The following is a 224,071-nucleotide window of genomic DNA, read 5'->3' on the forward strand; positions in this document are numbered from 1 at the left end:
GCTCCGACTAGAACTCTACCCATGAATACAATTGTCAAGGTTACTAACAAGGATAATAATAAAAGTACCATTGTTCGTATCAATGATCGTGGTCCTTTTGTGGCTAACCGAATCATCGACCTTTCTAATGTAGCTGCCCATGACATTGATATGGTGGGCAAAGGAGTTGCGCCTGTCAAATTGGAAGTGCTGGGTTTTGGGGGAGTGATCTCCAAACAATACCAAAAGACTTTAGAAAAAGCCCCCCAATCTAACGCACTCAAGCAGGAATTTAAAGTCGGCGAAAGTCAAAAAAGTGTTAGCGGGGGAAGTTTTTCTTTGCAAGTGGGTGCATTTAGAAACCAAGAGGGTGCACAAAGGGCTGCAGAAAGTCTGAAAGCCACGCTCAAAAAGCCTTATTACACTCAAGTCGTGCCCGGTAGCAAGGATAACGAATCTATTTATCGCGTTTTTATCAAAGGCTTTCAAAGTGAGGCAGAGGCGAGCGACTTTGCTAAGAGCATGGATAAGCCTAGTATGTTGGTGCGTGAATAAGTGCGTTTGAATGCTTTGTGGAAGTTTTTTATAGGTTTGGGTGTGGCTATGGGAGGCCTTATTGCCCTTTATCTAAAACCTAGACCCTCTGTTACTCTTGATTCTAAGGATTTTGTTAAAATTGAGGTGTGGGGTTTTAAGGCGTTTCAAACCAGTCCTAGCGGAACAGATTTGAGCATTCGTGGGTCTAGGGCGTTGCAGTATGGCGATCACGAGGTGCTCTATGATTTTGTTCTAAGCAAATACGACACAGAGACTAAAATCCAAGAGCACGCTAGAGGAGAAGTGATGGTACATAAACAAAAGCTCTACACTTTCCCCAAAGGGGTACTTTACACCACCAGTAGTGGGCAAAGTTTTTGGAGTCAGCAGGGAGTTTATGATCACAAAAAGCAAACCTTTCAAGGTCAAGGTGCTTTTAGAATGAATGGTCCTGAGGGTAACATTCAAGGTGAAGACATTGCTTATAACCATGTGCAGGGTATTTTGCAAGCCCGTCATGTGCATGCCATCATTGATATGGAGAATGCTAAAAATGCAAAATTCTCCCATTCCAAATTTAAGAGTTTGAAATTTTGAGATGGGTTATACTTGGTTTAGTAGCAGGGTTGCTCTGGGGTGCACCCCTTAAGGAAACCTTAGAGGTAACTGCAGATAAATTCATTGCCAATGAAAAACGGCGCATGACAACTATTGAAGGCAATGTACACATCAAAAAAATGCAAGACACGCTCACTGCTAAAAAAGTGATCATCTACACCAACGCCAAACGCAAACCTATCAAATATGAAGCTATTGGCGCGGTGAAGTTCCATATTGTAACCCAAGATGGCCGTCAAATAGATGGGCATTCCGATCGTCTTGTCTACGATGCAATCAAGCAAGAATACCGCTTATTACAAAACGCCGTGGTGAATGAAGTGGGTAAAATCAATTCGATCAAGGGTGAGGAGATCATTTTGAGTAAAGAACACGGGTATGCTGATGTGCTTGGAGGCAAGAACAGACCGGCTAAGTTTGTTTTTGACATGGACGACATCCAGCAAGAGCAGCAGAAGGAAAAACAAAAAGCGCAAAAAAAGCCTTCACAACAAAAAAAACATGAAACCCATTAAAGTTATAGAAAGTAGTTTTTTAAAATCGGCCTATAATTTGGCGCAGTGCCCCCCAGCGTGCGCGCCAGAGGTGGCGTTTGTGGGGCGTAGCAATGTGGGCAAAAGCACTTTAATGAACACCATCCTAGAGCGCAAAATCGCTAAAAGCTCTGCTACCCCCGGAAAAACCCAAGCGGCAAATTTTTTTCGCACGCAATGGCAAATTTCTTCTACTGAGACGCTAGACTTTATATGTATTGATTTACCCGGTTTTGGATATGCAAAAGTTTCTAAGGAACTCAAGCAACAATGGGCTACATTTTTAAGCGATCTGTTGATCCAACGCAGTTCCATCAAGCTCATCTTGCACCTCATTGATGCTAGACACCCTCATTTATCCCTAGATACAGAAGTGCGTGGTTTTTTAGAAAGTTTCTTACGCCCCGATCAAACTCTTAGGTGTGTCTATACAAAATTTGACAAACTCTCTAAGAATGCCCAACATGCTCTTTACCAACAGCAAAACGCCCCTTTAGTTAGCGCGCAAGGCGCATTAAATTCTAGATTTGGATCTTCTTTTGAAGTACAAAAAACCATCTTAGAGGCCTTGTTTGACACGCGAATCTAGGCTCAAAATCCGCTTTTCGTTTTTATTTTTCTTGGCATGGTTGGGGTTTTATCTCTATAGTAATCTAAGAGACATTTATACATGGCTTCCCCCTATGCTAGGATTTCTCTTCGCGCTTTATCGACATGCGCTTGTCCAAGAAAAGTCTTCCACATACCTTTTAATTTGGGTCTTTACTTGTCTGCTCTGTGTGGAGCTTATTCATACGCAACCTTTGGGGATTCTTATCCTGCTCTTTGTCCTCTATGAAAAACTTGTGGTGCAATATCTTTTACGGGTTTTTCAAGATAATATTTTTGGAGATTTTGTCCATGCCTTTTTGGTTTATCTAATCTATTTTGTGATTTTGAGCTTTTTATACGGCTACTATAGTGATATGTGGGATAATGCACTTCAATATAGCGTCTTAGAATTTTTGCTTTGGAGAATCTATGCAAGGACTTAAGATGCGCTTTGTGCTGGGTCTTTTAGGCTTGGTATGGGCGGTGCTTATCTTGAAAATTTTTATCCTTACCATCAAAACCAATGACTATTTTGAGCAACTCGCCCTACGCAACATGACTAAAAAAGAAATTTTAGTGCCCACGCGCGGGATCATTATGGATCGCAACCATGAATTGCTCGCTATCAACCAATTAGGTTTTAGTATCGCGCTCTCCCCGGGATTAAAAGATCGCGTAGTTGAAGACAAACTTGAAGCCTTAATGCGCTATTTCCCCGACTTAGATAAAGATGACGCACTAGACAATTACCAAAAACAGAATTCTCGTTACAACCATAATGCGATTCCCATCTTAGATTTTGTACCCTATGCGGCGATGCAAACTCTCTATGCCAAACTCTTGCAAATCCCAGAGATTAGTATCAACGCAGCTAATAAACGCCACTATCCTAACAATGCCTTAGCTTCCCATGTCATTGGCTACTTGGGAGCAGCCGATGTGAAAGACATTAATGCCAATCCCACCAGCCAGTACACCCACACCATTGGTAAAACGGGGTTAGAAAAGGAATATAACGATCTCTTGCAAGGAGAACTAGGTTATAAGCTCGTGAGTGTGAACGCGCTCAATCAAGAACTTGAAGTGCTTGAGAATAAAGAACCCAAGACCAATAACGACCTTATATTGAGTTTAGACAAACGCCTCCAGCTCAAAGCTGATACCCTGTTTGCAGATAAAAGAGGAGCGATCATCGTGATGGATGTGCACAGCGGAGAAATTTTAGCTGCAGGCAGTTATCCAGAATATAATCTCAATCATTTTATAGGTGGAATTAGCGTTTCAGAATGGAAGAATCTTCAAGATGATCCAGGGAATCCTTTATTAAACCGCCTAATCAATGGGCTTTACCCTCCCGGTTCTGTAGTAAAAATGGGTACTGGACTAAGTTTTTTAGAAAACTTGCCTATGAATGAAAATACTTCTATTGCTACCCCGGGCTACATTGAAGTGGGCAAACGCAAGTTTAGAGATTGGAAAGCTGGTGGGCATGGGGAAAGTAATTTATATAAAGCTATCAAAGAATCTGTAGATGTATATTTTTACAAATACGCCCTTGATTTGCCCATTGAAAAACTTGCCAAAACCTTTGGACAAATGGGTTTTGGTCAAAAAAGTGGGGTAGATTTGCCTAATGAATTTGTGGGTATCTTGCCCGATCCTAGTTGGAAGATGAAACGCTTTGGAAGTGTCTGGAATGTGGGCGACACGCTTATTACAGCCATCGGACAGGGGTCTTTTTTAACCACGCCCCTACAAGTCGCCAACTACACCGCTTTAATTGCTTCAGGCAAACTTCCTACCCCTCATTTTTATCGCAATGGGAGTTTTAAATCTAAAGATGTGCTAGATTCTTTTCAAAAATCTAAGTTGCCCGTATTGCGCAAAGGCATGTATGAAGCGTGTAGCCAGCAGGGGGGCACGGCTTATAAAAGCACGCGAGGGGTGAAGGTGAGTTTGGCGTGCAAGACAGGCACAGCGCAGGTAGTCGCCATCGATCAAAACACCATGACGCGTATCAAAGAAAGCGAAATGGAATACGCGCAACGATCGCATGCATGGATCACTGCCTTTTTACCCTATAAAAATCCCCAATACGCTATCACGATCCTAGTCGAACATGGCGAAGGTGGGAGCAAAAACGGCCCCCTGCTTAAAGAAATGGCTAATGCGTTAGTGGATTTGGGGTATATCAAACCTTAAGTTTGCCATTAAGATTTTTGAGTAAAAATACGATGTGTTTGACCACTAAGCGTTAAGGATTTTAAGATGACCTGCCACCAACTGCTCAAGCAAGTGAGTGTCTTAGATAATCGGGGGGGGGGGGGGGACTCTACCTTTATAATTGGTTTAATGACATTGGCGTTGCCATTGAGCCAAGATACATTGCAGGGCTAATCAAGCATCAAATTGCCTTTACTGAAGACTTCCCCGCCCAACACCTCGAGTTTTTAACCCAAAATGCCTTTTTAGTCGATGACAAGTTTTTAGAGGGGTTTTACCAAAAAGAATTTGACAAGCAGATTCAAAAAGAACAAAATGAATTGCATTTAATCTTGCTCCCAGCCGGGGATGCGTGCAATTTCCGCTGTGTCTATTGCTATGAAAACCACGAGGACACCGCTAGATTTAAACAGCTCCATAGCGATAAAATCTTTGATCTTATTGAGCGTAACCGCGATAAGAGTATTCGAATCGAATACTTTGGGGGCGAACCGCTTTTAAACCTCAAATGGATTTTAGGCTTCCAAGAGAGAATCTCCCACATCCCACACACCGCCTCCATGACCACTAATGGCTATCTTTTGAGTCAAGAGAACATGCAAGCGTTGGTGCAACGCAATGTCAAGGCTTTTCAGATCACCATAGACGGGCTTAAAGAGCAGCATGACAAAATGCGCCCCAAGTGTGGCGGGAGCGGGAGTTATGATCAGATCATGGGCAATATCAAGGCCATTAGCACCCTTAAAGAGCACTTTCGCATTATGCTTAGGTGCAATTTTAACCAGCACAGCTCTAACCCCGAGCAAAGAGCGCAATTCTTTAAAAATCTTGATTTTATCAAGGGGGATTACCGCTTTGCCTTGCTTTTTAGACCCATTGGGCTGTATTCTGAGGGCAATAACACCACTACACAAGAGCGCATTGAGGCGTGCCACAGCGGCGCACCAGATATGCAAGCCCTTTGGGAACAAGAGGCGCAAGAACAAGGCTTTTTACTCGGGGATTTAGGCATGTTCACCCAAATTGCCGGATCGGTGTGCTACGCCTCTAAATCCTCAAACTTAACAATCAATCCCAAATTAGAGGTGCTTAAATGCACCATCGCGCTCAACCAAGAGCATAATAAATTTGGCAATTTGCAAGAAGGATTAAAACTAGAGGCGCATAAGCTAGAGGCGTGGGAGGAGCACATCCAGTTTGACCCGGCTTGTAAGGATTGTTTCTTTTTCTTCCAGTGCATGGGGCGATCTTGCGTGCTCAAAAATTATCTAAGCAAATCCAAAAAATGCCCCATTGTCCCCAAAAACGCCCCCTTTTTGGTGGCAAAAATCCGCAAACAAAAGGAAATCTTAAGAAAGGCAGTGCGCGATGGAAAAAATATTTGAGTTTAAGGCGAGTGATTTAGAAATCAAGTTTGGTTTAAAAATGGAGATTGAAGTTTTGCCCACCGATAAAAAGGACGCTTTCGTGGTGTTTAAAAGCGACGCTAGCGATTCGGATTTGCTAATCGAGCACAGCGATCACAGGCTCTACATCACCACCCCAGAGGATGAGGAATTAGTCGAAGAGATTAAGGGAATCCGCAGTATTGGGGATGCTTTTGCGCTTTTAATGAAAAAGGGCCTGCAAGGGGATTGCAAGATTAGCGGGTGGGCTAAAATTTATCTACCTGCTAATCACATTGCCCTTTACTTGTCTGCCAACAACGCTAAGGTGGCGGTGAATGCACCTATGGAACGATTGGAGTTAAAGCTCAATAATGGCAGTGTCAGCGTAAAAAGTGCGATCAAAAACTTTAAAGCAGATACGAACTCAGTAGATTTGTTATTGTGCGCACCTTCAGAGATTTGCCAAATCAAGGCAAATGATGCCACGATTGAGCTACAAGAGAGCGTACGCACACTAGATATTAAAATTAATAATGGGAATATCCAATTGGAAAAATCCACACAAGATATAGAAACTTGTCGCATTAAGGCGAACAACACCCAAGTTAGTGCCAAAGCTTATATTCAAGAACTAGATTTAGACATGAATAATGGGGGTGTAAAACTCATTGCCCATGAACATGTCAAATTGTGGGATATACAATCCAATGGAGCGAATATCACCCTTAAAAAGAATGGGATTGGCGTTGCTCTTGAAGATTCTAGAGGATCTATTGGATCGGGCAGAGTGCGCTTTAAAACAAGTGGCTCTGTGAATGTGCTTGACTAAATTGATCTTAAGACAATGAAAACGATGCAAGCTAATGAGAGTTTTGCGGATTTATGGGTTGTGGTGGAACTCATTTGCAATGCGGACATCGGTTGCAAATGAGTATCTATGAATTATTTATCTAATCTTAAAGAAAGGAGAAAACATGCAAATTGATGAGAGTACAGATAGTCTTTGGCTAGAGTATGGGGCTGCTCCAAATACGATTTGTCGTTGCAGTGGCATAGCTTGTAATTAGTGGAATCTCAACAGAAAGGAAAAGCATGCAAATTGATTTTAGTTTAAAAAGTTTTGGGCTAGAGTATAGTGGTGACTTAGGTTGTGGTTCTAATATCCCATGCTGGAGCAAATAAAGCTTATTTGTCTAGTTTTCTGAACAACAACCTTTAGGCGTATCTTAAAATTTCCCTCAAATCCAGCGAGTGCGTGGCGATGTCTGCGTGCTCTTTGGTGATCTCTTTGGCATTAAAGGCGATGCTCACATCGGCTAATTTAAACATGCTAATATCATTAGCCCCATCGCCTATGGCTAGGGTGTGTTTGGGTTTTAGCAAGCTTTGCAAACTGGCCAACATTTCCGCTTTAGAGTCAGAGCGCATCATAGGGCCACTCACCTCCCCACTTAAACGGCCGTCGCTCACATGTAAGGTATTACTAAAATCCGCATCTAGCCCTAGCTTGTCTTTAAAATACCCAGTTGCCCACTTAAACCCCCCGCTAAGGCACACAACCTTATAGCCCAAAGCGTGCAAACCCTGCACCACTTCTTTAGCCCCCTGATGCAAGGGCAAACTCTCACACGCCTTTTTAGCTACATCAATATCCATGCCTTTAAGTAGAGCTACACGGCTAATCAAACTTGTATAAAAATCCGCCTTACCCTCCATCGCCTGCGTGGTTACAGATTTTATTTGTTCCCCCACTCCATAAACCTCACCTAAAACCTCCAAAGTCTCCGCATCCACAAGCGTAGAATCAAAATCAAACACCGCTAATTTCATGCCATTCCTTAAAATCTTTATTCTAACCAATTTTGTTATAATACGCGCATGGATGTACGCGAATGCTTTTTAACTCTCTTTTATTCTGGTAGATTTCCCAAGGGGCCGGGCACGACTGGGAGTGTGGTCGCCTTGTTTCTAGGCTTGCCCATTTTGTATCTCTCGGCCAACACCTTGTTTTTATGCGCTATTTTGATCGGATTGGTGGCCATTAGGCAGATTGATATTTACGAGAAACAAACCCAAACCCATGACGCTAAACACATTGTGATTGATGAATTGGTGGGGATGTGGATGGCAATGGCGATCGCAGGTCTTAGCTGGCTGGGCGTGATCGCTAGTTTTGTGTTTTTCCGCCTCTTTGATATTTATAAACCCTCTTTAATTGGCAAGATTGATCGCGATGTCAAGGGGGGGCTAGGTGTGGTGGGTGATGACGCGCTAGCGGGCTTATGTGGAGGCTTTTGCGCATTGCTTTTAGTTCGCTTAGTGGCATACATCAACCTTTAAAGATTAGACATAATTAGCAAAAGCAGCTACATTGCGTCTGATTCGCAAAGTTGTGTAGCCGATTGAAAAACGCACCCCCACCTCAAAGCCTTGATGTAAACCAGTATTGGCACGAAAAAAATTTTATAATCCCGAATAGTTAGAATATTCAAACCCGCCATCTGCTTATGTGTCATTACCCTCTGCACTCAAGGGAGCTAAACAAAAAAACTGAAACGAAACACAGATTATCGCGTGGGTTTGGACTATGTTCAAGAGTTTCTACAAAATTGCGATGCCCTGGAAAAAGCAGAGTATTCGGACAAAAAATTGCTAAAGATTGTTGGCACTCTCGGCAGATGTGCTCAGCCAAGGGACTAAAGAATTTATCTAAAACGCCGCTACGATCAACGAGTGGATTAATTACGCCAATGCGAAAGAATTAAGATGGATTATGCCAAAAATATAGGGATTTAGTGGCCACTTATTATACAGGCCAAGGCTTAATGTTAAAAGATATGATAAGAGCAAAGATAATTATAAAACACCCCAAAGCTAAAATGCCTTATAAAGAGCAAAAATGTTAGTGTTGCTTAAAAGGCATGTGTTGTCGATTGCCTTAGTATCTGCAATTCTTTGTGGTTGTCAAGAAAAAAAGAATGATGCAAGTGTAAATGAATATTACAAAAAAGCAGAAGATGCTTATATCTATGGAAATTATCAGAAGCCTTAAAAGACTATAAAAAGGTTGGAGAAATTGGGATTGCCCTAGCATATAGTAATCTAGACTTAATGCATAAAAATGGGGAGGGGGCCCTAAGGATGATATTAAAACGATTTAATATCTTAAAAAAGCGAAAGAAATGGGATGTGCAGCAACCTATAGAGATTTAGGACTTATGTACTATGGGGGTCGTGGTGTTGAAAAAACTATAGTGAAGCTTTAAGATATTTTAACAAAGCGGACAAACTAGGGGATACAAACTCTTCCTATAACTTAGGAGTAGTGTATGAAAATGGAGAAGGCGTAGGGCAGAACAAAGAAACTGCACGGCATTATTTCAAAAAAGCTTGTGATTTGGGATTGCAAAAAGGTTGTAACAATCTTGTACGCCTAGCTTCATAAATCTTTCTCTTACAATCATAACTTTGATATTCAGAAAAAGAATTTGATCCTTTTGGAGGCATTTTGGTAAGCATGGAGGGGATTTTTCAACATGGCAGGAGTAAAACATGTTTGGTTGAACATACTTAGGCTTTCAAAGCTATTAGTTGTAGTGAGATTTGATGCCGTATTTTTCAATTCCCCCGAGCTTTTTAATAACCTGTATTGATTTTTTTGTGGCTATGGAAGTGTGTCGCTTAGTTTTTATCTGCTGGGTTTAAGATTTTAAAGGCTTTTGAGCTTGAGGATACGCTTTAAACGCGTAGTTATACCGACATTGTTTGTCACATAAAGCCACAATGGTTTGTCATGGAAAATGTCGAACCCATCAGAAAAACCCCTATTTTGGACGCTTACATCCATCAATTCAAACAAGCTGAGTATGGCTTAACTTCTACAATCTCAATTAGATGTGGTTTATTGACAAGTGCCACAATCTCGCGCGCACTTTTTTATTGGTTACTTGAATGAAGGATATAATGTCGTGTTGCATATATTGAAACAAAGACTCGCCAAACGCCCCATGTTTGTTAGAGATTGTTTTGGAGACACGCTAGGCATACAACATTCTACAGACACCCTAAAAGTTATCAAAGACGCGCTTTAGCATTATGAACTTAGCCCTACAATACAGGGTGTGAGCAGATTTATCCCTAAAAGATTATCAACTCAAAGCTTACGATCCCAGCGGTGTAATTTACATGCTTTGAGTCTCTTAAGCACACTAGCAAGAAGTTACTTACAAACATTCCCTGAAACTTTGTTTTTTAGGTCAATAAAACTTAAGGATGCCTCAATGAGTATGAGCGCAAACCACCCCATATTCGTCCAATGCCTTAAAATCCAATCCCTCCCAAATTCTTCACCTGTAGCAAAGACACTAGCTGCAATAATGATACTCACTACACTAACAAAAATATCTCCCATCATCTATCAGATTACCTCCATCCATTGCCCTAATTTTTTAGCGTCGCGATGAATGCGATGCAAGCAAGAGCAAGACGGGCATCCAAGGGAATAGAACATAAAACCTAGAGCATGGGGGGATCGACAATCTCAGGGATTGACACAATATCGCAAAGTCGGTTGTGTCTTTGATTTCTTTTCCACCCAAGCAAAATAAAAAGGAATGAGTACCGCCATTAAGAGAGTGTAGGCTAGTACCACCCAAACTTGGTAATATAAAATAGTCCTACAACATTCTCTTTTTGCCACGCCATGTCCGCCATGTTAATGGTGTTGCTATCTTTGAGGCCATGATCTAGGGCGCTTAAAAGAGCACACACCGCGGTGATAGGGCGTTGAGCGCAAACAACACCGAATAATGCAAGCTAGTAGCAAGAATAAAAGACCTGTTAACTAGGAATAATAATCTTCAACCTCATGTCCACGATAAAAGTCCCGCTCAAGACAAGATATTGGTTAGATTTTAAAATAATAGCGATGCAAGAAAAGGCGTTTAAGAGTACTTGGGCAAAGTTGTGTACAGACGGAGTTTTGGGAATGGAGGCATTGGTGAGATAAAAACCCAAGATCAGTAAAACCAACCCGGCATATAAAAACACACAAATTGGATGGTGCTGTTTGAAGATGTCATAGAAACTCCCCCACGGCTAGCAAGGTCGCGCTAACCACCAAAGTGGCCAACACTCTAATCCTTAATAAGTTTAAAATTTCTATTAAAAACGCCACACATAGTTAGCATAGATGGCTACCGCGCGGCGCAAACCATTGTAAGCAGGGATGATAGGGATGAGCATCCCCACCTCTACGCCATGGTGATAGAGAAAATTAGCCCGAACCCCCACATTGATAGGCAATTGGAAGTTAGACACAGACCCATGTGGGAACACCCAGCTACTCCCAAGTAACATGAGCCCGCCATAAACCCCCACGACATATTTTTTAGTGCCATAGAAGTCATAGAGCGCGTCTGCCCCCACGCCATAGCTAAAATTACTCAGACCACTCCCCCCACTCACGCTAAAATTTCCATAATAGCGCGCTCCAAAAGTCTTTCTTTTGTTAAAGAATTGTTGATAACCCCCGCGGATATCTATCCCTCCGATGTTGCCACTTCCATTCCATTGAGTGGTAAAATACGCATACTGCACACCCCCACTAATATAAAATCCATTTCTTTCTGCTTGCAAAGATGAGCTAGCTAAGCTTAACGCACCTATCAAGCCCACTACGGATAAACCTCTTTTTAAAGACATGAAAATAATCCTTCTAAAGTAATTATAGGATTTGATTCTAGATTAAACGGCCTAAAAGAGGCTTTAATTTCATAGGAAACTATTGTGGGATAGTAAGAGGCTCAGATGTATCGAGTTGACTCTCTCTTGCTAGAATGCTAAAACCGGTGTGGGTTATATAAACGCTGGATTTTTGCAGAAAATGGAGGTTGGTATGAGCGCTTATGAAAGCTTTGAAGAGGCGATGAACGAGGCGAACAAGTTTCTATTTTGGCCTACGATGCCCATCAGAATGGTAACCACGAGGTAGCCTCAGAGCACCTAAAAGCGGGTGAGTTGTATTTTCAGATCGCTAGGGAGGCTCAACGCCATGAGAAGTACGAAATGGTCCTAGAATGTTACCAAGAAGCGTGCAACGCGGGAGTGCCTGCTGCTTTCTATAGCATAGGCATCATGTATAAAGATGGCGATGGTGTGCCTCAAGATATTTCTATGGTATAGCACCAGACCACAAAAAGGCAGAAATATATCTTCGACACGAAAAAAATAAGGAAAATTCATACCAAATAGCCAAACGCGCTCGTGAAAATGGCGATTATGCTAAAGCACTAGAGTATTTGCACGAGGCGATTCAACAAGAAGATGCCCAAAGTGCAGAAGCTTACTACACATTGGGGCAGATGTATTATAGTGGACAGGGCGTACTAAAAGATGAGATTAAGTTTAGGCAGTGCCTAGAAAAATCAGCCTCTATGGGATATGCAAAGATTTTTGTTGAGTTGGGTTTTAAAGAGGTGGTTTATTTTAAAATTATTTAAGAGAGAATATGCCACAATCCACAATCCACAATCCACAATCCACAATCCACAATCCACAATCCACAATCCACAATCCACAATCCACAATCCACAATCCACAATCCACAATCTTAAGGATTGGCATTAGTGAGTGGATGAAGTAAAACATATCAAAGGAGTTTTCATGGCAAAAATTACAAACCTAGAAGAGTATGCTAAACCCGGAAGCGTTTTGTATTGCAAGATTGGTTTTTTGTCTTTGGCGGAACATTCGGGTATCTACATAGGGGATAATCTCATTGTCGAGATCACCAATAGAGATGGCAAGGCGTGGATCAGAAAAGCCCACCCCCGCCACTTTTTAACGCGTCTAGAGGATGAAAGAAATGGTAATCTCAAAGAGGGCGGGAAAATTTATATCACCTGCGACAAAGATGGGAACGCACTTGGTTCAGAACAAGTCGCCCAAAGAGCTGAAACAGCTCATCGAAGCGCAAAGAGTAAGGCAAAGGGCAAAGAATACGCGTGGTTTCCCGTAGATGATTCCGAGTTGAATTGCCACAAATTCAGCGCAGGATGCTTACTGGGCAATTTCAAAAATGATTGTGGGAGCTTTTATAAACTTGAGGAAGCCATCGGCAAGACTTACGGCACGTTTAAATGGACTTATGTAGAGATCGGCTAACCCTGAACTTTAACCCCGCAGCCTAAAACTATTCCCCACCACCAAAAGCGAGCTTAGGCTCATACTCAAGGCGGCTAGGGGGGGGTTGATAAGCCCACATACTGCGCAGGGGATGAGCAGAGCGTTGTAAAGCGCGCTGATGAGGAGATTTTGGCGCACGCGTCTATGGGCTTGCTTGGCGATTTTAAAGGTGTTGCGCACACTTTTAAAGGAAGTGTTGAGCAAAATCACATCGCTATGCAACAAACTTAGATCATGCCCCTCATACATGCACAAAGACACCTGACTTTGAGCCAAAGCGGGCGCGTCATTCATCCCATCACCCACCATGCCCACTACTTCCCCACGCGCTAATGCCCTTTGAATGTGTTCTAATTTCTGCTCCGGGTTTAGGGGGGCGTGGCAGGCAACCCTTAAGTTTTGGGCGATGTGTTGCACATGTGGGCTAGAATCCCCGCTTAAAATTTCTATTTCTAGCCCCATTTCTTGCAGGGCGCGCACACTCTGCAGGCTATCGGGTTTTAGCGGCGCGTGTAGGCTAAAAAGAGCTTTTAACTCCCCATCCACACTATAGACAAAATGGCTTTCTAAAGATTGTCCCACAACATCTACTCCCTGCGCGCGCAAATACTCTACACTTCCCCCAAGCAAAACATGCCCATCAACTACTCCCCTCAAGCCCCCCACCTCTTGGCTCAGAGATTCTAGGGGTGTGCTTTGGACATTGTAGCGTTCTTGCAACCACGCACTCACCCCTCTAGAAATAGGGTGGGGGTTGTGTAATACCAAGCTTAAGAGCCAAGAGGGGTTAAAATCCCCGTATGTTTGATACTCTTGCACTTGGAGTGCTGGCGTGGTGAGCGTGCCAGTCTTATCCAAAAAGAGCCTTTGTACTTTGGCCAAAGTTTCTAGACTAGCGGCTTGTTTGCACAAAATCCCCTGCTTTAACGCCCGATTGCTTGCTAGCACAAGGGCAATAGGCGTGGCCAAAGCAAAAGCGCAGGGGCAGGCGATGATGAGCACGCTCACACTAATGACTAGTGCGCGCTCCCACACCCCGCCTATAAACCCCCAGCCTAGCAAGCTAGCTAGAGTGATGAGCAACACCCCTTGAGTAAAGCGGTGGGCAAGTTTGTCTGCTTGGAGTTGGATTTGGGGCTTTTGGGTAAAACTCTTTTGGATTAAGCGCACCATTTGGCTTAAAAAGGACTGCTTAAAGGGGGTGTTCACGCGGTAAATAAAACTCGCCCCCACATTGCTATAGCCTGAGAGCACGCTCTGCCCGGCGTGCAAGTCTAAGGGGGTGATCTCTCCATTGACAATTTGGCTATTTACCTGCGCGTGCGCGCTCTCTAGCTCCCCATCTAAGGCCACACACTCCCCACTTAACACTTCAATGCGATCCCCTATTTGCACCTCAGAGGGAGAGATTAAAACGCGCTCCCCCCCGCGTAAAAGCAAGACCTGAGAGGGCAGCGCGCCCTGCAGACCATCTAGCATGGCGTTGGCGCGCAAAGTAGCCTTGAGTTCTAAGAATTTTGAGATGAAAACTAAGGTGATGATCATGCTCACTGATTCAAAATAGGGCTCTTGGGCATGGAAAGTGGCGTAAATGGAGTAAATATAGGTGGTGAGCGCGCCCAAACTCACACTCAAATCCATGCCAAAAAAGCCATTTTTGAGCCCATAAAACGCGCCCTTTAAAAACGCTGCCCCCGTGATAAAGAGGGTCAAACTGCTTAAAATCCACGAGGCGATATTGAGCTTGAAGCTCATGCTCGTATCCATTCCCGAAAAATAGCCCGCATAATTGGCAATAGCAATCCACATCACATTCATGGTAGAGAAAATACCCACCACGAGGGCGACATAGTGGCGATAATGCGCTCTCTTGCCCCCGCTCTCAATTTTGGGATCAAAGACGCGCGCATGATACCCGATCGCCTCAATGGTGTTTAACACCTTTGAGAGGGGGATTTTCTGAGGCTCAAAGTCAATATAAGCTCTGTGTGTGGTGTAGTTGACTTGCACCTTATTAATCCCCTCTTGTTTTAAAAGCACATGTTCGATCAACCACACACAGGCCGCACAATGGATATTTTCTAAAATGAGTGCTACCTCTAGGCCCTCTTTAGTGGACGTGGTAAAGTCTGCTAAGAATTGAGGGGTGTCGTAGTGGGTAGAGATGGGGTTTTGGGCTTGTATGGGCTGGAGGGTTTTATTTCCTAATTTGTCATAGAAATTTTCTAACTCTAGGGAATGCAGTAAAAAATACACGCTCTCACAGCCTGCACAGCAAAAATAGAGGTCTTGCTTGGGGGCTTTTTTGAGGGCGTGGGGGGGGTAGAGTAATTGGCAATGCGCGCAGGGGATTTTATCCAAGTTGTGCCTTAATGCTGTAGGTTTGAGCGTGGGCGTAAATGCGCGCCACCTCAGGGGTTACATCGCGCTGATCTTTGGAATTGTGCGTGATTAAGGGGGCTTGTACTTCTAGCAGACTCTTAGAGCTCTTGCGCGCACAGCAGAGCACTAAAGTCGCCTTTTTGTGTGCAAAAGGGTGCACAAAGCGCACACATACAGGGTTAAGTTTGGCATTTTGCAGGGCAAAAAGTAGACTATCTGCTAAGTTGGCATGGTAGCAGAGAATAAAATAGCCTTGGGGTTTTAAAAGGCGGTAGACTTTAGCACACAACGCGCTTAAAGGTAAAAAGCTTTGGTTAGTGGCGCGCGCGATCTGGGGGTTAGGACTTTGGGGGCTGTTGAGGTGATAGTAGGGGGGGTTAGAAATAATGCAGTGATAAGTATCTAAGTTGGCATGTAGAAAATCTGCGCAGATCACGCGCACATGGGGGGCGTGCGCGCTGTTTTTTTGGGCAAAAAAGGCCAATTCAGGATTGACTTCGATCAAATCTAGGGGGTTAGCAAACTCTCTAGCACACAGCAATCCCACCACCCCACAGCCTGCGCCCACATCTAAGAGTTTGGCGCGTTTTTTGATAAAAGGGCGGGCAAAATGGGCTAAAAAGAGGCTGTCGCTATTGTAGGCATACCCCCCTAAAGGTTGGTAGAGCCGCAAGAGTGCCATGTGAGCAGGTCGTGATCTAAAATCTGGGCGTGGTGGGGGGTGAAATGCGCTTGGGCGTGGTGGGGGATGGGTTGGTGGGGTTCTAGGGAGGTGTTGGTATGGGTTAAGAGCATATTAATATGATCTTGCAAGCTAGAGAGCAGATGCCAACCCCCCTCAATGATATTAAAGCCGGTATGCAGGGGCAAATCCTGCACGCGGGTATAGAGTCGGACTTCACGCCCAGCCACGCCAAAGAGGGGCAAAGTGCGATCGATTATAGGGTTACGGCTTAAAATGGCGACATCACAAAGTCTATCTTGATAGAGTGGGTCAGCAAAGCGGTGATCCAGCAAGGGGCGATCGGTGCGCGCGCTCTGTCCAGAGATAATAAGGGTACTAGCAACCCCGCGTTGGTTATGGGTAAAATTAAGGCTTTTAGTCCCGGAAATCTTGCCTTGATAGTTGCCATCTAGTCTTGTGGCGATTTTAAAGAGATTAAACACCCCTTTGTTAGATAGACATCTAAAGGGGTAGAGTAAGTGATAACATGCGGGCAAATCCAGCACAATCACTTCAATACCGGCATCTTGTAGGCGTTTTAAGCCCCCTTGAGCTGGAGGATGTTGCTCTAGTGCGCCAATGACCACGCGTTTAGGCTTAAGCGCACACAACAGAGCTGCACAGGGAGGGGTTTTGCCAAAATGATTACAAGGCTCTAGGGTTACTAGAAGGGTGCACTCTTTAAAGAGATCGTTATGATTTTGGGCTAAAAAGTTGTAATTAGCTTGCTTGTCTAGGGGGTCGATGTCTTTAGGGAAGGGGGTGGGACTAAGCGCATCAAACGCCTCTCTTAGGGCGCGCACTTCGGCATGGGGGGTATGGGCTTTGGTGTGGGTCTGCAGGCTTAAGAGGCGATAATTTTGATCTAGCACCATGCACGCCACGCTAGGGTTGGGCAAAGCCAAAGTTTGCACCTCCCAAGCTTGATTAAGGCAAGATTGCATTAAGAGTTCAAACATGGCGCGCCTAAGAGAAGAAGGGCAGAGCTAAGAAGCTTTTGATCACCACAGCGTTAATAATGTCTACAAAAAACGCTCCTACTAAAGGCACAACTAGAAAAGCGACATGGCTATGCCCGTAGTGGGTGGTGATGGTTTGCATGTTCACCATTGCTGTAGGGGTTGCGCCCAAACCAAAACCACAATGCCCCGCGCTCAAAACCGCCGCATCGTAGTTTTTACCACAGACTCTAAAGGTTACAAAAATGCTATAAAGAATCATCACCACTACCTGCGCGCTCAAAATGATGATGATGGGCAGAGCCAAATGGGCGAGTTTGATGAGATCAATGCTCATTAAAGCATAGGCCAAAAAGAGATTAAGGCTTACATTCCCAATCACGCTCACTTCCCGATCAAAGACTTTATGGATTTTAAAATAAGAAAGTAGATTGCGCAAGATCACCCCCACAAACAAGCACCATACAAAGGTGGGTAGAGTAACTCCGCCCACCTTGACCTGTGCCATTTTAGAGATGAGCGTACCTACCAAGAGGGCGATACTCACTAGAGCTAGACTTTCTACAAAACTGCTGGCCGTGATCAAGCGTTCTTTTCTGGGGGTTTCAAATACACTGGGGGGTTCTTGCTCCATGCGTTCCTTATCTTTTTGGCTGGGTTCTAATTTGTATTTTTTAATGAGATAGCGCGCCACAGGCCCGCCAATGATTCCTCCGCTCACCAGCCCAAAGGTTGCGCAAGTAATAGACACCTCTAGGCTTTCAGCAAAGTCATAAGGGGGTTTGATAAAGACATCTGACCACGCTGCGCTAGTACCATGCCCTCCAATTAAAGAAATTGAGCCCCCCAAGAGCCCCATCAAGGGATTAGCCCCAATCAGGCTTGCAATGCCCACCCCTACGGCGTTTTGCACCACCACAAACACCCCTACCACTGCCACAAAAATGCCCAACATTTTGCCCCCTCTCTTCAAGGAAGCGAAATCCGCGCTCAGACCTATGGTGATAAAGAAAGTCAACATGAGAGGGGTTTTCAACCCCGAATCAAGCACTAATTTAAAGTCGTAAAATTTGTGTGCAATGAGAATCGTCAGTGCCACTAGCACTCCCCCCACTACTGGCTCAGGGATGTCATAATCGCGCAAAAGCTTAATTTTGGAGATGATCCAACGGCCTAACAATAGCACTCCCACCATGCATACTAAAGTCCCATAAATATCAAGAGTGATCGTCTGCATCGCTAACCCCGTTTAATTTAATTTAAGCGTTAAAATATTTAGCTTATAATAGCATAAACGCGTTATGATAAAAGGGAAGAGATGTCTGTTGTCTTGCAAATTGGAGCCGGGGGAGTTGGTGGCGTGGTAGCCCATAAGCTGTGCCAAAACCGCCAAGTTTTTAGCCAAGTGGTGTTGGCTAGCCGCACGCTTTCTAAATGCCAGCAAATCGCCAAAGAGGTCAAGGCGAGAGGTTTGGGCGAGGTGGTTTGTGAGCAGGTGGATGCTAACAGCGTGCAGGAAGTCATCGCTCTTATTGAAAAATACCGCCCCAAAGTGGTGATCAATGTCGCTCTGCCCTATCAAGATTTAGTCATCATGCAGGCGTGTCTACAAACTAAGACTAATTACCTAGACACTGCCAATTACGAACATCCCGATGTCGCTAAATTCGAATACAAAGAACAATGGGCCTTTGATAAGGCCTACAAAGAAGCCCAGATTTTTGGTTTGCTAGGAAGCGGTTTTGATCCCGGGGTTACCAATGTCTTTTGTGCCTACGCCCAAAAACACCATTTTGATGAGATTTACAATATTGACATTTTAGATTGCAATGCAGGCAACCACCCCTACCCCTTTGCGACCAATTTTAATCCTGAGATCAATCTAAGAGAAGTGAGCGCACCGGGGCGTTACTATGAAAATGGTGCATGGGTGGAAACCAAGCCTTTAGAAATCAAGCAAACATGGGCGTATCCTGGCATTGGCGAGCGCGACTCTTATTTGCTCTACCATGAGGAGCTAGAATCCCTAGTGAGGCACATTAAAGGCTTAAAGCGAATCCGCTTTTTTATGACCTTTTCAGAGAATTACCTCAATCACATGCGCTGTTTGGCCAATGTGGGTATGCTCAATATCGATCCGGTGGAAGTGCCTACCGCACAGGGAGGTAGCGCACAAATCGTGCCCATTCAGGTATTAAAGCAACTCTTGCCCGATCCTGCTAGTCTTGCAGGCAAGACGACAGGTAAAACTAATATTGGGTGCTACATTCATGGCAGTCAGAACAAACAGGAAAAAAAGCTCTATATTTACAATGTGTGCGATCATCAAAAATGCTATGATGAAGTGGGCGCACAAGCCATTAGCTACACCACCGGTGTACCCGCTGTGGTAGGGGCGATGATGATTTGTACGGGCATTTGGGGGGGAGAAAACTCTAAGGGAGTGTTTAACTTAGAGCAACTCGATCCCGATCCTTTCTTAGAAGAACTTGCCAAACAAGGTTTAAGTTACGAAGTGATCGTGCGTTAAATCTTTGCCCTAAGCTTCCGTGCGAAGCTCACACTAACATAGGGGATTTTTGGAGTGGCCTTTTTACACCTGTGCTTTGTAAAGCGATGGTCTTACTGGTGGGCTATCATGGCCTTAAGCATCGCTTCAGCTTATTATTTTGGTTTACTGGGCACTTATTGGGCGGTTACAGGGGAATTTACCCGTTGGAGCGGACACATTTTGCATGCCTTAGGTGTGGACACCCATAACTTAGGTTATTTCAAGATCATTGGATTGCATGGCACGCCCCTAGATCGCATTGATGGCATGATGCTTTTGGGAATGTTTGGGGGAGCTTTTTGCGCGGCCGCTTGGGCGGGTCAGATCAGATTTAGCGGATTTTACAGCTATAAACAGGCGAGCAGAGCTCTTTTGGGTGGGGTGTTAGCAGGCTTTGGAGCTAGGCTTGGCATGGGTTGCAATTTGGCCAGCTTTTTAACCGGAATTCCGCAATTTAGCCTACACGCGTGGTTTTTTACTTTGGCGACCTTGCTAGGCATTTATGGGGGCGTGAAGTTTATCGAGTGCTCAGTCTGCCAGCTTGAGCATGCAGGGCGCGCTTTGTCCAAAGGACTATCTAGGTTTTTAGGTGTACTGGTTTTTATTTTAGTGGGGGCTTGGATGATTTATGAGGGCACTAACACAAGGGTTAAACTGGCCTGCGCTTTGGGTTTTGGCTGGGTCTTTGGGATCATCATTTCAAGAGCACAAATTTGCTTCACCAGTGCGTTTAGAGATTTGTTTCTTGAGGGCAAAAGTGGAATAGCATGCGCGTTGGTGGTAGGCATGATGGTTTCTAGCATCGGAGTGTTTAGCTATATCCATTTGGGCGTGTCGCCTAAAATTATGTGGACTTCTCCGGGGATTTTTGTAGGCGGATTGCTCTTTGGCGTGGGGATTGTGATAGCTGGGGGATGTGAATGTGGTTGGATATATAAGGCAATGCAGGGACAAATGTATTTTATGTTGGTGGGTGTGGGCAATATTTTAGGCGCAGGCTTACTTGCCCTGCTTTGGGATCATTTTGCCCCATGGATTACGGATTATCCAAAAGTGAATTTGCTAACTTGGCTGGGCACGCTTAAGGGTTTGAGTCTGCATTTTGTACTGCTCTTGGGATTGTTATGGATCATTGTTGAGATTAGCAGAGCTAAAAAATCTTCTCTCAAATAAAAAGTTTTACAGAATTTTTAGAACTGATAGAAGCAGACAAGACCACTTGGCTGTTAGAATGATTGATTGAATGAAGGAATGTTACATGAATGTCAAATTAGGGCTATTTTATATGCCTTTAAGTGCCTTTAACTTGGGAGTCATGGGAGCACTCATTAAAATAATGAGCAATTATTATTCACCCCCTAGAAAATATCTTTTATCGTTCTTTTTTCATGCTCTTGTTTCTAACACTACTTTACTACGCTAAACCCTTTAGTTTTAAAGCGCATAAAAAAGGAGGAACTTTTTTATTATATTGGCGTATGGTAATTGGGTCAATTAGCATGATCTTGATGTGTTATAACATCTATACCATGTCTTTGAGCACTGCCACCGCCTTTAATCAAAGTGCGCCCCTCTATTCGATTACGATCGCCTTTTTTATTTTTAAAGAACCCATAAGCCCGCGCTTACTATTGGCAGGTTTATTAGGAGTGATGGGCGTGATACTGGTTACTAATCCATATACTGGCACTCTTTCATGGTGGCAGATTGTCTGTGGCATACTCAATGGTTTATTGGTAGCCATAGCTTACACCAGTTTAAACCGCCTGAAAGAATATTATGATGAAGGCTTTGTGGTTTTTGTTTTTAGTTTGTGCCTAAGTGTTTTGGGTTTTATAGGATTATTTATACATCTGCCTCCCTTTGCCTCAGGTTACTATCCCTTACGCTTTAGTGGGAGCTGGTGGCAGTGGGATATGTGGGTTTTCATGGGAATTGGACTTACAGGTATGTTGGGGCAGTTTTTCCTCACCAAAGCTTATATGAGTGCTCCAGCAGGGATCATCTCTCCGATAAATTACACCCGTTTAATTTGGAGTAGCGTCTTTGGAATGATGTTAGGAGATCCGTGGCTAGACATTTGGCAAGGAGTTGGCATAGGACTCATTGTCTTCTCAGGAGTGCTTATTACGACTCAAATGGGTAAAAAGACGCGCAAACTATAGCAAAGTTACAATTTTTGGGAAAAAAGCATGGAAACTTTGGGTTGATGGGTATTATAATGAGGGTTTTTAAAATAAGGATTATCATGAGGCATGGATTATTGTTGGTATTATTGGCAGTGGGTGCAGTGGGATGTTACACACAGACACCGCAAAACAAAGAGAACAAAACGAACGCACCAAAATACAATGTAGACCCGGCTAAACAAAAAACCCTATTGCATGGAAAACGCTAGATGTAGATAAAGTGGTCGGAGTAGCGGGATTCAAACCCACGACCTCACCCACCCCAAGGGTGCGCGCTAATCAGGCTGCGCCATACTCCGCTTCAAAAAGTCTTAATCTTACTCCCATAAGCATTAATTTTAACTTAAAATACATGTTATGATGACATTATGTTATAATGGCATATCATAACGAGGAAATAACATGGGATTTGTACCACGATTCTTGATCATGGCGTTGTTGACTCTCTCTATGAGTGTAGCTAAGGAAATCAAAGAGGTTCATGTTGCTGGGGCAGCTAATCTTACTAAAGCCTTAGAAGCGATCAAGCAGGCTTTTTTAAAAGAACACCCAAATGTTAAGGTGTATTTGAGTTTTGGATCTTCGGGCAAGCTTTATAATCAAATCCATCAAGGTGCGCCCTTTGATCTCTTTGTGAGCGCGGATAAAAAACGCCCCTTACGCTTGAGTGAGGATAAGATCGCCCCCTACACGCCCAAAATCTACGCAAAGGGCGTGCTAGTGTTGTGGAGCAAAACGCGCTTAGTGCCCTCCTTAGAGGTCTTAAAGGGTTCTTTCAAACACCTCGCTATGGCTAACCCCACTTTAGCTCCCTATGGCAGAGCTAGTATGGAAGTGCTTGAAAAACTCCAACTTGCCCAAATTCTCAAGCCCAAGATTTTACTAGGCAACTCCATCGCCCAAGCTAATCAGTATGTCGCTAGCGGGGGGGCTGAATTGGGTTTTAGCGCGCTCTCTTTGATGGATCGCCACGATTCTAAGCACTATTACATCGTGCCCAAAGAGTATTACCAACCCATTGAGCAAGCCCTCGTGCTCACCAATGCGGGGGGAAAAAATCCCCTTGCTAGAGAGTTTGAACGCTTTATATTCGGGCAGAGAGGGCGCACGATTTTGAAAAATTACGGCTACATTGTGGATTAGTGGATCACGCCTTTTTCACCACTCTTAAGCTCACCTTTGCCCTAGCCACCTGCACAACCCTCATCTTACTCCCCCTTGGATTAGCTTTGGGGGTTTATTTGGCACACAGGCAGGGCTTGCTCAAAACTCTCTTAGAAACTCTCACTTGGATGCCTCTAGTGCTTCCTCCCACGGTGTTAGGGTTTTATCTCTTGTTGCTTTTGTCCCCTACCAGTCCATTAGGACTTTTTGTAGAAAAATACTTGCATGTGCGCCTAGTTTTTAGCTTTGAGGGACTTATCTTGGGCAGTGTGATCTTTTCTCTACCCTTCATGGTCAACCCCATCCAGCACGCTCTAGCTAATTTGCCTTCTTCACTCAAAGAGGCAAGCTATACTTTGGGTAAGGGCAAACTTTTTACCTTTTTTAGGGTGCTCTTGCCTAATATTAAGCCTAGTCTATGGCTTGCCATCACGACTACTTTTACACACACCATCGGAGAGTTTGGAGTAGTGATGATGCTAGGAGGGGATATTGAGGGGAAAACACGCGTGGCTAGTGTAGCAATCTTTATTGCCTCAGAAGCCAATGATGATACACTAGCTAACCAATACGCCCTAGTGCTTTCTAGCGTGAGTTTTGCCCTGCTCTTTGGGATACTTTGGTGGCAAAAGCGAGCAAATAATTTTTACAAAAAATAACGCACGCTAGCAAACCCCCTTAAGCCCTTTGAAGCAATTAACTTTACTTGCTCAATCTCCACAATTCCACCTAAACCAAAAACATGATCTTTTTCTAGGAGGGTGAGTTGATCTAAATATTCCAAACCCAAGGGAGGAGGTTTGTTGGGGGTAGAAAAAATGGGGCTCAAGGTGCAAAAAGATGCGCCTAGCTCTAGGGCTTGCTGCACCTCTAGCGTGCTATGCGCGCTATAAAAGCTAGAGAGAGTGGGGGGGATGCTAGATAATTCTTGAAGCGCATCGCCTTTAGCATGCACGCCAAAAAAGCCATATTCAAGGGCTTGATTAAGACTTACAGAGAAGGAGGAGAGGTTAAGATAGCTAGAAATTTCAAAAGTTTTACATAGTTCTACAAAGCAGGTGAGTTGATCGGGATGGGCGTGCGGGGCGCGTAAACAGGCGCGCACAGGGTGGTGGGTGCTAAAGCTTTTGAAAAGGGTGGTTTTAAAATCCGCAGGACTAAGCGCGCATAAAAAAGGTGGAGTGATGCAATAAGATTCGATCAAATGCGATCGCGCGTGCTGTCTTTGAGCAGGGCGGCGATGGATTTAGAGAGTAGGGCAAAAAAGCTAAAGAGCCCAAAAACAAAGAGAGCAAAAAAGATTGCGACCATCAGACCAAAATCACTAAAGATAAAGAGGCTCAAGGCACCACAAGCAAGCGCGATCCCCACAAAAAGACCGGCAAAAAAATCTAAAAAGGCAATGAGGGTGGCTTTTTTCATTAGTGATCTTCATCCACAATGACCGCACCGGCCAAGTAGACATAGGTTAAGATCATAAACACGAAGGCTTGTAAAATTCCCATAAAAAAGAGCACCATAAAGGGAGCAATGGGAATGACCCACGGGACTAATAAGAGCATGATGAGCAAGAACATATCATCGCCCTTAATGTTACCAAAGAGACGGAAGGAGAGAGAGATGATCCTAGAGAGGTGGGAGACGATCTCTACGGGCAACATGATAGGGATGAGCCATTTAACTGGTCCTAGAAAATGGCTAAAATATTTGATGAGTCCTTGGGTGCGAATCCCCTCAAAGTGGTAGTAAAAAAAGACGATGAGGGCGAGCACAAGGGTAAAGCTCCAATTAGCTGTGGGGGCTTCAAAGCCGGGGATGATGCCTATCATGTTGCAATAGAACACAAAGAGCGCGATGGTGCCCGCCAGGGGGAAATATTTACGCGCTAAATCCTCTCCAATCACATCTTTAGCCACATGTAAAATGCCTTCAATGGTGGCCTCATAGACATTTTGCAGACCAAAGGGCACCATTTGTAATTTACTAGCGGCAATCTTGCCAATGATGAGGGTAGCTAATGCGCACACAATGGTGTAAAATCCGATGATGAAGCTGTGATCAGGGCTCAATAGCCCTGCAAAAGTGAAAACCCTATGATCCATTCCTTCTCCTATTTTCTAAATTTAGTGCGCCCTTTGCGCACAGCGATATGGCACGCCTGCATTAAAATACCCTTGAACGCCTTTTCTTCCAGCACGCTTAAACCCGCGATGGTCGCGCCCCCGGGGGTGCAGATAGAATCGATGATCTCTTGGGGATTTTGCTCCTCTAAGAGTTGGGCAAAACCCTTAAAACTCTGCTCTACAAGTTCTGAAGCTTGATTTACGCTCAAACCCTCCCGCACGCCCGCGCTCACTAGAGCCTGAGCTACCATGCTTAAAAAAGCTAGAGAACTCCCATTGGTGGCTAGAGAGGCATCAATGAGGGATTCGGAGGATACTTCTACAATATTGCCCAAAAATCTTAAAAGCTCTCGAATATCGCGTCTTTGAAGTAAAGGATAATGGGGAGTGTACATGGTTGTTGCAGAAAGACCATAGCGTGCAGCAATGTTAGGCATGCAACGCACATAAGCTTGACTATCAATATGCTTTGCTAGGTCTTCCACACTCACGCCTGCTAACACACTGAGCACAGCCGATGCCTTACCTTCGTATCGATAACTTCCCAGTGCATGGGGTTTAATGGTTAAAAGTACGATGGTATCCTGATCTATGTCTATAATATCATCTGTGCTAGAGTAACGCACCTCAAATGGTAGAGCTTGCAAAAAACTATAGTGGAACTGCATTGCATTCCTGCCCGTAACCTCAACATCATAATAGCTTGTCAGTTTAGAAGCGTTTTTAGCAAAACCTTTTAAAATAGCACGCGCCATGTTACCATAACCCACGATGAGCAAACGCGTTTTCAAGATAACTCCTCTTGGTCTTGATAAAAGTTGGCAAGTCTTTCTGAAATATGGTAGTTGGGATATTTTGCACTATCCAAAACTACCTGTGCCATAAGTTGGTGATCAAAGTTGAAAACTAGAGGGGCTAGAAAATTGATGGTGGATTCTTTGAGGGGATTTTGAATAACCATGATATTGGCAATCAAAATATTTTGAGCTTGATCGAGACTGAGCAAAACTTGCAGGGCGATAGGAATATCAAACTCGTAATTACGCAGGGCAAAAGGATTTACAAGGGTAAAGGTGGGGGCGATGTCATCGGCGTTGCGCAGGCGCATAAAGACTTCATCAATTTTTTCTAACTCCATTTTAGAGACTTGCTCAAATCCTAAAATGGGGGATTTGACACTAAATAACATTCCAGCCCTTGCACATAATGTAGAAACTTCAATTTTACTACAATCCACTCTAAAAATCAATTCTAGGGCTGAGTGGGTGGGTTTTTTGGTATAATGTGCCTTTTGGAGAAGTTAAGGAAATTTAATATGCGGGTTTTGTGGCTCTCTTTGGCGTGTGCGCTGTTGTGGTTAGGCTGTGCCAAGAAAAATAAGGATGCGATTTATAACCGCCCAGCAATCTTTTGGTATCAAGGAATTTTGCGCGAAATTTTGTTTATGAACCTAGAGACTGCAGATAATTACTATTCTTCTTTGCAGAGCGAACACATCAATTCGCCCCTTGTGCCAGTGGCCATGCTCGCTTTAGGGCAGGCACACATGAAGAAAAAAGAATTTGTGCTAGCAGAGTATTATTTTGATGAGTATATTAAGCGTTTTGGCAATGAGAGCAATATTGACTATCTCAAATATCTTAAGCTCCAAGCGCGTTATTATTCCTTTAAAAATCACAGCAAGGATCAAGAATTCATGTCTAATACCATTGGCATGCTCAATGACTTTGTAGACAAATACCCCAATAGCCGTTTTATCAACCAAGTAGAATACATGCAGGTGAAGTTTATTTTAGGACAGAACGAACTCAACCGCGCGATCGCCAATGTGTATAAAAAACGCCATCAAAAAGAGGGCGTGAAGCGTTATTTAGATCGCGTGGACGAGGTCTTAGAAAAAGAAACCCACCCCAAAAAATCTTACATGCCATGGTATGTGGCAATCTTTAACTGGTAAGGGAAAAGATGATAGAAAAATTTCCAAGTGTAGTGCCTGTGATCGTGGAGGAAGAGACTTTTATGTACCCCTTCATGATTGCGCCCATTTTCATCAATAGCGAAGCCAATATCAAGGCAGCCAACAAAGCCACTCAAGACAAGAATGATTTGATTTTTGTAAGTTGTGCTAAAAATGGAGAACAGGAAGCGGACAAATTTTATGATGTGGGCGTGATTGGGAGCATTGTACGCAAAGTGGTTTTGCCCGATAATCGCATGAAAATCCTTTTTCAAGGGATTTGTAAGGGACGCATTGTCAATATCCAATCCCATGACCCTTTAGAGGCGATGGTAGAGGTGATCACCTATAAGGATTATGACCATGACAAAATCCACGCGATTTTAGAGATTCTCAAAGAAAAAGTTGGTAATCTGGCTAATATTAGCCAGTTTTTCCCCCCCGATTTACTGCGCGCCATTGATGACAATAGCGATCCTAACCGCATTGTAGATTTGATCGCCTCGGCTCTGCGCCTCAAAAAAGATCAGTCCTATAAGCTCTTTGCGGATGATAATACCGAAGAGCGCCTACTCTATTTGATCGATTTGGTCATGGAAGAGACTAAGACTCAAAAGCTCCAAAAAGAGATTAAAAGCAAAGTCCATAGCAAAATGGAACAGGTGAATAAAGAGTATTTTCTTAAAGAGCAACTCAAACAGATTCAAAAAGAGCTAGGTATTGACAAACAACGCGATGAGGAAATTCAAGAATACACCCAAAAACTCAAAGAGATTGAGCCTTTTATCACCAAAGAAATTCACAAAGAGATCAAAAAACAGATCGATCGCTTGAGTCGTATCCATCAAGATAGCTCAGATGTGGGGATTTTGCAAAATTATATCGAGTGGGTGCTTGAAATCCCTTTTGGGCAATATAGTCAAAAACATCTCTCTGTCAAAGAGGTAGAAAAACAGCTAGATGTGGATCATTACAGCTTGGAAAAGCCCAAAGAGCGCATTGTAGAATACTTCGCGACTATGGAGCTTTTGCGCCTGCGCCAAAGCGAAAACAAGGAGAGCAAGGGCACAATTTTATGTTTCTATGGTCCTCCCGGGGTGGGCAAGACCAGTTTAGCTAACTCCATTGCTAAGGCGATCAAACGTCCTCTTGTGCGCATCGCCTTGGGCGGACTAGAGGATGTCAATGAGCTTAGAGGACATCGGCGCACTTATTTGGGTTCTATGCCCGGGCGCATTGTGCAGGGCTTGATCGAAGCTAAGAAAATGGATTGCGTGATGGTGCTCGATGAGATCGATAAAGTGGATAAGAGCATGCGCGGGGATCCGGCTAGCGCGCTTTTAGAAATCTTAGACCCTGAACAAAACACCAGTTTTAGGGATTATTACACTAATTTTAATATCGATCTCTCTAAGATTATCTTCATCGCTACTGCTAATGACACCGCTACTATCCCTCCACCTCTACGCGATCGCATGGAGTTTATCAGCGTGTCTAGCTACACCCCTCAAGAAAAAGAGCAAATCGCGCTCAACTACCTCATCCCTCAAGAGCTCAAAAAACATGCCCTTAAAGGCACTGAAGTCTCTTTCACCCCCGAAGCGGTGCAACTCATCATTGAAAAATACACTAGAGAGGCAGGGGTGCGCGGGCTTAGACGCGCTGTTGCGACCATCATGCGCAAATGCGCTAAAAAAATCTTGCACGATCAAGAAGAAAAGACCCCCAAAGAAGAAAAATCGTCTAAAACCCAAGAACAACCTAGCGCACGCAAGCGGGGTCGCCCTGGCCGTAAAATTCATATCACCCCCCAAAATATTCCCGAATTTCTGGATAAAATTGTCTTTGAAATCGATCCTATCGACAAGGAAGACGCGCTAGGAATTGTCAATGGTCTAGCATGGACAAGTGTAGGCGGGGATGTGCTCAAAATCGAGGCGATCAAACTCAAGGGCAAGGGGAATTTAAAGCTCACGGGGTCTTTGGGCGAAGTGATGAAAGAATCCGCCCACATCGCGCACTCTGTAGTGAAATTGCTCATTGATGAAGACATGCTCACCCCTAAAAAGAAAAAATCTAAAGAGGGCAAGATTTATAATCTCTATGATATTCATTTGCATGTGCCAGAAGGCGCAACCCCCAAAGATGGTCCTAGTGCAGGGATCACTATGGCCACTAGCATCGCCTCTATTTTGTGTGATAAAAAAGTGCACGCTGATGTGGCGATGACCGGAGAGCTCACTTTGAGCGGGCGGGTTTTGCCCATTGGTGGATTAAAAGAAAAACTCATTGCTAGTTATAAAGCGGGCATTAAAACCGCTTTGATCCCTGAGAAGAACTACCAAAGAGATTTAAAGGACATCCCTACAGAGGTGCAGGAAAATATGGAAATTAAAGCCGTGCGCCATATTGAGGATGTGCTAGAAATTGCCTTGGTGCCCTAATGCGTGTAGGCATCATTGGGCTAGGTTTGATGGGGGGCTCAATGGGGCTAGCCTTGCAGGAGGTGCGCGCCCAGCTAGGCATTAAAAGCTTGTTAGGTTTTGATAGTAACCCCATACATGCCCAAATGGCCTTGAGTTTAGGACTAGTGGAGGAATGCCTAGATTTTGAGCACATGCAAACATGCGATCTACTCATCCTAGCTACTCCCCTACAGGGTATTATAGATATTCTCAAGCAGTTACAACCCCCCAAAACAACCACAATTATTGAGATCGGCGGGGCTAAGGGGGAGGTTATACGCGCCATTCCGCCCAAAATTCGCCCTCAAGTGGTCGCCACGCACCCGATGTGTGGCACAGAGTTTCATGGCCCTAAAGCGGCGTTAAAAGGCCTCTATAAACATAAAATCGTGGTATTGGTAGACACAGAACAGAGCGCGTCTATGCACACAGAGCGCGCTAGAGAACTCTTTAGCGCCATTGGTATGCAAATGGTCAAAATGCGCGCGGATGAACATGATTGCCATGTCGCCTTTGTAAGCCATCTCCCCCATGCTATTAGCTACGCTCTAGCTAATGTAGTCTTAGCCCAAGAGAGTCCCCAAAATATCCTCTCTCTAGCTGCTGGAGGTTTTAGAGATATGAGCAGGCTTTCTAAGAGCGCACCGCAGATGTGGCGGGGGATTTTTGCGCAAAATCAGGGGCGCATCTTAGAGGCGTTAGAGCTTTTTATTACAGAAATGCAACAAGTGAAAGGCTGGCTAGAAGCCCAAGAGTGGGAAAAACTACAAACATGGATGCAACAAGCCAACCGCTTGCAAGAATTTATGTAGGGGGGTAATATGGAAGCCCAGTTAATGAAACTTGCCATTGAAACCTACAAAATCACTTTGATGATCTCCTTGCCCGTGCTCTTGGTGGGCTTGGTGGTAGGGCTCTTGGTGAGCATTTTCCAAGCCACCACGCAAATTAATGAAATGACCCTCTCTTTTGTGCCTAAAATCTTAGCTGTGATCGCCGTGATTGTGATCACCATGCCTTGGATGCTCAACATGCTCTTAGATTACACTAGCATGCTTTTTAAGCTCATCCCTAAGCTGGTTTCTTGAGCCTTGTTTTAGATTTTTCCAAATATTCCAGCGTGAAGATTGGGGCTAAAATGCGTCTCCAACTCCTCAAAGAATGCAAGGATTATGGGGGCGTGCAAATGGTGGGCTTGGGTAATAATCTTTTAGTCTCCCCCCAAGCGTGCAATTTGGCGATGTTGGATCGTTGTTTTGACTACATAGACGATCGGGGGAGTTTTATTGAAGTGGGGGCAAAAACCAACGCACAAAAGCTTTTTGGCTATTTTAGAACGCATAATTTAGGGGGGCTAGAGTTTTTAAGCGCACTGCCCGGGAGTGTGGGCGGATTGCTTAAGATGAATGCGGGCATGAAAGCTTATCAGATGAGCGATGTGATCTTGCAAGCTAATATTAATGGGGCATGGCTAGATTTAGAGGCACTGGGTCTAGGGTACCGTTCTAGCGCATTTCAAGGCGTGGTCTTTGGGGTGCGTTTGCAAAAGATACAAGGTTTTAGAAAAAGCGTTCTGCAAGAATGCCAAAACATGCGTTTTCACCCTAAAAAACCCAGCTTTGGGAGTTGTTTTAAAAACCCCTCCGGGGATTTTGCCGGCAGGTTATTAGAGGCGGTGGGGATGAAGGGGTTTAATTTAGGGCGGGTGGGCTTTTCTAGCGCACATGCTAATTTCTTGGTCAATCTAGGGGGGGCGCATTTTGAGGAAGCCCTGGATTTGATCGAGCTAGCCAAAGAGCGGGTTTTTAACGCTTTTGGAATCATCTTGCAAGAAGAGGTGTGTGTTTTAACTTAATCTATTCAGTGGGAGGTTTGTATGCGTAAGGCTAAGTTTTTGCTCCGTTGCGATGGTATGGGGGTGCGGACTTTAGAGGAATTAGGGGCGCATTTTGATGTGCTCGATGTGTTGCAACACTACCAAGATCGCACCTTAGAGCGCTGGCTTGATTCGAGGGGTTATGAAAGAGTTAATGTTAGTTAGAGAAATCAACGCCATAGAGCCCCTAGAGATTGCTTATACCTTGTGTGGGATTTTTGGGGTAGAGGCGGATAAAGAAAGTCTGCAGGCGATCTTGCGCCAACAAGAGCACACCACCCAAAGACATGAGGCATTAAAGCTCTATCAAGACCAACAACAAGCCCTCAAAGAGATCATTTTAAAATGCGCACCCCCCGCTCTCCCCTCGTTCAAGGACTATATTAAAGCTTATGCCGATCTCAAGGAGCAATTTTTTAGTGCCACCCACCTAGAGAGTGCCCAAGCCATTTTGCGCCAACTGCGCCAAGATTACGCGGAATTGCTGGAGATGGATAAGAGGGGGATTGTGGATGTGTTGTATGCGAAAATCGTATTCTACAAAAATTTCCACAATAAAAAATCTGGATCATTTGCGTTTTTATTATGGTGGTGTGTCTTTGTATCCCTGTGGGATTGCTGGGATGTTTTTAGACAAGTCTTTATTAGCTTATAATGAAAATATTTCACTAGAACACCTTTTTGGCGACACGCTTTTTTGCAATTTTAGTCGTTTTGCTGAATACAAAACTCTCACTATCCCTAAAGAGGGCAAGGCGCATGTATTTGAAAAGGCTGTTTTCATAAAAGCTAGAGCAGATCAAGGCGAGTATTATGGGCCTACCCCTGTAACCTTTAAGCCAACTGCCAAGACTAAAAACACTTTTTTTCTATTTAATAGCGGACATTCGAATGAAGACTTTTACCTCCTCAAAGGTGCGGTGCAAATTGATTACAAGTATGACAGACCATACAATGACACTACCCTAACCTATATCCAAATCGAGCCTTAAATGCCACACCTGCAAACCCTAGGATTTTAAAGGATACTTAGAAAATCTGAGGTTAGTAGCTTTAGTAAAAATCTGCTAGAATAGGGGTAAAGGATTGCGATGCAGATTAAAGTTAAGGCTTTTGGGAACACTCAAACAAATTGTTATATCGCCAGCTTAGAGCAGGGTGATTTTGTGATTGACCCGGGTTTTGGAGCACTAGAATGGGTGCTAGAGAATGCCCAAAAGCCCTTAGCGATCCTCATCACACATGGACACTATGATCATATTTGGGATGCGCACGCGCTCAAAAATGCGCTGCCCTCTGTGCCCTTGTATGCGCCCAAAGAGGATATTTTTATGCTTACCTCAGATTGTTTTTCTCTAGGACTCACCCCCTGCTTAGAAAAAGATATTCACCCCATAGCTTGCCACAAAGACATCACTACTTTTAAGATCGCCGATATACCCATTACTTACTGGCACTTCCCCGGGCACACCCCGGGGTGTTCTATGATTGAATTAGAGGGAGTGTTTTTCAGTGGGGATTTTATTTTTCAACGCAGTATTGGGCGTTATGATTTCCCCTATTCCAACTCTGCGGATATGAAAGAGTCTTTAAGGCGTTTTGAAAGCTTAAAAAGTCCGCAAGACAAACCCATTTACCCCGGACACGGGCAACCCACCACGCTCAAGGATGAACAACCCTACATGAAGGCATGGATTGCTCATCTTTAGTCTATCTTATCTACAAGGATACCTATGTTAAGCGATATGCAAAAAGAACGCTACCAACGCCATTTGATGTTGGAGGATGTGGGTGAAGAGGGACAAGAAAAACTCTTGGGCGCAAGCGTATTAATAGTGGGGGCAGGGGGTCTGGGATCGCCTAATGCCCTTTATCTTGCTGCTGCGGGTATCGGACGCATCGGAATTTTGGATTTTGATGTGATTGAACTTAGCAATCTGCAAAGGCAGGTGATCCACACCACAGAAGAAATCAATGGTTCTAAGGTCAAATCTGCCGCTCGTAAGATGTTTGCCCTCAACCCAGAGGTGGAAGTAGAAACACACTTTACAGCTCTCAACGCTAAAAATGCATTAGAGATCATCAATCGTTACGATTTTGTTATCGATGCGACCGATAATTTTGCTAGTAAATTTTTAATCAATGACGCTTGCATTTTGGGGCACAAACCCTATAGCCATGCCGGCGTACTCAAATACCGCGGGCAGACGATGACTATTTTGCCTAAGAAAAGTGCGTGTTTTGCCTGTGTTTTTGACAATCCTCCGGACCCCAAGCTCAACCCTACCTTTAAGGCCGGTCTTTTTGGGGTATTGCCCGGCTTGTTAGGTTGCATCCAAGCAGCTGAAGCCATTAAATATTTTTTAGGCTTTCCCCTGCTCACAGACACTTTATTGGGCGTGGACACAAAAACTATGAATTTTAGACATGTAAGCGTACAGCGCAATCCTAAGTGTCGCGTATGCGGGGAACATGGGATTAAAAACTTGGAAGACTACCCTCAGTAATCATCTTAAAAAAGGCATTCTATGGATTTATCATCTGTACTTGGTGTGATCTTTGCCATTGCAGCAATCAGCTTAGGAGACATCTTAGAGGGGGGCAACCCTGCGCATGTGGTGCATCTAAGCTCGATTATCATTATCGTGCCCACCACGCTTTGTGCAGCAATGGTAAGCACCCATGCGCGCCATGTTAAGGCGGCTTATAAGGAAATCAAGATCGTTTTTCTCAACCCTAAGATTAATTTACAAGAAACTATTAAGACCATTGTAGAGTTATCCACACAAGCGCGTAAAGACGGGGTGCTATCTTTGGAATCCAAAGTCGCCCAAATTGAGGATGATTTTACGCGCAACGGGTTTTCTATGATTGTGGATGGCAAGGACATTAAATCCGTGCAAGATAGTTTGGAGGTGGCCATTGAGGAATTAGAAGAGCACTATCATGGCGCAGCGCATTATTGGATTACAGCTGGGGAGAGCGCGCCTACTTTTGGGTTGGTGGGAGCGGTGTTGGGGCTGATGTTAGCGCTTCAAAAACTAGACAATCCCCAAGAGATGGCATTAGGGATCGCGGGAGCTTTTACAGCCACGGTTACGGGAATTATGTGTTCTTACGCGCTTTTTGGACCTTTTGGAAACAAGTTAAAGAATAAATCTAAAGATATTCTCAAGGAGAAAATTTTGATTTTAGAGGGTGTGATTGGAATTGCTAATGGGGACAATCCTAGGGATTTAGAGATGAAGTTGCTTAACTACATCGCTCCGGGCGAGCCTAAAAAATCACAGTTTGAATAATGTCTAAAAAAGCTAAAAAAGTAGAGTGTCCAGCAGGGGAACGCTGGGCGGTTCCCTATGCAGATTTCCTCTCTCTCTTGCTAGCTCTCTTTATCGCCTTGTATGCAATCACCTCTGTCAACAAGGCTAAGGTTAAAGCCCTCAAGAAAGAGTTTATTAAGATTTTTGATTACGCCCCCATTCCGGATTCTTTCCAGCCTGTAATTCCTATCCCTCCAGCTCCGGGCGATCGTCAAGAGGATACTATAGAGGAGCGGAAATCCACCCAGCAACCCACCCGTTCCCAAACCACCGTTACAAAAATTGGAGAGGGAAGCGTGTTAGAGCAAACTGATCAAGGTTCTGTACTCAAACTCCCCTCCAGTTTGATTTTCACGCAACCCTATGGAGACACTATCAACGCGAGTATGCAAGAATATATTGGACGCATCGCTAGCATTATCCGTTCTCTGCCAAATCAAGTCCAAATTAATGTCAGGGGCTACACGGACAATACTCCCATCCCCGCGCACATCCCTTTTAAGGATCACTACGCGCTTGCGGCCAGCCGTGCTGCTAAAGTGATGCGTGAGCTCATTGCTGATGGGATTGATCCTCAAAAACTTTCTTTTACTTCCTATGGTTCTAACGATCCCATTGCCCCTAATGACAGCATTGAAAACCGCATGCGCAACAACCGCGTAGAAATCTTCTTTTCGACCGATCCCGGAAATATTAATAAGATAAGTTCTGTTTTAAATAGAGGTCTCAATGGGGAGTAGGATTCTAGTTTTTTTATTGAGTATGCTCTGCCTCTATGCGCAAAGATTGCCCACAGGCGACGAGCTTTTAAAAGAAGAGAAAAAACCTCCCCTTATCCCTCTTAAGGCAAGCATTCATTTGGAAGAGCCCTCCTATGTGTTTTGGACACGGCAATATGGTGTGCGGCGCGCTAAAAGAATCTTAGAAATTGAGGCGATTACAGATAAAGTGCGCGTGGAGAGTGTAACCCTCAATGAGGGGCGTTGTTCTTTGTTACCAGTTTTGCCTAGTTATACGCTTATGTTGCATGAAAAAATGCGCTATGAAGTCTTTTGCGATGAAACTTTAAGAGTTGAGATCAAAAGCGATCTAGGGACGCAGATTCTCCATCCTGATTTTGAACCCCCTTCTTAATTATTGCGCAAAATTGGGATCGTAATGCGCAACTTGCTGGGAGCGCAAGAAATCCGCAACTTTATCGATCTCTTCTTCTGTGGTGTAGGGAGCATGCAGGCGTTGCAAATAGTTATTTTGCATCAAGAGCATATCTCCCCTGCCTAAGAGATTTTGCGCCCCATCACTATCCAAGATAATGCGCGAATCGATTTTAGAACCCACTCTAAAACTCAACCTAGAGGGTAAATTCGTTTTAATAAGACCGGTAAGTACATCCACGCTAGGGCGTTGGGTGGCGATGATGAGGTGAATCCCACAAGCACGCCCCATTTGAGCAATGCGAATAATGGGAGCTTCAACTTCCTTACCTCCTACCATCATCAAGTCAGCCAACTCATCAATCACAATCACTAAAAAGGGTAATTTGTCCACACTTTTAGCGTTATAACCTTCTAAATTCTTGACTCGCAGATCGCCCATATAAGTGTAGCGACGCTCCATTTCTTGCATGGCGTTTTTAAGCGCATTGATAGCTTGGCTGGGGTCTGTGAGGATGGGTGTGATAAGATGAGGGATGTCTGTATAGGCACTAAATTCGACTCGTTTAGGATCAACTAGCATGAGGCGCAAACTTGCGGGGGTGTGTTGGTAGAGTAAGGAGAGCAACATCGTATGTAGACCTACGCTCTTCCCACTCCCAGTAGTGCCTGCAATGAGCAGGTGAGGCAGAGTCGTCAAATCCAGCACAAACCCTTTCCCATATACATCCTTACCCAATGCCAAAGCGAGTTTACAAGGGGTTTGATTAAAAGTAGAGTCTTCTAGGATTTCTCTTAAGCAAATAGGATCGCTCTTATCTCTAGCAATCTCAAATCCCATCACATCTTTACCCTGAATAGGGGCGTGGATACGCATAGATTGGGCGCACAAGGCCATCGCCAAATCATCAGAGAGCCCCATAATCTTGCTCACTTTAATATGTGTGGCGGGGCGAAATTCAAAGGTGCTCACCACTGGCCCTACGCAGATGCGCACAATTTCCCCCTCAATCTTAAACATACGCAATTTGGCCAGCAGATTTTGCTTTTGGGCTTGAATTTGATCGGGAGTGTGTTTAGGAGGTGAGGGGGGGTTAAGTAGGTTTATACTAGGTAGCGTAAAAATGTTTTGAGGGAAATTTTCAAAAGAGTCTTGAGGAGCAGTTTGGGAAACTGAAGACTCTTTGAGAGTTTCTGAGCTCTGTAAAAATCGGCGTTGTTGGAGCAAATCCATATAAGCTCCTATGGGCGCAGAAGGTGTAGGGGTTTTTGTCGCAAGCTCCACTCCATAATTTTGGGTTGATTGAGCGAGGTTGTTCTGAGTGGATTGTATGGGGGGGTGATAGGGAGTTACCTTGACTTTAAAAGAGAGGGAGGAGGGAGGAGGGGAAGTAAAACGCGGAGGTTTTGGGTGCGCTTGGATCTTTTTATGTGTCCAAGCGCGCAGATTTGAAGGAGTTTGCAAGAGATGGGTATAGAGATTTTGAGCAGTAGCTTTGAATTGTGTAGGTGCAATAATAAAAAGTGCGTAGAGAACAAAGCCAAACGAAATAAGCCACACCCCCACCACCCCCACATACCCACCAAACACCTCTAAGAGAGCTTTTCCAACCAAGCCATGTGCGCTTACTAAAGCTTGTCCTAGTAGCAGGGCCAAAAAAGTCAATAAACTAGCAAGCAAAAGCTCTAAGGCCCTTAAACTGGCTTGACGAATCAAAAATAACACAAAGACTAAATAAAAGGGGAATACATATGCAAAAATTCCAAAATACTCAACACTTCCACGCGCTACCACTCTCCCCCATGCCCCCGCAAGTCCGCTAGACCCAAAAACAATCGCAAGAAAAAATAGCCCCAAAAGGGCATAAACCAATCCAAGAATTAATTTAATGTCTCTCTCCCACACATATCCACATAGGCACAATAGGTGCAAGCATGCCTATCCTCTGTCTGATCGAAATCTATCACCTGTCTACAACTCTCTAAAATTTTTACCAGCTCCTCTTGGCTCTCTTGCAACTTAAAGGGGGATTTTTCCGGCAAAGACCCCTTTTTGAGGTCGTAAAAATCGGCGTTTTCGCAGGTATAGCCTAGAGATTGTGCTCCAAAAGCATAGATTGCTAGTTGATAACCTTCTTCTTGAGGTTTAAGTGTGCTTTTAAATTTATAATCTAGCAGATCGTAACTACCTGCGCTATTTTGTTCGATGCGATCGATGATCCCACTAAAGACAAATCCTCCAATAGAGGTTTCAAAGCGTTGTTCGCATGCCACCACCCGTGCTTGGGCGAGTCTTTTTGCTTCGTGAGCAAAGAAAGGGGCAAGTTTTTGAGCGACCACCTCTAATTCGAGGCGTTGGAGCGCATTTAGACTTACATAGCTTTCCAAACTTTGGGCAGTTTTTAAAAAATGGTCTAAAGTGATGGGGGCATGGGTGTTTTGGTAGTGCGATCCGCTGTAATAGGCGCATAAGATAGCATGTAGCAAAGAACCCATGTTGAAACTCTCTTGTGGAGCAGGGGTGAACTTAGCTAAATACTGGAGATAAAAACGCCGTTTGCATGCCATAAAATCTTTAATTTTCGTGGCACTGAATCTAAAATCTTGGGGGATGCGATCGGCGATCTTATCTTGCACATACCCCCATACGCGCGCTTGAGGGAAAATCACAAACTCTTTTTCTTTATTTCCAAGTGGGGGTGTTTTTAACCCTAAGTCTGCAAGCATCTTAGAGGGAAGCGCGTTTTGCGCGCTACTATAAGCGATGTCCACATGAGCGGTGTTTTTGAGAAGTTGGTAATAGTAATGTTTTTGGAGATTTTCTTTATCCCTTAGGGTAGGGATACCTAAAGCCGTGCGCGTGAATGTATTTAAGAAGAGATCGCTATCTTGCACGCTAGGAACAAAACGATCGTTAAAATCCAAAATTACAATGCGCTCAAACTGCAATCCACGGCACTCCAAAACATCTAAAACCTTGATCTTACCCCCCGTAGTGTGATCAAGACGCACTTCTTGCAAATTACGAATATAGAGTTCTAACAGATCGGATGGGCTATAGTTTTGCAAATTAGGAATGATGGTGCTATAGGTTTCAAAAAACTCTTGATGGAAATCTTGGAGCTTATGGGTGTCATGCTTTTCTAGGAGGGCTTGCGTGTGTTCTTGAAGGGTGGCAAGAGGGTTGGAGGTTTGGCAGGTTTGCAGAGTGGTTTTTAGACCTTCCAAATCTTTAAAAAGGGGAGCAAGCACTTCTTGGACATTTTCCCCACGCGCAAAATTGAGATTATGGCCTAAATCTAAAAGTTTAAGCGCGCTAAGAATCTCTGCGCTGGGGGTGATGATCGCTAGCTTACTGGGCTCTAGCCCCTCAGAAAGCCACTCTTGCACCCTTTGTAAAGCGAGTCCGACCTGATCTAAGCGTTGGGTAAAGCCATAGAGACGGATATGATCGGGGCTAAATGGCTTTTGAGCATGCTCTTGCACGATGGGGTTTTCTTCCTTGCGCAGAGCCTGCATGTCTAAAACATAACTTCGCTCTTCTTTAAGGTCCACCTTTAAAAAGCGCAAACAAGATTGGTTGTAGCGATCGCTGGTGAGGTGTATAAAGAGGGGGACATGTTGGGCGATTTCTAATAACATCTCTTGTTCAAATTTGCTTAAAAAGCCCTCTAGATAAAATTCAATACGCGCAAACTTGCTCAAGACTTGGGGCATGAGGGTAGGACGCACGCCCAAAATGGGATCGTAAAAACCATGTGCTTGCAAAGAGGCGCGATAGCGCGTGTGGATACGCTCTAAAATTTCTAAATGGTATTGGTAGTCCCCATAAATGTCCTTAGTGGGGATTTGGGCGATCTCAATACCAAATTTAGCCAATTCGTTAAAAAAGCGCGCCACAAAGTCGCTCCCATCCAAATAACCCAAAAAGCTTTTTTTAAAGACCACCAATCCCTCTAAAGCGCGCCCCTCTTGGCTCACCTGTTTAATGGTCTCTAGTAAGAGCACGCGCCGCACGCTCTCAGGGATTTTAAGTAGTCCCTCTACATAGCTAATCTGGTTATAAAATTCCTGCACACTCCATGCGGTGGGCAAAAACCCCTCCTCCTGCGCGGCATAAAAGGCGTTACACGCGCGGCGGCTGCTAAAAACATGTAAAATAGGGGCGTGATCTAGCATTGGGCTAAGAGTTTTTGGGCGCGTTGGGCGATATTTTGCGCGCTAAAACCAAAATGTTCAAAGAGCACGCTACCGGGGGCGGATTTTCCAAAACTCTCCATGCCCATATGCGCATGCGCAAAGCGCGTCCACTCTAGCCCCCGTCCTGCCTCTACAGCCAAAATTTTACCTTGAAACAAGCTTTGTAGGTAGTCTTGATCTTGCTCTAAGAGCAGATCAAAGCAGGGCACACTCACCACCTGTACCCCTATGCCCTGCGCCTCTAACAGACGCGCAGCCTCTAAGCAAGCAGACACTTCACTCCCACTGCTAATCAGAGTTATTTGAGGGTTAGCATGTTTATGCACGGCATACCCCCCTTTTTGCACACTCTCTAAGGGCATGTTGGCGCGCACTTCTAGATTTTGGCGCGAGAGCACAAAAGCGCAGGGTTTTTTGCGCGCTAAAGCCACCTGCCAACAACGCACATTTTCATGCGCGTCCATCGGTCTAAAGACATCAAAATTAGGCAACGCTCTTAAGTGGCTCAAATGCTCTATAGGCTGGTGGGTAGGACCATCTTCACCCACGCCGATACTATCATGGGTAAAAATATAGATGATTTGATTGCCCATAAGCGCGCTTAGGCGCAAACTAGGAGCGATATAATCGCTAAAGACAAAAAAGGTCGCGCAAAAAGGCACAAACAAGCCGTAATTAGCTAGAGCGTTACTGATCGCCCCCATGCTATGCTCACGAATGCCAAAATGCAGATTGCGTCCAAAATGACGGGGCAAACAATCCGCTTGGGCTGTTAAATGGGTGTTGTTAGAGGGGGCAAGGTCTGCGCTCCCGCCCAAAAAGCCCAAATAGGCCTCGCTCAAGGCGTTTAAGATCGCTCCATTGCTCGTGCGTGTGGCAATCATTTGCCCTACTTCAAAAGTGGGGTAAACCACTTTAGAAAAATCCTTAGCCTGTAGGTGCGCAACGCGGGCTTTTAGATCGGGCTTTTTCTCTAGATAGGCGTGCCATTCTGACTCTAAGGCTTTACCCCTCTCTTGCATGTTGAGCGCGCGCGCCACTTCATTTGGGATATGAAATTCCCCGCTTACACCCGCCTGCGCTTTAGAGCGCGCCAGCACTTCTAGGCCCAAAGGCGCGCCATGCACTTTTGCACTCCCCTCTAAGCCTAGCGCGCCCTTACCAATGGTAGTTTTAGCAATGATTAAGGTGGGTTTGGTGGTGCTTTGCGCGCGCACAAGCATGCGATCGATTTCTAAGAGGTCATGCCCATTGCATTCGAGCACTTCCCAGTTTTGCGCTCTAAAGCGCGCAGGGACATTTTCACTAAAAGCTAAATGCGTACCTCCCTCAATAGTGATCGCGTTGCTATCATAGATCACGATGAGGTTATCTAATTCTAAATGCCCGGCTAAAGACGCGCTCTCATAGCTGATTCCCTCTTGCAAATCCCCATCCCCACACACACAATAGACCTTGTGGTTGATGCTTTGCGTATCTAGCAGGTTTTGGGCGATCTTGCCTGCTAGGGCAAAACCCACTGCGTTAGCAAAGCCCTGTCCTAAGGGCCCGGTGGTGATTTCCACGCCCGGGGTGTGTTTAAATTCTAAATGTCCGGGAGTTTTAGAATCTAGCTGTCTAAAGGCTTTTAAATCCTCTAAGCTGAGATCAAAACCCCAAAGGTGCAAGAGGGCGTACACAAACGCGCTGGCATGCCCCCCGCTAAAGACCAAGCGATCCCGATTGAGCCAATGGGGATTAGTGGGGTTAAGGCGCACATGTTGGCTTAAAATTACGCCCACTTCAGCCAAACCCATCGCCACGCCGGGGTGCCCACTATTGGCTCTTTGCACCATGTCCGCGCCCAAAAAGCGCAGAGTTTGCGCGCAAGTCTGCAAAAGGGGTAAATCTAGCTTTTTTTGCCTATTGTCCATGCCAAAACCTTTAGAGAAATGCCCCCATTCTAGCAAACTTGCTCTGAATCTAGAGAGCGCGCTAAGGCGATGTCTTGAGCAATTTGAGCTTTAAGCTCTTGCAGATTGACAAAATGGCGGTTGTCGCGCAACCTCTTTAAAAACCGCACACGCAAACTAGGCGGAGGCGTGGGAATCTCTTGATCTAAAATATGGGTTTCAAAGGCCATTTGCCCATCCGTGCTCAAACGATGCCCTACAAAACTCACCGCGCGCAAGGGTTTTTGATTTAGAAGCACCTCACTCACATACACCCCGCTGTTTGGCAAGAGCTGGGTTTGTAAGCTATGTGTGTCCATGTTGAGCGTGGGATAAAGCTGGGCGCGTCCAATTTGTTGTCCGGGGATGAGCGCGCCTTGCAGGGCGTAGGGACGGCCCAAAAAAGCGCGCGCTAAGAGAGTGTCCCCGCGCTCTAAAGCGGCTTTGATATGGTAAGAGTGTAGAGGAATCCCCTTAACTTTAATCTGAGGAATCACCTCCAATTGAATATTAGAGCTTAACATGGCGCGTAATTCCTCCACCCCCATCGCGCGCCCCTGCGCACATTTGAAATCATAGCCCACGACAATTTTTTGCAAGCAGGGGAATTTGGCACAAAGCATGGTCATAAAAGCGCGCGCGCTAATATGACGGGCTTGCTCAAGAGGCAAGAAATAGAGATTTTGCGCGTAGGGAGCTAGCAGTTTAACGCGCTCTCTTAGGGGAGTGAGGACTCTAAGAGGCTCAAAGCGATCCACTAATAAAACTCCCGCTGGAGGCGTGAGCGCGCTTAGGAGGTGCTGGTGCGCCAAGTGCACGCCATCAAACTTGCCAATGGCCAGACTGACTACATTTTCATTGTTCAAAATAGATAAAAAACTCTGCATTGCCCGCCTTGCCTTTCAATTTGCAGGGGCAGATATGACGCACACGCCCCCCTAATGCCTCAATTTCTGCACACATCTCTGCTAAGCGCGCTTGGATGCGCGCCTCATCACACACCACGCCCGCCTTATTGCGCTTAACTTCTCTACCTACCTCAAACTGGGGTTTGAATAAGAGCAGTGCGCGGTGGCTGAGCGCGCATAACACTTTTAAAATCTTACTTAAGGAAATAAAGCTCACATCACAGGTGAGCAAGTCGTATCTTTCTGTAGGCACAAAGGCGCGGATGTCGCATTGCTCCACCACCTGCACGCGCGAGTCCACCCTCAAGCGCATATCTAGTTGGTTAGTGCCCACATCCACACACACCACACGCCTAGCCCCCTTTTCTAGTAAGACCTGCGCAAACCCCCCCTTGCTTGCGCCCACATCCAAGATCACCCAATCAGTGCAGTTGATAGGATGGCTTGCCAAATAGTCCCATAGCTTTTCTCCTGCACGGCTCACAAACACCTTTTGGAGTATTTGCACCTCAAAAGGGACACAGATCTCTAAACTGGGCTTGTGTAAAATGACACCCTTGCTGGCCACCTTGCCCTGCACAATAAGTTCTTTAGCCTGTGATCGGCTTTGGGCCAATCTCTCTTGGACTAAGAATTGATCAAGGCGCATTAAAAGGCAGGGGCGGGCACGCGGTAGGCGAAATTAAAGGTGATTGTGCCCAAACCCACAATGTCCATCTCTAGTTTGGCTTCTTCTTGGGCAATGTGGTTGAGTTTGTCAAACGCCACTAAAAATCCCCGCGCGTATTTGTTGGTCGTGTGGAGCACGCGATCAAATTCCTCTTTGGAGATTTCGCGCACCCAAGCGGGGGTTTCAAACCCGTGTAAACCATAGAGCTTATAAGAGATCGCATCATCATCTATATAGTTTTGATCTTCGCTAAAGATTTCCACAAAAAAAAACTCTCGTGCGTGGTAGTCAATGGGGTCCACATCGTTTAAATGCGTGGCTAACGCATTGAGCACAGGGCGTAAATTCACAATGACTTCTCCCTTGCGCGTGGCCTGTGTGCGCTTTTCGGCCAAAAAATCCGGTTTGTATGCCCCTGTGAAACTATCGCTGCACGCGGCCAAGCCCAGCAATAAGAGAGATAAAAAAATTTTAGCCATGCTATAATTCTACCTATGTTAACCCAACTTGTCCACACCCAAGATTTGAATCATAGCGAAATTTTAGCCCTTCTGGATCGGGCTAATGCCTTTTTGCACCAAAAAGCCACACCCCCACATTTGGCGCACAAGAGAATTATCGCCCTCTTTTTTGAAAACTCCACGCGCACGATCGCCAGCTTTCAAAATGCAGCCATGCGTTTGGGCGCGTCTTTTAGCGTGTTTAATGTGCAAAAGAGTTCCACGAGCAAGGGGGAAACTCTATTAGATACTTTGCACAATATTGAGGCGATGGGGGTAGATTTAATCATCACGCGTCACCAGCATTCCAGCTCGGCGCGTTATTTTGCCCAAAATTTGCGCTGCGCCTTTATTAATGCGGGGAGCGGGACACTTTCCCATCCCACCCAAGCCCTGCTAGATTTGCTCACTCTTTATAACCACTTTGAAGGCAAATTAGAGGGCAAGCAGATCGCCATTGTGGGGGATATTAAAAATTCGCGCGTGGCTAATAGCAATATGGAGTTATTGCCCCGCTTTGGTATGAAAATCCTCTTGGTCGCCCCGCCCCACTTCTTGCCCCCCACACAGCACCCTAGCACGCATTCTTTAACGCAAGCGCTAGAAACAGCCGATGTGATCATGGGATTGCGCACCCAAACAGAGAGGCATAGCTTGCAAACCTATGGATCGCTAAGAGACTATGCTAAGGATTTTTGCTTGAGGCGCGTGTGTCTACAAGATCGCCAAATTCCCATCTTGCACCCAGGTCCTGTACACCGCAATATTGACATTGAAGACGCGCTCTTAGACGATCCGCGCTCTTTGGTGTTAGAACAGGTTAAATTAGGCGTGTTTTTACGCATGGCCTTGATGGAACGCTGTTTGACCACAGATTGGGCTGAGGTTATTCGTCATTGAATATCTCTACAGGAACACTTCAAGAGGAGTTTCATGTCTTTGAGTTTACGCTGGAAAATCATTTTAATCATTCTTAGTTCCTTGTGTTTCTTAGGAATTACGGTGACTTTGTTTAGTCACCATATGGAGCGACAAAGCTTTAAAAGAACTTTAGACGCGTTTAACTCTAACGCGTTGGTCAAAAGAGAGGCAGGGTTCGTTACAATGTATTCGTAGCTGTTTCCGGCCTGATTGAATATTTTAAAGATAATCCTAGAGAGCGGGCTTTACAGATGATTAGCGCTTATTTTAAGCGAATCAATGCCGCTAAGGGACGCTTATATATCTTGGCGTTGAGTAAAGAAGGTGTTTTGATCGCTGGTAGTATCCATCCTGAATTGCTGGGCAAGAATGTTCTAAAGATTCAGGGCGCGCGGGGAGATTATTTCTATAAAGAATTCGTACAAAAGGCGTTGGGTGATTCTAAGGGCGGTTTTTACCGCTGTCATCTCAGACGCCCCGTCCCAAAGACTACTGTTAGATCATCAAACGCCTAGGATTTAACCGTGCGTATTCAGATTAAAGGGAATGATGAAATTAGCGTTGGCGCGTAGAATATTGATAGCTTCTTGGAGCATTTTGTGTGTTTAATAATAAAGTTAAAAATTGGAGATGAGTATAGTCTTGACAGGTTGTGTTCAAGACACGCGGGCAATCATTAATAAAGGGGTTTCTGCACAATCTTCGGCAAACAAAACCCTAGAAAACGCTCAAGGCATGAAGGCCCTTATGCAAGAATTCAAAAACTTAGTCCAACAAATTGTCCAAAAAACTGATGATTACAAAACTGCTTAAAAGTTTTCAAGACTTTTGAGCAGTTTTTCAAACGACTCCTGAAAGCTTACCAAGCCTGCGCTGAGTAATTCTATGTAAGTTTGGTTGAGATCAAAACCTAGATTCTCTAGTTGATCTTTGAGGGAGGAGAACTCTAGGATCGTGGGGGCGGGGCTTGGGGCTTGGTGGTAGGCGCGGAGCGCTTCTAGGGGGGCGGTGTTGATACTATGGGGCATTTTGAGGGCTTGGATGTAGTAATCTTTGGGTAAAGTGGGCTCTTTAACCCCCGTGCTTGCAAAAAGGGGGTAGAGATGAGGGAGATTGAGGTTTTGGATGTGTTGGTAGCATTCTAAAGCGTTGGCTATGCCTAGTTGGTGGGCGAGTTGGGTGCGCTGAGCTGTAGTGATGGGAGCTTGTGTTAAAAAGCGATCCAGAGCCACATCCAACCTAGAGACAAAGATACTAATCACGCCCATGTGCTTGGCATTTTTCAAGGCTAGAGCGCACTCTTTGGCCTGTGTGGGGGAAAAGACTAAAGTCGCGTTGATGGGCATGTGCGCGCTTAAGCGCGCCATCGCTTCTAATCCGCTGAGTGTAGCTGGGATTTTGATCATCACATTAGGGCGTGCGAGGGCTTGGTGTAGGCGTTTTGCCTCCTGCACGCACGCGTTCACATCTCCCTCTAAAAAGGGATCGATTTCTAGACTAATGTAGCCTGTAGACTTATTTTTTTCATAAAGAGGTAAGAGTAAGTCTGCTGCGCGTCTAATGTCCTCAATGGCTAGAGATTCATAGAGGGCTTTAGAGCTCTCGCCCTTAAATGCAGCGATCGCCTCTTTATAAGCCTGAGAATGCGTGATCGCTTGGGCAAAGAGTGCGGGGTTAGAGGTCGCCCCTACAATCTGCTCCTGTGCCAAAAGCGCGCGAAACTCTCCTTCTAAAAACCCCCGCTCAATAAAATCACACCAAAGATAAAAATCTTTCATACTTGCTCCTTAAAAAAGTTACGCACCAGCGCGCGATCATCAAAGGGCAAATATTGGCTACCTATGATCTGCACGCATTCATCTCCCTTGCCCAAAATGAGTAACACCTCATCGCTCTGTAACTCGCTTAGAGCTAATTCAATGGCCTTTTTGCGATCGGGCTCTACCACCACGCGCGTGCGCAACTCTAGGGCGATCCCGCTTAAAATGTCCTCAATAATGGCTAAAGGTTCTTCGCTTCTAGGATTATCTGAAGTGATATAGCTTTTAAGTGCGTGCTTGCTTGCTACTTGTCCCATCAAGGGGCGTTTGCTCTTGTCGCGATCCCCCCCCGCCCCAAAAACTACCTTAATTTTTTGTGCCTTAAAGCTATTGAAAATCTGTACAAATCCATCGGCTGTATGAGCAAAGTCCACCACCACTAGGGGGTTTTGGTGCACCACCTCCATACGCCCCTCCACCCCGGGAAAATCGCCCAGTAGGGGACAAAGACTCTCTAGGGGTTGCTTAGTGAGTGTGCGCACGCATAGCAGAGCCCCTAAGAGATTATACAGATTGTGCAAGCCCATCAGGGGCGCGTGCACAATTCCCATTTCTGCGTTACTATTAGCGTTGCGCCGCGCTCTAGGATCGGCATGAAACTCCACATGCGCGCTTAACTCGGGCTGTAAGCTGTAAGCGTTCACGCTCAAATGGGTTTTACGCTCGCAGGCGTAGCCATAGGCGTTTGTGGGGTTAAAGCGCACATGTGGGTCGTCCAAATTGACAATCTTCAAGCCCTCATCGCTCAAAAATTGGTTTTTGATCGCGCGGTAGGTTTCTATGTCTCCATGATAATCTAGGTGATCGCTGGTGATATTGGTGTGCACCTTAGCAGCAAACTCCAAGCCTAAAATGCGCTCTTGGGCGATCGCATGCGAGCTCACTTCCATCACAAAATACTCTGCCCCCTCTGCGCGTGCGCGCGCAATATCACTATAGAGTTCTAGCAGGCTGGGCGTGGTGAGTCCTTTGAGTTTGATCTGTGCGCCCTTAATAAAAAAACCCCGCGTGCCCAGTAGAGCACAGGAGTGCCCCAAAGCTTGCAATAAAAAGCTAATAAGCGTAGCGGTCGTGGTTTTACCATTAGTGCCGGTAATCCCAATGATAGGGAGATTTACATTGAGATAGTGTTTGAGTTCTGAGGCCTCTATATAGGGCGTATGAGGGGGGATAAAGCGCGCGTTGGAGGGCGTTTTGACTAGCAAAACTCCCTCTTGTAGCTCGCGCGTGTCCTCGCTCAAGGCTTCATAAATGCGATCTTGAAAGCGCACGCGCCCATTAAACATGCTCACCCTCCTGCGCCTTTTCCAAGCGTAGGGCTTTTTGCAATAACGCTATCACGCGCGGGTCATACCAAAGCAGTTCGCGCATGTTTTCAATATAGGCAATGGACATGTCATAAAACTGGTGATCCACTAAGTTTTCTAAAAACTCGTAAAAATCCTCTTTACGCTCAAAGATGACCTTCGTGCTGAACATCAAATTTTCAAAGACCTCTTTAAAATCCTTGCCCGCGCACATGGCTTTAAAATCGGCGTATAAAATCCCATCCAAACTCTCAGCTTTAAGCTGGTTTTCCTGCCCGAAAGCCTGCGCCATTTTGCTCAAACTCTCATCAAAGGAGTTGATGAGCTCTAAAATCTGCCCTTGAATACTGGCTTTATAGCGGCGTGGTTGAGAGTGCAAGAGATTTTGATAGAGTTCGTAAAAACTATGCGCCTCTTTGGGAAAGTCTAGGGCAATATCACTCAAGAGCAAACCAATTTTAGCATGCGCGTCTAGGGGGTCTAAAAAGAGGGCTTGGGAGCATAGAAACAGGGCTTTAAAATACTGCTTTTGTAAGAAAGCCTTATAGCCCTGCGTGGTGTAAGAGCGTTTTTTAGGATCGTTATTCAAGGGACAACCTCAAGGAAAAAGTTTTTGATATTCTTCTGCAGAGAGGTGAACCACCTGCATATCCGGGTGAATTTCCTCTTGCAAACAACGCTCGATGCCAAATTTAAGCGTGTTAGAACTAGCCGCACAGCCCTTACACGCCCCCACTAAAGACACATACACCTTAGCATCTTTGATTCCCAACAAGACCACATCGCCCCCATCTCTAAGCAACATTGGACGCACTTTTTCTAAGGTTTTTTCTACGGGTTTTTGCAATTCTTGATCGCTAAAGATCATGGTTACTCCTTAAAGACTTTGCATTATAGCCATTTTCCATGCGTTTAAGCTAGCCCATGCTAGAATAAATCACAAATGTAAGGTTGATCATGGCGTTATTGGGGCAACATTTCTTGCACGATGCCTTCTATCTAGATCAGATCTTACAATCCATCCCCTACGAGCACTTTGACAATGAGGTGCAGATGGTAGAAATAGGGGTTGGCTTGGGAGATCTCACCGCTAGGCTTTTAGATAGGCTGGGTTTTAAGACTTTGATCGCCTATGAAGTAGATAGGGCGTTGGCTCAAGGTTTAAAACATAGGCTTAGCCCCTCATCTTGGGCGCGTTTGGTCTTGGTTGTGGGGGATGTGATGGAGCAAAAAGGGGTTGGAAATGGCGCAGATGTCTTGGCAGGACTCAAATTGCCCCGTGCGGGCTTTTTATGCGATCGGCCTTATTTTTTGGTGTCTAATTTGCCCTATTACATCGCCACGCCCATCATCGCGCGCGCGCTCAAAGATAGCCTCTGTGTGGGGCTGGTTGTGATGACTCAGCTAGAAGTGGGTTTGAAGTTTTGCGCCCAAGTAGGGAGTAAGGATTATGGCGCGCTGAGTGTTTTGGCCGGGCTTACATGTGTTAGGCGGGAGTTGTGTTTTGAAGTGCCTAAAGAGGCCTTTAACCCACCCCCTAAAGTGCGCTCCAGCGTGATCGCCTTGATCAAACACCATCTAGAATCCACCCTACCCTCCCTAGATGTTACAGACCTAGAAAGCTTGCTTAAGCGCGCCTTTAAAGCCAACCGCAAGACTTTAAGCAATAATCTTAAGGGACTTTGCGCGCCAAGCTGGTTAGAAAATTTTTTAACCCAGCATAGCCTCACGCCCCAAGCGCGCCCCCACCAACTCAGCCCCACAGACTACCTAGACCTAGCTTGTGATCTCATCCAACAATCTAAAATAGGAGCTTATCATGGATAAATCCGATCAAACAGACAATATAGATAGCACAACCCCCTCTAAACACCCCCCCAAAACCCAGACCCCCCCTTCTAAAAACCCTCGTCCTAATCGTATTAAACAAGGCAGAGGACACCACCATGCTCAACACCCTGAACAAGCCGGGGTCAAAAACATCACTAAAGCCAATGAGCGGGGCAATTTAGGCTTTCATAAAGAGCTTAAAGCGGGCGTAGAAACCAATAATAAGATTCATATCAACCACCTCAACCCCCATTACAAACTCGATCTCAATGTCAAAGCCCGTCTTAAAATCACCCCTTTGGGTGGCTTGGGCGAGATTGGGGGGAATATGATGGTCATTGAAACCATGCACCAAGCCATTATCATTGATGTGGGCATGAGTTTTCCTAGTGAGGACATGCACGGGGTGGATATTCTCATCCCAGATTTTAGCTACCTACACAGCATTAAGGATAAAATTGTAGGCGTGCTCATCACCCATGCCCATGAGGATCATATCGGGGCTGTGCCCTATCTCTTTAAAGAATTGCAATTTCCCCTCTATGGCACGCCTCTAAGTTTGGGGATGATTGGTAATAAATTTGACGAACATGGGTTGAAAAAATTTAAGAGCTTTTTTAAGATCGTGCAAAAACGCCAACCCATCCAAATTGGAGAATTCATTGTAGAGTGGATTCACATCACCCACTCTATCATTGATGCGAGCGCGTTGGCCATTCAAACCAAAGTGGGCACGATCGTGCACAGCGGGGATTTTAAAATCGATCACACCCCAGTGGACAATTTGCCCAGCGATCTTTACCGCTTGGCACACTATGGCGAGCAGGGGGTGATGTTGCTTTTGAGTGATAGCACTAATTCTTACAAGCCCGGAATTACCCCCTCAGAGACTAGCGTAGGACCCGTATTTGAAAATCTCTTTAAGAGCGCTAAAGGGCGCGTGATCATGAGCACCTTTTCTTCTAATATCCACCGGGTGTATCAAGCCATCCAGCATGCCATCAATCATAACCGCAAGGTCGCTGTGATCGGCCGCTCTATGGAGAAAAACCTAGACATCGCGCGCGAATTGGGCTATATCCATCTGCCCTCTAAGAACTTTATCGAAGCCCATGAAGTCGAAAAACTCCCCGATCATGAAGTATTCATTGTAACCACAGGCTCGCAAGGGGAAACCATGAGCGCGCTTTATCGCATGGCCACTGATGAACACCGCCACATTAGCATTAAACCCAGCGATTTAGTCATCATTTCAGCTAAGGCGATACCGGGTAATGAAGCCAGTGTGTCCAGTATTTTAAACCTGCTGATGAAAAAAGATGCCCAGGTGGTGCACCACGCCTTTGACATCCATGTGAGCGGGCATGCCGCCCAAGAGGAGCAAAAGCTGATGTTGCGTTTGATTAAGCCCAAATTCTTTTTGCCCGTGCATGGGGAGTATAACCATGTTGCTAAACATAAAGAGACCGCGATAGCATGTGGAATTCCTGAGAAAAATATTTATCTCATGGAAGATGGGGATCAAATTGAAGTCAATCCTAACTTTATGCGCAAGCTCAAGAGCATTAAGAGCGGAAAACACTATGTGGATAATACCAACAATGTTAGCATTGAGCAAAGAATCGTAGATGAACGCTTGGAGATTGCCAGTGCCGGACTACTTAGCGCGGTGTTATTTATTTCTAAAGAGGGACAGAGTCTTATGCCACAGTCTAAAATTAGCAGTGTGGGGATTGTCAATCTTAAAGAAGAGCGCCACTTCTTGGAAGATTTGCAAGATTCCCTAGGTTTGCATATTAAGGCTCTGCGCCAAGATGTGTTGGGCAATAACAAGTCTTTAGATGAGAGCGTGCGGCATTTCTTGCGTAAGGCATTATTCAAGCATACCAAGAAATACCCTGCCATTGTCAGCCATGTTTTTGTGAGCTAGTCATGCGCGCGTTAATTTTAGCAGTGTTGGTGTTGGCAGGGTTAGTACATGCACAGGAGAAGAAAATGCACACAATCTACTTAGCCGGGGGGTGTTTTTGGGGATTAGAGGCGTATATGGAGCGTATTTATGGGGTGAAAGACGCGCTAGTGGGTTATGCCAATGGCAAGAGCGATCAGACTACCTATCACGAACTGCATAACACCGATCACGCCGAAACGGTCAAGGTAGAATTTGATCCTAAAGAGATCAGCCTAGATAAACTCTTGCTGTACTATTTTAAAGTTGTCGATCCCACCAGCTTAAACCAACAGGGCAATGATAGAGGTAGGCAGTATCGCACCGGGATTTACTACACAGACCCTAAGGATGAACCCATCATTGCCAAGGCCCTAGCGCGCTTGCAAACTCATTATAAACAAAAGGTGCGTATTGAGTTAGAACCTTTAAAAAACTTCGTGGTCGCGGAGGAATACCACCAAGACTATTTGAAGAAAAACCCGGGCGGGTATTGCCACATTGATCTTAAAAAGGCTGATGAGGTGATCATCGATCCTAAGGATTATCACAAGCCCGATCAAGCCCAGCTCAAAAGCAAACTTACAGATTTACAATACAAGGTAACCCAAGAGAGCTACACAGAACGCCCCTTTGAAAATGAATACGACACCCTCTTTAAGCCGGGTATCTATGTAGACATCACTACGGGCGAACCCCTTTTCTTATCCACCGATAAATTTGATAGCGGATGTGGGTGGCCTGCCTTTAGCAAGCCCATTAATAAAGAGGTAGTGGGCTATGAAAAAGACACCAGCTATCATATGGTACGCACCGAAGTGCGTAGCCGTGTGGGCAACGCGCATTTAGGGCATGTCTTTGAGGACGGACCTAAAGAGTTGGGAGGCTTGCGCTACTGCATTAATAGTGCCGCCTTAAAGTTTATCCCCCTAGAGGACATGGAAAAAGAAGGCTATGGCGCGTTAGTCCCCGTACTCAAAAAAGCTCTGCTCAAACAAGAGATCAAACATTGAGCACTTTAGATTATGGCGCGCTCGCGTGTAACGCACTTGGATTAGCCATTGACGCGCTCACGCGCGCTAAAGAATCTCTAAATCATGCCACATTAGAACCCATCATTGAAGCTCTAGCTAACGCCCCCCTAGTGGTGGTGATGGGTGTGGGGAAGAGCGCGCATGTGGGGCGCAAGATTGCTGCTACTCTGACTAGCACGGGCACTAAGGCACTCTTTCTCCACCCCACTGAAGCCCTGCATGGGGATATGGGCATTGTGGGAAGCCAAGATGTCATTTTAGCTATTAGCTATGGAGGGGAGAGTGCAGAACTCTTAGAGGCTCTGCGTTTTATCTCTTGCGCGGGCATTGTAGGCATGAGCAAAAGCGTGCAGAGTTCTTTAGGCAAGCTCTCTAGCCACCACCTAAGCCTAAACATTGAAAAGGAAGCTTGCGCTTTTAACATGGTGCCCACCACTTCCACCACGCTTTGCCTAGCACTTGGGGATGTCTTGGCGGTGTGCTTGATGGCGCGCAAGGGCTTTGCCCAAAGAGATTTTGCGCGTTACCACCCCGGGGGCTTGCTGGGTAAAAAAATGCACCTACGCGTGCGCGACATTTATCGCACCCACGCTTTGCCTTTAGTGAGCGCGCAAGCCTCTTTACATGAAGCCCTGCTAGAAGCCACCCATCAAGGTTTGGGCAATGCGCTTTTGGTCGATGAGAATCAAAAACTTGTAGGGGTTTTAAGCGATGGGGATATTCGCCGCGCGCTCTTGCAACCCCATTTTGATCGCTGCGCCCCAGCTAGAGAGTTTGCCACCTTGAATCCTAAGAGTATTCAAGACCCCAATATGTTAGTGTTAGACGCGCTCAATTTCATAGAAACCCATCAAATCTCTTTGCTCATCGTGCTAGATGCGCACAAAAAAGTGCTTGGAGTGGTGCATCTGCACGCTCTGCTAGCTTTAGGACTTAAAGACTTAAAGGAATAATGATGTTTGAACGCTTAGAACAGCTCATTAAAGACATTGAAAACGCCAAAGAGGAAGTTGAATTACTTTTGAAACTGGCTAATGTGAGTTTGAGCGATTTTATTTTGATGAAGCGCGGGAGTTTGGATATTCCACAGAGTTTAGACATGGCGTTTTACACCCAAATTAGCGAGCATGTGGAGGAACTTAAGGAATGCATTAATGCGCTCAATAAATACAAAAGAGAAATGTTAGTTTTTTAAGGATTTTTATGTGTGGGATTGTGGGTTATTTGGGCACTGAGCAGAGAGTGGGGCTATTATTAGGAGGTCTCAAAGAGCTAGAATACCGGGGTTATGATAGCGCGGGGTTAGCCTTACTGGGAGAGGGTGCGCCTTTGCAGGTGTTTAAAACCAGTGGTAAAATCAGCGCGCTAGAAAACTTGGTGCAAGGGGTACGCACGCAGGGTTTAGGCGTGGGGATTGCCCACACGCGCTGGGCAACCCATGGCAAACCCACCACGCAAAACGCCCACCCGCATACCTATAAAACCAGCGCGTTAGTGCACAATGGAATTATTGAAAATTATGCCCCTCTTAAAACGCAATTAGAACAAAAAGGGCATGTTTTTTCTAGCCAAACCGATAGCGAGGTGGTGGTGCATCTCTTTGAGGAAAATTTAGAGCAAAGCGGCGCTAAAAGCCTTGATCAAGCCCTACAAGTTTTTAAAGACACTATCGCCCAATTAGAGGGCGCGTATGCGATTCTGCTCATTAACGAGCGTTTTCCTACTTGTATTTTTTATGCCAAAAACCACTCGCCTTTGCTCATTGCCACGGGTGAGGGCGGGGTGTATTTTGCCAGCGCGCCAAATGCGCTTTGTGGGCGTGCGAGCCAAATGGTGCGCTTAGAGGAGGGAAGCGTAGGGATGGTGGATTTTCAAACGCCCTTGAATTTAGAGGTTTTAGGTGAAGTGCAGGCAGTGAGCACAGACACCCAGCAGAGCGATAAAGAGGGTTTTAACACCTACATGGAAAAGGAGATTTACGAACAGCCCAAAGTATTAAGTTTACTAGGGCGACTCTCTGCTAATCGCGTACATTTGGAATTACCCGATGATTTCTTAGAGGGGGTGAGCTGTATGAGCATTAGCGCGTGTGGGACGAGTTACCATGCCGGGCTAGTGGGGAAATACTTAATAGAGAGTTTAGCCGGGGTCAAAGTGCAAGTAGAGTTGGCTAGCGAATACCGCTACGCGCATTTTGCAACCCAAAAAGACGAGCTTTTTATAGCGATTTCTCAAAGTGGAGAGAGCGCGGACACCCTAGAGGCGCTTAGACTAGCTAAAAGTCTAGGTTTAAAAACCCTTAGCCTTTGCAACACCCAGAGCTCCACCATGGCAGACATGGCCGATGGACTACTTTTAACCCATGCAGGCTTAGAGCGTAGCGTAGCTTCTACTAAAGCTTTCACCAGTCAGGTTTTAATCTTATGGCTCTTAGGCTTGCAACTGGCCCAAGAGAGACACAGCTTAAGCGCAGAGGAGTTAAAAACACAGATTCAAGCCGTGCAAGTCAGCTTAAAGGCCATGCAAGAGGGGCTAGAATTACACGAGCAAGTGCGCAAAGTGAGCGCGCAAATTTTGGAGCGGGATTTGAAGGGGTATTTTTTTATGGGGCGTGGAGTGTTTTACCCTTTAGCCCTAGAGGGTGCGCTCAAGCTCAAAGAGATCGCCTATGTGCACGCACAAGGCTATGCTAGTGCAGAGATGAAACATGGTCCCATTGCCCTAGCCGACTCTAGCCTACTGAGCACCACTTTACTCCCCAAACACCTGCTTTTCGCCAAGAATTTAAGCAATGTAGCAGAATTGCGCGCGCGCGATTCTCTGATCTTTGCGCTCAGTCCGCTTAAGCTAGAAGAGGCGACCTTTCAAATCCAAACCTGCGCTTATCATCATTTCATGCCCGAATTTTTTCACATGCTAACCCTCTTGCAACTTTTTGCCCTAGAGATGGCACAACTTAAAGGGTTAGATGTAGACAAACCGCGCAACTTGGCCAAGAGCGTTACGGTTGAGTGAAACCACCCCCATTTACATTATTCACCTAGACAACTCGGCTAGGGACATCACTCCTTTGCTATGGCATTTAAACTATCTCTTGGACAAAACCCCACATAAAAACTTCCGCATTGAGGTTTTTAAAGCCGTGCATGGGCAAAAGGACTACCACAATAAGGGCATCACCTTTAAACACGCCCACCCCGTGCTCAACGACTTTGCCCCCAAAACCCTTAAGCGCGCCCAAGCCCTTGAGCTGATGCGTCTGGCGTTGCGCATACGCGTTAACTTCCAAAGTTTAGGGCAACTGGGCTGTTTTGCTAGCCATTTTTTGCTTTGGCAAGAGTGTGTGAAATTGCAAAAGCCTATCATTGTGTTAGAAGATGATGTTTTGCCCACTTTTGATTTTTATGAAAAATGCCATTTGAGTTTGGAAGCCATCAACACGGAGTTAGCCCAAGTCGTGCGCTTGTATGCGCTTTATTTCAAACGCCACCAAATTAAAAGCGCGTTGACCCATGATTTTGATTGGATTTTTAGCCCAGCAGGGGGGATGGGCACACAGGGTTATGTTTTAAGTCCGCAGGGTGCGCAAAAGCTCTTGGAGCACTGCCCCCCGCAATGGATTCTGCCCGTGGACACTTACATGGACGCGCACTACACCCACCATGCCAAAACGCTCACTCTAAAGTCCTATGCTCTTTTAGTGGAGAGTGTCCCCTCCCAAGTGCCCCACGCCAATATCCAAAATTTTAGAGGCAAACTCAAAGCCCTTTCATGGCTATTGCGGCTTTGTAATTACACCTTAAAAATCCGTTGGTTCTGCCAACATCTTTTCAATCTCCTTTTTAGGCGTTTTTAATGCAAAGCAAACCCTCCCTTTATGCGCTCACTCTTGCGCAGTGGCAAAACTATTGCACAAAGCACGGCTTTAAGCCCTTTGTGGCTAAACAATTTTATGCTTGGCTTTATCAGCGTTACGCTAGTCTAGATCAAATGCACAATCTCCCCCACGCTTTTAAAGAGGCATTGCGTGCAGATTTTGATGTGCGCCCCTTAGAGGTGCTAGAGTGCCAACAGAGCGCGGATAAGAGCGTGAAATACCTTTTTAAAACTTCTGATGGGCATAGCTTTGAGAGTGTGTACATGGTGATGAGAGAAGCCAGAGAGGGGGAAGCACAAGAGAAAATTACGCTGTGTTTGAGTTGTCAGATTGGGTGTAAGGTGGGTTGTGTGTTTTGTGCGACCGCTAAGGGGGGCTTTGTGCGTGATTTAAACGCGGGCGAGATTGTAGAGCAGGTCGTCGCTCTTAAGCGTGCTCACCAGCTAGAGCCCACTAAGGGGATCAATCTAGTGTTTATGGGCATGGGTGAGCCCTTGCATAATTTTGAACAAGTGGTGCGCGCGTTAGAGATTTTGAGCACCCATGAGGGACTCAATATTGCCCCTAGACGCATAACCATTTCTACAAGCGGGGTCGTGCCTGCCTTGCAGACTTTGGGCGCGCTCAATCTAGGTGTGCAGTTGGCTATTTCTCTGCACGCGGTTAATGACAGCTTGCGCTCAAAACTGATGCCTATTAATAAAGTTTACAATTTGGAGGCCTTGATTAGCGCGATCAAAGCTTTTCCACTAGACAAGCGCAAGCGGGTGATGTTTGAATACTTGATGATAAAAGACATCAACGATTCACTAAGCCACGCCAAAGAGTTATTAAGATTGCTCAATGGACTGAAGGCTAAGATCAATCTCATCCCCTACAACTCTACCTCTCATTCTAAATTTGAACGCCCAGAATTAGAGAGAGTGCAAGCTTTTGCGGATTTTCTCAATCAAAAGGGGCTACTCTGCACAATTCGCATCTCTAAGGGGCAGGACATTGCTGCAGCTTGCGGGCAACTTAGAGAAAAACACCTTAAGGAGCATGAATAAAGTATTGGCAGCGATAAAATCGCTCGCCCAAATTAGGCTGTTGGAGCAAGGCGTGGAGCTTTTCACGGCTTAAGGGTTTATTTTGCTTGAGCGTGCTTAATAAGGCGCGTTGTTGACGGCTTTTAATGTGAGGGCTGAAGCGTTTGAAAAACGCGCTTTGTAAAAGAGCCATTCTGTCTGCGTGAGTGTGGCACGCGCCTACCATGTCCTGTAAAAGGGTGGTGTAGGATTTCTGCAGGGGAGCATAGTGTTTATCAAGCGTGTTGTTATAGTGAGTTTGCAGGGCGTTACATCTAGCTTGTTGTTGGGGGTCGACACTCAAACCTGCCCCCAACTCGTTAAAAAGCGCGTCTTTAGCGCAGTTGTTGAGCACGGCATGGAAAGATTGCTTAGAGAGAGGGGGTTGTTTTGCTTCTTGATTTTTAGAATCTTGAACTTCGGCCAACAGATCGCTACGACGGATTTCAATACTATTATTAATGGGCGTGCCATGGATATTTTGAGAGGAAAGCGCGCTATCTTTAGAGGGGGGTGTGGGGGAGGAGTCAAAGACGGGGGGTTGAAGGCGAGTGTAATAGATCACTTTTTGGGCATGGTTATCCATTTGATTCTGATTATCTTCAGAGAGATCGCTAAGAGGAAAAAAGGGAAACATTCCAAAACAACCCATACCAAACACCGCTACAATCCCCGCACGCCACTCTATGCGACCCATGCCCATTCCTTTAAAAAGTCCCAATATAGCGCAGTGTGCCTTAATATTGTAGATGACTAAGCACCTCTTGTGCGCTTTTAAAAGGTAGATTGAATGCCTTGGCAATCCCCTCTTGGGTGAGATAGCCATCATACGCGCTAAGTCCCCCTAAAGTGTTAGCAACTGGTGGCGTATCAGCTTGCAAAAACTTTTTTAAACCATGTTGGAGAAAATAGAACAGATAGGGAAAACTTGCCTGACTATAGGCAATTGAGCTACTTTTTGCCACGATACCGGGCATATTGGGCACGCCATAGTGCAAAAGCCCCTCTTGCATATACAGCGGGTTGGAGTGGTTGGTTTGGCGGATTGTTTCCACACACCCGCCCAAATCGCAAGCCACATCAATCACCACCCCACCCTTTTGCATGTGCGCCAAATGGCGTTTTAAGATCACTTTGGGTGTGCTAGTAGCTGTGATCAGCACCGCACCTACAAGCCCCACCGCCCCCTCTAGGGCATTATTGATATTTTCCTCACTCACTCCTAAAATTTCTAAATGGTATAAAGAAGTGTAGGGATGATTTTGCAATTTGGCATAATCTAATTCCAACACCACGACTCTAGCCCCGGCTAAACTGAGTATCTTAGCTGCTTCTAACCCTACCACGCCCCCACCCACAACCACCACTTTAGCGCGCGCCTGCCCAGCTAATCCACCCAACATCACACCAAGCCCAAAGACTCCGGGCAAATGTTCCAAGCCTAACAAATAATGTTGTAACAGATGGGCAGCTAGTCTGCCTGCTACTACACTCATAGGGGCTAAAATGGGGTAATTGTGCTTAGGTCCGGCAATGGTTTCTGTGCAGATAGAAAGAATCTTTTTTTCTACCAACATTGAGGCTAGGGGTTTATTGTAGGCTAAATCCAAATAGCTAAATAAAGTCGCTCCCTCTTGTAAAAGTGGATATTCTTCCTCTAAGGGTTCTTTGCATTTGATCAATACCGGCTGTGCCCACGCCTTTTTTTGATTCACAATATGCGCCCCAGCTTTGGCATAATCCTCATTGCTATAGCCACTTCTCAAACCCGCATTTTCCTCAACAAATACACTAAGATACGGAGTTAACTGAGCAACATCTTGGGGCACAAGGCCTACACGCGCTTCTAAATCCATGCTTTCTTTAAGCAAAGCGATCATCGTCTCTCCTTATTAGAGTTGAATCTCTATTTAGCGCATATTCTACAATGCTTGTTAAAAGCTCCCACACAATTTTTTCATCTTCTCCTTTATGATTCCACAATTCTGGATTGTATTCTGTGATTTCTGCACCCACCAAACGCCTATCAAACACCCTTAGAAGGCCGTCTAACAACGCTTGAAGCTCTTGAGGTTGCAGGCCATTGTTTTCGCGCACCCCCGTAGAGCTGAAAATTTTGCCATCCAACACATCAACATCTAGGCTCAAATATATCAAGTCTATCCCTTCTAAAAAGACTTGAGTTTGTTGTACCACACTAGACATGTCCGCACGAATCGCCTCTATGCTAAAAAGAGGGATATGATACTTTTTAATCATCTCCCTTTCGCTCGCTTCAGTGCTACGAACTCCAAAATAAATTAGGTGTTGTGGATCAAAATCTAACGCACCATTCTCCAGACCAAGCGCGCAAAGGCTTTCCCAATAATGCTTTTCTTGATCACTTAACACATTTTGACCGCTATGAGCTCTGTTTAATACCATTCCTAAAGGCATGCCATGCAAATTCCCCGAATCACTATCATAAGCTGTATGGATGTCCGCATGCGCGTCCAAATAGAGGATACCTATCTTTTTATCAGGGTGCACAGATCGTAGGGCTTGTACGATCCCAAAAGCTCCAGAATGCTCCGCACTTAAGATAACCGGAAAACTCCCCATTTTAAAAATAGCGCGCATCTTAGGAATTAAATTATCTTTACAAAAGAAGTAGTAATCCTCGAAATTCTTAGCGTATCTAAAAAACCTCTCTAGCACACATTGCCTCTGTCGGATAAGTGCCATGTGTTCTGTAATTTGTGGATAACACTCTATCAGGCGAGTCTTGAGTTTTTCCACACCTACACTGCTCCCGTGCTTGGCCGCACCTAATTCTGCAACAAGACTGGCTAAAACCATGTTTTCCTCCTAATCTGCTTGTGGAAGTTCTTAATTTTGTATTTTGAGGATTTTGTCCTCTTCCAAAATTAAGATAAACGGAAATAAAAGTCAAGAATGTAGATAGACAGAAATACAAAATAAAAAGTGCTGAGGAGGGATATGAGTAATATTTGCCCGCTTGCACCAAACAATAGCTCTTAATAGCTGATTTTGTAGAACTTAGTAACGCTCAAATCGCGTTAATCGCTACATTCATGGTTTAAGCTAGATTTACATAGGTGTTGCTTCTGCGTGTTAGTCTTATTGTGCCATACTGCTGACATGATGATAAAGGAGTGAGATGAAAAAGCATGTTGATCTAAATAGCGACATGGGCGAATGTTTTGGACCATGGATCATTGGGGATGGCGTGGATGATGCAATTATGAAGCTCATTAGCAGTTGCAACATTGCCGCGGGTTTCCATGCTAGCGATCCCAATATCATGCGCCATAGCGTGCAAAACGCCCTAGAACAAGGAGTAGAGATCGGGGTGCACCCGGGCTTTAGAGACTTGGTGGGCTTTGGGCGCAGGCATATTGTGGCTAACCCCACAGAATTGACCAATGATTGTCTCTACCAGCTAGGCGCGTTGCGCGAGTTTGTGCATTTTCTAGGGGGTAAATTGCACCACTTCAAGCCCCACGGGAGTTTGTATATCCACGCCAGCAAGGATCGCACCTTTTCTGAAGAGCTCATCAGCACTTTGCATAAAATCGATCCCAACCTGCCCCTTTATTGCATGGAAAACACGATCACGCATGAAGTGGCAAAGGAGCTCAAACACCCCTTTGTGCGCGAATTTTATGGGGATCGCGATTATGGCGATGATGGGCAGTTGGTAATGGTGCGCCGCGCGCGTGCTTACACGCCCGAAGAGGTCGCTAATAAGGTCTTGCAAGCCTGCAAAGAGGGCACGGTCAAAACTGTAACTGGCAAGGTCATTGAGGTAGATTTTGACTCGGTGTGTATCCACAGCGATACCCCCGGGGCCCTTTCTTTGTTGCAAGCCACGCGCACGCTCTTAGAAGAGCATGGCATTAAAATTCAAAAACCCACCATTCACCACCCTTAAGGAGAACCTATGCACGAAGTTGTTAGCCCCATCCCCGGAACCTTTTATCGCAAACCCAACCCGGATGCCGCCCCCTTTGTGGAGGTGGGCTCTGAGGTTAACGAAGACACCACCCTTTGCCTGGTAGAAGTGATGAAAACTTTCAATGAGATCAAGGCCGGAGCTAAAGGCAAGATCACAGAAATTAGGGCGGAGAATGAACAATTTGTCAACCCGGGCGATGTGCTCTTTGTGGTGGAGTAGACGATGCTAAAACGCCCCTTAAAAATCCAAAAGGTTTTGGTGGCTAATCGCGGAGAGATCGCGGTGCGCATTATCCAAGCCGCCCATGAGCTCAACATGAAGGCTGTGGCGATCTACACCGATGCAGATGCGGGCAACTTGGCCTGCCAGTTGGCCGATGAGTCTTACCGAGTGGGAGAAAATCTCGCCCATAAAAGCTACCTTAATATTGATAATGTGCTCGAAGTTGCCAAACAAGCACAAGTAGATGCCATCCACCCGGGCTATGGTTTTTTAAGCGAGAACGCCCAATTTGCCAGACGCGTCGAGGAAGCGGGGATCATTTTTGTAGGACCTTCAAGCGAGCTCATCGCTACAATGGGGGATAAGGCTAAAGCCCTGCAACAGGCTAAAAAAAGCCAAGTGCCCACCATGCCTAGTAGTCCCGTGTTAGAAAACCTAGATCAAGCCCTAGAGGAGGCGCGCCAAATTGGCTATCCTTTGCTCATTAAGGCGATTGCCGGGGGTGGAGGCAAGGGGATTAGGCTAGTGAATGATGAAACCCAGCTTAAAACCCAGTTTGAGATCGCCACGGCTGAGGCGCGCGCCGCCTTTGGCAATGGGGGGGTGTATTTGGAAAAATATCTAGCAAGAGCCAAACACATCGAAGTGCAGGTGCTAGGCGATGGAAAAGATGTGATCCATCTTTACGATCGCGAGTGTTCTTTGCAGCGGCGCAGGCAAAAAATCTTAGAAGAAGCCCCCAGCCCCAGCTTAGATTCTCAGACTAGGGAGGCTTTGTGCGCGTGCGCGGTGCGCATGGCTGGCGATGTGGGTTATAAGGGTGCAGGGACTTTGGAGTTTCTCTATGACACGCAAAGCAAGGGTTTTTATTTCTTAGAGATGAATACGCGTATTCAGGTCGAACACGGCATTACAGAAATGGTAACCGGGATTGACATCGTGCGCCAAATGTTGCGCATTGCCGATGGGCAGGCTTTGCACTACCAACAAAAGGACATTTCTTTACGCGGGCATTCTGTGGAGGTTAGAATCAACGCTGAAGACCCCCAGAATAATTTTTTCCCCAGCCCCGGAGAGATCACTAAATTACAATGCCCCACCGGTTTGGGCGTGCGCTTGGATAGCATGCTCTTTAGCGGGCGCACCATCCCGCCCTTTTACGACTCGCTCATTGCTAAACTCATTGTCTACGATCGAAGCCGTCCCTTAGCCCTTAACAAACTCAAAAGAGCCCTAAACGAACTCAAGATTGAGGGCGTGAAAACCACTATCGGGCTTTTTAAGGAGCTTTTGAGAAACCCCCATATCCAACAGGGCGATTATGACATCAACTTTTTAGAAAACTACCAACAGGAGGCTAAAAATGGCGTTTAGATACAGCTTTGGGGGAGACACCTTTTTGTTTGTGGAGGTGAGCGAAGATGGGATGTCTTTAGAGGCGTTTTTTTTAGCGATGGCAATTTGTAACCGCTTAAGGGAAATGCAAGTAGAGGGTATTAGCGAGATTTGCCCGGCTAATGCGTCCTATATGATTGCTTTCAACCCGGACATTCTGCCCCACACCAAGGCCCTAGAGATTTTAAAATCTTTAGAAAAGGAAGTCGTGGGGGCGCGCACAGAAATTCAAACCCGCCTGATTGAAATGCCCGTTTTTTACAATGACCCCTATACCCATGAGTGCCAAATGCGCTTCCGCAATAACCACCAGTGCAGAGAGCCCGGCTCCACCCTAGACCCCAACATCACCGACATTGAATACGCCCGCCAAATCAATGGCTATGAGAGTGTGGAAGCCTTCATTCAAGCCCACTCTGAGAGCCCTTGGTTTGTGAGCATGATCGGTTTTGTGGCGGGCTTACCTTGGCTTTATCAACTTGTAGAGCGTTCAGTCCAAATTGAAGTGCCCAAGTATGCCATTGCGCGCATCGACACGCCCGCCCTCACCATTGGGCATGGCGGATGCTTTGGATGCATTTATGCGGTGCGTGGAGGTGGGGGCTATCAGATGATGGGCATCACACCCGCGCCCGTGTGGGACCCTGAGCAAAGATTGCCCTATTTCAAAGAAAATATGGTGTTTTTAAACCCCGGGGACATCATCAAATTCACCCCTTGCACCCAAGAGCAGTACAATATCCATCTAAAACAAGTGGAAGCGGGCACTTTTGATCTGAAAATCCGCCCCACGCGCTTTTCTCTGCAAGAGTGGCAAAGCAACCCCAAAGCCTATAACCAAAAAATCTTGGAGGTGTTAGCATGAGCTCTTTTAAAGTGATCAAGCCGGGCATTGCGACTTATGTAGAGGATTTGGGGCGTTATGGTTACTACCATTTGGGCATTCCCCCCGGGGGTGCGCTCGATCAAGCCTCTTTCATCGCGGCGAATGTCTTGGTGGGCAATGATAAAAACGCTGCCGCCCTAGAGGTGGCTCTAATGGCACCTGAATTAGAATTTGAAAAGGAAACCTACATTGCTATAACTGGGGCACACACCACCCCGCTTGTCAACGGGCAAGAAATGCCTAGCAATGCCGCGTTTAAAATCCCCGCCGGTGGCAAACTTGACTTTAGCTATTTAAAGAAGGGCGCGCGTGCTTATATCGCTATAGCCGGAGGGATAGATGTGCCCGTGGTGATGGGTTCGCGATCCACCTATCCGCTAGGGAGCATTGGGGGCTTTAAGGGGCGTAAACTTGAGGAGGGCGACATACTCCCCATTGGCACGCCCATGGGTAAACCCAGCCAAAAAGCCCTAGCCCCAGAATTTCATCTACACTTAGAAGAAGTGGAATTTTTGCGCGTGATCTTGGGACTGCAGGATTACAAACTCACAGAGCAGAGTTTGCATAATCTATTTAATGATGTTTATGTCGTCTCCACCCAAGCAGACAGACTGGGCTATCGCTTTAAAAATGGGCAGAAATTCACCTATAAAGATTTGCCCCAACCCTTTGGCGCGGGCTCAAATCCGAGCAATATTCCCGATGCTTGCTACCCAGTGGGCTCCATGCAAGCCCCCGGGGGCAATGAACCCATTGTCTTGCAAAGGGACGCGCCCAGTGGGGGCGGGTTTGCGATGTATTGCACGGTGATTAGTTGCGATCTAGATCGTCTAGGGCAGTTTGCGCCCAATCAAAAAGTGCGTTTTAAAGCCGTGGACATGGAGCAAGCCCTAGTAGCGCGCAGAGCCTATCAAGACAAGATTAAGAAAATGATCGCTAGTTTGACTTAGTGAATCTTATTAGTATAGTGTGAGTGTTTCAGATTTGAAATTCGCGCGCAGGGTGCGCGCAGTGTAGATATAAATGCTTTGAACATGTTAGAACTCGTGTAATCATCTAGATGAAACCAAAAACACGAGATGTTTCAAACCCCTTGAATTAGCAATCAAGTAGCTGGTTTTTAAATAAACTGCCTGCAAAATGACACAGATAGGAAAGCACAGGATTGTAGAAGGCGACATTGAAAAAGCCACCATTGTAGAAAAGCCCCCAGTGAATCTATCTGCAGAAAGAAGACTCGCCACAACAGGGGCAAGCCACATGAGCAAAATCCAGAATCTAGGCGCGCTATTGAGAAGATTTGAGTTTCTCTAAATATTCTCCTGTTTGAGTGTTGACCTTAATCACCTCACCCTCAAGTACATGAAAGGGTACTTGTACTACTGCGCCCGTTTCTAGAGTAGCGGGTTTTTTACTCCCACTAGAGGTGTCGCCTTTAAAATTGGGCGGAGTTTCCACGATCTTGAGGGCAACCACTTGAGCTACCTCCACAGAGATCGCTTTTTCATTATGAAAGAGGACCTGCACCTGTGAACCCTCCAACATCCATTTAGACGCTTCTCCGACTTGATCCCCACTTAGGGCAATTTGTTCATAACTTTCTACATCCATGAACTGATAAGAAGTACCATCGTGATAGAGAAATTGCATGGGTTTTTGCAATAAGTTTGGCTCTTCGCACTTGTCCCCTGCGTGGAAAGTCTTCTCAATCACCTTGCCATCTAAGAAAGATTTAATTTTAGCCCGCACAAAAGCCGCCCCCTTGCCCGGTTTGACATGTTGGTATTCTACAATGCGGTAGGGCACACCTTGAATCTCAATTTTGAGATTTTTTTTAAGCTCGCTCATTCCAATAGCCACGGAGCACCCCCTAAATTTTACCCGCGCTGCCCAAAACTTGCATGCGCTCGATAATAACGGCTTTGACCGCCTCAATACCTGGGTTAAAATACTTGCGCAAATCAAATTCAGCAGGGTTTTCTTGCGCCATTTTACGCACTTGCGCAATGAAAGCTAGGCGCAAATCCGTATCAATATTGATTTTGTTAATCCCGCCCTTAATAGATTCCTCAATGAAGCTAAAGGGCACGCCCTTACCCCCCTTTAAATCTCCGCCTGTGGCTAAGAAAGCTTGACGGACATTCTCAGGGATAGAGCTAGCCCCGTGCAAAACTAGGGGGATATTGGTGCGCCTTTTGACCTCTACAAGTCTTTTAAAGTCTAATTTAGGCTCGCCCTTGAATTTAAACGCCCCATGGCTTGTTCCAATGGCAGGAGCTAAGTAATCCACCTTGCTTACCTTGACAAACTCTTCAGCCTCATCAGGATTAACCAAAACCGCATCTTTTTCATCTACAGAGATATTATCCTCAATACCCATCAGACGACCTAACTCAGCCTCTACGCTCACATCTTTAGAGTGAGCGTAGTCTACCACTTGTTTAGTGAGCTCTAGGTTTTCTTTGAAAGGGTGGTGAGACGCGTCGATCATTACTGATGTAAAGCCCGCATCTACAGCCTTTTTACAGCTCTCAAAGGTAGTGCCATGATCTAAGTGCAAAGCCACGGGGATATGAGGATAACGCTTAGACATGGTGTGTACGAGGCTTAAAACCATGTCAATGCCCAAATATTTAATCGCCCCCTCGCTAGCTTGCACGATTAAAGGAGATTTTGCGCTGTCTGCGGCCTCAAAAATAGCGCGCAACATCTCCACATTCACAAAGTTAAATGCGCCTACACCATAACCCTCCCTGTGGGCCTTATTGAGAATTTCGCTTCCTTTAACTAGCATAGTCGCCCTTAGGACTTAGATTTAGGAAAAGGTTTGATGTCAACGACAACCTGCTTGCGCAGTTTTTCCAACTCACCCTTAACATATTCTTGAAATTGTTGCTCTTTGAGAATACCGATGATGCTCTGTTTGGCTTGCTCAAAAGTAGGAGTGATGGGTTGACTCTTATGCATAAGATAAATCACATGATAGCCAAACTCTGTTTTGACAGGAGTTTTTGTGTAAGTGCCGGGTCGGAGCTCAAAAACAGCCTTAGAAAACTCAGGAGTCATCTGACTTTTTTGGAATTTACCCAAATCCCCGCCGTTTTTGGTGTTTTTGGTGTTGGGATCGATGGAATCGCGGTTAGCGATTTTAATAAACTCTTTTTCTACCTTAGTTTTTGGCACTTTGTTCAACTCAGAGATAATGCGGCGCGCATCAGCTTCTGTTTTTACTAAGATATGGCGCGCTTGTGCTTCTTGTTGCACAAATTTATCCTTATTGGTGTCGTAGTACTGCTTTAGTTGATCCTCAGGAATTTGTTCTTTGCCGATAGCTTCAGCTCGATGTTTTACCCAAACTTCTACCAAAAGCTGTTTCTTATAGCTTGCCAAGCTATTTTTAAATTCTGGACTATCTTCCAAATTTTCCTTTTTGGCCTCGCGCTCGATCAAGAGATTGCTAATTGCTTGATCTAAAAGTACCATTTTCTGTTTTTCTTGCAGATTGTTGAAATTGAAATTAGGATTCCTTTGTTTAAGAACATCAAAATCGCTCTCTGTAATATCCACCACCTCAGACTTTCCTCCCTTTTTGCCTGAAAAGGTTACGGTGGCCAAAGTCGCCGCGCCCAATACGCTAAAACCTAACAAACTTGCTAAAATCACGCCTTTTTTAACCATTAATTTCTCCAAAGTGTTGTAGAATGAGCATTCTCTAATTCTAGCATGCAAAACTTAAAGCAAAGAGGATACATGAAAGGTTCGTTGGGCATTATCCAAGAGAGTTGGAAAGATTTTTTGAGCTGGAAGATGTTGTTTATCAACTTGGGTCCAGTCCTCATTGGGTTATTGTTTTGGGGGATTTTACTCTTTTACTTTGGCGACAATTTTGTACGCATCATAGAAGGATTTTTGCCCTCTGGTTGGGTTCGTTACGCCCACAGCGGGGGGTTTATGCCTGCCTTTCTCTTGCTTGTTTTGAAGTTTTTTGTTTACATGTTATTAGGTTTGTCCGTATTGGTTTTGAGCTTAGTCGGTAATGTTTTGGTGGCAATTTTTTATACTCCCATTGTAGTTACCTATGTGCACAAGAGAGATTATCCTCAACTTTCCTTAGAAGGTTTTGGCGATATAGGATTTTGTCTACAGCACTTTCTTAAGCAACTAGGTTATTTGTGTATGTTCTTACTGGTGTGCTCCCCACTCTACTTTATCCCTTTTATTGGGGTGTTTATCTCCTTGATTCCTCACTATTTCTTTTTTAAGAACACGCTTTCCTTTGATATCGCTACTTCTGTTTTTAATCAAGAACGCTATGCGGAAGTACTTAGGGTCTATAAAGTCAGCCACCATAAAATTTCCATTTTAGCCTACCTTTTTTCTCTGATTCCCATTTTCAACTTTTTTGCCACTCTACTACAAACTATCATCCTCACGCGCTACTTTTTAGAAGTCAAAGCACAGGAAAAACTAGCTCACTAACTTAGCCAATCCCCAACCTAGTGCCACACACACAAGTCCTAAAATGTTTGTGCCTAGCATGTAAGCAAGAGCTTCGCTGATAGCTTGTTTTTGTAAGAGCTTTAGGGTGTCTAGGCCAAAAGAGGAAAAGGTGGTAAAGCCTCCTAAAACCCCTGTGATAAAAAATACACTCACCTTGTCGCCCAAAATAGATTTCGTTGCCAAATGCCCTGCAAAACCAATCATAAAACATCCGATCAAATTCACGCTAAAAGTACCTAAAGGGAAACTCTCCCACATTAAAAACCTAGAGGGCATGATTTTGCCCACAAAATAGCGCAAAGAGCTCCCCACAGCCCCGCCCAAAGCGGCCCACAAAAACATAAAATACATATAACTCCTTTTTTTTTAGACTATCTTAATACAAGATGAGAGAGTTTTGGCTAATGCAATACAGGCCTCTAAACTAGGTTCAGGACTTTGGAAAGCGCAGATAGCAGGATTAAAAGCTTTGAAAGTGCTCGCACCAATAGCAATTGCTTTATAGCTCTGCTCCCAAGCGAAGTTGGCTAAAAAAGCATGGTAGGTGCTAGGGGCGGTGAAAATAAGAATGGAATGAGGTTTGGGCTTATATTTTTGAGGCAGTTTTAGAGGTTTGTTTTCATAGGCAATTAAAGAAGGTAAATGATCCAGACTATTTGAAGCAGTTGTTTTAGCCCGCACAAAGAGCGCGGGGAAAGGTAATTGAGCTTGGATTTCTTTAGCAAAATTGGATGCTTGAGCACTTTGTCCTATAAAAACAACATGAAAACCCAAAGAGCAGGCAGTTTGTGCGCTTTTAGCAGCCAACACAAAAACGGGCAAACTTTTTAGAAAGGCTAAAGCTGGAGTGTGTTTCAAAGAATACTCTAAGGCTAGGGGAGCGTGTTTGGAGGTGAAAACTAAGGCTTGAAGAGGTTTTAGAGCTACGGGCGCGCTCAAAGGGGAGCTGAGTGTAAAATTGACATATTGGAGGGGTAAATAGACAATCTCATTGCACACCAAAGAAACTGCTAAATCACCCTTATAGGGGGTGGGGCTCACCACCACAATGGAGGACATTAGCTCTCTAATAATTCTAAGCCTAAGGTTTTAAATTCCTCAAAATTGCCCTTGAGAAAATAAATATTTTCCACTCCAGCATTGTGCAACGCACTCGCATAGCGCGATGCTGTGTTACCATGCCGACACTGCAATAAAATTTTTTCTTTTGGGTGAGCTAGAGCAAAATCCCTAATAGCATCCAAATCGTCCATGTGGCAAGCTTCCTTCAGGTGTGCTTGGTGGTAAGACTTTGCATCTCGAATATCTATGATACGATAATCTTTGGGGTTGAAATCCTGAATATCCACAAGATGGTGTGTATAATCGCTTTTGAACATAACTATCCTTTTATAGTGTAGGCTTTAATACGCTAAATGCTAAAATGTCTCATCATAATGCAAAGGACCATAATGACACCCAATTATACTAATTTTTACCAAGAGGCGCAGCAATTTTTGGGGAACAGGATTTATAAAGACTATTTGCGCCGCTTGGTCTATGGCATCGATGCTTCATGTTATCGTTATATCCCTCAACTTGTGATCAAAGCGCAAAGTGAATTAGAAATTGTGCGCATTTATGCCTTAGCACACAAATACGAAATTCCGCTCACTTTTCGTGCAGCAGGTAGCTCTCTTTCAGGTCAAGCGTGTGGGTTTGGAGTTTTAGTTATGGCTACCCTAGGTTGGCAGGAAATTAGTGTAAATGCTAGTCAAAATATTATCCGCCTAGGTTGTGGTGTGATTGGCGCACAGGCTAATAATGCCCTTAAAAAAAGTCATCAAAAAATCGGGCCTGACCCTGCCACAATCACCACAGCGATGATGGGGGGAATTTTGGCCAACAATGCTAGTGGCATGTGTTGTGGTGTGGCGCAAAATAGTTATAAGACACTCCAATCGATTCGGGTAATCCTAAGCGATGGCACGATTTTAGACACAAGTAACAAAGAGAGCACTCAAGCCTTTAGACAAAGCCATGTCCTGCTCTTAGAGGGGCTTTTAGCCCTGCGCCAAGAAGTGCTAGAGGATCAAGAATTGCACGATTTGATCCAAAAGAAATATAAAATCAAAAACACCACAGGCTATAGCCTAAACGCCCTCATTGACTTTGACGACCCCATTCAGATTTTAAGCCATCTGTTTATCGGCTCAGAGGGTACGCTAGGCTTTATCTCTAGCTGTGAATTGCATTGTGTCCCCGATCTGCCCTTTAAAACCTGTTTTTTACTCTTTTATGAAACCCTCAACACCGCTTTAAAAGCCGTGCAAATTTTAGCCCAAAATGCGGATAAAATCAGTGCAGCCGAATTAATGGACTATGCTTGTTTAGCCAGTGTGCAGGGTGTGGAGGGGATGCCTAGCGTGTTAAGCCAAGTCAAACCCGGGTATGCTTGCATTTTAGCCCAGCTAGAGAGCGCGCATTCAAACACCCTAGAAAAAAATAGCGCTCTTGTGCTAGAAAAATTGCAGATTGTGCCCACGATCCTACCCCTTGCTCAAAGCTCCAAGTCCCAAGAATACAACACATGGTGGAAAATCCGTAAAGGACTCTTTCCCATCGTGGCGGGACGCAGGCGCACGGGGGCGAGCGTGATCATGGAGGATTTATGTTTTGATATGGAGCATTTGCAAGAGGGAATCGCTCATTTGCAAGAGTTACTAGAAAAGCATGATTTTAAAAAGCACAGCGTGATTTTTGGGCATGCTTTGAGTGGAAATTTACATTTTGTCATCACCCCTTTACTAGAAAACCCCAAAGAGAGAGCCCAATTTAGCGCGCTGATGGAGGATTTAGCCCACATGGTCGCCTCTTTGCAAGGCTCAATCAAGGCTGAACATGGCACAGGACGCATGGTTGCTCCTTTTGTGGAATTAGAGTGGGGTACAAAGGCCTACAACCTTTGCAAGCGCATTAAGGCTCTCTTTGATCCACAAGGGCTTTTAAACCCTGATGTGCTTCTCTCTAACGATCCACAAATCCACACCAAGAATTTAAAAACAAACACCCCTATTGCTCCAGAATTAGAATCTTGCATGGAATGCGGATTTTGCGAGCGTATTTGCCCAAGTCGCTACCTTTCCCTAACTCCACGCCAGCGCATTGTCTTACAAAGAGAGATCGCCTATTTGAAGGAGCGCGTTAAAAATGGGCATCTGTCCGATCAATCCATATTAGAGGAGCTCTTAGAGGGTTATGCATATCTGAGCGATGAGACCTGTGCAGCCTGTCATATGTGTTCTACTCTCTGTCCTTTAGGCATTGATAGTGCGACTATTGCGTTAAAATGGCGTAAACAGGCCAAAGCCCCGGCGTTGGCCAAGATTCTTTTAGAGCACATGGATACAACCATCGGTGCTGTGAAAATGGGATTGGGTTTAGCCCAAGTAGGCCAAGTGGTTCTAGGATCTGAGCGGTTGCAAAAAGCCAGTATGCAAATCCACCATAAAATGAGAACACCTAGTATCGCAACACATATACCCCAATCCAATGCCTATAAAATGCACAGCAAGCCTGCAATTAAAAATGTCCTCTATCTTTCTACCTGTATAAATCGTGCCTTTGCCCCCTCAAAACGCATGCCAGATAGGCGTAGTTTACAAGAAGTCTTTGAATCGCTGTGTAAAAAGGCTGGCTTTGGAGTGATCTATCCGCACGAATTGCCCAAGTTTTGCTGTGGCAAGGCCTTTATCAATTACCAAGATTTAAGTGTACAAAACATGCAAAATAATACAACCCTTTTAAAACGCCTCTCAAACAATGGAGAAATCCCTATTGTGCTTGATCACAGCGCGTGCAGTGCACATTTGATTGAAAACTTGCACGATGAGGGGTTACCCATTTATGACATGCCTATTTTCATCTATGAAATCTTGCTAAAATATTTGCATCTTAAACCTCTAAAGGAAAGCATAGCCTTGTATACCATGTGCGCTTCAAAACGCTTAGGCTATCAAGAAAAAATGTTAGCCTTAGCGCAAACATGTGTGGATGCCGAAGTGTTTGAGCACACCGACACGGGTTGTTGTGGTTTTGCCGGCAATAAGGGATTTTTGACCCCAGAGCTCAATGAGCATGCCTTGCTAGATTTGAGCAAATTTTACAAAGGCAAGGGTTTAAAGCGAGGATTTAGCAGCTCAAGTACCTGCGAAGTGGGTTTAAGCCAACAGACCAAAATTCCTTTCCAACACATTGTCTACTTGGTGGATGCCTGCGCACAATGAATGCTTTAACACACTTGGCAATTATTATGGATGGTAATGGTCGGTGGGCAAAATTACGGGGCAAGCCCCGCACATATGGCCATCAAAAAGGCATTAACACCCTACGCAATATCACTATTTGGTGCGCCCAAAACCATATTGCTTATCTAACTTTCTATGCTTTTTCAACGGAAAATTGGAGTCGCCCTAGAACAGAAGTGGATTTTTTAATGCGCATGCTCAAAAAATATCTTCTTCAAGAAAGACCTACCTACTTAGAGCATAAAATCCGTTTTAAGGCCATTGGTGATTTGAAAAAATTTAGCGCGTCATTGCAAAAGACTATCTCAAATTTGGAACAAGAAACCGCCGAGCATACCGCCCTAACACAAATTTTAGCTTTAAATTACGGAGGGCGTGATGAAATTGCACGCGCGTGTGGACATATCATTCAAAAGGGTTTACAAGGAGATATGCAAACCCTAATCGCTGAATATTTGGATACAGCCAGATTACCCGATGTGGATTTGTTGGTGCGCACAGGTGGGGAGATGCGCCTCTCTAATTTTTTGCTTTGGCAGTCTAACTATGCCGAGTTGTTTTTTAGTCCTGTACTCTGGCCTGACTTCACTCCAGAGCATTTACAAGAGATTATCGCCTTATTTAACCAACGGCAACGCAAATTTGGTAGGGTGTGAAGAAAGGGGATAACATGGCATTAAAAGTGGTGGTGTGGGATTTTGACGGGGTGATTTTTGATAGCATGCATTTGAAGGCGGAGGGATTTAAAACGCTCTTTAAACGGCATACAAAGACAGATGAAACCGCCTTAAAAACCTTTGATACCTACCACGCCCTAAATGGCGGAATTAGTCGTTTTGAAAAAATCGCTTATTTTTACTCAGAGATTTTAAAACAACCCATAGAGGAAGCTAAGATCGAAGCTTTAGTTGCTGAGTTTGGGCAAATCATCGCTCAAGACCTCTTTTCTCGAAGCCATTTAAATCTTGAAGTCTTAGATTTTATTAAGACTAACCACAGCAATTACGCATTTCACATTGCTTCAGCAGCCCTACACTATGAATTGCAAATTTTATGTGAATTTTTAGGTTTATTACCCTATTTTAAGAGCATTGAAGGCAGTCCGCCAGCTAAAGCAAAAGTTTTAGCTAACCTCAAAACTAATTATGGCTACGCTAGTACAGAAATGGTTTTAATTGGGGATAGCAAAAATGATTACGAGAGTGCTAGAGCTAATCAAATCCTCTTTTTGGGTTACAACAACACAGACTTACAAAAACTGCTCCCCAGAGCTTATATCACCAGTTTTAAGAAGCTGGACTTGCAGGCCTTTGTGCAAGAAGCTCTCCTAAATCAACTCTAACATCGCACCTTTCAATCGTGCTTAAGCGATGTGCGATTACAAGCAGAGTTTTGCCCTTTGCGATCGCATAGATTTCATCCATAATCTTGCTTTCTGTAGAGGTGTCTAGAGCGGAAGTCGCTTCATCTAAGACAAGAATTTCTGGATTATCATAGAGCGCGCGCGCAATCCCTAGGCGTTGTTTCTGCCCCCCGCTCAGATTAATCCCCCCCTCGCCTATGGTGGTCTCAATTCCTCTATGTTGGGATAAAAAGTCGTAAATGTGTGCCATTTTGCACACCTCTATCACGCGATCCTCGTCTAAAGGGCTTCCACAAGCAATATTGTCAGCCACAGTGCCGTCAAAAAGGTAAATGTGTTGTGGGATATAGCCAATTCTTTGTCGCCAACTGCGGACATTTTGAGCATTGAGAGGTTGATCATCAATCCAAATTTCACCTTTATTGGGATACAGAACACCCATGATAATGTCTACTAAGGTAGATTTACCACATCCACTTGGACCTATAAAGGCTACACTTTGGCCTTTTTGGATTGTGAGATTGAAATCTTCAAAGACAGGATATGACACTCTGTAGAAAAAATTGATATTTTTAAGAGTGATGGAATGCTCAAATTTAAGGGGAAGATTGCCCTCCTCTAAGATGGGTTTATGGAGGTCCTTAAACACACTATTTACGGCATATTGGTTGTAAAAAATAGTGTTATATTGATCTAAAATTTTATTCACTGAGGGGAGCATGCGATAGAGGGAAAGAGCATACATAGAAATGATGGGCAACACCATTTTAGCCTCTCCATATCTGTAGAGCACATAAGCCACGGCTAAAATAAGTAGACTAAACCCTGTGGTTTCTAAAAGCCTGTTGGGCACTACTTGTACCGTTTGATAGATGATATTGGCATGAGCAGCCCTAAGACTATTCTCTGCAAAGATGGTGTGTGCTTCAGTGTAGTTATCCTTGAGTTTAGTGATTTTGAAATTGCCAAAAAATTTAGAGAACACTCGAAAAGATTTGGCAGCAGAGTTGCTAGAAACCCTTCCTTTACTCTGAATGAATTTTGACATATATTTTGTAACTAAGAAAATTTGTAGACCTAGAATAGCTGTTAAAACTAAAGTCATCTTCCAATTCGTGATCAGAAGTAAAGAGTACAAAAAAAGCATGACACTTAATTCTGCTAACATGCTCAAAAGGGCATTGAAACTATTCATCACACTTCCACTTTTAGACAAGACGATGTCACGAATCTGGTCCACGCTCACTCTAATATGTTCCAAGTAAGAAATTCTAAGGTGGCGCATAAAAAGCCTCTGAGCTAGAGTATGGGCTTTTTTGCAAGCAAAACGGCTATTGACATAAGCAAAAAGAACGCTATAACCCATTCTGAAAAGATACACCCCCACCAAAACAAAGCTAAAGAAAAAAGCAAAGTGTAGGGGGCTAGAGAAATGCAAAAACTCATAAACCATGCGCGCCGATCGGTGCGATAAAATGAGATCGGGTGAGCTTGCCAGAGTGATAAAGGGCATGATCATGCTGATAGAGAAAACTTCAATAAAGGACATCAGAATAGACATAAGAGTAAGCACAACTAAGATTTTCTTATCTCTTTTATTAATCAAAAAAAACATCTGAGAAAGAGAGCGCAAAAAGATCTTAAGAGGGGTAACGCGTCTTTTCTTGCTAGGGCGCATGAAATTTCAGTCCTTAAAGTGATTTGTGCAGATTATAGCCAAAACGACCCTTGATTATTCAGGCTGTTTTGACTATATTGCCGTGTCTTTTGACACAGAATCAATTTTTAAGGAGTTTTTATGTTGGTAACTAAGTTAGCCCCTAACTTTAAAGCGACTGCCGTTTTGGCCAATAACCAAGTGGTTGAAGATTTTGAGCTTTCTAAGAATTTGGGCAAAAATGGCGCAGTGCTGTTTTTTTGGCCTAAAGATTTTACCTTTGTTTGTCCTTCTGAAATTATCGCCTTTGATCACCGCGTGAAAGATTTTGAAGAGCGAGGCTTTAGCGTGATTGGTGTGTCTATTGATACTGAGGTTGTACACTATGCTTGGAAAAATACTCCGGTAGATAAAGGCGGGATTGGTCAAGTGAGCTTCCCTATGGTGGCAGATGTTAAAAAAGAGATTTCTCGAAGCTATGAGGTGCTTTTTGATGATGCGATTGCGCTCAGGGGTTCTTTCCTAATTGATAAACATCAAAAAGTCCGCCACGCTGTGATCAACGACTTCCCCTTGGGGCGCAATGTAGATGAAATGTTGCGCATGGTTGATGCCTTGATTTTCTTTGAAGAACATGGCGAAGTTTGCCCCGCTGGTTGGAGAAAGGGTGATGCGGGCATGAAACCTACTCATGAGGGTGTCAAAGAATATCTTAGGGATCACGCTAGTCGTCTCTAGTCTCTCTGTTTGTAACAGGGTTGGAAAATCCAGTCCTAAAAATGCCAAGCATGAGAAACAAAGAAAGCGAAGTTGCGCTCAATCGGGCTTTTGGGCCCGGGATTTAAAAACACTTTTATACCCACCTCTACATCTACCATGTGCCATGTAACGATGGTGCGCCATTGCACCCCCGCCCTGAAAGCGACTCTAAAATAAGCCCTTTGAGGCTTGAATACCAGATCGCTAAACGCGTTCCATGTATTCACAACAATATCCTTGGCCTTATGGTTGTAAATCCAGGTGCTAGCCCCTATTTGCAACCCCATAAATAGTGCCCATGAGTTGACAGGATTTTTATTGTAGGCAAGCAACATATCCCCCCCTACACCATAAGTAAAAAAATTAATTTGGGCGGTACTATGAGGTTGCAAGAGAGCGTTGCCATAATCAATAAAGATATAATAGCGCGCATAAGCCCGTGTGTTGTTCGGGTTAATTTCATAGCCCCAAGCAAGCGCAGCTCCTTGCATAAAATCGTGTGTATTTTTCTCGTTAAAAAATATATGATTCATTTGATAAGAGGAGGACATGTAACTAAGATTTTTTGCCTGCAAACCTCCACCCAACAAGACCCACACTAGACACCGCCACACCGCTACCATGCCACAAGAGTAGCACAACTCAAACTTAAGCTAGAGTTTGCTAGAATTAGCCCTTATTTTTTGTATAAGGAAATCCATGCTAGAGGGCCAAGTTAGAACTAAGTTGTCCAAATCTGAAAGAAAAACTTTGCGCAAAGAAGGGTATTTGCTTGCTAATCTCTATGGTCATAAAGTGCCCAATGTTTATGCTACCTTTCAAACCAATGATTTTATCCGCTTTCTCAAACACAAGCCCACTTTAGATTTTCAAGTGAAGGTAGGCGAAAAGGCTTATCAAGTCGTAGTGCAAGATTATCAAAAAGATCCCGTGAGCAACGCATTAATGCATGTGGATTTGCTTGTGTTGAATGCAGGGGCAATTTCTAAGTTTCATGTGCCTGTAAAAGTGCATGGTACACCTGCTGGGCTTAAAAACAAAGGTATTTTAATGCTCTCTAAAAGTCGAATCCAAGTGGCATGCAAACCTGAAGATTTGATTTCTAGTTTTGAATTAGATGTTTCTTCCCTGGATGTGGGCGATGTCATCTTGGTGCGCGACCTTAAGGTCGCCAATTCAGTTAAAATTTTGGAAAATCCTAATAACGCAGTTGTAGGGGTGATTAAGGCGAAATAGTCTTGAGACTGATTGTAGGTTTGGGTAATCCAACGCCCACATATGCCCATACCCGACACAATGTGGGTTTTGATGTGCTAGATTTGTTGGCACATCGCTTCGGCGTGGCATTTAAGGGCAATGCACACTATCTTTATGCTACTCTTTCCCAGCACGCTTGCTATTTGCTCAAACCGATGACTTACATGAATCTCAGTGGTCAAGCCTTGAGCGTGTTTTTGCGCTATCATAAAAAGGTAGATGCCCTATTAGTTGTACATGACGACCTTGATCTGCCTTTGGGGGCTTTGCGTTTCAAACAAGGGGGGGGTAATGGGGGGCATAATGGACTTAAATCCATAGAAGAGCACTATCAAGAGACATTTTTTAAGCTTAAAATTGGCATTGGGCGGGGCGCAGACGCGCGCAGTCATGTTTTACAATGTTTTGAGGCTGTAGAAGAGGTGCATAAAAACGAAGTCTTTAGCCAAGCCCTAGAAGCTCTAAGTTTTTACCTTAAACACAATGACTTTGCTCGCATGCAATCTCGTTTTACCCTCAATCCTCATAAAAACGCATGCGTCTTTGGTTCTTTGTAGGCTCTTATTATCTCAAGTATTGCCTCATAATTCTAACAGCTTTAGAGCTATTTTTTATCGGCATAGACAGCCTACAATACGCCGATAGGTTTCCTGATGCGGCCAATTTGTTGCTTCTTTTCTTTATTTATGATGGCTTGTATGCTCTTAATTACACCTTGCCCATTTCTTTATTACTGGGTCTAGTCCTCTTTTATATCGCTTTTATTCGCTCTAACCAATACGGCGCATTGCTGGCCATTGGTTACTCTATACGACAAATTCTAAACCCCATGCTCACTATCAATCTCTTTTTTATCATTGTTTTTGTGGGTTTGAACGCAACCCCGTTTGTTTACATGCAAGAAAAGGCTATGGCTATCATCTACAAAGACAATGGGGGCAATATCTCTGAAAATCTGCTAGTCAAATACAATAACGACTATGTCTATTTTGGCAAAATTAATCCTCTTTTGCAAAGCGCACAAAATATCAAGATTTTTACCCTTAAACATGATGAGCTGAATGCTGTTGCTCAAGCAGATCATGCTGCATTTGAAAACAAGTATTGGACGCTACACAACGCTACTATCGCCACCTTGCCTACACCACTAAGTTTGGGACATCAAGGGTTGCATTTAGAGAGTGTGCCTTTACTCAAGACGCTCAGAGGATTTCATCCTAAAGTGCTAGATACAATCTATCAAAACAAGCCGGCCGTTTCTATCACAGATGCCTTTCGATCTTTGCATGTGCTTTATCGCCAACACGGAGATACCAAAAAAATACGAGGGTTTCTCTATGTCGCTATCTTGACTCCTTTCTTTGTACCCCTTACTGCAATTTTAATTGCCCGATACACTCCCAACTTAGCCCGCTATGAAAATCTTGCCCTCTTAAGTCTAAAATTTATCATTCTTGCTTTGATCTTATGGGGGCTTTTCTTTGCTTTGGGCAAATTCAGCATTGCCGGACTTTTTTACCCTGAATTTGGGATCGTGATTCCCTTTGCTATCTTATGTGGAGTCACTTTGCACCATTACCGCAAATTAGACACCCGACTTTAAGACTCCAACACAAGGATTTTTAAATAGTACATGCCAAATATTGTTGATTTCACCACATTTTTAGCCACTTTGCAAAGAACCAACCGCTCTTTAGATTTTTTCGTGGATTGGAAAAAATGCCTCAAAAGCCAAGAAGAGACCCGCATATATGCCACGCATTTAAATTCCTTATTGGGGGTGCAAGCGCAGGATTTGACTACCAAAGTAGAACAGCTTTTTAAAGACTGCCCTCAAGCCTTTAAAATCTTGCCTTTGTTACTTGCCATTAGAAACCCTAAAGAACTTGTCAAAAACGGGGCGTTACAAGATTATCTGCAAAGCCCTAAAAGTATTTGTACACTCTTGCAAGAGAGCGGATTATTAGCACTCTTTAGCGCGCATAAAATCAAAGATGTGAACGATTTGATCTTGGGGATTGAAGTGGGGTTAGACAGCAATGCGCGTAAAAACCGCAGCGGAGCACTAATGGAAAAGCATTTAGAAGAGGCCTTTAAACAAGCACATTTAAAGTTTAGGGCGCAGGTGAGCGTTGCTGAATTTGCAGATTTGCATGCAAGTTTTGGCAATGACATTAAAAAATTTGACTTTGTAGTTTTTGGAAAGCAAACTACTTATTTCATTGAGTGTAATTTTTACAGCAGTGGGGGGAGTAAACTCAACGAAGTCGCGCGGGCTTATCAAGAACTCGCTCCTCGTTTTAAAGCGCACCCGCACAAAGAATTTATCTGGATCACAGATGGGCAAGGGTGGTTAGAAGCTAAAAATAAACTACAGGAAGCCTATAAAAGCGTGCGCATTTATAACCTAAGCCAACTAGACAGCCTTTTAAACGAGTTGCGCCATGCTTGAGCCTGTTTTTACAAGCTTGGATCAAAAATTTAAACTCTACCATGCAGATTGCAAAGAGGTGTTGCCCCATTTGCAAGGACAAGTTGATCTCATCTTTGCCGATCCGCCCTATTTTCTCTCCAATGGAGGCTTAAGCATTCAAAGCGGGCAGATTGTGAGTGTGGATAAGGGCGCGTGGGATAAATCACAAGGGTTAGAGCACATGCACGCCTTTAATATGGAGTGGTTAAGTCTGGCCAAAGAGACTCTTAAACCCAATGGTTCTCTGTTTATTAGCGCGACTTATCATAATCTCTTTTCTTTAGGCTTGGCCTTGCAATCATTGGGTTTTAAGCTAATCAACCTCATCACTTGGCACAAGAGCAACCCCCCACCTAATTTCTCATGCCGCACTTTAGCACACGCTAGCGAACAAATCCTATGGGCGCGCAAAAGTGCCAAGCACGCCCATATTTTTAATTACAAACGCATGAAAGAGTTAAATGAAAATAAACAAATGCGCGATGTGTGGACTTTACCCGCTATTGCCCCTTGGGAGAAAAAACTAGGCAAACATCCCACGCAAAAACCTCTAGGCTTACTGACTCGTTTAATTTTAATGGCAAGTCAAGAAGACAGCTTAATTTGCGACCCCTTCAGTGGGTCAGGTTCTACGGGCATTGCAGCAAATTTATTGGGGCGCAGTTTTGTGGGAATAGAAAGAGAACAAGAGTTTATAGAGCTCGCTATTAAGCGCAAACAAGATTTAGATGAGAGGTTTAAAGAGTATCAAAAAAAACTAGGACATGTGCTAGAATTGGCGTAAATCTACATAAGGGTTTTTAGTGTTTCAACCTCTCTTAGATGTTTTTGTAGATTCCATACTTTTACCCCATTCTCAAGAAAAGAAACCTTTAAAGTTGGGAATCTCTTGGTGGCATGGAGATACGATTAATAATTTTAAACACTGGTGTTTTGATTATATTTTAAATTCCCAATATGAAATCACCTATTCAACCCACCCCAAAGAGCCTTGCGACATTGTGATAGGCGCATCTTTCATGCTAGAGGGCTTGAACAAGCCTATTTTAAGCTTTCCACAAAAGCGTATTGGTTACACCGGCGAAAATGAGCGGATTAATTTTGATATTTACGATTTTGGGATAGGTTTTGATCTCTTGAGTTTTCATGAACGCTACTTGCGCGTGCCTCTTTATTATTTGAGCTTGTGGGATCGTTTTTATGAAAGTTGCGCTCACCTTGATAGCCCTTTTCAAATAAACCCTCAAATTGTCCCAACTCTTAAAGCCACCCCTACAACCCCCTTTAAAGACAATTACCCCCACATAGACGCATTAGTCAGAGAGCAAAGCGATCTATGTAAAAGAGGGTTTGCTAGTTTTGTCGCCTCCAATCCTAACGCGCCCATGCGCAATGCCTGCTACCAAGAACTTTGTGCGTATCGCCCCGTTGCGGGGGGGGGGGGGTGTTTAACACGATTGGGCAACGCGTTGCAAACAAGTATGAATTTTTAAGCCAATATAAATTCAACCTTTGTTTTGAAAATTCCAAAGCGCATGGCTACACTACAGAAAAGATTATAGACGCGTATTTTGCCCACACCATCCCTATTTATTGGGGCAATCCAGCCGTGGCCTTAGATTTTAACCCTAAGAGTTTTATCAATGTGCACGATTTTAAGGATTTCAAAGAAGCCCTAGATTATATCCGTTACCTAGACACCCACGACAACGCCTATTTAGAAATGTTGCATGCCCACCCGCTCAATACCATAGAGGGGAGACCCAGTTTATATCAAAACCTCAGTTTTGCTAAAATTTTAGAATTTTTGCAGAATGCGATCCATTCCCATGAAATTTATCACAATGATGACGCGCATTCTATCACGAGCCTACTTGGATTGTTAGGCAGAAAGTTAGCTAGACAAATACGCAAAAAGTTAGTTCCCTAATCCTATTGCTTCATGCCCAAAAGTGTTTCGATCATGCGATCGATGGCTGTGATCACTTTGGCATTTGCGGCATAGCCCCCTTGATATTTGATGAGATTGACCATTTCCTCATCTGTGCTCACCCCAGAGATCGCATTATGTTCTTTTTTAACGACTCCTAAAATGGCTTCCTTGCTTTCTAGGGCGCGTTGCGATTTTTCAGCCTCAGTATGGACCTTGCTCACCACAAATTGGTAAGACTCCTCAATGGTCATAGGCGTGTTGTTGAGTTTATTTTGATAGAAGTCTACCTTATCATATTGAAGCTGTTGCATCATATTAGCGACATCAAAATTTCCATTGATGGGGGCTAACCAAGGGCGCAAGGCAGTAGGTTCTTTTTTGTAGGCGTTATTGAGCGCAATGTTGCGCGCGCTATCGCCATCAAAGAAGGTGTTCAGTCCCAAAGCCCCTGTAAAATTGCTCCCATGGTCCTTGATTGAGACAAAAAGCCCTTGAGAGGGGTTCTTAGCTTGAATGCTAAATTTTTTGGTTGTATTATCAAAATGTGCACTAAAATAGTCATCAAAATCATTCGTAGTGTTGTTGTCGTGGTTGTCGTCCGTGTTAGCGTTGATCTGAGCAATCACATCCTGCATGGTGGTAATGGGTGTGATATGGATTGTTCTTTTGGCCAACACTTTTCCATCTGTGTTATAAGCCACCACATCAAAGCTTCCTTCTTTGATATTGTAATTGGTGTCCTTAAGCGCGGTGCGATCCTCAAACTCTACGATCTTGCCCTCAATGTTATGAGCCGCACTCTGGGCGTAGATGGCATTTGTAGACTCGATCAAGCCTTTGGCAAAGGTATCTAGCGCATCCAGATAGTTTTGCAGTTTACCTTTGATTGTGCCATGCGATCCGTCATTATAAATCCCCATGAGCGCGCCCACTTTCCCCTGATTGATTTTATCGGTGATATTGATTGTCTTAAAATCATCGCCTTGAAAGTAGATTTGAGCAAGGTGGTCTTTATTGTCGCTATTGTCTACTACTAAGGGATGGAAAATCGCCCCATCAACAATATTAAAGCCATAGCCCACATTGAAAACATAGCCATCATCAAAGTCCGCTACCTTAATATCATTAGCAGAGTTAGTTTGTACATGCATTTTGGACACATTCCCCCCAATAAGCTCTTTGAGATGAAACTCAAGCGCATCTCTCTTGTCGCGCAACTCATTAGCCTGCTTGAGAGTTTTTGGATCTTCCATCTCCTTGAGATGTCTATTGATATTAGCGATCTCTGCGCCAATGCGATTAACCTCTTTTACAGAACTGATAAGCTCTTGACTAGCCTTGTGTTGTAAGGTTACTAAACGCGCACGGGTATCCTGAATATTGCGCGTAAGAGTTTGGGTTTTTTGAGCTAAAGCTTGTTTGGTTGCCGGGGATTTGGCATTTTTGGCTAAGTCTTTCCACGCATTAAAATAATCTTGTAAGTCATTTTGAATCCCCACTTCATTCATATCTGGGAAGTAGGAAGAAGCCTCGCGCAAATTATCAAACTGAGTGCTGTAAAAGGCATGTTCTTGATTAGCTTTAGCATAGCGCGCAAAAACGAACTCATCATGCACGCGCTGAATTGTCTCTACATCCACACCCATGTTGACATTGCGATTTGTATAAACAAGGCTGTTTTGGGGACGCGCAATCACCCGTTGACGGCTGTAAAACTCATCATTGGCATTAGAAATATTATTACCTGTAACATCCACCATCACCTGATGAGCTTGCAATCCAGTGTAGGAAGTGTTTAAAGAAGAGAGGATTCCGCCCATAACAATCCTTTAGGCTTGCACCTGTAAAAAGCTACTGCTAATGGTGCGTTGGTTGTAGTAACCTGTGCTTTCATGGGGTACAATTTGTTGCATTAAAGAGGAATAAAACTCAGAAACGGCAAACACCACCCGCGCATAGTCTGCGTTGAGTTCTTTAAGACGCTCCAAATGCGCACGCATGTCTTTTAAACACGCATTGCCCGTATCATCTAAGAGTTCTGTAAGGGGTGTTCCGGGATTTTTTTCCATTAGATCGAGCATGCCTTGATCAAAGAGAGCTTTACAGGTCTCAAAAGATTTGATCCGTTCTTGTTTTTGAGCGTTGCGCGCAAAAATTGCTTCGTGTTTAGCAACCTTAATGTCTTCTAGGTCTTGCAAAGTCAAGTTGATTAAAGCCTGTAAATCCTCTAAGGACTGCTGAAGATAAGTAGAAAGCATGCAAGCTCCTAAGGCGCGATCTCATACTAAGCGCCTAAGAAGCCCTAGAGCGTCAGTATCACTCTAGCCAAGCAAACTTTGTGCCATTTTATGCGAAGTTTTTTCTAAATCGACCTTATAATGCCCCGCTTCAAGAGATTTTTTGATTTGGGTGGCGCGATCCAAAGCCACAGCATCCTCACTATGGGCCTGATGTGCGCTTTCTTGAGCTCGCGCAGAAGGAGAATTGTGGCCAACAGAAAAAGTTGTCAAAGAGGAGTGACCGCCCACAGAGTTAATCATAGCGTATCCTTTCAGCAGAATTTTAGCCTAGATCGGCCGTTGTACAAAAAACTATAGCCTAATGCATATGTTGCTCCAAAGCTTTGCGTAATTCTGTTGGGGTAGCCGTGCGTTTTCCGCCCGTTTCTTGGAAATTGCTATCTGGGTCTTTGAAGGCAAAAGCCAACAATGAGAAGAGTATGCCACAAAAGATCGCAAATACAATAGTAGGCACTAGCCACAAATCAAGTTTTGGGTTTGTCATATATTCCCCTTTAGAGAATAGAATTGGGATTTGATATAAGCTATTATAGACTATAATCGCGTCTTTATCGTATCAAAGGAGAGAGATGAAGCGTTTATTTGGCATGTGGGCTCTGTGTGTAGTCTGTGGTTTTGGTGCAGTGGGAGAGCGTTTAGTTTGGGAAAAGGGGGCTACTTTACTGGGCTTCTTGGATAAAAATAAAATCGATTCTAGAATTTACTATAACCTGCCCTTTCAAGATAAAGAGCTAGGCACAGAGATTCGTGCAGGAGTGGCCTATTATACACTGAGGGACAACCAGGGTGCGCTGTTACAGGCCTTAATTCCAGTAAGCGAGGCGGTACAGCTCCGCCTTTTTAAAAATCAAGATGGCTACCATATTGATTTTATTCCCATTGTTTTTAGCAGTGTGCAAAAGACTTTAGGCTTGCGCATCCAAAAATCTCCCTATCAAGATATTCTCAAAGCCACAGGCAATATGCGACTTGCTCAGGAATTTGTAGACATTTACAAAAAAACGATCAATTTTAAACGCGCTGTCGTTAAAGGAGACCAACTTGTCGTGGTCTATACCCGTAAACATCGCCTCGATCGTCCTTTTGGTTATCCTTCTATTCAGGCAAGCATGCTAGAGACGCGCCGGTATCCTCATTATGCTTTTGCTTATCGTGGTAAGTATTATGATGCGCAGGGCAAAGAGATTATGGAATTTTTTTTAGAAACCCCCGTGCACTACACCCGAATCTCTTCTCGCTTTTCTCATGGGCGCATGCATCCCATTTTAAAAGAAGTGCGCCCTCACTATGGTGTGGATTATGCAGCTAAATTTGGTACGGCTGTCCATGCGGCCGCTGAGGGGCGCATTGCCTTCATTGGTTATAAAGGAGGTTATGGACGCACGATCGAAGTAAAATATGGCAAAGACCTCCGCTTACTTTATGCGCACCTAAGTGCTTTTGCTCCCGGTTTAAGACTACATGGCTATGTCAAAAGGGGGCAGACCATCGGCAAAGTAGGAAGCACAGGACTGAGCACGGGACCACACTTACATTTTGGGGTGTATAAAAACGATCGACCCATCGATCCGCTCGGACGCATCCGCACCGCTAAAAGCCAATTGAGTGGCAAAGAGAGAGAGCGTTTCGCCCATTATATCCGCCCTTATCAAGAAACTATCAAAGACACACAATCCTTTGAATATGCTCAAAAAGAAACTTCCAAGATTTTCTATTGATGGTACATTATTCTAATATCCAAATTAAAAAATGTGAGGCTTCCCCCTATATCCGTCCTCAAAGCATTTTTTATGAAGAAAATGGCGTTGCAAAACGCTGGGATATGGTTAAGGTACATGACAGCGTGGCGGTTTTGATCTACCACACACAAGAAGAGAATTATATTGTTGTCAAGCAGTTTAGACCTGCTGTTTGGGCACACGCTACCCTATGTGGTGAAGAAGTAGATGGTTATGTCTATGAACTTTGCGCCGGATTAGTGGACAAGCCCGGAAAAAGTGTAAAAGAGATTGCTTGTGAGGAAGTACTAGAGGAGTGTGGGTTTGCTATCTCCTCTGAAATGTTAAAGCCCATTGGAGTTTTCCACTCAGCTACTGGCATTAGTGGGAGCAAACAAAGTGTGTTTTTTGTGTGCGTGAATCAGAGACAACAACGCCATTTAGGGGGAGGTATAGAGGAGGAATGTATCGAACTTGTGCGTATCCCTCGCCAAGAGGTCGACGCGTTCTTATCTGATTTTAGTATCCCCAAAAGTACCGGTCTTGGGTATGCTCTTATGTGGAGTCGAGGAAAACATGTTTAGGTTTTTATGGTTTTTCCTATGTGTGGGTTTGCTAGGGGCCCAAGAGTGGAGCGCACCACTTAAAATTAACATTGATGCGGTGGATAGCACCAACAAACTTGTGCGTTTCCAAGCTTACGATTTAAAGGTGGGTGAGAGTGGTTATATTTTGGCGCAACTCACAGATTACAATGTCATCGCTGCACAGGTGGAGATTTTGCACATAGAAAATGGAGTCGCTATAGCGCGTTATGCACCCTATAGTGTGATGCACCAACGTCATTTGCCCACACCGCGCATGACTCCCAAGAAGGGTTATTTGGCCATTTTTAGGGAATTTAATCACCAAGCTTTTTTAATCGCTCCAGATGCGCAACTTTATGAAAAGATTAAAGACGATTATAAGGAAATCGAATTTACCAACTCCGATTTATTAGTCTCTTTCCTCAATGGTTTTGATCCTAGTGCGCATTCTTTACGCAAGGCATGCGACCTCTATAGCGTCGGGCTGCTCTTCATTGTTAGTACAGAAAAACTTAATATTTTAGATTGCCAAAGTTTTGCAATCTTGGAGTCAAAACACCTGGATACTTCGCAGGCCACTCGTAGTAGCACCCCGTTTTATTCCCGTGTAGAGGGGATTGACAAGGGAACTTTGGGCAAACTCTTTGGTGGTGGCAAGAGCAAACACTATTTTTCTTTTTATGACACACTTCTTAAAGAGGAGGCTCAAAAGGCTTTAGAGCGCGCCCTTAAAAAAGAAAATCGCGCAGAGTTTAAAGAAGATATTAAGCAAGCTAAAAGCAAAGCTGAGAAAAAAGCACTTAAAGAGAAGCTCAAAGAAGAACTTAAAGAGGATCGATCTGTGGTTCATACCAAATCGCAAACCGAACGCCAAGAAGAGCAAAGCCTGGATGCATCTAGTGCAACAAAAAAGGCCAAAGAAGCTCAAGAGAGCAAAGCGGAACGCAAGGCAAAAATCAAAGCCGAGAAAGAAGCTGAGCGAGCTAGAAAAAAGGCGGCCAAGGAGGCCAAAAAACGCGCCAAAGAAGTTAAGCGTCAAGAGCAAAAACAGAGTCAAAACTGATGTAGGAGGTGATATGCTTAATTCTACCCATGCTAACCACCTAAGTAATCTTGTCGGGGCAGAGAATTTCTATACCGACCCCGCCCACCTGCAGGCCTACGCCTATGACGCGACTAAAGAGCGTCATTTACCCGATGGGGTGATCTTTCCTAGGGATGAAGAAGATGTACGCCAAATTTTACGCTATTGTAACGCGCACCAGATTGTCGTCGTGCCTAGAGGGGCGGGGAGTGGCTTTACAGGCGGGGCTCTGAGTGCACGGGGCGGGTTGGTGCTGAGCTTAGAGAAACATTTGGATCAAATCTTAGAAATTGATACAAAGAACTTAATTGCGCGCGTGCAACCCGGGGTGATCAACAAGCATTTTCAAAATGAGGTGGAAAAAAGAGGGCTGTTCTATCCCCCCGATCCAGCTAGTCAAGATCAGAGCACTTTGGGGGGGAATGTGAGCGAAAACGCGGGGGGTATGCGCGCAGCCAAGTATGGGATCACAAAAGATTATGTCATGGCCTTGCGCGCGGTCTTGCCCAATGGAGACATCATCCGCGCGGGCAAAAAGACGATTAAAGATGTCGCGGGTTTTAATGTCGCCGGGATTTTGATCGCGAGCGAGGGCTGTTTAGCCGTGATCACAGAGATCACGCTAAAACTGCTGGCCAAGCCCAAGCTCAAACAATCGGCGATGGGGGTTTTTAAGAGCATTACAGAGGCGATGGAGGCGGTCTATCAGACCATGAGCAGTGGGGTAACCCCTGTGGCGATGGAGTTTTTAGACAATTTGAGTATCCGCGCAGTGGAGACGCGTTTTAAAAAGGGCTTGCCCATGGAGGCGGGCGCAATCCTCATCACCCAAGTAGATGGGAGTGTACCTGAACAAATTGGCCACCAGCTCGCCCAGATTGAAGCCCATTTTAAAGCAAATGGCTGTGTGGATTTTAAGATCGCCCAAAGTCCCCAAGAGGAAGAAGATCTCTGGTTTGCGCGCCGTAACGCCTCTCAGAGCATTAGCGTCTATGGCAAGAAGAAACTCAATGAAGATGTAACCGTGCCGCGCGCAAGTCTGCCCGCGCTCTTACAAGAAGTGGCGCGCATTAGCCAAGAGTATGATCTGCCCATTCCCTGTTTTGGACATACCGGCGATGGGAATGTGCATGTCAATATCATGCTCGCTGACCCTAGTGCCCAGCTAGAGAAGGGGCAAAAGGCGATGGAAGCCATTTTTAAAAGCGCGATCGCCCTAGAGGGTACGCTCAGTGGCGAGCATGGCATTGGGCTCTCTAAGGCGAAGTTTATGCCCCTAGCCTTCAGCCCTGAGGAAATGGCGCTTTTTAGGCGCATTAAAGCCGCCTTTGATCCTAACAATATCCTCAACCCGGCTAAAATGGGGCTTTAGTGGGACGCGCCTTTTTTAAAACCCCGCAGGGTTTCCCCCTGCCCTATGTGTGTTTGCAGACATGCGCAGGGAAGATTTGCGCGTTAGATTTTGTGCACACGCGCGCCCAAGAGGACTTAAATGCGCTTTTAGAGCGCGCATGTGAGGCGTTGGAGGGGTATTTTTTAGGGCGCATACGCATTTTTGATCTGCCCTTGCACTTGGAGGGTAGCTCTTTTCAGCAACGCGTCTGGCACGCCCTGCAAGCCATTCCCTACGCCCAAACCCGCAGTTATGCGCAGATTGCCCAGTACATCCAACACCCTAAGGCTTATCGCGCGGTGGGCAATGCCAACCACCATAATCCTTGTCCCATTTTCATCCCCTGCCATCGCGTGGTGCGCGCCAATGGCGCGTTGGGAGGTTATGAGGGCGGGGTGCAAATCAAAGCATGGCTTTTAGCCCATGAACGATTTTATGCGCCCATAAACGCCTTTTAAACACATTCTGCTTGCCATCTTTTTATATTTGCGTACGCTAGATGGGAGTCTGTAGATTCGATTTTCATGCTCGAATAAAGACTTCATTCCTACTTTTTAAGCGGGGCTTCTACGCCCAAATACGCTTGAATAAATCAGGCAAGCGTGCATCTTTATGCTGATGACATTGCTAGGACAATTTGGGTAGGCAGGCGTTTTCCTTAAAGCCTACTCTTGCAACAAATGGACCAATTTTAAATTATAAGGGAGATTTTCAGGGGCAAAACAACTTTCAGTTGCTCTAAAATCCCCTTTAGCAAAGCGGGTGTCCTGATCGATATCGATCCAGTTTGTCAAAACTGCACACTCACCAATTCCTCACACAAGCGGCAAAACATGTTCTTCATGCTCGCTCCAAAGCATCGAATACTCACAATGCAGAGCACTCACGGGTAAAATAGTATGGGTGCACTTGAGCATGTTTAAACCCATATCTGTTTTCTAAAGAGCATAATAGTTTTACCTGAAATACTCTCCTATTTAAAGTGTCGTATTTATGCTATATGTTTTCTACGCTCTAAGCCTCACACAGGAATCTCTAACTTGCCAAAAGCTTTTTAAGCGGATTTTTGGAGTGCTTTATGCCCCCTAGCCCCTAGCATGCCAAGAGAGAATAAAGAACCTTCCAATAAGCATGTTTGCCAAAATGGCACGGCGTTTAGGGCTATCAGGCCGTTTCATTTGCTGAGCATATTTTTAAAGTTTTGGGGGTAACGCTCTCCCCGACTATGCTGATTTTTCTAACTCCACATTAAATGCTTCTAGCTCGCTTTTCTGGCAAAACACGCTTAAAGCGTCCCAATGTTTTCTAGCAATCGTTCTTCTTTGATCGTGCTAAAGAGGGGGATCACTGCCTTTTGCATGTGCAAAATCCAAAGCAGGGCAATTTGGACGAGGGTGGCGTTTTTGGTTTTTTACCTTTCTTGCAGGTTTGAAGGTATGTTTACATAATCTGTTAGGGCTCTCCACTTAAAAGCAATCGTAATGGAATAGAAAAGCAAATCGATAGACAAACGAGGATTACTGATAGAACCACCTAAAAAAATAACAAGTACAAGGGGCAACCAATTAAATAACCAAAATAAAAGGCAGACTATCCCTAATGGGATATCTCTTTTTCTAAAAAAAAGAACAAAAGGTATTAAAATTGCCCAAAAAGTTCCCTTGGGCAGCCTCTCAAAACTTTTATATTCAGCACTGAGTCCCACCCAAATCCATACAATGACCTGGACAACCAAATAAAAACCAAATAGGAATGCAACCATATCGATCTTGCGGGCAATGGTATAGGCAATGCTAAAAGCGTCATGGCCTATGGCATCACCAATCAATATCAACAAAAAACCTGGCGCACAAGCAAGAAAAAATCTCCATAGACTTTTCTGTAAAGCAAAGTAAGTTCCCGGAAAAAGAAGTAAAACCAAGATTTTCATTAACACTCCTACTGCATAAACTAAGAAATTCTAACTATTTACAATAAACAATTTTGTAAAACTTGGGCTAAACACCCCTCAAAATGCCCAGAATATGTGGTTTTACAAAAATTCACATAAATTTTATTTTTTAGGTTTGCCTGTATAGGCGGGGTTGCTTGGATTCAAAAAGTCCTTTTGCTCGGCGATCATCTGCGTATAAAGTTCGATTTTATGGGCGATTTTACAAGCTATCTAGCTGAAGGCGTAAATCTTTAAGCTGTTGCTCTAAAATTGCCTTGCGTTGTGGGGTGCTTTTCATGCCATGTTGTGCTAGGGTGATATAGTCTTTAATCGTGGCTAGGGGCATACCACACGCACGCAAACACTGCACCCACTCCACCCAAGTAATGTCGCTTTTAGAGAAGTAACGCACTCTGTTTTGATCGCTTTGCACAAAGGGGAATAGCCCTTTATCGCACCAAAAGCGGATTTTGCGTGAAGGAATACCCGTTTGTCTTTCAACTTCCATAATAGTGAATGCCATGTGTTGCCTTTGACTTTTGCCTAGTCTTTGGGAGCAGGGCTTATGGCATCTATTGCACTGATGGCGTTTAAGGCTCTAGGGTACCCGATAAAAGGAATCAAAGCCGTAACCACACCAATGAGTTTGTGGCGATCATTTCCCATGTTTAAATTGCCTCGCACATGGGCTTTTAGCTGGTTATCTGCTCCGCGCCTAAAGAGAGTAAGTGAACAAAAGTCAGCAACTCTCTAGAGCGCAAATCTAGCCCCTCTCTAGCATAGTAATCCCCAAAGCAATTTGCTGGCAAGAATTGATAAATATGCGCCTCATCTTTGGGAGCGTGGGCGTTCATATCTTCAATGACTTGCCCAAAAATCTTTTTTTGGATTGCTAGGCCCCTTTGTGTCCTTTATGCTTGTGGGATACTCTTTTGAGAAGCTAAATTAATCCCTCTGTCTTGAAAGGCTTGGCTAGTTGCCTCTAAAAAGCCCTGCACCCGTGCAAAGCCCACATAGGGGATGGCTTGGTATAAAATCTCTCTAATGGCTTGGGGCTTTATGTGGGGCAGGGCACTTTCTAGGGCATTGGCGTATGGGGGCACAGAGCCTAGAGCCACTAAGGATGCTAATAAAATTTGGCTGTATTCGGACACGCTTAAGCCTGAAGTTTTGAAAGCCTCTTGCATGGCGAAATGGTTGAAGGTGCGAAACATTTGCGGATCGCTTGTTAGTGGGCTATTGGCAAAGGGGTTAAAGGCACTTTTGGCAGGCTTTAGGGAGCTTATCGCCTTGTCATACTCTGCATTGCTCACCCTTTCTAGCCAATGGACATTTTCGCCGTTTTTATAACCTGTGAGGGCTAAATGTGCCCCGCCTGTGTGTGGCCCCGCCCCATGCCAGTGCTTCACCCCGGGCGGGCAAGAGATCACCTCGCCCACTTTTGCCACGCTCACCTTGCCCTCAGCCGTGCCTGTGTAAATCTCACCCTCTGTTACTAAGAGAGTCTGCCCTGCGGGGTGGGTGTGCCAAGCACTGCGGGCTTTGGGGGCAAAATGCACGACCCCTCCGCTAAAATTGCGCCACTTTGTCGGACCAAACAAAACTTGGATATGCACATCCCCGCTAAACTTGTCGCTAGGTCCTTTAAAGTCCTTAAAATCTGTCTTTGTGTGTATCTCTTGCATGGGTTTTTCTTTGTGCTGTGTGTGTGCCCCGAGTAGGGCAAGAGAAAACGCTAAAAAAGTCAAAGCTTTACGCATGTTGTGCCTCTATGTGTTTAATGATTTTTGCAGGGTTGCCCCCCACAATGACATTAGGGGGGACATCTTTGGTAACGACCGCTCCTGCCGCTATGATAGAACCCTCTCCGATGGTAACCCCCGGGCAAATGGTGGCATTGATGCCTATCCACACTCGATCCTTAATCACAATGGGCCTACAAAAGGTCGTGCGCCGATTGTAGGGGTTGAAGTCGTGGTTGATTGTGGTTAAACACACTTTGGGGGCGATGAAAACATGATTACCTATGTCAATTCCACCTCGATCCATAAAACTACAAGCCGAGTTCATAAAAAAATGCTTGCCAAAGTTGATATTGCGCCCAAAATCCACATAAAAGGGCGGTAAAATGCTATTGGTCCTATCAAAGGACTTGCCCGTCAACTCGCTCATTAATTCTTGTATCTCTTGAGGACTTAACTCTTGGGTGTTGAGCTTGTGTATGAGTTTTTGGACGTTTCTAATCACGCCATAAAGCTTGTCAAACTCGGGATCGTCCATACTCACCATTTCCCCGCTTAAATCCCCCTCAAAAATGTCTTTCACACAAGCCCCTTAACCCACTCCTGGTAAGCTTGGGCTTGGGCTTTTAAGGCGGTGTTGCTCAAGTTACCGGTGTTGTAGGTCAAGAAAGGCTGAGAATACTTAGTCCCGATAAAATGGCTAATTGCCCTAAAGGGGGTTAAGACACTTTCTAAGCTAAACTTGCCTTGAAAATCCCCCTCGCGTGCGCCTAAGCTGATGGCTAAGCTAAAACCCTTGCCCTCTAAAACCTTGCCTTTAGAGCCATAAGCAAAGCCATAGGTCAGCACATCATCAAAGTATTGCTTGAGTAGAGCAGGGCAGGAATACCAAAACATGGGGAATTGAAACACAATGTGCTTGGCCTTGATTAATTTAGCTTGCTCGCCTTGAATGTCAATGTTAAAGTTTGGGTATAAGGCGTATAAATCGCTGATGATAACGCCTGTAGGCTCTAGGGCAACTTTGAGGGCTTTATTCACCCGTGAGTTGGTGAGATCGGGGTGGGCGACAACAACTAAAATAGACATAAATTCTCCTTGATTTTTTAAGGTGTTCGTATTATAAAACCTGACACCTAGTGTTTGTCAAGAGATTTTAACAATGTAGGCCTGCAAAAAACTTTTATTCTCTAGTAGTTTAATGTCAATGGCATAAAGGTATTAGGATTTTCCTAAGGCTCAATACCTATTAGCAATAAAGGTACGGCTGGAGTGTTGCGCCCTTGTCTATAGAGATTATAAACTTCACTTTCATAATAGGCGATCCCGCTAGACATGTGTGCACACATCGCTTTAGTAGGCATGATCTCAATGCCTACATCAATAGCATTGGCCACATAAAAAGCCATGTGTTTTACAAAGAGATCGTAAGCCACAAAGGCGTATTTGCCAAACTGCACCTCTATGGCGATACGCTCTTTTAAGAAGTCGGTTTGATTGTAGGAATAATAGGCGGTCTGCCCTTGTGCTTCTATAGTATGTTTTTGTAGCTCAGGCCTTAAATACATGGTTTCAAAAGCTAGAGACTGATGGGGTGTTAAGTAATAACTTTGTCTTTTTTCTAGCCAACCCAAAGAATTTAAAGAAATTTGAAACGCTTTATTGAGCTCTATGGGAGAAAATAAACGATCGCCTGTTCTACCTTTCTCTAAGGAGATTTTACTTTGACATGCATGAGCATTGATGCTAGTGATCACATGGATAATTTCTTGCCACAAATGAGGATGATGTACTTGTAAAAATTCTAGTCCATTTAAGTGAGAATGTAAATAAGCGATGTTCAATACACACCCCCTAGGCCCCGCCACTCTTCTGGCACACGCGCCACACTGTCATTTTTAGGACTGTAAATTTCTTGACTCATTTCACGCCATTTAAGTTTGCCCTTAAAAAAGTCTAATATCCTCTCTCTTGCGATCGCACAATACTTTTCTTCTTTTTCAACACACACGCCCTTGCGTCCATTTTTAAGCGCGCTGATGAGGGTCGTGCCCACCCCGCCAAAGGGGTCTAAAATGCGATCTTCGGGATGACTCAGAGCTAAAACCAGACGATCTACCAACTCAAGGGGGAACTGGCAAGGATGAGCGGTTTTTTCTACATGATTGCTCTTGACATTCACAATATCCCAAACTTGGCATTCCCAATCTCTAAGCACAATCTCCCACACATCTGCCGGGTTTTTACCCTTTGGATTGCCTGAGAGTTGTCCCTTTTTTGCACCCTTAAAATGGCGTTTGCCTGGGTATTTGGCCGGCACGCGCACGCTATCCAAGTTAAAAGTATAAGTATCACTCTTACTAAACCAGAGTATGGTCTCATAACGCCCACTAAATCTGAGCTTAGAATGCAGGCCATGCCCAAATTTCCAGATGATGCGATTTCTGAGCTTAAAGTCCAAGTCTTTAAACAAGGGATAAAAGTAGATGTCCAAAGGATAGATTTCTTTATCTTTAACAAAATTGCCTACTTGCCATGCAATGCTTCCACTCTCTTTAAGCACTCTTTTAAGCTCGTTTAAAATGGGTTTAAATTCACTCAGATATTCATTCAAACTTTTAGATTTTTCATAATCCTTGCCCACATTATAAGGCGGAGAGGTGATGATGAGATCAAAGCTAGAATCTTCTATTTGTGACAAAATATCTAAAGCAGTGCCATTGAGAATCATGTTATCAATTCCTTACCCGGTTTGATGCTTTGTTAATTCTAGTATTATAGTGTTTGGCTTATTTTGTGTCAAAGTTTGATAGAGAAGTTTTGCACATGAATTGATAGGTTGTCTGCACTGATGGACTAACTTGAATAGAGCAAAGACACACTAAGCCCCTAAGGTTAGCTTCTTGAACTAAAAAGTTTTTGGGCCAATTTAGAATTTGGCACTTATTTGTGTCGACTTAAAAAGTCATTTTATTTCTTTCCATCCGTGTGTAAAGTTTAATTTTATAGGCGGGTGCTTTTGTTCAACATAGAACATGGAGTTGTTTTTCTAAAAGAGTCTTATACTTTTTTAGTCCTTGTTGGAGACCAGATTGGTATAGTTTTGATTTGTGTAAAGAAGCATATTGCAATAACACAAGTGTTGCGCCCACTCCGCCAAAACCACACAAAACTCAGAGAAATGGCGCGCCCCCATTTGGTCATGTTATACAAAAGAGATAACCTTCTCTTATAGCAAAGCGGATTTTATGGACGAGGATATCTATTTATCTTTCTACAAACAGCGTAAGGTTTTTACTGTCCCGGTGCGTATCACTCCTTGCTCCCTAAGATATTAGGGATTTTTGCAAGGATTTAATCCCTATAGCGTCTTTAATTCTTCAGGCGAAAGCTCTTCATAGAAGCGTTCAAGTTCTAAATGCGCGCCTAAGTATTGTGTAATTTCTTTAGCATCCTTGAGGGCGTTTTCTAAACAACTGGTTGCGCCCGGTGAGGGAGTCATGTTAAAGGTAATGCCTCTGTGAGTAACAATCTTTTTCTCACCTAGCTCAAGCTTTTTCTTAGTGCGATCTAGCACTTGTGGGCGCACCTCTCCAAACCCAGAAGCATACTGAAGATCGCTTAAAGAGAGTGAGGGGATGATTTTGCGCGCATCGTGTAAAAATTTGCGTTTGCCAATGTAGGGAAGCTCAAAAACCATATTTTTAAATACATAATTGCGAATATCTCGCTCTGTGAAGAGATCAAAGACAATGCTCGCAATATCCATATTGCAGTCCATTTTGATAAGCTCCCAACTGATGCCCTTTAAACAAGAAGTTTTGTGTCGCTCCAATTTAGGCATGGCCAAAGCGGTGGGACCTAGACGAGTTTTACCCTTGATCCACACATCTGGATCGCCATGTAAGGCTGCAAAGGGGAGCTTGGGGTTTTGCACGGTATAAACCTTACCTCGTAATAACTCGCCGGGCACGAAATAAAAGCTCCCTGCCACAGGCAAACAACCCAAATCCAAACCATAACCCATAGACTGGGCTAGAGGTAGGGAATATGAACCAGCATCCACAAGGACAAATTTCCCATAGATTTCATCCCCCTCTGTAGAAATCACCGCCCATTCATTCATGCAAGTTTCGATTCTGTCTACTTTGAAATTGAAGAATACATGGTTTTCAGAATTGAGTGCCATAGCCTCCTCGACAAAATTTTCGCTCAAAAGTTCAAAGTTCATGCCACACCAGTAGCGTTCAAAACCACTACCAACGACATTCTCTGGGCGATCTAGACCATGTTCTTCTAAGATAATCTTAGGCTCAATCTCTTTGAGTTTAGCCTTGTCAAAGAAAGTCAAGCCCGGGTAAATTTCTTGAAATTCCTCATGTCTTTTAGTGATAAAAGCACATTCCTTATCACCCACTCCAATGGCCATTTTTTGCATTTCAAAAATAACTTTATTTTGAAGATTTTTATTCAGAGCGTAACGGCGAATCTTCTCAGCAGCTAATTTGACTTTTCTGGCCTTTTGGGCGGTGTAATTCGTCTCAATCGCGCCATCATGAATAGTTTGCGAATTAGCTTTGGCATTGGAGCTCACTCTAGCAAGTCCGCTTTTTCTTTCCACCAAAGCGATCTTTTTTAAATCTGTATATTGACTCAATGTCCAAAGCAGGGCGCAACCAGAAACTCCGCCCCCCACAATCACCACATCAAAGTCCCGTTTCATGAATTTCCTTTAATTTTGTTTAAAAATGCGGATTGTAGCACAATTAATGTGCTGCTAACTTTAAACTATAATCATAGAGATCGGACATCGCTTCCACCCTATCGATGAGTAAACGCATTTTTGAGCCCTCGCCTTTTTCTTTTCCTAATTCCAAAGTCGTTATCACAGCCTTGCCAATATTATAAGTTTGCCTATGGTGTTTAGACGACAAAGAGATTGCCCAAATGTTGTGAGCAACAATGGCATGGTGGTGGTGCGTGCCCAAATAGAGCATAATGTGTCCTTTAAGCCAAAGAATGGTCGCAAAGGGGGTAGCATGCTTGATAATGTAGGCTTCTTTTGCTTTGGCTTGCATATGGCTTAAGTCCACCATATTGTCTGCATAGCGCACTTGGGCTAAAGAGTTACGGGGGAGTAAAATTCCAAAACTCGCGAAGCTATCCCTTGTAAAGGCTGAACAATCGCGATTTTGTAATGCTCCTCCCCAGCCATATTGTTGCCCTAACATCGTATCAACAACGGCAGCAACCACAGAGGCCTTTAAGGGTCTGGGAAAAAATGTAAAAAAATGTCTATTAATAGTAGCAGGAATGAGTTTTACAAAACCCCTAGTATCCTTGCTGTAGGTATATACCTGGTGGAGTCTTCCGGGTACCCTGGCTAGAATTTCGCCCATGTGCGTGTATTTAAGTATTTTTTTAGTGCGTGTGTAGATGGGGATTTTGTCTTGCAAGGGCGTAAAGTAATGCTTGATTCCTGTGAGTTTTTTAATCATGTGGGGCGTAACAAAGGCAAGATCGTGAACCTTGACCCAGCCATAGACAAAGCTACTTTGAATATGTGCGTAACTTTTGTCCGTATTGTAGTGGGTGATAAGCACGGGCGTACCTGCAAAAATCATGGAATTTTGCCAGCGATCAAAGGGATACCCTTCTTGACTCAAATAATAGGGTGTCGCAGTGGGCGTAGCGCGCACATCGGCATCGCGAATTACAATAGCTTTTATGGCTACACTTGGATAATGTGCCATATCCATACTCTCCTGAAGTGCTTGAAGAGCCTTAGGATCATTGGGTTTAAGGTCTGCGCCAAACCCCCGCGCTTTAAAAAGGTCTTTCATCCAAAAGACTTCTTCTAAATTGCGCATCACTTCCATGCCATTCCATGGGGCATACCATTGTTTAAGATAATTTGCTTTTAATTTCGACTTGGAGGGAATGGGTAAGGTACGCTTGGGTAGATAAAAACTAGCCTCTTGAGGGAGTTTGAGATCTAGGAGCGTTTCCTCTGCACCCAAAACCAACACAATAATACCAATTAAGAATGCCTTAAACATGGCAATGAGTTAACAATTCGCCTACGCCCTGCTCGATCATGGTGTACACCCTCTCTAAATCCTGCGTGCGCGTGAAAGTGTAGGGGTCTGGAATATCCACGCCTTTAAGTCCAAAATCGCCCATCTTGTGGATATGTGGGTGGGAAATGCACAAAGTGGAGAGCGCGCGTATATTACTAGAATCCATCGCTACAATCCAATCAAACTGGTCAGCCAGCTCTTGAGTGATGGGTTTGCTCTTAAAGGGGCTCAAATCAATGCCGTGTCTGCGTGCTAGAGCAATAATGGGAGGGTGTGCGCCCTCTCCGTGGTGGAAATCTGAGATGCCCGCGCCATCCACGCGCAGGGGTAAGTTGCGCACCCGTATATGGTGTTCAGCGATCCCGCGTGCCAACATGGAACGACAAATATTGCCCAAGCAAAGAAAAAGGAGGCTTTGAGGCTTCATATGCGCAGATAACTTCTTAGCAAACGCCCGTATTGCGGACTTCTGAGCTTTTTGATGGCACTACTCTCAATCTGACGCACCCGCTCACGGGTAACATTGAGTTCTTTACCAATCTCTTCTAAGGTGCGATCGCTTTCATCTTCCAAAAGCCCAAAGCGCATGCGAATCACGGATTTTTCGCGCTCATTGAGTTGATCGAGCACCCCATCAATTTGCGCTTTTAAATCTTCACGCATGATATGATCCATAGAGCCCACGACTTTATCATTTTCCACAAAATCCCCAAATTTGCCATCATCGTCATTTCCCACCGGAGACTCTAAACTAATGGGTTCTTTGGTGATCTTGATGACATTCTTTACCTTATCCAAGGGCAAACCCACTTCCTTAGCCACTAAGTCCAAATCCGGTTCTTTGCCATTTTCTTGCATGTATTTGCGCATCACTTTATTGATGCGGTTGATAGTGTCGATCATGTGAATAGGAATGCGGATCGTACGGGCTTGATCGGCGATCGCACGGCTAATGGCCTGCTTGATCCACCAAGTGGCGTAGGTAGAAAAGCGGTAATTCTTTTCATGTTCGAATTTGTCCACTGCTTTCATCAGCCCAATATTGCCCTCTTGAATTAGGTCTAAGAAAGGCAGGCCACGACTGGTATAACGCTTGGCAATGCTCACTACTAAGCGCAGATTGGAGCGTGCCATTTTGTTCTTGGCCTTGTCAGAAATGAGCTTGCCCCGCTTGATCTGCTCCAAAATTTCCTTGAGTTTGCCCGGCTCCAAATCAAAGCCATCTTCGCTCGCTTCTTTAGTTTGGAAGAGCTTTTTGATTTCCATGTAACTTCCAATCATTGTGGCTTCTGGCACCATTGTAGCAATCTCTTCTTTACTCATTTGAGTGATATTTTTCAAAATGTTTTTGTGGTTCTCAATCAAGGCTTCATTAAAGAGGGAGAGTTTGTACTCCAAGCGTTTGAGTTCCTTTTCAAAACCATCTCCGCTTTTTAGCGAGGTTTCCATTGCGCGCACCAACTCTCCAATGAGCTTGCTTGTGGGGCCTAGATCGTAGAGCTTTTCTTTTAACACTTGCCGTTTATAGGCTAGAGTGAGGGCATGGAGCAATGTGTCCTCTTGGGGTGGCATGTTGAGAGTTTTTAACCAATCTTTTTTGGCCTTATCCAAAGCTTTGAAACTCTCAACAACTTTTCCTACTCGCTTGCGATCCTTTTCTGAAAGATTTTTCTTCACCTCAAGAGTGTCTTCTTCTTCCTCCTCCAACTCGCTCTCTTCCTCTTTCTTAGAGCCCGCCTCATCATCGTCAAAATTTTTAAATAACTCCTTGACTCGTCTCTCTCTGTTGATTAGAGCATCTTTGTAGCCATAGATAAAATCAATCAAATAGGGCACAGAACAGATCGCATCCAAAATAATATTTTCACCCAGCTTAATCTGTTTGCTTAATTCGACTTCCTCATCCTTGCTGAGCAGTGGAATCTCACCCATTTCGCGTAAATACATGCGCACAGGACTATCGCTACGCGACCATTCAGTAAGCTCTTTCTCTTTGATAAAATCCAACTCATCGCTATCTTCTTCTAAGGCCTTGGCCTTTTTACGAATCACTTTGCGTTCTGCAGAAAGAGAATTGAGCGCACACTCAGAGGAATGCACAAAATTTTTGTCATACTTCAAGGCAAGTTCCCTGATCTTCTTAAGTTGAGAAGAAGTAGGGATTTTTTGGAGAATATCCAAAATTTGTTCGTAAGAAACATCCTTGCCTGAATCGCTAAAAAGTTGCTCAAGCTCTTCTTGAAAGGTTGGTTTAGGTAGATTTTTTGCAGGTTTATTAGATTTTTCCATCAGTCAATCCTAGTGTGAGAAGAATAATGTAGAAATAGCTTTACTATAATAAAAATTAACTTATTAAAAAATTAAGCCTTAATAAATGGATATGCTATAATGCCCGCATGTTTGGAATAGGCTTTTTTGAACTGGTCGTGATTCTAGTGGTGGCCATTATCTTTTTAGGGCCAGAGAAATTCCCCCAAGCAATGGTGGATATGGCGCGCTTCTTCAGAGCGGTAAAAAAAACTCTCAGTGAGGCCAAAGACACCCTGGATCAGGAATTGCATTTAGAGAGCTTGAAACAAGAGAGTTTAGAGTATAAAAAGCTCTTTGAAAATGAGGGAGATAAGATCAAAGGAGCTTTTGATCACGAACTTAAAGACCTCCAGCAAGTGCAAGAGGATATTAGGAGCAGTATTGCGCATGCTAATCCCCTAGACGCGCTCTCCTCTGAGGTGCAGGCCGATCCACCTCCTGAGCCTCCTAAAGTGAGTTTAGCCAAACCCCCCAAAAAGACTTCCGATGTTTGAAGATTTAAAACCTCATCTCGAGGAGTTGCGCAAAAGGTTGCTGATTTGCGTGGCGGTGTTGGTGGGTGCGTTTCTCCTCTGTTTTAGTTTTTGGGATCATATTTTCGCATGGGTTAGGGCTTCCTATGCGGGCAAATTGATTCAAATTTCCCCCATTGAGGGAATCATGGTTGCGATCAAAGTGAGTTTCTTAGCCTCTTTGGTGGTGGCAACTCCCGTCATTTTTTGGCAATTTTGGCTCTTTATCGCACCCGGGCTCTATAAGCATGAAAAAAAGATGGCGTTGCCTTTTGTCTTCTTTGGTACAGGCATGTTTGTCATCGGGGCGTGTTTTGCCTATTATGTGGTGTTCCCCTTTGTGATCCACTACTTGGCCAATTTTGGGAGCGCGCTTTTTGAGGCCAACATTTCCGCTTCCAGCTATGTGAGCTTCTTTACACGCCTGATCTTAGGCTTTGGTGTGGCGTTTGAATTGCCTGTTTTAGCGTTCTTTTTGGCAAAAATGGGTCTCATTACGGACGCAACTCTAAAAAGTTATTTTAAATACGCCATTGTGGTGATCTTTGTGGTAGCTGCCATTATCACCCCCCCAGATGTGATGAGCCAAATTCTTATGGCACTCCCTCTTATTGGCCTGTATGGACTCTCCATTCTCATTGCCAAAATGGTCAACCCCGCCCCTAAAGAAGACTCGCATGTCTAGCATTCCTAAAGAGTTTTTGCGCACCAGTTATCATTATGAGCTAGGTGCTGAGCGCATCGCCTCTACTCCGCTTGAGCCACCAGAGCACGCTAAACTCTTGGTCTATGAGCGCGCACGCGATCGTGTGAGTCATAGCACCTTTACCCATGTCTTTGACTTCTTCCCTCCAAACGCGCTCATTGTGCTCAATGACACTAAAGTGATCAAGGCGCGCCTTTATGGGCGTAAAAAAAGCGGGGGCAAGGTAGAGCTGTTAATCCATCATCCCCTCAACGCTCAAAGTTTCGTCCTCCAAATTAAAGGACGCGTGCCTCAAGGGGGTTTGATTGAGCTAGAGGATGGGTATTCCTGTGAAGTGCTCAACCCTCCTGCCCCTTTGCGCCAAGCGCGCTTTTATTACCGCCAAAGTTCCCTAAACTGGGAGGGGGTGTTAGAGATGTTGGAGTGCTTAGGCCATGTGCCTATTCCACCCTATCTCAAGCGTGCGGACACCCCCGCAGATGAGCGCGCCTATCAAAGTGTATTTGCTAAACACCCCGGGGCCATTGCTGCGCCCACTGCATCCTTGCATTTTTCAGAGCGCGCCAAGGCGCATCTTTTATCCCATTTTAAACATGCCTTTTTAACTTTGCATGTAGGCGCGGGGACTTTCTTGGGCGTGGAATGTGAGGACATTAGAGAACACCCCATGCATGCTGAGGCGTTGTTTATCCCTCAAGAAACACGACAGGCTTTGGATTGCGCGCCCTATATCCTCTGCGTGGGCACAACCGCGCTAAGAGGCGTGGAGCATTATAAAAGAGGGAATGTAGACAAGCCCTGCAATCTCTTTTTACACCCGGGTAACCCCGTGCAATACGTGCATGCTCTGCTCACTAATTTTCACCTCCCCGAGTCTACTTTGCTCATGCTGGTCGCCTCTATGGTAGGGCTGGAGAAATGCCTACAACTCTACCAGATCGCCAAAGATCACGCCTACCGCTTTTATTCTTATGGCGATGGAATGCTTATTTTATGACTTCCTTAGATCGCTTTAGCGCGCTTTTGTTGGAGTGGAATCAAATCCACGCCTTAAGCGGGGTTAAAAATTTAGCTCAAATCCAAACCCAAATTGTAGACAGCCTACAGGTGTGCAATTTCCTCAAACCTTTTAACACTTGTTTAGATATAGGAAGTGGGGCGGGTTTTCCGGCCATTCCTTTGGCTCTACATTTTCCTAGCGCGCATTTCACCCTTTTAGAGCCAAACGCTAAAAAAATCGCCTTTCTACACCATGTAAAAAGCGCGCTCAATTTACAAAACATCACGCTTAAGCGCGTGCGTCTTCAAGAGCTCTCCCCCATACAAGTAGACCTTATCACTTCAAGAGCTCTAATGAACGCTCAAGAACTCTTGCATTTAAGCGATCCCTTTTTAAAAGCGGGGGGATATTTCTTATTTTATAAAGGGAGCTTGCTAGAACAAGAGATCGTTAGTTTGCCTAGTGAGCGTTTTGTTTATGGCAAAAGAGTCTATTTTTACCGCCAAAAGGAAATTCTATGAAATTCTTAGTCGCGATCTTTCTCATCGGCTGGATCATTTACCTTATCTCTAGAGTCTCTAAATTCCCAAAAACCCCCAAGAAAAAAGATGGGGTGGAAAACTTAGTTGAATGTGCCGTGTGTAAGACCTATGTATCCAGTGAGGAAGCAATCACCAAGCAGGGGCGCGTATTTTGCAGTCAACATTGCTTGCACAAGGGGGCTTAATGCTCATCTTTGGACACTCTCAAATCCCATGCCCTATCTTTATCTCTATTGATCAGATTGCCCAAATTGCACAAACCCCTACAAATAGTGTTGTCTATTTCCACGCGCATTTAGAAAACGCCTGTGAGCTTGCCCAGCATTGCACACAAGAGCAAGTTAAGTACGCCGTATTTATTGAGAATCCCTTGGAATGGGCTCTTATGGTCAATTTTAAGCCCTCTTATCTGTTGGTAAATCACCGCCCACAGGACTATCAAAGCTTGGTTAACGATTACTTGCTGGATGTACGAATTTTGTGGGTCATAGATGGACAACAACACATAGAAGAGGCCTTAAAAATGAGAATGGACGGAGTGATCTTTAAAAATTTTTTGAGTCTTTAGGGCTGTTTAATGAGAATGTGCTAGAATGGTCAGCCTTTGGAGAGATGTCCGAGTGGTTGAAGGAGCACGCCTGGAACGCGTGTAAGGTGCAAGCCTTCAAGGGTTCGAATCCCTTTCTCTCCGCCATTCCCCGTAAGATAAAGAACGAATAAATAATATTATATCTGTGTAGAAAAATATTAACAAAAATAGACTACAATCCGTTTTGTTGATAGCTTGGCTATTCAATAAAACCATTTTACAAAAGGAGTTTAGGATGAAACTAACCCCTAAAGAGTTGGACAAATTGATGCTCCACTATGCAGGCGAGTTGGCAAAGCAACGCAAAGCTAGAGGTATTAAGCTTAATTATACTGAGGCTGTAGCACTCATTAGTGCACATGTGATGGAAGAGGCGCGTGCTGGTAAAAAATCTGTAGCAGACCTTATGCAAGAAGGTAGGACTCTACTCAAAAAAGAGGATGTCATGGATGGTGTAGCGAGCATGATTCATGAAGTAGGGATTGAAGCTAATTTCCCTGATGGAACTAAACTGGTAACTATCCACACCCCCATTGAGGACAATGGCAAACTTCACCCCGGAGAATTTTTCTTGAAAGAAGAGCCTATTGTTTTGAATGCAGGACGCAAGTCTATTTCTTTGGAAGTTAAAAACAAAGGTGATCGCCCTGTACAAGTAGGTTCACACTTCCACTTCTTTGAAGTCAACAAACTCTTGGATTTTGATCGTGAAAAAGCCTATGGTAAACGCTTGGACATCGCCTCTGGTACTGCTGTGCGCTTTGAACCTGGTGAGACAAAGACCGTGGAACTTATCGAAATCGGAGGCAACAAACGCGTTTATGGCTTTAACGCTTTGGTAGATCGCCAAGCCGATGCCGATGGTAAGAAGTTGGGCTTGAAACGCGCAAAAGAAAAAGGCTTTGGTAGTGTACATTGCGGTTGCAGTGGCGAGAAAGCAAAGTAGGGAAGTAAAATAAAAGGAGAATATAATGAAAACCATTTCTAGAAAAGAATATGTTTCTATGTACGGCCCCACAACGGGCGATAAAGTCCGTTTGGGCGACACAGACCTCATTTTAGAAGTCGAACACGATCATACCGTCTATGGAGAGGAAATTAAATTCGGGGGCGGAAAAACTATCCGTGATGGGATGGGCCAAACTAATAGTCCTAGCACTCAAGAGTTAGATTTGGTTATTACCAATGCCTTGATTGTAGATTACAGCGGTATTTACAAAGCTGACATTGGCATTAAAGATGGCAAAATTGCTGGCATTGGTAAAGCGGGCAACAAAGACATTCAAGATGGTGTACACAACAATCTTTGTGTAGGTCCTGCTACTGAAGCACTAGCGGCCGAAGGGCTTATTGTTACAGCTGGCGGTATTGATACTCACATCCACTTTATTTCCCCCCAACAAATTCCTACTGCGCTAGCTAGTGGGGTTACTACCATGATTGGTGGGGGTACTGGTCCTGCTGATGGTACGAATGCGACCACCATCACCCCCGGACGCAATAACCTAAAAAGTATGCTCCGCGCCGCTGAAGAGTATGCTATGAATTTGGGCTTTTTTGGGAAAGGCAATGTTTCCTATGAACCTTCTTTGGTGGATCAAGTGAAAGCTGGTGCGCTAGGCTTTAAAATCCACGAAGACTGGGGTAGCACACCTGCAGCTATTCACCACTGCCTCAACATTGCTGATGAATACGATGTGCAAGTAGCCATCCACACTGATACTCTCAATGAGGCTTGCTGTGTGGAAGATACCCTAGAAGCTATCGCTGGGCGCACTATCCACACTTTCCACACTGAAGGTGCGGGCGGTGGACACGCTCCGGATGTCATTAAAATGGCTGGAGAGTACAATATCCTTCCTGCATCAACTAACCCCACTATTCCCTTCACTAAAAACACTGAAGCTGAACACATGGATATGTTGATGGTTTGCCACCACCTAGACAAAAATATCAAAGAGGATGTGCAATTTGCCGATTCTCGTATCCGCCCTCAAACCATTGCGGCTGAAGATAAATTGCATGACATGGGTATCTTTGCTATCACTAGCTCCGACTCTCAGGCTATGGGGCGTGTGGGCGAAGTCATTACACGCACTTGGCAAACAGCGGACAAAAATAAAAAAGAATTTGGTCGCTTGAAAGAGGAAAAGGGCGATAATGACAATTTCCGCATTAAACGCTATATTTCCAAGTATACTATCAATCCCGCTATCGCACACGGCATTTCTGACTATGTGGGTTCTGTAGAGGTAGGCAAATTCGCCGACCTCGTGCTTTGGAGTCCTGCATTCTTTGGCATTAAACCCAACATGATTATCAAGGGTGGTTTCATTACTCTCTCTCAAATGGGTGATGCGAACGCTTCTATCCCTACTCCTCAGCCCGTGTATTATCGCGAAATGTTTGGTCATCATGGGAAAGCAAAATACGATACCAGCATCACTTTCGTATCCAAAGCTGCCTATGAGGATGATATTAAAGGGAAATTGGGGCTAGAAAAAGTGGTATTGCCCGTGCACAACTGCCGCAATATCACTAAAAAAGATCTCAAATTCAACGATGTAACCGCCCACATCGATGTTAATCCAGAAACCTATGAGGTGAAAGTTGATGGGGAAAAAGTAACCTCTAAGGCTGCTGATGTGATCAGCTTAGCTCAGCTCTATAACTTGTTCTAGGGTGTGGTAAAAAGAGCGTAGTTCAAAAAGAGGAGGGGGTTAAGTCGGAGGGGGTCATTGATTTACTTTACTGATTTATAATGAACTCAAGAGAGGTTTTTCGGCTTTGTCTGTACTAAAAACCCTCAAATCTTTACCAAAGGATTAGGTAATGTTAGGATTGGTTCTCTTGTATGTTGCGATCGTTTTGATCAGCAACGGCGTTTCTGGACTTGCCGGGGTGGATCCAAAGAGTAAGGCCGTGATGAATTTCTTTGTGGGTGGGCTTAGCATTGTGTGCAACATCGTTGCTATCGTGTATTCGGCTTTCAACCCAACACCTGTGGTAACAGGGCCTGAGGATGTGGCACAGGTTTCACATCACCTCATTAACTTCTATGGCCCAGCTACAGGCTTGCTGTTTGGCTTTACCTATCTCTACGCTGCGATCAACAATGTTTATAAACTAGACTGGCGTCCCTATGGTTGGTATTGTCTCTTTGTAACAATTAACACCATTCCTGCAGCGATCCTCTCGCACTATTCTGATGCCCTAGACGACCATAAAATGCTAGGAATCACTGAAGGAGATTGGTGGGCATTCATTTGGTTGGCTTGGGGTGTGCTCTGGCTTACCGGTTGGATCGAAGAGGTCTTGAAAATCAAGTTAGGAAATTTTGTACCTTGGCTCGCCATTATAGAAGGCATCATCACCGCTTGGATTCCTGCTTGGTTGCTCTTTGTCCAACACTGGGTGTGAGATGATCCGCACGCACGCCATTTTAGGGAATATTTTTGACCAACCCCGCGCTAAGGTGGTCGACCATGTCAACTTAGAATGGTTCGACACCCAAAAGCGCATGGGGCGTTGGGTGTCTGAGGGAGGGCTAGAGATCGCCCTCAAATTGGACAAACCTCCTTTAATGGGCTTGCGCGATGGGGATATCCTCTTTGAAGATGAATCGTGTGTGGTGAGTGTGAACATTCTGCCCACAGAAATTCTCTGTGTCTACGCGCGCAATTGCGCCCAAGTGGCAAAGCTCTGCTATGAGGTAGGCAACCGCCACGCCTCGCTCTATTATGGCGATCAAGATTTGAGTTTTCAAACCCCATTTGACAAGCCTTTAAAGGTTCTTTTTGAGAAATTAGGCGTGTCCCATGAGGTTTTAAAAGGCAAATTAGACAGCTCTAGGCGTATTAGCGTGAGTGCGCCCCATGCCAATCCACTAGACTCGTGCGCGCCTTTAAAATTCCAAGAGAGCGATCAGCTCCTCGTTATTAAAAGATAACCATGCATACTGATTTTATTCTGCTTCAAATTAATGATGCTATGTTTCCTATTGGTAGCTACACCCACTCCTTTGGGCTAGAAACCTATATCCAGCACAAACAGGTACACAACAAAGAAAGCGCGCTAAGCTACATGCAAGCTTTCTTGAGTACACAATTTCTTTATAGCGATCTGCTTAGTTTAAAACTCGCTTATACCTATGCCAAACAGAGCGCGCTAGAATCCCTCTTGGCTATGGAAGAGCGTGTAAATCTAGCCACCCCTCCGCTTGAATTGCGTAGTGCCAATCAAAAACTGGGCAATCGTTTTTTAAAAACTCTCATGGCATTAGATTTACCCTCCCATGCCTTTTTTAGCATGTATACACAAAAAAGTAGTACTCCTACACATGCTAGTGCTTATGGGGTCTTTTGTGCCTGCTTTGATCTCAATTTAGATATCGCCCTAAAACATTACCTCTATGCGCAAAGCTCAAACGCGGTCATTAACTGCGTGAAAACTATCCCCTTAGCCCAAAATGACGGGCAACGCATTTTGTTGGCCTTACAAGAGAATTTTATAAATATTTTACAAACCCTAGAGGGCTTGGATGAGTCCTATCTATGTGCGGCGAGCATTCATAATGACATTAAAGCCATGCAACATGAACGACTCTATTCCAGACTTTACATGTCTTAACACTAATTAAAAAGGATTATTATGGTTAAAATAGGTGTTTGCGGGCCTGTGGGTAGTGGCAAAACCGCGCTAATAGAAGCACTCACCCGTGCGATGAGCCAAGAATACAGCATTGGGGTGATCACCAATGACATTTACACCAAAGAGGATGCAGAATTTTTATGCAAAAATTCGGTTATGCCTAGAGAGCGCATTATTGGAGTGGAAACCGGAGGATGCCCACACACTGCCATTAGAGAAGACGCATCCATGAACTTAGAGGCGGTGGAGGAATTGCATGCCAAATTCCCCGATATTGAACTGATGTTTATTGAGAGTGGGGGGGACAATCTCTCCACTACCTTTAACCCCGAATTGGCCGACTTTACGATTTTTGTGATTGATGTGGCTGAGGGGGATAAAATCCCACGAAAGGGCGGTCCCGGAATTACGCGCTCAGATTTACTTATCATCAATAAGATCGACCTAGCCCCCTATGTGGGTGCAGATTTGGGCGTGATGGATCGCGACTCTAAGAAAATGCGCGGTGAGAAACCCTTTTTATTCACCAATATCCGCTCTAAAGAGGGCTTAGATAGCGTGATTGGCTGGATCAAAAAATACGCTCTCTTAGAAGACTAATGACACACCAAACTACCTACGCCCAAGCTTCTAAGCTCTATTTAAAAACCGCCATGGGTGCACACGGGCGTTGTATCATTGCTGATAACTATTTTAGTCCCCCTTTTAAGCTCATGCCCCCTTTCCATGAAAAGGGTGCGTTGAGTGAGATCATGCTCTTGGTTGTGGGTGCTGGCATGCTCAAAGGCGACGCACAGGATATTAAAATTGAAATCGGGCAGGGTTGCCAGCTCAAGCTCTCTTCTCAGAGTTTTGAAAAAATCTTTGATACTGAAGAGGGGTATGCTAGCCGTGATACACATGTTATAGTGGAGGAAAATGCCCTACTAGATTTTTCCCCTCTGCCTGTGATTCCCTTTGCTAACGCCCATTTTAAAAACCACACACATATTCTTCTAAAGCCTCATGCTGAGCTCATCTATAGTGAGATTATCACAGCAGGGCGAATTGCTTATGGGGAGAAATTCGCCTTTTCTAAATTTCACTCTACCCTAGAGATCGCCACGCTAGAGCACCCTCTTTTTGTGGACAACACAATTTTAGATCCTACGCGCATGGATTTAACCAATCCTTGCATGTTCGATCAATTCACCCACTATCTCAACATTGTTTTCTTCACCAAACGCCTCTCCCAAGAAGCAATTCAAGAACTCTTGGATCAATCCGGGCTCAATGGGGGTTTAAGTGCTTTACCTTGCACTTTGCCTGCAGAATATAGCACTTTCTGCCTAAAGGCTCTTGCTTGTGGTTCTGAACCTTTACTCAATCTGCGCGAAGCGATCTCTGCCCTACTCTAGGAGAGTGGGGCATGCTCCATCTCTCCTCAATGCGCCCAAACTTCCAAATGCCATAGGAGATTACCCATACTCCTACGAAGATCGCTACAATATAATAGCCTAAGTGTTCAAAATCCAAGCCTTGAATATAACCTAACGCACCACTGAACTCCCAATGCATTTGGATGGTGAACACTTGGAAGAGTTGCACCGCTCCAATACCTAAAGCCGCGATCACGCCTAAGCTAGTGATGGTGATATTGTAATAAATCTTGCGTACAGGGGTTTTAAAAGCCCAATTATAGGCTTTTACCATAAAGATTCCATCGCAGGTATCAAATAAGGTCATTCCGGCTGCAAAAGCTAGAGGTAAAGCCAACATGCCTAAAATACTGGTTTCAATGGCTACGCCCGTTAAAGCCAAAAGGGCGATCTGGCTAGCCGTGCCAAAACCTAGTCCAAAGAGAAAACCCACCGGAAAGATATGCCAGCTTTTAGAAACAAAAGCAAAGAGAAAGCTAAAAAAGCGTTTCATCAAGCTATTTTCATCAAGCATGGTTTCTAAGGCCTCTTGGCTGTGCTTATTTTCACAACTAGCTCGCAAGACTTTAAAAAGATCTACCAAGATAAGGGTGTTTAAAATGCCCACTAGAAGCAAAAATACACCCGCAATAGTCATGCCAAGCACTCCTCCGATTTCTTCCAAGATGGGGGCATGTTGTTTGATCCAATGGAAGGCAACAGCACTCACAATGGTTACCAAAACCACTACGCTAGAATGCCCTAAAGAAAAGTAAAAACCTACACCCATTGCGTTTTGCTTTTGCTGGGTGAGTTTGCGCACCATGTTATCAATACAGGCGATGTGATCGGCATCAAAGGCGTGGCGACTCCCTAAAATATACGCAGTGATAGCTGTGCCATAAAAAGCTGGATCATCAGCCAAGACTAACAAAATAGCAACCAACAAATGTAAGAAGATAATGACTAAAGCGTAGGGTAGCCAAGAATACATGTTAGAATCTCCATATTTTTCACAAATTCTAACATGATAATCATTATTATCTGTGAGTATCGTCTAAAAATATATCAAAAGCGTGCATTTTTTACCCGATTAGGCCACACCTCCGCTCCACCTCTCTTCGATGCGTCCAAATTTCCAAATCCCATAAGAAATTGCCCACACCAGTACAAACATGCCAACCAAATAATAGCCCAAGTCCCCGAAATCTAAATTTTGCACATAGCCTAAGACTCCGCTAAATTCCCAATGCATTTTTTCGCTCAACACCTGGAAAAGCTCCACTAACCCGATCACCAATGCCACGATCACGCCTAAGCTAGTGATGGTGATATTGTAATAAATCTTGCGCACAGGGGTTTTAAATGCCCAATCATAGGCTTTTACCATAAAGATTCCATCGCAGGTATCAAAGAGGCTCATCCCCGCGGCAAATAAAATGGGTAAGGAGAGCATACCCAAAATACTAAGTTTGAGCGCAGCCCCAGATAGAGCCATAAGCGCGATTTCACTGGCAGTATCAAAACCTAGCCCAAAAAGAAAACCAATTGGATAGAGATGCCAAGATTTGGATACAAAGGCAAAAAGGGGCTTGAAAAAACGACTGATTAAACCTCTCTCTTGTAATTTGGCCTCTAAGAGCTCTTGATTATAATCCTTATTGTGGCGCGTTTGTCGGAAGATCTGTATCAAATCCACTAAGATCACCGCGTTTAAAATTCCCACAACCAAAAGAAAGAAGCCGGAGACCAAAGTGCCGATAATTCCACCCACTTCCTTAAGCATGGGGGTGTGTTCGCTAGCCCAGTGCACGGCAAAAGCAGTTACAACAATCATTAGCAAAACCACGCTAGAATGCCCTAAAGAAAAGTAAAAACCTACACCCATCGCGTTTTGCTTCTGTTGGGTGAGTTTGCGCACGGTGTTATCAATGCAGGCAATGTGATCGGCATCAAAGGCATGGCGCGCGCCTAGCAAATACGCCCCGCTAGCGAGCGCGTAAAAACTAGACTGGTTAGCAAGTAGCAAAAGTACCAACCCCAAAACATGTAGCAGTACAATAAAAAGCGCATAAGGCAACCACTGGCGCACAAAACCACCTTGTGTTTTTAATCTTTGGTAATATTTTATCATGGAATGTCTTAACAATATGTGTTAACTAAACCATGCTAAAGTTGGCGTATTTTGTAAAAAGGAGTTTTTATGGCTGTTAATTTGAGTAAGGGTGGACGCGTTTCTTTGAGCAAGGAAAAACCCGGGCTTTCTAAAATTTTGGTTGGTTTGGGTTGGGATGTAAACACCAGCGACACGGGGAGTGATTTTGACCTAGACGCTTCTGTATTCTTAACCAACACCTCTAACAAAGTCAATGATGATAAGGATTTTGTCTTCTATGGCAATTCTACCAGTAAAGACGGCTCTGTAGTGCATACAGGAGACAACCGCACGGGAGCGGGTGAGGGCGATGACGAGGTGATCAAAATCGATTTGGCTAAAGTCTCTGCCAATGTGGCGGAGATTCACATTGTCGTTACCATCCATGAAGCCAATGCACGCAAACAAAACTTTGGCATGGTGCGTAAGGCGTTTGTGCGCGTGGTAGATGAAAATGACGGGCAAGAAATTGTGCGCTACGACTTAGAAGAAGATTTTTCTGTAGAGACCGCCTTAAATTTTGGGCGACTCTATCGGGGCGAAGGGAATGAATGGAAGTTTGCAGCTGTAGGCGCGGGCTTTAAAGAGGGCTTAGTAGGCTTTTGTAAAGAATACGGCGTGAATGTAGAGGGTTAGCATGGCAGTTAACCTAGTCAAGGGACAAAAAATTTCGCTCAAAAAAGAGGATGGAGATGCCTTAAAGGTCTTTTGCGTGGGGGCTAACTGGGGAGCGATCAGCAAAAAGGGTTTCTTTGGCAACACCAAAACCGAAGCGGTGGACTTGGATTTGAGCGTTGCCCTCTTTGGAGAACAAAAAAATCTCATAGATTGCGTGTATTTTGGCAAGCAGAGTGCTCCAGGCATTCGCCACAGCGGAGATGATCGCACCGGGGATGTGGGCGGAGATGATGGGCTAGACAATGAGGTGATCAACATCGCCCTAGATAGTTTGGACCCAGCAGTACATCAAATCGTCTTTGTACTCAATTCTTATACCCATATTGATTTCGACAAGATTCCCTTTGCGAGTATCCGTCTTTATGAAGGTAGTCCCGATCGCGTGAATAGCGTTTTTGCAGCCTACAATGTTGCCAAAGACGCGACCTTTGCGGGCAAGGAGGCGATGATTTTGGGCAAACTCTATAAACACAATGGAGAGTGGAAATTTAGTGCCATTGGCGAACCCACCGCCGATCAAAAACTAGAGGGGCTCTTGACCCACTCTGTACCCAAATACCTTTGATCGCCCCCAAACTCACAACTAAACTTTTAAAGCGGCTTTTCATCGCCGCTTCTATCCGCCGTTGGAACGATCAAGCCTGTCCGGTGGAGTTTAGCGAACTAGACAAGCAGGCGCATAAGGCGATGTTGGCAATCTTGCTAGCCAAGCACGCGCACGAAAAGGTCAATTATTCCCGTCTCATTACCTATTTTTTCTACGAATTTTTAAGCCGTGTGGTGCTCACGGACATCAAACCCCCTATCTATTACCAACTTTTAGAGACACACCGCCAAGCTTTAGCTGACTATGTGCAAGAAGAGCTCAAAGAGGAGTTAGAGGGTTACGCGCTTTTTCAAGATTTGCACAGCTATCTATGCCACCCCCCAGAGGATTTAGAATCCGCGCTTTTGCGCGCTGCCCATCATTATGTCTCGGCATGGGAATTTAGTCTGATCTATGATTTTAACCCACGCATGTATGGGGTACAAGAGATCAAGGACAACCTAGATAACGCCCTGCTTTTAGATGGCGCGTATTTAAGCCAAGTGCCCCATCTTAAATTGCTCGCCTCCATGTTTGCTCAATTGCGTTTTCAAAAACGCTGGAGTCAAACCCCTCGTGTACCCGCTACTAGCGTACTAGGGCACGCCCTTTATGTCGCGCTTTGCGCCTTTTTACTCAGCTTTGACTTGGGCGCGTGCGAGAGCATGCGCGTTAATCACTTCTTGGGTGGGCTCTTCCACGACTTGCCTGAGATTTTGACTCGCGACATCATTTCGCCTATCAAGCATGGAGTAAAGGGCTTGGACGCGTATTTAAAAGAGATCGAAGCGCACGAAATGGAAAATAAACTATTACGCTATGTAAGCCCCGAATTTAAAGCAGATTTACTCTATTTTACCCAAGAGGAGTTTTCCAATCGCTATAAAGACCCCCATAGCCAAGAGGTGATCGTGCTAGAGTTGCCCCTGCTCTGGCAAGAATATAACCAAGATATTTACACGCCTGTGTGCGGGACTCTTTTAAAAGTGTGCGATCAACTCAGTGCTTTTATTGAAGCGCGCATGTCTATTGCGCATGGGGTGCGTAGTGATGTGCTAGTATCTGGCGCGCAAAAGATTTTAGATAAATACGCCTCTATGGAGCTCTGCGGTGTGCATGTAGGGGCGTTGTTTAGCGATTTTGCATGCGGTGGGCCTTACTCTTAGGTGTGTGTTTACACGCTGCGCCCATTATCACCCTAGATACTCAAGCCAATGCCAAGCTAGCAACCTCTAACGCCAATGAAAGTACTATGATTGCTAAATTGCAAGAGAGTTTACGCCTTTATGAACATTTACTTGAACAGGCTAAGGGCCAACTGACCACCCTTGAAACCACGCGCAAAACCTTAGAACGATCTGAGGCTTTTGCATATGCCTACAACCTTGCGCCTCAAGAGAGTATGCTAGCACATTTGCACGCCCAACTTACCCAAGCCCAAGAACGCCAAACACGCTTTGAAGCACTGACACAGCGTTATAATAATTTAGAAAAACGCCACTATGCTACTTTAAAACGCCAATGTCCTTGGCTGGACTTTGAAAAGGGGGAAATTATAGGGCATTCCATCCAAGCCCAAAACGCACAAACTCTTTTGCAGAAATTAGAACACAATCCGCAGAATGCGTCTCTTACAGGCTTTGCGCGCGCGTCTTTCCTGTGCGAAGCGAGTTTGCAAAACCAAGCTAAACTAAGTCAAGCAACTAGAGTGAAAGAAATGCAATCTGCTTTGTTGGTTGGAGATTTTAAACGCTATAGCGCGCTTCAAACACAATACGATCGCGCGCATTCAGATTTAAAAGAAACGCAACGCGCTCGCCTACAATCTGATTTGGCTTCTATATTGACACGCACGCAACAAATGCGCGCGTTTTTCTCCTCCAATGCCCTACAAACGCGCCTACAAACCTTACATGCAACTTTAGCTAGTCAACTCCAAGAGGCTCAAGGACCTATTGAGCAAGCTCAAGCCTATAGCCAATACGCCCATCAAGCCCAGACCCTGCAATTAGAATTATTGTTAGAGCTGACGCGCCAGTTGCATTTTCTTAACGAAACGATGGCGATGGGGATGTCGTTTTTGGGCGCAAGATTAGCCAATCCTGCACATTTTCCACTTAACACTTATGGTTTTCCTGCGTTGAGCCCTTAAGCATTTTTAGTTAGAATGGCCTACTTTTTCTAGGAGACTTGTTATGCGTGGGTTTTTTTGCGCTATGGCACTTTTTGGGTGTGTTGCACAATGTAGCGCACATCCTAAGGATGGATTTTTCCTAGAAGGGGGATTTATGACGGGTATGCTAGATAGTGTGGAAAATCTCCATCAAAAGCCTTCTTGTGGTTTTTCTGTGATATGCCCTAAGGAGTTTATGTTAAACGCTTCGGCTCTTTTTACAAATCAAGATATTACTAATCCCACGATACGCTTTAGTACTACAGCTCCAGTGAAAATCACCCTAAGTCCTCAAGGATTAAAGATTCAAAACTTCCTGCCCTATACTTTGAATAATGTAGCTATCTATATGAAAACCCCACAGGGGCGGGAAATTAAAGTAGGGACTATAACTACCCTACCCAAATTCACGCAAACTTGGGTTAATTCGGATATTTTGCCCGCCTTAGCCAATGCACCCCTCAATTCTAGTTTTAGTGTTCAATCTACCAATGCTTCTGATTCCACTACTCAAAATGTTTTAAACGCCCTAGGTCAAATCAGCGTAGATCTGAATTTAAGCTTTCTCAAAGCTCCCGATTCCAAATGGCTTACTCCAACCCCCAAGCAAGCCAAAGAGCTCACCGATATTATGCTTAATCTTGCGTATTTGCTTAGCTCAACAGCCTTTGAAAACAATGTTTTAAAAGCACCTTTTCATTTTTATAATGATGTTAATAAAGATGGACAACCTGTTGGAATTATTCCCCCTCAAAAAGTGTTAGAAGTCTACCGATCTAGTGCAAATATCGCGCTGGGAATCTTGAGTTCTGTGGCCGGTGAAGAGAGAATCGAGGGATTAGGGGGACCGGGTTTGCTGGGAGTGCAACCCTACTTAATCAATTCTCAATCTGTAAACACCTGGACAAATTACAAAACCGGTTGGCAGTGGCCTATGGAGGTGATTTTACACGAATTTGGGCACACAAAGGGTTATGGGCATGAGGGTAATATGACCTATGGTAGAAATGGAGAGGGTTTAGTTGAATTGGGGATCAAGGCATGGAAGCAATTAGGAGAGGCTAACAAGCTCCCCATTAATTACACCCAAATCGCCCAAGTGCCCAACCCTATTTACAATTCCAGCTTTATACAAGCCCTCTCCCATTCTCTACCCTCTGAGGGTGTGAGCACGGACGCGATGGTGGGTTTTAATCTCAAAAGTGGCTATCAGAAATATTTTAATAATGTTATTGGTTTGGCCTATTATGGCGTGATCAAATACAATTTTTCCAAACGCTTGGGCTATATCAAACAAATTTCGCAAGTGGGGGTGGGGGTGGGGATTGATGCGTTAGTGGATTTTAAAACGACTTATAAAACAAACTACGCCCGCGTGCGCACCAAAAAAGGCAAACACACGAGGATTTCTAAAAAAGTCTTTCAGAGTGCAGTTGGCATGTTTGTAGGAATGCGAGGTTTTTGGGATTCTTATATCCTCGATCGCATTTATAAACCTGCATGGAATGTAGACGCTGTGGCGGGTCTTAATTACCGCTATAAGCACTCTAAATATAGTCTTGGAGTCTCTCTCCCTTTAGTTCAAAAACCCCTACATTTTGCTATTGATACCCAAAAACTCATCGGGAGCATGACTCTTTATGATGGTGTGCGCCATTTTAATATTTTCTTTAATTATGGCTGGGTGTTTTGATCATTTGCCTAGACAAAATTGTGTAAACATCGAATCTAGCATGTCTTCAACATTGTAAGGTTGGGTGATTGTAGCTAGGGACTTGAGCGCGTCTTGTAGATGGTAGGAAAAAAGCTCTAATTCTAAATCGCCTAATGTTGAAGATGCTCCTTGCAAGTGTGCAATAGTGGCTTGTAGACTTTGTTGCTGTGTGAGTGAGGCACAGATGAGGGTGTCATGCGGATTATCTTCTAAAAGCGGTTTTAAGGCTTGGCGTAAAGATTGGAGACAATGTGTGGGGTTGGTGGTGCTCAAAGTTAAAGTGGCGTTGAAGCGGTTTTGTAAGGGCGTTAAAATGGCGTTTACATCTAATTTTTGGGGGCAATCACTTTTATTAAAGATCAAAATAAGAGGTTTGGGATATTTTAAAAGGAGATCGATGATTTGTGCATCTGTGTCCTCTAGGGATTTAGAGAGATCAAAAAGGGCTAAGATAATATCACTTTCCTGCAAACTTTGCACACTTTTGGCTATGCCTAGCTTTTCTAGGGAATCTTGAGAAGTGCGGATACCTGCTGTATCAATAAGGCGCAGGGACAGCCCTTCTAATTCTAAACTCTCTTCAATGGTGTCTCTAGTCGTGCCAGCTATTGGGCTGACCAATGCGCGATCTTTGAGCAAAAGGGCGTTGAGCAAAGAACTTTTGCCCACATTTGGCTTACCCACAAGACTGATTAAATAGCCCTCTAGCTTGGTATTTTTAGAAACTTCCAAAATACCTTGTAAATCTTGCAAAATGGCTTTTAATTTGGTTTGCATCCCCGTATGCAGGTTGAGGGGGAGATCTTCTTCAGCGTAATCAATGAGCACTTCGCTACTAGCTAATAACTCTAGCAAGCTTTGACGCGTGGTATGCACAAAATCCTTTAAAGACCCTCTAAGTTGCTTGGCCATCGCTTTTACCATGCGCGCGTTATTGGCTTCTAAGAGAGCGCCTAAGGCTTGAATTTGTGAAAAATCCATCCGTCCATTTAAGAAAGCCCGCCTGCTAAATTCGCCCCCCTGTGCTAAGTGCGCCCCAGCTTGTAAACAAGCTTGTAAAATTAGCTTGGCCACCATCACTCCCCCGTGGCATTGGATTTCTACCACATCCTCACCCGTGTAGCTGTGTGGAGCTTTAAAATAAAGAGCTAAACTCTGATCTAAAAGATCACCCTGCTGATCATAAACACACACCAAAGTAGCTCTTCTAGGATGAAAATTATGCCTATGAGTGAGGGTACACAAAACTGCAAGACTATCTGGACCGCTGATTTTAATAATGGCAATCGCTGCGCGCCCGGGTGAAGTGGCAATCGCAACAATCGTGTTAGGGCTGTGGCTTGTAGAAGTCATTCACAACGATATAACATTGGCTACCTGTCTTATTCTGGCAACTGACATATTTATTGGGAAAAGTCTCTCGTAAACGCTTTAGAGCAATATGTAACAAAATGCCATCTAAAGGTTTGGTTTTGGCTTTGCCTACTTCATGAACCATCATGATCACGCTTTGGAGATAATTTTCAATCATTTCTTCTTGTTCTTTGAGAAAATTAGCTACTTCTAAGCGGATATTGTAGCCGTATTTTGGGTGAATCCAGTTAAAAAGCAGGTAGGACAAAGCGTTGTAACGATACCCCTTTTCACCAATGAGCAAGGCGCAATCTTGCCCATCAATCTCAATTAATAGAGTTTGGGCGTTGTAAAGCTCTACTTTGATTGAATCGATTTGATAAGGGATATGGGAGAGTAGAGCAGTGAGCTCGGCCTGAATCTCTGGAATCTTAGAGGGGGAGGCTTCTTTGGGAGGAGGGGGAGGAGGAGGATTTTTTTGCTTGAGACGCACTTGCAAAATGGCTTCTTTTTTACCAAAGCCTAGAAAGCCTTTGCTAGGAATTTGAATAATATCATATTCAAGATCGGCGATCGAACAAGCTAATTCTATAGAAGCCTTGAGTAATGCCTTTTCCAAACTAGGAGCGCTGATGGTGATCATCTAAAGCCTTATGGCCAGATTTGTGTGCTTGGATTTCCTGCACCTTTTTACGATCCAGCATTTGGTTAATACCCCATTGCTGCAGGATCGAGAAGAGATTATTGATAGTCCAGTACAACACCAGTCCAGCTGGAAAAGTGATTAAAAATAGGGTGAAAAAGAGAGGTAACATTTTAAAAATTTTGGCTTGAGTAGGATCTGTGATAGTGCTGGGTGTCAAAGCTTGTTGGGCATACATTGAAATACCCATAAGAATGGGCAAAATAAAATAAGGATCCATCAAAGAGAGATCGTGAATCCATAATGCCCAGCCTGCACTCTTAAGCTCTACAGCGTTATAGAGCACGCGATAAATAGCAAAAAAGACCGGGATTTGCAAGAGTAAGGGTAAACACCCACCCAAAGGGTTAGCTCCATGTTTTTTGTAAAGTTGCATCATATGCATTTGGAGTTTTTGCGGATCGTTTTTGTATTTCTCTTGTAATTCTTTCATTTTGGGAGCAAGGTCTTTAATCTTTTGCATGCTTACCATGCCCTTGTAGCTCAAGGGATAGAGGATAATGCGCACAATTAAAGTTAATAAAATGATTGCCCAGCCCCAATTATGCGTATAACGATGCAGATAATCCAAAAGTAAAAACACGGGCTTGGCAAAAAAAGTGATGATTCCATATTCAATCACATCGGTAAGCATGGGAGAGATTTCCTCTAACATGCGATGATCTTTGGGGCCAATATAGCCGTGCAGGTCAGCATTGCCCTTGAAAGAAACAAAAGGGAGAGGATTTTTTGTGCCAGCTTGGCTATCTATAATGCTTGCAAGAGGGGTGGTTGAGAAAAACAAGGAAGTATAATAGCGATCCACGCTAGCAATGAAGGCAATGTCTTTAAAGGATTTGGCTTCTTTGATGTCTCCATCTTCGATCTTTTCTAGCTTTTTTTCTTGCGTGCCTAACAGCACTCCATGAAAAGCATACCCATCTGCATCGGCTACTGGGCGACTCCCATTGGAGAGAATATAAGCAGTGTTCACGGGGGCTTTAGAAGAAATTTCTACTTTGAGATCATAGCTTAAATTGGTATGAAAAGTTAATATTTTTTTTACAACTACCTTTGAGAGCTCTTGAGTGAGAGTTAGAGTTTGCGTGTCCTTTGTGAGTTTAAGGTCGCTAAGTGAAGTTTTATAGGGAGTGTGAAAAGCTTCTTGATTAAGGGCACTATCTACAAAACGGAGCTCAAGAGGTTTTAGAGCACCCTCACCTAAGAGAGGAAGTTTATCTAGGGGTTTTAGGGGTTTATGATTCATTCCTATAAGGCGTTTGACATGATCGATAAAGCCTTCATCTTTATGAGTGGTGAATTTTTTATCTTTAAGGTAAACCTGCGCGATGCGTCCTAAGGCATCGATTTCAATTTCCATAGCTGGAGAATAGATATGCGTAATAATGGGCGTGTTGTCCAGCGGAGCTTGGGGTGTAGAAAGAGTGTTTTGGGCTAAACTGGGAGCAGAAGAGGCTTGAGTAGCGTTTTGAGAGGGAGATGTTTGCGTTTTTTGGGGTGTTTGAAAATAGCTGTAAATAGTAACAAAAAGGAAAGAAAGGGCGATCGCTAGGATAAGGCGGAGGTTATTGTCTTTCACTATGAACCTTCAAGATATAGTAGGGTATAAAGCTGGTTGGACTAATAGGAATCAAATAATACAGCGGTACAATTGGAGGGCTAAAAATTGGGGTCAGAGGTCTTGTACCCATAGGGTAATCGATGCCACCCCTGTGATAAGGATGGCAAGAGAATATGCGCATTAAAATTTTAAAGAGAGCCTTGCTAGGCGATTCATGGGGCAAAAGCCAAAGGGCGTAAGTAGAGCAACTAGGATAAAATCGACAGCATCTGCCCTTGTAAGGAGAGACCCATTGATAAAATTTCAAAATAGCACAAAAAACTTTAGAAATCATGGGCTTTTTTAACTCTTTGAGAGGAATTTGAAAGCAGACATTGCTGAATGCGATCTTGCAATAGCGCATAAGGGAGTTGGTGCAAACCCGCCTTAGCTACAAACACGATCGCTTGGGGAGATTTAAGGGGCAGATGCTGGAAAACTGCGCGCACCCGCCTTTTTATCAAATTCCTTTGTACGGCATTCCCCACTTTCTTAGACACACTCAAACCCAGTACAGAGTCTTGTATTCCTAAAAAATGTCTATGCGTAGGATTTAGAGGGAGCGTATAGAGCATGAAAAGCCCTTGGTGCTTTTTGACACCCTTTTTATAGACATAATTAAACTGACGATTGGTTTTTAGGGATAACACCATTAAACGGCGAGTTTTTTACGGCCCTTTGCTCTTCTGGCTTTGATTACTTTGCGTCCGTTTTTGGTCCTCATGCGGACTAGAAATCCATGCGTGCGTTTGCGCGGAGTGTTATGTGGCTGGTAAGTGCGTTTCATTGTCATCCTTTTTAGTCAAAGTGCGCATTTTAGCCCATGTCGGCTAAAAACTATCTAAAGTGTACTAGGGATTTTGATTTTTGTCTTCCACTAAAATATAAAGTTCATTAAGTTTGTTGGTCTGCAAGAGATCGACAACTTTGACAAAACTATCTAAATTACTATTTTTGTCGCCCTGTAGAACAATGGGGGTGTCTTTGGAGTACTTGCGTACGGCCTGCTTAAGGGCTTCAAAGCTGATTTTCTTTTTATCTAAATAGAATTCGCCTTTGTGGGAGATAGCGATATTCACCTGTTTTTTATTCAGAACATCTTGAGATTTGTCTGAGCTTTGATCCACTTTGGGAATATTAATGGGAAGTTTAGAGGTCGAGACAAAGGATGCTGTGGTGAGAACAATGACCAAGAGCACTAGCATAATATCAATAAAAGGCACGACATTCATCGAGTCTATTTTTTTCATCAAACCTTCCTAATCAATCGACATCTAAGCGGTTGTAAACGCCGGTTTCTCCAACGGGGTTATGATAAATATCCCATTTAGTGGCGATGATCTCGCTCTTACGCACTAACATGTTATAGATCACTACAGAAGGGATCGCTACAATCAAACCCATACCTGTAGCCTTGAGTGCTAGAGCAAGTCCCACCATGATCGCCTTAGTGTCTACAGAACCTGTAGAACCCAGCTCAATAAAGGTGATCATAATTCCTGTCACCGTGCCCAAAAGACCGATATAGGGCGCATTAGAACCAATGGTTGCAACCAAAGTAAGACGGCGATGCAAATCCAATTCTAATTTGCGCTTATCATTGTAATCATCTACGCGCACGGTAGCATAAAACCACACCCGCTCAATACCTATCGCAATTACAATTACTGACAAAAATGCCAAAAACCCTAAAATCCCGTAATCTACCATTTCTTTCATGCAATCCCTTAAGAATATTTTTTTAAGGCCATACCAGCCTCTCTATCTAAAACTTTCTTTTTCATGCTTTCTCTCTTATCATGGAGTTTCTTACCCTTCACTAAGGCTATTTGGAGTTTAGCTCTATTTCTTTGGTTAAAATAGAGTTTTAAAGCAACAATGCTCAAGCGTTGCTGACCTACTTGAGCAAACCACTTAGCAAGTTGTTTTTTATGTAAGAGCAACTTGCGTACCCGTGTTTCATCAGGCTTATAATAAACATTAGCCGTTTTAAGGTGCGCGACATGCATGCCAAACAAAAAGGCTTCGCCTCGCATGATCCTAACAAAGTTATCCTTGAGATTCACTCTACCGGCGCGGATAGCCTTGACTTCAGAGCCCATCAAAACAATACCGGCTTCTAAAGTTTCCAAGATTTCATAATCAAAGAAAGCTTTTTTGTTGCGCGCAATTTCTCTCACGCCTCTTCCTTGAGTCTAAAAAAGCTACTCCCGCTGCCACTAAAAAACCATTTAAACTGAGGGTCTAAACCTGCTTCAAACTCTTTAAGAGTGGGATAAAGAGTTGTAGCGGGGCGGTAAAGATCATTGAGTATGGATTGTGTAAAGCTTTTCAAGAGATTGACACTGCGCATAGAACACCATAACTTCCCTTTTTCTGTAGGTAAAGGAAGAGAATCAAATGCCTGATACACCTTTGCAGTTTCGCAAGCGGTATTGAGGGGCGTGCAAATTTCTATTGAGAGGGGACTTTCCTCAAAAAACTCTACCACCTCTCCAAAGTGGTAGACATTTGCGCTTGAAAAGCCCGAGATAAAAAAATTCACATCGCTCCCCACCTGCGCGCCAATGTGGTAACACTGCTCTAAGCTTAAGCCTAATTCCAAACGCGTGTTGAGCTCTCTTAAAAGCACCCCGGCATCACCACTTCCACCTCCAAGCCCTGCCCCCACAGGAATATTTTTTTGCACCTCAATGTTTAGGTGCTCTAGACGAGAGCTCAAATCGGAGTTTAGATAGCTTTTGAGGACTTGCAACATTTTGTAGATAGTGTTTTGTAGGAGTGGGCAGTTAAAATTGCCTTTAAGCGAAAAACAAGAAGAGGGTTTTACTGCTATCCAGTCTTTTACGCTATCTTTTAGCAACACGAGCCTAGATACAAGAGTGTGATAACCATTTTCATGGCCACCAATTTTCAAGAAAATATTAACCTTAGGAAAAACCTCAAACTCAAACTCTTTCACGGCAATTTGCCCAATCGAATGGACTTTCCGATGCCTTCTAAAACTGAGTCATCTACGCTTTCAGAGGCTCTTTTATTTTCTATGGCGATGGCTTCTTTAAGCTCAGAGCGCAAGATGGGGGTGTGAAGCGGAGCTTGAAACCCCAATTTGACGCTCCCCTTGTCAATGGAAATCACCTTAAGGTAAATATCCTCGCCAATAACAACCCCCTCTCCAAGCTTTCTAGCTAAAATCAACACCGCATTAAATCCTAGTCGTTTGTGTTCTGAGTCTTCTCATTTGTGATCTGAATTGTTTCCATCACATCGTCCTGTTTCAGAGAATCTAAGACCTTGAGGCTATCTGTATCTTCAATTTGTCCAAAGACCGTGTGTTCGCCATCTAAATGAGGCTGGGGCGCAAAACATAAAAAAAATTGACTTCCGCCAGTGTCTCTACCTGCATGTGCCATGCTTAAAGCTCCCCTTTTGTGTTTATGGGGATTGTTTTGTACTTCACATTTGATACAATACCCCGGCCCACCTGTGCCCGTACCAAGAGGACATCCCCCCTGAGCTACAAACCCAGCAATAACCCTATGGAACTTCAAACCATTATAAAACCCTTCTTGGGCTAAAGTAGCAAAATTGGTTACTGCTTGGGGCGCATCTGTGCCAAACAGACGAACTTTAATCTTGCCTTTGTTGGTAAAAATGGTTGCGTATTGATAAGTTGCGAGCACTTGAGGGTCGATCTCATAAGTTTTAAGCGGTTTCATTGTTGTATGCCTTCATTACTAAATAATCAGGGCATTTTACCGATTTGAGCTTAATTTAAATCATATGGGTTTTATAAATGCTATGGCTCTATGTTTTGATGTCTCTCTTTGTCTTGGACCTGTATGCTGAGGGACTGAATACCTCCCTTATTCATAGGTCAATCCCCCCCTCTACGCACTCTTTTAAAAAAAAGAATCCTCCTCCTCGCCATCTGAGTGCCATGCCTCAGTGGATTTATAGTAGCGTATTTCTGACAGCTTATTTTGACGATGGGCACTACAAACAGGGTTATGCCCTCTTGCTTCAAAATGGACATTATCTCACCGCTTCAACTCTAATTTTCGACCGAGGCATGTACGCTCAAACTATCATGGCCAAGATGCAAGATGACAGCGCACCCATGCTTATCTGCATAGCCCGCTTGCGTGTTAAGGCCATTGATCGCAACAGAGGCCTCTCTTTGCTCTCCACCTATGAATTTACCAATGATGACTGCCAAACTAGGCCTGAGAGCTACTACCACGCACGCATTTATAAAAAGTACGCACAGAATCTCTTGGAACAAAAAACTTCTCCCACATTCCCGCTATACTACCCTCAGGTCAATCCACAAAATGCCTTTAAAATACAGGCCTTATCTGCCTCACTTAAAAATCTCAAAATACCTGATGGTCGTCCTCTTTTTGGAGCTAATGGTACTTTCGCGGGCCTAATAAGTGCTAATAGGCGCAATACATGGATTATCAAAAAAGAGGTGGTGTTAAGTTTTCTACATATTCTTAGAGAGCGCAAACTTTTTTAAAATCAACGCATGAGCGTTTTTGGGCATTTAACATACATGACTAGGTGGTAGTTATGCGTTTTATAGATCAGTGGCTAGCACAAACTGCAGAAGCACAAATGCGTCAAGATTTTTTAAGCTTAGCAGGGTAATCAAAAACACTCTCTGCTTAAATTTTTGGAGAGTCTTTTCACTCCACATGCCCATTAATGCCGTGCTTTTCATAAACACTTAAGACCTCTTCTAGGAAGGCCACTAGGTCATGTTCTTTATTCTTGCGCGCACTCTCTAATAAGCGCATAAACATCTTTTTGCCTGTTTCAGTCTGATTAAAGTTTTTCTTTAAGAAATTGTGCCGTGCACACAGAGTTTGCCCATTTTCTAAGCTGGCTTGTCCGCCCAAATCTTTAGGCTTAATATGATCCACATGCAACTCTACGCCTTCCTTTTGCCCTGCCCCACAGACACGCATTTATACCCGTCCCTCTCTAAAATCTGTTTTTTGAGCGCGGGGCTAAAATCTTCCAAATTTGGGTGTAAGGTGAAATTAGGATCATAGCGATACACCCCCTTGCCAACCTTGATTAAGTGTCCCTGTTGGTGGAGTTTTCTAATGCCCCGATCGGGGTCTCTAAATACCTTGCCTGTGCGCTCTTTGTATTCTTTTACCACCCAATCGACCACCTCCGGGTGTGCGATGTTTCTGTGAGGATGAGCCTTGAAAAACTCCATAATCAAATCTTGTTGGCTAATGCTCATTGAGGACCTTTAAAAAGCGTTCATAAGAGAGGGCGCAATAGGTAGGGTCTAATTCAATCCCTATAAAGGCGCGTTGGTTTAAGTGCGCTTCGATCATAGTTGTGCCGCTCCCACTAAAGGGATCGCAAATGGTGTCCCCCACAAAGCTAAAGAGTTTGATACAGCGCCGAGGCAATTCCCTAGGAAAGGGTGCAGGGTGTCCAATGCGTTTTTTAGATTCTCCATTAAAGCTCCAAAGTCCATTAGTCCATGCCATAAATTCCTCCTTGCTAATATCGCTCACGCCCTTAAAGGGCTTTTTCCACACTTGTTTATACAAAATGACAATGAGCTCCACAGGGGCGATCACATAGGGAGCAGACGCGCTTAGCCAACTTCCCCACGCCGTGCGCCTAGAGATATTGCCCTCATTCCACACAATGCTGCTATGATAAGACCAACCCACTTTTTTAGCCAAAGTGATCAAATCCGCCCCCACACTCTGCGCCCCGCCCTTATTCTTATCTAAGGGGATATTCAGGCACAAACGCCCGCTTGTTTTGGCCCATTGATAAACATTTTCTAGCCAACACGCGCTAAAGTCTAAATATTCTTGGTAGCTTTGAGCGTCTTGACTGGCGTTATAGGCAATGCCCACATTATAAGGGGGGAGGTGATGATGCAATCTAGACACTCTTGGGGCAAGAGAGCTGAATTAAGTGCACTGGCTTGATAAAGGCAGCTTTGATTATGGGTAAAAAAAATATCTTGTTTCATAGATTACCTATTGTGATCATAGTGAGCTCGACATTCTAACACATTTGCGCGCATCTCTATTCAGTAGAAGTTTAAAGAGATGCGCTACTTTCTAGCCAAAAGGGTTGTTAATGCAAGGTTTGTTTAGTCTAAAAATGCGTTGTGGATATGGCTTGTGGCCGGGTTGTTTTGTCTGAATGGACGAGATGCCTTGTTTTATGATCCAAGTTATGATGAGGCTTGGAATCTTGTATCTCCCGATGAGGATAAAAAAGAAGACGACAAAAAAGCCCTTTTGGCTTTTCAAAAAGCCATCAAAAAGGGCAAATTTTGCGGGTACAATGAGACTTGGCATATCTTTATGAAAATGGGATAGGAGTTGAACAGGATTATCATAAAGCCCTCAAGCTGTATGAAAAGATTGGGAAGGGTGGCTATGGGGGCGGGTATGCGGACATGGCGCGCATGTATGATCAGGGTTTAGGCGTGTCCCAAGATGAGAAAAGGCAGATTACTACGGAAAGCTCTGCCATAAGAGTACTAACTTTCCTGCAAAAATCTACAATCATATGCCCGATGAACACGACGGGTGCTTTGATATTCGTGGTGGGGTAGACCCTAAATCTCTAGACATGGGACCTACTGAATATGAGTATTAACCCTCCTTGATCTGAGCTAGCAACCTCTCCACCTCTGCTTGCAAATGTTTTAAGTCTTTGGAATTGTCCAGCACAAAGGAGCTTAGGGATTTTTTAATTTCTATATCCATTTGGGTATTGAGGCGTTGCTCTATTTGCTCTAAGCTGAGTTGGTTGCGCGCTTGTAGGCGGGTAATCTGCAATTCTCTAGAGGCATAGATCAACACCACTTGAGAAATCCCGTAAGTCTTAATCCCCTCAATTTCAAAGAAAAGCGGAATATCTAAAAAATAGGGTTGATGGTGGGTTTCTAGTTGTTGGGCTTGCTCTAGCATTCTAGCGCGTACTTTGGGGTGAAGGAGGGCTTCTAACCGGGCGCGCGCGCTCTTGTTGGCAAAGATGAGCGGGGCTAAGGCTTGGCGCGTGATGGTGTGCTTAGTCGCCACCTCAGGGAAGAGCTGGGCGATTTGGGCGTTGTATTCTTCAAAGAGTTCATGGGCGATCTTATCGGCATCCAGCACGCTATAACCATGTAGACTCAAAAGGCTAGCTGCCGTGCTCTTGCCCGTGCCAATCCCCCCGGTAAGCACAAAGGCGTGTTTTAAATTCAATTTTTAAGCAGACGCGCGCACGCGCCCTTAAGCCACTGGGGCTGGGCAAAAGCGGCTTGGTGAATCTCAGCATTATAGTAACGCAAGCCATCGAGCATATCAATTTTTTGCAATAACATATCTGCTAAGGGGTGATAATACTTGGAAATAAAGAGATAAATTTGGGGCGTAGGGGCGTAGGGGGTGTTAAAGGGCATAAGAATTTGCGCGTAGGCTTGTAGGTTTTTTAGGGTGTCTTTGAATGCCTCTTGCTCTAAAAGCGGACTAGGAGCAGTAAAGATCATAAAACCCTTAGGGGCGAGCATGCGTTGCAAACCATCTACTTGATGAGCCGTGGGCGTGCTCAATAAGATGATAATGTCATAGAGTTGTAAGTCTAAGTCCAAGATTTTATCATAGAGCTTAAAGCGCGCATGGGCTTTGGTTTCTTGGAACTGGGGCAAAAAAGCGTGCAAATTCTCTAACATGGTGCGATCTTCTTGCACAAAATCCACATGCATGTCTTCGTGTTTGAGCAACTCGTAAGCGATTTGGGTGTCAAATCCCCCAGTGATGAGCGCGCGTTTAGGATTGGGGTGCACGCACGCGCTTACATGCGCTAACAACTCGCTTTGGATAAAGGGGTAATTCTGGAAAAACATCCACTCCTGTGTGCTATTGCGCACGATCCCAACTTGCGCACAATCTGTGCCGACAATCTCTAATTGGTGTGCCATTAAAACTCTTTGCGCGGGTCTTGTGCCCCATACATCATGTGGCTTTTTTGATCCACAACAATCGCGTTCACATCTCCCATGACAGGCTTGACGACAATTTTATAGCCCATTTTTTCTAAATTTTCCTGTACATCCTTAACCATGCCAAAGGGTTCGGTGCGAATCTCATCGGGCAACCATTGCATGTGGAAACGTGGCGCGCTTACCGCTTGAGAGATGTTCATGCCATGATCGATCACATTGCTAATTACTTGTAGCACGGTGGTGATGATGCGCGCCCCCCCAGGACTCCCTACAACCATATAGACTTTATTTTGCTTGAGCACTATAGCAGGCGACATGGAGCTTAAAGGGCGTTTGCCCGGCTCAATAGCGTTAGCATCTCCACCCACAAGTCCATAAAGGTTGGGCACACCGGGTTTAATGGAGAAATCATCCATTTCATTATTGAGCAAAAACCCTGCACCATTAATAGCGGCTGCACTCCCGTAAGAGCCGTTGATGGTGTAGGTAATACTCACCGCATTGCCCCACTTATCGGCCACAGAATAATGGGTCGTATTTTGGCCTTCATGCAATTCCCCTAAGCCGGGATTGATCTTTGCACTATCTAATGCCTTATTTTTTGGAATACCCTCGTAGATCTTCTTTGCATAATCCTTGTCGGTAAGTTTAGCCGTAGGCACATCAATAAAGTCTGGATCGCCCATAAACACTGAGCGATCGGCATAGGCTTGGCGCATTGCCTCTGCCATAACATGGATAGTCTGACTAGACCCAAAACCCAAATCATGAATGTTAGCGTTTTCCATCGTGTTCAGTATTTCTATGATGTGCGTTCCGCCTGAACTAGGAGGGGCCATAGAAATAATTTTATAACCTCGATAGCTCCCCTCAATGGGTTTGCGCCATACAACTTGATAGGTAGCCAAATCTTTTTTAGTGATAATTCCCCCATTTTTAGCCATATCTCTTGCAATTAGATCGGCGATAGGACCCTTATAGAAAGCTTGTGCTCCCCCATTTTTAATCAAAGTGAGAGTTTTAGCCAAATCTCTTTGCACCAAGAGATCCCCCGCGCTATAAGCGACTAAACCTTTTTTGAGGAAATATTTACGACTGCTAGCATATTTGGCAAAGCGGGGTTTAGCTTCTAACATTGTCTCGCCTTGTCGCTGGGTGAGTCTGAAACCTTTTTGGGCTAGATCGATGGCAGGTTGAATCAATACAGCGCGCCTTTTTGTGCCGTATTTTTTAAGCATGGCCTCCAATCCTGCTACGGTGCCGGGCACACCAGCAGCTAGATAGCCGTCCGTGCTTAGTTTGGGGATTACCTTGCCATGTTTGTCTAAGTACATGTTTTTGGTTGCCAAAAGAGGAGCTTTTTCTCTAAAATCTAAAGTGACATTTTCCCCATTGGCCAAATGAATCACTGCAAAGCCCCCGCCCCCTAAGTTGCCTGCAGCCGGATGCACCACCGCTAAAGCATAGCCCATCGCTACTGCTGCATCGATCGCATTTCCTCCCTCATTTAAAATCTTTTGCCCAACCTTATCTGCTAAAGGGTGGCTAGAAAGAGCCAGTGCTCTGCCTTTAATTGGGGGCAAACTCGCTGCAACAATACTGCCAGCAATCCCTAAGCTCGCCCACAGCACCACCGCTATACGCCATGCTTTTACCATGTGTCAACTCCTAATGTGTCTTAAAAACATCTTATCACAGCTAGACTTACAGCCAGCACAAATAGGCTATAATGCTACAAATCCAAAAGGACGCTCGTGGTTCTAGCTCTCAAATACCGCCCTAAACATTTTAAGGATTTGGCAGGACAAGAAAGTGTATCTAAAACTCTAAGTTTGGCTTTAGAGCGAGGGTGTTTGGCGCATGCCTATCTTTTTAGTGGGCTTAGGGGTTCGGGCAAGACTTCTAGTGCGCGTATTTTTGCCCGCGCCTTGCAGTGCGAAAAAGCCCCTACTAGTACTCCCTGTGATGTCTGTGCTAATTGTGTGGATGCATTGCAGAATAAGCATTTAGATATTATTGAAATGGATGGCGCGTCTAACCGACGCATTGAAGACATCCGCGATGTGATCGAACAAACCAAGTACCAACCTAGTATGGGGGCTTTTAAGGTTTTCATCATTGATGAAGTGCACATGCTCACTAAAGAGGCTTTTAACGCACTTTTAAAAACCTTAGAAGAACCCCCCGCGCATGTGAAATTCATTTTGGCTACTACAGACCCACTCAAACTCCCCGCCACCATTCTTAGCCGCACCCAACATTTTCATTTTAAAAAAATCCCCTCTAAAGTCATTGTAGCGCATTTGCAACACATCTTAAATTTAGAAGGAGTGGAATATCAAGAAGGGGTTTTAGAGATATTAGCTAGAAGTGGGGGAGGGAGTTTACGAGATACTTTAACCCTCACAGAACAAGCCATTAGCTATAGCGCGGGCTCTCTCACTCTTGAGAGGATCACACAAATGTTAGGTCTGGTGGATGCGCAAGTTTTGCATGATTTTTTTCAAACCCTTAGGGATAATCCGGAGCGCGTTTGCGACTCTTTGGCCCTTTTTGAGGAATACGATCCACAGATAGTGCTTGATGAGATGTCTCTTTTTCTTAAAGAAGCCTTGCTTCATAAAACCTTTCCAATCGCTTTAGTGGACGCGTGGATGGGTGTTTTGGCTCAAGCTAAAGCTCTTTTGCATGCAGGTGCAGATGGGGATTTTGTCTTAACCCTGAGCGTGCTCAAAATGCAAGCAACGCTCGCACCCCAAGCACCATCAGCCTCCCAACGCCCTACGCCAGTAGCCATTCAAACCCCAGCACCAACCCCCACATCACGCAAACAGCTCACCCCTCAGGAACTTTTTGAGAAACTTATTACAAGGATTCATGCCCACAATCCCAATTTAGGCGACCTCTTTAAAAAATTTGTCCAATTCCATGCTTTTGAAAACAAGACTCTTTGGTGGGTTTCGAGTGCTGATACCTCTTCTAAAGAAATCTTGATGCAAAACTTTGAATTGATTAAACAACTTGTAGTAGAGGTCTTTGGCGAGGGCGTGCAGGTTCAAGCCCTAAAAATTACTCCTCCCTCTCCCTCTGCCTCTTCTTCAACTCCCCCTCCAGTAATTCCAAATTTGCGCGAGCAGTTTATGCAAGAAAATTCCAATTTAGTAGGAGCGATGCAAGAGCATTTGGGGATTATTGATGTCAAGGTGGAAAAATCTTGAAAGAGATTACAGCAGGGCTGCAGGATTTAAATCTAGTATTGGATTATTTAGATCAGTGGTGCAAGGTGCACACGATCGTTTTGTTGCGAGGTGATCTAGGCAGTGGTAAGACAACTTTAGTGCAGCATTTTTGTACACGCCACCATGCTCTCTGGGCAACTTCGCCCACTTTTACTTTGGCGCATCACTACCCCGGAGGCGACTTTGAGATTTACCATTATGATTTTTACCGCAAAGATGTTCAAGAACTTTTGTTGATGGGGGTTTTGGATCATTTGCAACATGTGGGAGTGCATTTTGTAGAATGGGGAACGGAGACTTTAAGGAAAATACTGATCCAAGCAGGTTTTGAAGTGCTTGTCATCACGCTAGAGAGAAAAGATCATCTTTGTTGCTATAGGTTCAATAATGGATAAACTTAGTGCGATCAATTTGAGCAAACAGATTAAAAAAACTAAGATTGTGCATGATGTTTCTTTAGAAGTGGAGAGTGGACAGGTAGTAGGGTTGTTAGGCCCTAATGGTGCAGGCAAAACCACTACTTTTTATATGATTTGTGGCCTTTTGCAACCTAGTGGAGGAAAAGTTACCCTTAATGACATCGATCTTTCTAGCTATCCTTTACATAAACGATCTAATCTAGGAATTGGCTATCTGCCTCAAGAATCGAGCATTTTTAAGGATTTGAGCGTTTTGGATAATCTTATGCTGGCTGCTCAGACCACTTTTAAAAGTTCTAAGGAAGCCATGCAGCGCATTGAGGAAATGCTAGAAGCGTTTAATATTCAAGCCATTCAAGATCGCAAGGGCATGTCTTTGAGCGGGGGGGAGAGGCGACGCGTGGAGATTGCACGCGCTCTTATTAAAAATCCTAAATTTATTTTGCTTGATGAGCCGTTTGCAGGAGTCGATCCCATTGCAGTCTTGGATATTCAAAAAATCATCGATCGACTTGTACAAATGAATATTGGCGTACTCATTACCGATCATAATGTGCGTGAAACTTTGAGTGTGTGCCATCGGGCATATGTGATTAAAAGTGGCACCTTGTTAGCCAGTGGCAGTAGTGATCAAATTTATGAAAATGAGTTGGTCAGAAAACATTACTTAGGCGAGCATTTTAAAGCATGATGGCCATTTTACGCCCCACCCCCACCCCCACCCCCAAAGGCAAGCTTTCTGCTACGCTCAAGAGTTGGTTACCTATTTTGCAAAGTGGGCCTTTAGAAATCGAAGAAACTCTGCAAGCTTATGTACAAGATAATCCTTGTGTGCGTGTACAAAGCGCATTGAACACAGATTTTAGTACCCAGAAATTTTACAAGCCCCTCCGTCCTAGCCTTAAAAACACCATGAGTGATAAAATTGAGAGTTTGAGCGTGCGCCCTCCAACTCTCTATGAAGCTCTGATTTGGCAACTCTTGCCTCCCCTATTCCCTACAGAGATTTCTTTAAAGATTGCCACAGATATTATCGATAATCTTAATCCGGAAGGGTATTTTGAAGGAGATATACAGGGGCAGGCTTTAGCCTTAGGTGTTTCTGTAGAAAATTATGAAAAGGTGCGGCAACGCTTTGCCTATTTAGACCCGCCCGGTGTAGGGGCACTGGGGCTAGAAGAGAGCTTTTTGTTCCAACTTGCTCATCACGATGAATTGGATACACCCACTTACAATCTCTGTATTGAGATTATACACCACCTTGAAAAGCATAAAGATTTTAGTCATTTAGAGGACTATCATAAGGCAATGAAAGTGATCACTTCCTTTAAAACCCCTCCTGCCATTGATTTTAGTGGCATGTCTTTACCCGTGATCCCCGACCTCTTCATCTGCGAAGATAATGGCGAGGTTTCTGTGCGTCTCAACGATGCCTATTATCCCCAAATTGTAATCGAGGAGTTAAATATCAAGGAGTCTTGTGGCTATCTCAAGGAAAAACTTAAAGAAGCTAGGGATTTAGTAGATGCTCTGCAAATGCGCCAACAAACGCTTTTAAAAATTGGTCTAATGCTTGTGGAGTACCAATATGATTTTTTTCAAGGCAAAGAGATCAAGCCTATGCGCTTGGTAGATCTTGCTAATGAATTTGGTTATTCAACCAGCACGATTTCACGCGCTATTGCTAACAAATATTTAGAATGTAACAGAGGTATTTTCCCCATTAAAAATTTTTTCACAACAGCACTAGAGGGAGATATTTCTAATGCCTCTATCAAGGATTTTATCTTGGAGAGTGTCAAGCAAGAAAACCCACAGCACCCTCTGAGTGATATAAAATTGTTGGAATTGGTTGAAAATAAGTTTGGACTTAAAATAGTGCGCCGTACCATTACTAAATACCGCAAACTTTTAAACATTGCTAGCTCTTCGGAACGCAAAAAACTCTATAGTTTGCGTGCACCTTAAGTCAAGGCGTGCTAAAATCCTCTTTTTTTAAAGGAAGCCTATGGAGACATTGAAACTAAGCGATGATGCCTTATTTGCTTTATTTACCAGCATGAGTACCCCTACAAACCCCCATCAAGCCCACATCTACCTGCAAGCCTTTTCGCATTTTAAGCGCATCGCCTTAGACACAAGCGACTTTGGCTACTCCTTTTATGCCTTAGGAAAAGCTTATGAAGCGGGTCTAGGTGTCGCTAAAGACCTCCAAAAAGCCAAGGGTCTCTACACTGAGGCAATCAAACGCTACCAAACTTATGAGGGGCAAGAAGAATCCCATCTGGAGGCGATTCGCGCCCTAGAGAAATGGCTCTGAGGGGCCATTGTGGCCACCATGGTCTCTGTGGTGGCGATTGTGCGCGTTTTCTGTATGGTGTTTGTGGTCTCTTCGATGTGTGTTGAGAGGATTGTAATAAGAGTTGCAAATCCTAGAATTGTGTGGTCTAGGTTCGTGCCTACATTCTTTTTCTTTTAGTGCCATAGTCGCTCCATCTGCAGGAGTGCATGCAAAAATCTCGAGATCGCTAGGCTTAGGTTCAAAGACTTCTACACTAAAACCTAATTTATTAGCTAATTCTAGGAGAGCTGACAGATTTTCCTGTTTAATATTTTGGACTAACACATCCATATAAAATCCTTTTTTTAGAATTCGTGATCTCATGTTAACTTTTTAAAAATAATCAAAATCTAACAGAAACTACGAGGCAATGTGCTATAATGCGAAATTTGGAGAATTCCATGGATATTAAGAATGCTTTTCTGGATTATTTTGAAGCTCTTGGGCATATGCGTGTGCCTAGCTCCAGTCTTGTACCCCAAGACTCCTCATTGCTTTTTACTAATGCAGGTATGGTCCAGTTTAAAGATATTTTTTTGGGTACAAGTGCGCCTTTCACCCCACGCGCCACTAGTGCCCAGTTGTGTATGCGCGCAGGGGGGAAACATAACGATTTAGAAAATGTGGGCTATACCAACCGCCACCATACTCTCTTTGAGATGTTAGGAAATTTCTCCTTTTTTGACTACTTCAAAGAAGAGGCGATCTCTTACGCCTATGAGTTTGTGCATAAAACTCTAGGGTTTCACAACAAAGATATTTATATTAGCGTACATGAGAAGGACGATCAAGCTTATCAGCTCTGGCAAAAGTTTGTAAGCCCCGATCACATTAAGAAAATGGGGGATAAGGACAATTTTTGGCAAATGGCGGATACTGGGCCTTGCGGGTATTGCAGTGAAATTTATATCGATCAGGGCGCACAGGCTTTCCATTCTGAGCAGGATTATTTCGGGGGCGAGGGGGATCGCTTCTTAGAGATTTGGAACTTGGTTTTTATGCAATACGATCGCTCCAAAGAGGGTGTACTCACTCCCTTAAGCAAGCCCTGCATTGATACGGGTATGGGGCTAGAGAGGGTGCAGGCTTTGTTAGAGGGGGTGCAAAATAACTTTGACTCTTCTTTATTTAAGCCTTTGATGACACGCATTGAAGAGGTGTTTGATCTGCCCTATGCTGAGCATAAAGAGTCCTTTAGGGTTTTAGCCGACCATGCTAGAAGTGTAGCTTTTTTATTGGCAATGGGTGTGTATTTTAGCAATACGGGGCGGGGCTATGTATTGCGCCGTATTTTGCGCCGTGCGTTAAGACATGGCTACTTATTAGAACATGCTAAGGGACGCGAACTTAAAGACCCTTTCTTTTATAAGATTTTGGGCAGTCTTTGCCTTTTGATGTCAGATTATCCGATCTTATTGGAACATAAACAAAGTTTAGAAGCCGAGTGTCGTGCTGAAGAAGAGCTATTTTTGAACACTTTGACTAAAGGCATGCACCTTTTTGAAACGGCGTTAAGCGAATGCAATGGAATTTTTAGTGGAGCAGTGGCCTTTAAACTCTATGATACCTATGGTTTCCCCTTAGATTTGACAATGGATATGTTGCGTGAGAAAAATATAGAAGTCGATTTGGCCGGCTATGAGGCATGCATGCAAGAACAAAGACAACGCTCGCAGTTTAAACAGAGCGATACAAAGGACGCTTTAAAATCTTTAGATTTAAGTACTTTAGATCCTAATGTCTTTGAGGGCTATACTCACGAAAATCTGCAAACTCGTGTACAGGCTCTTTACGCTCTCAATGTGCAGGGGAAGATGGTGTCTGTAGAATTTGTAAAAGAGGGAGAGGCCTATGTGGTACTAGAAAAAACCCCTTTTTATCCTCAAGGAGGGGGGCCTGTTGGAGATAAAGGCGTGTTGTTAGATAATCATAACAAGCCAGTTGCAAAGGTTTTGGACACACAAAAAATGGGTCTTGTAAATGTTAGCTTGATAGAGTGCATAGAGGCACTTAAGGTGGGGCAAGTTGTTAATGCTAAGGTGCATGATCGTGCTGAGATTGCTAAACACCATAGTGCTACTCATCTATTACATCTTGCTCTTAAAGAGGTTTTAAGTAGGGTTGCACAGGCAGAAAAACGAGAGGTGCAAATCCAGCAAAAGGGTAGCCACATAGAGGCCGATCGCTTGCGTTTTGATTTTAGTTTTTATCGTGCTTTGAGCGAATTGGAGTTAACCGATGTGGAAGATTTCGTTAATGCACAGATTGCTCAAGGTGCGCGCACGAATGTCCAAAATTTGGATACTATACAGGCCAAAGCATGTGGTGCTGTGATGCTTTTTGAGGACAAATACCTAGAAGAGGTGCGGGTTGTCCAGATTGCCGATAGCCTAGAGGCATGCGGGGGTGTACATGTGGCTGATAGCGCACATATTGGAGGTTTTGCCATCACAAAGAGCTCTAGTGTAAGTGCGGGAGTTAGGCGCATTGAGGCGGTGTGTGGAAAAGCCTATTACAACTTTATTGCTACGGAACGACGGATTCTTAAAGAGGCACGCCAAAGACTCAAGACTCAAGACATTCTTAAAGCCTTAGACAGCAAGCAAACCGCCGGTGCGATCAAAAAAAGTTGTCTGCATTTGGTGCGTTGGCATCCTATCGCCAATAAGCAACTGGCCATTTTAAGAGCTCAAAAAGAGGATATTAAGGAGTTTTTTAGCCTAGTAGATACTCATAAGAAACAACAAAAACCTCTCGTTGCGGTGTTTCTCCACCACAATACTCAAAAGCAGTCTTTAGAAGTTTCCTTAAAGTCTGTGGGTGGGGATGATATGCTTGCCCTATTAGCTCTTTTAAGAAGCGCGTTAGAAACTTTGGAATATGGTCTTAAAGGTGGTGGCAAAAAAGATTTTGTCTCGATTGTCGTAACTCATAAACAAGGTTTGGAGCTTGAAGCTGTCGAGAAGATTGAAGCAATTCTTAAAGAAAAAATTTTAGAGGCAATGGCACGCTAATGCATACTAACACTCTTTTTTTAATGCTTTTTGTTTCGTTAATTTTAGGTTTAGTAGGGCTACTTATTTTCCTTTGGGGTTTAAGAAGTAAACAATTCAATGATGAAACAAAGATGCTAGAAGTCTTGCTCTATGATAGCCCTAGCGATCTGAATACGGCCAAGCAAGAAGAGCTTAAGTCTAAGAAGAAAGGATAGTATGAGCGATTTATACGATGTTGTGGTGATAGGAGCAGGGCCTAGTGGGATTGCCAGCGCGGTAGAATGCAAGCTCAATGGGATTGCAAAGGTGCTTTTATGTGAAAAAGAGGCGCAGAGTTGCGGGATGATTCGCAAGTATTACAAAGCACATAAACGAGTGGACAAAGATTACCGCAAGCAGGTGGTGGACATTAAGGGGCATATTCCCTTTGGCGACACGGACAAAGAAGGCGCGCTAGAAGTGATGGAAAAGGCTTTGATAGAACATGGTGTTGAGGTACTCTACCAGATGGGTATTGAGAATGTGGTCAAAAAAGACACGCATTTTGAGGTCATGAGCGGTTCTAATCAAGTATTCAAGACTAAAAGCGTGGTGGTCGCCATTGGGAAAATGGGACAGCCTAACCGCCCCTCTTATCCCATTCCTGTAGAGGTGATGCGTCAAGTGGTCTATAGTATTAATGACTGCAAAGAAAAAGAAGATGTGTTGGTTGTGGGTGGGGGTAATTCGGCGGTGGAATACGCCATCGCCCTAGCCAACACTAATAACACCACACTTAATTACCGCCAAAGCACCTTTAGTCGCGTGAATGAGGAGAATTTAAGTGCCTTAGAGGAAGCCTTTGAGCGCAATTTGGGGCAAAAATTGGGGGTGGACATTGAGGGGTTAAGTGGGGCAGATGGCAAAGTACAGGTGCATTTTAAGGACGGCACGCATGAACTTTACGATCGCGTCCTCTTTGCGATTGGGGGTTCTACCCCTTTAGAGTTTTTGAAAAAATGCAAGGTGGCTTTGAGCCAGAGCAATTTACCCTTAGTGAGCCCTGAACATGAAAGCAGTATTGCTAATCTCTACATTGTGGGCGATATTGTCTACAAATCCGGAGCGAGCATTGGGATTGGTTTGAACGCGGGCTTTGAAGTGGCTCGAGCGATCAAAGATCGACTCTAAGTGAGAATTCTCTTTTATCTTTGCGCTTTATGGGTGTTGTTTGTACCCCTACAGGCCCAACCCACACAGAAAGGAAAATCCATGCAACTCTTTAAAGTGTTTGTACACACCAACGATCAAGGCTTCCTAGACCTCAAGTTTGGAGGCAACGCGCCCGCGCAGTTTTTAGATCATGGACTACCCAAGCGATCTCCAGAAATTAGCTGGGAAGCTGTACCCGGAGCTAAAAGTTATGCCTTAGAAATTGTGGATGATGATGCTGCTCCGGTGGTAGGCAAGTCCTTTATCCACTGGGTAGTGGGCAATATCAAGGGCACAAAATTAGCAGAAAACGCCTCTCTAGAAAACAAACATATCGCTCAAGGGGTCAACTCGCTCACAGAGGGCTATTTACGCTCTTCTTTAAGCCCTGAGGAAAAACACACCTCTAACTTGGCCAATAGTACTTATATTGGTCCTATGCCTCCCAATGCTGATCATCACTACCTTATTCAGGTTTATGCGCTGGATATAGAGCATGTAAATTTGAAAGTTCCCTTTTTTATTAGCGACCTGCATGATGCGATCAGAGGGCATATTTTGGGCTTGGGGCGTGTGGAATTCAAATACCCCAAAATGGCGCGCTAATAGAGTTTTAAACTTAGGCATGCTAGATTTAGGGTTTTATTTGAACTCTGCGTAAAGGCTTTAGTATGCAAGATTGTGTGCTAGAGATGGACATTCATGCCATCGCTCAGATTCTCCCCCATCGTTACCCCTTTTTGTTGGTGGATCGCGTGGTGAGCTTGCAAACCTACAAACAGGTGCACGCTTACAAGAACATCACCTTCAATGAAGAGGTGTTTATGGGGCATTTCCCTAGCAAGCCCATTTATCCCGGTGTGCTCATTGTAGAGGGCATGGCGCAGGCAGGTGGCCTCTTGGCTTTTGTGAGCCTTTTTGGCGTAGACCCAGAGGTGGCGCGCACCAAGCTGGTCTATTTTATGACCATCGATCGGGTGAAATTTAGAAATCCCGTAACCCCGGGGGATCAGCTCCACTACCACTTAGAAGTGCTCAAGCATAAGGGTATGATTTGGCAGGTGGGCGGTACGGCTAGGGTGAATGACAAAATCATGGCAGAAGCAGAGCTAAAGGCCATGATTGTAGACAAAGAGAGTGGTAAGAGAGGGGAAGGAGAGTAGCCATGATTGCAAATACGGCCATCATTGATCCCAAAGCTCGTATCGCCCCAAGTGTGCGTATTGGGCATTTTTGTGTGATCGGGCCAAATGTAATCTTGGAAGAAGGCGTGGAACTTTATAATGGTGTTACAATTTTGGGCCACACGACTATTAAGAAGAACACCACCATTTTTCCCTGCGCCACTTTGGGCACCATTCCCCAGGATCTCAAATACCATGGGGAATCTAACCAACTCATCATCGGGGAGCGCAACCTCATTCGGGAATACTGCATGATCAACCCGGGCACGGAGGGCGGGGGTGGGGTTACGCGTATTGGCGATGATAATTTGCTTATGGCCTATGTGCATGTCGCTCATGATTGTCAGATTGGCAATCATTGTATTTTGGCTAATAGTGTAACTTTAGCTGGACATATTGAAGTGGGGGATTTTGTCAATATTGGCGGGGTTACCGCCATTCACCAATTTGTGCGCATCGCTAAGGGGTGCATGGTGGCTGGAGCAAGTGCTTTAGGTAAGGATGTGCCCCCCTATTGCATTGTAGAGGGGAATCGTGCTTTTATCAAGGGGATCAATCGCCATCGCATGCGCAAACTCTTACAAGGGGGCGAAATTGATTTTATCAGCACGCTTTACAAACAGCTTTTTGATTGTAAAGACTCTTCGATCCGCGATAACGCCACCAAGTTACTTGAGACATACGCCAACAATCCCCATGCTCAAGAAATCTGTGGTTTCATTTTAGAAAGCGAGCGGGGTGTGGCATTTAAAGCCGCACACCTGATTCAGGAGGATGCATGAATACCCGTTATTGTAGTTTTTGCAATAAGCCTGAGAGCACTTTAAGTTACCAGCGTCGCCTCATTTTTTCTTCGCGCAAGTCAGGTAAAGATACTCATATTTGCGAGTATTGCATTGAGTACCTTTACAAAGAGCTTCATGCAGACCTGCACCCTAATGCTTTAGATTTCCAACGCCTAGAACGCATTGAAAACTCTCTGCCTCAGGCTAGCAAATCTTCGGATACTCTTGTTCCTTCGCCCAATGTGCTTAAAGAAATTCTTGATAATTATGTCGTGGGTCAAGAGGAGGCAAAAAGGGTTTTTAGCGTGGCTGTCTATAACCACTATAAAAGACTCAATCATCAGGAGAAGCAAAAGCAACGCCCAAGAATAACAAGCTCTGAAAGCCAATCACTTGAAGATGTAGAGATTTCCAAATCAAATATTTTATTGGTTGGTCCTACAGGAAGTGGAAAAACCCTCATGGCGCAAACTCTGGCGCGCTTTTTAAATATCCCCATTGCTATTAGCGATGCGACCAGTCTTACAGAGGCGGGCTATGTGGGTGAAGATGTAGAAAATATCCTCACGCGTCTTTTACAGGCCAGCGATGGAGATGTAGAGCGCGCTCAAAGAGGCATTGTCTTTATTGATGAGATCGATAAAATCGCGCGCCTTTCAGAAAACCGCTCTATCACGCGCGATGTCTCTGGAGAGGGTGTACAGCAGGCTCTGCTGAAGATCATTGAGGGCAGTGTGGTGAATGTCAGCCCTAAAGGCGGGCGCAAACATCCCAATGAAAACTTTGTGCAGATTGACACGACCAATATTTTATTCATCTGCGGAGGGGCGTTTGATGGGATTGTGGACATCATCAAGAGACGCATTAATAGCAATGTGTTAGGTTTTGGTAATGAGAAAAAGACCAAAGAACAATTAGAAGACATTTTGCACTTGGTAGGTCCTGAGGATCTGATTAACTATGGGTTGATTCCGGAGCTTATCGGCCGTTTGCCCGTGATCTCGACCCTCAAACCCATCTCTAAGGAAGCGATGGTAGATATTTTGCTCAAACCTAAGAACGCCCTTATCAAACAATACCAGCAACTTTTCAAGATGGATGATGTGGATTTGGTATTTGAACCAGAAGCCATCGAAGAGATCGCCAATCAAGCTATTAAGCGCAAAGTAGGGGCACGGGGCTTACGATCCATTATTGAGAGTTTTAGCTTAGATGTGATGTTTGATCTGCCTAGCTTAAAAGATTACCAAGTGGTCATCACCAAAGGTTGTGTTCTGCAGACCGAAAAACCTCTTTACATCAAAAAAAATAAAACCCTCCCCATGCCATCTTAAGAGAAAGAAGTCTATGATCCTCAATAAACTAATTGGTGTTTTTTCGCATGATGTCGCCATTGATTTGGGCACAGCCAATACTGTGGTTTCTGTCAAAGGGCAGGGCATTATTATCAATGAACCTTCCATTGTAGCCGTTAAACTTAACAAATACGATCGCATGGAAGAAATTTTAGCCGTGGGTAGCGAAGCTAAAGAGATGATTGGCAAAACCCCCGCTGGGGTGCAAGCCATCCGCCCCATGAAAGATGGAGTGATCGCCGATTTTGAGATCACTGAGAAGATGATTCGCTACTTTATTGAAAAAGCCCACCAACGAAAAGCCTTGATTCGTCCGCGCATTATGGTTTGTGTGCCCTATGGCCTCACTAGCGTAGAGCGTAAGGCAGTTAAAGAAAGTGCTATGAGCGCGGGTGCGCGTGAAGTGTTCTTGATTGAAGAGCCTATGGCAGCAGCTATTGGAGCAGGCTTGCCCGTTAAAGACCCACAGGGGAGCTTGATTGTGGACATTGGAGGAGGCACAACTGAAATTGGGGTTATCAGCTTAGGGGGGCTGGTGGTGAGCAAGAGTATCCGTGTGGCAGGCAATAAACTCGATGCCAGTATTGTAGATTATGTGCGCAAAACCTATAACTTGCAAATTGGAGAGCGCACGGGTGAAGAGATTAAAATTGCCATCGGATCGGCTATTGAACTTAACCCGCCCTTAACAATGGAAGTGAGCGGACGCGATCAGGTCAGTGGAATTTTAAATACCATTACTCTTAGTAGCGAAGATGTACGCGAGGCGATCAAAGAGCAAATTAGAGAAATCAGCAACGCGCTCAAAGCGGTTTTAGAGGAAGTCAAACCAGATTTAGCTGGGGATATTGTAGAAAATGGCGTGGTGCTCACGGGTGGAGGCGCGCTCATTAGGGGATTAGATAAATATTTGAGCAACATTGTTAAATTGCCCGTTTTTGTGGGCGAAGAGCCTCTTTTAGCTGTAGCGCGGGGCACGAGTCGTGCCATTGAGGATTTGGATCTCTTAAGTAGTTTGGGAGATTTGTAGACATCCGTGCTCCACAAGCGCACCATACTTATTTTGGTCCTTATTGCTTGTGTATTTTGGGTACTTAATATTCGAGGGTCTAGTAGCTTTTTAAGCGACAAAATTAAAATAGGGTTTTCGCAATTGCGTGAGGCGATTGCCAACGCCTACCAAAGACATTTTGATCAGGCCGCTACCATTGCCAAATACCAAGCTCAATTAGAAGCTTATCGGCGTTTACAATTTTCCTATGCCGATCTCAATGTGCGTAATCAAGCGCTCGCCCTAGAAGTCCATGATCTCTCCCATTTAGAGCATATTTCGCCCTCTACAAACGCTCCAGATGCGATGCAAACTTTAGCCACTCTTGCCCCGCCCACTTGTGCGTCTGAAAAAGACAATATGTCTTTGTACCAAAAGCCCCATTTTCTTCTCACCCGTGTTTATGGTTTTGCGCAGCTCAATAACCCCTATGAGATATTCCTAGATGTGCAAGGCACTTACCCGCGCGATCAAATTTTTGGCATGGTGGCTTTTGGACGCGCCATAGGGATTGCCATTCGGAGAAATGGGCGTTTTATAGGGCTTTTACATGGGGATGCGCAGGCAAGCTATAGTGTGGCGATCAAGAGTGGAGAGAAGGTTTACTACGGCTTTATTACCAATCAAAATTTTAAAACCTATGTAGATTTCTTGCCTGCTTATGCACCCATTAAAGCGGGAGACATAGTGGTTACAAGTGGGCTTGATGGTATCTTTAGTGCGGGGATTTTTGTAGGCAAGGTGGCGCAAGTTACCAACCATTACACCTACAAAAAAGCCCTCTTGCAACTTGAACACCTAGATCGCATGCTTTTTTATACCACTCTTGTAGTTTTACCGCCCCCGCCTTCCAGCCCACAAATTTAAAATTATCATGAAAGCGGCTTAGTCTATGACATATTTGGGTCGTTCGAGAATCTTTGATTCTAGCTCTATTAACCAATTCTTCAACAAATAATACTAATAATTCAAACATAGTATTCAAAGGAACTCTATGCTCAAACAGCTTTTCCTAGTTGGCTTATTTGTTGCACAGGTTTTCGCTGCCACGCCTAAAGATACTATTGTGATCGGCATTGAAAATGAAACGACCCGTATCAACCCTCTTTTTGATGAAGACCATGACAGCGCGCTAGATTTTGTCTTTAGCGGACTCACGCGTTTCAGTGCGGATATGAAAATTGAGCCGGATTTGGCTAAAAGTTGGGAGGTCAGCCCAGATGGCTTAACTTGGACTTTTCATTTAAGAAAAGATGTTCTCTGGCATGATGGGCAAAAATTTAGCGCGCAAGATGTGAAATTCACCATTGAGCAGGCTTTAAACACCAAGCTCAACGCCCCCGCGCGCGCAAGTTTTGAAGAGATTAAGAGCGTAGACATCTTAGACCCCTACACACTAAAGATTACCCTTAAAACCCCCTTTCCTCCGCTTTTAGACGCGCTCAGCATTGGCATGTTGCCCAAACACCTTTTAGAGGGGAAAGACTTAAACACAGACTCTTATAACCAACACCCCATTGGCACAGGTCCTTTTAAATTTTTCAAGTGGCAAAAGGGAAGCTATATTAGCTTTGTGGCTAATGAGCATTTTTATAGGGGTAAACCCAAAACCAAAAAGATGATTTTAAAAATCGTGCCCGATTACAATGTGCGCACTTATGAGATTAAAAATGGCGCGCTGGATGTCGCTTTGGTTGAGCCCAATCTGCTTAAGGGCTTAGAACATGATCCCCACATTAAAATTATGGACATGAAGAGTGCGGATTACCGGGCTTTGATGTTTAATTTTCATAACGACCTCTTGAAATCTTTGGCAATCAGACAAGCCATTAATTACGCCATCGATCGCCACCTCATCGCTCAAAAGATTTTGCACGGCTATGGTTTTGTAGCCAATAACCCTATTCAGGTCAGTTGGGCTAATGATAAAAACGCCAAAGCCTACCCCTATGACCCCAAGAAAGCCCAAGAGATTTTAACCAAAGATGGGTGGAAGTTGCAGGGTAAACTCTTGTATAAGAATGGTAAGCCTTTAGAGTTTGATATTTACGCTTTTAATAGCGACCCGCTCCGAGTTGCCCTAGCTAAAATATTGCAAAGCGAGCTAGCTAAAATTGGCATTAAAGCCAATGCCATCATCAAAAATCATGGCGCATTTGAAATTGATAAAGTAGATAGCTTCATCATCGGCTGGGGTAGCCCTTTGGATCCGGATGTGCAAACTTACCGAGTGTTTAGCTCTAAAATGGATGCGAGCACTAATGAAAATGGCTGGAATTACAACCACTACCATGATAAAGCTGTAGACGAAGCCTTGCTAAAGGCGCGCACCACCGATCAAAACTCTAAGCGCAAGTTTTGGTATGCTAAATTCATTCAGGCTTTGCACAATAATCCCCCCTTTGCCTTCCTTGTTTATTTGCGCTATCCGCTAGCTTATCGGAGCAATGTCCATGGCCTAAAATCTACAATCTTGGGTCATCACGGCGCGCGCTTTACTTATGATGTCGCCACATGGAGCAAAGATTAGTTTCTTTATTCTTAAAAGGGTGGCTGGGGTATTTTTACTCCTAGGGGTTTTTAGTTTTGTGATCTTTGTAATGCTAGATTTTTCTAGTGGGAGCGTGGTTTCTGGAGTCTATGGAGATAGCATTCAGGCAGCTAATCCTCTCATCAAAGAGCGTATGCTAGCTAATCTAGGCTTGGATCGCCCTCTCTTAGTGCGCTATGTAGAATGGTTATGGCGGGCTGTGCATGGGGATTTGGGCGTGAGCTTGGCTAGTGGGGAGAGGGTTGCTGATATTCTCAAAGATCGCCTGCCCTACACTCTTATTTTAGGGCTGACAAGTTTTATATTGAGCTTTATTTTAGCGATTTTATTAGGGAGCTTGAGCGCGTTTTTTAAAGATTCTCTGTGGGACAAAGCGATCATGTTTGCCACTTTGGGTTTTTTTAGCATCCCTAGTTTTTGGCTAGGCTTGATGGCTATTATGATCTTTAGCGTGTTGTTGGGCTTTTTTCCTAGCTCAGGGGTCTATGAGTTAGGAGCAGAGCCAAGTTTGGGCGATTTAGTGCATCATATGGTGCTCCCTGTAGCCGTGCTCACTCTCTCGCACCTAGCCATTTACACCCGTTTAGTGCGCTCAGTGGTGCTAGACACCCTCAAAGAGCCCTTTATTACCAGCTATCGCTCATGGGGGGTGAGTGAGGGCAATATCATTCAATTAGTCTTGCGCTACTCTCTACTGCCCATTGTGAGCTATTTTGGGAGCAATGTGGCTGGGATTTTGGGGGGCACTTATGTAGTAGAGAGCGTGTTTTCTATCGGTGGGCTGGGCAGCACCACTATTAGTGCCCTATTGAGCAAAGATTACCCCCTAGCTCTAAGTATCATTTTGCTAAGCACTTTTGTAGTTGTGATTTTTAATCTCTTTGTGGAAGTGGTGGCAAAAATCTTAAATCCAAGATGGCGCGCTTGAAAAAGATCATTCTCTATGCTCTTTTGGTGCTTGCTGTGTTTATCTTATTGCCCCTTTGTGCCCCCTTTGATCCTGCGCAGGTCAATTTAGACATGCTCAAACTACCCCCAAACACTACTCACCTCTTGGGCACAGATTTTTTAGGTAGGGACGAGTTTTCCAGACTTTTATTTGGTCTGAGAAATTCAATTTTAATCGGGCTTTTAAGCGGACTACTCGCGTTATTGATCGCCTTTATATTTGTGTTCACTACTCTCAATGCCCCCAAATGGGCGCGGGGGGTTTTATTGCGCTGTTTAGATGGCTTTTTGTCCCTACCAAATTTATTACTCATCTTGCTTTTCAGTGCCTTTAGCGCGCATGGCTTTAGCATTCTAGCTTTAAGCGGGCTTTTGGCGTTGTTTTTGTGGGGCAATATGGCAAAAGTGCTCTATGATATCTTTGCCAATATCAGCACCTGCGAGTTTGTGCTAAATGAAAGGGGACTAGGGGCGGGGCGTTTTGCGCTCATGTTTTCTGAAATGTTGCCCGTGGCTAAGGCTAGCGTGTTTGTGCTCTTTGTGAATACATGCGCGCATGCGATTAGCGCAGAAGCACTTTTGAGTTTTTTTGGCTTAGGGCTTAGGGTGGGGGAGGCGAGTTTGGGCAATATGCTAAATGAAGCCTCTGCAGCAATTTTTACGGGGGTGTGGTGGCTGGTGTTGGTTCCGGGTTTGGCGGTTTTTAGCGTGGTGTTTGTCTTGTCTTGGGCAGGCGATTGGGTGAGTGAGCATGATTAAAGTTGAACATTTACAAGTGAGCACCCCTAAAGGGGCTATTTTGCAAGGGGTGAGCTTTTGCACATCTGAGCATTTAGCCATTTTGGGGAGTAGTGGAAGTGGTAAAAGCACGCTGTGTAAGGCAATTTGTGGCATTTTGCCCCCTCACTTCAAACTTAGCTACACAAAACTAGAAACAGATGCACGCGCGGGTTATGTGTTTCAGGATTGTATCAGTTGCTTTTTTCCCTATCTTAAAATTAAGGACACCTTTAAGATGGTGCTAAAAGATAAGCTAGAAAAGGCGTTTGGGATCTTTGAGCGTCTGAGTGTCCCTGCTAAAGTGTGGCAACTCTACCCCTATGAGCTTAGTCGTGGCATGGCTAGTCGTGTGCAAATTGCGCTCAATTTAGCCCTAGAGGTGCAAATCCTCTTGCTAGATGAGGTAACAAGCTCGCTAGATAGTGCCAATACAAATAGTGTTATAGAATTACTGCTAGGATTAAATGCCCAAAGAGTGGTGATCACCCATGATGAAGAAGTGGCTTTCAAACTTTGCCAAGAGGTGTTGGTGCTAGAAAGTGGGCAGATGGCTTATTTTGGGTCTAAGAAAGAGTATTTTGGATGAGCTTGCAGGTAGTGGGGTTACAAAAGAGTTATGGGGAGGAGCGCATTCTGCAAGATATTTATTTGGAAATTCGCAAAGGGGAGGCTGTGGCGTTGATGGGGGCTAGTGGGAGTGGCAAGAGCACTTTAGTTAAATGTATCGCCCGCCTTGAGTCTTTTAATGGGGGGCAGATTTTATACCAAAATGAGGATGTTCTTACAATCCCGCACAAACGATTCAGACAAACAATTCAATATGTGTTTCAAGATCAATTCAACGCTCTAAATCCAGCTAAACGCGTGAGTGCGCTCTTAAGCAGTGTGTGCCAGCGTTTTAAAAGCCATGATCTTTTAGAAACGATTTTACAGCACGCTAGACTCAAACCCGCCCTTTTAAGCTCTTTTCCCAGAGAACTTAGTGGGGGAGAGAGGCAAAGATTAGGGATCGCGCGCGCCATGCTCACCCAAGCTCCTATTTTGCTCTTAGATGAAGTTACCAGTGCCTTAGATAAACGCCTAAAATACGAAATCATGGATGTGCTCATGGATTATCAAAAAAGTTTCAACACCACTATCATCTGCATCACCCATGATGGTCCTATTGCTCAAAAGTATTTCAAACGCCACTTGATCCTAAAAAAGGGGAGATTAGTGGAGTGAGCCTAATAACCTTTTAAACTCTCTTATAGTCAATATCCTACGAAAGATTGGCATGCCTAAAACTTCTTATTATTGGCTTCATCTAAGATGTTTTGAGCGATGCGCTGGACATTCTGACTAATGGCGGAGGAAGTTTGGGCTATTTGGGTGTTGTGTGCCATCGTTTCCTCTAAAGATTCCATCGCCATGTTGATTTGGGTGATGTTTTCTGCCTGCTCCTCGATCATGAAGGCGGTTTGATTAATGGACTGGGTGAGCGCGGAGGTATTAGCCTCAATCTCTCTTAAAGACTTTTGGGTGCGCTCGGCAAGTTTTCTCACTTCATCGGCGACTACCATAAATCCACGCCCATGTTCGCCCGCGCGTGCGGCCTCAATGGCAGCATTTAGGGCTAGCAGACCGATCTGTTCGGCAATTTCATTGATAATAATCACAATGTGGGAAATACCCTCAGACTGCTCGATCATCTCTTGACTCTTGATATTCACATTTTGCATCGACTCTGTGATTTTTTCTAATGCGCTGGCTGTCTGCTCTAAAGACTCCATCTGTTGTTTAGAGGCATCTTGGAGGCGAGAAGTGCTTTCATTAAGAGAGTTGGTTTCTTGATGGAGGGCATGCGCGACATCTAGGGAGTGCTGGAGGGAGTTCACTATGCTCTTTTGCAAAGTGTTAATATTGTTGGCCAGCTGTAAAAAACCACCCTGTAAATTGGAGGTGTCCATATTACCTCTAAAGTCATTGCATGAGTAGGTTTCAATGGTGTTAGAAATATTGCGGAAAATCATGCTCAAGAAGTTAGAAAAATCGTTGAGGTTGGTCCCTAAATGCTGGAGCTCGGGGTTGATTGCATGGGTGCGGATATTCTTAGTGAAATCCCCCGTGCGCGCCCCATTTAAAACCACTAACGCTTCTTTAGAGAGGGCTTGATCGGCTTGGAGATGTCCTAGTGCTTCTTGGATATTATGGTTGAGCGCGCGTGCCATCTCGCCTAACTCGTCTTTAGAGCGTAGAGAGATCACTTTGGGGACCTCTTGATTTTCGTAATTTACAAAGGCAAAAAATCTTTAAGTCCTCCGTTGAGAGCGCGAATATTTCCGGTGATCTTATGATAAAAGAGGTAATATGAAGGCACGACCACCATCAGCAAAAAAGTCAAAATAACCAGGACATAGAAGTAAAATTTTTGGCTGAGATCGTGTTTAATATCAGAGGTGATCGCGTGGGTACGCTGTTGCACATTGTCCATATACACCCCTGTTCCAATCCACAAATTGGACACTCCTTCAATTTTTTGTGCATAAGAAATCTTTTGCATAGGCGAGTGCCCCCATCTGGAAGAGGCTTGGGCGCGATGTAGTAGACAAATTTACCTCCCGCCATAGCCGCATTATAGAGATCTTTAATGTAGTACACCCCATTTTTATCCTGAAAATTTTCCATACTCGTGCCCACATGGAACTTAGGGTTGCCAGTAGAAATAGTGGTGTAGGTTTCATAGGCAAAGAAATAACTCGATCGGTCATTTTCAAAACGGAAACCTTTAAGTAGATTGTCAACTATGCGCTTTTTGGCCTCTGGGGTGGACACATTTTTGAGCGCGCTAGAGATGACAAAGCTCATCGCGTCTACGGATAGTTTGAGTTTTTCGCCCAGCATTACGCCCAGATCTGTGCTGACTAATTGGTCCACACGCTTGACAGATTCCCTATTGTTGTATGCAAAGAGTGAGAGAGTAACCGCCATCAGCAAAATGGTAAGCATCCATAACGCGACAATCTGCTTGCCTAGCGAAAAAGAAGTGGTGTTTCCTGTTGTCTTCTTGATGGAAGGAATATTTTTATTTTGTAGCATCAAATCCCCCAATCTTATGCTGTTCCTTTGAGTTGTTGGAGCGACCGAAATTGCTTAGAACAACACTGGGGGGGGGGGGGGGGAGATAATGGAAAAGGTGTCCTTAATACACATAGCCAACTCCCCAAACTAGAATTACTAAAAAAAACGATAGACTAAGATTTCTTTGATTCTGTTTAAAATTCTTTTTCTTAAAAGGGTTTGCAAATCGACACCTGTACAGTTTTCAAGCCAAAGTAGGGAGAGTGCAAAATTTACAATCTCTGTAAATCACCAATCTGATTTACACTTTGCCTAAAAAAATGATTTTTTCTCTTTAAAAAAGTCTTAATAGTTTTGTAGCACAATTTGGCATATCCACTTAAAATCCCACTTTCGACTTTGGGATTTTGCATTGATCTTAAAATATGCGACGGGGATGTTGTCAAAAAAGTTGAACCTCTAAAAAGTCCTTAAATGTCCTTTTTAAGGTGCTCTAGATTCTCAACAACAGTAAAAAAATCGTGACCTTTACAATACGATTTTGTACCCGAATAGAGCAGAGAGTGGACAGGACGTTTTGACAACACATCATGTGGGCTCCATCCCAACAGCTCCCTTAATATGGCCGTGGTTTAAAATCCTCTTGGGGATCGCATTAAATTTAGCCACCAATTCCAAAAAGCGATCTATAGCTTCTTCTAAAGAAGCTATAGACTTCTTGAACTCAGCATCACCATGATATAAGCCTAATTTTTTTGTATGCAAGACATCTCTTGCATACTTCTAGATTGTTATCAGGTTGTTCCCAATCTGCGCAATTTATGCCAAAGTAAAGTCCCTCATCATATTTGAGCTGCTCATGTCCACGCCAGAAACAAATACGAAACCTCTTTTTAGCACTCGGAATTGACTTTTTAGAGTAATTAACAAACCCTTTCCCCAAAATATCTTGGCGTGTAATGACCATTCCCGGGGTTCCAGACAAGTTTCCTATGCCCAGAGTAACACGGCACACATAACCCCACTTGGCTAAAAATACATTCAAATCCCCTTGAAGTCTGCGATACTTGGGAAGCTTGGGGTTTTCCCCCTTTTCTCTCCCCTCCTTTAGTGCCTTGTCTACTAACTCTACAAGCCCCCCAAGAATCCCTGAAACGCCTTTCTTTGCCCAGTATTCCAAGTCACTTCTAACATCATCTACCTCTTAATGCTATTTTAACAATTTGCATTATAGGCTAAACTTTTTAATAGGAGAAAATGATGATCATCGCCACAACGACACAGATAATAGGTTCTACCCCCATTTTTAAATTCACTAGCCAGCATTACCCTATCTTAAAGGATTCGGTGATCTATGCCAAATTGGAGTATTTAAACCCGGGAGGGAGCATTAAAGACCGCTTAGGCCAATACCTCATAGAGGAGGGGCTTAAAACGGGCAAAATCACCCCCCAGACAACCATTATTGAGCCCACGGCGGGCAATACGGGCATTGCCCTAGCTTTAGTCGCCCTAGAGCACCGCCTAAAGACTATTTTTGTTGTCCCGGAAAAATTTAGCCTAGAAAAGCAGCAAATCATGCGCGCTTTGGGCGCAGAAGTGATCAACACGCCCACTGATCAAGGCATTAAGGGCGCAATCGCCAAGAGCAAGGAGTTAGCCCAGAATATCCCTAATAGCTACCTGCCCCTGCAATTTGAAAACCCGCTCAACCCCCAAACCTATTACCACACCCTAGGGCCAGAGATTATCCAAGAGCTGGGCACTCAGATTACTAGCTTTGTAGCCGGAGTGGGGAGTGGGGGCACCTTTGTAGGTGTGGCTAAATATCTCAAAGAAAAAATCCCCTCTTTACGCCTGATTGGGGTAGAACCAGAGGGTTCGATTTTAAATGGGGGAGAGCCCGGACCCCATGAGATTGAGGGCATTGGGGTGGAGTTCATCCCCCCATTTTTTGCAGACTTAGAGATTGACGGCTTTGAAACCATCACGGATCAAGAGGGGTTTGATTGCACGAGAGAGTTGGCTAGAAAAAGTGGCTTATTAGTGGGGAGCTCTAGTGGGGCAGCGTTTGTGGCAGCACTGCGTGAGGCGCAACGCCTCCCAAAGGGAAGCGTGGTTTTGACAATCTTCCCGGACATGGCGGATCGTTATCTCTCTAAGGGTATTTATTGATGAAAAAAGGAAATCACATGCGTATGCAAACAAAACTTATTCATGGGGGGATCAGTGAGGATGGCACAACGGGCGCGGTGAGCGTGCCCATTTATCAGACTTCTACTTACCGCCAAGAGGGAGTGGGGCGACCTAAGGGTTATGAATACTCGCGCTCAGGCAACCCCACGCGCTTTGCCCTCGAGGAACTCATCGCAGATTTAGAGGGTGGGGTGAAGGGTTTTGCCTTTGCCTCTGGATTAGCGGGCATCCATGCCGTGTTTTCTCTCTTGCAACAAGGCGATCATGTGTTATTGGGCGATGATATTTACGGAGGGACTTTCCGCCTCTTTGATAAGGTGCTCACTAAGGGCGGGCTTACTTATAGCATTATAGACACCAGCGACTCCACTCAAATAGAAAAGGCGATTCAACCCAACACTAAAGCCCTATATTTGGAAACCCCCAGCAACCCCCTGCTCAAAATCACCGATCTCAAACTCTGTAGCAGCATCGCCAAAGCGCATAACTTGCTGACTATTGTAGATAATACCTTTGCGACCCCCTATTGCCAAAACCCTTTATTGCTAGGCACGGATATTGTGGTGCATAGTGGCACCAAATACTTAGGCGGACATAGCGATGTGGTCGCTGGACTGGTTACTACCAACAACGAGGCACTGGCTGAGCAGATCGCTTTTTTTCAAAACGCCATTGGGGGGGTGTTAGGACCTTGGGATAGTTGGTTATTACAAAGGGGCATTAAAACTCTCGCTTTACGCATGCAAGCCCATCAAAAAAACGCCCTGAGTGTGGCTGAGTTTCTAAGCGCACACCCCAAAGTGCAAAAAGTCTACTACCCCGGTCTGCCCACCCACCCCAACCACGCACTGGCTAAAGAACAAATGCGCGAGTTTGGCGGAATGCTCTCTTTCACGCTCAAAGAGGATAGCGGAGCGATCCCCTTTGTAGAGGCTCTCAAATTGTTTATCTTAGGCGAGAGTTTGGGCGGGGTGGAGAGCTTGGTAGGTGTCCCGGCATTAATGACCCATGCGAGCATTCCCAAAGAGCAACGCGAGGCTGCAGGGATCAAGGACGGGTTAGTGCGCCTATCAGTAGGCATTGAGGATGGTCAAGATTTATTAGAGGATTTAGAGCAAGCCCTAGCTAAATTAGATTAAAGGAGCAAAACATGAAAATGAATGTAGAGAGTTTCAATTTGGATCACACTAAAGTCAAAGCCCCCTATGTGCGTGTGGCCGATCGCAAGAGAGGAGAATATGGGGATGTAATCGTTAAATACGATGTGCGTTTAAAGCAGCCCAACCAAGAACACATGGACATGCCCGGTCTGCACTCTTTGGAGCACTTGGTCGCCGAGTTGATTCGCAACCACGCTAATTATGTGCTGGATTGGTCGCCTATGGGTTGTCAGACGGGTTTTTACTTGTTAGTGTTAAACCATGACAATTACCAAGAGATTTTAGGACTCTTAGAAAAAACCATGCAAGATGTGCTCAAGGCGACAGAAGTGCCCGCGTGCAATGAAGTCCAATGCGGTTGGGCAGCCAACCACAGCCTAGAGGGCGCACAAGCCCTCGCACGCGCCTTTTTGGCCAAACGGAATGAGTGGTCTGAGGTGGGGGTTTAGGGGGGTGTTGCATTATTAAATGTTAACTTTACTGTTTTGCAGATAGGCTTGCGTGATTGGGTTTTTAGTGTAGCGCATAAGGAGAACAAGACATGGATAAAATGTACAAGCTTGATGGCGTTAAGCCCCCTGCTTGCTGGGAAGACAAACAGTCGTTTAAAATCAATCATGGTTTAGTAGAAATTTTCAAGAAAGCTTGCCAGTCAGGAAAGTTTATGGGAAAAGAATTACAGGAGATGCTATTTCCAAAGGGTAAACAATGCGTTTTTCTCTCCCATGCCCATGATGATTTTAGTAAGGCTTGTTATGTAAAAGCAGTCATTGAGTCGCAGATGTCTCAATATGAGGTGTTCATTGATTCCTTATATTGGCAACATGTACGCAAGGCGCAGGCGAAATTAGAGAAAGAGTATAGGGCAGATAGTGTGGCAGAACACTTACATGCTATGCTTTTTACCGCTTTGGCCCAAATGATTCAGAGTTGTAAATGTTTTATTTTTGTAGAAACTGAAGGCTCTATTACCATGTCTGATGTGCGCGGTAGTAGATATACGCATTCTCCTTGGATTTACTTTGAACTACAAATGGCAAGCCTGTTGCTAAAGCAAAGAAAAATAGGAAGGCTTGATGAAAGTTTTGGGTTAGAAAGTCAGGATTTTAAGCCAATGCCCTGTTATTATGGAGTAGAAGATATTTTGGCGAGTGGGCGCATGACGCCCATCAAGCTAGAGGAACTGCTAAAAAAGCTATCAGGTATCGCCTAGTGGAGTAATTGTCTTGAACGATCGAATTAAAATCCTCGCAGAAGAGGTTAAAAATCTTGAGGAAATTATTAAGAGAATGGCCTCTAATTCCTTAGAGATCAAAAAATGGACTGTGGCGTTAGTGGCTGGAGTGCTTGCTTTAAAAGTAGGGCAGGGAGCTTCTTTTTTAATCGCCTTTATCCCTCTTTGCGCCTTTTGGTATTTAGACGCATTTTATCTAAGATTGGAGAGAATGTTTAGGAAAAAATACACATGGCTTATTAAGTACCGCCTAGAACATGACGATCGTCTTTTTGATGTGGATGTAGAAGAATTTAAGACTCAAGTGGATTCTTGGTTTCAAATTGCCAAAAGCCAAAGTGTTTTGCCCTTTTATGGAGGTATTGGCATCCTCTTGGTGCTTGTGGCGTTCTATCATTGGTGGCTCATTTAGTCGTCTTTAGGGCAGGGGGTTCTCTTTTGCCCGATCGTGCGTTATTTCTTTAAGTCTAGCTAAACAGTCCCGCCACTGCTTTGAACGCCGATTTAAACCCACTCGCCACAGATTTAACCGCACTGCCTACAGCACTGATAGCCGATTTGATCCCGCTCACCACGCTAGAAACAATAGTTTTAGAGGCACTGGCGATCTTTTGCCCCACTGCCGAGCCTGCGATATAGCCTAAAGTTGTGCCTATAAAACCACCCACAGCCATACCAATAGGTCCAAAGATTGCTCCAATCACCATAAGCGCATACTCACCTGCGGCAGCAAAAACAATACCCGCAATTGTGGAGAGGGAGTTTTCATGCAACTTTTCTATCGCCTGCTCGCTGGTGATTTCGCCCTTGCCAAATTGGTAAATCACCTTGAGATGATCGATGGCTAGCGTGCCTAGTGCCACAAAAACATTTTTAGCCCCACACATTTTAGGAAAAACTCCCCTTTCAGCAGCGACCTTAATGGCGGCTGCCATAGCGGTTTTAGCCCCCGTGTCTGCACCGCTAGTAATCGCCCTTTTTGCCATTTCTTGCGCCTTTTGTGGGGTCATTTTTTCTTTAGAAAAAAGATGCGAAAACACATCGATACCTAGAGAAACCACCGCACTAATAGCTCCAGCTTTACCCGCCTCTTTGCCTATACCTCTAGCTAAATCTTTGGCTTGATAATCATTATAATCTTTTTGGGGAATTTCATTCTTTTGTTGGGCTTTTGTTTGTAACTCTTTAGCCTCTGCCTTGCTTAAAGGTTGGCTAGTCGTGCCATCGGGGGCTTCTATTTTGTCCGTAACTTTAAGCCCTTGTTCTTGTAGTTGTGCCTTTTGCTCACTGGGGACTAGCTTTTGTTGCCCCCGATAGTCGCCCTTTTCAAAAAGTTCTTTTGTGCTCTGTGCGTCCTGCCCGTATTTGGATTGGTAGTGGCTAACAATCTTACCCTCTGCGTCTTTTACCACAATATCCACGCCGTTTTTAGTGTATCCGCCCTCAGGTTGCACCATCTCAGCCCGGTAGGGCGAACCCGTGGCTGTAGCGTTCAAATTGAATTGATTAACATGCCATTGCTCGGCAATAAAGCCATCTAAATTAGGGTTTTGACTAATGACATTCTCGTTAGTGAGTAAGACACTTTGCATTTCATAGTTAGCTTGTTGGATCGCCTGATCTAGGTTATTCAGATAGGGCATAGCCTCTTGGGTGGCTAGGTTTTGGGTGGCTCTGTGTATTTCGCTAGCCAGCCATTGCTCTTTGGTGCGCCCATTTTCTAGGGCTTTTTCTAAGGATTTTTGTTTATCCTCATAGATTTTAACTTCTGCCTCTATTTCCTCCCTAATTGCCTTAGCATTACTTTCGGGCAACTCTAAAGCTAACTGCGCCTCAATGCCAGCTAACCCATCCTTTTCTTGTGCCTCTAAGAAACGCCCTAGAATTGCGCTAAAAGCGTGGGCTTGCTCGGGGGTGAAGTCGGGTAAAAGGCTAGGCATGGGGCTTAAAACAAGTTTTGTAGGTTGCATGCCTTAATCCTTTTTGTCGTAGTCAAGGTATATAGGTTTGTGTGCTTTATATTCTTTAGCACTGGAGCTAGCTCCACAGGAAACCACAAGACCCTCTATAGACTGATAAAAACTATCAATGGATTGCACTAAATTTAGCATGCTAGAGATATCGCTAAGTTCGCCCGCATCGTATTCCTCGCCCGCGTTTTTATCTAAACGCACTAAGGCACGCACTAATTTATTGCGCACATTCAAGCGGATTTTTTCCCTTAATTTTGTGCTGTAATCACAAGCTGTGCTATCGCTTACACCCTCCTCCTCAAACACAGCATAACCTGCATTTTGCAAACACAACTTTTTAGCTTGGATTCTAATGGCGTGGATTTTGGCGTGCATAGTCTTGGTAATAGGGGTGGTGGCTTTTAGAGCTTTTTGCAAGAAGTCAAGGCTTAAGCTTTTATTTTCAATAAAGCTCTCTTGCACGGCGAGTTTGACTAGGTTTTCTAAATCTGCCCCGCTAAAGCCCTCGCATTCTTTGGCTAACTTGTTTAAATCGAGATTTTGGGAATTTTGGTGGCGTTTTTGCAAATGGATTGTTAAAATCTGTTCTCTCTCTTTTTCACCGGGCAAATCCACAAAAAAGAGTTCATCAAACCGCCCTTTTCTTAAAAACTCGGGGGGAAAGCGGGTGATGTCATTGGCCGTAGCCACAATGAAAACCATACTGGTTTTCTCCTCCATCCATGTGAGAAAATGCCCAAATAGCCGCCTGCTCACCTCGTGCGCGCCCTCATTAGCCCCCATTCCACTAAAGGCCTTTTCAATCTCATCAATCCAGAGCACACAGGGGCTAATGGCTTCAGCTAGTTGCAAAGCCGCACGCATATTCTCCTCACTCTGCCCGACAAATTTCCCAAATAAACGCCCCACATCTAGGCGCACTAAGGGTAGTTTGAATAACCCCGCACACGCTTTAGCACTTAAAGACTTCCCACACCCGGGCACGCCCACCACCAGCACACCCTTAGGCATATCTACGCCCTTTTGCATAGCTAAATCCAAATGGGCGATGATCTTAGCTTGTTGCCTTAGCCAAATTTTGAGTCTTTCTAACCCACCCATGTGTTCTAAGTCCTCGCCCTCTTTAGGGCGCACCATCTCTAAAAGATTGGTCTTTTTAATGCGCTGTTCTTTTTCTTTGATCACAAAATCCCGACTTTGGGCATTAATGCCCCCTTGTTCGTAAAAAGCCAAACGCAAAATCTGCTCGATCTGCACGCCCCTTAAGCCCTTACAATCTAGGACAAGCTCATTAGCCACTTGGGGTTCTAGGCTTAGGTGGTTTGCCTGCACAAAGTGGTTGATGATTTCTAAAATTTGCGCTTTATCCGGGAAGGGAATATCAAAAATACGGGTGTAAATTTCTAGTTCTTTGGGAATGTTGGGCGTGCCTAAATGGCTGGAGAAAATAAAGATAGTTGCGCTGTAATCCTCTTTGCTTAAGATACTACGCGCCATGCGTTGCAAGAGGGCGACCACTTTGGGTTCTTGTTCTAGCTGTTGGTCGATGTCCTTGAGCACGATAAAGAGTTCTTGATCAAAGGGGCGATCGCGCACCTTATCTAAAAAGCTATCTAAGCTTTCTGACTCGCCTAAAGGTCTTTTTGTGGCAAAGTCGAGTGCACCTAAGGCGTGGTCAAATTCTAAACATTCCCTATTCCCTCTAACTTGTGCGATCAGGCTATCTAGCGCGTCCTTATCTTGGCAAGACATGTAGAGAATAGGGGCATGGGTGTCTATGAGTTGTTGGAGTTGGTGGGTTAGGGAAGTGGGCATGGGAGTTCCTTTAAAGGGCGGGGAGTTCGTAAATAATTTCATTATTTGTTATTTGTATCTTGCCCGCATAGTGTTTCAAAGCGATATAAAAAGGCCACTCTAAAGGCTTTTTGGATGTAAATATTAACTGGCTTAGTTTATACCCGTTGAGTCTGCTACCTTCGATAAGAGTGATCGTATTGGGATTACAAGTATGAACATAACTAACAAATTTAGGACCACAATAAGTTTTAGCACACGATGCAAGCGCATATTTAAGCGTGCCAGTATCTTCAAGTGGAAACAACAAATCTCTTGTAGAAACATTGGCAAAAACATATATTAGTAGGACAAGCTGATACGCGCGCGCAAATCGACTTTCATAATGCAATTGGTGCATTATGTCCCATCTCTCTATTTCAAATAGTTCGGTATAATTTTGAAACAACTTCCTTAAAATAGTTTTACCACTTTCTAAATCTTGGACATTGAAAAGTCGAGCTTTAAGCTGAGAATACGCTTTAAGATAGCTAGAAATCGTGTAGGGAGCGATTTTTTCTAGCGCCATTTGTTTTAAGTTATCCTCTTGTTGCTGGTAGCAAGAATGCAGGGCTTGCTGGTGTTGGGCTAGGCGTTGTTGGTATTCTTGTTGCTGTTTGGTAAGCTGGTCTTGTAGATTTATCAAGCGCTCTAGCTGGGCTTTGGTTGCTTGTTCTTTATCTGATAGGGCTTTTTGTTGGTTTAAAATTTGTGCGATCGTTTCTTGATCTACACCGATCCCAAACACCCCACACAAGGCTTTTAAAATCTCAGTATCTTGCGTGGCTGTGATCGCCTCGATGCCTGCTAATTCGTTTTGATACCCCCTCGATCTAAGCCAACGCCATAAGGTGTTAGTTTTGTAGTGTTCCAGCACATCTAAAAGATTAAAATGCTCTTTGAGTTGTTCTAGGCTGGTGATCTTCTCCCCATCACAAGTTAAAGCAAATTTAGCTAGTTTCATATAATCCTCCTTAAAGATAAGCTCCCATTATACATTATGGTGCTTACTTCCTTGTGTAATTTGCGCTTAACTTTACATAACTTAAAGATTCTTGACTTTCTGATTAATAATATTTATGCATGATTCATTCCGTTGGTCTTGGACAGATTTAGGGGGTGTGCAAAAAATTGTTTTTAGATTACAGATAATCTTTTTATGCGTTTATTGTTTGTTAGTAACGATAAAAAGTTATAATTTGAGTGTCATTAGTTTTTTTGATGTTTTTAATTTGCTAGGAGACTTCAACATGAAAACAACAATTGGGCAGTATTTACTAGATAGACTCAAAGATTACGGGATTAAGCATATTTTTGGCGTACCCGGGGATTATAATTTGGGATTTTTGGACCTCATAGAAGACGATCCACACTTAGAATGGGTGGGGAATTGCAATGAGCTCAATGCATCTTATGCTGCAGATGGTTATGGGCGTATTAAGTCTATGGCAGCCTTGCTCACCACATTTGGGGTTGGAGAGTTGAGTGCAATCAATGGCATTGCAGGGGCGTATGCAGAGAGTGTGCCTGTGGTGAAAATCGTGGGGATGCCCTCTAGGAATGTTTCTAAGAATAAACGACTTGTACATCATACGCTGGGCGATGGCGAGTTTATGAAATTTTATAACATGTATAAAGAGGTTACAGCTACCCAAACTATTTTGGATAAACAAAATGCCAAAAATGAAATAGATAGAGTTTTGGCAGAGTGCTATTTGCAAAAAAAGCCTGTTTATATTGGGATTCCTGCAGATGTACCTAATATTCAAATTGCTATGTCATCCCCGCTACGCTACAAATCCAAGAGCGATAAGAAAACCCTCAATGCCTTTATTGAGGCGTTGAAGCAGGAAATAAAGCAGGCCCAGTCTGTAATTGTGTTGGCCGATTACGAGGTGAATCGCCACTGCCTCAACCAAGCTCTGTACGATTTTATTGAAAAATCTAATCTGCCTATTGCTTCGCTAGCGATGGGCAAGGGGGTTTTTCCTGAGAATCATCCTAATTTTATTGGAATCTATAATGGGATTTTGAGCGATGATAAAGTTACCGACGCTATTAAAAGTTCAGATTATACGCTTTTAATTGGGGTTAAGCTCACCGATTCGCTCACAGCTGGCTTTAATTACATTTGCCCTGAGCCCACGCCCACAATTGAAATCCACCCCTTTTATAGCAAAATAGGAGATAAGATTTATAGCGATATTTTGATGCAAGATGTTTTAAAAAAAATCTCTACTCTCAAATTTAACGCTACACTTCCTATTAAACAATCTGCCAAAGCCAAACGCAAATTAGAGGGCAAACTTACCCAGCATGCATTTTTTCAAGTGATTGAACAACATTTACACCCTAAAGATGTTTTGATTGCCGAACAGGGCACTTCTTTTTTTGGAGCAATAGGGATCAAGTTGCCTGATGAGGTGTGTTTTGTGGGGCAACCTCTTTGGGGCTCGATTGGCTACACCTTTGGCGCGCTGTTAGGGACTTGTTTAGCTGATAAAAAGCGCAAAAATATTCTATTGGTGGGTGATGGCTCATTGCAACTCAGCGCACAAGAACTCTCAACCATGCTTAAAGAAAATATCGCTCCTATCATCATTGTGGTTAATAACGATGGCTACACGGTGGAGCGTTGCATTCATGGACCTAATCGTAAGTATAACGACATCAACATGTGGCATTATACAAAGTTGCTTGAGGTTTTTGATGTCAACTTGCAACGCCGCGCACTCGCCTTTAAGGTTTCTAACATAGAAGATTTTTCTCAAGCCTTGAAGGACGCATACCAACATTCCGATAAACTGGTTTTGATTGAAGTTTTGATGGATAGAGAGGACGCGCCCACCTTGTTGAAAAAACTAGGTGAGCTTTTCTCGGCACAAAATAGTTACTAGGGAGAAAGAGGGGTTAGACCTCTAGGTATTTGGTGTGAATCTTGTTTTGGCGGAAATCAGGGTTATCGAGCATGCTAAGATGGAAAGGGATAGTCGTTTTAATGCCCTCTACCTTAAATTCTTTAAGCGCGCGTTTCATTTTTAAGATCGCTTGATCGCGATTGGGAGCATGCACGATGAGTTTACCAATCATAGAGTCATAGAAAGTTGGCACGCTATAGCCGGCGTAAGCATGGGTGTCCAAACGCACGCCAATTCCACCCGGGGCGATCCAAGCTTTAATCGTGCCTGCAGATGGGTAAAAGCTTTGTGGATCTTCAGCTGTGATGCGGCATTCTATAGAATGTCCCTGCAAGCAGATATTTTTTTGTGGAGGGAGTTTTTCGCCTTCTGCAATGCGAATCATCCATTCAATGAAATTCAGCCCACTCACCATCTCACTTATTGTGTGTTCGACTTGTAAACGGGTGTTCATTTCCATAAAATAAAAGTCTTTACCATTGCTATCTAGCAAAAACTCAAAAGTTCCCGCCCCCACATAACCGATGTGTTTGGCTGCTTTTGTAGCGGTTTCCAAAAGTTTAGTGCGCACAGAGGTATCTAAAACCATCGCAGGCGTTTCCTCAATGAGTTTTTGTTGCCGTCTTTGAGTCGAACAATCCCGCTCACCAATGTGCAACACATTGCCATGTTTATCGGCTAAAATTTGCACCTCAATGTGCTTGGGGTCTTTGATAAATTTTTCAATATAGACGCTTCCATCTCCAAAGGCACTTAGTGCTTCGGTTTCAGCTGCTAGGTAGAGATTTTTTAATAAACTAGGGTCTTCAACTACGCGCATTCCCCGCCCTCCACCTCCATTAGCTGCCTTAATGATGATAGGAAAGCCGATTCGCTCTGCGACTTTAAGGGCTTCTTCATACCCACGCAAAACCCCCTCACTTCCCTCAATGACGGGCACACCTGCCTCTCTCATAACCGCTTTAGCTTTAGATTTATCCCCCATCAAAGCCATTACCCTAGCATCAGGTCCGATAAATTCGATTCCATGATGAGAGCAAATTTCTACAAAATTTTGATTCTCACTTAAAAAACCATAGCCCGGAAAAATGGCATCTGCCTCAAAAAGTTCCGCCGCACTAATAATGGCAGGTACATTGAGATAGCTCTCAGAGGATTTAGGTCCTCCAATGCACACTTTAGCACTGGCTGTATCAAGATAATGTGCGTCTTTATCTGCACTCGAATACACAGCAATAGATTGTTTTCCCATCTCGGCAATGGTTTGGATAGCGCGTAGGGCAATTTCCCCACGATTGGCAATCAAGATGCGTTGTAGGTTTTTAGTTTTGGGTGCTTGCATATAACCCCCTAAAGTTTTTCAATCTTGACAAGTTGTGTGCCATATTCCACTGCTGTCGCATCGTCTACTTCAATGGAAAGCACCTTGCAATCGCACTCAGCTTCAATTTCATTCATAATTTTCATAGCTTCTACAATCCCGATTGTTTGTCCCTTTTTAATAATGTCCCCCACGCTCACATAGGGGTTTGCATTGGGGGAAGGGCGGTGGTAAAAAGTGCCTACCATAGGTGAGAGGATGTAATCTCCTTGTTCTTTAGTGCCATTAGAAACGCTAGCTGCCCCTGCAGTGCCGCTGAGCGCACAGGCACTGGCTGTAGGGGTTTGGATAAAGGTAGGGGGGGTTTGTGCAGGGACGGACTGACTTAAAATAGGTTCAGGATGAGAAGAAACTCTTTTGGCGTTTTTATCTAGGATCAGCTCTAGGTTTTCTAATTTGAGTTTCATATGATTCACACCGCTTTGATCAAAAGAATGAATGAGGTCCTGAATATCTGCAATCTTCATAATTTTCCTTGATGGTAGATGGCTGGGATCAGCTGTAGTATAATAACATGATTTTTGAATCGTGAAAGGGCAGGGATGGGATTGAAGGCAGATACATGGATTGAGAAGATGAGTTTAGAGCATCAAATGATCACCCCTTTTTGTGCCAAACAGGTTTCTAAGGGGACTATTAGTTACGGCCTAAGTAGCTATGGCTATGATATTCGTGTGGGTACAGAGTTTTTAATTTTTGAACCTCAACAAAATGGCGTAGTAGACCCAAAGAATTTTGATCCCAAGTTGGTGCGCGCAGTGCACACAGAGGACGCTGTACTCATTCCTCCTAACGCCTTTGCTTTGGCCCACAGCATCGAACGCATTACCATGCCTAAGGATGTATTAGCGATTTGTTTGGGCAAGAGCACTTATGCGCGCTGTGGCATTATTGTCAATGTAACTCCCTTTGAACCCGAGTTTGAGGGGCATATCACCATTGAAATTTCTAACACGACTTCTTTGCCCGCTAAGGTGTATGCAAATGAGGGAATCGCTCAGGTGATTTTTCTGCAAGCAGATAGCGTTTGTGCGGTGAGTTATAAAGATAAGCGGGGTAAATATCAAGGACAGAGCGGAATCACTCTGCCAAAAATTGGCTAGGAAGCCAAGATACAAGATCAATGCGAGCCCCTCCTCTTTTTTCTAGGCTAGCCTAGAAAGTGAAAACATAGTTAACATACCAAGCGTAATGGCGTTTTTGTTTTTCAACAAAGCCCCAATTCTCAGGCACCATGGGAAACTTAATGCCCGCTTCAAAAGCAGAGTGTTTCATAATGCGCATTCTGCCACCCACATTAAAGAGGAATTGGAAAGCTGTGTGTTGCACATTCGCATAAGTGGCTGTATTGCCCGCAAGCTGGATACCACCCACAATCCCCATAGAGAAAGGATCTGTAGAGATGAAGTTCACGATTGCATCGGCTGCGCCCCCATAGGTATAAAGATTCCACTTATCACTATTGGTTAATCCTAACTGGTTGCTATTGTTCCAGTCTAAAAAGCCATAAATCCGACCACCAAACCATTTATTTGCAAAGCCTACGCCCCCAACCTGTACGCCCATACCATAAATATCCAAACCTTTTGCAAGGGATCCAGTGTAGTTCCCTGCTTTACCTTGTTGGTAACCAAGACCCACAAAGAAACCATTTGTTTCTGCTTGTGCAACCTGAAAACCACCTAATGCCATCAACGCCATAAATGCCAAGCCTCTTGTTGTCTTAAAAGCCATTTGAAAACTCCTTATCAAAATTAAAGATGTAAACAGCAAAGCGAATAGTGTTCCACTTTACTATTTACGATCCACTCTATACATCGACCAAAAACTTAACGCTAAAGTAAACAGAAAACCATTTTTCTTAGATTAGGATAAGAAGGGAAATAAGGAGAGTGGCTCCAGATGTAGGATTCGAACCTACGACCAAGCGGTTAACAGCCGCCTACTCTACCGCTGAGCTAATCTGGAATAAAAACTTTATTATACACAATTCTTTTAATATTTGTCAAGCTTTTTAGTTTACTCTTAAGCTTGCTGTTAGTAGTATGTGTCGTTTAAATTCATTCGTAAAGGTTTTTTCATGTCTTTGTTGGTTAGTCAAGAGTGTATCGCTTGCGATGCCTGTCGAGAAGAATGCCCCACAGAAGCCATTGATGAAAACGATCCTATTTATAGCATCGATCCTGATCGTTGCACAGAGTGCGTAGGCTATAGTGATGAGCCTAGTTGTGTGGGGGTTTGTCCTGTAGATGCGATTATCCCTGATCCGCACAACACTGAAAGCTCTGAAGAACTCCAAGATAAATACCAAGCACTCCGCGACTCTGAATTTTAAATGGCCAAAATCACCACCATTATTGACATTGGTTCAAACTCTATGCGTATGGCTATCTTTAAAAAGACAAGCCAATTTGGGTTTTATTTGCTCTATGAACTCAAATCTAAAGTACGCATTTCTCAAGGCACTTACGAACATGGAGGGGTTTTACAAAAGGCCCCGATTAAAAGGGCTCTCAGAGCTCTTAGTGAATTTAGAGAAATTGCAGAGAAATATAAGAGTAAAAAACTTCTGTGTGTAGCTACAAGCGCGGTCCGCGATGCGCCTAATGCTCAAGAATTTGTCGCATTAGTGCGTAAAGAATGTGGGTTGCGCATTAAAGTGATTGATGGCAAAAAAGAAGCTTTTTATGGGGGTGTGGCTTGTGCAAATCTCTTGCACCATAAAGATGGGATCACTATTGATATTGGTGGAGGTAGCACGGAGTGTGCGCTCATCAAGGGGGGCAAAATCGTTGGTTTACTTTCTTTGAATTTGGGCACAATCCGCCTCAAAGAGCTTTTTTTTGACAAAAATGCGCCTTTGCAAAGTGCTTTAGATTTTATCCGTAAAGAATTTAGCCACATTCCCACCCACTATAAGAGCGCACAAGTCTTTGGAGTGGGGGGCACTATCCGCGCCATTGCAAAACTTGCTATGCGCCGTAGTAACTATCCCATCGAGGCCGTACATGGGTATGAAATGGGTGTGGGGGAACATTTGGATTTTATCTATGAAATTGCTAGTAGCTCAGAAGCACGCTTAGAGGTGCTAGGTGTGAGCGAGGATCGACAAGATAGTATCCGTAGCGGTGCATTAATTTTATGGGCGCTTTTACAACACTTGCGCCCTGAAAAGATGATTGCAAGTGGAGTGGGTGTACGCGAAGGGGTGTTTTTGAGCGATATGTTGCGCAACCACAAACATAGCTTTCCAAAAGATGTTAATCCCTCTATTCTTTCTTTGCTCGATCGTTTTTTACCCCATGCCAAACATAGTCAAGAGGTCAAGCAAGTTTGTGTTAAACTTTTTGAGACTCTGCAGCCTCTACACGGCATTTCTGCGGACTATCTCTATCATCTTAAAATCGCTGGACAACTCTCTAGCATTGGCAAGGTGCTAAACTTTTATGGTGCGCACAAGCATGCGGCTTATTTAGCCCTCAATGCTCTTAGTTATGGTTTTTCACACCAAGAAAGGGCGATTATTTGTCTCTTAGTGCAATTTAGTCAGAAAAAAATCCCTAAAGATAGTAACATCGCTCATATCAGCGCGATCATGCCTCCGATTTTAACTCTGCAGTGGTTGAGCTTTATTTTAGGTTTAGCTGAGGCACTCTGTACCACGCGCGTGCCCAAAGATATATCTTATATCCTCAAGGGCAAAACTCTACAAATTAAAAGTAGCAAAGAGCTTTATCTCTGTCAGGAGGCAATCCGCAAATTAAGTACACCCATTTCTATGGACATCGACTTTTTATGAAAGTGGGTATTATCCGTCTCTCTGCAATGGGGGATGTGGTTGTGAGTGCGGTTTTTTTACCTTTTCTCAAACAACGCTACCCTAGTGTCCAAATCCATTGGTTTGTAGATTCCCTTTTTGCTCCCCTTTTACAATATTCTCCCTACATTGACAAGCTTCACATTCTTTCCTATAAGCAGACATTGCGTACTAAAAATCCCCTTAAAATTTGGCGTTTTTTCCGCACCCTTAGAGAGATTGAAAACCTAGATGTGTTGATCGATATGCAGGGATTGCTCAAGTCTGCTTTCTTGGGAGCATGGCTATCTAAGAAGGCGTTTGTAGGCTTTGATCGCTCTTCGATCCGCGAGCCTCTAGCAAGCTTTTTTTATAACCACAAGGTGACCATCCCTTATAGTACACACATCCTCAAACGCAATCAAGCGGTGTTAGAGAAAGGTTTTAGCATGCTAGGCGCGTGCAAATGGGAGGATTGCTTAGAGCAACGCCATAAGGCCTTTCACTTGCCCTTGTGTCCTTCCCTCAGAAAGCTAGACAATCCACACTCTAAAATTTTATTTGTTTTAGAGGCTTCCAAGCCTAATAAGATTTATCCATGGGAGAGCTTCGCACAAGTTGGACAAGCACTCCAAAATGTGGGGCTAGAAATCGTGCTCTTGTGGCATGCTCAACCCGATCATGCTAAAGCCCTTTACCGCGCTCTTAAGCCCTATATTCCTACCACCTTGCTCCCACCCTTACAACTAGATAGTGTTAAAACGCTAGTTTCTCGCATGCATGCGGTTGTGGGCGGAGACACGGGTATTGTACATTTAGCATGGGCATTGCAAATCCCTTCTGTAACCCTCTATGGCAACACGCCTAAGGAACGCTTTGAGCTCAAGGGAAAAGATCATATCGCCCTAGTGGGCAACGCGCAGGCCAATTATTCTAAAAAAGACTTTTCGATCCAAAATATCTCCCCAAAACAGGTGGCACAAGCCATTTTGCAAGTATTAGGAGGAGTTAAATGAGTATGCGTAGAGAGTGGGGGATTTTCTGTAGCAAAGTGTTGGAATGGAGCAGTAATGCTGTAGGGTGGGGCTTGGCTAAAATGCCTCATAGGGGATTTGTGGCATGTGTGCGCGGGTTAGGTTTTGTGATGGCTAAGTTGGATCGGCGACGCTATTGGGATGCGCGGGCGAATTTGGATTTTGTATTCCCGCAAATGGATCACGCACGCAAAGAGGCGATCATTAGGCGTGGGTATGACAATTTGGCTTTCATTGTGCTAGAGAGCATGCGGGTGGTGTTTTTACCTAAAACAGAGTATGATGCGCGTTTTGAGCTAGTAGATCACCACCATGTACTAGAAGTGTTAGAAAAAGACGGGCAAGCGGTGGTAATGGGCATGCACTTTGGGTATTGGGAGGCCATTGGGACTTCTTTAGCCCAATACCACGGCGATCAAGAAAGAGGGTCTTTGGGGCGACTCACCAAATTTGCGCCTGTAAATGCCATGTTGATTAAACGGCGCGAAGCTTTTGGTGTGCGCTTTATTGACAAAATGGGGGCATTTAAAGAGCTTTTAAAAATTTACAATAGAGGTAAAGGCTTGGTAGGCATTTTGGTCGATCAAAACATTTCGCCCAAAGAGGGGGTTGAGGTCGAGTTTTTTGGCCAAAAGGCTACCCATACAACCATCGCCTCAATTTTAGCCCGCCGTTACAATATCTCTATTGTGGCTGTAATTGTAGATTTTAATGAGGATTACAGCCACTACACTGCCACTTACTACCCCCCCATTAGAGTTAATAACACCTCCAATGCCCAAGCAGACATCTTGGAAGCCACGCAGGCACAAGCGACTTTAAGTGAGCAAATTATTAGAGATCACCCCGAAAGCTGGTTTTGGTTTCATCGGCGTTTTAAAAGCACACACCCTGAAATTTATCGCAAGCCTAAGTCTTAAACCGACTGGTTAGATATAGCACGCACAGCACGCCCACACTAAAACCAGCAATCAGCGCGCCAATGGTGTGGGCGTTATAATAAATGCGTGCGCCCATTGTTAAAAAGGCTAAAGGTAAAAAGATCAGCCACACCCAACCATAACGGCGCACTAAAAAAGCTAAGGCACAAGCAATCATGGAGGAATGCCCACTAGGCATGTTTTTAGAGCTTCCACTAGGGCGTTCACCCAAACGCCTACCAAAGATCACAACATCATTCAGTCCCCATTTGAGCGCGTGTGTGGCGATAGTAGTCGCAATACTCACATGCACAATTTGAATTAAACCTACTGCATCTCTTTTTAGCAAGGGCAGAGCAAAAGAGGTAATAGTAGGCACAAAGCGGGCATAATGTTCGGTGGTGCTAAAGACTAGAGGGACTTGGGGTTGTTTGGCGATTTTAGGGAAGGGAGCGATCGCCCCGATTACAAAGAGCAAGATAAAAAAAACAATGCTCTTTAAAGGGAGCTGTTTGGGGAGACTTTGAGCATAGAGACTTTTAAATTTAGTGTTGTCCATAGGGTTTAAAGATGTCTAAATTAGGATTATAGGCATTGCTAGAGCCTTGCACACCAAATGCGCCCAAGATGCTAGGAAAAATCATCTCTTGAGAATATTGGTTTTGAAGAGGTTTAAATGCATGTGCCTTTCTAAAGGGATCGTTCGCATAGACAACAAAAGGAACTTCTTTTTGAAAATTAGGGGCTAGTAAAAAAGGTGTGCCATGCAAATATAGTCCATGTTCACCTAGACTTTCTCCATGGTCGCTCATATACAATAACAACGCTTGGCGTTGGGTGTGTTGCAAAGTATTTATCATGGTATCTAGCACTAAGTCATTATAAGCGATCGTGTTGTCATAGGCGTTCACTAAACTCTTAAGATCGCAGGTGCTAGGCTCGCTGTTTGTGCAGATAGGTTTAAAGGGAGCAAAATTGTGAGGTATCTTATCCACATACAAAGGGCCATGAGAGCCTTTGAGATGCAAAACGATCAATAAATTATCATCAGGGTAACGCGCCATTAAAAAGGGCAAAGCGTGCGCTAGAGCCACATCAAAATCTAACACCTTAGCTTCTACCCCTTGAGATTTAAGCCACTTCTGCCATATGTCCTTGCTAGGCTTCCAATCAATGCTCATAGGGGGCTCGGCACTATTAAGACTGAGCCACACTACCTTAACGCCCTGTCGGTGCAAAAAAGAGGGGAGATTTTCATAACCCTTTTGGCTCGTGAGTATGCACGAGAGCGCGGCTGTGGTGTAAGTGGCACAGGAAGTGGCTTGAAGGGCTAAAATTTCATGGCGATTCAAGCGCTCTTGTAACTTGGGCGTGGTAGCTCTAGTATACCCATAAATACCATAGTTAGCCCGCCGTGCGCTCTCCCCAATGGCCAAAATCACAACCGCTTTATTAGATTCAAGATGAATATTATCCAGAAGTTTTGGTGGACTTTGATGTAGTGAGGCTAAAGCTACCCGTACAGCATTCACGCTGTAACTATAGGGTAGGACCAACCCACCGATGTATTTAGCATGGTGATCAAAAAAGAGCCACTGCTTGGCATGGCTGAGTGCCCAGATAGCGCACAGAGCAAGAGAGCCAGCAAACACCCAAGCCTTTATCTTAAATTTAGCTTTTTTAATGGAAAGGGCGTAAAAAAAAGCCCCCACACCCAAGCCTATCAGTACATAAATCCATAGCCATCCACCCAACAATTCGCCTGCTTCATGGGCATTTGTATTTAAGACATTGCCCATCATGTTTTTGGTTAAAAAAACATGGTAGGTGTGGATATAATAAAAGGCAATAGCATTACCCACGCTAAAAAGTGCCATCAACACCTGCATGAATCGATTGCCCAACATGGAGAAAGCAATAAACAGCATGTTAGTCGCGCAGATGTAGACAATACTAGCACTCAATACAATTCCAAACCCACCTTGATGATTCAAAATGTAGTGCAACAAGGGAGCATGGAACAATACAAGAGAAATCGCACTATAGGCGATCAAAGCCACAAAAAAAGAGATGGGCTTGGAAAAAAGCTTACGAAACATCGTTTAAAGGCAATTCTAAAGGCTTATTGCCCTACATATACTTGGCGGGGGCGGGCAATTCTTGCCTGTGTGTTTTTGACATGTTCTAAGAGTTGTGCGCACCAACCCACCGTGCGCCCGATTACAAAAACGGGGGTAAAGAAGCGTACAGGAATTTGCAGGGCGCGTAAAATTGTGCCAGAGTAAAAATCCACATTAGGATAGAGATTGCGCGCAATAAAGTACTCATCGCTTAACGCCACTTCTTCGACCTTAGCGGCAATTTCATCTAATTTAGGATTCATCTTAATACCCTTTGCCTGCAAATCATCCTTAAGCTTTTTGAGGATGCGCGCACGCGGGTCATAACTCTTATAAACCCGATGCCCAAAGCCCATCAATTTAAAGGGGTCGTTCTTATCTTTCACGCGAGCAATGTATTTATCCACATTTTTAACATCTCCAATTTCCTCTAGTTGCAACAAGACTTTCTCATTCGCCCCGCCGTGCAAATGTCCCCATAGCGCACTAATGCCTGCACTAATGGCAGCATAGGGATGCACGCCCGTAGAAGCCACATTGCGCACGGTGGTGGCCGAAGCGTTTTGGCCATGGTCAGCGTGCAGAGTTAAAATCTTATCAAAGGCTTCTACTTCTAGGGGAGTGATTTCAATCTGCCCTTTAAGACCTTGCTTGAGGCGTTCATGGGGGTAGGCTCTGAGCATAAAGAGAATGTTTTCAACATAACTACGACTCACATCTGGGTAAATAATGGGCGCGCCAATTTCATTGCGATAGCAAATGGCAGCCAAAGTGGGCATTTTGGCGATAATGCGTCTAGCCATCGTCTGATAATCCTCTTCTGAGTGCATGGTTTCATGGTCAGAGTAAAAGGTAGAGAGAATAGACACCCCACTACTAAGCTTAGCCATTGGGTGGGCGTTAGTGGGGAAGGCGTGAAACATGTTGCGTAAAGTCTCGTGTACAAAACTGCGGTGACGCAATTCAAGTTCAAATTCCAAAGATTCCTCAGCATTTTTAGGGAGCGCGTCTGTTAAGAGGAGTTTGCACACATCGCTATAGCTGTATTTTTCTACCAAGTCATCTAGTGGGTAACCCTTGTAGTACAACTCTCCCTTTTGCCCATCAATATAACTGATCGTAGACTTGCACCCGGCAGTAGACGCATAGCCGGGGTCATAGGAGAGAAGCCCTGCGCGTTCATATAGCTTAGAAAAATCGATCGCATTAGCCCCGCGCGTGGCTTGGATAGTTTCAAATTCGTAGCGTTCTTGGGTAGTGTTATTAATCAGTGTAACAGACATAGACTTCCTTTTTAATGTGTAATTGGGATTATAACAACCCTAGTATTAAGGTGCGCCAAAATCTACAATTCTTTGGCAAATTCATAATATTTCCGGAATACTTCTGCGCAAAGCCCTTTGATGGCCTGACTCAAGTCCTCAAAATTGTCATCTAGGTAAGCTATATAAGCTTTTCCCATTAAGCCAGTTACCGATCCAGCTAAAGTCGCATTGATTGCTCCTCCTGCAAGACTGCCCACGCCAGGGATTAACTTCAATAAACTCCCAACCGCAGCGCGTGCTACCAGACCCGTGCCCAGCACACTAGCAAAAGTGGCGACTAGAGTTTGAGCATTCTCCTTAGAAATTTCTAAATCATAAATCTTGCTAATGTGGATAATCATCGCGATTTGGGTAGGGGCGAGCAAGGCAAAATCAGAAAAGGGGATGGGAGTTGCCCCAATGGCTGCTGCTGCGGTAGTGTAACCCAAAATGGCGTTGTTAGCCTCCTCTTTGCGTTTTTGGCGCAAGGCCTCCTTAGCTTGGGCTTGCATTTCTAAATCGTATTGTTGCTTTCTTTCCAAAGCAAGCCTTTGTGCTTCCTCCAAGAGATCGCGGGATTTATCAATAATCTCTTTGATCCCGCGCACCTTCTTAACATCCCCCTCATCATCCTCAATCTCTAAAGTCCGCACCCTTTGCAAATGTGCCTCATCAAGCTGGAATTTATCCCTTACCACCTCAGAGAATTTTTCTCCATTGCTATCCTTATCCTGTTGGGCTTTGGTGATTACCACGATGGTAGGAATCGCGCAAGCTTTAAGCATGGCATAAAGCTCTAACTCCCCCTCTTGCACACGCCGTCCCGATTCTTGAATGCACAGCCAAGCGATATGAATTTGATCGCCAAGTGTCGCCCCCCTCTTGCTCTCTAAGAAGTCCTGAATTTGGGCTTTAGTGTTAGCAAAGTCCTTCATCTCAAGTCCTTTTGTATCGTAAATACTCAAGTCTTCTTTAACATAGCGTTCAATCTCTTGGGTTACTGGTTCTCCTTGTCCTGTGGGAGCGACTTCTTCCCCAAAAACTGCATTGATAAGTGTACTCTTACCCACCCCTGTACCCCCTGCTATCAACACATTAAGGCTGTAGCTAGTAACCGGTGTTTTAGCCATGATCTCTTGAGCTTTTTTAAAACCTTTAGACATTAAATCCTCCAAGTTTAAAACCACTTCAGATTGAGCCATAAGTCTCCTTACCATCTTTTCTAGAAAAGTCTAACCAAAAATTTTAAACCCCTTATGCTAAAATGCCTCATCTTAATTGATAGGAGTGATTCATGTCTTACAAACCTAAGTATTTGTCTTTACCCACAGAGGGGGAAGCTATTACCTATAAAGAAGGTAAATTGCATGTGCCAAGCCACCCCATTATTCCTTTTATTGAGGGCGATGGTATTGGCGTAGATATTACCCCTGTGATGCGTAAAGTGGTGGATGCGGCCGTACACAAGGCCTACAAGGGAGAGAAAAAAATCGCATGGTATGAGGTCTTTGTAGGAGAGAAATGCTACAACAAATTCAAGGATAAAGAAGGTTTGAGTCTAGAAGAACAATGGCTGTTACCTGACACCATTGACGCGCTCAACTATTTTAAAGTTTCCATTAAAGGGCCTTTAACTACCCCTGTAGGTGAGGGCTTTAGGTCGCTCAATGTCGCTCTACGCCAAAAAATGGATCTATATGTCTGCTTGCGCCCCGTGCGTTGGTATTCTAGCCCCAGTCCGGTTAAAGAGCCGGGCAAGGTGGATATGGTGATTTTTCGGGAAAATAGCGAGGATATTTATGCTGGGATCGAATTTAACCAAGATAGTCCAGAAGCCAAAAAGCTCATTAAATTCTTGCAAAATGAACTGCATGTTAAAAAAATACGCTTCCCAGAAACTAGTAGCATAGGAATCAAACCCATTAGCCTAGAGGGCACAGAACGACTCGTGCGCAAGGCAATTGAATACACCATTGACAACGATCGTAATAGCCTCACCTTTGTGCACAAGGGCAATATCATGAAGTACACAGAGGGGGCGTTTATGAAATGGGGCTATGCCCTAGCCCAAAGAGAATTTGGAGCAAAGGTGTTAGACAAAGGCCCTTGGTGCACGCTCAAAAACCCTAAAACTGGTAAAGAAATTGTGATTAAAGACATGATTGCGGACGCTTTCTTGCAACAAATCTTACTGCGCCCGGCTGAATACGATGTGATTGCTACGATGAACCTCAATGGAGATTACATTTCAGACGCGCTTGCTGCGATGGTGGGAGGAATTGGAATCGCTCCGGGAGCCAACATGAATGACAGCGTAGCCCTTTTTGAAGCCACGCATGGCACTGCCCCCAAATACGCCGGGCAAAATAAGGTTAATCCCGGCTCCATCATTTTAAGCGCGGAAATGATGTTGCGCCACATGGGCTGGGTAGAGGCGGCCGATTTGATTGTGGTAGGCATGCAAAGAGCCATTGAGAGTAAAAAAGTGACTTATGACTTTGCGCGCTTGATGGAGGGCGCTACTGAGGTGTCTAGCTCTGAGTTTGGAGAGGTGATCGTTTCGCATTTGTAGCAAACAGGGAGGGGTGGGGAGGTCATATGAGGCGGATTGGTTTATTTTTAGGGCTTTTGTGCTTTTTGGCTAATTTGGCGTGGAGTTTGGGTTGTCCTTATGATACCCTTTATAACAGAATAGATCATTTTGCCCAAAAGCTTGATTCTAATTTTGACTCCGATGCGGGCAACTATTCTAAAACAGCCCATATCCTAGAGGTGAATCAAGCCTATGTAGGGAAGACTTTGTATTGTGGGATTGTGAAGCGTTTGTTGGTCGCAGAGGAAGATGTGATTAATATGCGCTTGATGTGCTTTGATGTCAGCAAGAACACCCCGCAGAGAACCCAAACATTTGAGGGTTTTTGTTTGTCTTTAGACCCCGCATCTGAGAGCTCACAAATTAGCATGGAATTTAAAAAAAATGCGTTTGTGTTAGAGATTGAGGAATCTTTCATAGAATGCGATGACACCACCTTCGAATCAAAGACTCTACTCTTCAAACAAGAGGGCGATCGCTATGTTTTGAAAAGCTACACCCGCACGTTTGATGAAGACACGCCCGATCACCTTTACCGCCAAAAACGGGACGGCAAGAAAATTTACATGGACGAAATTGATAATGGCGTGCTAGACACACTAGCGGATCATTGTTATAGAAAACATTATTGCCAAACATGGTCGGAGAAACATGGGATTGAGTGAGTGGCTTTAGATTTTGTTTTAGCTTTTGTGGGCTTTATCACGGGGATCACGGCGGGGTTTTTTGGCATCGGTGGGGGGGAGATTGTCGTGCCCGCCGCCGTGTTTGCTGGCTTTAGTTACAGCCATGCAGTAGGAATTTCTCTCTCCCAAATGCTTTTTTCCTCTTTAGTAGGATCGCTTATCAATTACAAAAAAGGACTCTTGGGTTTAAAAGAGGGATTTTTTGCTGCTATTGGGGGATTGATGGGGGCGATCTTGGGGAGTTTTTTACTTAAGTTGATCGATGATCGCATTTTAATGGGGGTCTTTGTCGTGGTGGTGTGTTATACATTCATAAAATACGCTTTCAGTCGTTCTGATACCTCAGATCAACCTAGCGTGCACTTTAAAATGCACTCTAACCCCCAAAATTCTGCGCTAACAAAATCCTTTACTTGGGGGATTAGTAAAGAGCATGGAGTCTTAATATTGGCGGGTTTTATAACCGGGATTTTTTCTATCCCTCTGGGGATGGGCGGGGGGATTTTAATGGTGTCCTTTTTAGGCTATTTTTTAAAATACAGCACTCAAAAAATTGTACCCTTAGGATTGTTTTTTGTAATCTTTTCTTCTCTTTCTGGGGTCATTTCTTTGTACCATTCAGGCGTGTTAGATGATCGCGCCCTGCAGGCTGGATCCATCACAGGGTTAGGTGCGCTCTTGGGAGTGGGAGTGGGGATTAAACTTATCATGCTGGCTAATGAGAAAATTCATAAAATTCTTCTGTTGTGCATTTACGCTCTGAGCATTTTAGCCACACTCTATAAGCTCATCACGGGCTAATCTATACAATATCCTTTATCATAACACTGCGCCTGTAGTTCTTGGGTGAACCCGGGCTCTAAGCTATCCAAAGACATCAAATGGCGTTTTTTAGGATCGTCTCTACTTTGGCGATAAAAAATCAGAGTGCGCACCACTTGTCTACTTCCATTATCACCCACTCTAAAGAATTGTTGGCTGAATTGGTGTAGGTAGAAAGTGCCCTCTACCAATTTGAAAGTTACATAGAGTTTGGTGTAGATATTGTCCGCAGAAGGGTCGTATTTTCCTAGTTCAAAGGTCAAATAGGGGAATTTATAGGCTAAGTCCACTTGTCCTTGATGGATGCAAAGGGTGCGGCTGAGTAATTTGCCATTATGGCGTGCCAATATGCAAATAGAGCTAGGATTCTTAGGACTACCTGTGTAAGTGATGCGCTTGCTAAAGCTGTAGCGATCGTTATTAGCATTAAAAGAAAGCATGTCCTCTGTTTTTGTTTGGTACCTGGACTCACAGGGGAGGGGGTTATTAAAGGTATGCGCATCGGTTTCAAAACATGTGGAGTTTTGGGAGGGGGGTGTGCTAGTGGAGCTAGCGAGTTGATTTTGCAATTTTTCTAACAATCTGTCATTGACATCACCCATCGCATAAGTGGGACTCTCTTGCTCATAAAAAATCTTAGGGGCTACTTTGGGAAAAAGCGCGCTATCTAAAGCCTGCTTGGCATAGCGGGTGAGATAAAAAGTGCCTTTAATATCCTTAAAAGCCAAGAGAATTTGAGCTTGGGTATTTGCAGTGGGGGTATGAATAGGGGTTTGGATCAATTTGATCAGTAGTGAATCCTTAGTATTCTCCATGCTAAGTTTCTCATAGCCCTGCAGACAAAAGCCCTTATAAAACTTCCTTTTAAAAAGAATTCCCGTGCACACCACAGAGGGACGGGTGTGATCTTTGGTGGTGTTGATGGTATAGAGCAACATGTAATTTTGATTGGCAATCACAAAACCATTCCCTGTAGCTTTAGAATAGAGTGTGTAACTGCCCTCTTGCGCGCTTTTATACCCCTGTTGGCGCACAAAATCCTCTGACCATCGCTTCATCTGATCGAGGGCTTGGAAATAATCTAAACCATAGAGAAGAGAGCTACTCCACAAAAGTACCCATAAGATTTTTTTGAACATCGATCACACCTTAAATTTGTCAATTTCGCTATTCAGCGTGCGGTATAAGTTATCCAAAGCGACACTGGTTTGACGCACCTCATCAATTCCATCTTGTTCTAAGTGTGCTAGCGCACTAAGCTCTTTGATTTCATCATGAATATCTCGACTACCTTGTACAACTTCTTGCAAGTTTGATGCCCCTTTGTGAGCTTCTTGAATCACGCCAGAAATAGCCTCCATGCTTTTTGCCATAATCTTTTGTACATCTATAGCAAGTTTAGAAGTCTCAATGAGCTCTTTAGCATTCTCACCCAAATGTTGGTTAATATCACTGACACCTTTAACCATTTCATTGATTGTGGTGTTAATGTTAGTGAGACTATTTTGCGTCTTCTCCGCTAGTTTTCTTACTTCATCAGCTACCACTGCAAAGCCCCGTCCATGTTCGCCTGCCCGCGCTGCTTCAATAGCCGCATTGAGAGCTAGTAAATTAGTTTGACCTGCGATGTCATCGATGATAGTCAAAACCTCCTTAATATTGTCCGTACTCCTAGCTGTTTCCTCAAGTTTGCGCGAAAAATCTACACTTTGATCGGCATTGTGTTCTAAGCGCGTACTTAAATCCATCATCTGTCCATGCACTTTTTCTAATTGTTTGCCCGTGCTATTAAGTTGTTCCCCACTTTGAGTGGTTTTTTCTAGGCTCTCTAAGAGTCTGCTCACATTATGCTGACTATTTTCACAAGCCTTCTCAACCACTTCATTAGCACGATTGGTATGTTCATACACTCCAGCCACTCTTTCATTAAGCGTAGTTGAGAATGTTTGGCGTTCTCTACTGAGCTCTTTAAAATGACGCATCACGATTTGAATCTCTCCGATGAAGGCATTAATGTTACGAGTGATAGCTGCAATCTCGTCATGCTTATTATGCTTATCTGCATAGGGTAAGCGTTTGGTTAAATCCTTGTCTCCAGCGGTTAAATCCAAACTCAAGCGTTTGAGGCGATCCAAAGGGCGCATCAAGTAATAGAGCCAAGATAAAACGATGGCCAGTGTCATAAAGAGCCCCAAAAACGAGATGGCAAACATAAGGATTCGCAATTTGGAAATATGTTTAAAGGCTTCTTTAAGAGGGATACGCGCGATCACTTTCCAGCCGTATTTAGGGACCGTGGAATACACCAACAAAATTTTTTCTCCTTGTGCATCCTTGCTTACCTCAACCCCTTCTTTATGCTTTAAAATAACCTCCGCTTTGGCCTGAAGAGGGGAATTGCTCGTAACAATACTCCCTCCTATGGGAATATCATTAGAGCTTAAAACAACCCCTGATGCATCGGTAAGATCGAGAGCATTTAAGGTTTCTGTCGCCATTCTTTTGGTATGTGAAGCAAAAAAGTCGAGTGAAATATCGCTACCAAAAACGCCTATAAATTTACCATGGATGACAAGAGGCGCGCTGTAAGTGATAACAAGTTTGCCTGTAAAACTATCTGCATAAACATTGGAAATCAAAACATTGTTAGTCGCTTTAGCCTTTTGATACCAAGATCGTACGCGCGGATCGAAACCTTTGGGTGCTGGTATCGAACTTGTATATATTTCTCCATCTTCCAAACCTACATAGGTGTTGAAAGCATCTAAGTTTTTAGCGGTGTATTTGAGAATGCGTTTTAATCCGTCCAAATTTTCTACACCATGTTCAATCACAGCCTGCTGACTACTTGTAAACAATTCTAAAGTTTTTTGATTCCATGCTTGCACCCAGTCGCTATGAACGCGCACAATGGTCAAAAGCCCTTGTGCGGTGTTTTTCATAAAAACGCCATGTACAAAGCGTTCTACAAAAACACCAAAGATGCCAAAACTCAATGTCAGCACAACAGCCAACATGAGCGCGATTTTTCGTTTAAAACCCATCATGGTCCTTAAGAAATTTTTTAGACATTTATCTTTAAGCTCTTTAAGCTCTTTAAGCTCTTTAAGCTCTTTAAGCTCTTTAAGCTCTTTAAGCTCGATTTTGTCTTAGGAGAGTGAGGGCATTCTAACATGGATTTCTTAAATTGCTCAATTTGTGTATAATAGGGCATTTTCTAAGAGGTGCTTCTTTGTCTCGTGGCCTTGCATGTGTGTTGTTGTGGAGTGTGCCCTTGTTGGGCTCTGAGATCACTATGGATCCCTTTGGGTATTTGGGTTTGATCTACAATCAAGGTACCGGGCACAATGCGCATAGCTACATCGGTTTTGATGCGCGCGTGGGGACAAATTTTTCTTTCAATAATGGCTGGGCTTTTGGAATTGGGGCGATTGGGGCGTGGAATGTTTATAGCCACAATAAAAAATTTCAACCCATTATTAGCATTGGCAATGTTCTAGGAAGCGTAGAGAGCAACATGCGTCCTTATTTGAGCATGGGGGATATTTCCGATGCCTATGTCAAATTTGACACCCAACGGCTTAAGTTTGCTATCGGACGCTTCAATACAAATTTTGTAGATTTTGATTGGATTCAGGGCAATATACAGGGAGGTAGCCTGTTTATCCACCGCAATGATTGGCGGCTTTGGGGCGTTTTTATGGATTCTTTGCTCTATACTGGTTATCAGGGCAATGACCTACAAGGTCCTCGAATTGCTACTGGTATCAATGCGCTCGCCTCTTACGATCCAGTCTCTAAGAAAAAATATGTTGGGGGTGAGGTAGTGGCTTTGGGGGGAGGATACACCTATAAGGGTTTGGAGTTCTCTCCTTTCTTTTTAGCAGATACAAGACTTCCTGCTGAGGGAGTGGGATCGTTGATTCAAGCTGGATTCAAAATGCAATATGAAACAACAATGCCTAAAGGCTTTAAATCTTATACCATCGTACACGGAATTTATCAGTATGGTGCTACGGGCGGAGCTATGAAGCAAAACCAAAGCGGGCTGTTTTGGGTTGATCAAACCTTTACATATAGAATTTTCAATTTTGGAGCGGGGTTTTACATCGTACCGGCTTTGGGAAAAGGTTTTTTTTGGTCATTTAACGACAAGAGTAAATTCTATGGACGGGGAATCAACTCTGTGGGCGTGCCGGCCATCTATTTTGCTAACAACACCATCACGGGTTATCTCTTTGGAGGAATGGGCACGGAAAAAGTGAGAGTAGACATGATGGTAGCTTATGGGATTTATCAAGAATACTCTTTGATGACCAATTATAAGATTTGGCAATACCATAAGATGATTTTAGATGCCGGGCTGGGCTATGTCTATTCGCGCTCCTCTAAAGTGGCCAACACCATCGGAAACTCTTCCTTTGTACTTTTTACAAAGTTTTCCTACTAATGTTACAAGTGCGCCATCTTTGTAAAAGCCGATACGGGCGTAAAATTCTTGATAATATTAGTTTTGATCTGCATGTCGGGCAAATAGTGGCATTATTAGGTCCTAATGGAGTGGGTAAAAGTACTCTGCTTAAGATTCTTGCGGGATTATGTGTCCGCTATCAAGGTGAGGTGCTCATTCAAGGACATAAAGTGGGAATAGAGAGCAAAAAAATTGTAGCCTATTTGGGCGATCAAAGCCCTATAGCTCCCCAAACCAACGCCTTTAACATGCTCAATTTTTATCAAGACTTTTTTGAAGACTTTGATAGAGAGCGGGCTTTAGAGTTATTAGAACGCTTTAAAATTCCCCTTAAAACTCCCTTTAAATATTTTTCAAAGGGTATGCAAGAACGCTTGCAACTTCTCTTAACCCTCTCTAGGAAAGCCCAACTTTTTCTCTTAGATGAGCCTTTGGGGGGTGTGGACCCCTGCGCGCGTGAAGAGATTTTAACTTTAATTTTAGAGCAATGCGCTCAAGCGGGTATCTTACTGGCCACTCATCTTGTACACGACATTGCTCCTTATGCGCATCGAATCATTTTTCTTAAGGAGGGAAAGATATTTGCAAGCGAAAATAAGCAAGATTTGGAACAAGTCTACAAGGAATGGGCACAATGATCAAGCTACTTAAAAAAGATTTTTTGGAGCATTGTCGCCCTATTTTGGGTCTTTACCTCTTTTTAATCCTCTGTTGGGAGATGGTCCAACACCCCGCACATATTTTCCTTTTTTTAAACTCCCCTGTCTTTTTTCTCCTTGCTAGTATTTTTTTTATCTCAGGCTTTATTGCCCTTTTCATCTTGATGTTTTTAGCTCTTTTGCGCACCACACAGCAAGATCTCTTTGGCAAACAGGCGTTTTTAACTTGGTGTTTGCCCTTAAGTGTGGATCGTATCCTCATTGCCAAGATTGCTAGTAATTTGGTTTGGGCGATTTTTGGGTTGATAGTTCTTGTTATAGTGAATACCCTAGATACCCTCTTGGAAAGTAGGTCTTTTGGGGAATTTATGGAGGGAGTGAAAATTTATTTAACCCAGCATGGTACTCGATTATTGCAACACGGGCTTTTTTTCTCTCTCTCTATAACACTTTCCATTCTGAAGATTTTAGCTATTTTCGCCCTTTTACACAGCTTTAAAATCAAACGAGGGACAATCTTTTTAGGGTGTTTGTTCTTTATATTGCTCAACACTCTTTTGGTCCTCCCCTCCATAATATTTCACCAAGAAAACACCTCTTCAGACCCGCTTTTCACCCTCTATATTCTTTTCCCTTTTTTGGAAACTCAGACTTTCTTTACCGCCTTGACTTTTGAGTCTCTTAAAATTATAGGTCTCTATGTTCTTGTACGCTATCTAATTTCAAAACACTTGGAGTTATAATGAGAAAAATCTGTAGTATTTTATTTATGGGACTTGTAGGTGCTTTATATGCTCAAGGGGATTATTGCAGTAATGAATGTTATGGGGATAAGAGTTCGCGCATCCCTGCTTTTGAATTCCATTTGGGTTTCCCTCATTCCACCGCCTATTACCGCAAACACCAAAAAACTCGCGAACATATGCTTAAAAAATGCCACGAAGCTTTCACCTCTAAGGGAACAATCAACTTGATGAGTAAAACCTTTAAGAATAACTGCGCACATGCTAAAGAAGCCCAAGATCAAGAAAACCAAGCCCGCCTCAAAAACCAAACTTTGTAATTTTTAAGTGCGGACCGATTTCCTTATTTTTGCTCAGGTTGCCAAATGGTTTTTTCAGAAGGCGTGTAATCCTTTTCATCTTCTAAGACCTGAGCCTTACTTTCTGCACAAGCATTCAAAAACACCACTGCCACTCCGGCTAAGAGCCACCAACGCATCGCTATCCTTTATTTAAAATTAGAAATTTTTGAGAATCATTATAGCCAAAAATTTTAATCCTTCCCCTTGAGCATTTGGGCTAGTAAAAAAGCCAATTCTAAAGCTTGGGTAGCGTTTAATCGCGGATCGCATTGTGTATTGTAATTTTGTTTGAGACTCTCTTCACTGATAGCTTGCGAACCCCCTAGACACTCGGTTACATTTTGTCCTGTCATTTCTAAGTGAATCCCACCAACATGACTTCCTAGCGCATGATGGATATGGAAAAAATCCTTAACCTCTTGGAGAATCTGCACAAAAGAGCGGGTTTTGATCCCCTCTTGGGTCTTGATCGTATTGCCATGCATAGGATCACACACCCAAACCACCTTTTTTTGCGCTTTGAGCATGCCCTCCAAAAGAGGAGGAAGAAATTGTTTAATGGCACTGCCCATGCGCACAATAAAGCTCAAACGCCCCGCTTCATTCTCTGGGTTGAGAATATTGCAAAGCGCAATCATCTGATCTAGGGTCGCATTCGGACCGATCTTAATGCCAATGGGGTTGCCCACACCCCGTAAAAATTCTACATGCGCTTGATCGACTCCCCTTGTGCGCTCTCCAATCCATAACATATGGGCCGAACAACTATACCACTGCGCGCTCAAACTATCTTGACGCACGAGAGGCTCTTCATAATTGAGCAATAAAGCTTCATGGCTGGTGTAAAAATCTGTTTCCTTAAGAGCGGGGATATTGTGTACCCCGCAAGCCTGCATAAAATCCAAAGCTTGCGTGATTTGCATGGCCAAGGCTTCGTATTGTTGCCCAAAATCATTATTTTTTACAAAGTCCAAATTCCAGCGGTGCACTTCTTTAAGATCGGCCAATCCTCCCTTAGCAAAGGCGCGCAATAAATTTAAGGTCGCCGCGCTTTGGTGGTAAGCTTGTAAAAGGCGATTGGGATCAGGCTCTCTTGTCTCTAAGGCTGTGCCATTGATCATATCCCCACGATAAATAGGCACTTCTACCCCATCAACCCATTCACTTTCTTGGCTTCTAGGTTTAGCAAACTGCCCGGCAATGCGCCCCACCTTGATGACTGGACAACGCCCCCCAAAAGCCAACACCACACCCATTTGCAAAATCACCTTAAATAAATCCCTAATGGCGTCCGCGCTAAAGTTGTTAAAACTCTCTGCACAATCCCCTCCCTGCAATAAAAACGCCCGCCCATTAGCCGCTTCTTTGAGGGCTGTTTTCAGACTACGGATTTCTTTGGCAAAGACTAGAGGTGGGTAACTCTTTAGTTGCTTTTCTACCGCTTCTAAGGCTAGAGGATCGGGGTATTTGGGTTGTTGTAAAATGGGAAAATCACGCCAAGAGCGCGTATGCCAATTTTTTTGCATGCTTACCTCAACTTCTGTAACGCTTCTTTGATCATCTCTTCAGTACTCAAACCTTTTAAATCCGCGCACACTTTCTGCACTTCTAAACTTTTAAACCCCAAACTCTCTAAAGCTTGCACTGCCTGAATATAAGCCGGGTCTTGGTGCGCTGAGGGGAGATAACCCTCAAGATCAAACATGATCTTAGAGGCCAATTTGCTCCCCACTCCGGGAACTTTTTGGAGGGCTTTAGTATGCTGTGTCTCTAGTAGAGTAGCAAATTCTGAGGGGGTGTAGACAGAGAGAATTGCTAAGGCAATCTTGGGACCCACGCCACTAATTTTAATCAAACGCACAAACAGCGCGCGTTCTTCTAGTTCCAAAAAGCCAAAGAGGCTCTGATCGCCCTCTTTGCTAATAAGAGAGGTATATAAATGAACTTCCTGCCCTTCTTGCAAGAGGCTACTGGTGTGTAAACTCACTTGCACCCCATAAACCACTCCCCCTACATTGAGAGCAACCAGCGTAGGTTCAATATTTTGCACATGGCCTATAAGCCCCACAATCATAATTTTGTCCGTACTAAGGTTGTACCATCAAGTTTAAAGTCTACCATTTCTCCATTCTCCGTTTGAAGGGTTTGGATTCTGCGCCCCGTATAAATGCGATTGCAAGCGATGGTATTAAAAGCAGGCCAAGGCCCCTTACGCATGAGTCGTGCATCGCGCATGTTAGATTCAATAGAGGTTAGCCGTTCTATGGCTTTATGATTAAAATCTTGGATTTTGAGCAAGTAGGCGCGCAAAATTTTAATGCGCCGCAAACAATCCATAAAATCGTGGTAAATGCGTTGTACCGATTCCTCTTCCATTAGGGCTTTGCGTGCCATAGCATCCGCATTTTTAATTTTATCAATGGTGTCTTGATTTTTTTGCAAAAAAAAGTTGAGGTCTTGATACTGCGCCATCACTCTTTGCGCCTTCTCTTTGTGAAAAGCCATTTGCGCCTTAGTTTCCTCTAGGATACGCTTAGTCTCTGGATCGGCAAAAGCAGAGAAGAAGAAGCGATTTTCGCTTCCCTCAACACCACCCAACACGCATTCCTTAGAAAAATACAGCGTATTATTAGATTTAAGTTGCTTAATGTGGACCTCTCTGGCAAAAATCTGTGCCCCACTGCTTGCATCTACCTCACATCTTTGAGCAATAATGCTCCCTCTATCAGTATATTTACACACCACCTTGTCGCCTTGACAAGTGCCTTTATTGTTGCTCACAAAGATTTCATCGGCCTCTACGCGACTCTCATTATGTAATTGTCCCTCAATCACCACTTTTTTTGCCAATAAGCGGACATTCTTGCCCACATTGCCTTTGATGTGAATTTCTTGAGCCTCGATCTCAAGATTACTCTCAATCGCGTTATCAATCTCATTTTTGGCATTGATAAAAAGAGTCATTCCATTTTGCACACCCCCCAAAAACATGGGCGTGTTCGTACTTTTCATTTCTGTAAAATTATTTTTGGTAAAACTCTTGAGAACTTGACCTATGAGGGTGGCGTATTGTGGAATTTTGGAAAAGTAGATAATTTTATCCGGACTTTCCTTGATTTCAAAGGCATCTGTACTGCATTCAAAAGTCGCAATAACGGGTTTTTCTTCCTTGATTTTGACATACTGCCCCATTAAATCCCGTCCGCTGATTCCTTGTATGGGTTTGATGTATTCAAGCACTGCATCGCCCACTCCCGCACCATAAATCGCATTGACAGGGGCTTTTTGCCCGCTTTTTTCCTCCCAAACTTTCTTTAACATGAAATTCACTTGGCCGGGTTTATTGGGGCGGTATTTAGTGCGCTTGAGCAACATTTGATCGGGGCGTTGATTGTCTTGCATGTAGTGCAATAGATTTTTCTTTAGGGTGGCGTGTTGGGTGTCCATTTGCCGCAATAAAATCTTATGATAAGCCATTTGAGCTTCTATGGCCGTGCACACCTCTTGGAAGAGTTTTTCATCATCCACAACCATAAAAGGACTTTCAAAGACGATGTAAAGCTCCGTCTTGTCTTCTGAGATTTTTAACTTAAAGAAATATTCAAATAACTTCTTTTTGATACAAATATCGTAGCGTTGGATCACATCATTTTGTTTGTCGTTAAAAAAGGCCTCATCATCAATTTTTTTAGCCTCTTCCTCAGAAGCTAGCTTAAACACATCTTTAGGATTGGAACGCATTAAAGTATGCACCTTGAGCAGATCAAAGTGTAGTTCCTCTACATCCAAGCCGTGGGTTTGGGCTACTTTCTCTAGCTCCAAGTGAATATCCCCACAATCATTGACAATTTTAGAGTAAAATGCCATACACGCGCTCCTTCTTTGTTTCTATAAGCTTTCTATTTTAGCGTGCTTGTGCTTAAGGGCGTGTTTTATCTTTTTTAGGGTAAAATGGACTCTTTGTGTGCAGGGGTGTTTTTGCTCAAGAGATTCTTTTTAACCAATAGCTCGGGAATTCTTTGCTCTAGGGTGGCCGGGTTTGTGCGCGACCTTTTGAGCGCGTCTATTTTGGGGAGTGGGGTCTATAGCGATATTTTCTTTGTGGCTTTCAAATTTCCTAATCTCTTTAGACGCATTTTTGCAGAGGGGGCATTTAGTCAGAGTTTCTTACCCGCCTTTATCCATAGCCGCCACAAAGCCGCTTTTAGTTTGAGTGTGTTAGCTATCTTTAGCCTTTGCCTGCTGTGTTTAAGCGTGATAGTGCATTTTTACGCCCCCTTTTTTACTAAATTGCTCGCCTATGGTTTTGATGCCCACACCATCGCTTTAGCTCAAGACATCGTGGCTTTAAATTTTTGGTATCTACTCTTAGTGTTCTTAAGTACCTTTTTTAGCGCACTCTTGCAATATAAAAATAGCTTCTTTGTGAGCGCGTATCATACAATCTTGCTCAACGCGGGCATGATTACCGCGCTCTGTCTAGCTAAAGATAAAGCTTCTTTGGAAGTGGTTTATTATTTGAGTTATGGCGTGCTTTTGGGGGGGGTAGCGCAGGTGTTGGCGCACTTTTACCCTCTATATTCTTTGGGCTATGCGAGACTTTTTTATCTAGGGCTTAGATTCGGCTTTAAGCGCAAAGATTCTTTGAAAATAGAACTCAAGGATTTCTTTAAAAAATTCTTCCCTAGCGTGCTGGGCAATTCAGCAAGCCAACTCTCCGCCTTTTTGGACACCCTGCTCGCCTCTTTTTTGAGCGCGGGCAGTATTTCTTATCTCTATTATGCCAATCGCATTTTTCAACTTCCCCTAGCCCTCTTTGCAATCGCCATTTCTACTGCTCTTTTTCCCACCATCGCTAAAGCCCTCAAAAATGGCAAATCTCAAGAGGCATTCACGCACATGCAAAATGCCTTTTATTTCTTAAGTTTTACCTTGCTTGCCTCTAGTTTGGGCGGGGTGGTGCTCAGTGAAGAGATCATCTCTTTACTTTTTGAGCGGGGGCGTTTTGGAGCTCAAGATGTGCTAGAGAGTGCTGGGGTGTTTAGAATGTATCTTGTGGGGCTTTTGCCCTTTGGTCTGTCTAAAATCTTTTCTCTTTGGCTTTATGCACAAGGGCAACAACTCAAAGCGGCTAAAATCTCTCTTTATTCTTTGATCTTTGGCTTTGTGGCTGCTCTTGTGTGTATGGGACCTCTTAGAGCAAGCGGATTAGCTCTAGCTAGTAGTTTGACGGGTTGCATGCTCTGCTTTTTAAATCTTAAGGCTTTTGGATTTAAGCGCTTTTTGGGCATGATCGAGGTTAAAAAAGGGGTGGGGTTGGTAGCACTCTTAAGTTTAGAGGCAACTATCCTCTATCTTTTCTTATGGTGCTTAAAGGCGTTTTATTTATTCCAATATCTAAGTTAAGGGCGCATATGCAGGCCGTTTATATTTATGATAGCAAGACAAAGCAAAAACAGCTTTTAGAACCCCTTGTGGGTCATGATGTGAAAATTTATATCTGTGGTCCCACGGTTTACGATCATGCTCACTTAGGGCATGCGCGCAGTGCGATCGCCTTTGATCTGCTCAGACGCACCTTAGAGCAGAGCGGGTATGCTGTAGAGATGGTCAAAAACTTTACAGACATTGATGATAAAATCATTGCTAAAGCTGCTCAAGAGGGAGTTAGCACTTCTGCTTTGAGCGCGCGCTATATGGAGAGCTATACAGCCGACATGCAGGCTTTAGGCGTGCAAAAACCCCACCTAGAACCCAAAGCAACCACCCACCTAGAAGCGATGTTTAATATCATCCAACAACTCTTAGACAAGGGGCATGCCTACCAAATAGGCCATGATATTTATTTAGACACCCATAAAGATCAAGCTTATGGCTCTTTGAGTGGACATATCTATAATGAAGCTGATGTGAGTCGCTTAGAGGACAATCCTTTAAAACGCCACCCCCAAGATTTTGCCCTGTGGAAATCTTATAAGGGGGAAAGCGATATAGGTTATGAAAGCCCTTTTGGTAGGGGTCGGCCCGGGTGGCATTTGGAGTGCTCTAGCATGATTTTTGCTAACATGGCTTACCGCGATCAAGCTTATCAGATTGATATTCATGCCGGAGGGAGCGATCTCTTCTTCCCCCACCATGAAAATGAGGCCTGCCAAACCCGTTGCGCCTTTTCTCAAGAGTTGGCCAAGTATTGGATGCACAATGGCTTTGTAAATATCTCCGGGGAGAAGATGAGCAAGAGTTTAGGTAATAGTTTTTATGTCAAAGACGCGCTAAAAATCTATGATGGGGAGATTGTGCGCAATTATCTTTTAGGAATCCACTACCGAGCGATCTTGCATTTTAATGAAGAAGATTTGCTAGCTAGCAAAAAACGCCTTGATAAGATTTATCGCCTTAAAAAACGCGCCCTAGAGTGCGCCCTGCAAACTCCACCCCCAAGCCCTAATCCAAATTTTCAACGCGCATTTTTACAAGCCCTCCAAGACGATCTTAACATCTCTAAGGCTTTAAGCGTGTTAGAAGAACATGTCCATGCGTGCAATGAGATTCTTGATCAAGCCACTAAACAAACCCGCGCTTCTGTGGCTTGTGCGATCTTAGAAGATCTTGCCTATGTGAATGCCCTGCTAGGTTTGGGAGGCAAAGACCCCATTGCCTATTTTCAATTAGGTGTGGATGCCACTCTGCTAGCCCATATTGAAGAGCAAATCGCACGCCGTCTGGAAGCCAAAAAGGCTAAGGATTTTGCCCTAGCCGATCGCATCCGTGAAGATCTAGCCCATCAAGGGATTTTACTTATGGACACCCCCCAACAAACCCTTTGGGAACGCTTATAGGAGGTTTTATGCAAAAAGTCGCTGTTATTATGGGCAGCAAGAGTGATTTAGAAATTGTCCAAAAAGCTTTTGGGATTTTAGAGGAATTTGAAATTTCCTTTGAGGCGCATATTTTTTCAGCCCACCGCACTCCTGAGGCTCTCAAAGCTTTTGCTTTGCAAGCGCGCGATAGTGGCTTTGGGGTTTTGATCGCTGCAGCGGGCAAGGCTGCGCACTTAGCCGGGGTGATCGCCTCTTTGAGCACTCTGCCCACAATCGCTATTCCTATGCGTGGGAATGATTTACAAGGGCTAGATTCTTTGCTCTCCAGTGTGCAAATGCCCGCAGGCATTCCTGTGGCGTGTGTGGGAATCAACGCCGCAGAGAACGCCGCACTCTTGGCCATAGAAATTTTAGCTCTAAAATCCCCCAAACTCCAAGATCAGCTCGCCCAAAAGCGCCAGCAACAAGCGATGCAAATTCTTAAAGAAGACCAAAATATCCATCTTAAATACAGCAGGAATCTATGAATACGAACATACAACATCTTCTCTATGAGGGCAAGGCTAAAAAAGTTTACAGCACAGACAATCCACAACACTATATTGTAGAGTATAAGGACGAAGCCACCGCTTTTAACGGGACTAAAAAAGCCACTCTGCAGGGTAAGGGGCGTTTGAATAACCGCATTAGCAACACGCTGATGAGTTATCTTAACGATCATGGGATTTCAACCCATTTGATTCAAGAGATAAACCCTACTCAAACTTTGGTTAAACCCTTAAAAATGTTTCTCCTAGAGGTGATCGTGCGTAACCGCGCGGCCGGGTCAATCTGTAAACGCCTAAGATTTGAGGAAGGCACGCTCTTTACGCCCCCACTTGTAGAGTTCTGCTACAAGAAAGACGCATTAGGTGATCCCTTTATTAATGACGATCATGCGCGCGTTTTGGGTTTGGCTACCTCTGAGGAATGCGCCACTATCAAGACTTTAGCCCTTAAAATCAACGCCCTCTTAGAGGCATATTTTCAAAAGCTAGACATCATTCTTGTAGATTTTAAACTCGAATTTGGTAAGGACGCGCAGGGCACGATTATTTTAGGCGATGAGGTTTCTCCGGACACTTGTCGCTTTTGGCATGCTCAAAGCGGAGAGAAGTTAGACAAAGATCGTTTCAGAGAAGATTTAGGCGGAGTGTGTGAAGCCTATGAGATGATTTTAAATAAAATCTCTCAAGGGTAGGCATGCGTAGCATTAGAGAGGAATGCGGGGTTTTTGGCGCATTTTCCCCACAGAGCGCGCACTTAGCCCCCCTGTGTTTTAGCGCGCTGTGTGCCTTGCAACACAGAGGGCAGGAGGGCTGTGGAATCGCTATCTCTTCTAAAGGACACTTCACTTATTACAAAAATACCGGGCTTGTAGGGGATGTCTTTAAGCCACAAATCCTAGAAAAATTGGGAGCTGGGGAGATTGGCATAGGGCATGTGCGCTATTGCACCACAGGACCTAATAACCGCACCAACGCCCAGCCTATTCTTATTAATCACATCAAAGAGCCTTTAGCCGTTGTGCATAATGGAAATTTGGTTAACTCTTTGGAGTTGCGCCGTGAGTTGGAGTTACAAGGCTATATTTTTCATACCTCTAGTGATACTGAAGTCATCGCTTATCTCATCGCCAAAAACAGACTTAAAACTTCTAGTTTAGAAGAGGCGATCCAAGCTGCAACCCCCCATCTTCAAGGGGCATATTCTTTAGTGATTATGTCGCCTAGTAAACTTATCGCCCTGCGCGACCCCTTTGGTTTCCGCCCCCTTTGTTATGGCAAAACCGCTGGGGGAATCGCAGTCGTGGCTTCTGAGAGTTGCGCTTTAGACGCGCTAGGGGCGACTGCGCTCAAAGACATCGCACCCGGAGAGATGGTGAGCTTCTCGCTCGAGGGGATTCAAACAAGTCATATCCCTCAAAAGGCGACTTCCAAAATCTGCTCTTTTGAGTATATTTACTTTGCTAGGGGGGATTCGGTGCTTGAGGGCAAGAGTGTGCACTTAGCCCGCTTGAGGGCAGGGGCATATTTAGCCAAAATCCACCCGGTAGAGGCTGACATTGTCGTGGGCGTGCCCGATTCAGGGATCGATGCAGCTTTGGGTTATGCGGAGGCTTCGGGCATTCCTTATGCTGTAGGTTTTATTAAAAATCGCTACATCAGTCGGACTTTTATCACCCCCCAAGCAGAGCGCGAGGAAAAGTTACGCCTCAAACTCAACCCCATTATTCCTAATTTAAAAGGCAAGCGGATCGTGCTGGTTGATGATTCGATTGTGCGGGGTAACACCACCAAGCGTATCGCTACGCTACTACGCAATGTGGGCGTAAAAGAAATTCACATGCGCATTAGCTCCCCCCCCTTTATCCACCCCTGTTTTTATGGCACAGACATCGATTCTGAAGAACACCTCATCGCCTGCAAGCATTCCACCGAACAGATTGCCCAAATTTTAGGCGTGGATTCTCTAGTCTATTTGCCCTTAGAGGGGATTGCTTACATGCTTGAGGGGTTAGGGTTTTGTGCGGCATGTTTTGGGGGCGGATATCCTACCCCCATTCCTAGCGAGCAAATCCGCCTCAGCGCGCCAACTCATATTTAAAGGATTTTGATGCACAGCCATTATAAAAATGCCGGGGTGGATGTTCAGGCGGGCTATGAGTCTGTAGAGCGCATCCAAAAGCACATCGCGCGCACCCGTATTCAAGAGTCCAACACTCTAGGGGGATTTGGGGGGCTTTTTGCGCTCAATTTGGAGGGGTTTAGCCAACCTATGTTAGTGAGCGGGGCTGATGGCGTGGGCACTAAATTAAAGCTAGCTTTTGCCTTTGGAGGGCATGAGAGTGTGGGGGTGGACTGCGTGGCGATGTGTGTGAATGATGTGATTTGTCTTGGGGCTAAACCTCTTTTCTTTTTAGATTACATCGCTTTGGCCCAAAATGAGCCTAGCAAGGTAGAGCGCATTGTCGCTGGCATGGCGCAAGGTTGCATCGAGGCAGGTTGTGAGTTGTTGGGCGGAGAGACTGCCGAGATGCCCGGCTTTTATGCGCCCAAAGAATACGATCTAGCTGGCTTTTGCGTGGGGATAGTCGATCAAAGCAAACTTCTTAATGTGGAAAATGTGCGCGCAGGTGATGCCATCATTGGACTAGCTTCTAGTGGTTTGCATTCTAATGGTTTTTCTTTGGTGCGCAAGATTTTACAAGATCGCTCTATTGATCCCTCCACCTACACCCTTGCAGGGCAAAACCTTGCTCAAATCCTCTTAACCCCAACAAAAATCTATGTCAAAGCGATCTTAAAGCTTTTAGAGCACCTTCCCATCAAATCCCTAGCCCATATCACGGGTGGGGGGTTTTATGAGAATGTCCCGCGCGCTCTGCCTGCAGGCTTGCAAGCTAAGATTGTTAAAAACACTTTTGTAACCCCGCCCATCTTTGACTTTCTAGCCCAAGAGGGGGGCATAGCACAAGAGGAGATGTTTCATGTCTTTAATATGGGGATTGGAATGGTGGCTATCTTGCCCGCTGTGCATGCTCAAGAAGCCCTAGAGCTCTTAAGAGCGTGCGATCAAGAGGCTTATAAAATTGGAGAAGTGCAAGAAGGCAGAGGAGTAGAGCTATGCGACTCTTAAGTGAAACTCTGCAACAACAACGCTATTTTGGGCGTGGGATCATTGTGGGCAGAGCCCCCAAGAGTCCTCATGTGTTTTTGGCTTATTTTTTAATGGGACGCAGTGCGCAGAGCCAAAACCGCTTTTTTAGCCTAGAGGGCAAAAATTTACAAATTGCCTTTGTAGACCCTCAAAGTGTCGCCGACCCCTCTTTGATCTTTTATCCTCCCATCGTGCACCAAAATAACCATGTCATCATCACTAATGGGAGCCAAACCCAGATATTACAGCAGTCTTTGCTTTCAGGGCAGGATTTTCAACACGCCCTAAACCAACAGAGTTTTGAACCCGACCCCCCCCATTTTACCCCTAGGATCAGCGCACTGATCCACTTGCAACCCCAAAATTTTAGCTACCAACTAGGTTTAGTCAAAAATATACAGGGGACTTGTGCACGATTTCTTTTTAACTATGAGAGTGCGAGCGGTGTGGGGCATTTCCTGCACACTTATAATCATGATACTAACCCTCTACCCTCCTTTGAGGGCGAACCTAGGCCTATTGTGCTCCCCTCTACTCTTGAGGAGCTGGGTAACACCCTTTGGGAAAGCTTAGATTTGGAATATAAAATCGCGCTGTGCGTGCAATCTGTGCACCTAGACACCCAACAAGTTAAAACCCACATTTACAATAAATACAGCAAGGATTGCTAATGTCTCTCTCCCTCAAATACGGCTTTAACCCCCACCAAGCCCAAGCTAAAATTCTATCAAGCAATCTCCCTTTTAGCATTCTCAATGGCACACCTAGCTACATCAACTTTTTAGACGCGCTCAATGCTTATCAGCTTGTTAAAGAACTCCAAGAGGCGACTAAGCGCCCTGCAGCCACTTCTTTTAAGCACCTCAGCCCCACCTCAGCCGCGCTAGCCCAGCCCCTAGAAAAGCAACGCCTCCAAGCCTATTTTTTAGAAAATCTTGCAGAATGCCAAGACTCCCCCATCGCCTCTGCTTACGCGCGCGCAAGAGGAGCGGATCGCTTAAGCTCTTTTGGGGATTTTGTCGCTCTGAGTGATTCATGCGATGTGGCTTGTGCCAAATTGCTAGCCCAAGAGGTTTCAGATGGAATCATCGCCCCCGCCTTTGCCCCTGAGGCTCTTGAAATTCTCAAGCGTAAAAAAGGGGGGCAGTATGTGATCTTGCAAATCGATCCTAATTACACCCCCCCAAAGCTAGAGAGGCGCGATGTCTTTGGGATCACCTTTGAGCAACAGCGCAACTCTTTAACAATCACCCCTGATCTACTCAAGGACATCCCCACGCACAATAAAGCCCTCCCCAAGCAAGCCCAAGAGGATTTGATCTTAGCCTTGATCACCCTCAAATACACTCAGTCTAATTCGATTTGTTTAGCTTACAAGGGGCAGGTGATTGGCGTAGGAGCGGGGCAACAATCCCGTATCCATTGCACCAAGATCGCTGCTGATAAGGCGGATTTATGGCATTTGCGTGTCCACCCCAAGGTGCTAGATTTGCCCTTTATAGAGGGTTTAAATCGCCCCACTAAGGATAATCTCATCTATGCTTACCTCACACATGGTTTAAGTGATGAGGATTTAAGTCTTTTAAAACACCCTGTGCCCCCCTTAAGCGCACAAGAAAAAGCGCATTATTTGGGGCGTGTGAGCGGGGTGAGTTTGGGCAGTGATGCCTTTTTCCCCTTTAGTGATAGCATTTTGCGCGCGCACAAAAGCGGGGTGCGCTACATTGCTCAAAGCGGAGGGAGCAAACAGGATTTGCAAGTGATTCAAGCCTGCAACGGGCTTGATATGGTCATGGCACTCACCCATGTCCGCTTATTCCACCACTAGGAGAACTTGTGAAAATTGCCATTATTGGAAGTGGAGGGCGCGAACATGCGATTTTAAAAAAAATCTTAGCCCCCAATCGCCAAATTTTTATGCTTCCGGGCAATGCCGGAATGCGTGAGGCTAGCTGTGTCCCCATTAGCGTAGACGATCAGCAAGGGATTTTAAACTTTGCCCAACAAGAAGCTCTAGATTTCATCATTGTATCTCCAGATAATCCTCTTGTAGATGGCTTAGTCGATGTGCTTGAGGAGGCAGGTTTTGCCTGCTTTGGACCTAGAAAAAGCGGGGCGCGTTTGGAGGGGAGTAAGATTTTTGCCAAAGACTTTATGCAAAGACACCACATTCCTACAGCGCACTATGATAGCTTTGATTGCTTGCAGGAAGCCCTGAAACATTTAGAAAAAGTGGAGTTTCCCTGCGTGATCAAAGCTGATGGGCTCGCCTTTGGCAAGGGTGTGATCATCGCCCACAATGCCAAAGAGGCGCAAGAGAGTTTAGAGGCGATGATGCAAGAGGGCGTTTTTGGGGAGAGTGGAAAAAGGGTTGTGATTGAGGAGTTTTTGCAAGGACCTGAGGCTTCTTTGCTCACCTTTTGTGATGGTTTGACACTCAAAGCCATGCCCCCAGCGATGGATTATAAACGCGCTTTAGATGGGGATCGAGGTTTGAACACGGGGGGGATGGGTTGCATCGCGCCCAATCCTTACTGGAGCGCTCAAATTGCTAAAGAGTGTGAGGAGAAAATCTTAATCCCCACTCTTAGAGGAATCCAAGAGGAAAATCTGCATTTTAGGGGGTGTTTGTATTTTGGGCTCATCCTCACGCCCAAAGGGGTTAAGGTGCTCGAATATAATTGCCGTTTTGGCGATCCAGAAACTCAAACTTTGCTCCCCCTCCTCCAAAGCGATCTATTAGAGATCATGCAAGCCTGCTCTACCCAAACCCTAGCCAAGCAAGAGGTGAATTTTGCCCCCCTTTCCTCTTGCTGTGTGGTCTTGGCTTCTCAGGGTTACCCAAAAATCTTTCAAACAGGACACCCCATTAACTACCCCCCCAACCTAGATATTTGTTTTGCTGGGGTTAAGCAGGTGGGCGATCAATTAGTCAATGCTGGGGGGCGGGTGTGCAGTGTTACAAGTGTCGCGCCCAGCCTGCAAGAAGCCCGCAAAGAGAGCTACCAACGCCTTTTACAAATTGATTTTAACCCCGCGCATTATCGCCAAGACATCGGGGCGGGACTTCCATGATTGTTTATGTGCGCAAAAAAGAGGGGTTTGATTTTTTAGAGCGCGATCTGTGCGCCACACTCAAGGATATTTTAGCCATTCCCACGCTTGAAAAAATTATTTGTGTGCAGGCGTATTTGCTAGAGGGTTTGACAGAAGAACAGCTTGAGCGCGCCCAAATGCTCTTTTGCACCCCACAGACAGAAATTTGTAGCGCGGAGCTAGACCTATCAGATTGTGCGGGGCATTTTGCCCTCCAAACCCTCAAGGGGCAGTTTGATCCAAGAAGCCATGCAGCCTTGCAGTGCTTGCAAATGCTCTACCCAGAAACCCCAAAAATTGATGTTGAATGCGCTACTATCTATAAACTCTATGGTCAGCTCACCCACCAGCACCAAGTCAAGATTTTAGATTACTTGCAAAATCCTTTAGAAAACCACGCCATCTCCCTCCCTCTGCAAAAAGCGCGCACGCTTTTAGATAAGCCCTTTTGCACCACTCTAAAGGATTTTTCTACCCTTACAGATTTTAGCCCCCTGATTGCCCAACACCAACTCTCTTTACGCCCTGAGGATTTACGCCTCATTCAAGAACACCTGCCACACCTAAATGCCCTAGAACTTAAAATTTTAGACACCTTTTGGTCGGATCATTGTCGGCATGGCACATTTTTTACGCAAATTGCCTTTAGCACAGACGATCCCTTGAGCCAAGAAATTTACGATCTCTACTACGCACTACATCAAGAGATCAGGGCGCACAAGCCCATTAGCCTTATGGACCTCTCCACTCTTATGGGCGCGTCCTTAAAAAAACAGGGCAAAGCCACATCGTGGGTGCAAAGCGAGGAGAACAACGCCTGCACTCTAGCCATTGAGCTTAACACCCCCACGGGCAAAAAACCTTATTATCTTTTTTTCAAAAATGAAACCCACAACCACCCTACAGAGATCGAACCTTACGGGGGGGCATCTACTTGCATTGGGGGGGCGATTCGCGATCCCTTGTCCGCACGCGGGGTAGTTTATGCTGGGATTCGTATCTCAGGCTGTGCTAACCCTCTTGAGCCCATTACTCAAACTAGAGCGGGCAAACTCCCCCAAAGAAAAATCGCGCTGGGGGCTTCTGAGGGTTTTAGTGCTTATGGAAATCAAATCGGAGTGGCTACGGGTTTGGTTGCAGAGATTTATCATGAGGGTTACAAGGCTAAACATTTAGAATTAGGGGCGGTGCTAGGGGCAGCCCCTCAAGAGAATGTGCGCTCTTTAACGCCTGCGCCCGGGGATATTGTACTTTTAGTGGGGGGGTGCACGGGGCGCGATGGCTTAGGGGGGGCTAGTGGCTCTTCTCAAGCGCACAGCGCGCATTCTATAGAGATTTGCGGAGCACAGGTGCAAAAAGGAGATGCCCCGCAAGAGCGTAAACTGCAAAGATTGATGCAAAACCCTAAATTTTCTACTTTAATCAAGCGGTGTAATGATTTGGGAGCTGGGGGGGTGAGTGTCGCGCTGGGTGAACTTAGCTCAAGTGGAATACGCATTGATTTAAGCGCACTGCCTACCAAATACACGGGACTAAGTGCCTTTGATTTGGCTTTAAGCGAGTCGCAAGAAAGAATGGCGATGCTCATTGATCCTAAAGATTTGCCCCTCTTTGAGGAGTTATGCGCCTTAGAAAATCTTTTAAGCGCGCCAGTGGCTACTATCACCACTAGTGGTTCTTTAGAGATGGTGTTTGAAGATCAGATTGTGGCTAATATCCCTATGAGCCTGTTGCACAGCCAAGGGGCAAAACGCCACGCTAACGCTTATCTTGGCAAACCCATGCCCTCTCCAAAACGCGCCTATGATTTTCTTTTGGATTTAAAGCAATTAGCTACAGACCTTAATTTTTGCTCGCAAAGGGGCTTAGTAGAGAGATTTGACTCCACCATTGGAAGCAATACAATCTTTATGCCCTTAGGAGGCAAGTACCAAGCCACACCCATCCAAGCAATGGCGCACCTCATCCCTTTTGAGCACACCTCAACCTGTTCTTTAGCCGCCTTTGGGTTTGACCCCTATCTTTGCGCCCAAGACCCCACGAGGGGGGGGTATTGTGCTGTTGTAGAGTCGGTGTGTAAGCTGATTGCCTGCGGGGCGCGCTTTGAAGAGATTTATTTGAGTTTTCAAGAATATTTTGAGAGTTTGGGCACAGACGCGCTCAAATGGGGAAAACCCTTTGGGGTGTTGCTTGGAGCTTTTTTAGCCCAGCACAGACTCCAAATTCCTTGCATAGGGGGCAAGGATTCGATGAGTGGGAGTTTTGAGGATTTGAGTGTCCCCCCCTCTTTTATCTCTTTTGCCTTCTGCGCTCAAGAGGCGACACATCTAATCTCGGCTGAGTTTAAAGCCCCCGGTCATTTTATTTATCTCATCCAAGCCCCCCTAGATTCTTATGGACTTCCCTATGATTTTGAGGGCATTTTTGAGCGCATCCACACCCATATTTTAAAAGGGCATATTCTTGCTGCCTATGCTCTAGGCAGAGGTGGAGTAGCAGACGCGCTGGTTAAAATGTCTTTGGGTAATCGCATTGGGGTGAATCTAGAGCCTGCGATTGATTTAGAAACTCTGTTTGCGCCCGGTTATGGGAATTTTGTTGTAGAGAGCGCGCATGCGCTTGATTTTGGGGTGATATTGGGCAAAACAATGAGTGATCCAAGTTTACAAAGAGGATCGCAGAGTTTAAAATTAGAGGAGTTATTAAAACTTTTTGAAAGCCCCCTAGAATCTTTGTATCCTAGCCATGTTGTTGCGCCCAAAAACCCCCCTCTCCCCTCCCCAACTCCATCTCCTCTATTAGCCTCTAAGCTTAAGATCGCCAAACCTAGAGTGCTTATTCCGGTATTTCCGGGCACTAACTGCGAACAAGATACAGAGCGCGCTTTTAAACAGGCGGGCGCATTAGTGCAAACTCTGGTGATTACTAATCTCACCCCTGAACATTTAAGCGAGTCGCTTGTGCACATGCAAAAAGCTCTATCTAGTAGTCAAATTCTCTTTATTCCCGGGGGATTTTCGGGGGGAGATGAGCCTAGCGGGGCGGGCAAGATGATTCAAGCTTTTTTTTCTAGCCCGCGCTTGCAAGAGGCGATCATGCAATTGCTAAATAAACAAGATGGACTCATTGGAGGGATTTGTAATGGCTTTCAAGCCTTGCTAAGATTGGGCTTATTGCCCTATGGGGAAATTCGACCTCTTGGCCCCCAAGACCCCATTCTTTTACACAATACCCTTTTAACCCACCGATCTAAGATTGCTTATGTAAAAGTCCTCTCTAACGCTTCGCCATGGCTCTTTCATACCCAAGTTGGAGAGATTTATGCCCTGCCCATCTCGCATGGGGAGGGGCGTTTTTATGCTCCCTTGCCAACCCTCACAAAATTAGCTAGTCAAAATCAAATCGCTACCCAGTATGTCAGCTTAGAGGGGGAAATGAGCGCAGAGTCTAATCCTAATGGTTCGCTGTGCAATATCGAGGGGATCACATCTGCTTGTGGGCGTGTTTTTGGGAAAATGGGGCATACAGAGCGTTTTAAACATCTGCTTTATAAGAATATTCCGGGGAATTTTGAAATGGACATTTTCAAGGGCGCGGTGGAGTATTTTGGATAAGAATCGCGTACATTTTTTGGGAATGTCAACATTGTTTTGTTACACTAAGTCTTGATCGAAAAAAGGAAAAATGATGTTTAAAAACATGGCTTTGCGGAACAAAATGGCCTTGGTTATCGGGTCGGTCTTAGTGGTGCTTGTTATTGTCTTGAGTTATATCATCTCCTTTAAAGTAGAACGACTCTTAGAAGAAGAGGCCCTTAGTCGTTTACAAGCCCAAACGCGCAATGCCGGGCAAGGAGTGCAAGATAGCATCACGCGCTCATTGGTGCGTTTACATATTTTAAGAGCAGCTTTGTTAAAGGATTCCTCAGATATTGATTTTGATAAAGCTATTTTGAGTGAGTATCTCTACTATACGCGCACCATTTCCGCACTCTCTGTTGCGATGGAAGGCGATCACAAAAACGCCTTTATCTTTGATCAAATTGTTCAAAAAAACGAAAATTCAAATAGTCTTACGGGTTCTGGAAAAGTGGAGATTGCTCCAGCCCCAGAACTCTATCATCATCCTCTCTATCTTGCTAGTAAAAAATCTTCTACTTTGGTCTTAGGAAAACCTTATTTTCGCAAAATGCTAGATGGAAGCATTGTCTATGGTGTAGATATTGGCTACCCTCTTAGTGATGACAAAGGAGTTTTTAGAGGGGCGATCCTCGCCTTTATCAATATCGATCGCTTTGATTATGTGCTTAAATCTTATGGAGTGGGAGATACAAAATTCAACCTTGTGGCCGAAGATGGTACTTTACTCATAGTGCATGGGGATAAAAAGTGGCGTGGGCATCTATGGTCGGAAATCAATCCGGACTTTAGCAAGCGAGGTCTTCCTTTCGTGCAAAAAGGTGAAAAAAAGGTCCTTCAAATCTATTCTAATGTAACCCACGAGACGTCTTACGGCTCTATTTTTTCTTTTAGCATTTTTAGAGATAATCCTAATAAGTTTCATTGGGCTGTGGTGGGAGTGCGCAGTGAAAAAAGAGTATTCCGTGATATTGATTCTATTAAACTGACGGTGCGCGTTGCAGGGGCGGTCGGTTTAGCAGTGGTGATTGGCATTATTTATTGGTTGTTGTATGTATTGATGAGTAAGAGAATTGGCCATGTATCTAGGAATTTAGAGAATTTTTTTAAGATTTTACGCCATGAGGTCTCGCCAGATCAAATTAAACTCATCCCTGCCACAAGTACGGATGATTTAGGAAAAATCCAAAGTGCCATCAATGAAAATATTCTGCGGACACAAAAAACGCTTTTACAGGATGAAAAAGCGGTACAAAACAGCATCGATGTGGCCTCTAAAGTTGAGATGGGGGACTTTAGCCAAACAATCAATGCAGAACCTAGTAACCCCTCTTTGATAGAGCTCAAAAAGAATATCAACAACATTATTTTGTATATGCAAAAAAATGTTGGGCTGCATATGAAAACCATTAATGAAGCTTTTGAACGCTACGCACAATATGACTTTAGGGAAGGGATTGCTAATGCTAGTGGGCACATTGAAGTGGTGTTAGATGGATTGGCTCGTGAGACTAGACGCATGCTTGGCACTTCTGCAGAATTTGCTAAAGAATTGGATAGCAAGGTGGGGGTGCTCAATAGTTGTGTAGATCGCCTTAATGAAATTGCTAACAATCAAAATAACAGCCTAAATAAAACCATTGGGAGTATTGCAGGAATCACCAATGGTATTACAGAGGTGGCACACAAGAGTGAGGGGATGATCCAACAAGGACAGGATATTAAAAATATCGTGGAGATTATCCGCGACATCGCCGATCAAACCAATTTATTGGCCTTGAATGCAGCCATTGAAGCGGCACGCGCAGGCGAACATGGACGCGGTTTTGCCGTGGTGGCTGATGAAGTGCGTAAACTTGCCGAGCGTACTCAAAAATCTCTGAGTGAGATTGAAACCAATATTAATGTTTTGGTGCAAAGTATCTCAGACACTTCAGCAAGTATTCAAAATCAGACTGAGGAAGTGGAGTTGATCAACCAATCTTTAGAAGAATTTAAGCGGGATACTCAAAGTAATATTGCTATTGCACGCGACTCTTTGGGAGCTTCTCAAGACATCAACCGCATTTCTGAAGAGATTTTAAAGGATGTAGAGCGCAAGAAATTTTAAAATTTGTATGCACGTTTGCTCGCACTTCTCTAGGAAGCCCCCATATAAGCCATTTGTAATTTTAGCTATGTTAGAGTGAGCTTTTTAATCGCTTCCCTAAATTTTTAAAATATCAGCGTAGGTTTGGTTTGACCTCATCCGCCCTTTAAGGATTTTAATGGCTCACGAGCAACATAAACAAAGGACTCATACCCCTGTGAGTGGATACCGCATCGAAGAATTACGCGCAAAACCCACCGAAAAACTCTTAGCAATTGCCAACGAACTCAAAGTCGAAAACCCTCAAGAATATAAACGCCAAGATTTGATGTTTGAAATTCTCAAAAATCAGGTTTCTCAAGGGGGTTATATCCTCTTTACGGGTATTTTGGAGATGTCTAATGAGGGTTATGGTTTTTTAAGGGGGATGGATGGGAGTTTTTCAGATAACCAAAACGATACTTATGTCAGCCACTCCCAAATCAAACGCTTTGCTCTGCGCAATGGAGATATCGTAACCGGTCAAGTGCGCGCCCCCAAAGATCAAGAAAAATACTACGCTTTGCTCAAAATTGAGGCGGTGAATTACCTCCCTTTAGATGAAATCCGCAATCGCCCTCTCTTTGACAACTTAACTCCACTCTTCCCAACCGAGCAGATCAAACTAGAATACGAACCCACTAAAGTAACCGGGCGCATGCTCGATCTCTTTAGTCCTATTGGCAAGGGACAGCGCGCCCTCATTGTCGCTCCGCCCCGCACGGGTAAAACAGAACTTATGAAAGAGCTTGCACACGGCATTACGGCTAACCACCCGGAAATGGAGCTCATTATTCTACTCGTGGATGAGCGTCCCGAAGAAGTTACAGACATGCAAAGAAGCGTGCGCGCCCAAGTCTTTAGCTCCACCTTTGATCTGCCCTCGCACAACCATGTGCGTATCGCCGAGTTGGTGCTAGAGCGGGCTAAAAGGCGCGTAGAAATGGGTAAGGATGTGGTGATTTTACTAGATTCGATCACGCGTTTAGCGCGCGCTTACAATGCGATCACCCCCTCTAGTGGAAAAGTCTTAAGCGGAGGGGTGGATGCGCACGCTCTGCACCGACCCAAGCGTTTTTTTGGTGCAGCGCGCAATATTGAAGAGGGGGGGAGTTTGAGTATCATCGCGACTGCTCTCATTGAAACGGGATCGCGTATGGACGAGGTGATCTTTGAGGAATTTAAAGGCACGGGTAATAGCGAGATTGTATTAGCTAGAAGTATTTCCGATCGGCGCATTTACCCCGCCTTTGATGTGCTCAAGTCTGGCACGCGCAAGGATAATATTTTGTTAGGTAAGGACAAGCTGACTAAAGTTTGGGTATTGCGCAATGTGATGCAACAAATGGACGATGTAGAAGCTCTCAATTTCATCTATTCTAAGATGCAAACCACAAAGGACAACGCCGAGTTTTTGGATTTGATGAATCAGGGCTCTTAGTGCGTGTAGGGATTTTTGATAGCGGGGTGGGGGGCTTGAGTGTGCTTAAAAGCATATTGCAAGGGCGTTTATTTGCAGAGATTATCTACTATGGCGACACCGCGCGCGTGCCCTATGGCCCTAAGGATAAAGCCACTATTGAGCGTTTCGCCCTAGAGGCTTTGGAGTTTTTCAGACCCTACCAGATTGAAATGTTATTAGTGGCGTGTAACACCGTGAGCGCATTAGCTTTAGAGACCATGCGCGCGCATTCTAACATTCCCATTGTGGGCGTGATTGAGGCAGGCATTTTAGCCACCATCCAACAATTTCCCAACAAGCACACCCCTATTTTGGTGCTAGGCACACGCGCTACCATCGCTTCAAACCAATACGCCCAGCAACTTCACGCACATGGGTATACTCAGGTACAGAGCCTAGCCACTGGGCTTTTCGTGCCCTTAATTGAAGAGGGGGTGCTAGAGGGGGAATTATTGCACGCATGTATGCGCCATTACTTTGAGCCTATTCAGAACGCCCCAGCAGTACTCATTTTGGGCTGCACGCATTTTCCCTTGATCGCCCCCCATTTGCAGGATTATTTTCAAGGGCGTTTCAAACACCCTTGCGCTTTGGTGCATTCTGGAGATGCCATTGTGCACTATTTGATGGAGAGTTACCACCTTACCCCTCTTAAGCATCCTCCCCAAGCGCGCTTTTTTGCCAGCGGTGATGTCAACACCCTTGAAACCCAAGCCCAGGCGTGGCTGGAGTTGGGGTAAGACTTCCGTCGTATCAACAATCAATAAGAAAGACAAATAGAGCTTGGAACTCTAGGGCGTTGATTTGTCCTCCAACATCCGCTCTACAATTTCTATATGTTTGCGCATACTCTCTTGGAAATCGAATTTTTTTACCCGTTCTAGACCTTTTTGAACACATTGTCGTCTAAGTGTTTCGTCCGTGAGAGCAATCTCTAGTTGCTTAGCAATGTCTGTAACATCATAGGGATTACAATAAATCCCTGCATCGCCTAAAATTTCAGGCATGCAAGAAACATTGCTTGCCAATACCACACATTGAGCTTGCATCGCTTCTACCATAGGCAAGCCAAATCCTTCTGCAAAACTGCCCCACCAAAGCAAATGGGCATGTGTATACAGGGTTTGCAAAAGCGCATCTGTTACATAACCTAGATCGACAATGAAGTTCTGCTTGAAATACGCTTCATCATCCTGACTAAGATCATTTGGTGCACCGGTGATCATCACCTTAAAGCGATGTTGTAGAGGTGCAGGCAGAAGTTTAAAGGCATCAATCAAGCCCCGCACATTGCGCCTTCTAGCTCTAGCTCCTACTACCAAAATAAAATCTCCAAAATGAGGAGGTAACGCTTCTATGCGATTTTCACGGTATTTTCTAAGACCATGATAAATTACATGTACGCGTTCTTGAGAGAAACCAAAAGTCTTTAAAATATCTGTCTTGGTATATTCGCTAAAACAAATGGTTTCTGTAAAAGTAGCCATTTTGGGCAATACTTGCTCTATTAAAAATGCTTTCAAACTTTCGCTGATACGCCAAGCTTTTTCATCGCACAGGGGTAAATCGTGGATACAGCCAAGTGTTTTTTTGGCATTCAAAACAGCAATTTCATAGGAAGGCTCGATATAGAGATCAAAAATCTCTGTTCGCTCCTGTTCGCTCCTGTTCGCTCTGCTTTGGAGCATTCTTTTTAATTTTTGTAACAAAGGCAACAGGCGCTTTTTTAAGGCCAAATAAAAATGTTCGCTTAAAATCATTTTTATCATTTTAAGCAAAACCCTACGCACTCTTATCTTAAGAGAATGGGCAAAGGATGTAGGAGGTTGGGCAACAGGTGTGGGTAGGGAGGTTAAAGTTTGATATTCTTGGAGATTGTCATAAAATTTACCATTAGCATAAATCGTAATGCTAACATTTTTATCCTTGAAATGCTCCTCTAAAGCTTGGATAAAAGTCAAGGCATAAAACCCAAGACCGGTTAAATCCCCCTTAAGAATAGAAGCATGAAAAACAATTTTTTTCAAGAAAAACCCTCACCCGTGAAAAATGCAAACCCCTCTATTCTAGTGCATGGCAACCAAAGATTAGCTGAATAGCCTGTTTTAATTTACAATTTGTCGCCACATGTGCATGCTTTTTTATATTTCTATAAATGTGCTAGAATCCGCATTTAAAAAGGTAAAAAATGAAGCGTTTGTGGATGTTCTGGGGGCTGGGGGTCTGTAGCCTGTATGCGCAGGGAGCAGAAGGTTTTTTTAGTGCCATTGAAGCGCAATTAAAGAGTAACACGGCTAAGGGTATTTTGATGTTAATTTTCATTGGCATCGCTTTTTATGTGTGGCGCAATCTGGATCGTTGGCGTGAAATTTTCTTTACAATTTTGGGCGTGGTGCTAGGCATCATGCTCTTTTTTAAAGCCCCTGCTTTGGCATCTTGGTTTATGGAATTGTTTTAATGGGCTTTGGCTATCCTGTAGTGGTAGTTTCTGTACCCAATCTCAAGGAAATTTCCACAAAAGATAAATTCCTTTGGTTAAACGCCAAATCTTGGATTCTAGCGATCTTTATCCCCTTTGTACTCTTGCCATGGCTGGGTATTCTCTACAGCCTGCTTCTTTATGGATGGTTTTTAACATTCTTTAGTATCTTAGAATTTTTTGATGAGGATATTGCGGATATTTTGATCGCGTATTCTCAGATCAAAACCCCCGGAGACGATTTTTACGCCTGAGTACTCAAATCTTCTAAAATGCGATCGACAATCACACGCGCGCCATCACTGGTGATTTTTTCTCTAAGTTTTGAGCTCACCTCAGAGATATAAAGCCCCCGTGTTTTGGGAGTTTGCAACCATTCGATAAAGTCAAAAAGCTTAGAGGGGTGCAGAGCATGTTGGAAGACAATCTTGGCCAAACCTTCTTGTTCAAATTCTAGGGCGTTAAAATACTGGTGGTTATTGGCAGCGTGGGTATAAGGAACAAACATGGTTGGTAAATTATTAGCACAAAGCTCCCACACACTGCTAGCCCCCGCTCGGCTCACGCAAATATCGGCTTGTCTCATCTTTTCCACTAGGTTTAAATCAAAGGCAAAAAGATCTATCATGTCCAAAATACCCAAACCCTTGTAGAGATCAGCGATACGATCGTAATGGAGTTTGCCACACTGGTGGATAATTTTTAAACCTTTTTGAAGTAAATCTCTAGCGCATAAGAGTGCAAATTCGTTAATTGCACTTGCCCCCTGTGAACCTCCCAAAAACAAGATAGTGTCCACTTGGTTGCGGATACGAGCTTTTTCAAAAAAAACTTCCTGCACAGGGTAGGGAGTCTTATAAAATTTCTTCCCTGCCCCCTTATTTTCAAAACTACCAAAAACGCGTTTGGCATAAGGAGTGGTGTATTTATTGAGCGCGCCTTGAATGGCGTTTTGCTCATGGATGTAAAAGGATGTATTTGAAAAGATACTAGCCAAACTCCCCGGCCCTGCGCTAAATCCTCCTACGCTAATGAGAGCTTGTACGCGGTGTTTTTTCAATAAACCTAGAGCCACCTTAGCCCCCTTGAGTTGCGCCCAAAGAGCGGGGATTTTTCTTAGAAAGTTTTTGTTAACCACTCCGCTACTCTCTAAAAAGTAGCGTTCTATAAACAAGGGACTATCTTCAAACCAACTACGATCTTGACCAGTAGTGCTCCCAATATAGATCAATTCCTGATTGCGACTCTTAAGCTCTTGAGCTAGAGCTTTGGCAATGCATAGATGCCCTCCTGTTCCTCCGCCTGTAATGGCAAACACGGCTTAACGACTTGCTTGTTGTGGAGTTGCTTGAAGGGGAGGCACAAAAGATTTGATCGCTTCTCTGAAGCCAAAATCTGGATAATCCATGATGGAGAGAGGAATTTGGGCAGCATAACCATTATCAGGGTTAAAAATCAAAGGTGCTAAGAAATTGACCATCGAATCTTCTAGGTTTTTTTGCACAACCACCACGCAAAAAACCTCTACTTCAGAATTTCCATCTAATTCCAAGAGTAATTCAATGTACTTAGGAATGCTAAAACTATATTCTCTAAGTTTGTATGGGTTGGCTAAGACTAGACTGATCGTGCCATCTAAGCTACTCACTTTGCTAAAGAGTTCGTCAATCTTAGTGAGCTCAACTTCCATAATGTTTTCAAATCCAAGAATGGGAGCTTTGAGTTGGTAATGCATGCTGTTCCTTTAAGCAAATATGCAAAGCCTCAGCAAAAGCTGTTCCAAAAAATGTAAAAAGTGAGAGGGGAATTTTTAAGGGTGGCGGACAGGGAGGGATTCGAACCCTCGGTAACCTTGCAGCTACGCATCCTTAGCAGGGATGTGGTTTCAGCCAACTCACCCACCTGTCCAAAAGCTAAATTATAATCACTCTAAGTTAACAATTATCTTAATGTTGTAAATATCAAAGTCCGTTATTAGTTATTTGATAGTAAGATAGGGTCAAATTCTACTTCTAAGGTTTTGGATGCGTAAAATTGTTTATGCTATGTGTGTCTGTGCAGGCTTGTTAAGTGCTAAAGGGGTGGGCGATAATGTTGTAAATCTTATTCGCCAACAAACAAAAAAAGAGGTGCGCGTTTTAGAAACATTGCCTTTAAAATCTGATAAAGATTTTCAGGTGGTGGTGGTTGAGGATCCAGAGACAAAATACCATATCCCTTTGTTAGCCAATAAAGATGGGAGCATGGTGTTAGGGCTAGGGAGTGTCTTTTTTAGTAAAGATAATCAAGACATTGCGCTTTTAAATGGTGTTTATCATAAAACCAGTTCACACAATTTTAAACAAGCTAATGGGGCTAAACTTAATGCCTTGTTCAGCGGTTTGCCTAAGGATTATGTGATCAATCTTGTTTCCAAAAACAAGAACGCCAAAAATCTTTACATTGTTTCTGATCCTAGATGCCCACACTGCCAAAATGAATTACGGCATGTTCATGAACGACTCAAAGATGCTAATGTGCACATGGTGGTTGTCGGTCTTTTGGGGCAAAAATCCACGCTTAAAGCAGCAGATATATTGACACAAATCAAACAAGCGCGCACCACAGAGGATAAGATTGCTATGCTAGAGAAAATCTATGCTACTAATTACGAACCCGGGGAAGTTTCCGATGACAAGATTCAAGAAGTTGAAAAAACTACTAAAAAGATCTTAGCAACAGGAATTGAAAGCGTGCCTTTTATTTATGAATATCAATAATCTTTGAGAAAAAAAATAAATAATGCTATAATGCGGGCTTAAATTTTTATAGTAAGGATGCGAAATGAAGTTTTTTAGTGCAGTTGTAGTAGCGGGGCTCTTTTGTAGTTTAGGGGCGCAAGATATTGGGTTGAATGTTTTTCCCGAGTACCATGCTAAACCCGATCAAGAGATGCTAGACATGGCAGGCAAAATAGAGGCAGATAAAGTGATCAGCTATCTCAGCGAGATGAAAAATCGCTATAACAAAATGACTCCCAAGCATCAAGCGGATTTTCAAAAGCATTTTCAAATCGTTTTGGCTAAAAATATCGCCAAACTCAGCCCTGCTCAACGCCAGAAACGCCTAGATGCGATCAAAAAGGCTCTTGCGCTCAGGATTCAAAATGTAGACAATCTTAAAGAGGAAGTTGAGGCGGAGTATGCCTACTTGAACCACTGGAAAACCACTTTGCAATCTAAAACCTTCTATGAAGACTTGCAAAAAAATGGTTTTACACCCAGTGGTGTGACACAATCCAAAACAAAGTAAGGTGTTAACGCCAGCGTTTTTTGCGCGTGCGTGAGAGTTTAAAAATGGTCGAGGAGGGGGCCTGATAGAGCTTGCGTTTATCTTCAATAATAATTGTGGCTGTTTGGTGAGCCCATTGCAAATCAAAATCTTTTCCACTCAAGTTAGCAGATGTGCTATAAAGTTGTCCTAGAATTTCTAGGGGGTATTGTGCTTGGGAGTGCTGAATCACTCTGTAACTTTGGGGAGGGTTGGTAGGGTAAATGAAGCTAGTTTTGCGCGCACGGCGGACAAAGGAGCGGTGGATGGAGGGCACACGCACAGGTAGGGCGCGCAAACTGGTTAATACCTGCAATAAAGGTTTATTTTGAGGACTATGTTTGGCGCGATTAAGAGTGTGCGCGTTAGAACTAAAAAACCCAGCAGTGGTGTCGCTTTGCATCAAAATAATATTCGTATTCATAAACTCAATTTTAGCGCATTTAAGCGCTTTTATGTTACTTCTGTTAGAATCGGACAACTAAGTAGAATGGGGTTTACATGAACTTTGGCAACCTTGGCGTTAAAATTATAGGAGCGATCCTCTTGTCTCTTTCTGTGGTAGGGGTTGCAATCATCGCAATAGCTGACCATAAGCAATACCGCCTTATCCACTCTGTAATTGCGAGCGAAACAAAGGGAGATATGCAACATAGAGAGAACACTTTAAAATACGACACCCACCTCATTGAACAAGGAATCGCTGTCTATTACAAAAATTTCCCTAAAGAGGAAGCTAGGAAGATGGCTTTAAACTACTTTGGTGAAATCAATAATGATAAGGGCATGATTTATATGGTTGTGGTGGACATGCAGGGTACCGTGCTCTTTGATCCGGTCAATCCTGACACCGTTGGTAAAAGTGGTTTGAATGCCATGAGTGTAGATGGCGTGTACTATGTGCGGGGTTACATTGAGCAGGCACGGCAAGGGGGAGGCTATACCTATTACAAAATGCCTAAATTTGCAGGAGGAAATCCTGAACCCAAAGTTGCTTATAGTCATTACGACCCTACAAGTGGCATGGTCATCGTTTCTACCTCTTATTTCAGTGATATTTTGAGTGCCACTGAGCACACGCGCAAGGAAATCAAGCAAAAGGTTTCTAAAAATCTCCATGATTTGATCTATTACATCGCTTGTATCGTAGGCTTCTTTATTGTGGTAACCTCTTTGCTTGTTTACTACAGCATTGTTAGGCGTTTGCACATACTGGTGCACATGATGCATAGCTTTAATCAAGGGGAGCGCGATCTTACTCAGCGCATCCGTATTAATGGTAGCGACGAGATTGCAGAGGTGGGGAAAGGTGTAAACCACTTTGTAGAGCACATGCAAAAATTCTTTAATGACATTAAGGATACAAGCAAAGGCAGTAAGGAAATCGCTAGTATGCTCAAGGATGTCATTTTAGAAGCAATGAATGAGATGGCCAAGCGTTCAGCCTTGATTAGTCAAGTTAAAAACCGAACAATTGAGATCAATCAGGTATTAAACACTTCTATCGATCAAGCTCAAGAAAGTCAAAAAAGTCTTGTGGAAGTGCAAGGTTCAATTAAAACTTCCAATAATGCGATCGCCACTTTATTTGCTCAAATTACTGAAGCTTCGCGCACAGAAGAAGAGTTGGCTAGCAAGGTAGAGCAACTTAGTAAAAACGCTGACAGCGTCAAGAGTATTTTGCATATCATCAACGACATCGCCGATCAAACTAATTTACTTGCCCTCAACGCTGCCATTGAAGCCGCGCGCGCGGGTGAGCACGGGCGCGGGTTTGCGGTAGTGGCCGATGAAGTGCGTAATTTAGCTGCACGCACCCAAAAAAGTCTAGCAGAGATTAACTCTACCATTGGCTTGATTGTTCAAGAAATCAACGATGTTTCTACACAGATGAATCTCAATTCTAAAAAGATTGAAGAGCTTAATAGTGTGGGCTTAGAGATGCAAGACAAGTTTAAGGACATGAATTCAAGTCTTGAATTTGTGGTCCAGCAAGTGGATATGTCGATTGGGAATTTTGTAGGCACTAAGCAAGATATAGAAAGCATGAAACCTCAGTTTGATGGCATTGAAGCAATCAATAAAAATAACGCTATAGAGGCAGCTAAGATTATCAAGGCAGCCGATCAGCTGCATGGAGCAACAGAAACTTTGGATAACAATATCAATCAGTTTAATTCTTAATGATCTTGGGCATCGATCCGGGAAGTCGCAAATGTGGCTATGGGGTCGTGGATGTGCATAGCAAATTGATCGGTGCGGGGTTTATCCACATTCAAAACGCCCCTTTACAAGCCCAGATTTTGGAGATGATAGAGGGTTTGGATCAAATTTTAAACACCTATCCTATTACAGAAGTGGCTATAGAGGATATTTTTTACGCCTACAACCCTAAGAGTGTGCTCAAGCTTGCCCAATTTAGAGGGGCTTTAAGTTTAAAAATCTTACAGAGTGTGGGAGGTTTTAGCGAATACACCCCCCTACAAATCAAGCGCGCTATCAGCGGGCATGGCAAGGCAAGTAAGGAACAAGTTGCCTTCATGGTCAAAAAAATTCTAGGGCTTAAAAACGCGATCAAGCCCTTAGACATCACCGATGCCCTGGCAGTTGCGCTCACGCACGCCCAACAACGCCACGCTATTGCCATGCCCCATCAACACTCACACGCGCCAAATCGCTAGAAAGCCCGCGTAATTGCGTTTGGGAATTAGATGAGGTATTGATACTTGCATCCGTTTTAAAAAGATCGCTAGGTTCGTTGCTTTGCCGTTGTTGCAACTCTTTGCGCTTGATAGTTTCTGTGTTGTTATATTTAAATTTTTGATGTATTTTTGGAGGTTTTTCGGCCTGCTTCTTCATGTTTTGCTCAAGTGCAACCAAAGGATTAAGATACAACCCTACCATAAACAAACTCACAAGAGAAATTTTAGTCATGCTCACTCCTTTCAAAGTTTTTACACATGCGCGCTCCTACAAGCGCACTTTGGCATGCTTGAGGCTTTTTAATGCTCATGGTAAGCTTGGCAATACTAGGGAAGCGTTGCTTAAGTTGCACACTCACTCCTTTTAAAGCCTCTTCTAGGAGAGTGTAGCGCATGGTAGATAATTGTTGTTGTACAACTTCCATAATGTCCATATAATCCAAGTAAGGATTTAAATCGCTGTAGTAGTAATCAACCTCTAAATTAACAATCAAAGGTTGAGGGTGTTCCTGCTCGCTTTCTTGCACGCCAATGATTGCATTAAGATGAAAATCCTCTATGAGCAGAGTCATAGAATTTTCTTTTCTCGCCCACTGAAGAGGTTGAGCAAATTAGGCCAATGCTTGTAAAGTGTGAAAAGAAAAACAAGTACCATAGGGGTGCGTGTACCAACTTGTGCGTCCACATTGATGGGCGCGGGCAAATGGATATGCAAAAGAGGAATGACAAAAAGAAGCAAGGTCGCTAAACCCACGCCCACAATAGAAGCTAAAGAGGAAATTTTGAGTTTTTTGCCAATAAATGCCCACAAGGCTAAACCAATTAGGCTCTCTACTGGAATTAACAAAAGCACCGCTCCCATCGTTGTGCTCACGCCCTTACCCCCCTTAAAGCCCAAAAAAGGCGAATAGCAATGCCCTAGAATGGTCATAATGGCGACCATCCATTGCGCTTCATAGCTTAACCCCGCAAGCTTTGTCAATAATACGCAAAACACTCCCTTAAGTAAATCCAAGACCAACACGCTTGTACCTAATTTTTTAGCCCTAGTAGGATCAATGCTATTTACCACGCGCACTACATTAGTAGCCCCAGTCCCTCTACTCCCCTCTTTAGTAATGTCCACTTTGTAGCGCATTTTAACAATCCAATATCCAAAGGGAATTCCCCCCACAAAATACCCGATGAGATAGAAAATAACATTGATATTTGTCAAAAAAACTAAAAGATTCTCCATGTGCTACCTTTATCTTGAAAACCAAATTATAACGAAAAATCAAAACGACTTTATGTAACGCCCCGGAATCAAAACCCCTTGCTTGTCATTGAATAAAAAATTTACCTCATAACTTTCTTGGATTTTTCGTTTCTTATCTCTTGGAATATGTTGGATAGTCAATTCAATAGGGGGGAGTTTTAAAGGCGTATGGGGTTTGACCTCAAAGGCTAAAAAAAGTGGTTTTTGATGGGCATTATCCCAGCCTGTGCGCCATCTAGGCAAAGTGGTTTGGCTTTTAAGCAAACGATCCCCTACCTGCACCTCAAAGGAAGCCAAATAATAAATACCCGGCTCTAATAACCGACTTTCTATTTTGGCCTTTCTAAAGGTATCCCGCAACAATAATAAAAACCAGTTATTACTTCCAAGCATAAACTCCTTAGAGTTTTGATCCCCCACTTTGCGCCAATAGGTTTTGACAGCACTACCTTTATAAGCAATGTCAAAGGTTACTAAACTAGCTAAAGGAGAAGACTTAGGCGCACAAGCACAAAAAAATAATAACAACGCAAATTTAAGCACTCTCATGGGCTAAACTATAGCACTCTAGGCCTTAAATGCGCTAAAATAACATTAAATATCAACAAAGGATATTTATGAGAATACATGCATTGTTGGCTTTGGTCGCTACCGGGTTTTTACAGGCGCAAAATTTGCTCTATAGTCCAGAGGTGCTTTCCCTCTATTTGCACCCTGAAGATTCTAAAGTCGCTGGGCGTTTGTTACCTACCAACGCCTTTAGCGTTGTAAAAACTCAAGGATCGCGCGTTTTAGTGCGCATTGAGGGCTACTCCAACCCCAAAGCCCCCTCTGTGATCTATGCTAACGATCACCAGCGCGTGCTCGTAGCCGCCTTTGCTAAGAATACGCCTTTAAAATTTACCAGTCATACCCCCTCTAAAGAGGGCAAATGGGATCGTGTGAGCATTGAGGTTTGGACAGATAAGGCCAAATTTAGCTCTGATTTACAGGCGATGCTCATCCATGCCCAAGAGCTTTTTTCTAGCAATTGCAGCACTTGCCACGCCTTGCACAAACCCCAAGAATTCCGTGCCAATGCATGGCCCTCTATTTTCCGCTCCATGCAAGAGCGCACCGCCATTCCCAAAAAGGATCGTTGGCTGGTCATCCAATACTTGCAAAAAAACGCCCAAGATTCTAAATCCCATTAAAAGGCTTCCTTATGTTAGATCGCCGCAGATTTTTACAACTCAGTGCTTCTTTGAGCGCGTTGCCCCTCTTCCCCTCCGCCCTGCAAGCTTCTCAAAAAGTGAACATTAAGCCCGGTCTTGTGCGCAATGGTTCTGTAATCAGCGCTGCTCACTGGGGTGCCCTGCAACTTAGCATTAAAGAGGGCAAACTAGTTAAAAGCCAGCCTTGGGAGAAAGTAACCCAAATGGACAACCCCTTGCAACACTATGTCCCCGATCTAGTTTATAACTCTCGGGTCAAATACACATATGTGCGTCAATCCTATCTTAAAGACCCTAATAATCCTAAACCACACTTGCGAGGTAAAGAACCCTTTGTGCGTGTGCCCTATGAAAAAGCGATCGCATTGGCCGCCCAAGAGTTGCGCAAAACCCGAGAGAGCAAGGGGAATAATGCCATTTATGGGGGCAGTTATGGTTGGAAATCCAGCGGGAACATGCACAATGCGCGCACGCTTTTACACCGCTTCTTAAATCTCACAGGAGGCTTTGTAGGAGGACTTGGAGATTACTCTACGGGGGCTTCACAGGTGATCATGCCCTATGTAGTGGGCTCAATTGAGGTGTATGAACAGCAGACCTCATGGGAAAATATTTTAGAACATTCTAAATGCGTGGTGATTTGGGGTTCTGATCCTCTAAGCACCTTGCGTATCGCCTATACAGCCACCGATCAGCGTGGGCTAGCCTATTTTGAAAAGCTCAAAAAGAGCAAAATTAAGGTAATTTGCATCGATCCTATCCGCACAGATACGGCAGAATTTTTGGGCGCAGAGTGGATTGCCGTGCGCCCTAATAGCGATGTGGCACTCATGTTGGGCATGGCTTACCACCTTGTAGATACCAACAAGCATGATAAAAAATTCTTAGAGAATTACACTACTGGTTTTGAGATTTTCTTAGAATATTTATTAGGCAAAAAAGACAATACACCCAAAACTCCGCAATGGGCAAGCCAAATTTGTGGCATAGACGCGCCTACCATTAAAAGACTAGCGATTCTTTTTGCTACCCAGCCTACTATGATTATGAGTGGTTGGGCGATGCAACGTGCTCACCATGGCGAACAACCCCATTGGATGCTTGTAACCCTAGCGTGCATGCTTGGGCAAATTGGCACTAAAGGCGGGGGCTTTGGCTTGAGTTATCACTATAGCAATGGGGGCGTGCCTACCTGCAAGGGCGGAGTGATCCCTGGCATGGACGCACTTAAAAGAGGGGTATGGGAAAAGGGCAAATTTTTAGGCTTGGTCTCTGAAACACAGAGCGCACAAGGTCCAGAATGGTTAGAGAAAGATGGTAGTAGCGCGATCCCTGTGGCACGTATCGCCGATGCTCTGCTTAACCCGGGCAAAACTATCGATCATAATGGGAAAAAGATCACCTACCCGGATATTGACTTTATCTACTGGGTGGGAGGCAATCCCATCGTACACCACCAAAATACCAATAATAACCTGCGCGCGTGGCGCAAACCCCGCACGGTGGTGGTCAATGAAATTTATTGGACTCCCACAGCCAAAATGGCAGATATTCTTTTTCCCATCACCTCTCCTTATGAGCGCGATGATATTACCATGACAGGCGACTACTCCAACATGAACATTGTGCCCATGAAGCAGGCAGTCGCACCCATTGGGGAGAGCAAGGACGATTATCAGGTTTTTAGCGATCTTGCTCGCCACTATGGGCAGGAGGTCTTTAATCTCTTCACTAAAAATAATCAAGCTCCTAAGGATTTTATCCGCGAATACTATGAGAGCGCACGCAAACAAACCCAAAGCTTTGGCGAACTCTTCACCCCCATGCCCAGTTTTGAAGAGTTTTGGGCAAAAAACACACCCATCACTTTCCAGCCCACAACAGAAAGCCAAGAATGGGTGCGTTTTGGCGACTTCCTAGAAGACCCTATTCTCAACGCCCTAGGCACAGACTCCGGACTTATTGAAATTTACCCCAAGCGGGTAGCTGACTACAAATACGAGGATTGTCAAGGACATCCAATGTGGTTTGAACCTAGTGAATGGTTGGGCAATGCCACATCAAAAACCCCTTTTCACCTTCTAACAAGCCATTCCAAATACCGCCTACATTCTCAACTTTGCCAAACTAGTTTGCGCAAGGAATACGCCGTGCAAGATCGCGAACCGCTTTTGATCAATGCCACAGATGCTAAAAAATTGGGGATCAAAAATGGAGATGTAGTGCGGGTGTTCAACGATCGTGGAGAGGTTTTGGCTGGCGCGCAGGTGAGCGATCGCATCGCTCCGGGCGTAGTGCGTTTGTGCGAGGGTTCTTGGTATGATCCTGATTCTAAAGGATTGTGCAAAACCGGAAGCGCGAATGTGCTCACTCAGGATAGACCCGCCTCCAAGCTCTCTAATGCCAACTGCGCACACACGAGTCTGGTCAATATTGAGAAGTACACAAAACCCCTACCTGCTTTGAGCGCGTTTAAAGCTCCACATATCAAGAAGGCTTAGAGCCTTGCTAAAAACCTCTCAAGAGGAGGTTTTTAGCTAACTTTTAGATAAATAATAAAAATATCGATATCACTTGTATCCAAGACTCTAGCACCGTAAAAATCCTTTGCAAATGCAAATTAAAGGTTTTGCTCGCCCACTGACAACCTAGCCAAATATAAAACTCTTAAAATATTCTTGTGCCTCTAACAGAAATTAGAAAACTCTAGGGGTTTATAGTTGCGCTTGGGCGAGGATTTCTAGCGCGCCTTTTTGCTTGAAGGTGTGGACTAGGTTGCAGACAAGCTCTTGAGCGCGATCGCGCGGGGCTGTAGCGTGTTCTTTAATAAAGGTCTTGCCATCTACTAGCCCCACAATGGCGCGCATTTCAAGCCGATCGCCTTGCAAGCGCACATGCACGCCTAAGGGCACTTGACAGCCTCCTCCTAAAGCGCGCACAAAATCCCGTTCTAAGCCACAACACAGCGCGCTATAAGGATCATTAAGGCGCGCTACTTGATTTAAAAGAGGATGATTGACGCGCATTTCAATACCCAGCGCGCCCTGTCCCATACTAGGAATCATCTCCTCTAGGCTCAAGGGCACTTGATAGGGCAACTCAAGCCCTAAGCGCTCCACCCCCGCGCAGGCTAAAACGATCGCCTCAAAGTCCCCTTTTTGTAGGCGTTCCAAACGCCTTTGTACATTCCCGCGCAAACTCAAGGGGTCAGTATCCGTGCGCAGGGCTTTAAGCTGCATGGCGCGCCTAAGCGAGGTTGTGCCCACACGCGCATGAGGGGGTAAAGATTGTAGGTTGGGGTATTTGTAACTTAAAAAGCAATCCTTAGGGTTGGCGCGCGCGCTCACACAGGCCAAGATCAAACCTTCTTCTAAGTCCACAGGGACATCTTTGAGCGAATGCACAGCTAAATCAATTTCTCCCTTAAGAAGCAAAACCTCTAACTCTTTAGTGAAAAGCCCCTTGCCCCCGATTTGGGCTAGGGGCACATCTAAAATCTTATCCCCCTTAGTTTTCACTACTCTAATTTCACTCTCTAAGCCTAGAGGTTTTAAGAGTTCTTGTACATGTCTGGCCTGCCAAAGGGCTAAAACACTCCCCCGACTCCCAATGACTAATTTAGCGCCCATCTTTATCTAACACCTCAACATCAATGATTCCATCATCTTTTCTAGGGGGTTTTCTCAGCCACGCTACCAGCAAAGCCAAGAGCCCAAAGACATCACAAAGCACCCCGGGCAAAATCAAGAGCAAGCCCCCAATAGTGCGCAAAAACACTCCCTCCATCCACGCTAAGGGATCACGATCTCTTAAATCTAGCACCTTGAGTGAGCCTTTTAACAACGCGCCCCCACCTAAAAGTGCGCTTAAAGCCACTTCTAAAAGAAAGCTCAAGAGCCCAAATTGTCCCACCACACTCATGATGAGAAAAACCTCTATAATGAGGTAGAACACACCTAAAACGAATAAAAAGGGCATTAGCTACGCGCCTCTAGGAGGGTAGATACAATGTTTTCGCGTGCGATCACGCGCTTGTGTAAACCCTGCCTTGTGATGAGCTCAAATTGCCCTTCTAGGGCTTGTTTGCCCACAATGAGCGCGTGCGCACATCCGATGAGCTCAAAATCTGCCATCTTTGCCCCAAAGCGATCGATTCTATCATCTAAGAGGGCATCTACACCCGCTCCCTTGAGCTCTTTATAGAGTTCTTCACCTAAGCTCTCTAACGCGCTATCTTTAGAGTTAGCCACCAACACCACCACCTCAAAGGGCGCGCTGGATTTGCTCCATACACACCCCTTTTCATCGCTATTTTGCTCTAAGATCGCGCTCATCAAACGGCTCACCCCAATCCCATAACACCCCATTTCAAAATATTGCAGCCGCCCTTCTTGATCTAAAAAACGCGCCTCTAGACTCTTAGAATACTTATTGCCTAGTTTGAAAATATGCCCCACCTCAATACTGCGCTGTTCACCCAAAGCCCCCCCACACTCCGGACACGCATCTTTGGGGCGCGCTTGGGCGATGTCTTGGTAATTTAGCCCTGCAAAGGTGGATAAATCCACGCCTACAAAGTGTTGATCTACTTCATTAGCTCCACAGATCAAACAATCCGCCTCTTGCAAGTCTATATCAAAGATCACTTCCATATCAGGCACAATATTTTTAATCCCATAAGCCCCGATATAACCCACAGGCAAGCCTAACTCTCCGATTTCGTGCGCGCTCATCTCCCCTAACTCGAGCGCGCTCTCTGGTGCAATTCTATTAAAGGCGTTGAGGGCTTTGGTTTCCTCTAACTGATCATCTCCTCTTAAGAAAAACACCACCGGGCGCGTGCGATCGCTCAAGCGGGCTTTTTTGATCAGCGCCTTCATCAAAAAGTAAGGATGCACTTTAAAAAAAGAGCTCAGGGCTTCAATGGTGGGAGTATCAGGGGTGTGGAATTTTGCAAACTGGGCTTTGGGGACAATTTCTGGCTCGGGGCGTTTGGCGCGCTTGGCGATCTCCACATTGGCCGCGTAACGGCATTCTTGACATACAAGTACGCTATCTTCCCCGCACTCAGTCAAGATCACAAATTCTTGACTTTTGCTTCCTCCAATCGCCCCGCTATCTGCCTCTACCGCGCGAAAATTCAACCCTAATCTCGTGCAAATTTCACTATAGGCAGCATGCATGCGCTCAAATTCCTTATCCAAGCACTCTGTGTTAGCATGGAAACTATAGGCGTCCTTCATCACAAATTCGCGCGCGCGTAGCAAGCCAAAGCGCGGACGGATTTCATCGCGAAACTTGGTATGGATTTGGTAGAGATTGAGCGGGAGTTGTTTATAACTCTTGATATGGGATTTAGCAATTTGGGTGATCGCCTCCTCATGGGTGGGGGAGAGCACACAAAGATTGTTTTTGCGATCAGGGAAGCTTAAAAGCTCTTTGCCATATTGTTCAAAACGCCCGCTCTCCTGCCATAAGAAAGCGGGCACGACAAAGCCTAAAGTACACTCCTGCGCGCCATAAGAATCCATCACCTCCTTAACCACTGCACGGATCTTATTTAAGACCTTATGCCCTAAGGGCAAAAAATGGTAAAGCCCGCTGCCCATTTGCTGGATGTAGCCACCTTGCAACATGTAGCGGTGGCTTTTTAAGAGCGCGTCCTTAGGGACTTCCTTTGTAGTGGGGGCAAAGAGTTGAGAAAAACGCATCAAAATCCTTCTTCGCTAAATTCGCATTTGTAGCGGTTGATAAAAAGACTCTCTTTGCCTAAGTTAAACAAGGTTTTCAAAGATTCGCCCAGCATATCACTCTCAGGTTTGTGCGCGCTTTTTTTGAGCGTAGCGGTGGGGGGGTGCAAAAAGGTGTTAAAAGCGTTGTGTAAAATGCGCGCGACATTTTGTTCGTATTCTTGGGGCAAGTAGCCCTTTTTAATGGCGCGCTGGAGTTCTTTTAATGCAGCTTGCTTGGCCAGTTCCCTTAAGTCTTTGATGAGGGGGTCTACTTCTAAACTCTGTAGCCACTGGGCAAATTGCACGCTAAATTGTCCCACCACTTGGTAGGCATGGCGCGTATCCTTTTGGCGTTGCTCTAAATTCTGCGTTGCTACGCCCTGCAAATCGTCCACACTATAAAGCCAAATATTAGGTTCTATAGGAGGCTCAATGTCTCTAGGCACGGCTAAATCAAACCACCAACGCCTAAAAACACAAGGGCGCGCCATTTTTTGTGTGATCACACAAGTAGGCGCGCTGGTGGCAGAAAATAAAAAGCTATGCGCGTTGATCCCCTCTTCTAGCGCGCTCAAGGGGCGGGCTTGGATGTGGGGGTTTTTTAGACTTTGGACAAACTCGCGCGCGCGCTCTATATTGCGATTAATCAGCTCTATTTCAAAGCCCTTAGCTAGTAGGTGTTTGCACACCAATTGCCCCATTTCGCCCATGCCCACCACCATCGCGCGCTTTTCTAATTTTTCAACATTTAAAATCTCTAATGCCTGCTTGACCGCCACAGAGGCGATAGACACCGCTTGAGAGGAGATTGTCGTAGCCTTGCGCACCCCTGCTGCGCACTTGAGCGCAAAATGGGCCAAACGGCTTAAGTGTTTGGCGCACAAGCCCGCTTGTAAACAGAGTTTAAAGGCCTCTTTAAACTGCCCGGTAATTTGGGTTTCTCCCACCACCAAACTATCTAAACTGCTCACCACGCAAAAAACATGGTGAATTGCATGCTCTTGGGTGTGGGTTTCTAAGCTGGCTTGCAGGCTCTTAAACTCCACCCCTTTGGCTAGAGAGAGGGATTTAAGCAAATGAGGGGCGATACGCTCAAATTCATGGGCATAAAGGTAAAATTCTACGCGATTACAAGTACATAGTGCCATGATCTCATACACGCTAGCATGTTCTTTTTTAAACTGGCTCAGAAATTCTAATAACGCCCCCTGTGTGAACGCCAGTTTTTCACGACTCTCAATGGGCAAGAGTTTATGGCTAAAACCTAAAGTAAGATACCCCACCTGCATTCAAAACTCCCGCTCGATCAAGCTAGAAGCCACTTTTTCTAAGCTAGCATGTCCTTTAATAGCTTCTAGGGCACAATGGGCGTAGTGGTGGATATGCTCTAAGACCTTAGGGGCGATATGATGGGCTTTAAATTGTTGCGCACACCATGTTAGGGCTTGCTCATCAGCGTTTTTAAAGCAGGCTTGTAGCTGGGCTTGCTCTAGGGGGTCTAGCTCTTGGTAGAGTAGAATATAGGGCAGAGTGCTTCTGCCCTCTTTAAAATCGCTAAAAGCGGGTTTGCCTAAAACCTCTTTGGGCTGAGTGATGTCTAATAGATCGTCCATAATCTGAAAGGCGATTCCAAAATTGCGCCCAAAAGTGTGGTAGGCTTGGGGCTTAAGTCCGCTTAAAAGCGCAGCTCCTGCGCAACTTGCCACCATTAAAGACGCGCTTTTATCTTGGATAATGTCAATATAACGCGTTATGTCCGTGTGAAAAGTATCTGAGGCGCGCACATCTTTAATCTCTCCTCTTGAGAGTTCCATCACACTATGAGCGACTAATTGGGCGATCTGACTATCTAATTTGGTGAGCTCAAAAAAGGCTTTAGCGTAGAAAATGTCGCCTAACATGATTGCGTTTTGGTTGCCAAATGTGTGGTTAATGGAGGCTTGCGCGCGTCTTGTTTGGGCGTTGTCAATCACATCGTCATGCAAGAGTGAAGCGCTTTGAATCATCTCAATGACGGCGCAAAAGTCGATTAATTGAGGGTGGTTTGGGCAAATAGCTAAGATGAGCTTACTGCGTAGCATTTTCCCCTGCCCAAGCAGGGCCGCCATGCGCTCTACCTCTGCGCTTTGCACTTGGGCTAAAAATTCTTGGATTCTGTGGGCAATTTTTTCTAACATTAAGGTTGTTCGATCCATTTGAGCTTGTCAGAGGCACGCACGCGCAAACTGGCCTGTTCATTGTGTATGTCAAATTTCTTAAAAGTGAGGGCGAAATAAGGAGGAGTGGGATCTATCCCCTCACTGCTTTGAGTTTGAATCACCTCTTTAAAGAGATCAAGGC

At 44.4% G+C, this 224,071-nt stretch carries 249 protein-coding genes, 4 tRNA genes and 2 pseudogenes (1 of these 255 only partly in view); 148 read left to right on the top strand and 107 right to left on the bottom strand.

Annotated elements, in window-relative coordinates:
- The 8 genes from C6H00_RS01650 to C6H00_RS01685 all read left to right on the top strand — a co-directional run.
- Positions 1–534: septal ring lytic transglycosylase RlpA family protein (locus tag C6H00_RS01650; RefSeq protein WP_158655699.1), on the top strand; the 534-nt coding region annotated here is incomplete at its 5' end.
- Positions 535–1,113 (top strand): hypothetical protein, encoded by a 579-nt coding sequence (locus C6H00_RS01655; RefSeq protein ID WP_104749314.1) that lies wholly within the window; start codon positions 535–537, stop codon positions 1,111–1,113.
- The gene (lptA, locus tag C6H00_RS01660) at positions 1,110–1,649 is read left to right on the top strand and encodes a lipopolysaccharide transport periplasmic protein LptA (RefSeq protein ID WP_233704357.1); all 540 of its coding nucleotides are present in this window, start codon (positions 1,110–1,112) and stop codon (positions 1,647–1,649) included. The genes C6H00_RS01655 and lptA overlap by 4 nt, the downstream gene beginning before the upstream one ends.
- Entirely contained in the window at positions 1,636–2,256 is a 621-nt protein-coding gene (gene yihA / locus C6H00_RS01665) for a ribosome biogenesis GTP-binding protein YihA/YsxC (RefSeq protein WP_104749316.1), read from the top strand. Before lptA ends, yihA begins: the two co-directional genes overlap by 14 nt.
- A complete protein-coding gene (locus C6H00_RS01670; RefSeq protein WP_104749317.1) occupies positions 2,240–2,701 on the top strand; it encodes a hypothetical protein in 462 nt (153 codons plus the stop codon). Before yihA ends, C6H00_RS01670 begins: the two co-directional genes overlap by 17 nt.
- Positions 2,688–4,460 carry a penicillin-binding protein 2 gene (gene mrdA, locus C6H00_RS01675; RefSeq protein ID WP_104749318.1) on the top strand — a complete coding sequence of 591 codons (1,773 nt, stop codon included), beginning with the start codon at positions 2,688–2,690 and terminating at the stop codon, positions 4,458–4,460. The genes C6H00_RS01670 and mrdA overlap by 14 nt, the downstream gene beginning before the upstream one ends.
- Positions 4,461–4,801: 341 nt before the next feature.
- Positions 4,802–5,866: a radical SAM/SPASM domain-containing protein gene (locus C6H00_RS01680; RefSeq protein WP_158655700.1), complete on the top strand. Its 1,065-nt coding sequence runs from the start codon at positions 4,802–4,804 to the stop codon at positions 5,864–5,866.
- Positions 5,850–6,698 (top strand): DUF4097 family beta strand repeat-containing protein, encoded by an 849-nt coding sequence (locus tag C6H00_RS01685; RefSeq protein WP_104749320.1) that lies wholly within the window; start codon positions 5,850–5,852, stop codon positions 6,696–6,698. Before C6H00_RS01680 ends, C6H00_RS01685 begins: the two co-directional genes overlap by 17 nt.
- Before the next feature lie 386 nt (positions 6,699–7,084).
- On the opposite strand, the gene serB is transcribed toward C6H00_RS01685, so the two are convergent.
- Positions 7,085–7,699: a phosphoserine phosphatase SerB gene (gene serB / locus C6H00_RS01690; RefSeq protein WP_104749321.1), complete on the bottom strand. Its 615-nt coding sequence runs from the start codon at positions 7,697–7,699 to the stop codon at positions 7,085–7,087.
- Positions 7,700–7,747: 48 nt separating this feature from the next.
- On the opposite strand from serB, the gene C6H00_RS01695 reads away from it, so the two are divergent.
- From C6H00_RS01695 to C6H00_RS08710, 5 genes and pseudogenes are all read left to right on the top strand, one after another.
- Positions 7,748–8,209 carry a phosphatidylglycerophosphatase A family protein gene (locus C6H00_RS01695; RefSeq protein WP_104749322.1) on the top strand — a complete coding sequence of 154 codons (462 nt, stop codon included), beginning with the start codon at positions 7,748–7,750 and terminating at the stop codon, positions 8,207–8,209.
- A gap of 559 nt (positions 8,210–8,768) precedes the next feature.
- Positions 8,769–8,921, top strand: a complete 153-nt coding sequence (locus tag C6H00_RS08485; RefSeq protein ID WP_158655701.1) for a hypothetical protein — start codon at positions 8,769–8,771, stop codon at positions 8,919–8,921.
- A 267-nt stretch (positions 8,922–9,188) separates the two neighbouring features.
- Positions 9,189–9,314: pseudogene (locus C6H00_RS09120) on the top strand (tetratricopeptide repeat protein); the annotation flags it as partial.
- 315 nt (positions 9,315–9,629) lie between these two features.
- Positions 9,630–9,824 carry a hypothetical protein gene (locus C6H00_RS09125; protein WP_407645528.1) on the top strand — a complete coding sequence of 65 codons (195 nt, stop codon included), beginning with the start codon at positions 9,630–9,632 and terminating at the stop codon, positions 9,822–9,824.
- A complete protein-coding gene (locus C6H00_RS08710) occupies positions 9,817–9,960 on the top strand; it encodes a hypothetical protein (protein WP_233704358.1) in 144 nt (47 codons plus the stop codon). The genes C6H00_RS09125 and C6H00_RS08710 overlap by 8 nt, the downstream gene beginning before the upstream one ends.
- Before the next feature lie 748 nt (positions 9,961–10,708).
- Here the strand turns inward: C6H00_RS08710 and C6H00_RS01710 are convergent.
- Both C6H00_RS01710 and C6H00_RS01715 read right to left on the bottom strand, forming a co-directional pair.
- Positions 10,709–10,900, bottom strand: a complete 192-nt coding sequence (locus C6H00_RS01710; RefSeq protein ID WP_158655702.1) for a hypothetical protein — start codon at positions 10,898–10,900, stop codon at positions 10,709–10,711.
- A 132-nt stretch (positions 10,901–11,032) separates the two neighbouring features.
- Entirely contained in the window at positions 11,033–11,572 is a 540-nt protein-coding gene (locus C6H00_RS01715; protein ID WP_104749326.1) for an outer membrane protein, read from the bottom strand.
- Between the two features lie 249 nt (positions 11,573–11,821).
- Here C6H00_RS01715 and C6H00_RS01720 point away from each other — a divergent pair, with 249 nt between their 5' ends.
- The 3 genes from C6H00_RS01720 to C6H00_RS01730 all read left to right on the top strand — a co-directional run bounded on the left by C6H00_RS01720 (position 11,822) and on the right by C6H00_RS01730 (position 13,033).
- On the top strand, positions 11,822–12,052 hold the full coding sequence (locus C6H00_RS01720; RefSeq protein WP_104749327.1) for a hypothetical protein: 231 nt from the start codon (positions 11,822–11,824) through the stop codon (positions 12,050–12,052).
- Between the two features lie 116 nt (positions 12,053–12,168).
- Entirely contained in the window at positions 12,169–12,369 is a 201-nt protein-coding gene (locus tag C6H00_RS01725) for an SEL1-like repeat protein (RefSeq protein ID WP_104749328.1), read from the top strand.
- A 163-nt stretch (positions 12,370–12,532) separates the two neighbouring features.
- A complete protein-coding gene (locus tag C6H00_RS01730) occupies positions 12,533–13,033 on the top strand; it encodes an AbrB/MazE/SpoVT family DNA-binding domain-containing protein (RefSeq protein ID WP_104749329.1) in 501 nt (166 codons plus the stop codon).
- A gap of 9 nt (positions 13,034–13,042) precedes the next feature.
- Here the strand turns inward: C6H00_RS01730 and C6H00_RS01735 are convergent, their stop codons facing one another.
- The 4 genes from C6H00_RS01735 to gltS are packed head-to-tail and all read right to left on the bottom strand — an operon-like array spanning position 13,043 to position 18,356.
- Positions 13,043–15,415, bottom strand: a complete 2,373-nt coding sequence (locus tag C6H00_RS01735) for a heavy metal translocating P-type ATPase (protein ID WP_104749330.1) — start codon at positions 15,413–15,415, stop codon at positions 13,043–13,045.
- A complete protein-coding gene (locus C6H00_RS01740) occupies positions 15,408–16,118 on the bottom strand; it encodes a tRNA1(Val) (adenine(37)-N6)-methyltransferase (RefSeq protein ID WP_199769145.1) in 711 nt (236 codons plus the stop codon). The genes C6H00_RS01735 and C6H00_RS01740 overlap by 8 nt, the downstream gene beginning before the upstream one ends.
- Positions 16,088–17,119 carry a bifunctional diaminohydroxyphosphoribosylaminopyrimidine deaminase/5-amino-6-(5-phosphoribosylamino)uracil reductase RibD gene (locus tag C6H00_RS01745; protein ID WP_104749331.1) on the bottom strand — a complete coding sequence of 344 codons (1,032 nt, stop codon included), beginning with the start codon at positions 17,117–17,119 and terminating at the stop codon, positions 16,088–16,090. Before C6H00_RS01745 ends, C6H00_RS01740 begins: the two co-directional genes overlap by 31 nt.
- Positions 17,120–17,126: 7 nt before the next feature.
- Entirely contained in the window at positions 17,127–18,356 is a 1,230-nt protein-coding gene (gene gltS, locus C6H00_RS01750) for a sodium/glutamate symporter (protein WP_104749332.1), read from the bottom strand.
- A gap of 81 nt (positions 18,357–18,437) precedes the next feature.
- Between gltS and C6H00_RS01755 the strand changes: the two genes are divergently transcribed.
- The 4 genes from C6H00_RS01755 to C6H00_RS08490 all read left to right on the top strand — a co-directional run bounded on the left by C6H00_RS01755 (position 18,438) and on the right by C6H00_RS08490 (position 22,068).
- Positions 18,438–19,649, top strand: a complete 1,212-nt coding sequence (locus C6H00_RS01755) for a saccharopine dehydrogenase family protein (protein WP_104749333.1) — start codon at positions 18,438–18,440, stop codon at positions 19,647–19,649.
- A gap of 54 nt (positions 19,650–19,703) precedes the next feature.
- The gene (gene yedE / locus C6H00_RS01760; RefSeq protein WP_267891973.1) at positions 19,704–20,843 is read left to right on the top strand and encodes a selenium metabolism membrane protein YedE/FdhT; all 1,140 of its coding nucleotides are present in this window, start codon (positions 19,704–19,706) and stop codon (positions 20,841–20,843) included.
- Positions 20,844–21,058: 215 nt separating this feature from the next.
- Positions 21,059–21,835, top strand: a complete 777-nt coding sequence (locus C6H00_RS01765; RefSeq protein WP_233704360.1) for a DMT family transporter — start codon at positions 21,059–21,061, stop codon at positions 21,833–21,835.
- A gap of 83 nt (positions 21,836–21,918) precedes the next feature.
- The gene (locus tag C6H00_RS08490; protein WP_158655703.1) at positions 21,919–22,068 is read left to right on the top strand and encodes a hypothetical protein; all 150 of its coding nucleotides are present in this window, start codon (positions 21,919–21,921) and stop codon (positions 22,066–22,068) included.
- A gap of 12 nt (positions 22,069–22,080) precedes the next feature.
- Here C6H00_RS08490 and C6H00_RS01770 read toward each other — a convergent pair.
- A tRNA-Pro gene (locus C6H00_RS01770) sits at positions 22,081–22,158 on the bottom strand.
- Between the two features lie 103 nt (positions 22,159–22,261).
- Between C6H00_RS01770 and modA the strand changes: the two genes are divergently transcribed.
- Together modA and modB are read left to right on the top strand one after the other, a co-directional pair.
- The gene (modA, locus tag C6H00_RS01775; protein ID WP_233704361.1) at positions 22,262–23,002 is read left to right on the top strand and encodes a molybdate ABC transporter substrate-binding protein; all 741 of its coding nucleotides are present in this window, start codon (positions 22,262–22,264) and stop codon (positions 23,000–23,002) included.
- Positions 23,002–23,682, top strand: coding sequence for a molybdate ABC transporter permease subunit (modB, locus tag C6H00_RS01780; RefSeq protein WP_104749336.1), 681 nt, complete (start codon positions 23,002–23,004; stop codon positions 23,680–23,682). Before modA ends, modB begins: the two co-directional genes overlap by 1 nt.
- Here modB and C6H00_RS01785 read toward each other — a convergent pair.
- Genes C6H00_RS01785 through fliW (C6H00_RS01805) form a run of 5 tightly spaced genes read right to left on the bottom strand, consistent with a single transcriptional unit; the run spans position 23,670 to position 26,335 of the window.
- Positions 23,670–24,227, bottom strand: coding sequence for a thiamine phosphate synthase (locus C6H00_RS01785; RefSeq protein WP_158655704.1), 558 nt, complete (start codon positions 24,225–24,227; stop codon positions 23,670–23,672). The two genes, modB and C6H00_RS01785, sit on opposite strands and share 13 nt — an antisense overlap.
- Complete coding sequence (locus tag C6H00_RS01790; protein WP_104749338.1) at positions 24,224–24,445, bottom strand: hypothetical protein; 222 nt, start codon at positions 24,443–24,445, stop codon at positions 24,224–24,226. Before C6H00_RS01790 ends, C6H00_RS01785 begins: the two co-directional genes overlap by 4 nt.
- The gene (locus C6H00_RS01795; RefSeq protein ID WP_104749339.1) at positions 24,445–25,125 is read right to left on the bottom strand and encodes a F0F1 ATP synthase subunit A; all 681 of its coding nucleotides are present in this window, start codon (positions 25,123–25,125) and stop codon (positions 24,445–24,447) included. The genes C6H00_RS01790 and C6H00_RS01795 overlap by 1 nt, the downstream gene beginning before the upstream one ends.
- An 8-nt stretch (positions 25,126–25,133) precedes the next feature.
- Positions 25,134–25,937, bottom strand: coding sequence for a pyrroline-5-carboxylate reductase (gene proC, locus C6H00_RS01800; protein WP_104749340.1), 804 nt, complete (start codon positions 25,935–25,937; stop codon positions 25,134–25,136).
- On the bottom strand, positions 25,934–26,335 hold the full coding sequence (gene fliW / locus C6H00_RS01805) for a flagellar assembly protein FliW (RefSeq protein ID WP_104749341.1): 402 nt from the start codon (positions 26,333–26,335) through the stop codon (positions 25,934–25,936). Before fliW (C6H00_RS01805) ends, proC begins: the two co-directional genes overlap by 4 nt.
- Before the next feature lie 126 nt (positions 26,336–26,461).
- Here fliW (C6H00_RS01805) and bamD point away from each other — a divergent pair, with 126 nt between their 5' ends.
- The 13 genes from bamD to C6H00_RS01865 all read left to right on the top strand — a co-directional run bounded on the left by bamD (position 26,462) and on the right by C6H00_RS01865 (position 35,898).
- Complete coding sequence (bamD, locus tag C6H00_RS01810) at positions 26,462–27,103, top strand: outer membrane protein assembly factor BamD (protein WP_104749342.1); 642 nt, start codon at positions 26,462–26,464, stop codon at positions 27,101–27,103.
- 8 nt (positions 27,104–27,111) lie between these two features.
- Positions 27,112–29,547 carry an endopeptidase La gene (gene lon, locus C6H00_RS01815; RefSeq protein ID WP_199769146.1) on the top strand — a complete coding sequence of 812 codons (2,436 nt, stop codon included), beginning with the start codon at positions 27,112–27,114 and terminating at the stop codon, positions 29,545–29,547.
- The gene (locus C6H00_RS01820; protein ID WP_104749344.1) at positions 29,547–30,380 is read left to right on the top strand and encodes a prephenate dehydrogenase; all 834 of its coding nucleotides are present in this window, start codon (positions 29,547–29,549) and stop codon (positions 30,378–30,380) included. The genes lon and C6H00_RS01820 overlap by 1 nt, the downstream gene beginning before the upstream one ends.
- Before the next feature lie 9 nt (positions 30,381–30,389).
- The gene (gene fliQ, locus C6H00_RS01825; protein ID WP_013469567.1) at positions 30,390–30,656 is read left to right on the top strand and encodes a flagellar biosynthesis protein FliQ; all 267 of its coding nucleotides are present in this window, start codon (positions 30,390–30,392) and stop codon (positions 30,654–30,656) included.
- Positions 30,653–31,423, top strand: a complete 771-nt coding sequence (locus tag C6H00_RS01830) for a UDP-N-acetylmuramate dehydrogenase (protein ID WP_104749345.1) — start codon at positions 30,653–30,655, stop codon at positions 31,421–31,423. Before fliQ ends, C6H00_RS01830 begins: the two co-directional genes overlap by 4 nt.
- 21 nt (positions 31,424–31,444) lie before the next feature.
- Positions 31,445–31,609, top strand: a complete 165-nt coding sequence (locus tag C6H00_RS08495) for a hypothetical protein (RefSeq protein WP_158655705.1) — start codon at positions 31,445–31,447, stop codon at positions 31,607–31,609.
- Positions 31,599–32,099, top strand: a complete 501-nt coding sequence (locus C6H00_RS01835) for a hypothetical protein (protein WP_104749346.1) — start codon at positions 31,599–31,601, stop codon at positions 32,097–32,099. The genes C6H00_RS08495 and C6H00_RS01835 overlap by 11 nt, the downstream gene beginning before the upstream one ends.
- Positions 32,068–32,436 carry a hypothetical protein gene (locus C6H00_RS01840; RefSeq protein WP_104749347.1) on the top strand — a complete coding sequence of 123 codons (369 nt, stop codon included), beginning with the start codon at positions 32,068–32,070 and terminating at the stop codon, positions 32,434–32,436. The genes C6H00_RS01835 and C6H00_RS01840 overlap by 32 nt, the downstream gene beginning before the upstream one ends.
- Positions 32,437–32,535: 99 nt before the next feature.
- On the top strand, positions 32,536–33,153 hold the full coding sequence (locus C6H00_RS01845) for an MBL fold metallo-hydrolase (RefSeq protein ID WP_104749348.1): 618 nt from the start codon (positions 32,536–32,538) through the stop codon (positions 33,151–33,153).
- Positions 33,154–33,177: 24 nt separating this feature from the next.
- Complete coding sequence (locus C6H00_RS01850; protein ID WP_104749349.1) at positions 33,178–33,951, top strand: HesA/MoeB/ThiF family protein; 774 nt, start codon at positions 33,178–33,180, stop codon at positions 33,949–33,951.
- Between the two features lie 21 nt (positions 33,952–33,972).
- Positions 33,973–34,743 carry a flagellar motor stator protein MotA gene (gene motA / locus C6H00_RS01855; RefSeq protein WP_104749350.1) on the top strand — a complete coding sequence of 257 codons (771 nt, stop codon included), beginning with the start codon at positions 33,973–33,975 and terminating at the stop codon, positions 34,741–34,743.
- Positions 34,743–35,504, top strand: a complete 762-nt coding sequence (motB, locus tag C6H00_RS01860; RefSeq protein ID WP_104749351.1) for a flagellar motor protein MotB — start codon at positions 34,743–34,745, stop codon at positions 35,502–35,504. Before motA ends, motB begins: the two co-directional genes overlap by 1 nt.
- Positions 35,494–35,898, top strand: a complete 405-nt coding sequence (locus C6H00_RS01865; RefSeq protein ID WP_199769147.1) for a hypothetical protein — start codon at positions 35,494–35,496, stop codon at positions 35,896–35,898. The genes motB and C6H00_RS01865 overlap by 11 nt, the downstream gene beginning before the upstream one ends.
- Here C6H00_RS01865 and C6H00_RS01870 read toward each other — a convergent pair whose 3' ends face one another.
- From C6H00_RS01870 to C6H00_RS01895, 6 genes are read right to left on the bottom strand one after another with little or no spacing between them, the layout of a single operon-like run.
- Positions 35,899–37,791 (bottom strand): DNA translocase FtsK, encoded by a 1,893-nt coding sequence (locus C6H00_RS01870; protein ID WP_233704363.1) that lies wholly within the window; start codon positions 37,789–37,791, stop codon positions 35,899–35,901.
- An 8-nt stretch (positions 37,792–37,799) separates the two neighbouring features.
- On the bottom strand, positions 37,800–40,097 hold the full coding sequence (locus tag C6H00_RS01875; protein ID WP_104749352.1) for a PD-(D/E)XK nuclease family protein: 2,298 nt from the start codon (positions 40,095–40,097) through the stop codon (positions 37,800–37,802).
- Positions 40,091–42,031 carry a transketolase gene (tkt, locus tag C6H00_RS01880; RefSeq protein ID WP_104749353.1) on the bottom strand — a complete coding sequence of 647 codons (1,941 nt, stop codon included), beginning with the start codon at positions 42,029–42,031 and terminating at the stop codon, positions 40,091–40,093. Before tkt ends, C6H00_RS01875 begins: the two co-directional genes overlap by 7 nt.
- Positions 42,032–42,060: 29 nt before the next feature.
- Entirely contained in the window at positions 42,061–42,936 is an 876-nt protein-coding gene (locus C6H00_RS01885) for a bifunctional riboflavin kinase/FAD synthetase (RefSeq protein ID WP_104749354.1), read from the bottom strand.
- Positions 42,905–43,606 (bottom strand): 23S rRNA (cytidine-2'-O)-methyltransferase TlyA, encoded by a 702-nt coding sequence (gene tlyA, locus C6H00_RS01890; protein ID WP_104749355.1) that lies wholly within the window; start codon positions 43,604–43,606, stop codon positions 42,905–42,907. The genes C6H00_RS01885 and tlyA overlap by 32 nt, the downstream gene beginning before the upstream one ends.
- Complete coding sequence (locus C6H00_RS01895; protein WP_104749356.1) at positions 43,606–44,106, bottom strand: hypothetical protein; 501 nt, start codon at positions 44,104–44,106, stop codon at positions 43,606–43,608. The genes tlyA and C6H00_RS01895 overlap by 1 nt, the downstream gene beginning before the upstream one ends.
- Positions 44,107–44,121: 15 nt before the next feature.
- Between C6H00_RS01895 and C6H00_RS01900 the strand changes: the two genes are divergently transcribed.
- The 3 genes from C6H00_RS01900 (at position 44,122) to C6H00_RS01915 (ending at position 45,861) form a co-directional block, all read left to right on the top strand.
- Entirely contained in the window at positions 44,122–45,027 is a 906-nt protein-coding gene (locus C6H00_RS01900) for an aspartate carbamoyltransferase catalytic subunit (protein ID WP_104749357.1), read from the top strand.
- A gap of 272 nt (positions 45,028–45,299) precedes the next feature.
- Complete coding sequence (locus tag C6H00_RS01910) at positions 45,300–45,563, top strand: cache domain-containing protein (RefSeq protein ID WP_104749359.1); 264 nt, start codon at positions 45,300–45,302, stop codon at positions 45,561–45,563.
- A gap of 115 nt (positions 45,564–45,678) precedes the next feature.
- Positions 45,679–45,861, top strand: coding sequence for a hypothetical protein (locus tag C6H00_RS01915; RefSeq protein WP_158655706.1), 183 nt, complete (start codon positions 45,679–45,681; stop codon positions 45,859–45,861).
- Here the strand turns inward: C6H00_RS01915 and C6H00_RS01920 are convergent.
- From C6H00_RS01920 to C6H00_RS01935, 4 genes are read right to left on the bottom strand one after another with little or no spacing between them, the layout of a single operon-like run.
- The gene (locus C6H00_RS01920) at positions 45,858–46,826 is read right to left on the bottom strand and encodes a transaldolase (RefSeq protein WP_104749361.1); all 969 of its coding nucleotides are present in this window, start codon (positions 46,824–46,826) and stop codon (positions 45,858–45,860) included. The genes C6H00_RS01915 and C6H00_RS01920 overlap by 4 nt on opposite strands.
- Positions 46,823–48,154 carry a UDP-N-acetylmuramoyl-L-alanyl-D-glutamate--2,6-diaminopimelate ligase gene (locus tag C6H00_RS01925; RefSeq protein WP_104749362.1) on the bottom strand — a complete coding sequence of 444 codons (1,332 nt, stop codon included), beginning with the start codon at positions 48,152–48,154 and terminating at the stop codon, positions 46,823–46,825. The genes C6H00_RS01920 and C6H00_RS01925 overlap by 4 nt, the downstream gene beginning before the upstream one ends.
- Positions 48,147–48,764 carry a histidine kinase gene (locus C6H00_RS01930; protein ID WP_104749363.1) on the bottom strand — a complete coding sequence of 206 codons (618 nt, stop codon included), beginning with the start codon at positions 48,762–48,764 and terminating at the stop codon, positions 48,147–48,149. The genes C6H00_RS01925 and C6H00_RS01930 overlap by 8 nt, the downstream gene beginning before the upstream one ends.
- Positions 48,765–48,773: 9 nt before the next feature.
- Positions 48,774–49,043, bottom strand: a complete 270-nt coding sequence (locus tag C6H00_RS01935; RefSeq protein ID WP_104749364.1) for a NifU family protein — start codon at positions 49,041–49,043, stop codon at positions 48,774–48,776.
- Between the two features lie 89 nt (positions 49,044–49,132).
- Between C6H00_RS01935 and rsmA the strand changes: the two genes are divergently transcribed.
- The 8 genes from rsmA (at position 49,133) to rlmN (ending at position 57,913) form a co-directional block, all read left to right on the top strand.
- Positions 49,133–50,002: a 16S rRNA (adenine(1518)-N(6)/adenine(1519)-N(6))-dimethyltransferase RsmA gene (gene rsmA, locus C6H00_RS01940; RefSeq protein ID WP_104749365.1), complete on the top strand. Its 870-nt coding sequence runs from the start codon at positions 49,133–49,135 to the stop codon at positions 50,000–50,002.
- On the top strand, positions 49,995–51,935 hold the full coding sequence (locus C6H00_RS01945) for a ribonuclease J (protein ID WP_233704364.1): 1,941 nt from the start codon (positions 49,995–49,997) through the stop codon (positions 51,933–51,935). The genes rsmA and C6H00_RS01945 overlap by 8 nt, the downstream gene beginning before the upstream one ends.
- A 65-nt stretch (positions 51,936–52,000) precedes the next feature.
- A complete protein-coding gene (gene msrB, locus C6H00_RS01950; RefSeq protein WP_233704403.1) occupies positions 52,001–52,966 on the top strand; it encodes a peptide-methionine (R)-S-oxide reductase MsrB in 966 nt (321 codons plus the stop codon).
- Positions 52,963–53,940: a KpsF/GutQ family sugar-phosphate isomerase gene (locus C6H00_RS01955; protein WP_104749367.1), complete on the top strand. Its 978-nt coding sequence runs from the start codon at positions 52,963–52,965 to the stop codon at positions 53,938–53,940. The genes msrB and C6H00_RS01955 overlap by 4 nt, the downstream gene beginning before the upstream one ends.
- A gap of 2 nt (positions 53,941–53,942) precedes the next feature.
- On the top strand, positions 53,943–54,182 hold the full coding sequence (locus C6H00_RS01960) for a DUF2443 family protein (protein ID WP_104732793.1): 240 nt from the start codon (positions 53,943–53,945) through the stop codon (positions 54,180–54,182).
- An 8-nt stretch (positions 54,183–54,190) separates the two neighbouring features.
- Entirely contained in the window at positions 54,191–56,002 is a 1,812-nt protein-coding gene (gene glmS, locus C6H00_RS01965) for a glutamine--fructose-6-phosphate transaminase (isomerizing) (protein WP_104749368.1), read from the top strand.
- On the top strand, positions 55,995–56,843 hold the full coding sequence (locus C6H00_RS01970; protein WP_104749369.1) for a glycosyltransferase family 25 protein: 849 nt from the start codon (positions 55,995–55,997) through the stop codon (positions 56,841–56,843). The genes glmS and C6H00_RS01970 overlap by 8 nt, the downstream gene beginning before the upstream one ends.
- Complete coding sequence (gene rlmN, locus C6H00_RS01975; RefSeq protein WP_104749370.1) at positions 56,843–57,913, top strand: 23S rRNA (adenine(2503)-C(2))-methyltransferase RlmN; 1,071 nt, start codon at positions 56,843–56,845, stop codon at positions 57,911–57,913. Before C6H00_RS01970 ends, rlmN begins: the two co-directional genes overlap by 1 nt.
- Here rlmN and C6H00_RS01980 read toward each other — a convergent pair.
- The 3 genes from C6H00_RS01980 to rocF are packed head-to-tail and all read right to left on the bottom strand — an operon-like array spanning position 57,897 to position 60,769.
- Positions 57,897–58,628 carry a hypothetical protein gene (locus C6H00_RS01980; protein WP_104749371.1) on the bottom strand — a complete coding sequence of 244 codons (732 nt, stop codon included), beginning with the start codon at positions 58,626–58,628 and terminating at the stop codon, positions 57,897–57,899. The genes rlmN and C6H00_RS01980 overlap by 17 nt on opposite strands.
- A 40-nt stretch (positions 58,629–58,668) precedes the next feature.
- The gene (locus tag C6H00_RS01985; protein ID WP_104749372.1) at positions 58,669–59,811 is read right to left on the bottom strand and encodes an NAD-binding protein; all 1,143 of its coding nucleotides are present in this window, start codon (positions 59,809–59,811) and stop codon (positions 58,669–58,671) included.
- Positions 59,795–60,769: an arginase gene (gene rocF / locus C6H00_RS01990; RefSeq protein ID WP_104749373.1), complete on the bottom strand. Its 975-nt coding sequence runs from the start codon at positions 60,767–60,769 to the stop codon at positions 59,795–59,797. Before rocF ends, C6H00_RS01985 begins: the two co-directional genes overlap by 17 nt.
- A gap of 322 nt (positions 60,770–61,091) precedes the next feature.
- Between rocF and pxpA the strand changes: the two genes are divergently transcribed.
- Genes pxpA through C6H00_RS02015 form a run of 5 tightly spaced genes read left to right on the top strand, consistent with a single transcriptional unit; the run spans position 61,092 to position 65,342 of the window.
- Positions 61,092–61,865: a 5-oxoprolinase subunit PxpA gene (gene pxpA / locus C6H00_RS01995; RefSeq protein WP_104749374.1), complete on the top strand. Its 774-nt coding sequence runs from the start codon at positions 61,092–61,094 to the stop codon at positions 61,863–61,865.
- Positions 61,866–61,874: 9 nt separating this feature from the next.
- The gene (locus C6H00_RS02000) at positions 61,875–62,108 is read left to right on the top strand and encodes an acetyl-CoA carboxylase (protein WP_104732618.1); all 234 of its coding nucleotides are present in this window, start codon (positions 61,875–61,877) and stop codon (positions 62,106–62,108) included.
- A 3-nt stretch (positions 62,109–62,111) separates the two neighbouring features.
- Complete coding sequence (locus C6H00_RS02005) at positions 62,112–63,485, top strand: acetyl-CoA carboxylase biotin carboxylase subunit (RefSeq protein WP_104749375.1); 1,374 nt, start codon at positions 62,112–62,114, stop codon at positions 63,483–63,485.
- A complete protein-coding gene (locus C6H00_RS02010; RefSeq protein ID WP_104749376.1) occupies positions 63,475–64,371 on the top strand; it encodes a 5-oxoprolinase subunit B family protein in 897 nt (298 codons plus the stop codon). Before C6H00_RS02005 ends, C6H00_RS02010 begins: the two co-directional genes overlap by 11 nt.
- Positions 64,368–65,342: a 5-oxoprolinase subunit C family protein gene (locus tag C6H00_RS02015; protein WP_104749377.1), complete on the top strand. Its 975-nt coding sequence runs from the start codon at positions 64,368–64,370 to the stop codon at positions 65,340–65,342. Before C6H00_RS02010 ends, C6H00_RS02015 begins: the two co-directional genes overlap by 4 nt.
- A 337-nt stretch (positions 65,343–65,679) precedes the next feature.
- Here C6H00_RS02015 and efp read toward each other — a convergent pair whose 3' ends face one another.
- Genes efp through C6H00_RS02030 form a run of 3 tightly spaced genes read right to left on the bottom strand, consistent with a single transcriptional unit; the run spans position 65,680 to position 68,070 of the window.
- Positions 65,680–66,252, bottom strand: a complete 573-nt coding sequence (efp, locus tag C6H00_RS02020; RefSeq protein ID WP_104749378.1) for an elongation factor P — start codon at positions 66,250–66,252, stop codon at positions 65,680–65,682.
- 10 nt (positions 66,253–66,262) lie between these two features.
- Complete coding sequence (locus C6H00_RS02025; RefSeq protein ID WP_104749379.1) at positions 66,263–67,186, bottom strand: class II fructose-bisphosphate aldolase; 924 nt, start codon at positions 67,184–67,186, stop codon at positions 66,263–66,265.
- A gap of 8 nt (positions 67,187–67,194) precedes the next feature.
- Positions 67,195–68,070, bottom strand: coding sequence for a peptidylprolyl isomerase (locus tag C6H00_RS02030; RefSeq protein ID WP_104749380.1), 876 nt, complete (start codon positions 68,068–68,070; stop codon positions 67,195–67,197).
- A gap of 72 nt (positions 68,071–68,142) precedes the next feature.
- Between C6H00_RS02030 and C6H00_RS02035 the strand changes: the two genes are divergently transcribed.
- Entirely contained in the window at positions 68,143–68,871 is a 729-nt protein-coding gene (locus tag C6H00_RS02035) for an EI24 domain-containing protein (protein WP_104749381.1), read from the top strand.
- Here C6H00_RS02035 and crcB read toward each other — a convergent pair.
- The 3 genes from crcB to C6H00_RS02050 are packed head-to-tail and all read right to left on the bottom strand — an operon-like array spanning position 68,860 to position 70,271.
- Positions 68,860–69,243 (bottom strand): fluoride efflux transporter CrcB, encoded by a 384-nt coding sequence (gene crcB / locus C6H00_RS02040; protein WP_104749382.1) that lies wholly within the window; start codon positions 69,241–69,243, stop codon positions 68,860–68,862. The two genes, C6H00_RS02035 and crcB, sit on opposite strands and share 12 nt — an antisense overlap.
- Positions 69,244–69,258: 15 nt before the next feature.
- On the bottom strand, positions 69,259–69,951 hold the full coding sequence (locus C6H00_RS02045) for a uroporphyrinogen-III synthase (protein ID WP_104749383.1): 693 nt from the start codon (positions 69,949–69,951) through the stop codon (positions 69,259–69,261).
- Positions 69,951–70,271 carry a rhodanese-like domain-containing protein gene (locus tag C6H00_RS02050; RefSeq protein WP_199769148.1) on the bottom strand — a complete coding sequence of 107 codons (321 nt, stop codon included), beginning with the start codon at positions 70,269–70,271 and terminating at the stop codon, positions 69,951–69,953. The genes C6H00_RS02045 and C6H00_RS02050 overlap by 1 nt, the downstream gene beginning before the upstream one ends.
- A 72-nt stretch (positions 70,272–70,343) precedes the next feature.
- Between C6H00_RS02050 and C6H00_RS02055 the strand changes: the two genes are divergently transcribed.
- The 3 genes from C6H00_RS02055 to C6H00_RS02065 are packed head-to-tail and all read left to right on the top strand — an operon-like array spanning position 70,344 to position 74,520.
- Positions 70,344–73,157 (top strand): FAD-binding and (Fe-S)-binding domain-containing protein, encoded by a 2,814-nt coding sequence (locus tag C6H00_RS02055; RefSeq protein WP_104749384.1) that lies wholly within the window; start codon positions 70,344–70,346, stop codon positions 73,155–73,157.
- Complete coding sequence (locus C6H00_RS02060) at positions 73,154–73,834, top strand: di-trans,poly-cis-decaprenylcistransferase (protein WP_104749385.1); 681 nt, start codon at positions 73,154–73,156, stop codon at positions 73,832–73,834. The genes C6H00_RS02055 and C6H00_RS02060 overlap by 4 nt, the downstream gene beginning before the upstream one ends.
- A gap of 14 nt (positions 73,835–73,848) precedes the next feature.
- Positions 73,849–74,520, top strand: a complete 672-nt coding sequence (locus C6H00_RS02065) for an HAD family hydrolase (RefSeq protein ID WP_104749386.1) — start codon at positions 73,849–73,851, stop codon at positions 74,518–74,520.
- Here the strand turns inward: C6H00_RS02065 and C6H00_RS02070 are convergent.
- Positions 74,465–76,219, bottom strand: coding sequence for an ABC transporter ATP-binding protein/permease (locus tag C6H00_RS02070; protein WP_104749387.1), 1,755 nt, complete (start codon positions 76,217–76,219; stop codon positions 74,465–74,467). The genes C6H00_RS02065 and C6H00_RS02070 overlap by 56 nt on opposite strands.
- Before the next feature lie 120 nt (positions 76,220–76,339).
- Here C6H00_RS02070 and C6H00_RS02075 point away from each other — a divergent pair, with 120 nt between their 5' ends.
- The gene (locus tag C6H00_RS02075) at positions 76,340–76,936 is read left to right on the top strand and encodes a peroxiredoxin (RefSeq protein ID WP_104749388.1); all 597 of its coding nucleotides are present in this window, start codon (positions 76,340–76,342) and stop codon (positions 76,934–76,936) included.
- A gap of 35 nt (positions 76,937–76,971) precedes the next feature.
- Here the strand turns inward: C6H00_RS02075 and C6H00_RS02080 are convergent, their stop codons facing one another.
- The gene (locus tag C6H00_RS02080) at positions 76,972–77,508 is read right to left on the bottom strand and encodes an outer membrane beta-barrel protein (RefSeq protein ID WP_233704365.1); all 537 of its coding nucleotides are present in this window, start codon (positions 77,506–77,508) and stop codon (positions 76,972–76,974) included.
- A 148-nt stretch (positions 77,509–77,656) separates the two neighbouring features.
- Here C6H00_RS02080 and C6H00_RS02085 point away from each other — a divergent pair, with 148 nt between their 5' ends.
- Genes C6H00_RS02085 through C6H00_RS02110 form a run of 7 tightly spaced genes read left to right on the top strand, consistent with a single transcriptional unit; the run spans position 77,657 to position 82,617 of the window.
- A complete protein-coding gene (locus tag C6H00_RS02085; protein WP_104749389.1) occupies positions 77,657–78,193 on the top strand; it encodes a 50S ribosomal protein L25/general stress protein Ctc in 537 nt (178 codons plus the stop codon).
- A 2-nt stretch (positions 78,194–78,195) separates the two neighbouring features.
- Positions 78,196–78,771, top strand: a complete 576-nt coding sequence (pth, locus tag C6H00_RS02090) for an aminoacyl-tRNA hydrolase (RefSeq protein WP_104749390.1) — start codon at positions 78,196–78,198, stop codon at positions 78,769–78,771.
- Positions 78,750–79,817 (top strand): LptF/LptG family permease, encoded by a 1,068-nt coding sequence (locus C6H00_RS02095; RefSeq protein WP_104749391.1) that lies wholly within the window; start codon positions 78,750–78,752, stop codon positions 79,815–79,817. Before pth ends, C6H00_RS02095 begins: the two co-directional genes overlap by 22 nt.
- A gap of 30 nt (positions 79,818–79,847) precedes the next feature.
- Entirely contained in the window at positions 79,848–80,666 is an 819-nt protein-coding gene (locus tag C6H00_RS02100; protein ID WP_104749392.1) for a type II restriction endonuclease, read from the top strand.
- Complete coding sequence (locus C6H00_RS02105; RefSeq protein ID WP_104749393.1) at positions 80,659–81,471, top strand: DNA-methyltransferase; 813 nt, start codon at positions 80,659–80,661, stop codon at positions 81,469–81,471. The genes C6H00_RS02100 and C6H00_RS02105 overlap by 8 nt, the downstream gene beginning before the upstream one ends.
- A 19-nt stretch (positions 81,472–81,490) precedes the next feature.
- Positions 81,491–82,180 carry a hypothetical protein gene (locus C6H00_RS08500; RefSeq protein WP_158655707.1) on the top strand — a complete coding sequence of 230 codons (690 nt, stop codon included), beginning with the start codon at positions 81,491–81,493 and terminating at the stop codon, positions 82,178–82,180.
- Positions 82,132–82,617: a glycosyltransferase family 10 domain-containing protein gene (locus C6H00_RS02110; protein ID WP_104749728.1), complete on the top strand. Its 486-nt coding sequence runs from the start codon at positions 82,132–82,134 to the stop codon at positions 82,615–82,617. Before C6H00_RS08500 ends, C6H00_RS02110 begins: the two co-directional genes overlap by 49 nt.
- A 2-nt stretch (positions 82,618–82,619) precedes the next feature.
- Here C6H00_RS02110 and flgK read toward each other — a convergent pair whose 3' ends face one another.
- The 4 genes from flgK to C6H00_RS02130 form a co-directional block, all read right to left on the bottom strand.
- Positions 82,620–84,440, bottom strand: coding sequence for a flagellar hook-associated protein FlgK (gene flgK, locus C6H00_RS02115; RefSeq protein WP_104749394.1), 1,821 nt, complete (start codon positions 84,438–84,440; stop codon positions 82,620–82,622).
- A 9-nt stretch (positions 84,441–84,449) separates the two neighbouring features.
- A complete protein-coding gene (locus C6H00_RS02120) occupies positions 84,450–84,878 on the bottom strand; it encodes a hypothetical protein (RefSeq protein ID WP_104749395.1) in 429 nt (142 codons plus the stop codon).
- A gap of 63 nt (positions 84,879–84,941) precedes the next feature.
- Complete coding sequence (locus C6H00_RS02125) at positions 84,942–85,160, bottom strand: flagellar biosynthesis anti-sigma factor FlgM (RefSeq protein ID WP_104749396.1); 219 nt, start codon at positions 85,158–85,160, stop codon at positions 84,942–84,944.
- Positions 85,161–85,218: 58 nt separating this feature from the next.
- Positions 85,219–85,404 carry a hypothetical protein gene (locus C6H00_RS02130; RefSeq protein WP_104749397.1) on the bottom strand — a complete coding sequence of 62 codons (186 nt, stop codon included), beginning with the start codon at positions 85,402–85,404 and terminating at the stop codon, positions 85,219–85,221.
- Positions 85,405–85,489: 85 nt separating this feature from the next.
- Here C6H00_RS02130 and C6H00_RS02135 point away from each other — a divergent pair, with 85 nt between their 5' ends.
- Genes C6H00_RS02135 through C6H00_RS02155 form a run of 5 tightly spaced genes read left to right on the top strand, consistent with a single transcriptional unit; the run spans position 85,490 to position 90,160 of the window.
- Positions 85,490–86,638, top strand: a complete 1,149-nt coding sequence (locus C6H00_RS02135) for a peptidoglycan DD-metalloendopeptidase family protein (RefSeq protein ID WP_104749398.1) — start codon at positions 85,490–85,492, stop codon at positions 86,636–86,638.
- The gene (locus C6H00_RS02140) at positions 86,638–87,222 is read left to right on the top strand and encodes an NUDIX hydrolase (protein WP_104749399.1); all 585 of its coding nucleotides are present in this window, start codon (positions 86,638–86,640) and stop codon (positions 87,220–87,222) included. The genes C6H00_RS02135 and C6H00_RS02140 overlap by 1 nt, the downstream gene beginning before the upstream one ends.
- A complete protein-coding gene (locus tag C6H00_RS02145; protein WP_233704366.1) occupies positions 87,215–88,288 on the top strand; it encodes a plasminogen-binding N-terminal domain-containing protein in 1,074 nt (357 codons plus the stop codon). Before C6H00_RS02140 ends, C6H00_RS02145 begins: the two co-directional genes overlap by 8 nt.
- Before the next feature lie 13 nt (positions 88,289–88,301).
- Positions 88,302–89,681, top strand: coding sequence for a glycolate oxidase subunit GlcD (gene glcD, locus C6H00_RS02150; protein ID WP_104749401.1), 1,380 nt, complete (start codon positions 88,302–88,304; stop codon positions 89,679–89,681).
- On the top strand, positions 89,681–90,160 hold the full coding sequence (locus C6H00_RS02155) for a methylated-DNA--[protein]-cysteine S-methyltransferase (RefSeq protein WP_104749402.1): 480 nt from the start codon (positions 89,681–89,683) through the stop codon (positions 90,158–90,160). The genes glcD and C6H00_RS02155 overlap by 1 nt, the downstream gene beginning before the upstream one ends.
- A gap of 953 nt (positions 90,161–91,113) precedes the next feature.
- On the opposite strand, the gene C6H00_RS02160 is transcribed toward C6H00_RS02155, so the two are convergent.
- The 13 genes from C6H00_RS02160 to rpoD form a co-directional block, all read right to left on the bottom strand.
- Positions 91,114–91,632, bottom strand: coding sequence for a hypothetical protein (locus C6H00_RS02160; RefSeq protein WP_104749403.1), 519 nt, complete (start codon positions 91,630–91,632; stop codon positions 91,114–91,116).
- Positions 91,633–91,855: 223 nt separating this feature from the next.
- Positions 91,856–92,158, bottom strand: a complete 303-nt coding sequence (locus C6H00_RS02165) for a MerR family transcriptional regulator (RefSeq protein WP_324728296.1) — start codon at positions 92,156–92,158, stop codon at positions 91,856–91,858.
- 20 nt (positions 92,159–92,178) lie between these two features.
- Complete coding sequence (locus C6H00_RS08950) at positions 92,179–92,301, bottom strand: hypothetical protein (protein WP_267891981.1); 123 nt, start codon at positions 92,299–92,301, stop codon at positions 92,179–92,181.
- A gap of 26 nt (positions 92,302–92,327) precedes the next feature.
- Positions 92,328–92,489, bottom strand: a complete 162-nt coding sequence (locus C6H00_RS08720) for a hypothetical protein (RefSeq protein ID WP_233704367.1) — start codon at positions 92,487–92,489, stop codon at positions 92,328–92,330.
- 57 nt (positions 92,490–92,546) lie between these two features.
- Positions 92,547–93,395 carry a cupin domain-containing carboxymuconolactone decarboxylase family protein gene (locus C6H00_RS02170; protein ID WP_233704368.1) on the bottom strand — a complete coding sequence of 283 codons (849 nt, stop codon included), beginning with the start codon at positions 93,393–93,395 and terminating at the stop codon, positions 92,547–92,549.
- Positions 93,388–93,960, bottom strand: coding sequence for a sugar O-acetyltransferase (locus C6H00_RS02175; protein WP_233704369.1), 573 nt, complete (start codon positions 93,958–93,960; stop codon positions 93,388–93,390). Before C6H00_RS02175 ends, C6H00_RS02170 begins: the two co-directional genes overlap by 8 nt.
- Positions 93,957–94,466, bottom strand: a complete 510-nt coding sequence (locus tag C6H00_RS02180) for an NAD(P)H-dependent oxidoreductase (RefSeq protein WP_104749404.1) — start codon at positions 94,464–94,466, stop codon at positions 93,957–93,959. The genes C6H00_RS02175 and C6H00_RS02180 overlap by 4 nt, the downstream gene beginning before the upstream one ends.
- Before the next feature lie 143 nt (positions 94,467–94,609).
- Positions 94,610–95,221, bottom strand: a complete 612-nt coding sequence (locus tag C6H00_RS02185; protein WP_104749405.1) for a BglII/BstYI family type II restriction endonuclease — start codon at positions 95,219–95,221, stop codon at positions 94,610–94,612.
- Positions 95,218–96,108, bottom strand: coding sequence for a DNA-methyltransferase (locus C6H00_RS02190; protein WP_104749406.1), 891 nt, complete (start codon positions 96,106–96,108; stop codon positions 95,218–95,220). Before C6H00_RS02190 ends, C6H00_RS02185 begins: the two co-directional genes overlap by 4 nt.
- A 630-nt stretch (positions 96,109–96,738) precedes the next feature.
- Entirely contained in the window at positions 96,739–98,100 is a 1,362-nt protein-coding gene (locus tag C6H00_RS02200; RefSeq protein WP_104749408.1) for an FAD-dependent oxidoreductase, read from the bottom strand.
- A gap of 43 nt (positions 98,101–98,143) precedes the next feature.
- On the bottom strand, positions 98,144–99,436 hold the full coding sequence (locus C6H00_RS02205; protein ID WP_104749409.1) for a C40 family peptidase: 1,293 nt from the start codon (positions 99,434–99,436) through the stop codon (positions 98,144–98,146).
- Entirely contained in the window at positions 99,429–99,884 is a 456-nt protein-coding gene (locus tag C6H00_RS02210; protein ID WP_104749410.1) for a low molecular weight protein-tyrosine-phosphatase, read from the bottom strand. Before C6H00_RS02210 ends, C6H00_RS02205 begins: the two co-directional genes overlap by 8 nt.
- Positions 99,881–101,746 carry an RNA polymerase sigma factor RpoD gene (rpoD, locus tag C6H00_RS02215; protein WP_104749411.1) on the bottom strand — a complete coding sequence of 622 codons (1,866 nt, stop codon included), beginning with the start codon at positions 101,744–101,746 and terminating at the stop codon, positions 99,881–99,883. Before rpoD ends, C6H00_RS02210 begins: the two co-directional genes overlap by 4 nt.
- A gap of 107 nt (positions 101,747–101,853) precedes the next feature.
- Here rpoD and tatB point away from each other — a divergent pair, with 107 nt between their 5' ends.
- From tatB to C6H00_RS02285, 14 genes are all read left to right on the top strand, one after another.
- On the top strand, positions 101,854–102,261 hold the full coding sequence (gene tatB / locus C6H00_RS02220) for a Sec-independent protein translocase protein TatB (RefSeq protein WP_104749412.1): 408 nt from the start codon (positions 101,854–101,856) through the stop codon (positions 102,259–102,261).
- Positions 102,254–102,964, top strand: coding sequence for a twin-arginine translocase subunit TatC (tatC, locus tag C6H00_RS02225; protein WP_104749413.1), 711 nt, complete (start codon positions 102,254–102,256; stop codon positions 102,962–102,964). Before tatB ends, tatC begins: the two co-directional genes overlap by 8 nt.
- Positions 102,957–103,982 (top strand): tRNA preQ1(34) S-adenosylmethionine ribosyltransferase-isomerase QueA, encoded by a 1,026-nt coding sequence (queA, locus tag C6H00_RS02230; protein WP_104749414.1) that lies wholly within the window; start codon positions 102,957–102,959, stop codon positions 103,980–103,982. Before tatC ends, queA begins: the two co-directional genes overlap by 8 nt.
- The gene (rsmG, locus tag C6H00_RS02235; RefSeq protein ID WP_104749415.1) at positions 103,979–104,506 is read left to right on the top strand and encodes a 16S rRNA (guanine(527)-N(7))-methyltransferase RsmG; all 528 of its coding nucleotides are present in this window, start codon (positions 103,979–103,981) and stop codon (positions 104,504–104,506) included. Before queA ends, rsmG begins: the two co-directional genes overlap by 4 nt.
- A complete protein-coding gene (locus tag C6H00_RS02240) occupies positions 104,503–104,712 on the top strand; it encodes a PP0621 family protein (protein ID WP_104749416.1) in 210 nt (69 codons plus the stop codon). Before rsmG ends, C6H00_RS02240 begins: the two co-directional genes overlap by 4 nt.
- A complete protein-coding gene (locus tag C6H00_RS02245; protein ID WP_199769149.1) occupies positions 104,712–105,095 on the top strand; it encodes a hypothetical protein in 384 nt (127 codons plus the stop codon). The genes C6H00_RS02240 and C6H00_RS02245 overlap by 1 nt, the downstream gene beginning before the upstream one ends.
- A 38-nt stretch (positions 105,096–105,133) precedes the next feature.
- A tRNA-Ser gene (locus C6H00_RS02250) sits at positions 105,134–105,221 on the top strand.
- Between the two features lie 130 nt (positions 105,222–105,351).
- Positions 105,352–106,062, top strand: a complete 711-nt coding sequence (ureA, locus tag C6H00_RS02255; RefSeq protein ID WP_104749418.1) for an urease subunit alpha — start codon at positions 105,352–105,354, stop codon at positions 106,060–106,062.
- A 25-nt stretch (positions 106,063–106,087) separates the two neighbouring features.
- Positions 106,088–107,797 carry an urease subunit beta gene (gene ureB, locus C6H00_RS02260; protein ID WP_104749419.1) on the top strand — a complete coding sequence of 570 codons (1,710 nt, stop codon included), beginning with the start codon at positions 106,088–106,090 and terminating at the stop codon, positions 107,795–107,797.
- Positions 107,798–107,948: 151 nt separating this feature from the next.
- Positions 107,949–108,536, top strand: coding sequence for an AmiS/UreI family transporter (locus tag C6H00_RS02265; RefSeq protein ID WP_104749420.1), 588 nt, complete (start codon positions 107,949–107,951; stop codon positions 108,534–108,536).
- A gap of 1 nt (position 108,537) precedes the next feature.
- The gene (locus C6H00_RS02270; RefSeq protein WP_104749421.1) at positions 108,538–109,065 is read left to right on the top strand and encodes an urease accessory protein UreE; all 528 of its coding nucleotides are present in this window, start codon (positions 108,538–108,540) and stop codon (positions 109,063–109,065) included.
- A gap of 2 nt (positions 109,066–109,067) precedes the next feature.
- Complete coding sequence (locus C6H00_RS02275) at positions 109,068–109,745, top strand: urease accessory protein UreF (protein ID WP_104749422.1); 678 nt, start codon at positions 109,068–109,070, stop codon at positions 109,743–109,745.
- Positions 109,746–109,766: 21 nt separating this feature from the next.
- On the top strand, positions 109,767–110,366 hold the full coding sequence (gene ureG, locus C6H00_RS02280) for an urease accessory protein UreG (protein WP_104749423.1): 600 nt from the start codon (positions 109,767–109,769) through the stop codon (positions 110,364–110,366).
- Complete coding sequence (locus C6H00_RS02285; protein WP_104749424.1) at positions 110,366–111,163, top strand: urease accessory protein UreD; 798 nt, start codon at positions 110,366–110,368, stop codon at positions 111,161–111,163. Before ureG ends, C6H00_RS02285 begins: the two co-directional genes overlap by 1 nt.
- On the opposite strand, the gene C6H00_RS02290 is transcribed toward C6H00_RS02285, so the two are convergent.
- Together C6H00_RS02290 and C6H00_RS02295 are read right to left on the bottom strand one after the other, a co-directional pair.
- Entirely contained in the window at positions 111,129–112,157 is a 1,029-nt protein-coding gene (locus C6H00_RS02290; protein ID WP_104749425.1) for a HoxN/HupN/NixA family nickel/cobalt transporter, read from the bottom strand. The two genes, C6H00_RS02285 and C6H00_RS02290, sit on opposite strands and share 35 nt — an antisense overlap.
- A 99-nt stretch (positions 112,158–112,256) precedes the next feature.
- Positions 112,257–113,255, bottom strand: a complete 999-nt coding sequence (locus tag C6H00_RS02295) for a HoxN/HupN/NixA family nickel/cobalt transporter (protein ID WP_104749730.1) — start codon at positions 113,253–113,255, stop codon at positions 112,257–112,259.
- Positions 113,256–113,366: 111 nt separating this feature from the next.
- On the opposite strand from C6H00_RS02295, the gene C6H00_RS02300 reads away from it, so the two are divergent.
- From C6H00_RS02300 to C6H00_RS02320, 5 genes are read left to right on the top strand one after another with little or no spacing between them, the layout of a single operon-like run.
- Complete coding sequence (locus C6H00_RS02300) at positions 113,367–113,954, top strand: TerD family protein (RefSeq protein WP_104749426.1); 588 nt, start codon at positions 113,367–113,369, stop codon at positions 113,952–113,954.
- Position 113,955: 1 nt separating this feature from the next.
- On the top strand, positions 113,956–114,561 hold the full coding sequence (locus C6H00_RS02305; protein ID WP_104749427.1) for a TerD family protein: 606 nt from the start codon (positions 113,956–113,958) through the stop codon (positions 114,559–114,561).
- On the top strand, positions 114,552–115,748 hold the full coding sequence (locus C6H00_RS02310) for an HD domain-containing protein (RefSeq protein ID WP_104749428.1): 1,197 nt from the start codon (positions 114,552–114,554) through the stop codon (positions 115,746–115,748). The genes C6H00_RS02305 and C6H00_RS02310 overlap by 10 nt, the downstream gene beginning before the upstream one ends.
- A complete protein-coding gene (locus C6H00_RS02315) occupies positions 115,727–116,734 on the top strand; it encodes a hypothetical protein (RefSeq protein ID WP_104749429.1) in 1,008 nt (335 codons plus the stop codon). The genes C6H00_RS02310 and C6H00_RS02315 overlap by 22 nt, the downstream gene beginning before the upstream one ends.
- Before the next feature lie 43 nt (positions 116,735–116,777).
- Positions 116,778–118,448 (top strand): hypothetical protein, encoded by a 1,671-nt coding sequence (locus C6H00_RS02320; protein ID WP_104749430.1) that lies wholly within the window; start codon positions 116,778–116,780, stop codon positions 118,446–118,448.
- On the opposite strand, the gene mnmE is transcribed toward C6H00_RS02320, so the two are convergent.
- The 12 genes from mnmE to C6H00_RS02380 form a co-directional block, all read right to left on the bottom strand.
- Positions 118,449–119,822 carry a tRNA uridine-5-carboxymethylaminomethyl(34) synthesis GTPase MnmE gene (gene mnmE, locus C6H00_RS02325; RefSeq protein ID WP_104749431.1) on the bottom strand — a complete coding sequence of 458 codons (1,374 nt, stop codon included), beginning with the start codon at positions 119,820–119,822 and terminating at the stop codon, positions 118,449–118,451. It lies immediately after the preceding gene.
- The gene (locus C6H00_RS02330; protein ID WP_104749432.1) at positions 119,797–120,465 is read right to left on the bottom strand and encodes a Jag N-terminal domain-containing protein; all 669 of its coding nucleotides are present in this window, start codon (positions 120,463–120,465) and stop codon (positions 119,797–119,799) included. Before C6H00_RS02330 ends, mnmE begins: the two co-directional genes overlap by 26 nt.
- The gene (gene yidC / locus C6H00_RS02335) at positions 120,443–122,104 is read right to left on the bottom strand and encodes a membrane protein insertase YidC (protein ID WP_104749433.1); all 1,662 of its coding nucleotides are present in this window, start codon (positions 122,102–122,104) and stop codon (positions 120,443–120,445) included. Before yidC ends, C6H00_RS02330 begins: the two co-directional genes overlap by 23 nt.
- Complete coding sequence (yidD, locus tag C6H00_RS02340; protein WP_324728314.1) at positions 122,091–122,489, bottom strand: membrane protein insertion efficiency factor YidD; 399 nt, start codon at positions 122,487–122,489, stop codon at positions 122,091–122,093. Before yidD ends, yidC begins: the two co-directional genes overlap by 14 nt.
- Complete coding sequence (rnpA, locus tag C6H00_RS02345; protein WP_199769150.1) at positions 122,410–122,778, bottom strand: ribonuclease P protein component; 369 nt, start codon at positions 122,776–122,778, stop codon at positions 122,410–122,412. Before rnpA ends, yidD begins: the two co-directional genes overlap by 80 nt.
- Positions 122,778–122,912, bottom strand: a complete 135-nt coding sequence (rpmH, locus tag C6H00_RS02350) for a 50S ribosomal protein L34 (protein ID WP_104749435.1) — start codon at positions 122,910–122,912, stop codon at positions 122,778–122,780. Before rpmH ends, rnpA begins: the two co-directional genes overlap by 1 nt.
- A gap of 64 nt (positions 122,913–122,976) precedes the next feature.
- Positions 122,977–123,375, bottom strand: coding sequence for an ExbD/TolR family protein (locus tag C6H00_RS02355; RefSeq protein ID WP_104749436.1), 399 nt, complete (start codon positions 123,373–123,375; stop codon positions 122,977–122,979).
- Between the two features lie 13 nt (positions 123,376–123,388).
- The gene (gene exbB / locus C6H00_RS02360; protein WP_104749437.1) at positions 123,389–123,844 is read right to left on the bottom strand and encodes a TonB-system energizer ExbB; all 456 of its coding nucleotides are present in this window, start codon (positions 123,842–123,844) and stop codon (positions 123,389–123,391) included.
- Positions 123,845–123,852: 8 nt separating this feature from the next.
- Positions 123,853–124,305 carry an SsrA-binding protein gene (gene smpB, locus C6H00_RS02365; protein ID WP_104749438.1) on the bottom strand — a complete coding sequence of 151 codons (453 nt, stop codon included), beginning with the start codon at positions 124,303–124,305 and terminating at the stop codon, positions 123,853–123,855.
- Complete coding sequence (locus tag C6H00_RS02370) at positions 124,302–125,087, bottom strand: 4-(cytidine 5'-diphospho)-2-C-methyl-D-erythritol kinase (protein ID WP_104749439.1); 786 nt, start codon at positions 125,085–125,087, stop codon at positions 124,302–124,304. Before C6H00_RS02370 ends, smpB begins: the two co-directional genes overlap by 4 nt.
- Complete coding sequence (locus tag C6H00_RS02375) at positions 125,084–125,326, bottom strand: carbon storage regulator (protein WP_104749440.1); 243 nt, start codon at positions 125,324–125,326, stop codon at positions 125,084–125,086. The genes C6H00_RS02370 and C6H00_RS02375 overlap by 4 nt, the downstream gene beginning before the upstream one ends.
- 11 nt (positions 125,327–125,337) lie before the next feature.
- Positions 125,338–125,844, bottom strand: coding sequence for a peptidylprolyl isomerase (locus C6H00_RS02380; protein ID WP_104749441.1), 507 nt, complete (start codon positions 125,842–125,844; stop codon positions 125,338–125,340).
- Between the two features lie 221 nt (positions 125,845–126,065).
- Between C6H00_RS02380 and C6H00_RS02385 the strand changes: the two genes are divergently transcribed.
- The gene (locus C6H00_RS02385; protein WP_233704370.1) at positions 126,066–126,647 is read left to right on the top strand and encodes a hypothetical protein; all 582 of its coding nucleotides are present in this window, start codon (positions 126,066–126,068) and stop codon (positions 126,645–126,647) included.
- A 169-nt stretch (positions 126,648–126,816) separates the two neighbouring features.
- Here the strand turns inward: C6H00_RS02385 and C6H00_RS08725 are convergent, their stop codons facing one another.
- The 3 genes and pseudogenes from C6H00_RS08725 to C6H00_RS02395 all read right to left on the bottom strand — a co-directional run bounded on the left by C6H00_RS08725 (position 126,817) and on the right by C6H00_RS02395 (position 128,141).
- Positions 126,817–127,098: an HNH endonuclease gene (locus C6H00_RS08725; RefSeq protein ID WP_233704371.1), complete on the bottom strand. Its 282-nt coding sequence runs from the start codon at positions 127,096–127,098 to the stop codon at positions 126,817–126,819.
- Positions 127,062–127,385, bottom strand: a complete 324-nt coding sequence (locus C6H00_RS08730) for an HNH endonuclease (protein ID WP_233704372.1) — start codon at positions 127,383–127,385, stop codon at positions 127,062–127,064. Before C6H00_RS08730 ends, C6H00_RS08725 begins: the two co-directional genes overlap by 37 nt.
- Positions 127,375–128,141, bottom strand: a pseudogene (locus C6H00_RS02395) (DNA-methyltransferase). Before C6H00_RS02395 ends, C6H00_RS08730 begins: the two are co-directional and overlap by 11 nt.
- A gap of 139 nt (positions 128,142–128,280) precedes the next feature.
- Here C6H00_RS02395 and C6H00_RS08505 point away from each other — a divergent pair.
- Together C6H00_RS08505 and C6H00_RS02400 are read left to right on the top strand one after the other, a co-directional pair.
- Positions 128,281–128,496 (top strand): hypothetical protein, encoded by a 216-nt coding sequence (locus C6H00_RS08505; RefSeq protein ID WP_233704373.1) that lies wholly within the window; start codon positions 128,281–128,283, stop codon positions 128,494–128,496.
- Positions 128,469–128,735 carry an SEL1-like repeat protein gene (locus C6H00_RS02400; protein WP_104749443.1) on the top strand — a complete coding sequence of 89 codons (267 nt, stop codon included), beginning with the start codon at positions 128,469–128,471 and terminating at the stop codon, positions 128,733–128,735. The genes C6H00_RS08505 and C6H00_RS02400 overlap by 28 nt, the downstream gene beginning before the upstream one ends.
- Positions 128,736–128,775: 40 nt before the next feature.
- On the opposite strand, the gene coaE is transcribed toward C6H00_RS02400, so the two are convergent.
- From coaE to ggt, 3 genes are read right to left on the bottom strand one after another with little or no spacing between them, the layout of a single operon-like run.
- The gene (gene coaE, locus C6H00_RS02405) at positions 128,776–129,369 is read right to left on the bottom strand and encodes a dephospho-CoA kinase (protein WP_104749444.1); all 594 of its coding nucleotides are present in this window, start codon (positions 129,367–129,369) and stop codon (positions 128,776–128,778) included.
- Complete coding sequence (locus C6H00_RS02410; protein ID WP_104749445.1) at positions 129,366–130,085, bottom strand: spermine/spermidine synthase domain-containing protein; 720 nt, start codon at positions 130,083–130,085, stop codon at positions 129,366–129,368. Before C6H00_RS02410 ends, coaE begins: the two co-directional genes overlap by 4 nt.
- Entirely contained in the window at positions 130,085–131,767 is a 1,683-nt protein-coding gene (gene ggt / locus C6H00_RS02415) for a gamma-glutamyltransferase (protein WP_104749446.1), read from the bottom strand. The genes C6H00_RS02410 and ggt overlap by 1 nt, the downstream gene beginning before the upstream one ends.
- A 96-nt stretch (positions 131,768–131,863) precedes the next feature.
- Here ggt and C6H00_RS02420 point away from each other — a divergent pair, with 96 nt between their 5' ends.
- From C6H00_RS02420 to C6H00_RS02440, 5 genes are read left to right on the top strand one after another with little or no spacing between them, the layout of a single operon-like run.
- Positions 131,864–133,327 (top strand): DNA polymerase III subunit gamma/tau, encoded by a 1,464-nt coding sequence (locus tag C6H00_RS02420; protein WP_104749447.1) that lies wholly within the window; start codon positions 131,864–131,866, stop codon positions 133,325–133,327.
- A complete protein-coding gene (gene tsaE, locus C6H00_RS02425) occupies positions 133,324–133,743 on the top strand; it encodes a tRNA (adenosine(37)-N6)-threonylcarbamoyltransferase complex ATPase subunit type 1 TsaE (RefSeq protein WP_199769151.1) in 420 nt (139 codons plus the stop codon). Before C6H00_RS02420 ends, tsaE begins: the two co-directional genes overlap by 4 nt.
- Positions 133,736–134,458 (top strand): LPS export ABC transporter ATP-binding protein, encoded by a 723-nt coding sequence (gene lptB / locus C6H00_RS02430; protein ID WP_104749448.1) that lies wholly within the window; start codon positions 133,736–133,738, stop codon positions 134,456–134,458. The genes tsaE and lptB overlap by 8 nt, the downstream gene beginning before the upstream one ends.
- Positions 134,458–135,735 (top strand): RNA polymerase factor sigma-54, encoded by a 1,278-nt coding sequence (locus C6H00_RS02435; protein ID WP_199769170.1) that lies wholly within the window; start codon positions 134,458–134,460, stop codon positions 135,733–135,735. Before lptB ends, C6H00_RS02435 begins: the two co-directional genes overlap by 1 nt.
- A 40-nt stretch (positions 135,736–135,775) precedes the next feature.
- Positions 135,776–136,087 carry an SEL1-like repeat protein gene (locus C6H00_RS02440; protein ID WP_104749450.1) on the top strand — a complete coding sequence of 104 codons (312 nt, stop codon included), beginning with the start codon at positions 135,776–135,778 and terminating at the stop codon, positions 136,085–136,087.
- On the opposite strand, the gene C6H00_RS02445 is transcribed toward C6H00_RS02440, so the two are convergent.
- Positions 136,070–136,399, bottom strand: coding sequence for a hypothetical protein (locus C6H00_RS02445; protein ID WP_104749451.1), 330 nt, complete (start codon positions 136,397–136,399; stop codon positions 136,070–136,072). The two genes, C6H00_RS02440 and C6H00_RS02445, sit on opposite strands and share 18 nt — an antisense overlap.
- A 110-nt stretch (positions 136,400–136,509) precedes the next feature.
- Here C6H00_RS02445 and alaS point away from each other — a divergent pair, with 110 nt between their 5' ends.
- The 14 genes from alaS (at position 136,510) to C6H00_RS02515 (ending at position 150,173) form a co-directional block, all read left to right on the top strand.
- Positions 136,510–139,122 (top strand): alanine--tRNA ligase, encoded by a 2,613-nt coding sequence (gene alaS / locus C6H00_RS02450; RefSeq protein WP_104749452.1) that lies wholly within the window; start codon positions 136,510–136,512, stop codon positions 139,120–139,122.
- Positions 139,122–139,319: a cbb3-type cytochrome oxidase assembly protein CcoS gene (gene ccoS, locus C6H00_RS02455; RefSeq protein ID WP_104749453.1), complete on the top strand. Its 198-nt coding sequence runs from the start codon at positions 139,122–139,124 to the stop codon at positions 139,317–139,319. Before alaS ends, ccoS begins: the two co-directional genes overlap by 1 nt.
- 1 nt (position 139,320) lies before the next feature.
- Positions 139,321–140,274, top strand: a complete 954-nt coding sequence (locus C6H00_RS02460) for an NAD(P)-binding domain-containing protein (RefSeq protein WP_104749454.1) — start codon at positions 139,321–139,323, stop codon at positions 140,272–140,274.
- 81 nt (positions 140,275–140,355) lie between these two features.
- Positions 140,356–140,901 (top strand): YbhB/YbcL family Raf kinase inhibitor-like protein, encoded by a 546-nt coding sequence (locus tag C6H00_RS02465; RefSeq protein ID WP_104749733.1) that lies wholly within the window; start codon positions 140,356–140,358, stop codon positions 140,899–140,901.
- Between the two features lie 65 nt (positions 140,902–140,966).
- Positions 140,967–141,458, top strand: coding sequence for a 3-hydroxyacyl-ACP dehydratase FabZ (gene fabZ, locus C6H00_RS02470; protein ID WP_104749455.1), 492 nt, complete (start codon positions 140,967–140,969; stop codon positions 141,456–141,458).
- Positions 141,459–141,460: 2 nt separating this feature from the next.
- Complete coding sequence (gene lpxA / locus C6H00_RS02475) at positions 141,461–142,261, top strand: acyl-ACP--UDP-N-acetylglucosamine O-acyltransferase (protein WP_104749456.1); 801 nt, start codon at positions 141,461–141,463, stop codon at positions 142,259–142,261.
- Positions 142,258–143,598, top strand: a complete 1,341-nt coding sequence (gene clpX, locus C6H00_RS02480) for an ATP-dependent protease ATP-binding subunit ClpX (RefSeq protein ID WP_104749457.1) — start codon at positions 142,258–142,260, stop codon at positions 143,596–143,598. Before lpxA ends, clpX begins: the two co-directional genes overlap by 4 nt.
- 13 nt (positions 143,599–143,611) lie before the next feature.
- Entirely contained in the window at positions 143,612–144,649 is a 1,038-nt protein-coding gene (locus tag C6H00_RS02485) for a rod shape-determining protein (protein ID WP_104749458.1), read from the top strand.
- 123 nt (positions 144,650–144,772) lie between these two features.
- A complete protein-coding gene (locus C6H00_RS02490; RefSeq protein ID WP_233704374.1) occupies positions 144,773–145,537 on the top strand; it encodes a rod shape-determining protein MreC in 765 nt (254 codons plus the stop codon).
- A 127-nt stretch (positions 145,538–145,664) separates the two neighbouring features.
- Positions 145,665–147,200, top strand: a complete 1,536-nt coding sequence (locus C6H00_RS02495; RefSeq protein WP_104749460.1) for an ABC transporter substrate-binding protein — start codon at positions 145,665–145,667, stop codon at positions 147,198–147,200.
- The gene (locus C6H00_RS02500; protein ID WP_267891989.1) at positions 147,175–148,149 is read left to right on the top strand and encodes an ABC transporter permease; all 975 of its coding nucleotides are present in this window, start codon (positions 147,175–147,177) and stop codon (positions 148,147–148,149) included. The genes C6H00_RS02495 and C6H00_RS02500 overlap by 26 nt, the downstream gene beginning before the upstream one ends.
- The gene (locus C6H00_RS02505; protein ID WP_199769153.1) at positions 148,137–148,928 is read left to right on the top strand and encodes an ABC transporter permease; all 792 of its coding nucleotides are present in this window, start codon (positions 148,137–148,139) and stop codon (positions 148,926–148,928) included. The genes C6H00_RS02500 and C6H00_RS02505 overlap by 13 nt, the downstream gene beginning before the upstream one ends.
- Positions 148,921–149,535, top strand: a complete 615-nt coding sequence (locus C6H00_RS02510; protein ID WP_104749461.1) for an ATP-binding cassette domain-containing protein — start codon at positions 148,921–148,923, stop codon at positions 149,533–149,535. The genes C6H00_RS02505 and C6H00_RS02510 overlap by 8 nt, the downstream gene beginning before the upstream one ends.
- Entirely contained in the window at positions 149,532–150,173 is a 642-nt protein-coding gene (locus C6H00_RS02515) for an ATP-binding cassette domain-containing protein (protein WP_104749462.1), read from the top strand. The genes C6H00_RS02510 and C6H00_RS02515 overlap by 4 nt, the downstream gene beginning before the upstream one ends.
- A 56-nt stretch (positions 150,174–150,229) precedes the next feature.
- On the opposite strand, the gene C6H00_RS09050 is transcribed toward C6H00_RS02515, so the two are convergent.
- The 3 genes from C6H00_RS09050 to C6H00_RS02525 all read right to left on the bottom strand — a co-directional run bounded on the left by C6H00_RS09050 (position 150,230) and on the right by C6H00_RS02525 (position 153,189).
- A complete protein-coding gene (locus tag C6H00_RS09050; protein WP_324728327.1) occupies positions 150,230–151,195 on the bottom strand; it encodes a methyl-accepting chemotaxis protein in 966 nt (321 codons plus the stop codon).
- 133 nt (positions 151,196–151,328) lie between these two features.
- Positions 151,329–152,027 carry a cache domain-containing protein gene (locus C6H00_RS09055; RefSeq protein WP_324728330.1) on the bottom strand — a complete coding sequence of 233 codons (699 nt, stop codon included), beginning with the start codon at positions 152,025–152,027 and terminating at the stop codon, positions 151,329–151,331.
- 712 nt (positions 152,028–152,739) lie between these two features.
- Positions 152,740–153,189, bottom strand: coding sequence for a hypothetical protein (locus C6H00_RS02525; protein WP_104749463.1), 450 nt, complete (start codon positions 153,187–153,189; stop codon positions 152,740–152,742).
- A gap of 80 nt (positions 153,190–153,269) precedes the next feature.
- Between C6H00_RS02525 and C6H00_RS02530 the strand changes: the two genes are divergently transcribed.
- From C6H00_RS02530 to C6H00_RS02550, 5 genes are all read left to right on the top strand, one after another.
- A complete protein-coding gene (locus C6H00_RS02530; RefSeq protein ID WP_199769154.1) occupies positions 153,270–154,184 on the top strand; it encodes a PLP-dependent cysteine synthase family protein in 915 nt (304 codons plus the stop codon).
- Between the two features lie 17 nt (positions 154,185–154,201).
- Positions 154,202–155,344 (top strand): cystathionine gamma-synthase, encoded by a 1,143-nt coding sequence (locus C6H00_RS02535; RefSeq protein WP_104749736.1) that lies wholly within the window; start codon positions 154,202–154,204, stop codon positions 155,342–155,344.
- A gap of 11 nt (positions 155,345–155,355) precedes the next feature.
- Positions 155,356–155,814, top strand: coding sequence for an S-ribosylhomocysteine lyase (locus C6H00_RS02540; protein WP_104749465.1), 459 nt, complete (start codon positions 155,356–155,358; stop codon positions 155,812–155,814).
- 92 nt (positions 155,815–155,906) lie between these two features.
- A complete protein-coding gene (locus C6H00_RS02545) occupies positions 155,907–156,578 on the top strand; it encodes a hypothetical protein (RefSeq protein ID WP_104749466.1) in 672 nt (223 codons plus the stop codon).
- A 13-nt stretch (positions 156,579–156,591) separates the two neighbouring features.
- Positions 156,592–157,011 carry a hypothetical protein gene (locus C6H00_RS02550; RefSeq protein WP_199769155.1) on the top strand — a complete coding sequence of 140 codons (420 nt, stop codon included), beginning with the start codon at positions 156,592–156,594 and terminating at the stop codon, positions 157,009–157,011.
- Positions 157,012–157,066: 55 nt separating this feature from the next.
- Here the strand turns inward: C6H00_RS02550 and C6H00_RS02555 are convergent, their stop codons facing one another.
- The 3 genes from C6H00_RS02555 to C6H00_RS02565 are packed head-to-tail and all read right to left on the bottom strand — an operon-like array spanning position 157,067 to position 161,369.
- Entirely contained in the window at positions 157,067–158,569 is a 1,503-nt protein-coding gene (locus tag C6H00_RS02555; protein WP_104749468.1) for a hypothetical protein, read from the bottom strand.
- A gap of 3 nt (positions 158,570–158,572) precedes the next feature.
- Positions 158,573–160,387, bottom strand: coding sequence for an AAA family ATPase (locus C6H00_RS02560; RefSeq protein WP_158655709.1), 1,815 nt, complete (start codon positions 160,385–160,387; stop codon positions 158,573–158,575).
- Between the two features lie 10 nt (positions 160,388–160,397).
- A complete protein-coding gene (locus C6H00_RS02565; protein WP_104749470.1) occupies positions 160,398–161,369 on the bottom strand; it encodes a hypothetical protein in 972 nt (323 codons plus the stop codon).
- A gap of 286 nt (positions 161,370–161,655) precedes the next feature.
- Between C6H00_RS02565 and C6H00_RS02570 the strand changes: the two genes are divergently transcribed.
- A complete protein-coding gene (locus C6H00_RS02570; RefSeq protein WP_104749737.1) occupies positions 161,656–163,302 on the top strand; it encodes an alpha-keto acid decarboxylase family protein in 1,647 nt (548 codons plus the stop codon).
- 13 nt (positions 163,303–163,315) lie between these two features.
- On the opposite strand, the gene C6H00_RS02575 is transcribed toward C6H00_RS02570, so the two are convergent.
- The gene (locus tag C6H00_RS02575; protein ID WP_104749471.1) at positions 163,316–164,665 is read right to left on the bottom strand and encodes an acetyl-CoA carboxylase biotin carboxylase subunit; all 1,350 of its coding nucleotides are present in this window, start codon (positions 164,663–164,665) and stop codon (positions 163,316–163,318) included.
- 8 nt (positions 164,666–164,673) lie between these two features.
- Positions 164,674–165,171, bottom strand: coding sequence for an acetyl-CoA carboxylase biotin carboxyl carrier protein (gene accB / locus C6H00_RS02580; protein WP_104749472.1), 498 nt, complete (start codon positions 165,169–165,171; stop codon positions 164,674–164,676).
- Positions 165,172–165,246: 75 nt separating this feature from the next.
- Between accB and dcd the strand changes: the two genes are divergently transcribed.
- Complete coding sequence (dcd, locus tag C6H00_RS02585) at positions 165,247–165,807, top strand: dCTP deaminase (protein ID WP_104749473.1); 561 nt, start codon at positions 165,247–165,249, stop codon at positions 165,805–165,807.
- 52 nt (positions 165,808–165,859) lie between these two features.
- Here the strand turns inward: dcd and C6H00_RS02590 are convergent, their stop codons facing one another.
- Both C6H00_RS02590 and C6H00_RS02595 read right to left on the bottom strand, forming a co-directional pair.
- Positions 165,860–166,438, bottom strand: coding sequence for an outer membrane protein (locus tag C6H00_RS02590; RefSeq protein WP_104749474.1), 579 nt, complete (start codon positions 166,436–166,438; stop codon positions 165,860–165,862).
- Between the two features lie 159 nt (positions 166,439–166,597).
- A tRNA-Asn gene (locus C6H00_RS02595) sits at positions 166,598–166,672 on the bottom strand.
- A 112-nt stretch (positions 166,673–166,784) separates the two neighbouring features.
- Here C6H00_RS02595 and C6H00_RS02600 point away from each other — a divergent pair.
- Genes C6H00_RS02600 through C6H00_RS02615 form a run of 4 tightly spaced genes read left to right on the top strand, consistent with a single transcriptional unit; the run spans position 166,785 to position 170,454 of the window.
- Positions 166,785–167,039, top strand: a complete 255-nt coding sequence (locus C6H00_RS02600) for a YfhL family 4Fe-4S dicluster ferredoxin (RefSeq protein ID WP_104749475.1) — start codon at positions 166,785–166,787, stop codon at positions 167,037–167,039.
- Positions 167,040–168,503: a Ppx/GppA phosphatase family protein gene (locus C6H00_RS02605; RefSeq protein WP_104749476.1), complete on the top strand. Its 1,464-nt coding sequence runs from the start codon at positions 167,040–167,042 to the stop codon at positions 168,501–168,503.
- Positions 168,500–169,516 carry a lipopolysaccharide heptosyltransferase I gene (waaC, locus tag C6H00_RS02610; protein ID WP_104749477.1) on the top strand — a complete coding sequence of 339 codons (1,017 nt, stop codon included), beginning with the start codon at positions 168,500–168,502 and terminating at the stop codon, positions 169,514–169,516. Before C6H00_RS02605 ends, waaC begins: the two co-directional genes overlap by 4 nt.
- Positions 169,513–170,454 (top strand): lipid A biosynthesis lauroyl acyltransferase, encoded by a 942-nt coding sequence (locus C6H00_RS02615; RefSeq protein ID WP_104749478.1) that lies wholly within the window; start codon positions 169,513–169,515, stop codon positions 170,452–170,454. Before waaC ends, C6H00_RS02615 begins: the two co-directional genes overlap by 4 nt.
- Here C6H00_RS02615 and lpxE read toward each other — a convergent pair.
- The 4 genes from lpxE to C6H00_RS02635 form a co-directional block, all read right to left on the bottom strand.
- Entirely contained in the window at positions 170,444–171,013 is a 570-nt protein-coding gene (lpxE, locus tag C6H00_RS02620; protein WP_104749479.1) for a lipid A 1-phosphatase LpxE, read from the bottom strand. The genes C6H00_RS02615 and lpxE overlap by 11 nt on opposite strands.
- Positions 171,000–172,553: a sulfatase-like hydrolase/transferase gene (locus C6H00_RS02625; RefSeq protein WP_233704376.1), complete on the bottom strand. Its 1,554-nt coding sequence runs from the start codon at positions 172,551–172,553 to the stop codon at positions 171,000–171,002. Before C6H00_RS02625 ends, lpxE begins: the two co-directional genes overlap by 14 nt.
- Before the next feature lie 23 nt (positions 172,554–172,576).
- Positions 172,577–173,857: a citrate synthase gene (locus C6H00_RS02630; protein WP_104749480.1), complete on the bottom strand. Its 1,281-nt coding sequence runs from the start codon at positions 173,855–173,857 to the stop codon at positions 172,577–172,579.
- Between the two features lie 62 nt (positions 173,858–173,919).
- Positions 173,920–175,080, bottom strand: coding sequence for a YcjF family protein (locus C6H00_RS02635; protein WP_158655710.1), 1,161 nt, complete (start codon positions 175,078–175,080; stop codon positions 173,920–173,922).
- Positions 175,081–175,172: 92 nt separating this feature from the next.
- On the opposite strand from C6H00_RS02635, the gene icd reads away from it, so the two are divergent.
- The 3 genes from icd to C6H00_RS02650 are packed head-to-tail and all read left to right on the top strand — an operon-like array spanning position 175,173 to position 177,958.
- Entirely contained in the window at positions 175,173–176,450 is a 1,278-nt protein-coding gene (gene icd / locus C6H00_RS02640; RefSeq protein WP_104749482.1) for an isocitrate dehydrogenase (NADP(+)), read from the top strand.
- A gap of 26 nt (positions 176,451–176,476) precedes the next feature.
- Positions 176,477–177,136: a hypothetical protein gene (locus tag C6H00_RS02645; RefSeq protein WP_104749483.1), complete on the top strand. Its 660-nt coding sequence runs from the start codon at positions 176,477–176,479 to the stop codon at positions 177,134–177,136.
- The gene (locus C6H00_RS02650; protein WP_104749484.1) at positions 177,137–177,958 is read left to right on the top strand and encodes a sulfite exporter TauE/SafE family protein; all 822 of its coding nucleotides are present in this window, start codon (positions 177,137–177,139) and stop codon (positions 177,956–177,958) included.
- On the opposite strand, the gene C6H00_RS02655 is transcribed toward C6H00_RS02650, so the two are convergent.
- Together C6H00_RS02655 and C6H00_RS02660 are read right to left on the bottom strand one after the other, a co-directional pair.
- Entirely contained in the window at positions 177,955–179,118 is a 1,164-nt protein-coding gene (locus C6H00_RS02655; RefSeq protein ID WP_104749485.1) for a hypothetical protein, read from the bottom strand. The genes C6H00_RS02650 and C6H00_RS02655 overlap by 4 nt on opposite strands.
- Before the next feature lie 3 nt (positions 179,119–179,121).
- Positions 179,122–181,023, bottom strand: a complete 1,902-nt coding sequence (locus C6H00_RS02660) for a methyl-accepting chemotaxis protein (RefSeq protein WP_104749486.1) — start codon at positions 181,021–181,023, stop codon at positions 179,122–179,124.
- A 251-nt stretch (positions 181,024–181,274) separates the two neighbouring features.
- On the opposite strand from C6H00_RS02660, the gene C6H00_RS02665 reads away from it, so the two are divergent.
- From C6H00_RS02665 to C6H00_RS02680, 4 genes are read left to right on the top strand one after another with little or no spacing between them, the layout of a single operon-like run.
- Positions 181,275–182,429 carry a hypothetical protein gene (locus tag C6H00_RS02665; protein WP_199769172.1) on the top strand — a complete coding sequence of 385 codons (1,155 nt, stop codon included), beginning with the start codon at positions 181,275–181,277 and terminating at the stop codon, positions 182,427–182,429.
- Positions 182,429–183,088: an ATP-binding cassette domain-containing protein gene (locus tag C6H00_RS02670; RefSeq protein WP_104749487.1), complete on the top strand. Its 660-nt coding sequence runs from the start codon at positions 182,429–182,431 to the stop codon at positions 183,086–183,088. The genes C6H00_RS02665 and C6H00_RS02670 overlap by 1 nt, the downstream gene beginning before the upstream one ends.
- Positions 183,085–183,852, top strand: coding sequence for a hypothetical protein (locus C6H00_RS02675; protein WP_104749488.1), 768 nt, complete (start codon positions 183,085–183,087; stop codon positions 183,850–183,852). Before C6H00_RS02670 ends, C6H00_RS02675 begins: the two co-directional genes overlap by 4 nt.
- The gene (locus C6H00_RS02680; protein WP_104749489.1) at positions 183,852–184,172 is read left to right on the top strand and encodes a hypothetical protein; all 321 of its coding nucleotides are present in this window, start codon (positions 183,852–183,854) and stop codon (positions 184,170–184,172) included. The genes C6H00_RS02675 and C6H00_RS02680 overlap by 1 nt, the downstream gene beginning before the upstream one ends.
- Before the next feature lie 23 nt (positions 184,173–184,195).
- Here C6H00_RS02680 and C6H00_RS08955 read toward each other — a convergent pair whose 3' ends face one another.
- The 4 genes from C6H00_RS08955 to C6H00_RS02695 are packed head-to-tail and all read right to left on the bottom strand — an operon-like array spanning position 184,196 to position 188,060.
- Positions 184,196–184,330, bottom strand: coding sequence for a hypothetical protein (locus C6H00_RS08955; RefSeq protein ID WP_013469089.1), 135 nt, complete (start codon positions 184,328–184,330; stop codon positions 184,196–184,198).
- Between the two features lie 54 nt (positions 184,331–184,384).
- Positions 184,385–185,719 (bottom strand): class II 3-deoxy-7-phosphoheptulonate synthase, encoded by a 1,335-nt coding sequence (locus C6H00_RS02685; protein ID WP_104749490.1) that lies wholly within the window; start codon positions 185,717–185,719, stop codon positions 184,385–184,387.
- 2 nt (positions 185,720–185,721) lie between these two features.
- Positions 185,722–186,267, bottom strand: coding sequence for a Holliday junction branch migration protein RuvA (gene ruvA / locus C6H00_RS02690; protein ID WP_104749491.1), 546 nt, complete (start codon positions 186,265–186,267; stop codon positions 185,722–185,724).
- Positions 186,264–188,060 (bottom strand): DUF342 domain-containing protein, encoded by a 1,797-nt coding sequence (locus C6H00_RS02695; protein WP_104749492.1) that lies wholly within the window; start codon positions 188,058–188,060, stop codon positions 186,264–186,266. The genes ruvA and C6H00_RS02695 overlap by 4 nt, the downstream gene beginning before the upstream one ends.
- 111 nt (positions 188,061–188,171) lie before the next feature.
- Here C6H00_RS02695 and murJ point away from each other — a divergent pair, with 111 nt between their 5' ends.
- The 13 genes from murJ to murI all read left to right on the top strand — a co-directional run bounded on the left by murJ (position 188,172) and on the right by murI (position 205,777).
- Positions 188,172–189,599, top strand: coding sequence for a murein biosynthesis integral membrane protein MurJ (gene murJ, locus C6H00_RS02700; protein WP_104749740.1), 1,428 nt, complete (start codon positions 188,172–188,174; stop codon positions 189,597–189,599).
- A gap of 8 nt (positions 189,600–189,607) precedes the next feature.
- Positions 189,608–191,032, top strand: coding sequence for a cysteine--tRNA ligase (cysS, locus tag C6H00_RS02705; protein WP_104749493.1), 1,425 nt, complete (start codon positions 189,608–189,610; stop codon positions 191,030–191,032).
- 8 nt (positions 191,033–191,040) lie between these two features.
- Positions 191,041–191,541: a 5-(carboxyamino)imidazole ribonucleotide mutase gene (gene purE / locus C6H00_RS02710; RefSeq protein WP_104749494.1), complete on the top strand. Its 501-nt coding sequence runs from the start codon at positions 191,041–191,043 to the stop codon at positions 191,539–191,541.
- A complete protein-coding gene (purC, locus tag C6H00_RS02715) occupies positions 191,538–192,254 on the top strand; it encodes a phosphoribosylaminoimidazolesuccinocarboxamide synthase (protein ID WP_104749495.1) in 717 nt (238 codons plus the stop codon). Before purE ends, purC begins: the two co-directional genes overlap by 4 nt.
- A 2-nt stretch (positions 192,255–192,256) precedes the next feature.
- Complete coding sequence (gene purF, locus C6H00_RS02720) at positions 192,257–193,660, top strand: amidophosphoribosyltransferase (protein WP_104749496.1); 1,404 nt, start codon at positions 192,257–192,259, stop codon at positions 193,658–193,660.
- 9 nt (positions 193,661–193,669) lie between these two features.
- Positions 193,670–194,692, top strand: a complete 1,023-nt coding sequence (gene purM, locus C6H00_RS02725; RefSeq protein WP_104749497.1) for a phosphoribosylformylglycinamidine cyclo-ligase — start codon at positions 193,670–193,672, stop codon at positions 194,690–194,692.
- Positions 194,680–195,384, top strand: coding sequence for an IMP cyclohydrolase (locus C6H00_RS02730; RefSeq protein ID WP_104749498.1), 705 nt, complete (start codon positions 194,680–194,682; stop codon positions 195,382–195,384). The genes purM and C6H00_RS02730 overlap by 13 nt, the downstream gene beginning before the upstream one ends.
- On the top strand, positions 195,384–196,541 hold the full coding sequence (locus tag C6H00_RS02735; RefSeq protein ID WP_104749499.1) for a phosphoribosylaminoimidazolecarboxamide formyltransferase: 1,158 nt from the start codon (positions 195,384–195,386) through the stop codon (positions 196,539–196,541). The genes C6H00_RS02730 and C6H00_RS02735 overlap by 1 nt, the downstream gene beginning before the upstream one ends.
- An 8-nt stretch (positions 196,542–196,549) precedes the next feature.
- A complete protein-coding gene (purD, locus tag C6H00_RS02740; protein WP_104749500.1) occupies positions 196,550–197,788 on the top strand; it encodes a phosphoribosylamine--glycine ligase in 1,239 nt (412 codons plus the stop codon).
- Complete coding sequence (locus tag C6H00_RS02745) at positions 197,785–201,423, top strand: phosphoribosylformylglycinamidine synthase (protein ID WP_104749501.1); 3,639 nt, start codon at positions 197,785–197,787, stop codon at positions 201,421–201,423. Before purD ends, C6H00_RS02745 begins: the two co-directional genes overlap by 4 nt.
- An 85-nt stretch (positions 201,424–201,508) precedes the next feature.
- Positions 201,509–203,557 (top strand): methyl-accepting chemotaxis protein, encoded by a 2,049-nt coding sequence (locus C6H00_RS09060; protein WP_324728357.1) that lies wholly within the window; start codon positions 201,509–201,511, stop codon positions 203,555–203,557.
- A 157-nt stretch (positions 203,558–203,714) separates the two neighbouring features.
- The gene (rho, locus tag C6H00_RS02755) at positions 203,715–205,016 is read left to right on the top strand and encodes a transcription termination factor Rho (RefSeq protein WP_013469104.1); all 1,302 of its coding nucleotides are present in this window, start codon (positions 203,715–203,717) and stop codon (positions 205,014–205,016) included.
- On the top strand, positions 205,016–205,777 hold the full coding sequence (gene murI / locus C6H00_RS02760) for a glutamate racemase (RefSeq protein WP_104749503.1): 762 nt from the start codon (positions 205,016–205,018) through the stop codon (positions 205,775–205,777). The genes rho and murI overlap by 1 nt, the downstream gene beginning before the upstream one ends.
- A 51-nt stretch (positions 205,778–205,828) precedes the next feature.
- Here murI and C6H00_RS02765 read toward each other — a convergent pair whose 3' ends face one another.
- Entirely contained in the window at positions 205,829–207,064 is a 1,236-nt protein-coding gene (locus tag C6H00_RS02765; RefSeq protein ID WP_233704378.1) for a glycosyltransferase family 4 protein, read from the bottom strand.
- A 176-nt stretch (positions 207,065–207,240) separates the two neighbouring features.
- Between C6H00_RS02765 and C6H00_RS02770 the strand changes: the two genes are divergently transcribed.
- Positions 207,241–207,495: a TrbC/VirB2 family protein gene (locus C6H00_RS02770; RefSeq protein WP_324728445.1), complete on the top strand. Its 255-nt coding sequence runs from the start codon at positions 207,241–207,243 to the stop codon at positions 207,493–207,495.
- A complete protein-coding gene (locus tag C6H00_RS02775; protein WP_104749505.1) occupies positions 207,495–207,770 on the top strand; it encodes a competence protein ComB in 276 nt (91 codons plus the stop codon). Before C6H00_RS02770 ends, C6H00_RS02775 begins: the two co-directional genes overlap by 1 nt.
- Here C6H00_RS02775 and murG read toward each other — a convergent pair.
- The 3 genes from murG to C6H00_RS02790 all read right to left on the bottom strand — a co-directional run bounded on the left by murG (position 207,761) and on the right by C6H00_RS02790 (position 209,424).
- Positions 207,761–208,834 (bottom strand): undecaprenyldiphospho-muramoylpentapeptide beta-N-acetylglucosaminyltransferase, encoded by a 1,074-nt coding sequence (gene murG, locus C6H00_RS02780; protein WP_104749506.1) that lies wholly within the window; start codon positions 208,832–208,834, stop codon positions 207,761–207,763. The two genes, C6H00_RS02775 and murG, sit on opposite strands and share 10 nt — an antisense overlap.
- A gap of 3 nt (positions 208,835–208,837) precedes the next feature.
- Positions 208,838–209,251, bottom strand: coding sequence for a flagellar assembly protein FliW (fliW, locus tag C6H00_RS02785; RefSeq protein WP_104749507.1), 414 nt, complete (start codon positions 209,249–209,251; stop codon positions 208,838–208,840).
- Positions 209,252–209,333: 82 nt separating this feature from the next.
- Positions 209,334–209,424: transfer RNA gene (locus tag C6H00_RS02790), tRNA-Ser, on the bottom strand.
- 116 nt (positions 209,425–209,540) lie between these two features.
- Between C6H00_RS02790 and C6H00_RS02795 the strand changes: the two genes are divergently transcribed.
- On the top strand, positions 209,541–210,275 hold the full coding sequence (locus tag C6H00_RS02795; protein ID WP_158655711.1) for a DsbA family protein: 735 nt from the start codon (positions 209,541–209,543) through the stop codon (positions 210,273–210,275).
- Positions 210,276–210,339: 64 nt separating this feature from the next.
- Positions 210,340–210,807: a DUF1104 domain-containing protein gene (locus tag C6H00_RS02800; RefSeq protein WP_104749508.1), complete on the top strand. Its 468-nt coding sequence runs from the start codon at positions 210,340–210,342 to the stop codon at positions 210,805–210,807.
- 4 nt (positions 210,808–210,811) lie between these two features.
- Here C6H00_RS02800 and C6H00_RS02805 read toward each other — a convergent pair whose 3' ends face one another.
- Positions 210,812–211,249 carry an L-threonylcarbamoyladenylate synthase gene (locus tag C6H00_RS02805; protein ID WP_233704379.1) on the bottom strand — a complete coding sequence of 146 codons (438 nt, stop codon included), beginning with the start codon at positions 211,247–211,249 and terminating at the stop codon, positions 210,812–210,814.
- 77 nt (positions 211,250–211,326) lie between these two features.
- On the opposite strand from C6H00_RS02805, the gene C6H00_RS02810 reads away from it, so the two are divergent.
- Together C6H00_RS02810 and ruvC are read left to right on the top strand one after the other, a co-directional pair.
- Positions 211,327–213,009, top strand: coding sequence for a methyl-accepting chemotaxis protein (locus C6H00_RS02810; RefSeq protein ID WP_104749509.1), 1,683 nt, complete (start codon positions 211,327–211,329; stop codon positions 213,007–213,009).
- Positions 213,009–213,506: a crossover junction endodeoxyribonuclease RuvC gene (gene ruvC, locus C6H00_RS02815; RefSeq protein WP_104749510.1), complete on the top strand. Its 498-nt coding sequence runs from the start codon at positions 213,009–213,011 to the stop codon at positions 213,504–213,506. The genes C6H00_RS02810 and ruvC overlap by 1 nt, the downstream gene beginning before the upstream one ends.
- Here the strand turns inward: ruvC and C6H00_RS02820 are convergent.
- The 4 genes from C6H00_RS02820 to C6H00_RS02835 are packed head-to-tail and all read right to left on the bottom strand — an operon-like array spanning position 213,463 to position 215,334.
- On the bottom strand, positions 213,463–213,759 hold the full coding sequence (locus C6H00_RS02820) for a TonB-dependent receptor plug domain-containing protein (protein ID WP_104749511.1): 297 nt from the start codon (positions 213,757–213,759) through the stop codon (positions 213,463–213,465). The two genes, ruvC and C6H00_RS02820, sit on opposite strands and share 44 nt — an antisense overlap.
- Complete coding sequence (locus C6H00_RS02825) at positions 213,752–214,099, bottom strand: dihydroneopterin aldolase (RefSeq protein WP_104749512.1); 348 nt, start codon at positions 214,097–214,099, stop codon at positions 213,752–213,754. Before C6H00_RS02825 ends, C6H00_RS02820 begins: the two co-directional genes overlap by 8 nt.
- On the bottom strand, positions 214,096–214,764 hold the full coding sequence (gene plsY, locus C6H00_RS02830; RefSeq protein WP_104749513.1) for a glycerol-3-phosphate 1-O-acyltransferase PlsY: 669 nt from the start codon (positions 214,762–214,764) through the stop codon (positions 214,096–214,098). The genes C6H00_RS02825 and plsY overlap by 4 nt, the downstream gene beginning before the upstream one ends.
- A gap of 39 nt (positions 214,765–214,803) precedes the next feature.
- On the bottom strand, positions 214,804–215,334 hold the full coding sequence (locus C6H00_RS02835; RefSeq protein ID WP_104749514.1) for a hypothetical protein: 531 nt from the start codon (positions 215,332–215,334) through the stop codon (positions 214,804–214,806).
- Positions 215,335–215,402: 68 nt separating this feature from the next.
- On the opposite strand from C6H00_RS02835, the gene C6H00_RS02840 reads away from it, so the two are divergent.
- Both C6H00_RS02840 and C6H00_RS02845 read left to right on the top strand, forming a co-directional pair.
- Entirely contained in the window at positions 215,403–215,978 is a 576-nt protein-coding gene (locus C6H00_RS02840; protein WP_104749515.1) for a cytochrome c3 family protein, read from the top strand.
- Positions 215,979–215,989: 11 nt separating this feature from the next.
- On the top strand, positions 215,990–218,500 hold the full coding sequence (locus C6H00_RS02845) for a molybdopterin guanine dinucleotide-containing S/N-oxide reductase (RefSeq protein WP_104749516.1): 2,511 nt from the start codon (positions 215,990–215,992) through the stop codon (positions 218,498–218,500).
- A gap of 213 nt (positions 218,501–218,713) precedes the next feature.
- On the opposite strand, the gene hemC is transcribed toward C6H00_RS02845, so the two are convergent.
- The 6 genes in view from hemC to C6H00_RS02875 are tightly spaced (each overlapping or abutting the next) and all read right to left on the bottom strand, a layout consistent with a single transcriptional unit that may run on beyond the window.
- Positions 218,714–219,628 (bottom strand): hydroxymethylbilane synthase, encoded by a 915-nt coding sequence (gene hemC / locus C6H00_RS02850; RefSeq protein WP_104749517.1) that lies wholly within the window; start codon positions 219,626–219,628, stop codon positions 218,714–218,716.
- The gene (locus C6H00_RS02855; RefSeq protein WP_104749518.1) at positions 219,618–219,977 is read right to left on the bottom strand and encodes an FxsA family protein; all 360 of its coding nucleotides are present in this window, start codon (positions 219,975–219,977) and stop codon (positions 219,618–219,620) included. The genes hemC and C6H00_RS02855 overlap by 11 nt, the downstream gene beginning before the upstream one ends.
- A complete protein-coding gene (locus C6H00_RS02860; RefSeq protein WP_104749519.1) occupies positions 219,977–221,710 on the bottom strand; it encodes a proline--tRNA ligase in 1,734 nt (577 codons plus the stop codon). The genes C6H00_RS02855 and C6H00_RS02860 overlap by 1 nt, the downstream gene beginning before the upstream one ends.
- The gene (hemA, locus tag C6H00_RS02865) at positions 221,710–223,020 is read right to left on the bottom strand and encodes a glutamyl-tRNA reductase (protein WP_104749520.1); all 1,311 of its coding nucleotides are present in this window, start codon (positions 223,018–223,020) and stop codon (positions 221,710–221,712) included. The genes C6H00_RS02860 and hemA overlap by 1 nt, the downstream gene beginning before the upstream one ends.
- Entirely contained in the window at positions 223,021–223,926 is a 906-nt protein-coding gene (locus C6H00_RS02870; RefSeq protein WP_233704380.1) for a polyprenyl synthetase family protein, read from the bottom strand. It abuts the gene before it with no gap.
- Positions 223,908–224,071: the 3' portion of a hypothetical protein gene (locus tag C6H00_RS02875; RefSeq protein WP_104749522.1), read on the bottom strand. The gene runs 244 nt beyond the window's last position; 164 of the gene's 408 nt are visible here — the last part of the coding sequence; the start codon falls outside the window, past its right edge — the gene reads right to left on this strand; it ends in the stop codon at positions 223,908–223,910. The genes C6H00_RS02870 and C6H00_RS02875 overlap by 19 nt, the downstream gene beginning before the upstream one ends.

The organism is Helicobacter cynogastricus, assembly GCF_900197855.1.
Lineage (GTDB): Bacteria > Campylobacterota > Campylobacteria > Campylobacterales > Helicobacteraceae > Helicobacter > Helicobacter cynogastricus.

Bases quoted from the DNA above. Each gene is read 5' to 3' on its own strand.
- yihA (WP_104749316.1), top strand. From the start codon at position 1,636: ATGAAACCCATTAAAGTTATAGAAAGTAGTTTTTTAAAATCGGCCTAT.
- mrdA (WP_104749318.1), top strand. From the start codon at position 2,688: ATGCAAGGACTTAAGATGCGCTTTGTGCTGGGTCTTTTAGGCTTGGTA.
- C6H00_RS01685 (WP_104749320.1), top strand. From the start codon at position 5,850: ATGGAAAAAATATTTGAGTTTAAGGCGAGTGATTTAGAAATCAAGTTT.
- serB (WP_104749321.1), bottom strand. From the start codon at position 7,699: ATGAAATTAGCGGTGTTTGATTTTGATTCTACGCTTGTGGATGCGGAG.
- C6H00_RS01695 (WP_104749322.1), top strand. From the start codon at position 7,748: ATGGATGTACGCGAATGCTTTTTAACTCTCTTTTATTCTGGTAGATTT.
- C6H00_RS08485 (WP_158655701.1), top strand. From the start codon at position 8,769: ATGTTAGTGTTGCTTAAAAGGCATGTGTTGTCGATTGCCTTAGTATCT.
- C6H00_RS01715 (WP_104749326.1), bottom strand. From the start codon at position 11,572: ATGTCTTTAAAAAGAGGTTTATCCGTAGTGGGCTTGATAGGTGCGTTA.
- C6H00_RS01730 (WP_104749329.1), top strand. From the start codon at position 12,533: ATGGCAAAAATTACAAACCTAGAAGAGTATGCTAAACCCGGAAGCGTT.
- C6H00_RS01740 (WP_199769145.1), bottom strand. From the start codon at position 16,118: ATGGCACTCTTGCGGCTCTACCAACCTTTAGGGGGGTATGCCTACAAT.
- C6H00_RS01745 (WP_104749331.1), bottom strand. From the start codon at position 17,119: ATGTTTGAACTCTTAATGCAATCTTGCCTTAATCAAGCTTGGGAGGTG.
- gltS (WP_104749332.1), bottom strand. From the start codon at position 18,356: ATGCAGACGATCACTCTTGATATTTATGGGACTTTAGTATGCATGGTG.
- C6H00_RS01755 (WP_104749333.1), top strand. From the start codon at position 18,438: ATGTCTGTTGTCTTGCAAATTGGAGCCGGGGGAGTTGGTGGCGTGGTA.
- C6H00_RS01765 (WP_233704360.1), top strand. From the start codon at position 21,059: ATGCTCTTGTTTCTAACACTACTTTACTACGCTAAACCCTTTAGTTTT.
- C6H00_RS08490 (WP_158655703.1), top strand. From the start codon at position 21,919: ATGAGGCATGGATTATTGTTGGTATTATTGGCAGTGGGTGCAGTGGGA.
- modA (WP_233704361.1), top strand. From the start codon at position 22,262: ATGGGATTTGTACCACGATTCTTGATCATGGCGTTGTTGACTCTCTCT.
- C6H00_RS01790 (WP_104749338.1), bottom strand. From the start codon at position 24,445: ATGAAAAAAGCCACCCTCATTGCCTTTTTAGATTTTTTTGCCGGTCTT.
- C6H00_RS01795 (WP_104749339.1), bottom strand. From the start codon at position 25,125: ATGGATCATAGGGTTTTCACTTTTGCAGGGCTATTGAGCCCTGATCAC.
- fliW (WP_104749341.1), bottom strand. From the start codon at position 26,335: ATGTTATTTAGTGTCAAATCCCCCATTTTAGGATTTGAGCAAGTCTCT.
- bamD (WP_104749342.1), top strand. From the start codon at position 26,462: ATGCGGGTTTTGTGGCTCTCTTTGGCGTGTGCGCTGTTGTGGTTAGGC.
- lon (WP_199769146.1), top strand. From the start codon at position 27,112: ATGATAGAAAAATTTCCAAGTGTAGTGCCTGTGATCGTGGAGGAAGAG.
- C6H00_RS01820 (WP_104749344.1), top strand. From the start codon at position 29,547: ATGCGTGTAGGCATCATTGGGCTAGGTTTGATGGGGGGCTCAATGGGG.
- fliQ (WP_013469567.1), top strand. From the start codon at position 30,390: ATGGAAGCCCAGTTAATGAAACTTGCCATTGAAACCTACAAAATCACT.
- C6H00_RS08495 (WP_158655705.1), top strand. From the start codon at position 31,445: ATGCGTAAGGCTAAGTTTTTGCTCCGTTGCGATGGTATGGGGGTGCGG.
- C6H00_RS01835 (WP_104749346.1), top strand. From the start codon at position 31,599: ATGTTAGTTAGAGAAATCAACGCCATAGAGCCCCTAGAGATTGCTTAT.
- C6H00_RS01840 (WP_104749347.1), top strand. From the start codon at position 32,068: ATGTTTTTAGACAAGTCTTTATTAGCTTATAATGAAAATATTTCACTA.
- C6H00_RS01845 (WP_104749348.1), top strand. From the start codon at position 32,536: ATGCAGATTAAAGTTAAGGCTTTTGGGAACACTCAAACAAATTGTTAT.
- C6H00_RS01850 (WP_104749349.1), top strand. From the start codon at position 33,178: ATGTTAAGCGATATGCAAAAAGAACGCTACCAACGCCATTTGATGTTG.
- motA (WP_104749350.1), top strand. From the start codon at position 33,973: ATGGATTTATCATCTGTACTTGGTGTGATCTTTGCCATTGCAGCAATC.
- motB (WP_104749351.1), top strand. From the start codon at position 34,743: ATGTCTAAAAAAGCTAAAAAAGTAGAGTGTCCAGCAGGGGAACGCTGG.
- C6H00_RS01865 (WP_199769147.1), top strand. From the start codon at position 35,494: ATGGGGAGTAGGATTCTAGTTTTTTTATTGAGTATGCTCTGCCTCTAT.
- C6H00_RS01875 (WP_104749352.1), bottom strand. From the start codon at position 40,097: ATGCTAGATCACGCCCCTATTTTACATGTTTTTAGCAGCCGCCGCGCG.
- tkt (WP_104749353.1), bottom strand. From the start codon at position 42,031: ATGGACAATAGGCAAAAAAAGCTAGATTTACCCCTTTTGCAGACTTGC.
- C6H00_RS01885 (WP_104749354.1), bottom strand. From the start codon at position 42,936: ATGCAGAGTTTTTTATCTATTTTGAACAATGAAAATGTAGTCAGTCTG.
- tlyA (WP_104749355.1), bottom strand. From the start codon at position 43,606: ATGCGCCTTGATCAATTCTTAGTCCAAGAGAGATTGGCCCAAAGCCGA.
- C6H00_RS01895 (WP_104749356.1), bottom strand. From the start codon at position 44,106: ATGGCTAAAATTTTTTTATCTCTCTTATTGCTGGGCTTGGCCGCGTGC.
- C6H00_RS01900 (WP_104749357.1), top strand. From the start codon at position 44,122: ATGTTAACCCAACTTGTCCACACCCAAGATTTGAATCATAGCGAAATT.
- C6H00_RS01910 (WP_104749359.1), top strand. From the start codon at position 45,300: ATGATTAGCGCTTATTTTAAGCGAATCAATGCCGCTAAGGGACGCTTA.
- C6H00_RS01915 (WP_158655706.1), top strand. From the start codon at position 45,679: ATGAGTATAGTCTTGACAGGTTGTGTTCAAGACACGCGGGCAATCATT.
- C6H00_RS01920 (WP_104749361.1), bottom strand. From the start codon at position 46,826: ATGAAAGATTTTTATCTTTGGTGTGATTTTATTGAGCGGGGGTTTTTA.
- C6H00_RS01925 (WP_104749362.1), bottom strand. From the start codon at position 48,154: ATGTTTAATGGGCGCGTGCGCTTTCAAGATCGCATTTATGAAGCCTTG.
- C6H00_RS01935 (WP_104749364.1), bottom strand. From the start codon at position 49,043: ATGATCTTTAGCGATCAAGAATTGCAAAAACCCGTAGAAAAAACCTTA.
- rsmA (WP_104749365.1), top strand. From the start codon at position 49,133: ATGGCGTTATTGGGGCAACATTTCTTGCACGATGCCTTCTATCTAGAT.
- C6H00_RS01945 (WP_233704364.1), top strand. From the start codon at position 49,995: ATGGATAAATCCGATCAAACAGACAATATAGATAGCACAACCCCCTCT.
- msrB (WP_233704403.1), top strand. From the start codon at position 52,001: ATGCACACAATCTACTTAGCCGGGGGGTGTTTTTGGGGATTAGAGGCG.
- C6H00_RS01960 (WP_104732793.1), top strand. From the start codon at position 53,943: ATGTTTGAACGCTTAGAACAGCTCATTAAAGACATTGAAAACGCCAAA.
- glmS (WP_104749368.1), top strand. From the start codon at position 54,191: ATGTGTGGGATTGTGGGTTATTTGGGCACTGAGCAGAGAGTGGGGCTA.
- rlmN (WP_104749370.1), top strand. From the start codon at position 56,843: ATGCAAAGCAAACCCTCCCTTTATGCGCTCACTCTTGCGCAGTGGCAA.
- C6H00_RS01980 (WP_104749371.1), bottom strand. From the start codon at position 58,628: ATGGGTCGCATAGAGTGGCGTGCGGGGATTGTAGCGGTGTTTGGTATG.
- C6H00_RS01985 (WP_104749372.1), bottom strand. From the start codon at position 59,811: ATGATCGCTTTGCTTAAAGAAAGCATGGATTTAGAAGCGCGTGTAGGC.
- rocF (WP_104749373.1), bottom strand. From the start codon at position 60,769: ATGGTTTTAGCCAGTCTTGTTGCAGAATTAGGTGCGGCCAAGCACGGG.
- pxpA (WP_104749374.1), top strand. From the start codon at position 61,092: ATGAAAAAGCATGTTGATCTAAATAGCGACATGGGCGAATGTTTTGGA.
- C6H00_RS02000 (WP_104732618.1), top strand. From the start codon at position 61,875: ATGCACGAAGTTGTTAGCCCCATCCCCGGAACCTTTTATCGCAAACCC.
- C6H00_RS02005 (WP_104749375.1), top strand. From the start codon at position 62,112: ATGCTAAAACGCCCCTTAAAAATCCAAAAGGTTTTGGTGGCTAATCGC.
- C6H00_RS02010 (WP_104749376.1), top strand. From the start codon at position 63,475: ATGGCGTTTAGATACAGCTTTGGGGGAGACACCTTTTTGTTTGTGGAG.
- C6H00_RS02015 (WP_104749377.1), top strand. From the start codon at position 64,368: ATGAGCTCTTTTAAAGTGATCAAGCCGGGCATTGCGACTTATGTAGAG.
- C6H00_RS02025 (WP_104749379.1), bottom strand. From the start codon at position 67,186: ATGCTAGTTAAAGGAAGCGAAATTCTCAATAAGGCCCACAGGGAGGGT.
- C6H00_RS02030 (WP_104749380.1), bottom strand. From the start codon at position 68,070: ATGGTTAAAAAAGGCGTGATTTTAGCAAGTTTGTTAGGTTTTAGCGTA.
- C6H00_RS02035 (WP_104749381.1), top strand. From the start codon at position 68,143: ATGAAAGGTTCGTTGGGCATTATCCAAGAGAGTTGGAAAGATTTTTTG.
- crcB (WP_104749382.1), bottom strand. From the start codon at position 69,243: ATGTATTTTATGTTTTTGTGGGCCGCTTTGGGCGGGGCTGTGGGGAGC.
- C6H00_RS02045 (WP_104749383.1), bottom strand. From the start codon at position 69,951: ATGTCCTCCATTGTGGTGGTGAGCCCCACCCCCTATAAGGGTGATTTA.
- C6H00_RS02050 (WP_199769148.1), bottom strand. From the start codon at position 70,271: ATGTTCAAAAGCGATTATACACACCATCTTGTGGATATTCAGGATTTC.
- C6H00_RS02055 (WP_104749384.1), top strand. From the start codon at position 70,344: ATGACACCCAATTATACTAATTTTTACCAAGAGGCGCAGCAATTTTTG.
- C6H00_RS02060 (WP_104749385.1), top strand. From the start codon at position 73,154: ATGAATGCTTTAACACACTTGGCAATTATTATGGATGGTAATGGTCGG.
- C6H00_RS02065 (WP_104749386.1), top strand. From the start codon at position 73,849: ATGGCATTAAAAGTGGTGGTGTGGGATTTTGACGGGGTGATTTTTGAT.
- C6H00_RS02070 (WP_104749387.1), bottom strand. From the start codon at position 76,219: ATGCGCCCTAGCAAGAAAAGACGCGTTACCCCTCTTAAGATCTTTTTG.
- C6H00_RS02075 (WP_104749388.1), top strand. From the start codon at position 76,340: ATGTTGGTAACTAAGTTAGCCCCTAACTTTAAAGCGACTGCCGTTTTG.
- C6H00_RS02080 (WP_233704365.1), bottom strand. From the start codon at position 77,508: ATGTCCTCCTCTTATCAAATGAATCATATATTTTTTAACGAGAAAAAT.
- C6H00_RS02085 (WP_104749389.1), top strand. From the start codon at position 77,657: ATGCTAGAGGGCCAAGTTAGAACTAAGTTGTCCAAATCTGAAAGAAAA.
- C6H00_RS02095 (WP_104749391.1), top strand. From the start codon at position 78,750: ATGCGTCTTTGGTTCTTTGTAGGCTCTTATTATCTCAAGTATTGCCTC.
- C6H00_RS02100 (WP_104749392.1), top strand. From the start codon at position 79,848: ATGCCAAATATTGTTGATTTCACCACATTTTTAGCCACTTTGCAAAGA.
- C6H00_RS02105 (WP_104749393.1), top strand. From the start codon at position 80,659: ATGCTTGAGCCTGTTTTTACAAGCTTGGATCAAAAATTTAAACTCTAC.
- flgK (WP_104749394.1), bottom strand. From the start codon at position 84,440: ATGGGCGGAATCCTCTCTTCTTTAAACACTTCCTACACTGGATTGCAA.
- C6H00_RS02120 (WP_104749395.1), bottom strand. From the start codon at position 84,878: ATGCTTTCTACTTATCTTCAGCAGTCCTTAGAGGATTTACAGGCTTTA.
- C6H00_RS02125 (WP_104749396.1), bottom strand. From the start codon at position 85,160: ATGATTAACTCTGTGGGCGGTCACTCCTCTTTGACAACTTTTTCTGTT.
- C6H00_RS02130 (WP_104749397.1), bottom strand. From the start codon at position 85,404: ATGACAAACCCAAAACTTGATTTGTGGCTAGTGCCTACTATTGTATTT.
- C6H00_RS02135 (WP_104749398.1), top strand. From the start codon at position 85,490: ATGAAGCGTTTATTTGGCATGTGGGCTCTGTGTGTAGTCTGTGGTTTT.
- C6H00_RS02140 (WP_104749399.1), top strand. From the start codon at position 86,638: ATGGTACATTATTCTAATATCCAAATTAAAAAATGTGAGGCTTCCCCC.
- C6H00_RS02145 (WP_233704366.1), top strand. From the start codon at position 87,215: ATGTTTAGGTTTTTATGGTTTTTCCTATGTGTGGGTTTGCTAGGGGCC.
- glcD (WP_104749401.1), top strand. From the start codon at position 88,302: ATGCTTAATTCTACCCATGCTAACCACCTAAGTAATCTTGTCGGGGCA.
- C6H00_RS02160 (WP_104749403.1), bottom strand. From the start codon at position 91,632: ATGAAAATCTTGGTTTTACTTCTTTTTCCGGGAACTTACTTTGCTTTA.
- C6H00_RS02165 (WP_324728296.1), bottom strand. From the start codon at position 92,158: ATGGCATTCACTATTATGGAAGTTGAAAGACAAACGGGTATTCCTTCA.
- C6H00_RS08950 (WP_267891981.1), bottom strand. From the start codon at position 92,301: ATGGGAAATGATCGCCACAAACTCATTGGTGTGGTTACGGCTTTGATT.
- C6H00_RS08720 (WP_233704367.1), bottom strand. From the start codon at position 92,489: ATGAACGCCCACGCTCCCAAAGATGAGGCGCATATTTATCAATTCTTG.
- C6H00_RS02170 (WP_233704368.1), bottom strand. From the start codon at position 93,395: ATGCGTAAAGCTTTGACTTTTTTAGCGTTTTCTCTTGCCCTACTCGGG.
- C6H00_RS02180 (WP_104749404.1), bottom strand. From the start codon at position 94,466: ATGTCTATTTTAGTTGTTGTCGCCCACCCCGATCTCACCAACTCACGG.
- C6H00_RS02190 (WP_104749406.1), bottom strand. From the start codon at position 96,108: ATGATTCTCAATGGCACTGCTTTAGATATTTTGTCACAAATAGAAGAT.
- C6H00_RS02200 (WP_104749408.1), bottom strand. From the start codon at position 98,100: ATGAAACGGGACTTTGATGTGGTGATTGTGGGGGGCGGAGTTTCTGGT.
- C6H00_RS02205 (WP_104749409.1), bottom strand. From the start codon at position 99,436: ATGTTTAAGGCATTCTTAATTGGTATTATTGTGTTGGTTTTGGGTGCA.
- C6H00_RS02210 (WP_104749410.1), bottom strand. From the start codon at position 99,884: ATGAAGCCTCAAAGCCTCCTTTTTCTTTGCTTGGGCAATATTTGTCGT.
- rpoD (WP_104749411.1), bottom strand. From the start codon at position 101,746: ATGGAAAAATCTAATAAACCTGCAAAAAATCTACCTAAACCAACCTTT.
- tatB (WP_104749412.1), top strand. From the start codon at position 101,854: ATGTTTGGAATAGGCTTTTTTGAACTGGTCGTGATTCTAGTGGTGGCC.
- tatC (WP_104749413.1), top strand. From the start codon at position 102,254: ATGTTTGAAGATTTAAAACCTCATCTCGAGGAGTTGCGCAAAAGGTTG.
- queA (WP_104749414.1), top strand. From the start codon at position 102,957: ATGTCTAGCATTCCTAAAGAGTTTTTGCGCACCAGTTATCATTATGAG.
- rsmG (WP_104749415.1), top strand. From the start codon at position 103,979: ATGACTTCCTTAGATCGCTTTAGCGCGCTTTTGTTGGAGTGGAATCAA.
- C6H00_RS02240 (WP_104749416.1), top strand. From the start codon at position 104,503: ATGAAATTCTTAGTCGCGATCTTTCTCATCGGCTGGATCATTTACCTT.
- C6H00_RS02245 (WP_199769149.1), top strand. From the start codon at position 104,712: ATGCTCATCTTTGGACACTCTCAAATCCCATGCCCTATCTTTATCTCT.
- ureA (WP_104749418.1), top strand. From the start codon at position 105,352: ATGAAACTAACCCCTAAAGAGTTGGACAAATTGATGCTCCACTATGCA.
- ureB (WP_104749419.1), top strand. From the start codon at position 106,088: ATGAAAACCATTTCTAGAAAAGAATATGTTTCTATGTACGGCCCCACA.
- C6H00_RS02265 (WP_104749420.1), top strand. From the start codon at position 107,949: ATGTTAGGATTGGTTCTCTTGTATGTTGCGATCGTTTTGATCAGCAAC.
- C6H00_RS02270 (WP_104749421.1), top strand. From the start codon at position 108,538: ATGATCCGCACGCACGCCATTTTAGGGAATATTTTTGACCAACCCCGC.
- C6H00_RS02275 (WP_104749422.1), top strand. From the start codon at position 109,068: ATGCATACTGATTTTATTCTGCTTCAAATTAATGATGCTATGTTTCCT.
- ureG (WP_104749423.1), top strand. From the start codon at position 109,767: ATGGTTAAAATAGGTGTTTGCGGGCCTGTGGGTAGTGGCAAAACCGCG.
- C6H00_RS02285 (WP_104749424.1), top strand. From the start codon at position 110,366: ATGACACACCAAACTACCTACGCCCAAGCTTCTAAGCTCTATTTAAAA.
- C6H00_RS02290 (WP_104749425.1), bottom strand. From the start codon at position 112,157: ATGTATTCTTGGCTACCCTACGCTTTAGTCATTATCTTCTTACATTTG.
- C6H00_RS02300 (WP_104749426.1), top strand. From the start codon at position 113,367: ATGGCTGTTAATTTGAGTAAGGGTGGACGCGTTTCTTTGAGCAAGGAA.
- C6H00_RS02305 (WP_104749427.1), top strand. From the start codon at position 113,956: ATGGCAGTTAACCTAGTCAAGGGACAAAAAATTTCGCTCAAAAAAGAG.
- C6H00_RS02315 (WP_104749429.1), top strand. From the start codon at position 115,727: ATGCGGTGGGCCTTACTCTTAGGTGTGTGTTTACACGCTGCGCCCATT.
- C6H00_RS02320 (WP_104749430.1), top strand. From the start codon at position 116,778: ATGCGTGGGTTTTTTTGCGCTATGGCACTTTTTGGGTGTGTTGCACAA.
- mnmE (WP_104749431.1), bottom strand. From the start codon at position 119,822: ATGACTTCTACAAGCCACAGCCCTAACACGATTGTTGCGATTGCCACT.
- C6H00_RS02330 (WP_104749432.1), bottom strand. From the start codon at position 120,465: ATGATCACCATCAGCGCTCCTAGTTTGGAAAAGGCATTACTCAAGGCT.
- yidD (WP_324728314.1), bottom strand. From the start codon at position 122,489: ATGCGCTATTGCAAGATCGCATTCAGCAATGTCTGCTTTCAAATTCCT.
- rnpA (WP_199769150.1), bottom strand. From the start codon at position 122,778: ATGGTGTTATCCCTAAAAACCAATCGTCAGTTTAATTATGTCTATAAA.
- rpmH (WP_104749435.1), bottom strand. From the start codon at position 122,912: ATGAAACGCACTTACCAGCCACATAACACTCCGCGCAAACGCACGCAT.
- C6H00_RS02355 (WP_104749436.1), bottom strand. From the start codon at position 123,375: ATGAAAAAAATAGACTCGATGAATGTCGTGCCTTTTATTGATATTATG.
- exbB (WP_104749437.1), bottom strand. From the start codon at position 123,844: ATGAAAGAAATGGTAGATTACGGGATTTTAGGGTTTTTGGCATTTTTG.
- C6H00_RS02380 (WP_104749441.1), bottom strand. From the start codon at position 125,844: ATGAAACCGCTTAAAACTTATGAGATCGACCCTCAAGTGCTCGCAACT.
- C6H00_RS02385 (WP_233704370.1), top strand. From the start codon at position 126,066: ATGCCTCAGTGGATTTATAGTAGCGTATTTCTGACAGCTTATTTTGAC.
- C6H00_RS08725 (WP_233704371.1), bottom strand. From the start codon at position 127,098: ATGCGTGTCTGTGGGGCAGGGCAAAAGGAAGGCGTAGAGTTGCATGTG.
- C6H00_RS08730 (WP_233704372.1), bottom strand. From the start codon at position 127,385: ATGAGCATTAGCCAACAAGATTTGATTATGGAGTTTTTCAAGGCTCAT.
- C6H00_RS02410 (WP_104749445.1), bottom strand. From the start codon at position 130,085: ATGGCACACCAATTAGAGATTGTCGGCACAGATTGTGCGCAAGTTGGG.
- ggt (WP_104749446.1), bottom strand. From the start codon at position 131,767: ATGGTAAAAGCATGGCGTATAGCGGTGGTGCTGTGGGCGAGCTTAGGG.
- lptB (WP_104749448.1), top strand. From the start codon at position 133,736: ATGGATAAACTTAGTGCGATCAATTTGAGCAAACAGATTAAAAAAACT.
- C6H00_RS02435 (WP_199769170.1), top strand. From the start codon at position 134,458: ATGGCCATTTTACGCCCCACCCCCACCCCCACCCCCAAAGGCAAGCTT.
- C6H00_RS02440 (WP_104749450.1), top strand. From the start codon at position 135,776: ATGGAGACATTGAAACTAAGCGATGATGCCTTATTTGCTTTATTTACC.
- C6H00_RS02445 (WP_104749451.1), bottom strand. From the start codon at position 136,399: ATGGATGTGTTAGTCCAAAATATTAAACAGGAAAATCTGTCAGCTCTC.
- alaS (WP_104749452.1), top strand. From the start codon at position 136,510: ATGGATATTAAGAATGCTTTTCTGGATTATTTTGAAGCTCTTGGGCAT.
- ccoS (WP_104749453.1), top strand. From the start codon at position 139,122: ATGCATACTAACACTCTTTTTTTAATGCTTTTTGTTTCGTTAATTTTA.
- C6H00_RS02460 (WP_104749454.1), top strand. From the start codon at position 139,321: ATGAGCGATTTATACGATGTTGTGGTGATAGGAGCAGGGCCTAGTGGG.
- C6H00_RS02465 (WP_104749733.1), top strand. From the start codon at position 140,356: ATGCAACTCTTTAAAGTGTTTGTACACACCAACGATCAAGGCTTCCTA.
- fabZ (WP_104749455.1), top strand. From the start codon at position 140,967: ATGCAAGATTGTGTGCTAGAGATGGACATTCATGCCATCGCTCAGATT.
- lpxA (WP_104749456.1), top strand. From the start codon at position 141,461: ATGATTGCAAATACGGCCATCATTGATCCCAAAGCTCGTATCGCCCCA.
- clpX (WP_104749457.1), top strand. From the start codon at position 142,258: ATGAATACCCGTTATTGTAGTTTTTGCAATAAGCCTGAGAGCACTTTA.
- C6H00_RS02485 (WP_104749458.1), top strand. From the start codon at position 143,612: ATGATCCTCAATAAACTAATTGGTGTTTTTTCGCATGATGTCGCCATT.
- C6H00_RS02495 (WP_104749460.1), top strand. From the start codon at position 145,665: ATGCTCAAACAGCTTTTCCTAGTTGGCTTATTTGTTGCACAGGTTTTC.
- C6H00_RS02500 (WP_267891989.1), top strand. From the start codon at position 147,175: ATGTCGCCACATGGAGCAAAGATTAGTTTCTTTATTCTTAAAAGGGTG.
- C6H00_RS02505 (WP_199769153.1), top strand. From the start codon at position 148,137: ATGGCGCGCTTGAAAAAGATCATTCTCTATGCTCTTTTGGTGCTTGCT.
- C6H00_RS02510 (WP_104749461.1), top strand. From the start codon at position 148,921: ATGATTAAAGTTGAACATTTACAAGTGAGCACCCCTAAAGGGGCTATT.
- C6H00_RS02515 (WP_104749462.1), top strand. From the start codon at position 149,532: ATGAGCTTGCAGGTAGTGGGGTTACAAAAGAGTTATGGGGAGGAGCGC.
- C6H00_RS09055 (WP_324728330.1), bottom strand. From the start codon at position 152,027: ATGCTACAAAATAAAAATATTCCTTCCATCAAGAAGACAACAGGAAAC.
- C6H00_RS02530 (WP_199769154.1), top strand. From the start codon at position 153,270: ATGATCATCGCCACAACGACACAGATAATAGGTTCTACCCCCATTTTT.
- C6H00_RS02535 (WP_104749736.1), top strand. From the start codon at position 154,202: ATGCGTATGCAAACAAAACTTATTCATGGGGGGATCAGTGAGGATGGC.
- C6H00_RS02540 (WP_104749465.1), top strand. From the start codon at position 155,356: ATGAAAATGAATGTAGAGAGTTTCAATTTGGATCACACTAAAGTCAAA.
- C6H00_RS02545 (WP_104749466.1), top strand. From the start codon at position 155,907: ATGGATAAAATGTACAAGCTTGATGGCGTTAAGCCCCCTGCTTGCTGG.
- C6H00_RS02555 (WP_104749468.1), bottom strand. From the start codon at position 158,569: ATGCAACCTACAAAACTTGTTTTAAGCCCCATGCCTAGCCTTTTACCC.
- C6H00_RS02560 (WP_158655709.1), bottom strand. From the start codon at position 160,387: ATGCCCACTTCCCTAACCCACCAACTCCAACAACTCATAGACACCCAT.
- C6H00_RS02565 (WP_104749470.1), bottom strand. From the start codon at position 161,369: ATGAAACTAGCTAAATTTGCTTTAACTTGTGATGGGGAGAAGATCACC.
- C6H00_RS02570 (WP_104749737.1), top strand. From the start codon at position 161,656: ATGAAAACAACAATTGGGCAGTATTTACTAGATAGACTCAAAGATTAC.
- C6H00_RS02575 (WP_104749471.1), bottom strand. From the start codon at position 164,665: ATGCAAGCACCCAAAACTAAAAACCTACAACGCATCTTGATTGCCAAT.
- accB (WP_104749472.1), bottom strand. From the start codon at position 165,171: ATGAAGATTGCAGATATTCAGGACCTCATTCATTCTTTTGATCAAAGC.
- dcd (WP_104749473.1), top strand. From the start codon at position 165,247: ATGGGATTGAAGGCAGATACATGGATTGAGAAGATGAGTTTAGAGCAT.
- C6H00_RS02590 (WP_104749474.1), bottom strand. From the start codon at position 166,438: ATGGCTTTTAAGACAACAAGAGGCTTGGCATTTATGGCGTTGATGGCA.
- C6H00_RS02600 (WP_104749475.1), top strand. From the start codon at position 166,785: ATGTCTTTGTTGGTTAGTCAAGAGTGTATCGCTTGCGATGCCTGTCGA.
- C6H00_RS02605 (WP_104749476.1), top strand. From the start codon at position 167,040: ATGGCCAAAATCACCACCATTATTGACATTGGTTCAAACTCTATGCGT.
- waaC (WP_104749477.1), top strand. From the start codon at position 168,500: ATGAAAGTGGGTATTATCCGTCTCTCTGCAATGGGGGATGTGGTTGTG.
- C6H00_RS02615 (WP_104749478.1), top strand. From the start codon at position 169,513: ATGAGTATGCGTAGAGAGTGGGGGATTTTCTGTAGCAAAGTGTTGGAA.
- lpxE (WP_104749479.1), bottom strand. From the start codon at position 171,013: ATGGACAACACTAAATTTAAAAGTCTCTATGCTCAAAGTCTCCCCAAA.
- C6H00_RS02625 (WP_233704376.1), bottom strand. From the start codon at position 172,553: ATGTTTCGTAAGCTTTTTTCCAAGCCCATCTCTTTTTTTGTGGCTTTG.
- C6H00_RS02630 (WP_104749480.1), bottom strand. From the start codon at position 173,857: ATGTCTGTTACACTGATTAATAACACTACCCAAGAACGCTACGAATTT.
- C6H00_RS02635 (WP_158655710.1), bottom strand. From the start codon at position 175,080: ATGGCTCAATCTGAAGTGGTTTTAAACTTGGAGGATTTAATGTCTAAA.
- icd (WP_104749482.1), top strand. From the start codon at position 175,173: ATGTCTTACAAACCTAAGTATTTGTCTTTACCCACAGAGGGGGAAGCT.
- C6H00_RS02645 (WP_104749483.1), top strand. From the start codon at position 176,477: ATGAGGCGGATTGGTTTATTTTTAGGGCTTTTGTGCTTTTTGGCTAAT.
- C6H00_RS02655 (WP_104749485.1), bottom strand. From the start codon at position 179,118: ATGTTCAAAAAAATCTTATGGGTACTTTTGTGGAGTAGCTCTCTTCTC.
- C6H00_RS02660 (WP_104749486.1), bottom strand. From the start codon at position 181,023: ATGGGTTTTAAACGAAAAATCGCGCTCATGTTGGCTGTTGTGCTGACA.
- C6H00_RS02665 (WP_199769172.1), top strand. From the start codon at position 181,275: ATGGATCCCTTTGGGTATTTGGGTTTGATCTACAATCAAGGTACCGGG.
- C6H00_RS02670 (WP_104749487.1), top strand. From the start codon at position 182,429: ATGTTACAAGTGCGCCATCTTTGTAAAAGCCGATACGGGCGTAAAATT.
- C6H00_RS02675 (WP_104749488.1), top strand. From the start codon at position 183,085: ATGATCAAGCTACTTAAAAAAGATTTTTTGGAGCATTGTCGCCCTATT.
- C6H00_RS02680 (WP_104749489.1), top strand. From the start codon at position 183,852: ATGAGAAAAATCTGTAGTATTTTATTTATGGGACTTGTAGGTGCTTTA.
- C6H00_RS08955 (WP_013469089.1), bottom strand. From the start codon at position 184,330: ATGCGTTGGTGGCTCTTAGCCGGAGTGGCAGTGGTGTTTTTGAATGCT.
- C6H00_RS02685 (WP_104749490.1), bottom strand. From the start codon at position 185,719: ATGCAAAAAAATTGGCATACGCGCTCTTGGCGTGATTTTCCCATTTTA.
- ruvA (WP_104749491.1), bottom strand. From the start codon at position 186,267: ATGATTGTGGGGCTTATAGGCCATGTGCAAAATATTGAACCTACGCTG.
- C6H00_RS02695 (WP_104749492.1), bottom strand. From the start codon at position 188,060: ATGGCATTTTACTCTAAAATTGTCAATGATTGTGGGGATATTCACTTG.
- cysS (WP_104749493.1), top strand. From the start codon at position 189,608: ATGCAGGCCGTTTATATTTATGATAGCAAGACAAAGCAAAAACAGCTT.
- purE (WP_104749494.1), top strand. From the start codon at position 191,041: ATGCAAAAAGTCGCTGTTATTATGGGCAGCAAGAGTGATTTAGAAATT.
- purC (WP_104749495.1), top strand. From the start codon at position 191,538: ATGAATACGAACATACAACATCTTCTCTATGAGGGCAAGGCTAAAAAA.
- purF (WP_104749496.1), top strand. From the start codon at position 192,257: ATGCGTAGCATTAGAGAGGAATGCGGGGTTTTTGGCGCATTTTCCCCA.
- purM (WP_104749497.1), top strand. From the start codon at position 193,670: ATGCACAGCCATTATAAAAATGCCGGGGTGGATGTTCAGGCGGGCTAT.
- C6H00_RS02730 (WP_104749498.1), top strand. From the start codon at position 194,680: ATGCGACTCTTAAGTGAAACTCTGCAACAACAACGCTATTTTGGGCGT.
- C6H00_RS02735 (WP_104749499.1), top strand. From the start codon at position 195,384: ATGTCTCTCTCCCTCAAATACGGCTTTAACCCCCACCAAGCCCAAGCT.
- C6H00_RS02745 (WP_104749501.1), top strand. From the start codon at position 197,785: ATGATTGTTTATGTGCGCAAAAAAGAGGGGTTTGATTTTTTAGAGCGC.
- C6H00_RS09060 (WP_324728357.1), top strand. From the start codon at position 201,509: ATGGCTTTGCGGAACAAAATGGCCTTGGTTATCGGGTCGGTCTTAGTG.
- rho (WP_013469104.1), top strand. From the start codon at position 203,715: ATGGCTCACGAGCAACATAAACAAAGGACTCATACCCCTGTGAGTGGA.
- C6H00_RS02770 (WP_324728445.1), top strand. From the start codon at position 207,241: ATGTTCTGGGGGCTGGGGGTCTGTAGCCTGTATGCGCAGGGAGCAGAA.
- C6H00_RS02775 (WP_104749505.1), top strand. From the start codon at position 207,495: ATGGGCTTTGGCTATCCTGTAGTGGTAGTTTCTGTACCCAATCTCAAG.
- fliW (WP_104749507.1), bottom strand. From the start codon at position 209,251: ATGCATTACCAACTCAAAGCTCCCATTCTTGGATTTGAAAACATTATG.
- C6H00_RS02795 (WP_158655711.1), top strand. From the start codon at position 209,541: ATGCGTAAAATTGTTTATGCTATGTGTGTCTGTGCAGGCTTGTTAAGT.
- C6H00_RS02800 (WP_104749508.1), top strand. From the start codon at position 210,340: ATGAAGTTTTTTAGTGCAGTTGTAGTAGCGGGGCTCTTTTGTAGTTTA.
- C6H00_RS02805 (WP_233704379.1), bottom strand. From the start codon at position 211,249: ATGAATACGAATATTATTTTGATGCAAAGCGACACCACTGCTGGGTTT.
- C6H00_RS02810 (WP_104749509.1), top strand. From the start codon at position 211,327: ATGAACTTTGGCAACCTTGGCGTTAAAATTATAGGAGCGATCCTCTTG.
- ruvC (WP_104749510.1), top strand. From the start codon at position 213,009: ATGATCTTGGGCATCGATCCGGGAAGTCGCAAATGTGGCTATGGGGTC.
- C6H00_RS02820 (WP_104749511.1), bottom strand. From the start codon at position 213,759: ATGACTAAAATTTCTCTTGTGAGTTTGTTTATGGTAGGGTTGTATCTT.
- C6H00_RS02825 (WP_104749512.1), bottom strand. From the start codon at position 214,099: ATGACTCTGCTCATAGAGGATTTTCATCTTAATGCAATCATTGGCGTG.
- plsY (WP_104749513.1), bottom strand. From the start codon at position 214,764: ATGGAGAATCTTTTAGTTTTTTTGACAAATATCAATGTTATTTTCTAT.
- C6H00_RS02835 (WP_104749514.1), bottom strand. From the start codon at position 215,334: ATGAGAGTGCTTAAATTTGCGTTGTTATTATTTTTTTGTGCTTGTGCG.
- C6H00_RS02840 (WP_104749515.1), top strand. From the start codon at position 215,403: ATGAGAATACATGCATTGTTGGCTTTGGTCGCTACCGGGTTTTTACAG.
- C6H00_RS02845 (WP_104749516.1), top strand. From the start codon at position 215,990: ATGTTAGATCGCCGCAGATTTTTACAACTCAGTGCTTCTTTGAGCGCG.
- hemC (WP_104749517.1), bottom strand. From the start codon at position 219,628: ATGGGCGCTAAATTAGTCATTGGGAGTCGGGGGAGTGTTTTAGCCCTT.
- C6H00_RS02855 (WP_104749518.1), bottom strand. From the start codon at position 219,977: ATGCCCTTTTTATTCGTTTTAGGTGTGTTCTACCTCATTATAGAGGTT.
- C6H00_RS02860 (WP_104749519.1), bottom strand. From the start codon at position 221,710: ATGCGTTTTTCTCAACTCTTTGCCCCCACTACAAAGGAAGTCCCTAAG.
- hemA (WP_104749520.1), bottom strand. From the start codon at position 223,020: ATGCAGGTGGGGTATCTTACTTTAGGTTTTAGCCATAAACTCTTGCCC.
- C6H00_RS02870 (WP_233704380.1), bottom strand. From the start codon at position 223,926: ATGGATCGAACAACCTTAATGTTAGAAAAAATTGCCCACAGAATCCAA.